Genomic DNA, 230,686 nt, shown 5'->3' with positions numbered 1-230,686 from the left:
AGGAAATAATGACAAAAGTAGTAAAAATAAAGTACATACCAGTTGAAAACAGTATTGCAGAGTGGGCTACCAAAAAAAGTCTGATGAAAAGGTGGGATGGACTAAATATACACACACTAAATCGATGGCTTTCTGAAATGAGAGAGAATAAAAAATTTAAGCACTATGTCATAAATCCTACTCATAAACTGGTATTTATCAATTTAGATGGATTTGAAGAGTTCCTTACTTGGAAAGAGAAAAATTAGCCGATAATTTTCAGAAGATGTGATAAAATAGAGTGGGTTAATTCTATTGGCTATCATATTTTCTCTTTTAAAAAGAAAGAGAGTTCAAAATGTTTTATAAAAGAAGGGAATCAAAAACAGGAAAAATTAGATTTGAAGTTGGTGATTCTTACAAGGATCCTCTAACTGGGAAATGGAAAACAGCATCTGTGTCTTACTATAAGGATACTAGTTCTGCACGAAAAAAAGCTGAATTTGAATTACAGGAAAAAATTGAAAATTTACTCAATGTTACTCAATCAAAAATTAATGTCGAGACAATTCTCACATTTAAAGATTTGAGAGAAGCTTGGTTTGAGTCGTGGTGTGTCTCAGTCAAAAAGCAAACAGCAGATAGAGAAAAATTGGTACTGAAAAGATTGGGTGAAATTATAGGTGACGATTATCTTCTAACCTCAATAAAACCGTTACTTTTGGAAAAAATTTTGAAAGACTATATTCGAATTTATGATTGCTCAGCTTCAACGTTTTCACATATTCGAAGTAGCTTGAATAAAATTCTAAATTACGGTGTTTTACATCAGATTTACCAATATAATCCACTTTTAGCAGTTAAAATAAACGTATCCAAAAGTAAAAAACGTAAAGCTAAATTGAGAAAGAAAATGCAATTCTTAGAAGTTCATGAATTATTGGTCTTCTTTGAAGAGCTTAGCAAGAGGAGGAATCCTAACTACTACGATTTAGCAATTTTTCTTTTATTTACTGGTATTCGAATTGGGGAAGCAGGAGCTGTTGTAGAATCATCTGTGGATTTAGAAAAAGCTATATTAGATGTCTCCCGTTCATTGCAGTCACATGACTTAAAGGTAGATGACTTTTATTACGATGAGACAAAAACAGATGAATCTGAAAGATATGTTCGTCTTCCGCAAATAGCAGTTGATGCTTATTTACGGGCTCTGCAAAGAAGTAATGAGTTTGATAAGTATATGTTTAAAAATCCAAAAAAATCGTTCAGGAAATCATCGTCTGTATTTAGGACAGAATATGGCTCTCCTATAACTTCACATTCTTTTAGAGAAATCATATCGAGAATTGAAACAGATTTGAAAAAGAATTGTATGGAGCGATATGGATTTGAGTGGAAAAAACATGTAACGCCACATTCCTTTAGACATATGCATATTACATATCTTCAAAGAGGGGATGCACCCGTTCCTCTCAAGGAAATCATGGAACGTGTGGGACATGTGAATCCTGAAACAACTATGGGCTATACCCATAGTACAATAGAGTCTCAAAATCAATCTATTCTTGTAATGGAAAAATTTGCATTGGATAACAACTTCAATTTTAAAGATTTAAAAATATGGAAATGTAAATACTCGCAATCAGTATTTGAGTTAATCGAAGAGAATATCGAACAAAAAAGTTTGGAATGTTCTTTGAGTACATTTAGAACGCTAATAGGAATAAATGAAAGTTATGCACCTAGACACATAACAGCCAATATATTGCCAAGAGTAAAAGAAGATATTTCAAAATATATTGACCATTTTGAAATCATTACTATCAGGAAACAAGATACAAGTCAAAAAGTTGATGGATATAAATTTGTTTGGGGATAGTTTAATTTAAATTTTTGGTTTATTTTTGGTTTTTTGTGCATTTTTAAAAACCAAGGGTCTTAAACCCTTGCTACGAAAGGATTTACACTACATGGCAATTATTCAATGGTTCCCGGGGCACATGTCCAAGGCGCGCCGTCAGGTTCAGGAAAATATTAAGCACGTGGACTTCGTGACCATTTTGGTCGATGCGCGCTTGCCGCTATCCAGTCAGAACCCCATGCTGACTAAAATTGTCGGCGACAAACCCAAACTCATGATTTTAAATAAGGTTGATTTGGCGGATCCTGCCCGTACTAAAGAATGGCAGAGCTACTATGAAAGTCAAGGGGTGAAAACCTTGGCCATCAATTCAAAAGAGCAGTCCACAGTCAAAAAAGTGACCGACGCAGCAAAAAGCCTAATGAAGGATAAGCTAGAGCGTCTCCGCGAACGTGGTATTCAAAACGAAACCCTACGGACCATGATTATCGGTATTCCAAATGCAGGCAAGTCAACGCTCATGAACCGTCTGGCAGGCAAGAAAATCGCTGTCGTAGGAAACAAGCCCGGCGTCACCAAGGGACAGCAGTGGCTCAAGTCTAATAAGGATTTGGAAATTCTCGATACGCCAGGTATTCTCTGGCCGAAATTTGAGGACCAAGAAGTCGGGCTCAAGTTGGCATTGACTGGGGCTATAAAAGACCAGCTCTTGCCCATGGACGAAGTGACGATTTTCGGATTAGATTACTTCAAAGCCAATTATCCTGACCGCCTGCAGGAGCGTTTCAAGGGCATGGATTTGGAGCAGGAAACGACTGACCTCATCATAGACTGGACCCGCAAACTTGGTTTCCGCGACGACTATGACCGCTTCTACAATCTCTTTGTTAAGGAAGTGCGTGATGGCAAGTTGGGCGTCTACACATTGGACAAGGTGAGTGATTTCGATGGCAACGATTAAAGACATCAAGGCGCAGTTGGCCCAATTAACCGATTTGACGGATCCTCGCTGGGCAGAATTTGAGGCGGATGAGCGAGCGGGTGTCCAGACTGCTATCAAGCAGCGTCGCTCTGTCATTCTTAAAGAAATCCAAGAAGATGAACGCTTGGAGACCATGCTGGCCTACGAGAAGGCTCTGTATGAGATTGGGCTTGAATTTGTGGCTGGGATTGACGAGGTCGGGCGTGGCCCTCTAGCAGGTCCCGTGGTGGCAGCAGCTGTTATCTTGCCCAAGGGCTGCAAAATTCGTCACCTCAACGATTCCAAGAAAATCCCCAAAGCCAAGCACCAGTCCATATATGTGGAGGTTATGGAGCGGGCAGTAGCTATGGGAATTGGTGTGATGGATAATTACATCATCGACCAAGTCAACATCTACGAGGCGACTAAATTAGCCATGTTGGAGGCCTTGGGAAAGCTGGACCAGCAACCGCAGCACCTTTTGATTGACGCCATGACATTAGACACTCCCATCCCGCAGACTTCCATCATCAAGGGTGATGCCAACAGTTTGTCCATCGCAGCAGCTTCTATTGTTGCCAAGGTGACGCGGGACCAGATGATGGCAGACTACGACCGTCAATTTCCGGGTTATGGCTTTGCCAAAAATGCTGGTTATGGTACTGCAGAGCATTTACAAGGCCTAGCAAAACACGGTGTGACACCCATTCACCGTCAGACATTTGAGCCTATCAAGTCTATGATATTGAAGTAGAATAGCTTGGAAAACAAGATGAAAAAGTCCTTACTAGTTTCAACAAGGACTTTTTATATGGACCGAGTATGGGAGGCCAGGGTTCAATGTTTTTCAAGCGGTTGTTTATTTTTGTCCAGTGTAAAACCTTCCCCTAAGACCTCGTGGGCGTCGGTAATGGTGATGAAGGCATGAGGATCGATGCGGTGAATCAGTTCCTTGGTTTCCTGGAGTTGGCTCTTATAAATGACCGAATAAACCATATTTACTGGCGTTTTACTGTAAAATCCTTCGGCCTTGATAAAGGTAACACCGCGCTCTATCTCCGCATCAATAGCAGTAGCAATTTCCTGCGATTTCTGGGAAATAATCATCAGGCCCTTGCTGCCATAGCCACCATCTGAAATGAAATCAATGACACGAGTAGCAATGGCCACCATCATCAGGGTATAGAGGACCAGTCTCAAGTCTTTAAAAACAAGGACGATAAAGGTCAGGATGATGATATCGACAGCTAAAATGATTTGACCGATTGAATAGGGCAGATACTTATGACCTATACGGGCGATAATATCACTACCGCCAGTAGTTCCTCCAGCTTTAAAAATCAAACCCAGTCCAATTCCCATCAAAATTCCGCTAAAGGTGCTGACCAAAAATAAGTCATGTTCCAGATTGATAGCCAAGGGGAATTTTTCAAAAATTGCCAGCCAAAGCGTAACGCTAAAGGTTCCCAGAATACTTAAATAAAGAACTTTTTTGCCTAGCAATTTCCAGCCGATGACGAATAGTGGAATATTAACGAGAATGTTCATCAACCAGGGCTGGATGTTGAACAAGTAGTAGAGAATGAGCGTCAGTCCAGTCACACCGCCTTCAAATAGGTGATTGGGCATGACCAGATAGTTCAAAGAAAAGGCAAACAAGGCACTGCCAATAATGATGGCCAAAATATTTCGAATACGTAGCATAGTCTCTCCTTAGGCACGACAAGATTTTTAGCTATGTGAGTTTATATATACTAATATTGTACGTCATTTATTATTGAAATACAAGTCAATTTGTAAGTGCTTTTTCTGCTGAAATTTGTTACAATAATGAGAACAATGCAAAAGGTGGTAATCATGGAAAAAGGTCATTTTATTACATTTGAGGGACCAGATGGGGCTGGAAAGACAACGGTCTTGCAAGAGCTCTTGCCTAAATTACAGGTACTTGGTCTGGAAGTGATTACTACTAGAGAACCGGGTGGAGTTGCCATCGCAGAAGACATCCGGAAAATCATTCTTGATCCGGCCAATACAGCCATGGATCATAAAACGGAACTCCTGCTGTTCATTGCTGCTAGGAGACAGCATTTGATTGAGAAAGTCTTGCCACCACTCCAAGAAGGGAAGATGGTCATTATTGACCGCTTTATTGACTCTTCAGTGGCCTATCAGGGACATGGTCGTGGTCTAGATATAGCCGATATTGACTGGCTCAATCACTATGCGACGGATGGGGTCAAGCCCGATTTGACCCTCTATTTCGACATAGATGCCGAAGAAGGGCTGGCAAGAATCGCCCGCAATGCAGAACGCGATGTGGACCGGTTGGATATGGAAAAAGCGGACATGCACAGACGGGTCCGACAAGGCTATTTGGCCATTTTAGAAAAAGAACCAGAGCGGTTTGTCAAAATTGATGCCAGCCAGCCCCTAGAGGCTGTTGTCCAGGACGCGCTCGGTATCATCCAAGAGCGACTATTGAAAGCAAATGAATTATAAGAATTTAAGCAACTTGCAGCCGAAACTGATTGAAGATTTCGTTCATATTTTACAAGGTAGCCATCTGGCACACGCCTATCTGTTTTCTGGTGATTTTGGGAATTTTGAAATGGCCCTGTTTTTAGCCAAGGCTATTTTCTGTACGGAAAAGACAGACTCCCTTCCCTGCGAAATGTGTCGGACCTGCCGTTTGATTGAGAGCCAGGAATTTTCGGACGTGACCATATTATCACCCCAGGGCAATACCATAAAGACGGATGCGGTCCGCGAAATCGTAAAGAATTTTTCTCAATCTGGTTTTGAATCATCGAAACAGGTCTTTATTATCAAGGATGCGGAGAAGATGCACGTCAATGCAGCCAATTCGCTCTTGAAGGTCATAGAAGAACCCCAGTCAGAAATCTACATTTTTCTGTTGACCAATCAATTGGAAGCAGTGTTGCCAACCATCAAAAGTCGGACACAGATTGTCCAATTTCCCAAGAATCTGGCGCTTTTGGAACGCAGCTTAGAAGAATCTGGTTTGCTAAAGACCCAGGCTAGTTTATTGGCTCGGCTGGTTTCCAGTCAAGATGAAGCTCAAAAGTTAGCTAAAAACAAGTCCTTTTTGGAGGCTTTGGTCCAGGCGAGAAAGTTCATTGACCTCCTGCAGGAGCAGCCCAATCTGGCTTATTTACAGGCGGGAACCCTGGTGGGGCTTGTGCCTGAAAAAGTGGAGCAGGGTCAATTGCTGGATTTACTGACTATCCTTTTGGCGGAGAATCTGGACAAAGCGGATGCGCGTGATAGGCTGGATACATTGCTGACGGTGAAGAAAATGTGGCAGTCTAATGTTAGTCTGCAAAATTGCCTAGAATACCTCACTCTTAGTTAGAATAGAAAGTATAAGATGGATAAAAAAGATATTTTTCATGCCTTGGATGGGTTCTCGCAGAATTTATTTGAGACTCTTGCTGAGGTAGAATCAATTAAGAAAAATCTCCAGGCTGTGATTGATGAAAATACAGCTTTGCGATTGGAAAATGCCAAGATTCGTGAACGTTTGAAGAAAGAGATTGCTACTGAAAATAGGGCGACGCATTCAAGTCTAGGCAATCTGGAGGCTATTTATTTGGATGGTTTCCATATTTGCAATGACTTCTACGGTCAACGTCGGGACAATGATGAACCATGTATGTTCTGTGATGTCATATTGAATCGAGAGTAAGATGAAACTACAAAAATCATTTAAGGGACAAACAGCTTACGGCAGTCTTTACCTGGTACCGACACCGATTGGTAACCTGCAAGATATGACCTTGCGGGCTATTGACACGCTGAAAAATGTTGATCTGATTGCAGCTGAGGACACGCGCAATACAGGACTTCTCCTAAAGCAGTTCGAAATTGAAACCAAGCAGACCTCCTTTCACGAGTATAATGCCCATGAAAAAATTCCTGGGCTGATAAACTTGCTTAAATCAGGTCGATCCTTGGCCCAGGTTTCGGATGCAGGCCTACCGTCTATTTCAGACCCGGGTCATGATTTGGTTAAGGCTGCCATTGCGGAGGATATTCCAGTCATTGCCCTGCCTGGTGCCTCGGCTGGGATCACAGCTTTAATTGGATCAGGAATAGCTCCACAGCCTCATATTTTTTATGGCTTCTTACCGCGAAAATCAGGTCAGCAAAAGGAATTTTTCCAGCAAAAGCTACAGTATCCAGAAACACAGATTTTCTACGAATCTCCCTATCGTGTGGCTGATACCTTGGAAAATATGCTCGCTGTCTACGGAGATCGTCAGGTGACGGTCGTTCGTGAATTGACCAAGCTTTACGAAGAATACCAACGTGGGACCATTTCAGAATTATTGGATTTTCTAGCAGATAATCCCCTCAAAGGCGAATGCTTGATTATTGTAGCTGGAGCTAGCGATGAGGAAATTCCTTCCGTAGACCAGGTCGATTTGGTAGCGGAAGTCGAGGCAGAAATCGCAGTAGGTCGCAAACCAAATCAAGCTATTAAAGACGTTGCCAAACGCTATCAACTAAAAAAACAAGAAGTATATGACCTCTATCATGGACTGGCTTAGGCTGGTCTTTTTATAATATAATTTTAGAAAAATGTATAAAAACAAGTTTGTTTCAGAATAATATATGAAATTTTTCGAAAAATTTGCTGATAAACCGAATATTTAGTCACTAAAAATGGAAAATAATGGTGAAATTTCATTTTCATGTGGTATAATAGGCTCATCTTAATTTGGAGGGTTTTTATGACAATCTACAACTTTTCTGCAGGTCCTGCAGTCTTGCCAAAACCAGTGCTGGAAAAGGCACAAGCTGAATTTTTGGATTACAATGGTTCGGGAATGAGTGTGTTGGAGATGTCCCATCGCTCCAAGGATTTCGACGATATTATTAAAGGTGCTGAGGCGACCCTGCGCGAGCTGATGGCTATTCCAGATAACTATAAGGTTATTTTCTTGCAGGGTGGTGCATCCCTCGAATTTACCATGATTCCGCTCAATTTTGCCAAGGGCAAGAAAGCCTACTATTTGGCTGGTGGTTCATGGGGAAAAAAAGCCTATACTGAGGCTGTCAAGCTGTCTAAAACTATTGACTTTGAGCCAATTTTGCTGGGTTCTTCTGAGGAAATTACCTATGCAGAATTGCCTACATTTGACAAAAATGACATCGACCCAAATGCAGCCTATGTGCATTTGACTACCAACAATACAATTGAAGGAACAGCAGTTTATGATATTCCAGATACCAACGGTGTGCCTGTGATTGGTGACATGTCGTCAAACATCTTGGCGGCTCGCTATAATGTGGAAGATTTTGCCATGATTTATGCAGGTGCTCAGAAAAATATAGGCCCTGCAGGAGTGACAGTGGTTATCGTCCGTGAAGATTTCCTCAACGACGAGCCAGTACTTTCAAGCATGCTGGACTACCGTATCCAAGCAGACAATGAGTCACTTTACAATACACCGCCAGCTTACTCTATCTACATTTCAAAACTTGTCTTTGAATGGGTCAAAGAAATCGGTGGCGTTGATGAAATGGAAAAAATCAACCGCGAAAAAGCTGATCTGCTCTACGATTACATTGACCAGTCTGCTTTCTACACCAACCCTGTTCGCATCAAGGAACAGCGCTCAGTAGCCAACATTCCATTTGTATCACCAAGCGAAGAATTGGATGCTAAGTTTGTCAAAGAAGCAACGGCAGCTGGCTTTAAGAACATCAAGGGTCACCGTTCCGTTGGCGGCATGCGTGCTTCCTTGTATAATGCCTTCCCACGTCAAGGCGTTGTAGACTTGATTGACTTCATGAAGAAATTTGCTGCGGAGAATGCCTAATGGAAATCCGTCTGGCACATCCCAATGAAGTCGGGGCCATCGAAGCAATCTTTCAAGAGGCACGAGCTTACTTAGCGGCCTCTGGCATTGACCAATGGCAGGGAGAGTATCCAAGCGCGAGTGAGGCGATCGAGGACATCTTGTCTGGTAAGGGTTATGTGGGCTTGGTAGATGGCAAGATTGTGGCTTATGCGGCGGTTCATCGTGGTCAGGAAGAGGCCTATGAGGCGATCTATGACGGCAAATGGCAGCACAATAATCCAGTCTATACGACCTTTCATCGTGTGGCAGTGTCAGCCAGTGTTCGTGGTCAAAAGTTTGGTCAGACCTTCTTGCAGGGCTTGATTGAAGGCCAGAAGGGACCAGATTTCCGTTGTGATACCCACGAGCAAAATAAGGCTATGCAACATATCTTGCTGAAGTTGGGCTATGTCTATTGTGGCAAGGTTCCCATTGACGGGGAACGCCTGGCCTATCAAAAAATCAAACACAAGAGCGAACGCAGTCTATATCAAGAGGTGAATGAAGATGACCGTTGGCTCCTAAACTCAAATTAAAAAATGAAAGTAGGGCGGAAGCTAATCCGCCTTTTTGGTAAAAAACCATGGTATTTAGCGTTAGAACTTTTAATAATATCAACCAGGTTGGTCTCAAGGAATTGGGCAATCGTTTCCAGATAGATGGGGATCAGGCAGGCAATCCTGATGCCTTTATCATCCGTTCTGAAAACCTGCATGGCTTTGATTTTCCAGAAAATCTCAAGGCTATTGCCCGCGCTGGTGCTGGTACAAACAATATTCCAATTGATGTGGCAACTGAAAAAGGGATTGTGGTCTTCAATACCCCAGGCGCCAATGCCAATGCGGTAAAAGAAGCGGTTATCGCCTCTATTCTCCTGTCTGCTCGTGATTATATCGGTGCGACTGCCTGGACCAATGCCCTGTCTGGCGACGATGTGCCAAAGCAGGTCGAGGCAGGTAAAAAGCAATTTGCTGGGACAGAGATTTCTGGCAAGACAATCGGTGTCATCGGTCTGGGTGCTATCGGTGCTCGTATTGCAAATGATGCTCGTCGTCTAGGTATGAATGTCCTTGGTTACGACCCGTATGTGTCTGTTGAGACAGCCTGGACCATTTCTAGTCACGTCAAGCGCGTGGATGATTTGAAGGAAATCTTTACCCAGTCTGACTACATCACCGTTCATGTGCCATTGACTGATAAGACTCGTGAGCTCTTCAATGCAGACAGCTTTGCTCTCATGAAAAAAGGGGTTACCTTGGTCAATTTTGCCCGTGGTGAATTGGTCAACAACGCTGATTTGTTTGAGGCGATTGATGCAGGTGTTGTTAAAAACTATGTGACGGACTTTGGTACGGAAGAGGTCCTCAACAAACCGCACATTACAGTCTTTCCGCACGTTGGTGGATCGACCGAGGAGGCGGAGCTCAACTGTGCCATTGCGGCTGGTCAGACCATTCGTCAATTTATGGAGACGGGTGAGATTATCAACTCTGTCAACTTCCCGAATGTTAAGCAATTCCTCGATGCACCGTATCGCATTACCTTGATCAACAAAAATGTGCCAAATATCGTGGCGACGATCACGACAGCTGTGTCTGAGCTAGGGATTAACATTGACAATATCATCAACCGTTCTAAGGGTGACTATGCCTATACCTTGCTGGATTTAGACGAGTCAGATAAGTCTAAAATTGACAGCCTGGTGGCTAAGTTTGAAGACCTGGATGCTATTATCAAGGTTCGTGTCATTAAACATAAATAATGCTATACAAACAAATCTACACTAGTCCCCTTGGCCCCATTTCTTTGGTTGCGAGTGACCAGGGCTTGGTAGGGGCTTGGTTTCATGGTCAGAAATATTTTGAGAGGGGAGTAGCAGAGGAAATTTCTCTCACTCCTCATCCTCATTTGGACCTGTCAGCACGTTTATTGGCAGAGTATTTTGCTGGAAAATTCCCTGGCTTTAGCCAATTACCACTGGATTTACGAGGGACGGATTTTCAAATGAAGGTCTGGAGAATTTTACAAGAAATTCCTGTAGGTCAGACGACAAGCTACGGTCAGATTGCCAAGGCCTTGGACATCCAATCAGGTCAGGCAATCGGTGGAGCAGTGGGAAGAAATCCCTTGTCTATCATTATTCCCTGTCACCGTGTTCTATCAAGTGACATGAAGTTGACTGGCTATGCTGGGGGCTTGGATAGAAAAATTTGGCTCCTGCAACATGAAAATCCGTATTTTGAGGTGAGGAAATGATTTTATTTTACGAATATCCAAAATGTTCAACCTGTCGGGCAGCTAAGGCTGAGCTCAAAAAACTGGGTCTTGAATTTGAAGCTATCGACATCAAGGCAACACCGCCCAAGGCTGCTCAATTGAAAGAGTGGATGGATGCGACTGGATTGGAGTTGAAAAAGTATTTCAATACATCGGGCAACAGCTATCGCGAATTGGGTTTGAAAGACAAGTTTGCAGACTTGACGGTTGATGAGGCCTTGGATTTGTTGGCCAATGATGGTATGTTGATTAAGCGCCCCTTGCTCATTCAGGATGGGAAAATTCTTCAGATTGGTTACAAGACACCATACGAAAATCTCGGTTTCTAGGCCGAGATTTTTTCTTATAAAGCATATTCAACTGAGATGTACTCATGCTGTTTTTGCAGGAGATAGAGCATCTGTGGTTTTTCAGCCAGCAATTGTTGCACTAACTGGTGTTCCACATCGTGCAGATTGATTTTTACCCGGACGTTCATACCTTGTTTGAAGATGTGAATATCTATATCTTGAGCATCTTCGTCAAGATAAGAACCAAGAATTTGATAGATGGATTCATGGATTTCAGGCACATGGGTTGTTCCGTTGGCCAGTTCCTTGAAGGCAGTTAGGAGACCATTCCAAGGCTCCTTAAAGGAAATCAAGGCCAAGGCCACAGTCAGGAAAAAGTCACCGGTGTAGTGGAGAAATCCAAGCGGTCCATTGATTGGGACAAAGAATAGCAGTAGGATTGCCAAGCCAATGGCCCCTGAGATGAGCCCGTCGACCAAATTTCCTTTTGCCTCTGCCAAAATGATCGTTGACATGTGGTTGAGTTTGGCGCTCATGTGGAGATTGTAGAGATAAAGGGCAATACAGACGAAAAACATCGTAACTGAATAAGGGATAACAGGCCCTGTTGTCATCTGATTTCCAATGCCATTGACAAAATAGGCAAAGGCTGTTGCACTGGTTTCGAGGACAGCAAACAATAGCAAGAGCAGGGTCGCCAGTGATTTCATAATGGCGTAGAGAGGTTCTAAAAAGTAAAGCCCCTGCGGAAAGGTTGCTGTTTTCTTGTGGCTATTTTTTGAAATATAGAATGCGACTAGAGATGATACGAAAGCAATCAGTGAGAATACGCCATCCAGGAGCAGGGCATTCATGCCAGTGATGATATAGACTGCCAATCCAGCGGTTCCGCTAAGTCCGTTGACGATAGCTGATACAGTGAGTGATTTTCGTTCGATTTTCTTGTTGTTCATGTTTCCTCCTTTAATGATATCTATATATTTATTATACCACAAAAAGTAATCGTTTTCAAATCAGATACATTTAAAAACCCAGCATTTGCCGGGTTTGAACTATCTAATAAATTAAAAATTAAATGCTTATTTCCATCACAATTGGTGTGTGGTCTTGGCGAGCACCTGAGTCAATCATAGCTGACTTGGTCACCTTGTCAGCGATACGGTCGCTGACCAACCAGTAGTCTATTCTCCAGCCTGTGTTGTTGATTTTGCTGGTGCGGCTACGTTGTGCCCACCAAGTATAAGCGTTGAGGACGTCACCATGCAGGTGACGGAAGGTGTCGGTGAAGCCTTTGGCAAGCAGGTTTGTAAAGCCTTCACGCTCTTCATCGGTAAATCCTGGTGACTGGCGGTTGCTGGCTGGGTTGGCCAGGTCGATTTCTTTGTGGGCAACGTTGTAGTCGCCTGTTGCTAAGACAGGTTTTTGGTTGTCAAGCTGCGCTAGGTATTCTGCATACTGGACGTCCCAGATTTGGCGGTCAGCCAATCTCTTCAAGCCATCGCCTGCATTTGGCGTATAGACCTGGGTCACGTAGAAATCATCAAATTCCAGGGTAATGATGCGCCCTTCAGAGTCCATAGTGGTTGGAGCACCGATTGCTGGGAAGCTAATGGTAGGAGTCAGGTAGTTTTTGTAGAGGAAGAGGGTACCAGCGTAGCCCTTACGAGCAGGCTCTACAGAAGAACGCCAGGTATTGGCATAGCCTGGGAAGTAGGCTTCTAGAATTTCCAAATGCTTTTTGGTCGGTCCCTTGTCAGACAGCTTGGTCTCTTGAATGGCGATGATGTCTGCATCCTCAGCGACTAAGGTGTCAATGACAGCGCGAGAGAGTAGGGCGCGTGGCGATTCCGCAGTCAGGGCCGCGTTTAGGGAGTCAATGTTCCATGAGATGAGTTTCATATTCTATCCTTTTCACTTTTTCTATCGCTCCATTATACCAAAATTCCCCTATTGATGCGACTGAGAAAAACCGAAATAAAATATTGTTTTCGCTTTCACTAGTGGGAAAATATGCTATAATATAACTAGAATTGATATGGAGGATATTTCTATGAAAAGACAATTGATTGGATTAGCCTGGCTGGTTCTTGTGCTAGAAATGGCTATATACTACTGGTACAATCTACCAGCTTTCAACATTTGGAGCCTGGGTTTTTGGTTCTTCTTGCTCCAATCACTGGGGCTGGTCTGGTTGATACTGATCTTCTCGTCCGCAGGCGGTATGGTCCAGAAGGTGACAAAAATCTCTGGACGCAATCGTTCTGTTGACACCTATCAGCTCAAGCCCAACGGGCTACCTAGCTATCTGCGTTGGTTCGGTCGCCTGCTGCTGGGGATTGTCCTTGTCTTAACCCTGCTTGGTGCTCTCAATACTCGCATTTTCCGTGCCAAGGACTATGCTGGTGTCATCACGGTTCAGGATGCGGATTTCAAGGTGGATTTCCCAGAGACAGATATTTCTCGACTGGCTCTCCTGGATCGGGCATCAGCTGAGAAGATTGGAGATACCTATCTAGGCACCATTGACAAAGTTTCTCAGTTCGGTATTTCGGATGATTACCGCCAGATTACCATTGGCCAGCAACCTTTTCGCGTGTCGCCTTTGGAATATAAGTCTTTTTGGAAATGGCTGAGCAACCACCAAGATGGGATTGGCTACTATGTCAAGGTCAACCAGACGACAGGAAAAGCAGAGCTTGCCAAGCTGGCACAGGCCATGCATTTCTCCGATTCAGAATATTGGTTCAATGATACCAAGCGTCATCTGCGAATTCAATATCCGACCACGATTTTTGGCAATCCCTCCTTTGAAGTTGACGACCAGGGCAACCCCTACTATATTGCTACGATCTATCAACCGAAATTCGGTCTGTCATCCAATGACCCAACAGGTGCTATCGTACTAGATGCCGTTACAGGAGAAAGCAAGCGGTATAGCTTAGCTGACATTCCAGAATGGGTGGACCGTGTCTACTCTGCCGAAAATGTCATCAGTCGTGTTGATGACCATTATACTTATCAAAATGGTTTCTGGAATACGGTCTTTAGCCAAACCGGCGTTAAAAATACGACTGACAGCTACAACTATATTTCAATCGGTTCGGATATCTATCTCTACACAGGGATTACTTCAGCTACAGCAGATTCATCTAACCTGGGCTTTATTCTAGTCAATATGCGGACCCGTGATATAACCAACTACAAGCTAGCATCAGCAACCGAGACAGCCGCCCAAGAATCGGCTGAAGGAGAAGTCCAAGAAAAAGGCTACCAAGCAACGGCACCAAGTCTGGTCAAGCTAGCCGACACCGCCTACTACCTGGTTTCTCTCAAGGACGATGCCGGTCTAGTAAAATCCTATGCCCTGGTCGATGCCGAAGATTACCAGCAGGTGACAGTTAACAATGACGTGGCGACCTTGATTTCTCAGGTATCCGGGGCAGATGCCTCTAGCTTGTCCGGTCTGGCAAGCACAGCAGATGGACAAGAGGCAGCAGAGCTCGAGACTGTCTCTGGTAAAATCGAGGCCTTGGGTAGTCAGATGATTGCTGGCTCAACGGTCTACTATATCCAGTCGGAAGGCAAGATTTATAAGGTCAAGGCGACGGAAGACAGTACAGACAAGTTACCATTTATCAAAGTCGGCGATAACTTTACCGGTCAGCTGGATAAGAAGAATTACTTGATTCAATTCCAAGTCGAAAATGAGTAGATGCTCGGAGGACAGCTAGATGCATGTTTTGATTGCGCCAGATTCTTTTAAGGAATCCTTGGCCGCTCCAGATGTGGCTTGGGTTATAAAAAATGGATTTTCAAAGGTATTTCCAGAGGCCTCCTACGATTTGATGCCGCTTGGAGATGGAGGAGAGGGGACACTGGATAGCTTGGTGCATAGTTTGGGATTAAACAGGCAATCAACCCAGGTTACCGGTCCTTTTGGGGAGAACATTCAGGTTCAATATGCGGTAAAAGGAAGTTTGGCCATGTTTGAAATGGCTGAGCTTGTGGGTCTGGCTTCTATTCCAATAGAAAGTCGGGCTCCATTACAGATTCAGACCAGAGGACTGGGGGAGCTCATTGTCCATCTGGTTGAGGCCGGTATGGAGCGAATTATGATTGGAGTGGGTGGTTCCGCTAGTCATGATGGTGGAATGGGCATGGCGGCTGGCTTGGGATTTCAATTCTTCGATAAGAATGGTCAGGAGTTGGAGCCGATAGGGGCCAATTTGGGCAAGGTGGTCAGCTATTCAAAACCCGATACAGGATTTGATAGTGCTGCTATTCAGATTGATTTAATCACTGATGTGACCAATCCCTTGTGCGGGCAGAATGGGGCGACCTATGTATTTGCAGCTCAAAAAGGATTGGCACCGGAAAGGTTTGCCCAAGTTGATCAGGAGATGCACGATTTTTATCAGCTCGTTAATCCTGATTTGATTGAAAAGGAAGGAGCTGGTGCGGGCGGCGGTATGGCTGCAGGGCTCTGTACCTTTGCCGGCGCTACAATTCATTCGGGTATTGACTTTGTGCTGGACCAGCTGGATTTTGAAAAACGTGCTAGCCAGGCTAATCTGGTGATAGTTGGTGAAGGCCGTCTGGATCGACAGAGTCTTTCTGGTAAGACTCCGATTGGTGTTGCCCGCCGGGTCAAGCAGGGAGTACCTGTTGTTGCTATATGTGGTAGTCTTGCGGACGATTTGCCTGATTTTCCTTTTGAAAATATCTGCGCCGCATTTCCCATTATCTCTAAACTAGCGAGCTTAGAGGAGTCGCTGGCTTTAGCGGAAGTGAACCTGGAAAGAACAGCTGAACAAATAGCACGCATTCTGAAAATATCACAAGCATGGAAAGATGGGCTCTAGCCTGTCTTTTTCTTGTGAAATAGCTATTCTTGACCGAATTTCGGGCGTGTGATATACTTGGAAACATGGTACAATCATACTCAGAAAACGCAAACCACAATATGCGCCGGCCTGTTGTCAAGGAAGAAATTGTGGACTTTATGCGGACACGTCAGGCGCAGAATAGAGGATTTTTGAAAGAGCTCGAAGTCTTTGCTCAGAAGGAAAATATTCCGATCATCCCACATGAGACGGTAGCCTTTTTCCGCCTGCTCTTGCAGACCCTGCAACCGCAGAATATTCTTGAAATTGGTACAGCAATCGGCTTTTCGGCCCTTTTGATGGCTGAAAATAGTCCAAATGCTCAGATTACGACTATTGATCGCAACGAGGAAATGATTGGTCTAGCCAAAGAAAATTTTGCCAAGTATGATAGTCGCAAGCAGATTTCCTTGCTGGAAGGGGAGGCCATGGAGTTACTTCCAACTCTGGCCGATGACCAGTATGACTTTGTTTTCATGGATTCTGCCAAGTCCAAATATATCGTTTTCTTGCCTGAAGTTCTGAAGAAGGTTAAGCTGGGGGGTATCATTGTCATCGATGATATTTTCCAGGGAGGCGATGTGGCTAAGGACATCATGGAAGTGCGTCGTGGTCAGCGGACCATTTACAAGGGCTTACAGAAACTCTTCAATGCGACCTTGGATAATCCAGATTTGACAGCCAGTCTTGTTTCACTTAGTGATGGGCTCCTGATGCTCCGTAAAAATTTGGAAAATGTTGAGCTGAATCTAGATGATATTTAAGAATTTTATGGTATAATGGATGGGTTAAAGAAAGAAGGAGTGTTAATTTTCGAATGAAATCAAGAAAAATTATTGCTGGTGCGGTAACATTGTTAGCAGCAGTTACCCTAGCAGCTTGTACTTCATCAACTGATAAGGATATTGTCAGCCTAAAAGGGCAAACCATTACTGTTTCGGAATTCTATGACGAAGTAAAAAACAATCCAAATGCACAGCAGGTTCTCTTGTCTATGCTGATTACAGAAGTATTTGAAGAAAAGTACGGAGACAAGGTATCAGACAAGGAAGTCACTGAGGCTTTTGATAAAATGGCAGATCAGTATGGTGATTCATTCCAGCAGGCCCTGGCATCAGCTGGCTTGAATACAGAGAGCTATAAGCAACAAATCCGTACCAATAAATTGGTTAAGTATGCTGTTAAACAGGCAGCAGAAAAAGAGTTGACAGATGACAACTATAAGGCTACCTATGAAAACTATACGCCAGAAGTAACGGCGCGTGTCATCCAATTGACAGACGAAGCTAAGGCGAAAGAAATCTTGGCAAAAGCCCAGGAAGACGGTGCTGATTTCGCCCAATTGGCTAAGGATAATTCAGCAGACAGCAAGACTAAGGACAAGGGTGGAGAAGTCAAGTTTGACTCTACTTCAACAGAAGTGCCAACAGAAGTTCAACAAGCAGTCTTTGCACTTGACAATGGCCAAGTTGGCGCGTCTATCGTCCCTGTGGTTGACCCGACAACTGTTACAACAAGTTACTATGTTGTAAAATTGGAAAGCAAAACTGAAAAAGCAAAAGATTGGAAAGAATACAAAGACAAGTTGAAAGAAGTCATTCTTACAGCTAAGCAAAACGATGCAGCCTTCATTTCGACTGTTGTTTCAGAAGAGTTGAAAGCAGCTAACGTTAAGGTCAAAGACCCAGCCTTCCAAAACATTCTTTCTCAGTATCTTCCATCTGAAGTTAATTCATCTTCAACAGACGCTTCATCAAGCTCTGAAGAATAGGAAGATGAAAATAAATAATCTATCGAGAATGGATGGTTATCCACTCAGTTCAGAAAATTGGCGGTCGCTGCGAGCCATCTGAGTAAATCATCTTGCTACTCGTTAGCACAATTGAATATTGAGAACCTGTATCCAGAGCTCAGTACCTTAGTACCTTAGTACCTTAGTACCTTAGTCGAGGTTAGCTACCTGTGAATACAGATTCTGAATGAAGAATGACAAGTCATTGAATGAAGGTGGTACCGCGGTTTTTCGCCCTTCGTTTGGTTTCTTGTCATTTTTTTGGAGGTTATTATGAAAGAATTTCTTGTGAAACAACGGTTCACCTTTGGTGGAGAAAAATTCGATATTCAGGATAGTCAGGGCAATTTAGCCTATCAGGTCCAGGGTTCTTTCCTGGAAATTCCCAAACGGTTCACTATTGTAAACAGCCAAGGCCAGGAAATCAGTCAGATAACTAAGAAATTTCTGACCTGGCTACCTCAATTTACCATTGACATGGCCAGCGGGCATTCCTTTTATCTGAAACAGAAATTGACTTTCTTTAGAGATAAATATTCGGTGGAAAATCTGGGGCTAGCTCTTGAGGGCAATATCTGGGATTTGGATTTTCGACTGCGGACGGCCGACGGTCAGCTGGTAGCTGAAATCTCCAAAGAACTTTTTCACCTAACTTCTCATTATTCGGTTAAAGTTTACCACGACGACTATGCTAATTTAGTTATTTCCCTAGTCATCGCCATTGACTATGTGGAGATGCTGGAATCTGCATCAAGCTAAACATCATTAAACAAACAAAAAATGAAAGGAATGGTTCAGTTAATCAGTCTAACTGAACTCGCCCGGAACGGAAGGTTCGGAAAAAAATAAACTGTCTAGGAAGTAAGGATTCCCTGCCAGTTTCCTATTTTTCAGTCGCCTTCTAATCGGGCTTGGCATCTTAAATATGAAACAATTATCTTCTGCACAAATTCGCCAAATGTGGCTGGATTTCTGGAAATCAAAAGACCACTCTGTTGAACCTTCAGCAAACCTTGTACCTGTCAACGATCCGACACTTCTTTGGATTAACTCAGGTGTGGCAACTCTCAAGAAATACTTTGACGGATCTGTCATCCCTGAAAATCCACGGATTACAAATGCCCAAAAATCAATCCGCACCAACGATATTGAAAACGTTGGTAAGACAGCCCGTCACCACACCATGTTTGAAATGCTTGGTAACTTCTCTATTGGGGATTATTTCCGTGATGAAGCGATTGAGTGGGGCTATGAGCTCTTGACGAGCCCAGAATGGTTTGCCTTTCCAAAAGACAAGCTCTACATGACCTACTATCCAGATGACAAGGATTCCTACAACCGCTGGATTGCACTTGGTGTAGACCCAAGTCACCTCATTCCACTCGAGGATAATTTCTGGGAAATTGGTGCGGGACCTTCTGGACCAGATACGGAAATTTTCTTCGACCGTGGTACAGATTTTGATCCTGAAAACATTGGCATTCGTTTGCTGGAAGAAGACATTGAAAACGACCGTTATATCGAGATTTGGAACATCGTATTGTCACAATTCAACGCTGATCCTGCTGTTCCTCGTTCTGAGTACAAGGAATTGCCAAACAAAAATATTGATACGGGTGCAGGTTTGGAGCGTTTGGCAGCTATTTTCCAAGGGGCTAAAACCAACTTTGAAACTGACCTTTTCTTGCCAATCATCCGTGAAGTGGAGAAATTGTCTGGTAAGACCTACGACCAAGATGGCGACAACATGAGCTTCAAGGTCATTGCTGACCATATCCGTGCTCTTTCGTTTGCTATCGGTGATGGTGCCCTTCCAGGAAATGAAGGCCGTGGCTACGTTCTTCGTCGTCTCCTCCGTCGTGCCGTTATGCACGGTCGTCGCTTGGGCATCAATGAGCCATTCTTGTACAAATTGGTGGTGACAGTTGGTCACATTATGGAAAGCTACTACCCAGAAGTCCTTGAAAAACGTGACTTTATCGAGAAAATCGTGAAGCGTGAGGAAGAAACCTTTGCCCGCACTATTGATGCTGGTACAGGTCATTTGGAGGACCTCTTGGCTGACTTGAAAGTAGCTGGTGAGGACACGCTTGAAGGTAAAGATATCTTCAAACTCTACGATACTTACGGTTTCCCTGTAGAATTGACCGAGGAATTGGCTGAGGATGCTGGCTACAAGATTGACCATGCAGGCTTCGAGGCTGCCATGAAGGAGCAGCAAGACCGCGCTCGTGCGGCCGTTGTCAAAGGTGGCTCAATGGGTATGCAAAATGAAACCCTTACTGGCATCACAGAAAGCTCAGAATTTATCTATGGTGCAACGGCACTAGAAGCTAATTTATCAGTCATCGTCGCAGACAATGAGCGGACAGAAGCAGTGTCAGAAGGTCAAGCCCTCCTTGTCTTTGACCAAACACCATTCTATGCTGAAATGGGTGGTCAGGTTGCCGACCGTGGTGTGATTAAAAATGCTTCAGGCGACGTCGTTGCCAAGGTTGTCGACGTGCAAAAAGCGCCAAATGGTCAACCACTTCACACAGTTGAAGTATTGGCAAGTCTATCTGCTGGTACAAGCTACACTCTTGAAATCGACAGCACCCGTCGTTATAAAATTGAGAAAAACCACACGGCAACTCACTTGCTCCATGCAGCCCTTCACAATGTCATCGGTGAACACGCTACGCAGGCTGGTTCCCTCAATGAAGAAGGTTTCCTCCGCTTTGACTTTACTCACTTCGAGGCAGTGACAGCTGAAGAACTCCGTTGCATTGAAAATGAAGTCAATGAGAAAATCTGGGAGGCTATCGACGTGGTGACCGTTGAAACAGATGTAGACACGGCTAAGGAAATGGGAGCTATGGCTCTTTTCGGTGAGAAATACGGTAAGGTTGTTCGTGTCGTGACCATCAGTGATTATTCTATCGAGCTTTGTGGTGGTACCCATGTTGGCAATACAGCTGAAATCGGTCTCTTCAAGATTGTTAAAGAAGAGGGAATCGGTTCTGGTACCCGTCGTATTTTAGCGGTGACAGGCAAGGAAGCTTTCTTAGCTCTTCGTGATCGCGAGGATGCTCTCAAAGCTGTTGCGCAGACTCTTAAGGTGCCACAAATCGACCAAGTGCCGACAAAAGTGGAGGCACTGGCTGCGGAGCTCCGCGATTTGCAAAAAGAAAATGCTAGTCTGAAAGAAAAAGCAGCGGCAGCAGCTGCTGGAGATATCTTCAAAGATGTTAAAGTGGCAGATGGTGTCCGCTACATTGCTAGCCAGGTCCAAGTTTCAGATGCAGGTGCCCTTCGGACCTTTGCGGACAACTGGAAGCAGAAAGACTACTCTGATGTGCTAGTACTTGTGGCGGCTATCGGTGATAAGGTCAATGTCCTTGTGGCAAGCAAGTCAGCGGACGTTCATGCTGGCAACCTCATCAAGGTGCTGGCGCCAATCGTAGCTGGTCGTGGTGGCGGTAAGCCCGACATGGCCATGGCAGGAGGTTCAGATGCGTCTAAGATTGCAGACTTGTTGAAGGCTGTCGCTAAAAATTTGTAACATTCTCAAACTCTCTTATCTCTGGATAGGGGAGTTTTTGTGCTATACTATCTCTAAAGCGGAGGTTTTGCTATGGGAAAATGTTTGGTAATCGGTTCGACCGTTTGTGATGTGATGATTTATGGCTCTTTGTCAACTGTAGTGGGTAGATGAAAAGCTATAGCACAATGAAACAAAAACAGTACATTTGTGGTATAATGTACTTATGGCATATTCATTAGATTTTCGTAAAAAAGTTCTCGCATACTGTCAGAAAACCGGCAGTATTACTGAAGCATCTGTTGTTTTCGATATTTCACGCAACACCATCTATCAATGGCTAAAATTAATGGAGACTACTGGCGAGCTTCATCACCAAGTTAAGGGAACCAAACCAAGAAAAGTTGATAGAGAAAAATTAAAGAACTATCTTGAAGCTCATCCAGATGCTTTTTTGACTGAAATAGCTTCTGAATTTGGCTGTCATCCAACAGCTATTCATTACGCTCTCAAAGCTATGGGATATACTCGAAAAAAGAGCTGTACCTACTATGAACAAGACCCTGAGAAAGTAAATCAGTTCCTTAAAGAATTTAATAACTTAAGTCACTTGACACCTGTTTATATTGACGAGACAGGGTTTGAGACATATTTTCATCGAGAATATGGTCGATCTTTGAAAGGTCAGTTGATCACAGGTCAGGTCTCTGGAAGAAGATTCCAGCGGCTATCTTTAGTCGCAGGTCTTATAAACGGTGAGATTATAGCCCCAATGACCTACAGAGAAACCATGACGAGTGACTTTTTCGAAGCTTGGTTTAAAACATTCTTACTACCCACTTTAGATAGACCATCTGTTATCATTATGGACAATGCAAGGTTTCATCGGATGAGTAAGCTAAAAGAGTTATGCAAGGAGCAGGGTCATAGACTTTTACCACTTCCTCCTTACTCACCTGAGTATAATCCCATTGAGAAAACATGGGCTCAAATGAAAAAACACCTCAGAAAAGTATTGCCAAATTGTGATACTTTTCTTGAGGCACTTTTGTCCTGCTCTTGTTTCAATTGACTATAACACCTAGAGAGGACGAACTTCGTTCTCTCTTTCTTTATGTTCAAAGCAATCAAAATCCGTTTTTTAAAATTTTCATCTTCCTGAAACCAAAGGCATTTCTCTTAATGACTTTGATGAGATTATTGGTAGCTTCCAGTTTGGCGTTGGAATAGGGCAATTCTAGGGCATTCAAAACTTTGTCTTTATCCTTTAGAAATGTCTTAAATACCGTCTGGAAAATAGGATTAACAGTGGCTATTTCCTGTTCGATGAGACTGAAGAAATGATCTGAGTTTTTCTCTTGGAAATGGAACAAGAGAAATTGATAGAGTTGATAGTGTTGTCGTAGTTCCTCTGAAAAAGACAGTAGTTTTTCTAGGATTTCCTTATTAGTCAAATGCATGCGAAACATAGGGCGATAAAATCGTTTATCGCTGAGTTTACGGCTATCTTGTTGTATCAATTTCCAGTAGCGTTTCAAAGCACGGTATTCGTGCGATTTTCTGTCGAATTGATTCATAATTTGAATACGGACACGGTTCATAGCACGGCTAAGGTGTTGTACGATATGAAAGCGATCAAGGACGATTTTGGCATGCGGAAAAAGCTGTTTAGCCAATTGGTAGTATGGGCTATACATGTCCATAGTGATGACTTTAACGCGGTTTCTAACCTTTCTAGGATAGCGTAGAAAGTGGTTTCGGATGGTTGCTTGAGTTCTTCCGTCAAGGATAGTAATGACGTTTAGGGAGTTGAAATCTTGTGCGATAAAGCTCATCTTCCCCTTCTTAAAGCCATATTCATCCCAGCTCATCACCTCAGGTAAGATATTCCAATCTGTTTCAAACTTGAACTCATTAAGCTTTCGACTAACTGATGATGTTGAGATAGATAGCCTGTGTGCAATATGTGTCATTGCTTGATTTTCGATGAGTAACTGGGCGATTTTCTGGTTAACAGCGACAGAGATTTGGTGGTTCTTCTTGACAAGAGGAGTTTCAGCGACAGCCATTTTTCCGCAATCTTTACACTTGAACCGACGCTTTTTAAAGCGGATGAGGAGTGGATAACCAGCAGTTTCTAGGTAGGGGATTTTGGAGGCTTTTTGGAAATCGTATTTAGCCATTTGTCCCTTACAAGAAGGACATTTAGGGGCTGTGTAATCCAAGTGACCATGTAGTTCTAAGTGAGTTCCCATATCATATTCATCAGTGATAAGGATATTTTTGTCTTTAATTCTGAGAAAATTTGTGATAAAATTTAGTTGTTCCATATGAGCCTTTCTAATGTGAGTTTGGTTGCTTTTCATTATAGGTCATATGGGACTTTTTGTATATACTTAAAAAGCTCCATAATCTCCACGGTGGTTTTACCCACTACAGAAATTATAGAGCCTGATTTATCTGGATCAGTTGCCGGGGCGGCAAGGCGATGCGCATATTGACAAACAGGTCCTGTCTCTGGGCGGTTGTGCTTTCAATGTGGTCAATATCCTACACCACATGGATGTGGACTATGATTTCATTTCACCGGTAGGGACGGGCATTTACGGTCATTTTGTCAGGAATGAGCTGGAAAAAATTGGAATTGAACCACGGGTTTTAGTGGAAGGAGCCAACGGCTGTTGTTACTGCTTTATCGAAAGCGACGGAGAACGGACCTTTCTGTCCGACCATGGTGTGGAATACCATTTTGACCCTACTTGGCTGGACCAGTTGGATTTATCGGAGTACGATTATGCTTACGTTTGTGGTTTAGAAGTGGAGGAAGAAACAGGTCAGGCATTAGTGGACAGTTTGGAAACTATTCCTGCCCAGCTCATTTTTGCGCCGGGACCGCGAGGACATCTGATAGATAAGCAGCGCATGGAGCAAGTCTTGGATTTGTCTCCTATCCTCCATGTCAATGAGCAAGAGGCTTTGACATTATCAGGTCAAACTGACATCAGGCAGGCTGTGCAGACCTTAAATGAACGCACCGGGCAAGCGCTGGTAGTAACCAGAGGAGAGGCTGGAGCTTTGGCCTACGATGGACAATGGCATGAGCAAAGGTCTTATCCAGCGCAAGTGGTAGACGCGGTGGGAGCGGGGGATAGTCATGTTGGCGCTCTATTGGCAGGATTAGCTAGTGGAAAATCCTTGGACCAGTTGCTCGACTTTGCCAATCGTGTCGCCAGTTATATTGTGGCCAATCCCGGCGTACACCTGCTTTCATCAACCTATGAGGATTTAAGAAAGTATTTATCAGAATTATAAATTCGAGCCCATTTGGGCTTTTTTGCTTGTCTAATTGCCCATTATCAGCTACATTTTGACTATCTTCATAAACTTTTTGACAATTTTTATTATTTTTTTGACAAATATACTTGTCAAAAAGAAAAAGAAGTGTTACAATGATATCAAGATGAGAGATGAAAGTGAAATCATCAAACAAGTTCAAATGAGAAGGAGTCGACAAATGGAAAATAAGATTGTTATTACTGGAAAAACTGTTGCTCGATTTGTAGAAATTCTATCTATACTATTATTAGTTTATATGCTCCTTTCAGATATGCTGGGTTGGAGCGATATGGGCACAGCACTGATGACTACTCTAATTGCTTCAATTGCTTGTATCGAAGTAAGTTTACAAATGGAGAAAAAAGAAGAAAAATGAACAAGACAGTTAAAAATGGAATGAAAGTTTTTCTACTTTTCTTCGTACTCTTTTTGATCAATATTCTGGTTTTCAAAGTTCTAGCCTTGCTAGGATTTGACTTTAGTTTGACGGAGATGAGTTATCTCTTTCCTCCTTTGTTGGCGACACTGGTGTTAGTTCTGCAATTTAACAAAAAGAAAAATAGTGACAAAAACTAGAAAAAGATAGGAGAAACTTTATGAAACGATACATTTCAGCAGATATGGCAGCGATTATGATTACAGGGGCAACTATATTCGGCTTACTGATTGGAGTTGCTCTAGGACTATATAGTTTAGTCTAGCTTGTAGGTAAATGAAGGAGAAGAAAAATGGAAGCGAAAAAGAAATTATATGAAGTAGATGTTAGAAGCGATAAGAGGTTAGCAGCAAGATTATATGTAACTACAGTTTTATTAGTGTTTCCGTTCTTTTGGCTATTTGGATTTATAGCTTCTAAAGTTGAGCTTCAAAATGTTATGAATGAGATGCAATTCATTGAAGCACTATTTGTTTTACTAATGCTTACTATCATTCATGAATGGATTCATGGACTGTTTTTTAAAATTTTTTGTCCCAAAAATCCTGTCAAATATGGAATTAAATGGAAAACCGGGATGGCTTATGCAATCAGTCCCAACTCCCTTTATAACCGTTTTCAAACAGTTGTAATTGCCCTTGCCCCCTTCGTTCTGATTAGTTTGGGGTTGACAGCATCTGCAATGTTTGGTTGGCTTGACAAAGGGGCTTATCAGATTCTAGCAACCATGCATGCAGCAGCTTGTATTGGGGATTTCTATTATACCTATTTACTGATGGCAAAATTCAAAAAAGTGGTGGTAGAAATAGCTGTAACAGAAAAAGGCTTGATTATCTACCAAGCCTAGAAAGGAAAATTTATGGAATATGTCTTAAAAAATCGGCTCAAGGAGTTGCGGGCACGGGATAGCCTCAACCAGACTGAGTTGGCAAAATTAGCAGAAGTTTCGCGGCAGACCATTAGCTTGATTGAGCGGGGAGAATACACACCCTCGGTGGTCATTGCCATGCGAATTGCACAAATTTTTAACGAGAATGTGGAGAATGTCTTTCAATTAGTGGAGGTAGAGGGATGAAGAAAGAAAAATCAAAAAATAGTCTTCTCAGATTGGGTAAACAACTGGGTATTGGTGCTTTAATTGGTGCGCCTATAGGTTTTTTAATTGGATTTTTTGACTTATTAGATCATCCTTTGCAACTACCCTTCCAAACTATCCTTGATATAGCTAGCGGAGTGCTCTTGTTCATGACACTTGTTTCCTTATTGGCACAGCTTTATTATTTTATAAAAGCAGAAAAGAACTATAAAATATATAAGGATTTAGCTGATGACGATGAGCGAATTGATGAACTATATCGAGTACTGAGTTTAGACTACTCGTACGCATTGACATTTACAGGTCTTATGTCAGTTTTGGGAATGGTCAGTTTGATGCTCAATTTTAAATTGGATATTTCTTATAATGGGTTATTTATATTCTTTTCAATTTGGCCATTTGTTGTCTTGGTTTACACCACCGTTATGCAAATGTTGCTGATGAAACGGCACAATAAGATAAAAGGTATTAAGGCGCCTCTTGTGCCAACCTTGAAGGAAGTAAAGGCTAACGTTTTAGGGTTGGATGAGGCAGAATTGCAGGCAAACTACAAAATGTCTTTTGAAATCGTGATGAACTTGAGCAGTATGATTTTACCGGGGATTTATCTATTTTGTTTTGCTCTTTCAGCTATTCAAGGAGAAGTAGAATTGACAGGCCTCTTGATTGCAGGAGGTATTCATATCTATATTATGGTCATGCAGTTAAAAATGGCAAAAAATTATTATAAATAATATAGAAAAAAGGAGATTGCGATGAAAATTAAAGAATGGAATATGGTGAAAAATTGGCCCTATATTTTATGGTTTCTCTTGGCTTTTGCATTAAATATCAGTGCGACCTTTGTTTTAGTTCGGTTGGACAATTACCAAGGGCTCAATCTAGTCTGGGCAAGCGCTGCCTTGCTGGTAGTGACAGGTTTGGAAATCTTCTTAGCAGGTAAAGCGAAGTTACTTTCGAAATTTTGGCAGGACGGTTTTCTCAAGATGTTGGCCTATGTAGGCCTTGGATTTATTGCAGTTTTTGCTGTTAAAATCATAGCAGGCATTGTCATGCAATTGTCGGGTGAAGGGCTCAACACAGTCAATCAGCAAGCCATTGAAGATATGGGATTTCCTCCGATTATCTTGTTTTTATTGACATCTATTTTTGCTCCTATTGTCGAGGAAATCGTCTTCCGAGGCTTTATCATGGGCAAAATCTTTGGCAAGGAATCTATCTTCGGTCTCATCTTATCCAGTCTACTCTTTGGTCTTATGCACGCTCCGACAGGGCTTGGTTCTTGGATTATGTATGGAGGCATGGGGCTGGTGCTAGGTCTCATTTACCGCCTAGGCAAACGCTTGGAGTACAGCATGCTGGTGCATTTCATCAACAATATCATCGGATTTTTGCTCATGCTTTTGATGCAGATGCTCATGAATGGTTCATTAGGATAAGTCGGAGGTGCAGTATGGAGTATGTTGCCCTTGCAGCGGTTGTTTTCTTGTATATATCTTATTTTTCCTATGCTGGAAAAGTCAAGAAATTGGCCAAACAGATCAAGAAACTCAAAAGACAGATAAATGGAGGAAATGTCATGTCAAAAATGGTGGAAGAATTGGTTGGTACTACAGTTCATGTAGTCTTTGAAGATGGGATTGGACAGGATTTTACGATTGAGGCCTGCGATGAGGATTGGGTCAAGCTCAGTCAGACAGGCAAGGCCGGTAAGACCACGACTCGATTGGTCAGACTGGATGCTATTGCTGAATTTAGAAAAGTAGATTAGGGGGTTATCTATGTTAAAATTTATCAAACACTTAGGCTTGATAGTGCTTTATTTCCTAGCAAGCCAGGTCACCAGCAGCTTTATCTCGCTGGGCATCTTCAAGGACCAACTAGCAGCAGAGCTACCAGCTCCAATTGTGGAACAAGCAGTCTGGATTAGCGGCATTATCGGCATCGTGCTGACCACAATCCTCGCTGTGGTCCTCTGGAAGGTCGTCTATCCACGCAAGACCATTGCCTACACCGTCGAAAGCAGCTGGTTCCACAAGCTACACTGGCCTATTCTGGTCTACCTGGTCTATTTTGTCATTCAGTTTCTCATTCCTGTAGAGGAAAGCCAAAACCAGATGATAGTGGTGCAGTTTGTTTCTGCTTACCCCATTCTTGCTTTTTTCTCCGTAGTGGTATTTGCCCCTATCCTGGAAGAATTGATTTTCCGTGGTTTTCTGGCCACCTATTTCTTCCCGAAAATGCAGAGCATGAAAACAGTGGGGATTTACTTGATTGTGTCAGGGATTTTGTTCAGCCTACCACACGGACCTGCAACCATTCCGCAGTTCTTGATTTACTTTACAATGGGAGTCAATCTGGGATGGATTTTCTTGCTCAAACGAGATATCCGCTATTCAATGGCGCTCCATTTTGTCAACAATCTGATTGCCTACGGCATGATATTGGTTGGGGTATAGAAAAAAAAGCAGTGGTCGACTGCTTTTTTATTTATCTATTTTACAAACCATAAAGGTAATCATCATCCTTCATGGCCTCTACTTCACCGAGCAGATAGCCGTTACCAACTTGAGAGAAGAAGTCGTGGTTGGATGTACCGGTCGAAATACCGTTCATGATGATTGGATTGACATCATCCGCTGAATCTGGGAAGAGTGGGTCTTGTCCCATGTTCATGAGGGCTTTATTGGCGTTGTAGCGTAGGAAGGTCAAAACTTCCTCAGTCCAACCAACGCTATCATAGAGCGAACGAGTGTAGCCTTCTTCATTTTCATAAAGCTGATAGAGCAGGTCGTACATCCAGTCGCGGAGCTTGTCTTGCTCCTCTTCGGTCAATTCATTGAAACCGAGCTGGAATTTATAGCCGATATAGGTACCGTGGACAGATTCGTCACGGATAATCAACTTGATAATTTCAGCAACGTTGGCCAGCTTGTTATTTCCAAGATAGTAGAGCGGAGTGAAGAAACCAGAATAGAAAAGGAAGGTCTCTAAAAATACGCTGGCTACTTTCTTCTCGAGCGCTGTGCCATTTTCATAAATTTCGTTGATGATTTTAGCCTTGTGTTGCAGGTATTCATTGCTGTTGGTCCATTCAAAAATTTCGTCAATCTCTGACTTGGTGTTAAGAGTGGAGAAGATAGAAGAGTAGGACTTGGCGTGAACAGACTCCATGAATTGGATGTTGTTGTAAACAGCCTCTTCGTGTGGTGTCCTCACATCTTGGCGGAGGGCTTGAACACCTGTTTCAGATTGAAGGGTATCCAAGAGTGTCAGACCACCAAAGACCTTGCCAACCAGGTCTTTCTCTTCGGCAGTCAATTTGCGCCAGTCATCTAAGTCATTGGACAAAGGGATACGCGTGTCGAGCCAAAATTGCTCGGTCAATTTTTCCCAGGTTGATTTATCAATGACATCTTCAATGGCATTCCAGTTTATGGCTTTGTAGTAGGTTTCCATATTTCTCTCTTTCTTTTCTAGAAATATCTACACTATTGTATCATATTTTTTGCTAAAAAACGCCCCAAGGACGTTCATTAGATTGCTTTGTTTGCAAGCAGCACAATTTGACGTATGGTAACTAGCTAATCCGCTCATAGCGGTTGGCGTAGATTAGGTAGTTGGCTTGCCAACAGCTAATCTTGCTACGTTAAATTACACAACTTTCACATTGGTTTGATCCGATTTCTTCTCCGTCGTCGGTGAAGGTGCGGATGTAGTAGATAGACTTGATGCCTTTGTTGAAGGCGTAGTTGCGCAGGATAGAGAGGTCACGGGTTGTCTGCTTGTTCTCATTTTTCCACTCGTAAAGCTCTTTTGGCAATTCGCTGCGGAGGAAGAGGGTCAGTGACAAACCTTGGTCGACGTGCTCAGTAGCAGCAGCGTAGACATCAATCACCTTGCGCATATCCATGTCGTAGGCTGATTTGTAGAACGGAATAGTTTCCGTTGCCAAGCCTGCTGCTGGATAGTAGATTTTACCGATTTTCTTCTCTTGACGTTCTTCAATCCGTTGAGTAATTGGGTGGATGGAAGCAGAGACATCATTGATATAGGAAATAGAGCCATTTGGTGCAACTGCCAAGCGGTTTTGGTGGTAGAGACCGTCTGCCATCACCTTATCACGCAGGTCAGCCCAATCTTGTCCGCTTGGAATGAAAATACCTTGGAACAATTCTTTAACACGGTCAGATTGTGGTTGGTAGTCGCCTGTCACATACTTATCGAAATAAGTGCCGTCTGCGTATTTTGAGTTTTCAAAGTTATCAAAAGTCGCCTTGCGTTCGCGTGCAATGTTGTTTGATTCTACCAAAGTCCAGTAGTTGAGGAGCATGAAGTAGATATTGGTAAATTCAACGGCTGTTTTTGAACCGTAGTCCACCAAGTTTTGCGCCAAGTAAGAATGAAGTCCCATGGCACCCAAACCAATCGAATGTGCACGCTCATTACCTGCCTCAATCGAAGGCACAGCAGAAATGTGCGAATGGTCAGTAACATAGGTCAAGGCGCGTGTCATAGCACGAACAGAACGACCAAAGTCAGGTGATTTCATGAGGTTAACAATGTTGGTTGAACCCAAGTTACATGAAACGTCAGTACCCATTGTCAAATATTCTTGCGAATCGTTGATGACGCTCGGTGTCTGGATTTGCAGGATTTCTGAGCAAAGGTTGGACATGATGATTTTGCCGTCAACTGGATTGCTGCGGTTGGCCGTGTCAATGTTGATGACGTACGGATAGCCTGATTCTTGTTGGAGTTTTGAAATTTCTGTCTCCAAATCGCGGGCCTTGATTTTTGTCTTACGAATGCGAGGGTTGGCCACCAACTCGTCATATTTAGCTGTAATGTCCAAATAGCTGAATGGCACGCCGTATTCTAGCTCAACAGAGTAAGGGCTGAATAGGTACATGTCCTCATTTTTACGAGCCAATTCGTAGAATTTGTCAGGAACAGTGATGCCGAGAGAAAGGGTTTTAACACGAACTTTCTCATCCGCATTTTCCTTCTTAGTCGAAAGGAAGGCGATAATATCTGGGTGGAAAACATCCAAGTAAACCACACCGGCACCTTGACGCTGACCAAGCTGGTTGGAATAAGAGAAACTATCTTCAAAAAGTTTCATAACTGGAACGACACCAGATGCAGCTCCTTCATATCCCTTGATAGGAGCGCCAGCCTCGCGCAGGTTGCTGAGGGAGATACCGACACCGCCACCGATACGGGATAATTGCAGAGCAGAGTTGATAGAACGACCGATAGAGTTCATGTCGTCTGTTACTTGAAGCAAGAAACAGGATACCAATTCACCACGGCGAGCACGACCAGCATTGAGGAAGGAAGGAGTTGCAGGCTGGTAACGCAGGTGGATCATCTCGTTTGCCAAATCCAAGGCCAATTCTTCGTCACCTTCCGCAAAATAGAGGGCGTTGAAGAGGACGCGGTCCTCCATGCTTTCCAGATAGTAAGCACCGTCGTTTGTCTTGAGGGCATACTGGTTATAAAACTTGTAGGCTGCCATGAAAGACTTAAATTGGAAGTTCTGGTCTTTCAAAAATTGGTCAATTTTAATGAGAAATTCTGGGCTGTACTGCTCCAAAAATTCTTTTTCTAAATAATTTTCCTCGACAAGATAGTTGATTTTATCCAAAATGCTATCGAATTGCTTGCTGTTAGGGATAACATTTTCCTTGAAAAAGGCTTTAAGGGCCTCCTGATCCTTGTGGAGGGGGATTTGCCCATTGACAGGACGGTTGATTTCGTTATTTAAACGGAAGTAGGACACATCGCCCAAATCTTTCAAACTCATAGTCGCAATCTCTTTCTATAATAGGGTTCTTATACTAAGGCTTTTAATTTTGCAGGTTGGAAACCAGAGAAAACGTCGTTTTCGGTTTCAATCACTGGGGCTGCTGAGAAACCAAGTCCTTTGACGTGGTCAATAAATTCTGGCTGCTCATCCAGGTTGATTTCCTTGTATTCCACACCGTGTTGGTCTAGGAATTTCTTAGACATCTTGCACTGTACACAATCATTTTTTGAATAGATAGTAACCATTCGATTTCTCCTTTGTTGACAAGGAAATTGCATAATTTCCTTCAAATTTACCAATCTAGAATACAAGATTTTGGGGTTAAAGTCAAGGGGTTAGCTTAAACAAATCACAAAATATAGATGATTATCGAACAAGAAAATACTACATGTAGTGTTTTCTGAAAATGAGGTCTACAAGCCTTGTTTAAGCCGTAGTAGAGCTGTTTTCTATGCGAAATAACCATATGTTATAAAATATAACATTCATGGTTAAGTTGTGTTTGAATAAAAAAAGCAACTTCCAGTATAATATACATAATGAATACATAGAGGTAACAGACATGACTCAAAAGAACAAATCGAATTTTGAACACAAACAAAAATTATTCTCTTACTATGATTTGGGAGAGGTTGCCCAAGAACATGGTGTGAATATTCATGCACTCCCTTATACGATTCGTATTCTGCTAGAAAGCTTACTTCGTAAGGAAGATGGTGTAGATGTGACCAAAAGTCACGTTAAAGATTTGGTGACCTACCAGGCTGCAACTCCACAGGGTGAGGTTCCTTTTAAGCCTAGTCGTGTTATTTTGCAGGATTTTACAGGGGTTCCAGTTGTGGTTGACCTTGCATCCATGCGTGATGCGGTGGTTAAGGCGGGTGGCAGTCCTGATTTGATCAACCCCGAAATTCCAGTTGATTTGGTGGTTGACCACTCTGTGCAAGTCGATTACTTCGGTACGGACCAGGCTCTGGAAAAAAATATTGAGCTAGAATTTGAGCGCAATAACGAGCGTTATGAATTCTTAAAATGGGCGGAAAACTCTTTTGAGAATTATCGGGCTGTGCCACCTGCAACAGGGATTATCCACCAGGTCAACATTGAGTTCCTCAGTGATGTTGTCATCGAGCAGGATGGCCTACTTTATCCAGATTCTATGTTCGGTACGGACAGCCATACGACCATGATCAACGGTATCGGTGTTCTGGGCTGGGGTGTCGGAGGTATTGAGGCCGAGGCAGCTATGTTGGGAGAGGCGTCTTATTTCCCAATTCCAGAAGTGATTGGTGTTCATTTGACAGGCAGTCTGCCCAAGGTTGCAACAGCGACAGATTTGGCTCTACGGGTGACACAATTGCTCCGCCAGGAAAATGTTGTCGGCAAGTTTGTTGAATTTTTTGGACCAGGTCTGTCTTCATTGGCACTGGCTGACCGGGCGACGGTTTCCAACATGGCACCTGAGTATGGCGCGACTTGTGGTTACTTCCCGATCGATGCTGAGACCTTGAACTACATGCGCCTGACCAACCGTTCAGAGGACCATATCGCCTTGACGGAGGCTTATGCCAAGGTCAATCATCTGTTCTACGATGAGGTCAATTTCCCAACCTACACCAAGGTTTTGGAGTTGGATTTGTCAACGGTGGTGCCGTCTATTTCTGGACCAAAACGGCCGCAAGATTTGATTGAATTGACCGATGCCAAGGAGGAATTTGCTGCCAGCATCACTCGTGAAGTTGGTGTTCGTGGTTTTGGTTTGGACAAGGCAGAGCTAGATAAGACAGCGACGGTGCATTATGCAGACGGAGATGAGACGATTCAGACAGGTCATGTGGCCATTGCCGCTATTACCTCTTGTACAAATACATCTAACCCCTACGTACTTTTAGCGGCAGGATTACTGGCTAAGAATGCGGTTGAAAAAGGCCTGACAGTCAATAAAACGGTCAAGACTTCTCTGGCACCTGGTTCAAAAGTTGTTACAGGTTACTTGAAAAATTCAGGCCTCCAAACCTATCTGGATGCGCTTGGATTTAACTTGGTCGGCTATGGTTGTACCACTTGTATCGGGAATTCCGGTGATTTGCCAGTAGAAGTTGCAGAAGCCATTAAGGAAGAAGATTTGCTGGTTTCGGCAGTCTTGTCTGGTAACCGCAACTTTGAGGGCCGTATCAATCCGCTTGTCAAAGCTAATTTCCTTGCAAGTCCGCCCCTTGTAGTGGCCTATGCCATTGCAGGAAACATGAATGTTGACTTGACGACAGAGCCGCTTGGTCAAGACCAGAATGGTCAACCTGTCTATCTCTCAGACATCATGCCAAGTCGTGAAGAAGTAGATGCCTATATCGAGCAGTATGTGACCCGTGACCTTTATAAGGAAGAATACCAACAGGTCTTTACAGATAGTCAAGCTTGGAACGCCATTGAAACGACATCGGATAAAAATTATGCCTGGAATGACAAGTCAACCTACATTCAAAACCCGCCATATTTTGATAATATGCAGGCGGATTTATCTATCAAGCCTTTGGACAATCTAGCAGTCCTGGCCAAATTTGGAGACTCTGTCACTACCGACCACATTTCACCAGCGGGGAACATTGCGCGGCTCAGTCCCGCTGCTCGCTACCTAGAGGATAATGGGATTTCATACTTTGACTTCAACTCCTATGGTAGTCGCCGTGGGAACCACCAGGTCATGATGCGAGGAACATTTGCCAATATCCGGATTAAAAATGAGTTGGCAGATGGAAAAATTGGTGGTTTTACCAAGTATGATGGCGAAATTCTGCCGATTTATGATGTTGCTATGAAGTATCAGGAGGCTGGAATTGGTAGCCTGGTAATTGCTGGTAAGGACTATGGGATGGGTTCTAGTCGTGACTGGGCAGCCAAGGGGGCCAATCTTTTGGGTGTCAAGGCTGTATTGGCAGAATCCTTTGAACGCATTCACCGCTCTAATCTAGTCATGATGGGTGTCCTACCCTTGCAATTCCTTGAGGGGCAGACAGTAGACAGTCTGGGCTTGACTGGTTTGGAAACCTACTCTATCGATTTGCCGGAGGATGTGACAGTTGGTCAGATGGTAACTGTTCGGGCTATTTCGGAAAATGAAACCAAGGAATTTCAGGCTCTGGCTCGCTTTGATGCGGAGGCTGATATTCGTTATTACCGCCACGGAGGCATTTTGCCAATGGTGGTGAGAAAGAAACTAGGAGGTCAACTATGACAGAAACAAATGGATTGAAAGATGCCATTGCCTGCGATACGCGCATTAGTGCGATTGAAAATGACCGCCTTTCCTATGCTGGTTATGATATTTCAGAGTTGATGGACAATAATGCGTCTTTTGAAGAGGTCATTTACTTGCTTTGGAATCTGCACCTCCCGACGCAGATTGAGCTCAATTATTTTGAAAAAGCCTTGCGGGCTGAGTATGCCATTTCTGATGCGGTGGAGCAGTGCATTCTCATCCAGTCACGCAGACACCTGCACCCGATGAGTGTCTTGCGGTCAACGGTGTCACTCTTAGGTGTTTACAATGTTCGGGCTGAGGAAAGTTCGCTGGAGGCCCTCTATGACCAGTCGATTCAGATTATGGCTAAGGTTCCGACAATCATTGCAACCTTTGCTCGTCTGCGGAAGGGCTTGGTGCCGATTGAGCCTCGTGAGGATCTGGGCTTTGCCGCTAATTTCCTCTATATGCTCAATGGGCAGGAGCCGACAGATTTGCAAGTCAAGGCCTTTAGCAAGGCACTGGTCCTCCATGCTGACCATGAACTCAACGCCTCGACCTTTGCGGCGCGCGTGACCGCCTCCACCCTGACAGATATTTATTCTTGCGTGACGACAGCTATTGGAACGCTCAAGGGTTCTCTACATGGCGGAGCTAATGAGCGGGTTTTCGATATGTTGCTGGCTATCCGTGAATTTGGTGATACAGAAGGTTACTTGCAGCAAAAATTGGACTCAAAAGAAAAAATTATGGGCTTTGGTCACCGGGTTTATCAAACGGTGGATCCTCGTCAAGAATATTTGAAGGAAATGGCGCGTGATTTGACAATGGGAACGGATGATGAGGCCTTCTATCGCTTGTCCGAAGAAGTAGAGGACTTTATCAAACACAAAAAAGGCTTGATTCCCAATGTGGATTTCTATTCGGCGACGGTATACCATGTTTTGGGCATTGACAGTGATATTTTTACCTTGATTTTTGCCATGAGCCGTATGGCCGGCTGGATTGCCCATGTACAGGAACAACGCAAGAACAATAAGCTCATCCGTCCTCGTTCGTCCTATCTAGGTGGACGGAATTTGACCTATATCCCAATCGGAAAGAGATAAGTATGGCAGAAAAAATTAGATTTGAAAATGGAAAGTTGCTGGTTCCTGACCAACCCATTATTCCCTATATCGAGGGGGACGGTGTCGGTAAGGATATTTGGTCAGCGGCTCAGTCTGCGATTGATGCGGCAGTTGAAAAGGCTTATGATGGCCAGCGTCAGATTGTCTGGAAGGAAGTATTGGCCGGTGAAAAGGCCTATGAAACAACAGGAACTTCCTTACCAGACGAGACCTTAGCCACCATTAAGGACCACCTCTTGGCTATCAAGGGGCCCTTGGGAACGCCAGTCGGTAAGGGACATCGCTCGCTCAATGTCGCCCTGCGCCAGGAGTTGGACCTTTTCGCATGTGTGCGTCCGGTACGCTATTTCAAGGGTGTACCTAGCCCGCTCAAAGAGCCTGAAAAGACCAATATTACGATTTTCCGTGAAAATACCGAAGATATTTATGCAGGTATCGAATGGGATGCTGGAACTGCTGAAGTAGCACAGGTGCTTGCTTTCTTGAAGGACCAGATGGGAGTTAGTAAAATTCGTTTCCCTGAGACATCCAGTATCGGTATCAAGCCGATTTCTGAGGAAGGCAGCAAGCGCTTAGTTCGCTCTGCTATTGATTACGCCTTGGAAAATGGCCTAAAAAATGTAACCCTGGTCCACAAGGGCAACATTCAAAAGTTCACGGAAGGTGGTTTCCGTAAATGGGGCTATGAATTGGCCCAGGAAGAATATGCAGAGCAACTTGCGTCAGGTGACTTGGTTGTCAATGATATTATTGCGGACAATTTCCTTCAGCAAATCTTACTTGCTCCTGAAAAGTTCGATGTGGTGGCCCTCACCAATCTCAACGGAGACTACGCTTCGGATGCCCTAGCTGCCCAGGTTGGCGGTATCGGTATCTCACCAGGTGCAAATATCAATTACCAAACGGGACATGCCATCTTTGAAGCTACACATGGAACAGCGCCAGATATTGCTGGCCAAAACAAGGCTAATCCAAGTTCAGTTCTGTTGTCTGCTTGTATGATGTTGGATTATATGAATTGGAAAGAGGCAGCAGAGATTATTGTTTCTGGACTCGAAAAAGCTTTTGAAAATAAACAGGTAACTGTTGACTTTGCAAAGGATTTGGGAGTAGAAGCCCTATCTACTAGTCAATTTGTTACAACAATGGTCCAATATTTTTGAGTATTGCAAAGACTTGCGCCAAGCAGGTCTTTTTCTTAGAAAAATGAAAGAAATACAAAAAAATCTTGAAAATGATTTCAAAAAGTGGTATAATGCCTTTTGTAAGGGTTATCATAATTAACCTAAATTTTGTAAAACAAAAAGGAGAATCCAACTATGGCTTCAAAAGACTTCCACATCGTGGCAGAAACAGGTATCCACGCACGTCCAGCAACTTTGCTTGTTCAAACTGCTAGCAAATTCGCTTCAGACATCACGTTGAACTACAAAGAAAAATCAGTTAACCTTAAATCTATCATGGGTGTTATGTCTCTTGGTGTTGGCCAAGGTGCTGACGTAACAATCTCTGCTGAAGGTGCAGATGCTGACGATGCAATCGCAGCAATCACAGAAACAATGGAAAAAGAAGGATTGGCATAAGAACATGACAGAAATGCTTAAAGGAATTGCAGCATCTGACGGTGTTGCCGTTGCTAAGGCATATCTACTGGTTCAACCCGATTTATCTTTTGAAACTGTTACAGTTGAAGATACAAATGCAGAAGAAGCTCGTTTGGATGCAGCTCTTGAAGCGTCTCAAAACGAGCTTTCTGTTATTCGTGAGAATGCAGTAGCTAGCCTAGGGGAAGAAGCCGCAGCCGTATTTGATGCACACTTGATGGTTCTTGCTGACCCAGAAATGATTGGACAGATTAAGGAAACTATCCGTGCTAAGAAAACAAATGCTGAAACAGGTTTGAAAGAAGTAACGGATATGTTCATCGCTATCTTTGAAGGTATGGAAGATAACCCATACATGCAAGAGCGTGCAGCAGATATCCGCGACGTTGCTAAGCGTGTCCTAGCTCACTTGCTTGGTGTTCGTTTGCCAAACCCAGCAACAATTGATGAAGAGTCTATTGTGATTGCTCATGACTTGACACCTTCTGATACGGCTCAACTGAACAAACAGTTCGTTAAAGCTTTCGTTACAAACATCGGTGGACGTACAAGTCACTCAGCTATTATGGCTCGTACACTTGAAATTGCAGCTGTATTGGGTACAAATAATATTACTGAAATCGTAAAAGATGGCGATGTCCTCGCTGTTAACGGTATCACTGGTGAAGTTGTTATCAACCCATCTGAAGAAGTGATTGCAGAATTTAAGGCGGCTGGTGAAGCCTACGCGAAACAAAAAGCTGAGTGGGCTCTTCTGAAAGATGCTCAGACAGTGACAGCTGACGGCAAACACTTTGAATTGGCTGCAAACATCGGTACGCCAAAAGACGTTGAGGGTGTCAATGACAACGGTGCTGAGGCAGTTGGTCTCTATCGTACAGAATTCCTCTACATGGATTCACAAGACTTCCCAACGGAAGATGAGCAATACGAGGCTTACAAGGCTGTTCTTGAAGGTATGAATGGCAAGCCAGTTGTGGTTCGCACCATGGATATCGGCGGTGATAAGGAACTTCCTTACTTCGACCTTCCACATGAAATGAACCCATTCCTTGGTTTCCGTGCCCTTCGTATCTCTATCTCTGAGACTGGTAACCAAATGTTCCGTACCCAGTTGCGTGCCTTGTTGCGCTCATCTGTTCACGGTAAATTGCGTATCATGTTCCCAATGGTTGCTTTGGTAACAGAATTCCGTGCTGCAAAAGCTATTCTTGAAGAAGAAAAAGCGAAATTACTTGCGGAAGGCATTGCAGTTGCAGATGATATTCAAGTGGGTATCATGATTGAAATCCCAGCTGCGGCTATGCTTGCGGACCAATTTGCGAAAGAAGTTGATTTCTTCTCTATCGGTACTAACGACCTTATCCAGTACACAATGGCTGCTGACCGTATGAACGAGCAAGTTTCATACCTTTACCAACCTTACAACCCGTCTATCCTTCGCTTGATCAACAACGTTATCAAGGCTGCACACGCAGAAGGCAAATGGGCTGGTATGTGTGGTGAGATGGCTGGTGACCAACAAGCTGTTCCACTTCTTGTTGGTATGGGCTTGGATGAGTTCTCTATGAGCGCAACATCTGTCCTTCGTACACGTAGCCTCATGAAGAGACTTGACACAGTTAAGATGGAAGAATATGCTCACCGTGCCTTGACAGAATGTGCTACGGCAGAAGAAGTTCTTGAACTTCAAAAAGAGTATGTTGATTTCAATTAATTGATAAAATGAGAAAACAAGGGTAGAAATATTCTTGTTTTTTCTATAACAAAAATAGACTTGCCCCGGCAAGTCTATTTTTGTCTTTAGTTTTTCTGATAAAACTTATTGTGCTGATAGATAGGATCAAAGGTAAGATTGATGCCTAATTTACGGAGGACACTCTTGTCTTCATCAGATAGGATAACGGTTGAGTGGGCTTCGCTACCATTTAATTGGCCCAATTCTTTCATGGCACGTGCAGCAAGAGGGCTGTCTTGTGCGGTGATAGCAAGGGCGTTAAGAATTTCGCTGGCATCCAAACGAGTATTATTTTTATCCAGATAATCTGCCTTCAATTCTTGAATTGGACGGATGTAGTTTGGTTCGATGAGAAGGGTTTCGTCATCGATTTTAGCAATTTGCTTGATGGCATTGAGGAGAACAGTGGCAGTTGGTTTGAGGAGGTCGGATGTCTTACCTGTGACAATCTCACCATTTGGCAACTGAATAGCTAGGGCAGGGCTGGCTGTCAGCTCTGCTTTTTCGCGTGCAGCGACAACAACCTTACGATCTGCTGGTATCACACCGACTTCATTCATGAGGAGTTCAATCTTTTTAACTGCTTGCTCGCTCACCCGCTCTGCCTTGAAATCAACCAAGGTCTGGTAGTAGCGGCGGATAATTTCTTGCTTAGATGCTTCAATTGCAGCTTCTTCATTGATGATGGAATAACCTACCATGTTGACACCCATATCTGTCGGAGATGCGTATGGTGATTTACTCAAAATACGTTCAAAGGTACGGTTGAGGACAGGGAAGACTTCGATGTCACGGTTGTAGTTGACCGCAGTTTTGCCATAAGTTTGAAGGTGGAAAGGATCAATCATGTTGAGGTCGTCCAGGTCGGCAGTTGCTGCTTCATAGGCTAAGTTTACGGGATGGTGAAGTGGTAAGTTCCACACTGGGAAGGTTTCAAACTTAGCATAGCCTGATGTTACGCCATGCAGTTGGTCGTGGTAAAGTTGGGAGATACAAGTCGCCAATTTACCTGAACCTGGTCCAGGTGCGGTGACAACGACGAGATTGCGACTAGTTTCAATGTAGTCATTTTTGCCCATACCTTCTGGTGAGATGATGTGGTCAATATCAGAAGGATAGCCCTTTATTGGGTAATGGAGATAGGACTTGATACCATGTTTTTCCAACTGTTTGCGGAAGGCGTCTGCGGCTGGTTGGTTGCGGTATTGAGTAATGACGACAGAACCAACATAAATATCAATATCATTGAAGGTATCAATCAAGCGGAAGACTTCTTGGTCATAAGAAATACCCAAGTCGCCACGTGCCTTAGAGTGTTCGATATTGCTAGCATTGATGGCGATGACGATTTCTACTTGATCTTTTAACTCTTGGAGAAGTTTGATTTTATTATCAGGTTCATAGCCAGGAAGTACACGGGCTGCATGGAAATCTTCCAACATTTTCCCACCAAATTCCATATACAATTTGCCTTCAAATTGAGCAATGCGCTCTAAAATATGATCACGTTGTAAATTCAAATACTTATTTGAATCAAATGCGATTTTCTTCATCCAATAAGTCCTCCAAATGTGTATTAATCTCTGGGAAAAACAAAAAATAGCTCCCTAAAACTAGGGAGCCTTTTCTCCGACCTCTCAAAAGAGGTGCCCGAACAATACTATAACAAACTGTGCTTCGCTTGTCAAGGAAAAGTTAGATAGAAGAAAAATTAAATAAACGTTTAAAAAATATTTAATTTTTACAAAATTAAGCATTGACTTTATTAAAATAAAGTGTAAAATTAAATTAAGCAAATATTTAATTTAATTAAAAAGGAGTTTCTTATGAAAAAACTAGTCAACAATAAATTGTTTCTATCCAGCTTTGTGGTGGATTTGATTTCCAACTTTGGCGATACGCTTTACTACTTAGCTCTGATGAACTATGTCTTGTTGTTGCCAGATACCAAGTTTGCCTTGGCCATGATTACCGCTTCTGAAACCTTGCCGATTTTAGCCGGTCTCTTTATGGGAATCTGGGCAGATAAGACAAAAAATAAATTAGATACCATTCTAGCAACCCTTGTGGTTCGTGTTGGCTTGTATGCCCTTGTTGGTTTCCTGATGGGATTTACACCAGCCCTCTGGGTTGTGGCAGTGGTCTGCGTCATCAACTTCCTGTCTGACCTGGCTGGTCAATACGAAAATGGCCTTTATATGCCAGTCAGCTTGCGGGTTGTGGCTGCTGAAGACCGTGAAACAGCTATGGCATTCAAGATGACGGTGAAATCACTTTTGCAAATTGCCTTCCAAGCCAGCGGTGCTATCCTCATCGGCTTTATGTCTTACCAGAATCTCGCCTTCTTCAATGCAGGAACCTTCTTGGTCAGTCTTGCCATCATGGCAACCCTCCGTCCAGCTCTTGCCAAGTTATTGAAGGAAAATCCAATCCAAGAAGCTGAGCAAACAGAAACAGAAGCAGGTATTATCAAGGGGATGCGTCACAGTCTCAAAGAATCTTATCAAGCTATTCAAAACATCCCTGTTCTCAAAGCGTCAATTATTACCATTGCCAGCCTGAATGCCATTTTTACCGCACTTTCACCATTAGTTATTCTCAATATGAAGGAGTTCTCAGACTTTGTGATTGTCAATGCAGGGACAACTGTCGCCCTAATCACAATTCTCTTCTCAGTTGGTAGTATCTTGGGGTCAAGTATCGGAATGGCTTTGTTCAAAAATGTCAGCTTAATCAATCTCCTCAAGTTCTCTACATTGATGCCAGTCTTGATTTTCTCAGGTTTCTTTCTCCACAATATCTATGTGGTACTGGCAGTGATTTTCGTAACGGCTTTGACACTGGGAATTTTTAATCCAAAAATGAGTGCTCTTGTTATGAATGAATTGCCAGAGGATAAATTGGCAACTGTTGACGCTGGTATTACAACCTTCTGTCAAATCGGTATGGTAGCTGGTCAAGCCTTAGTTGCTCTGATGGTGACAATCTTATCTGTCACAAGTATTTCCCTCATCTTTCTCTTGCTTTCTGTAGGACTAGTAAGCTATACTATTCTTGTGGATCGTAAAACTAAAAATGAAGTAGCTCAAGTTTAGAAAGTATGCGTATGAAATTAGATTACCGTGATTACCGCAGTGAAATTGTGGAAAAACTGTTCATTCCCTTGATTGTCAAGGATCGTGAGGAGCCGTTTGAGGCGGATTTATCACAGAAGGAAAAAGACATTCTCAAAGATGCCTTGGACATTCGCAATGAAGTAGAAAACAAGCTGGCGGATTTTCGTCAAGAAGTCAACGAGGTCTTTCTCTGGGGCCATATCTTTACAATCCTGCACACCTTGTATTTCTACCTCTTGGATCAAAGTCAGGATCCTAAGACAGTTGAGGAAGCCTGTCAGTTGATTTTAAAGCTGTCCCAAGATGAAGTCGAAGAAGCCATGCGGACTATGTTGGCGTCTGAAAATGACGGACATCGTGAGAAGGACCTCAGCCTCATGGAACTCTTGGAAAAAACGGATAAAAAACCAGCAGAAAAGTGGTATTGGTTACTGGCCCTTCGCAATCCCTTGGAAACTGTTGAGCGGTCTGTCGATCTCCTGAACAAGTTGCTCCCAATCTATCAGCCCTATTTTGAAGGGGCAAGAGCAGAGCGGGAAGCCTTTGCTAGAGACTTTGACATTGAACAACTCTACAGAGAATCCAAGCAGTTAGCCATGACCAGCTTGGATAGCTTGGGTGTGGAAAATGCCCCATTCTTTGTCCTCAGTCCATGGTGTTTTTGGTTTGCCTATTACGGCAATGAAGAATTTGACACTATGAAGGTTGCTCTTTTGGCTTCCTGTCGGATCGACCAGATTTTGCTGTCCAATGAGGAATTGGATATAGATGACTTGACTAATGCCCTCAAGGTTATCAGCGATAGCACGCGCTATCAGGTCTTGGTAGAGTTGACCAAGCCCCATGCCAAGAGCAAGGATATCGCAGAGCGACTCAATATCACAGGGGCGGCTGTATCCTTCCACACCCAAAAGCTAGTTAACGGTGACTTACTTCTCTTCAATACAAAAAATAGCGATGTCAAATACAGTGTCAATCAAGATTTGCTGCGGCAGATGATAGCCAAGCTGAAGAGTGATTTTGAATTATAGTTAGTAGGACTTTGTACTGAGTGAGTACAAGGTCTTTTTATGTCTTGGTTCCAAGGTTGCTTTCCCGCTACATGTGGAATCTATGGTTTAATCCCATCTTTGACAGTTTGAAACGACAAAAATCTCCCTAACCCTATGCATATCAAGGGTTTAGAGAGGTGTTCTTTTTATATCAAAAATACGTACTTTTTCTCGATTTTGACGATTGTAAAATTTTTCAGAACGTAGACAAACTATACTCTGGAAAAATAAACTAAGTAGTTCTGCTAAGAAAAAATAGTCTCATTTTGCGAGCGTAGCGAGACTACACCGAGACTTTCCGCTGTGATGAAAATGCTTGAAACGTTGTCGTTTCAAGCATTTGGAGCTATTGAGACCTTAGGCCCAATGGCTAGGTATGGAATTCCGTAGGAAGTCGCTACCGTCCGACATCGCCTCAGGAAAGTCCGAAAAGAGACTTTGTCTACAAACTCATTTTTTTCATCTTTTTTCGCTAATAATTTGATAATCTCTTCTGAAACCAAATGTCTAATGCAATTCATCAGTAATAGCGGTCTGAGTATAGTTTGGTAGGTAACCAAAACCAGGAAGGTACCTAAAGGTATATGACCGTAAGGCTTCAATGAGTTCAGTACATGTGAATTGCTTCTGCACCGCCAGCTCTAAGTAGCGATAGATTATAAGAGCAAGGAAGCAAGTTGTGAAGTGTGCAGAAATGCGATCTTCTCGACTTAAATAAACTGGTCTAACTTTCAACTATGTTTCATAATACAGAAAATAACGACATCAGACTGTTTTTGTAGGTGGATGTTTCACCGATTTCGAACCTCCTGGGGAACAAATCGCTCATATAAAGCGAGAACATGGGTAAAGATTTTTGAAAAAATAACTTGTGTTTGATATTTGCGAGATAATAATGTTGGCTTTGCATTTCATTCCCTCATTTCATGGTTGTTTTGAGTTTATGATACGCAAAGTTTTTTAATCCCAATTTGTCAAATTAAGCTAGACAGAAAAAGCCATCTATGTTAGGCTCAGATAAACTACCACATTTGTCTGAAAGGAACTAACATAAATGACCTATACCCATGAACCACAAATGAACTCGTAATGATAGAGGCTTACTACAAAGAAGGTATAAAAGTTACAACTATCATGATAGCTCTTGGAAGATCAAAGCAGACCGTCTATCATGTTATCAACTTTCTCAAAGACGGACGTTCTGCCTATGACTATTATGAACACTACAAAGCCAATAAGAAACGCTGCGGTCGAAGAAAAATAAGTCTGTCGCAAGCAGAAAAAGACTTTATTCAAACTCGTTTGATCAAAGCTGGAGCCTTGATGTCATTAAAGGAACTTATCCAGATAAGATCTCTTGTTCGATGAGAACTCTCTATCGACTGGCTGACCGTGGTATTTTCAAGAAGGAAGACCTCCCTTGGAAAGGAAAACGAAAACCAAATGGTCATAGCGAAAAAAGAGGAAAACAAGCCTTTCGCAGAGATTTATGTGAAAGAGCTGAACTCTATCCTGATTTTCATACAGAGTTCGGGCACCTCGAAGGAGATACCATTGCTGGCGAGAAACACAAAAGTGCGGTCATTAGCTTAGTAGAACGCCTCTCAAAAGCCATCATTACACTGAAAACTAAGGGACGAAAAGCAAGTGATATTGAGGAAGCCATCAATCAATGGCTGTCTCGATTCCCCAGTCATCTCTTTAAGTCGATTACTTTTGATTGTGGGAAAGAGTTTTCCAATTGGAAGTCTATTTCGAATGCACATGACATCTATATTTTCTTTGCCGATCCAGGTTGTCCTGGACAACGAGGTCTCAATGAACACTCGAAGGGCTTACTAAGACGAAGCGGATTGCCTAAACAGATGGCTTTTTCTGTCTAGCTTAATTTTACAAATTGGGCATTTTAATTCACTTAAAATTTGTTTGGTATCGCACCGATCAGCAAGGGGCCATTCGATTTAGAGGTTGGAAGGAGTGGCGAATTGAGATGGTGAGGGAATGAAGTTCGAACTGTTTACTACAAAATAATGATTTTTTATAAGTTTCCTAACGCCTATTGTTGGGAAACTTTTTCTTGCGATAAAATTGACGACGTATTCTTTGCATTTCATTCTTTTTACTTATATAATTGTATAATTGTAGTATATTTTTTATTTGGCTCAAAAGGAGACTATATTTCAATGAATTTACATTTTTTACAAAAAAAGCAGCATTTTGGCATACGGAAGTTTTCCATCGGTGTCGTATCAGTTGCCTTAGCAATGAGTTTTAGCCTTGCTGGAGGGCAGGTTGCGGCTGCCCAAGAGGTAAGCCAAACTCCTGTTAGTAGCCAGCAAATGAGTCAGGCAGTAACAGATGAGCCAGGTCAAGATCAAACAAGTAATCAGGTTTCAGAGATGGTGGGAACTCAGTTGACAGAACCAGTTCTCACAGAGACTTTGTCTCCAGTAGTTCAGTCGATTCAAACTGATTCAATCGTCTCACAGACCCCTGTTATCCAAGAAAATCAATCAACAACACTCAATCAAGAAAAGGCAAACTCAGTTCAATCCCTGTCGGAAGCGAAAGTAAGTGAACCTAGTATAGGGACAGAAAGTCCCCAAACAGTTGTTGAAACCCCAAGTCAATCAGCAGTAGAGCCAGCTACAACAGATCTGGTAGCAGAAACAGCAGCAGTAGGAACTGCTCCGATCGACCAGATAGCAGAAGAAGTAATCCAACCTGTACTTCGTTCAGTATCCATGGCTCGTAGTGTAGCTGCCAATGATGTTGCTAAATTGCCACTAGATGACCAAGGGGAGCTTATGACCTCTGTCAATGGAAAAACAGTTCAGCAGTTTCAAGTGGTTTATTCGGATGGTAGTAGTCAGATAGTCCCTGCGACGACTCAGCCAACGACAAGTCAGACCAGCGAGGCAGTTGCGCAGCAGGTTGCTTCGCTGAAAGATGACTTTGCGGCTGTGACCTACGAATCGCTCTATCCCCACTTGTCTCATCAGGAAAGTTTTCTTGAAAAAACTGCTCTAGAGACAGCCATTCGGAAGGAAAATGGAGGAAATGCTCTGTCAGCTGACCAGCTGCAGTCTCTCAAGCAGATAGCCTATATGGATATGCTGGATATGAGAGAGAGTTTTGAGCGAGTAAAAGCTAAGATTGAAACAACTCTGACAGGCATTTTTGAGAAATCAAGTCAGGTCAATGTGGAGGATATCCGTCGTAATAAGGAGAAGATTTTAGCAGGTCTTTCCTATCTGGATCGTCAATATTCCTTTGAATTTGGTCCCCATCAGGCACAGGATCTGATCTTGTATCACCCTCAGGTTTTTGGTGGTGGCGGGAGTCCCCTTGGAACTCTTACTATCTTGAATACCTTGACCTATCGTAATTTGACCTTGGGACAGTCAGCGACTACTTACCAAACCAAACTAGCTCCAATTACAAATCAAGCTGATATTTTCTCCTTTGTGGAGAAGGGAGTAAGCTTGTTTGAACCAGGCAAAACAGGTGAGCAATGGTTTAAGGAGACTAGCAAGGCTCATCTGGCAGAGTCCCAATCTCCTTACGGGAATTCCTCGCTCTATCAGAAATTAAAGAGCAATGTACGTCTGAACAACCATTTCATTCCTCTCCTGACCCTACCTACTGATCTTGTATATGCCATTAGCACTTCAAACACAGTCAATTACGGTCTAACGGAATCCTATGTCCGACCAGGTGACCAGACCGGATTGGCAACATTTAAAGCTAACTTACAATCCTATGCTGATGACCAGGAAAGCTTTTTGAAATTCTGGCATCGCATCAGTCAGAACAGGGATATTCTAGCCAATCATGAAACCATTATTGTGGTTGATAGTCCGCAGAAACTTGGGACAGCTACTCAGCGCGTTCAAGAACTTTATTCACCAAAATATGGTTCAGGTGTTTTAGAAGGGGTCGAGAAATTTATCAGACCGCTCAACCTTTATGCCAACTTTTTACAAGCTGATGGTCAAGCCAATGGAAAGACTTCCATTAATCTCTTTTTGAAAAAATCCCTGTCTGAGGCAGGTCAGTCTGTCTATACCCATGAATTGACCCATATGCTGGATAAGAACGTTTGGTTAAATGGCTATGATAGACGAGCTGGCCAGTTACAAGAAGTTTTTGCCAGAGGAATGTTTGAGTCTATGGATGTTGCCAAAACACCCTATCAAGACCCAAGCTTTATTCTCAATACAGCCTATCGCATGGGGGACAATCGGACACAAAATGCTAGCCCAGACCGTTTCCAAACAAGTGATGACCTCAAGACCTATATGCAGGGTATCTTGGACGTCTTGTACACTTTAGACTACGCAGAAGCTCAGTCTATCTTGGGTCAGATACCTGAAGATAGGGCAGTCCTACTTAATCAGCTGAGCCTTGTCGCAAGTGCTAATGGTGGTCAGACAGATCAAGCTCAACCAATTTCAAGAGATTTAGCAACAGGTTTGCAATCTGTCCATGATTTTGTAGATAAGCAATTGATTTCAGGTCGCTACAAGTTTGACGGTCTCAATACCACAGGAACAGCTCGGACCAATTCTTACTACACCATTCCTCTCTTTGAGCCTATCTATGCAGGTCTGCAAAATAATGCAGGAACAGTAGGTGACATTAGTTTTAGAAGAAATGCCTATGATATTCTGGGAGAATATGGTTATGAAAAAGGAATGGTAGCCTATGTTTCTGGCCAATATGCCAATGATCAGGCAGCTTTGAATGCCATTATGCCAGAATATGGAGGAGACCTAACAACCTTTAAGAAGGCTATGTTTGACCGACGTATTGCCAAGGTTACTGAGCTAAAATCCACTAGTGCAGCCAGCGATTTCGCTGCTATTCAGAGTTTGATGGATGTGGCCATTGCCAAAGATTTGCAACAGATGAAACTTAATGCAACCAACAGGGTAGCCTTGTCAACTAGAGTTTCAGCAGTTCAAGAATTGAAAAAGAGCATCTTCCAGGCTTATTTGAAGGATACAAACGACTTCCGTACAAGTATTTACAGTCAACCGAAGGCGCGTGAGCTCTATGTCACCAAAGGTGCTGAAACATCTAAAGAGGGACTGGGAACAGAAACTCATCCATATCAAAGTTTGTCCTATGCTATTTCCCAAGCTAAAGATGGTGATACTATTAAATTGGTTAGTGATATCATCCATCGTGATGGACAAAATTTTTCAACGAATTTTGTCATTGATAAGGCGGTGACAATTGATGGTCGTGGGTATAAATTAAATCTTCGTGGTCTTAATTTGCTAACGACAAAAGATGTGACCCTAAGCAATCTCAAGCTCGAGATGATTCCTGATGGTGGTCAGCAACCGAAGATTTATGCGGATGGTAACCATCTGACCTTTAATAACGTGTCAACGACCATCAGTCAGGCTCAGGTCAATCTTCGTCCTACTTTGATTGCAGGTTCTCCAACTGACACCCCTTCAGGAAGCCATGCTCGGATCTCGATTATTGGTGGTTCCTCAGACACTCGCTTCCAGCAAATTTTTGCGGGCCATGCCCAAGGGACTAGTTTGATTCCGGTTGAGATTTTCATAGACTCAGAATTTGCCATGGTTGATCAAGGGATTGACTTAGGTGGTGTAGATGGTAACCAAACACTTGGTCGGGTTAGCCTAGAGAGTAATTCCGGCAATATCAAGAAAGTTATGGCGACTAATAGTTCAGATAACCAAGTGAATCTAAAAGCAACTCGTATCTATGGGCTAGATTTAGTTGATGTTCAGGAATTGGCCTTGCGAGATCAAGCAAATATTACCCTATCTAATCGCGTTTCTAGTATCTCCACTCGACTAGAAGTGGAAACAGGTAGCCTTCTCAATCTGGATATGGACCAAAATCTTCAAGTGGGTGAGTTGACTGGTGATGGTCAATTGATTATCCCTGCTAGCTCTAATTTGCAAGTGACAGGAGATATTCAAGGTAGTGTTCAGGTTCTTGTCAGAGGCTTTGAACAAGATCTGACCAAGAATATAGACAAGGAATATGTAAGGATTGAGGGACTGTTATCTCCTACAGCTCGAATTACCTTGGAGAAAGGCTATAATCGTTTTGACCTGGTCAAAGATGAAATTGTTTATCGCTTGGTAGAGCTAAAACAGCCTGTTCAAACTCATACAGTAACCTTGCAGTTCACCCAGTCAGGTCAGTTGTTAAAAGCGAAACAGGTGCAAGTTGAAAATGGGCAGTCCATTACTGGTGTGGAGAACGAGTTGCCCAGTGCAACAGAGGGAACCTATCAGTTGGATCCAAACTTTGACAGAACAGCGTTGACAGCTATCACTAGCAGTAAAACGATTGAGATTCCAGTAGTCTTGGTTCTATCAAAAGCAAGTCGCTACCAGCCTCATGTTAATGGGGAAGCCCGTGTCCTACCGGCAAGCAATAGTGAGGAAACAAAAGCTGAGATTGTGAAGCAAATCAGTCTACCAACTGAAGCAGGTCAATTTGATGTTGTAGTAGTCACTCCAATTCCACAGTCTAGTGGTGATTACTCCATGCCTGTTCGTGTGATTTATGACGACCTCAGCCATGAAGAGCTTGTAGTTCCTCTTCATATTCTCACAATAGAAAATGGAGAAGTCGTTAAACATAGCTTACCAGTAGGCGTTTTAGAACCGTTGGTTACTGCCAAAGGCAAGGGAGTTACCCATGAATTGTCGGTCGGAATTCTTCCACCTCTTGAAACGGCAAATGGAGGTGGTGTTCGTCATGAATTGCCAGCAGGCGTTTTAGAACCGTTGGTTACTGCCAAAGGCAAGGGGGTTACCCATGAATTGCCGGTCGGAATTCTTCCACCTCTTGAAACGGCAAATGGAGGTGGCGTTCGTCATGAATTACCGGAAGGCGTTTTAGAACCGTTGGTTACTGCCAAAGGCAAGGGGGTTACTCATTTTATTCCAAGTGGTACCTTGCCTCTAACAGTAACAAGAAGTGAAGTTTATACTCCGGCAATGCCAGCCGTCTTATTGTTACAGCAACGGCAGAAACATACTGAGACCAAGCCAGCTGTGTTACCGTTGGTAGCTGTATCTAAGAAGCAGGCAGGCCAGTTAAGTGCCACCTTGACAAGTAGCAATTCAGACACGTCAACTTCCAATCGTTTACCTGAAACAGGTGAGAGAAACAATCTTAGTCTTCTAGGGTTCTTACTTGCATCCCTAGGCTTGAGTTTCTGGATTGGTCGCAAAAAAGCTGAATAAAGCGGAATGGATTTTGCTTAAGAATTAGTATCAGAAACGGACAAACATCTGGAATTACAAGAGCCGATGATTTGTTCGTTTTCTTTTTCTTTTTTAAGGGGTACTAGCCTTGCTTAAAAACAATTGACTTGTCCAATCAATAAGTATGCAAAATAGAGTATATATACCCGTTGTGCTAGTTAATCAATCGTAAGCAAGGGAATATTTTAAGCTAATACCAAATTCAGTATGACTGCTTTTAAGTAAAAGAGAATAGATAAGTAATATAGCTTCTGTCTTAAATTTGAGCGCCTGAATGTTTCGGCAACGTAAAGCCTCCATTCCAAACTGCTCTAAGTTAGAAAATACGGTCTCCACTGGTTTCCTCAATCGACTTATTTTGTAATTTTCTAGCCATGAATAACCCATCATGTTTTTTCTGAGTTGAGAAATTAACTGGATACCACAGTCTGCTAACGCTGCCTTTGTCTGTCTATCCACATATCCTTTATCTCCATAAACGATTGGAAATGGGCTATTTTCAAGTAGCTCCAAAGTAACATCGCCATCATAAACAGATGCGGGTGTGACAACATAATCAATAGGAAAAGCACTATCGCTGACAAGAACTGAAAATTTCAAGCCATAATAATGGATTTTCTTAGTCGCATTATAGCCAATATCTGCCACCTCTGATAACAATGTAGCTATCATGTTGCAAATGGGGTGACATAGGGCACAAGGAAAACTGTCAATCAAGCCGAACGAGCAAATTTGACAAAGATCTAAGACCATAAAATAGCACATACGCTGAATACTTTGAGCAAGATTTTGACAGAAACGGAAAAATCGAGAGCATTCTGGGAACTTGTCAGGGAAGAGATTATGACGAATCGCACGGTAAATAGCACTTGCCGTCCGGCAGCCCTCTTGAATCGCCCAAAGATAACTAGCGATAATAACGACATCAGACTGTTTTTGTAGGTGGATGTTTCGCCGATTTCGAACCTCCTGGGGAACAAATCACTCATATAAAGCGAGAACTTGGTAAAGATTTTTGAAAAAATAACTTGTGTTTGATTGGGATTTGCGAGCTAATAATGTTAGCTTTGCATATCATTCCCTCATTTCGTGGTTGTTTTGAGTTTATGATACGCAAAGTTTTTTAATTTGGCTAGAATTAATTAGCACAACGGGTATTTAGTAGGACTTTGTACTGAGAGAGTACAAGGTCTTTTTATGCCTTGGTTCCAAGGTTGCTTTCCCGCTCCATGTGGAATCTATGGTATAATATAGAATAGGTTTTCTGTGGTCAGGAGGCCGGAAAGGAGCACATCATGCGAGAATTACACGCAACATTACTGGCAGATTACGAGATTGATTTTTCAGATTTGAGCCTATTGGAAACAGCATTTACCCACACATCTTATGCCAACGAGCATCGCCTTCTAAAAATTTCACATAATGAGCGCTTGGAATTTTTAGGAGACGCTGTTCTTCAGTTAATGATTTCAAAATATTTGTACAAGAAATATCCAGATCGTCCGGAGGGCGAGATGTCCAAGATGCGTTCGACCTTTGTTCGGGAAGAGTCTTTAGCAGGATTTTCACGGGCCTGTGGCTTTGATAAATTCCTACGATTGGGCAAGGGGGAAGAAAAGTCTGGTGGACGCAATCGCGACACCATTCTTGGGGATGCTTTCGAGGCTTTCTTAGGAGCTCTGCTATTGGATAAGGGCGAAAAGACCGTAGAGGAATTTCTGCACAAGGTGATGATACCGCGCCTAGAAGTGGGGAATTTCGAGCGGGTGACGGACTACAAGACAACCTTGCAAGAACTCTTGCAGGTCAACGGAGAGATTGTGATTTCCTACCAAGTCGTTGCGGAGTCTGGACCTGCTCATGACAAGACCTTTGAAGTCGAAGTATCAGCAGACGGTCGTGTCATCGGTCGTGGAGCTGGTCGATCCAAGAAATTAGCTGAACAAGCCGCCGCAAAAAATGCTGTGGAGGCTAGAGGATAAGTATGTATCTGAAATCAATTGAAATGCAGGGCTTTAAGTCCTTTGCGGACAAGACCAAGGTGGTTTTTGACCGTGGAGTGACGGCCGTTGTCGGTCCCAATGGCTCAGGCAAGTCCAATATTACAGAAAGTCTGCGTTGGGCACTGGGTGAGTCATCTGCCAAGAGCCTACGCGGTGGTAAAATGCCGGATGTCATCTTTGCAGGGACGGAAAATCGGAAGCCGCTCAATTACGCATCGGTGACGGTGACGCTGGATAATTCTTCTGGCTTTATTGCTGGGAAGGAAAAAGAAATCAAGGTGGAGCGCCAGATTTATCGGTCGGGAGACAGCGAGTATCTGATTGACGGGAAAAAAGTTCGTCTGCGGGATGTGCATGACCTTTTCATGGATACTGGTCTGGGACGGGATTCATTTTCTATTATTTCCCAAGGTCGGGTTGAGGCGATTTTTAATTCCAAGCCGGAAGAACGCAGAGCTATTTTTGAGGAGGCGGCTGGTGTCCTCAAGTACAAGACCAGAAAGAAAGAAACCGAGAGCAAGTTAGCCCAGGCTCAGGGAAATTTGGATCGTTTGGACGATATTATCTATGAGTTGGACAATCAGGTCAAGCCTTTGGAAAAACAAGCGCAGACGGCCAAGAAATTTTTGGAATTGGATGCAGAGCGCAAGGAGCTCTATTTGGATGTCTTGGTAGCTCAGCTCAAAGGGAGCAAGGAAAGATTAACTGCTAAGGAAGCAGAATTGGCACAGGTCAAGGCGGATTTGACCACCTATTACCAACAGCGCGACCAGCTGGAAGAGGAAAATCAGCGCCTGAAATCGCATCGTCATGCTTTGACCCAGCAAATGGAGCGGGAACAGGTTGTCCTCTTGGACTTGACCAAGTTAATCAGTGACTTGGAACGAAAAATCGAAGTCCATAAGTTGGAGTCCAGCCAGAATGAAATCAGTCGCCAAGAGTCAGAAGTCCGCCTGCAAAGCATGCAGGATAAATTGGCTACGGTAAGAGAAGAAGTGGCGAAAAAGACCGCGGCCATGATAGAGTTGGAAGAAAAATTATCTGCCTTAAAGGCAGAGATTGCGGCTGTGGACAAGGAAATTTCTTATTTTTCAGAAGATCCAGACCAAGTCTTGGACCATCTGCGGGAGCAATATGTAGCCCTCATGCAGGCGGAGGCGGAGGCGTCCAACCGCTTGACCAAATTGCAGCAGGACATTGCCAATCAAATCAGCCTATCAGAAAGCAAGTCGGAGGAATTGACCCGCTTGCAGGCTGAAAAAGAGACAGCAGAGAAAGAGCAGGCAGCCAGTCAGACCAGATTAGCCGAGACCGAACAGCATTTGCGAGACCTCTTGACCGATTACCGTCAGGCAGAAATGCAGGTGAGCCAAGCGGAGCAAGCTTATAAGGAGCAACAGTCGGCTATGTTCGACCTCTTGGATGCGATTAAGTCTAAGCAGGCGCGCCAGTCAAGTTTAGAGGCCATTTTAAAAAATCATTCGAACTTTTATGCAGGTGTCAAGGCGATCTTGCAGGCAGCGCCGACTATCGGTGGCATTATTGGTGCGGTCAGCGAGCAATTGACCTTTGATACACGCTATCAGACGGCACTGGAAATCGCCTTGGGTGGTGCCGGCCAGAACGTCATTGTAGCGGATGAGTCGACTGCCAAGCGGGCGATTGCTTATCTGAAAGACAAGCGTCAGGGTCGGGCGACCTTCCTGCCCTTGACGACCATTAAGCCTCGTAGTTTGGCGAATCAACAGCTGGCAATCTTGCAGGCGACACCTGGTTTTTTGGGCATGGCCAGTGATTTGGTGACCTACCAAGCGCATTTGGAAAATATTTTCCAAAATCTACTGGGCACCATTGCCATTTTTGAGACCATTGACCAAGCCAATCAAGCGGCGCGAGCGACAAAGTTTCAGGTGCGGATAGTCACTATGGATGGTTCTGAAATCCGTCCCGGTGGTGCCTTTGCCGGGGGTAGCAACCGCAACAACAATACGACCTTTATCAAGCCGGAATTGGATGCCCTTGTGGGCGAAATAGCAGAGCTGTCTCGTAAGCAGAAGGAGCAGGAAAGCCTTGTTGCCAGCCGAAAAGAAGATTTGGACCAGACAAGATCAACGCTTGAAGAAATTAAATCTCAAGGTGAGGAGGCGCGTCTGGCTCAACAATCTGCTCAGATCCATCTGGAGCAAGCCGAGCAACACTTGGGGCAGGTAAGAGCGCGCTATGACTTGCAAATCAGCCAAGTCAGTCCAGAAATCCTCTCAGAATTGCAGGAGCAGGCGAACAAGGAAATTACACTGGTTGATAGTTTAAACCAGAAAAAAGCACAATTAGAAGAGCAAATCCAACAGGTGCGGGATGATCGCGACAGCATCCAAGAAAGTTTGGAGCGTCTGCGCAATCAGAAGGGTCAGTTGACCTTGGAACAGACGGAATGGACCAGTCAACTGCGCTTTGAACAGACGGATCTCCGCCGTTTGCAGGACGAACAAGTGGCGATTGAAAAGGAAATCCTGATGTTGCAGGATGTCATTGACCAAAAATTGGTTGCCCTGGAAGATACCAGTCTGGATGTTCTGGAGGAACAATTGCAGGCCGCGACGACCAAGCAGACTGATACCAATCAGATTCTCATCCGCCTCAAGTTTGAATTAGAAGATATTGAGGGGCAATTTGAGGATTTGGAAGGGCGTTTGCAACAGGCGCGTGCCAAGAATGACGACCTCATTCGCAAGCAGGCCAAGTTGGAGGCCGATGTGGAGCAGGTCGGTGACAGACTGCGTCATTTATTGACCAATCTGACCGAGCAATTCAAACTGACTTTTGAGGCGGCCCAGTCTCAGGCAAGACTTGTTGAGGATTTGCCACTGGCTGAGCAGGCGCTCAAGGATTTGGAACGAGCTATTCGAGCGCTAGGACCTATCAATCTGGATGCTATTGAGCAGTACGATGAAGTTAACAATCGCTTGATTTTCCTTAATGAGCAACGGGAAGATATTTTGTCGGCGCGTGATTTACTGCTGGAGACCATTCATGAGATGGATGACGAGGTCAAGGAACGCTTTAAGGCTACCTTTGAGGCAATTCGCGGTAGTTTCAAGCAGACTTTCAGACAGATGTTTGGCGGAGGTTCCGCGGATTTGATACTGACGGACAATGATATTTTGACTGCGGGGGTGGAAATTTCTGTCCAGCCTCCGGGGAAGAAAATCCAGTCGCTCAACCTTATGTCTGGTGGCGAAAAGGCCCTCTCAGCTCTCGCTCTGCTATTTTCCATTATCCGTGTCAAGACCATCCCGTTTGTTATTCTGGACGAGGTGGAGGCGGCTTTGGATGAGGCCAATGTCAAGCGTTTCGGGGATTATCTCAATCGCTTTGATAAGGAGAGTCAGTTTATCGTCGTGACCCACCGTAAAGGGACCATGGCGGCGGCGGATGCCATGTATGGTGTGACCATGCAGGAGTCGGGCGTGTCCAAGATTGTGTCTGTCAAACTGAAAGATGTGGAGAAACTATGATAAAGAAAGTATTTGCCAGTGATATGGATGGGACTTTTTTGCGAGAGGACCATAGCTTTGATAAGGAGCGGTTTGGCCGGCTGTTGGATGCTTTTGAGGATAGGGATTATCTTTTTGTGGCTGCCAGCGGTCGGTCCTACCCCAGCTTGAAGCAAGTTTTTGCAGGATTTGAACACCGTATCGCCTTTGTGGCGGAAAATGGGGCGGTTGTGTCCTATCAGGATGAGCTGATTTTTATGGACAATCCTATTCCGAGCTCGGTTTATTTGAGACTGATTGAGGAGCTGGTGGCCAGTGGCATTGTGGAAGCTCACCATGTCACCCTGTCTAGTTTGTCGGGTTCTTATATGCTGGAAGCTGTTGAGGACGATCTTTTGCGGGATTTGTCGGGCTATTATCAAGATATTCGTCTGATAGCTTCTTTTGAACAGGTGACGGAGGAGGTCATCAAGCTCAACGTCTATGTTGTGGAGGAAAAACGCCAGCAGGCCCAGGATTGGATCAACCAGCATTTTGGCATTCTTTCAGCGGTAACGACAGGATTTACCTCTATTGACATTATCCTATCAGGTGTGCACAAGGCGGTCGGTCTTGGTCATCTTTGTCAGCATCTTAGATTAACGGCAGAGGATGTAACAGCTTTCGGGGACAATCAAAATGACCTGGAAATGCTGGAATTTGCTGGCCTGGCCATTGCGACGGAGAATGCTCGCCCTGAAGTCAAGGCAGTCGCAGATAAGATTATCGGTCACTGCAATGACAATGCAGTTTTGACCTATTTGGAGGAGGTAGTATATGGCAATTAAGTTAGTTGCACTCGATTTAGACGGAACCTTGTTGACGTCTGACAAGAGGGTTTCAGAGGAAAATAAAAAAGCCCTGCGAGCAGCGCGTGACAAGGGTGTGTACGTCGTTCTGACAACAGGGCGCCCCCTGCAAGCCATAGGAACGTTTTTGGAGGAGCTGGATTTGCTGGGCGAAGGTCAGTACTCCATTACCTTCAACGGGGGCTTGGTACAGGAAAATACAGGCCGCATTTTGGATAAAACAGGCTTTAGCATCGACGATGTTCGTGCCATTCGTCAGGAGACCAATCAGTTAGACCTGCCTTTGGATGTTCTCTATGGTGGGGATGTCTATTCTCTTCCGGCAGCCCATGACTCTCTCTATCTGACTGCCAATCCCTTGCTCAATAAGATTGAAACGACCGATGCGGACTTGCCAACTGAATTGACCTACAACAAGGCGGTTTCAGCAGTGGCGGCGGATTTCTTGGATGAACAGATTCCGAAAATCCCTGCGGAATTGTATGAGCGATTCGAGATTTTCAAATCGCGGGATATTCTCTTAGAATGGAGCCCCAAAGGTGTACACAAGGCTAATGGTTTAGCAAAATTGATTGAGCATCTGGGCATTGACCAGTCGGAAGTGATGGCCTGTGGCGATGAAGGAAATGACCTTTCTATGATTGAGTGGGCTGGTTTGGGAGTTGCCATGGCCAATGCGACGGAGGAAATCAAGGCTGTAGCCAATGTCGTTCTACCAAAGACAAATGACCAAGATGGCATTGCTTTGGCTATTGAACAGTATGTAGTAAGTGAGGACTAGTATGGGATTATTTGACCGATTATTTGGACAAAAGACCGAAGAGCAGGATCTAGCGGCTTCAGAAGAGACGCAGTTGGATAATCTTGTTGAAGAGCAAGACATTGAGCAGGATATTGCTCAGCCGATGACTGTTGCAGAAGAAGTTACAGAAGAAATTTCGGATGGGCAAGAAAACACTGAGGAGAGTCTGGTAGAGCCTGTTCAAGAAGAACAAGGGGCGGGGAGCCTTGTGCCAGATGAGGAAGTTTCGGACATCCAAGTTACAGACGAACCGCAGGCTGAACCAAGCGCTGAGCCGGTCTTGACACCGGAGAAAGAGGCGCAAAAGCAACGGACCTTGGACATGATGGCCCAGTATTATGCGGCCAAGGAGGCAGCTGCCGCGCGGGTCAAAGATGCTCAGGAGAAAGGATTTGACCCTGCTATCCAAACCAAGCCACGTAAGGAAGTGGGCGAAGAACAACCAGTTCTTGAAACTGAGCAAGATAAGTACCAACGGACACTCAAGAAAACACGGACTGGATTTGGTGCACGGCTCAATGAATTTTTCGCCAACTTTCGTACGGTCGATGAGGAATTTTTCGAAGAGCTGGAAGAAATGCTGATTTTGTCAGATGTGGGTGTGCAGATCGCAACGACTCTGACGGAGGAGCTCCGCTATGAGGCAAAACTTCAAAAAGCCAAAAAGCCAGAGGAACTCCGGCGCGTGATTATTGAAAAATTGGTGGACATCTATGAAAAGGATGGTAACTTTAGCGAGCAAATCAATTTCCAAGATGACCTGACTGTCATGCTCTTTGTCGGTGTCAATGGAGTCGGCAAAACGACCTCTATCGGGAAACTGGCCTACAAGTACAAACAGGCTGGCAAGAAGGTTATGCTGGTTGCGGCGGATACCTTCCGTGCGGGTGCGGTGGCCCAGCTGGTCGAATGGGGACGTCGGGTGGATGTGCCTGTTGTTACTGGTCCTGAAAAAGCTGACCCAGCCAGCGTTGTTTTTGATGGACTTGAGAGCGCTCTGGCTGAGCAGGTGGACATCCTCATGATTGATACAGCTGGTCGCCTGCAAAACAAGGACCATCTCATGGCCGAGTTGGAAAAAATTGGTCGCATTATCAAGCGTAGTTTGCCGGATGCACCACATGAGACCCTCTTGGCACTAGACGCCTCAACAGGGCAGAATGCCCTCAGTCAAGCCAAGGAATTTTCAAAAATCACACCGCTAACCGGTCTGGTCTTGACTAAGTTGGACGGAACAGCCAAAGGAGGTGTGGTCCTTGCTATCCGTCAGGAATTGGATATTCCGGTCAAACTGATTGGTTTCGGCGAGAAGATTGACGACATCGGCGAGTTCAAATCAGAAGAATTTATGCGTGGTCTGTTGGAAGGACTGGTATAGAAATAAAAAAAGTAGATGATATGGTGGTCATCTACTTTTTTTATCCTCTTTCAAAATGGCATACATTTTCAAATCGACCAGCCCGCGATTATTGCGCCCTGCTTGGCGCATGGTGCCTTCGTAGGTCATGCCGATTTTTTCCATGACACGACCAGATTGTGGGTTTTGGCTATCATGAACGGCATAAATCCGGTTCAAGCCGACCTGTTCAAATAAATAGTCAAGAACGGTTTTTGCAGCCTCTGGCATGTAGCCCTTGCCCCAATGCTGTCGTGCAAGGACCCAACCAAGTCCAGCAGTCAGCGTCTTTTCTTCAATCGAGACCACACTGATGTCCCCAATCGGTTGCTGGCTATCTCTTTCAATGATAAGCCAACGATAAGACTGGGGATTGTCATAGCTACTGATGCAAAAATTGACATAGTCCTGCGTGTCTTGGAGCGATTGGTGAGTTGGCCAAGTAAGATATTTGGTCACTTCCTCATCAGAAGTCCAATTTTGATACATAATAGGTGCATCATCTATTTGAAATTTGCGCAATAACAGTCGTTCTGTTTCAAGTTCACTGGTTCCGAGGTGGTCCATCTTATTTCCTCCTCAGCAAAGCCCCAATCCAATCAGGTGCATAGGCAGAAGTACAGCCCTTTGGCACCTTCATATCGGCGTAAACCGCCAATTCCTTACCAATCGCCAAGCCCTGTTCCAAGTAATCTGGGTAGGACACGGCAATGTCCACCAGACACTGGTTCATGGTCCATTGAACTAGCTTAGGTGCAGTTTGCAAATGCGACTTGATATACTCCAAGGTTCCTTCAATTTCAACTTTTTCAGCCGCCTTACTTGCAAAATATTTGGCCCGTAAAAACCAGCCTAGACGTTGAAAAACAGGCTCTTCCTTGTTCAACAATAATTCTTCCCATACCTTGCTGTCTTTCCGTTTACTCAAGATGACCGAGGCCAATTTATCCAGTACATTGACAGAAACAGCTGCATCCAAACAGGTTTCAAGCTCTGCTGTTTCCAATTGATTTGGCTTAGCCTTGGCAATCTGAATGGCTAAATATTGGGCCTCCAAAACCTTTGTCTGCCAGAGGGAAGTAAAGAGTTCGAGTTGATTTTTGTAATTCTTAGCAATACCAGAAATGGCACCCATGGGAACGCCGTAATAGGGCTTGGTTTCACCAATTTTTTCGTATCGCTTGAGGGTACCAGCATGGCTGGCTGCTTCAAGTTGAGTGAGAATAGTGTGTAATTCTGTCATAAATATCTCCCAAAAAAACTGGATGACTCCAGTTTTCATATCTTATTTCAATAACCCACGCTCACGGTACCAGACATCCGGCGTCCACACCCATTTGCAACCGTACCGGTCAAGTAAATCAAAGGCAGCTTGTGGCCCCATGGTACCAGCAGGATAGGTGTGGAGTGGTACTTGGTCATTTTCCCACAGGTCAATAATGCGGTCAATCAAACTCCAGCTGGCCTTGACTTCTTTCCAATGGCTGAAGTTGGTCGAATCGCCATTCAAGACATCAAAGAAGAGTTTTTCGTAGGCCTCTGTCGAATTGCCCAGCGCTGTCGCATTGTGGCGGAAATTGAGTTTGGCAGGTGTAAGCGCAAAGCTTGAGCCAACTTCCTTACCATTGATGGTCAAGGCAAATCCTTCGGTCGGCTGGATGTAGATGGTCAATACATTGGCCTCAGATGGCTCGCCGAAAATATCTTCCGTATGCTTGAAGGTAATGGTCACACGGGTACCTTTTTCAGTCAGGCGTTTCCCTGTGCGGAAGAAGAATGGCACGTCGCGGAAACGGTCTGTATCAACAAAGAACACACCGCCTGCAAAGGTTTCAGTTTGCGAGTTTTCAGCAATATTTGGCTCGTCGAGATAAGAAATGTAGTCCTTACCGTCGATGCTACCCGCAGCATATTGTCCGCGAATGAAGTTGCGTTTGAGTTCTTCGTCCGTTTGCAGACGCAAGTTTTGGAAAACCTTGATTTTCTCAGAACGAACGTCTTGTTCCTTAAAACTAGCGGGCTTGTCCATTGCTAGCAAGGAAAGAACTTGAAGAACATGGTTTTGAACCATATCTTTTAAGGCACCTGAATGGTCGTAGTAGCCCCCACGGTCTTCAACGCCGATAGATTCTGCAAAAGTAATCTGCACATTGTCAATGTGTCGGCGGTTCCAGACATGCTCAAAAATAATATTGGCAAAGCGCACGGCAAAGATATTTTGCACCATTTCCTTGCCTAGATAGTGGTCGATGCGGTAAATCTGGTCTTCGTCGAAGGCATCAGCCAGTTCTTCATTGAGCTTGGTTGCTGTTTCAAGGCTGGTACCGAATGGTTTTTCGATAATCAAGCGCTCAAAACCTTTACCGTTGACAATTTGCTCAGATTTAAGATGCTTAGCAATGGTTCCGAAAAATTCTGGCGCCATAGATAGAAAAAAGACCTTGTTATCCTGAGTGTCGTATTGCTGACCCAAGTCTTCCTGCAATTTGCGCAGGGCAACATAATGCTCCGTATCGTTGACATCGTGGCTTTGATAGTAGAAATGGCTGGCAAATTCGTGAGCTTGACGCGGTGTATCTGGTAAATCTTCCAAGGATTCGATGACAATCGATTCAAAATATTCCTTGGTCCAAGGACGGCGAGCAGTTCCGATAACGGCGAAATTTTCAGCCAAGTGTCCAGCCTTGTAGAGGCGAAAAAGTGATGGATAGAGTTTGCGTTTGGCGAGGTCGCCACTTGCACCAAAAATAGTAAATAATACGTGTGATGACATAGACAATTTCCAATCTGTTCAGTATAAAGTACATTATAGCATAAATTGTCAGAAAATTCACTTTTTCTTATTATTTTCTTCTTCTTCGGAATTAGTTTCTGGCTCTGGAAATTCGACTTTTTCCAGCTGATCAAAGGATGCAAATTCTTCCAGCATCTTATCCAAATCATCTTGTCGTTTGTATGTTATGGCCATACGGCACCTCCATCTTTTTGTCTCTCATTTTATCTTCTTTTGCGTCGTTAAGTCATCTTGCCGTATTCTGCGAATAATACTTGCTGTTGCAAGTCTTATTTCAAACCTTGCACAGCTCACAGGACTATTGAAGCAAATATTAAAAGCAAACTGAACGACTTTGTCCTCATTATACTTTTTTTACCAAAAAATATCAAAATAATGGATAGTCATCCTGATTCAGAGCTTGCTTTAATGACTGGTAAAGGTCTGGATTTCGGCAATAAATGTGGTAGGTGACGCCTGCCTCGTCGTCAGTAAGAGGAATGACCACCCGTTCCTTATCGGTCTTCACCAGATTGGTCGTGAAGTGGGGTAGGGAAGAATTGGCGACTAGCTCCTGAAAGGCAAAGTCATTTTCCTGGACTAAAAATTTAGACTGGGGCATCTTGTCATAGCAAAGTTGTCTCCAAAAGCCCAGATTGGTCTTGAGCAGGAAATTGTAGCCGTTTATCTCCACGAAAGTTACAGCTGACCTCTTGGCTAGTTCATGGCCTTTTGGTACAGCTATGGCTAGCTCCTCTCTGGAAAACGGCAGAGGAGGCAAGTCAGAGAGCGACTGGTCAAAGGGTAAAATGGCTATATCACATTTCTCCTCCTGGAAAGCCTGTAAAATAGCCTGATTGTCCATGATTTTACAAGTCGGTATCATCTGAGGCTTGACAGAAGCCACCAGAGGACTTAGTTGCCACAGGGGAGCAGGAGCACAAGAAAAAATGGTTATGGTTTGCAAACCCTGGTCAAAATCCCTGACATCTGCAATCAGATTAGAAGCTTGCTGTAAGAAGATTTTTGATAACTCAACAGCCTTCTTGCCCGTTTCATTAAGTGCAATCTTATTAGCGTTTCGGACAAACAAAGGCACACCGAAACATTCTTCGATATGTTGCATAGAACGACTTAGAGTAGGCGAAGAGAGATGAAATTCCTCAGAAACCTTAGCCAAGGTCCCGTATTTTTCAAAAGCAATCAGCTGTTCCAATTTAGTCAAATCTAGCATGGTTCACCTCTAGTTTTCATATTATGAAATCTGTCTTTCTAAATAACTAGTGTACAAAAAAATTCAAAAGATGTAAAGTAGAATAGTAAACACAACTGAACGGAGGAAAAATATGGAATATTTTAATTTAAATAATGGTGTAAAAATGCCGGCAATCGGCTTTGGAGTCTTTCAAATTCCGAAAGAAGAAACAGTACAGGCTGTTCTGGATGCCATTGAAGTCGGTTACCGCAAGTTTGATACCGCCCAAAGTTACCAGAATGAAGAAGAATTAGGTCAGGCCTTGAAGGAATCAGGTCTACCACGGGAAGAATTTTTCCTGACAACAAAAGTCTGGTTATCCAACTACGGCTATGAAAAAACGCAGACTTCTATCGAAATCAGCATGAAGAAGTTACAGACAGACTACCTAGACCTGGTCCTTTTACACCAGCCTTTTGGCGATTATTATGGAGCTTATAGAGCTTTAGTTGATTTGCAAAAAACTGGGAAAATCAGAGCTATCGGCGTCTCCAATTTCTACCCAGACCGCCTGTCTGACCTAGTAGCCTTTTCTGACCAAGTGCCGCAGGTCAACCAGATTGAAATCAATCCCTTCTTTATCCAAGAAGACGCTGTTCAGAATATGAATGTGGAAAATGTGCTAGCAGAATCTTGGGGACCATTTAGGGAAGGACGTGACCAGATTTTTACGCATCCAACCCTGGTCGAAATTGGTAAAAAATATCAAAAATCAGTTGCTCAGGTCATTCTTCGATGGCTATTTCAAAGAGGAATTGCCTCAAACTGCAAGTCTGTCAAAAAAGAACGCATGGCAGAAAACTTCGCCATTTTCGATTTTGCCTTGACAGAAGACGACATAGCATCCATTCAGGAAATGGACACTGACACCAGTTTATTCATGGATCACAGAACTGTTGAGGCGGTAAAATTGTTCAAAGACTTTGTCGAAAGCAGAGGGATATAAATAGTACTTGAGGTCGGTTTAAATCGGCCTTTTTTCTACAATGTAAATCCTAGTTCATGGTATAATAGGTCTTATGAAGACAAGAATGACAGAATTAGTGGGCCTACTCAATCAGTATGCCAAAGAATATTATCAACTTGACAAACCAAGCGTGTCCGATGCTGAATATGACAAGCTTTATCGTGAATTGGTGGAATTAGAAAGTTCCCACCCAGAACTGGTTTTGCCAGACAGTCCGACCCACCGTATCGGCGGAAAAATCCTGGACGGTTTTGATAAATACAGCCACGTTTATCCCCTTTTTAGCTTGCAGGATGCCTTTTCTCGTGAGGAGTTGGACGCCTTTGACCAGCGTGTTCGCAAGGAATTTCCAGGTGCCAGCTATATTTGTGAGTTGAAAATTGATGGTCTATCCATTTCCCTGACTTACGAGGCTGGCCAGCTGGTGGTCGGTGCTACCCGTGGAGACGGCAGTGTCGGTGAAAATATCACGGAAAACCTCAAGCGTGTGGCGGATATTCCGCTGACCCTGCCAGAGCCTATCGACATGACTGTTCGGGGCGAGTGCTACATGCCTAAGACTTCCTTTGAACGGGTCAATGCCCAGAGGCAAGAGGCTGGTGAGGCTGAGTTTGCCAATCCTCGTAATGCTGCTGCAGGAACTCTCCGCCAGCTGGATACAGGTGTCGTTGCCCAGCGTGGACTCGCGACCTTCCTCTACCAGGAGGCCAGTCCGACAGAGGCGACCAGTCAGTCGGAGGTCCTTGACAAGCTGGACAGACTTGGCTTTGTGACCAACCACGACTATCAGTTGGCGGCTGATATGGACGCTGTTTGGGCTTTTATTGAAAAAATGGCAGAGCAGCGAGACAGTTTGCCCTATGAGATAGACGGTATCGTTATCAAAGTTAATGATCTAGCTGTCCAGGAAGAATTGGGCTTCACTGTCAAAGCGCCCCGATGGGCGGTGGCTTATAAGTTCCCAGCAGAGGAAAAAGAGGCGGAAATCCTGTCTGTCGACTGGACAGTCGGTCGGACTGGTGTGGTAACACCGACAGCCAACCTCAGCCCAGTTCAATTGGCAGGAACCACTGTTAGCCGCGCCACACTCCACAATGTCGACTATATTGCTGAAAAAGATATCAGAATCGGCGATACGGTTATCGTCTACAAGGCCGGTGACATCATTCCAGCAGTCCTCAAAGTCGTGGACAAATACCGAAATCACCAAGAACCGATGCCAATACCAACTGCTTGTCCAAGCTGTTCAGGTGACCTGCAGCATTATGAGGACGAGGTGGCCCTACGCTGTATCAATCCCCTTTGCCCAAGCCAGCTCATGAGCAAGCTAGAGCATTTTGCCAGCCGAGATGCCATGAATATTGCCGGCTTGGGGACTTCGATTGTAGAAAAACTCTACCAGTCTGGTCTGGTACATGATGTGGCAGATATCTACAAGCTGACAGTTGAAGATTTGCTGACCTTGGAAGGTTTCAAGGAAAAATCAGCTGAAAAACTCTATCAGGCTATTCAGGCATCGAAAGACAATTCAGCGGAGCGCTTGCTGTTCGGCTTGGGCATTCGCCACGTTGGTAGCAAGGCTAGTAAGATTTTGCTGACGGCCTTGGTTGATTTGGAAAATCTGGCGCAGGCTGACTTAGAAACTATTTCTGGCCTAGAAGGTTTGGGACAGGTCATCGCCCAATCGCTGGTCACTTATTTCTCTAGCGAAGGTGCGCAGAAATTGCTGAGCGAACTGAAAGAAGCCGGTGTCAATCTAGCCTATTTAGGTCAACAAGCAGCGACGGATGCAGCTTTATCTGGCATGACGGTTGTCTTGACAGGTAAGTTGGAACGGATGAAACGCAGTGAGGCAAAGGCCAAGCTGGAGGCTTTGGGTGCTAATGTAGCTGGCTCTGTTTCCAAGAGAACCAATCTAGTCGTCGCTGGCGCAGATGCTGGAAGTAAGTTGGCCAAGGCCCAAGAATTAGGAATTGAAATAAGAGACGAGGCCTGGTTAGAGAGCCTCTAAGGAAATCATGGAAGAACAAAAACGTGCAAGATTGATTTATAACCCGACCTCGGGACAAGAAATCATGAAGAAAAATGTAGCAGAAGTGCTGAATGTTTTGGAAGGATTTGGTTATGAAACCTCTGCCTTTCAGACTACTCCAGAAAAAGATTCAGCTAAAAACGAGGCTAGACGGGCAGCCCTGGCTGGATTTGACTTGGTCATTGCTGCTGGTGGTGACGGCACTATTATAGCACAATGAAACAAAAACAGTACATTTGTGGTATAATGTACTTATGGCATATTCATTAGATTTTCGTAAAAAAGTTCTCGCATACTGTCAGAAAACCGGCAGTATTACTGAAGCATCTGTTGTTTTCGATATTTCACGCAACACCATCTATCAATGGCTAAAATTAATGGAGACTACTGGCGAGCTTCATCACCAAGTTAAGGGAACCAAACCAAGAAAAGTTGATAGAGAAAAATTAAAGAACTATCTTGAAGCTCATCCAGATGCTTTTTTGACTGAAATAGCTTCTGAATTTGGCTGTCATCCAACAGCTATTCATTACGCTCTCAAAGCTATGGGATATACTCGAAAAAAAGAGCTGTACCTACTATGAACAAGACCCTGAGAAAGTAAATCAGTTCCTTAAAGAATTTAATAACTTAAGTCACTTGACACCTGTTTATATTGACGAGACAGGGTTTGAGACATATTTTCATCGAGAATATGGTCGATCTTTGAAAGGTCAGTTGATCACAGGTCAGGTCTCTGGAAGAAGATTCCAGCGGCTATCTTTAGTCGCAGGTCTTATAAACGGTGAGATTATAGCCCCAATGACCTACAGAGAAACCATGACGAGTGACTTTTTCGAAGCTTGGTTTAAAACATTCTTACTACCCACTTTAGATAGACCATCTGTTATCATTATGGACAATGCAAGGTTTCATCGGATGAGTAAGCTAAAAGAGTTATGCAAGGAGCAGGGTCATAGACTTTTACCACTTCCTCCTTACTCACCTGAGTATAATCCCATTGAGAAAACATGGGCTCAAATGAAAAAACACCTCAGAAAAGTATTGCCAAATTGTGATACTTTTCTTGAGGCACTTTTGTCCTGCTCTTGTTTCAATTGACTATAACGAAGTAGTCAATGGCATTGCTCCGCTTGAAAAACGACCTCGTATGGCGATTATTCCAACGGGAACGACCAATGACTATGCCCGTGCCTTAAAGGTTCCACGAGGGAATCCAGTTGAGGCAGCCAAGTTGATTGGAAAAAATCAGACCATTTTAATGGATATTGGTCTGGCTAAGAACGTGAAGAACGGCCATTCCCAGGAGCATTACTTTATCAATATTGCTGCCCTGGGCACCTTGACTGAATTGACTTACAGTGTGCCTAGCCAGCTCAAGACCATGTTTGGCTACCTGGCCTATGTGGTCAAGGGGGCAGAGCTATTGCCGCAGGTCCAGTTTACACCGGTTCGTGTCCAACATGATAAGGGGATTTTTGAAGGGTCTGTCTCCATGATTTTTGTGGCCCTGACCAATTCTATCGGAGGCTTTGAGAAAATTGTACCGGATGCCAAGCTGGATGACGGCAATTTTACCTTACTCATGGTGAAAACAGGCAATCTCTTTGAAATTCTACATCTGATTCGTCAGGTCTTGGACGGTGGCAAGCATGTAGATAGCAATTTGGTCGAGTATATCAAGACCAGGAGCTTATCTATCAAGCACTTGGACGATTCCAGTCGCCTCTTGCTCAACCTAGATGGAGAGTTTGGTGGAGATGCTCCGGTCCATTTATACAATCTGGCCAATCATATCGAATTCTTTGCGGATACGGACTTGGTTTCAGACCATGCTATTACCCTGGATACTGAACAAATCAATCGTGAAAAAATGGCACAGCGATTTATTGAGGAAACAAATCATTTTGAAGAGTCAATTAAATAGGAAGAAAGGACAAAACGGTCTTTTCTTTTTTTCTGCAATCAGTATTATTAAACGTTTACAATTAGGGTGATTTCTTGACAAATAGATGTTTTAGGAGTATGCTTACTTAGTATTAAATTAAAAAAGGAGAATTCGTTATGAATTTAGGTGCATTGGCTCTTGGTTTGGCCTGTCTTGGTGTAAGTATTGGTGAAGGACTTTTGGTAGCTTCTTACTTGTCAGCGACAGCACGACAGCCAGAGATGCAAAGTAAATTGATGGCAGGTGTATTCTTGGGGGTTGCCTTCATCGAGGGTACATTCTTCGTTACCTTGGCAATGGCATTCGTTCTTGGTTAAGCAGAGCAATAGATAGAAAAGGAGTGAGTCTCCAATGGAAGAACATTTAAGTCCAACCATCACCCTTGGCCCTGTGACCTTTGATTTGACCATGGTTTTGGTGTCTGTCATTACGGTTTCCGTCATTTTTCTTCTGATATTTTGGGCAAGTCGGCAAATGACTCTTAGACCCAAAGGGAAGCAGAATGTTCTGGAATACATGTATGAACTAGTTATCAATTTTACTAAGGGAAATTTGGGTGATGAAAATGCAAAACGCTATGCACTTTTCTTCTTTACAGCCTTCACATTTCTATTGGTTGCCAATAACCTTGGTTTGATGACAAAGATTGAAACCGCTCAAGGACAAAATCTATGGACCTCTCCAACAGCCAATATGGCCTACGACTTTGGTCTTGCTACCGTTGCAACGGTATTTTGTCATGTCGAAGGTATTCGTCGTCGCGGATTTAAGGAGTATTTGAAAGCATTTGTAACGCCATGGGCCATGACTCCAATGAATATTTTGGAAGAAGTGACTAATCTGGCTTCTCTTGCACTCCGTTTATATGGGAATATCTATGCGGGGGAAGTATTGGTTTCTCTCCTCTTGCAATTATCTCAAAAAGGCGCCTTCGTTTATCCTATCGCATTTGGCTTAAACGTCATTTGGACTGCTTTTTCTGTGTTCATCTCCTGCTTGCAATCCTATGTATTTGTCATGCTGGTGTCTATGTATTTGAACAAGAAAATTAGTGGTGAGGCAGAGTAAGAAAGGGAATATGAAAAGATGGTAACACTTATTGCAATGCAATCAAGTACAGTTTTGGGGAACTTTATTCTGGTAACAGCATCTTTTGCTGTTCTGCTCGTCTTAATTCGCCTATTTGCGTGGGACAAGATTACTGGAATTTTTGAAGAACGTGCTGCTAAGATTGCCAATGATATTGATAGTGCGGAAGAAAAATTAACGCAGGCTTCTAACCTTGTACAACAGAGAGAAGATGAGTTGGTTCAAGGCCGTATCGAAGGTCAAAAAATCATTCAAGATGCTGTTGAACGTGCAAAATTAGAGAAGAAGCGCATGTTGGAACAAGCTGATGTTGAAATTCAAGGTTTGAAACAAAAGGCTCAGCTTGAAATCGAGGCAGAAAGACGCGAAGCTCAAGAAAACCTGCATGTACAGGTAGCGGAGTTGGCAGTTGATTTGGCTGGAAAGATTATCTTGGAAGATTTGGACCAGCAGGCCCATAGTCAATTGATTGATCGTTATTTGGATAAACTAGGAGACAAGTAGATGAACGCTAGAGAAAATGCACTGGTGCAAAAGTATGCTCTATCATTTGCTGAAAAAGTTAGTGATCATGAAGAGATTTGGGAAATGTATGACCAAATTTCAGCCTTGATTTCCATTATTCATGATAGTAAGCTCAATCGTCTCTTGCTGTCAGCGACTGTTTCTAAAGAAGAGAAGGCTGAATTCGTTCGGACTGTTCGTCAGTCCAGTTTTTGGCAAATCAATGACCTTATCGAAGATGTGATTCGAGATGGGCATGCTGATTTGCTCCTGGAAACTCTGGAACGTGCTCAGCTACAAATTAGTAAGTTTAAAAATGAATTTGAGGCCCATGTGGTTTCAGTTTATCCGCTGACAGAAGAACAAAAAGAGCGTCTTCGTCGACTGGTAGAAACACGTTTTTCTCTTCGTGTTCGTAGTATTGTTGAAGAGCTGGATAGGACTTTGTTGGGGGGCTTTATTGTGACGGTCAACCACAAGGTCATTGATGCCAGTGTACGCAGTCAGTTGAATGACGTTAGGAAAAAACTTTAGAAAATAGAAAGTGGTGTTCTTTTGGTGATTAATGCACAAGAAATTAGCGCTTTACTAAAACAACAAATAGAGGGCTTTCAGCCTGATTTTGACTATACTGAGACAGGTGTAGTGACCTATATCGGTGACGGAATTGCTCGTGCTCAGGGTCTAGATAATGCCATGAGTGGCGAGCTTCTGATTTTTGAAAACGATACTATTGGTATGGCTCAAAACTTGGAGACCAATGACGTTGGTATCATCATTCTCGGAGATTTTACAGACATCCGTGAAGGCTCAGTGGTCCGTCGGACTGGTAAAATTATGGAAGTACCAGTTGGTTCAGGCTTGATTGGTCGGGTTATCAATCCGCTCGGTCAACCAGTTGATGGCTTAGGAGAAATCCGTACGACAAAGACACGTCCAGTTGAATACCCAGCTCCCGGTGTTATGCAACGTAAATCTGTTACAGAGCCTTTGCAAACAGGTTTGAAAGCCATTGATGCCTTGGTACCAATCGGTCGTGGCCAGCGGGAGTTGATTATCGGTGACCGCCAGACGGGTAAAACGACTGTAGCCATTGACGCCATTCTCAACCAAAAAGGCCAAGATATGATTTGTATCTACGTGGCCATTGGTCAGAAGGAATCAACAGTTCGTACACAGGTAGAAACCCTTCGTCAGTACGGTGCTTTGGACTACACAATTGTTGTAACAGCCTCTGCATCGCAACCTTCTCCGCTCTTGTTCTTGGCCCCTTATGCAGGTGTTGCTATGGCGGAAGAATTTATGTACGAAGGCAAGCACGTTTTGATTGTCTATGATGATTTGTCAAAACAAGCGGTAGCCTACCGTGAATTGTCTCTCTTGCTCCGTCGTCCTCCAGGTCGTGAGGCCTATCCAGGGGATGTATTCTACTTGCACAGTCGCTTACTAGAGCGCTCGGCTAAGGTATCTGATGAGTTGGGTGGAGGATCGATTACAGCTCTGCCATTTATCGAGACACAGGCAGGAGACATTTCAGCCTATATCGCAACCAACGTGATTTCTATTACCGATGGACAAATTTTCCTCAAAGATGACTTGTTCAACTCAGGTATTCGTCCGGCCATTGATGCAGGTTCTTCTGTATCGCGTGTCGGCGGTTCGGCTCAAATCAAGGCGATGAAGAAGGTGGCTGGTACTCTCCGTATCGACCTTGCTTCTTACCGTGAATTGGAGGCCTTTACGCAATTTGGTTCGGATTTGGATGCGGCTACGCAGGCTAAACTCAACCGTGGTCGTCGTACAGTCGAGGTTCTCAAACAACCATTGCACAAACCATTACCTGTTGAAAAACAAGTCTTGATTTTGTACGCCTTGACTAATGGTTATTTGGATTCAGTGCCGATTGATGATATTTTGACCTTTGAAGAAGAATTGTATGCTTATTTTGATTTGCATTACGATAACCTCTTGGAAGTTATTCGGTCAACCAAGGATCTTCCAGATACAGATGAGTTGAATGCGGCCATTCAAGCCTTCATAGACCAGTCTGTCTTTAAGTAAAGGAGTGAAATATGGCAGGTTCTCTCAATGAAATCAAGACAAAAATTACATCAACTAAGAAAACCAGTCAAATCACAGGTGCCATGCAGATGGTTTCGGCCTCAAAATTAGCTAAGTCAGAGCAACTAGCCCAATCCTTCCAGATTTACGCTAGCAAGGTTCGTCAGATTACAACGGACTTGTTGCATGGTGAATTGGTTGCATCTGATACTAGCCACCCTATGTTGCTCCGCCGTCCGATTCAAAAATCAGGCTATATCGTCATTACATCCGATAGTGGCCTCAAAGGATCTTATAATTCTAGTATCCTGAAGGCTGTTATGGGCATGATTGATCAAGACCATGACTCACCGGATGAGTATGCCATTATTGCTATCGGCAGTATGGGTGCGGATTTTTTCCGTGCGCGTGGTATCAATCCTGTCTTTGAATTGCGGGGAATTGCTGATAATCCTAGCTTTGAAGAAGTTCAAAAAATCATTTCCAAGTCTGTTGAAATGTACAAAAATGAACTGTTTGATGAATTGTATGTTTGTTACAACCACCATGTCAATAGCTTGACCAGTCAGGTTCGTGTGCAGCAGATGTTGCCAGTAGAAGATTTGGACTATCATGAAACAGATGGCTACACAGCTACCTTTGAGTTAGAGCCAAATCGTGAAGTGATTTTGGAACAGCTCTTGACCCAGTATGCAGAATCAACCATTTATGGTGCTATTTTGGATGCTAAGACGGCTGAGAATGCGGCTGGTATGACAGCTATGCAAACTGCGACAGACAATGCAAAAAATGTCATCAATGATTTGACCATTCAATACAACAGGGCTCGTCAGGCTGCAATCACGCAAGAAATTACAGAGATTGTAGCAGGCGCATCAGCCCTTTAGTAGTTTTACTCGGACAAATCAAATTTCAGTAGACGACTAGATAGGAACCTAGTTTGAGTTTGATTGATTTGGGTAAAGATTAGAAATAGAGGAAATAAGATGAGTTCAGGCAAAATTACTCAGGTTGTCGGACCCGTTGTAGACGTTGCGTTTGCAGCTGAGGACAAACTACCTGAGATTAACAACGCACTGGTTGTATATAAAAATGATGACTCCAAACAGAAAGTTGTGCTTGAAGTTGCTTTGGAGTTGGGCGATGGTGTTGTTCGGACTATCGCTATGGAGTCGACAGATGGTTTGACTCGTGGTATGGAAGTCTTGGACACCGGTCGTCCCATTTCTGTGCCAGTTGGTAAGGAAACCTTGGGTCGTGTTTTCAACGTTCTTGGTGATACCATTGATTTAGATGAGCCTTTTGCAGAAGATGCAGAACGTGAACCGATTCATAAGAAGGCACCAACCTTTGATGAATTGTCTACTTCCAATGAAATCTTGGAGACAGGTATCAAGGTTATTGACCTCTTGGCCCCTTATTTGAAAGGTGGTAAGGTCGGTCTCTTCGGTGGTGCCGGGGTTGGTAAGACAGTTCTTATCCAAGAATTGATTCACAACATCGCCCAGGAACACGGTGGTATCTCTGTATTTACCGGAGTTGGCGAACGGACCCGTGAGGGAAATGACCTTTACTGGGAAATGAAAGAGTCTGGCGTTATTGAAAAAACAGCCATGGTCTTTGGTCAGATGAATGAGCCACCTGGTGCGCGGATGCGTGTCGCTCTGACTGGTTTGACCATTGCGGAATACTTCCGTGATGTTGAAGGTCAGGATGTTCTCTTGTTCATCGACAACATTTTCCGTTTCACGCAGGCCGGTTCAGAAGTTTCGGCCCTTCTCGGTCGGATGCCGTCTGCCGTTGGTTACCAACCAACTTTGGCGACAGAAATGGGTCAATTGCAGGAACGGATTACGTCAACGAAGAAAGGTTCGGTTACTTCTATCCAGGCGATTTACGTACCAGCTGATGACTATACGGATCCGGCTCCAGCAACAGCCTTTGCCCACTTGGATTCGACAACTAACTTGGAGCGTAAATTGACCCAATTGGGTATCTATCCAGCCGTTGATCCGTTGGCATCGTCATCTCGTGCCCTGGCTCCTGAAGTTGTAGGAGAAGAGCACTATCAGGTAGCAATGGAAGTCAAACGTGTCCTACAACGCTACCAGGAATTGCAAGATATCATTGCCATTCTCGGTATGGATGAATTGTCAGATGAGGAGAAGACCTTGGTTGGTCGCGCTCGTCGTATCCAATTCTTCCTATCACAAAACTTCAACGTTGCCGAGCAGTTTACTGGTATGCCAGGTTCTTATGTACCGGTTGAGGAGACTGTCAAGGGCTTCAAGGAAATCTTGGATGGTAAACATGACCATTTGCCAGAAGATGCCTTCCGAAATGTTGGTTCCATTGAAGATGTCGTTGCCAAGGCTGCTAAAATGAGATTTTAGAGGTGGCTTATGGAACAAATGACTGTTCAAATCGTGACACCTGATGGTATCAAGTATGACCACCATGCTGCTTTTATTCTGGTAAAAACTCCTGAAGGCGAAATGGGTATCTACCCTGGCCACGAAGAACTGATTGCTGTACTGGAAATTGATGAAATCAAGGTTCGTCGTATTGACGATGAAAACCACGTTGACTGGATTGCTGTCAACGGTGGTATTATCGAGGTAAATAAAAACCAGATTACGGTCGTTTCGGATTCTGCTGAGCGGGAGCGGGACATTGATATTAGTCGGGCTGAACGGGCTAAATTGCGAGCCGAGCGTGAATTGCAAGAAGCGCAGACGACCCAAAATGCTGACTTGGAGAAACGGGCGACCGTTGCCCTCCAACGGGCTATCAACCGTATCCGTGTAGGGAAACACTAATAATAACTAGGAGACTGGACTTAAGTTCGGTCTCTTTCCTTTTTTCGTGGTATAATGGAAACATGGTGACATCAATTTTACAATTATTAAGTCATATACTTTTTATCTATTTGGCCCATCATCTTCTGGTGACAACCGTTGATTGGGCACGTTGGCTCAAGGTGACAGGAGACAATCAGCCAAAAATTAACTTGCTGATTTTATTTCTTGCAATTGCCCTGGGCTACCTGGTATCGACCTTCTTCCTGGAGTTAGTGATCATAGGTCGGTCTTTCAGTACGAATTTTGCATAAAGTAGAGGAATTTCATGGATAAGATTATTGTTCGAGGTCAGAAAGCTGCTCTCAAAGGTCAGGTTGAAATCGAAGGGGCTAAAAATGCAGTCTTGCCACTCTTGGCGGCTACTGTTTTAGCAAAAAATGGTCAATCTCGTTTTACCCAGGTGCCGATTTTGTCTGATGTTTATACCATGAATAATGTGGTTCGTGGTCTCGGTGTTCGTGTTAAGTTTGATGAGGAGACTAAGACGGTCGATATTGATGCGACCGGTAAGTTGAGCTCAGAAACCCCTTACAAGTACGTCAGTCAGATGCGGGCTTCGATTGTTATTTTGGGCCCAATATTAGCGCGAAATGGCTATGCCAAGGTGTCTATGCCTGGTGGCTGCACCATTGGTAGCCGGCCGATTGACTTGCATCTCAAGGGTTTGCAGGCCATGGGCGCAAAAATCAAGCAACGGGCTGGTTATATCGAGGCTACAGCTGAGCGTTTGCAGGGGACGATGATTTACCTTGATTTCCCAAGTGTCGGCGCTACTCAAAACCTGATGATGGCTGCTACTCTAGCCAATGGAACGACTGTTTTGGAAAATGCTGCGCGGGAGCCAGAAATCGTTGACTTGGCTAACTTCCTCAATAAGATGGGGGCTAAGGTTAAGGGAGCTGGTACGGAAACGGTGACCATTCACGGAGTGGAGGAATTGACTGGTGCAGAGCATCCTGTTGTTCAGGACCGTATTGAGGCAGGTACCTTTATGGTGGCTGCTGCCATGACTGGTGGTGATGTCCTGGTCAAAGACGCCGTCTGGGAGCACAATCGTCCACTTATTTCTAAAATGCTTGAAATGGGTGTGGAAGTGACAGAAGAGGATGCAGGTATTCGTGTGCGTTCGCAGGTTGAACAACTCAAGCCTGTGACAGTCAAAACCATGCCACATCCAGGATTTCCTACGGACATGCAGGCTCAATTTACGGCTTTGATGGCCGTTGCCAAAGGTGAGTCAACCATGATTGAGACTGTTTTTGAAAATCGTTTCCAGCACCTGGAAGAAATGCGCCGGATGGACGTTGTTTCAGAAATCTTGCGGGATACAGCGATTATCACTGGTGGTCAGCCAATTCAAGGTGCTGAAGTTATGTCGACTGATTTGCGGGCCAGTGCTGCTCTGATTCTAGCTGGACTTGTTGCTGAAGGTGAAACTATTGTTGGCCGTCTCAGTCATCTGGACAGGGGGTACTATCGTTTCCATGAGAAATTAGCTAGATTGGGAGCGGATATTGAGCGCGTGAGTGGAGAAGTAGAAAATGGATAAAGAACAGTTTGGGTATATCAAAAAACAATTATTGATTGTCTTGCTGGTCATCTTGGCCATGTTCCTTCTGTTTGCAGTGGGTTTGATGATTGGCTATGGCGTCATTGGTGACGGTGACAATATTTGGTCTGTCCTGTCGCCTGAAAAATGGCAGGAATTGATTAATAAATTTACAGGGAAGTAGGGTAGCCTACTTTCTTTTTGGAGAAATGATGAATAATAAAACGAAAAAACTGTCGACTAGTTTGCTGAGCCTGCTGGTGACTATTTTGGTGGTCGGTGGAGGTTACTTTTTTAATCAGCCGTCATCTACAAGTCAGGATTTGTCCTACTATGTCAATCAGTCCAGTGCAAGTCAATCAACACCCGACAAGGAGTTGGCGTCCAGTGTATTAACGGATGAGGCCAAGAAACAACTGGGTGGCTCTATCCAATGGAATGGGGCCGGTGCCTTCATTATCAATAATAATAAAACCAACTTGGATGCGTCAGTTTCCAGTATGCCTTATGCGGATAATAAGACCAAGCGGGTGCAGGGCGAGGAGATTCCAACTATCGCTAATGCCCTCATGGCTAAATCTACGCGTCAGTACAAGGACCGTGATCAGATAGGCCAAGGGCGAACCTCCTGGACGCCGGCTGGTTGGCATCAGGTTCATGATTTGCCAGGAGAATACGACCATGCGGTGGACCGTGGGCACTTGCTGGGTTATGCCTTGATTGGTGGCTTAGACGGATTTGACGCCTCAACCAGCAATCCCAAGAATATTGCCACTCAAACGGCCTGGTCCAATCAGGCCTATGAGGATTATTCTACTGGGCAAAACTACTATGAAACAAAAGTCCGCAGGGCCTTGGACAAGAACAAACGTGTCCGCTACCGTGTCACACTGATCTATGCGGATGATGATGACCTGCTTGCTCTAGGAAGTCACCTGGAGGCTAAATCGTCAGACGGTAGCCTGGAATTCAACGTCTTTGTGCCAAATGTCCAGAGCGGACTCAGTATCAACTACCATAGTGGTGAGATCACGGTGAATGAGTAAATAATCAGATGAATTCCTTCTTGATAAATCAAATATATCAGACGATTTTCGTAGAGAATCGTCTTTTTTTGCAATAAATTTAAAATATTTGCAAAAATAGTTGACAAATCATCTGATGAATATTAGAATATAATTATAGAAAACGCTTACGACTTTGTCGTAGAAAAATTTAGGAGGACTTTCCGATGGAAAAACATGTTGAGCAACGTGTCGAAGACGTTACTTATAACAAGGCTAAATTATGGCAGATTATATTGTTTGCAATGAATAATTCGTCGACCAATATCTACTTAGTTGCCTTCACTTTTGTGACTTATTTATCGACAGGGGTACTTGGTTTAGCAGCCCTGTTTGTTAGTCAGCTGATGGGCTATATTCGTATCTTTGATGGTTTCATCGATCCTACAATCGGAGTTATCATTGATAAAACGGATACAAAGTTTGGTAAATATCGTCCTATTTTGGTTTTAGGGAATATTATCACAGCTTCCTCGCTCTTTATGATGTTAGGCTTAAGTGGAATTAGCGAAAATTTGCGTCTACCATTGTTCCTAGTTGTTTTAATTATTCATAAAATTGGTTATTCGTTGCAACAAACGATTACTAAAGCAGGGCAAGTTGCGCTTACCAATGATCCAAAACAACGTCCGATTTTTAACATTGTTGATGGTATCGCCACAACTGTGTTGATGACTGGTAGCCAAGTAGTCGTGTCAGGAACCTTGGTTCCAAAACATGGTGGGTTTACCCCGGGATTCTTCCAAGAGTTGTTCCTTGGTGTAGTCATTATTTCAGCTGTTCTTGGTATTCTTGCTATTATCGGTATTTGGGAAAAAGACAATAAGAAATATTTTGGTCTTGGTGAGAAGACACAAGAAACGAAGTTGAAGGATTACTGGAAAGTCATCAAAGGAAACAAACCTTTGCAGGTTCTTTCAATTTCTGCAGCCTTTGTAAAATTTGTTGCTCAACTGTTTGGAGATTCCGTTATCGGGGTTATGCTGTATGGTATTATCTTCGGTGACTATGCTCTTTCTGGAAAAATGTCTATGCTGTTGATTTTGCCAGGTATTCTTGTAACAGTTGGTGCTGCGCAATTGGCTCGTCGTAAAGGTTTACGCTTTGCCTATATTACAGCGCTTCAACTTGGGATTGCTGGTCTTGTGACTTTGGCAGCGATGCTCCTTTCAGCTAAACCAGGTATGTTGGATTTGACAAATTGGAATCTCTACACAATCGGCTTCTTTGTTGTTTATATCATTGCTCGCTACGCATCTAGTGCTCCATCTGGTTTGGTATTGACTATGGGTGCGGATATTACAGACTATGAAACTTCAGTATCTGGTCGTTACTTGTCAGGTATGATTGGGACTATCTTCTCATTGACAGACTCAATTGCTTCTTCATTTGCCCCAATGGTTGTTGGATTTGTATTAGCAGCGATTGGTTTTGGCAAAGAGTACCCAACCGTTGAAACAGCATTCTCAACAGATTTGAGAATGGCACTGATTGTCCTATTGACAGTGATTCCTGTAGTGGTTTTGAGTCTATCCTTGTTCTTGATGAAATTCTACAAACTTGATCGTGAAGAAATGGCTCGTATTCAAGAGAAAATCCATGTTATGAAAGCGGCAAAAGATGAGGAACGTGTGCGTGCAATCGCGAAAAATGTTCCATTATCTGATATGGATTATGTAGATGTTACTCAATATAAGGTTGATCAATACGACGATAAATAATACAATAGCTGACCTAGTTGGAGGAGTCCAGCTGGGTCTTTCATCTAGGAGGCAGTATGAAGAAAATTTTGGCTTTTGGGGAAGTTTTATTGCGGCTATCTCCTCCGCAGTATCAAACTTTGACACAGGCATCTAGTTTAGAATGTCAATTTGGTGGCTCAGAGTTGAATGTTTTAGCCAGCTTGGCTCAGCTGGGGCATTCAGTTGAGTTGGTGACGGCACTGCCTAAGAATGAAGTGGGAAAAATGGCAGAACACTTTCTCTTTGCACGGCAGATTGGACAGAAGCATCTGATTCGAAAAGAGGGAAGGCTGGGGCTTTATTATTATCAAAAGGGCTTCTCTCTTAGACCTAGCCAGGTGACCTACGACCGTGATTATTCTGCTTTCAGCTTATCCAAGGAAGAAGATTATGATTTGGAAGGTATGTTTGACGGTGTCGATTGGTTTCATGTCAGTGGTATAACGATCGCTTTGAATCCAGATATTTATCGCCTAGCTTTTCGCTTAATGGAGATAGCAAAGGCGCAGGGTGTCAAGGTTTCCTTTGACTTGAATTATCGCGAAAGTTTGTGGTCTTCTTTTGAAGAAGCAAGGGAAAAACTATCTCCCTTTGTGCAATTGGCAGATATCTGCTTTGGCCTAGAGCCTATTCAACTTTTAGATGAATCTGGAAAAGATCTGAAGGATGAATTGGGGTTGAAGCGCCCTTATGAAAATAAAGAAGTCTTGTTGGCGGTGGTTAAAGGTCTGGCGGAGACTTATTCTTTGCAGGGGCTTGCTTTTACCCAGAGGGAAATGACCTACAATAATGAATATTTGCTGAAGGCATACTTGTATCAAGGTGGTATTCTTTATGAAACGGAAAAAGAATCCATTCAAGTTTTGGACCGTGTTGGGACAGGCGATGCCTTTACAGCAGGAATTATTTTGGGTCATTTGCAGGAAAAATCTCCACGGGAAATACTCGACTTGGGGATGGCTAGTTTTCAATTCAAACATACCATTGAAGGGGACGTCAATATCATCAGTCAATCTGATATTGATTTGTTATTGAAAAAAGGGTCAAGTGAAATAAAACGATAGAAAGAAGGAAGAAGTATGTTATATCCAATTCAAACAAAAACACGTTCAGTTTATTCTTTAAATGGAATATGGAAATTTAAGCAAGGACAAAATGATGCTCATACTCTGTTAGATACAGATGATGTAATGGTTGTACCAAGTTCTTTTAATGATCTTGTTGTCGATAAGGAAAAGCGTCGTTTTGTCGGAGATAATTGGTATGAACTGATGGTAGCTCTTCCGGTAGTAGCTGATGATGAAGAGTTGGTTGTACGCTTTGGTTCGGTGACACATCAGGCCAAAGTCTATGCAGATGGTCAGCTAATTGGGGAGCACAAGGGTGGTTTCACACCTTTTGAATGCTTGATTCCATCAAACTTATACGATGCTGACCAATTCCGTTTGACGGTTTGTGCCAATAATGAACTAAATTATACAACCCTCCCAGTAGGGAATTATAGTGAAGAAGTGGATGAGAATGGCCAAATTGTAAAGACTGTTAAGGAAAATTTTGACTTTTTCAACTATGCTGGTATCCAGCGGACGGTTCATCTCTATAAACGTCCAAAAAATAGGATTGAAGATATTGTTATTCGGACAGAGCTAAATCAAGATTTGACTCAGGCGGTAGTAAATGTTGATGTGAAGGCAGTTGGTTACTATGATTCAATTTGTATTCATATTTTAGATCAAGAGGGACAGGAAGTGGGGGTTCTTGAAAATGGACAAATGGTCATTGAACATCCACGCCTTTGGGAGGTCTTGGATGCCTATCTCTATACTGCTAAAGTTGAATTATTTGACGGAGAAAACTTGTTAGATACCTACTCAGAACAATTTGGTATTCGTAGTGTAGCAGTTGAAAATGGGCAATTTTTCATCAATGGAAAACCTTTCTATTTCAAGGGATTTGGTAAACATGAAGATACCTTTATTAATGGTCGTGGTTTCAATGAAGCAGCCAATCTGATGGATTTGAATTTGCTTAAAGATATTGGAGCAAATTCCTTTAGGACATCTCATTATCCCTATTCTGAGGAAATGATGCGACTGGCAGATCGTTTGGGAATTGTCGTCCTTGATGAAGTGCCAGCAGTTGGCCTGTTCCAGCTTTTCAATGCAGCCTTGAATTTGACAGGTGATTCTGAAGAGGTAAAAAGCACATGGGAAGTTATGCAAACCAAGGAGGCTCATGAGCTGGTGATTGATGAATTGATAGCGCGTGATAAGAATCATCCTTCTGTAGTGATGTGGGTCGTTGCCAATGAGCCGGCAGGGCATGAAAAGGGAGCACGTGCTTACTTTGAACCTCTGATTCAGCGCATGAGGGATAGGGATCCGTCTAAGCGTCCTGTGACCTTGGTCAATATTATGACAGCAACGCCTGATAAGGATGAGGTTATGGATTTGGTTGATGTTGTCTGTCTCAATCGTTACTATGGTTGGTATGTTGCTCATGGTGACTTGAAGGCTGCGGAGAAGGGACTTCGTAAGGAATTAGAGACTTGGCAGGAGCTATATCCAGACAAGCCGATTTTGATTACGGAATATGGTGCAGACACTCTTCCGGGTTTGCATTCGATGTGGGATATTCCTTATACAGAGGAATTTCAGGTGGATTACTACGATATGAACCATAGAGTCTTTGATTCAATTCCTAATTTAGTTGGTGAACAAGTCTGGAATTTTGCGGATTTTGAAACCACGGTTGGACTCATTCGTATTCAAGGAAACCATAAAGGATTATTCTCAAGAAATAGACAACCCAAACAAATTGTAAGAGAAATCAAGAAACGTTGGACTGCCATTCCAAACTACCATTATAAGAGGAAATGAGCTATAATAGTAGCAAATAGAAAGTTGTAATGGAGGACCAAGCACATGGCGAAACCCTTGGTAGAAAAAGCATCGGAACGCTTATTGGAATTGATTTTGGAAAGAGGATATGAAGTTGGTGATAAGCTTCCAAATGAGTATGAATTGGCCCAAGATTTAGAAGTTGGACGTTCGACTGTTCGTGAAGCTGTTCGAAGTTTGGCTACTCGAAATATTCTGGAGGTGCGCCAAGGGTCGGGAACTTACATCAGTTCCAAAAAAGGAGTATCTGAGGATCCTTTAGGTTTCTCTTTGGTCAGAGACCGTGTGAAGTTGACGACAGATTTGTTTGAAGTGCGGTATTTGCTTGAACCGAGAATTGCGGAGCGTGTTGCACAGTTTGCTTCAGATGAAGATATTGCTCGACTAGAAGAAATTGTCCTTGCTATTGAAGAGGCGGTAGCTGCTGGAGATTCGAAGCATCTAGAATTGGATGTACAATTCCACTGTATGTTAGCTGAGATGAGTGGGAATCTGGCTATGACAAGTCTCATGCCTGTCATTAATCAATCTATTCATCTAATCAATGAAAATTATTCAAATCGTCAGATGAAATCGGATAGTCTACAGGCACATAGGAATATCTTAATGGCTATCAAACAACGCCATCCTGTTGCAGCATATGATAGCATGTTAGCGCATATTATAGCAGTAAGACAGGTTGTATTAAGTGAGTGGTTTGGTAAAGATATGACCATGCATGGTCTCAATGATCATAAATAGAAATACAAAATAGACTGCCCAGAATAATTTTCTGGGTATTTTTTTGCATTTTTCTTGACAAATCATCTGACGAATTATATACTATAACTATGAATGACAACGCTTTCTAATTGGAGGTCAAGATGTTAAAGCAATTAAAAGAAAATTACTTTTTTGCAGTGATTCGCGGAAAAGATGAAGAAGATGCGAAAGAAATCGCTCGCCATGCGATTTTGGGAGGTATTCGAAATATTGAAATTACATTTTCGACTCCAAATGCAGCGACAGTTATCAAAGAATTACAAGAAGAGTTCTCAGACGATTCTTCCGTAGTCATCGGGGCGGGAACTGTGATGAATCTTAAGCTGGCACAAGCGGCCATTGATGCAGGTGCTAGTTTCCTGGTTAGTCCTCATTTTGATAAAGAAATTCAAGACTTGGCGCAAGAGGCTGAGGTATTCTACTTCCCAGGCTGTGCAACTGCAACAGAGATTGTCACAGCTAGTCAGGCGGGATGTCCTATTATCAAGCTTTTCCCTGGTGGTGTCTTGGGTCCTGGATTTATCAAGGATATTCACGGCCCTGTGCCCCAAGTGGATTTGATGCCTTCTGGCGGAGTTTCAGTTGATAATGTTGCAGATTGGAAAAAGGCAGGCGCTTGTGCTGTTGGAGTCGGTTCGGCTCTGGCAAGTCGAGTGCAGGCTGAAGGATATGAAAGTGTAACGACGATTGCTCGCAGTTTTGTTGCAGCTTTGGAGGGATGAAATGAGTTTTAATGACAAAAACTTTATGCTAAAAAACGAGCCGGCTAAGGAGCTTTACAGGAAAATAGCAGAGCTTCCTATCTATGATTTCCATTGTCATCTGGATCCGAAGGAAATTTTTGAAGATAAGGTTTATGGAGATATTGTTGATCTGTGGTTGGGGGGTGATCATTATAAGTGGCGCTTGATGCGGGCTAATGGTATCTCAGAAGAAGAAATCACAGGTTCTGCAAGTAAACTAGATAAGTTTAAAGCCTGGGCAAGAACCTTGGAACGGGCTTTCGGAAATCCTCTCTATCATTGGAGTCATTTGGAATTGCGACAGGTTTTCGGTGTTGAGGAATTGTTGACCGAAGAAAATGCAGAGCGACTCTATCATCAACTCAATGCTTATTTGCAAGAACATCTAGTTAGTCCACGTAAGCTGATTGCGGATGCTAGGGTGACCTTTATTGGGACAACTGACCATCCTCTTGATAGTTTGGAATGGCATAAGCGCTTGGCTGAGGACTCAACGATAGATACTGTAGTGGCACCGACTTTCCGCCCAGATGAAGCCTTTATCGAGCATCGAAATTTCAATCCATTTATGAAACGCTTGGAGGCGGTAACAGGGGTAGCAGTAAGCGACTTTGCAAGTTTTGTAGAGGCACTTGGTCAGCGTGTTTCCTATTTTGCTCAACACGGTTGTCAGGCAAGTGACATCAGTTTTACGGCTATTTCATACGAAGAAGCAAGCCTTGAAGAGCTTGATGATATTTTACTAGCAAGACTTGCAGGTAAAGAGACTGGCCAATCCAGTATCAATAAATGGCAGACTGCCATTTTTAGAGAATTGTGTCGATTGTACAAGAAACATGGCTTTGTGACACAAGTTCACTTTGGTGCCTTACGGAACAACCATACCGGACTGTTTGAAAAACTTGGAGCAGATGTAGGTGTGGATTCGATTGGAGACCAGACATGCCTGACTGTGAATTTGAATCGTTTGTTAGATAACTTGGTCAAGGAAAATGCCCTTCCAAAAATGATTTGGTATAACCTGAATCCAAGCTATAACATCGCCCTAGCCAATACCTTGGCCAATTTCCAAGCTAATGAAGAAGGGCGCCGTAGTCAGCTGCAATTTGGTGCTGGTTGGTGGTTCAATGATACCAAGTTGGGCATGATTGACCAGATGGATGCTTATGCAGAACAGGGCATGCTTGCCAATTTTGTTGGCATGTTGACAGATTCGCGTAGCTTCCTGTCCTATCAACGGCACGATTATTTCAGACGGATTTTAGCGACCTATGTCGGACAATGGATTGTAGATGAGGAAGTGCCTGAAGACTATGAACGCTTAGGTCAGTTCGTAGAAGCCATATCCTATTACAATGCCAAAGAATTTTTTGAACAATAAAGGAGAGTAAATCATGAAAATGTCATTTCGATGGTACGGGAAAAAAGATCCTGTGACACTGGAAGAGATTAAAGCAATCCCTGGTATGCAGGGAATCGTAACGGCAGTCTACGATGTACCAGTTGGTCAAGCTTGGCCCCTTGAAAACATTCTAGAGCTGAAAAAAATGGTCGAAGAGGCAGGACTTGAAATTACTGTTATTGAATCCATTCCTGTCCATGAAGACATCAAACAAGGGAAGCCAAATCGTGATGCCTTAATCGAAAACTACAAAACTTCCATCCGTAATGTCGGGGCTGCAGGTATTCCAGTTGTATGCTACAATTTCATGCCTGTGTTTGACTGGACCCGTTCAGACTTGCACCACCCACTTCCAGATGGTTCAACCTCTTTAGCTTTCCTTAAATCTGATTTAGTAGGCGTTGATCCTGTGGCGGATGATTTGAACTTACCAGGTTGGGATTCGTCCTATTCCAAGGAAGAAATGAAGGCGATTATTGAAAATTATCGTCAGAATATTTCCGAAGAAGATTTATGGGCGAATTTGGAGTATTTCATCAAAGCGATTATACCAACGGCTGAGGAGGCTGGCGTCAAAATGGCCATTCACCCTGATGACCCTCCGTATGGAATTTTCGGATTGCCACGTATTATTACTGGACAAGAAGCCGTTGAACGATTTTTGAATCTCTATGATTCAGAGCACAATGGAATTACCATGTGTGTAGGATCCTATGCTTCTGATCCGAAAAATGATGTCCTTGCCATGACGGAATATGCTCTCAAACGCAATCGCATCAATTTTATGCATACGCGCAATGTGACGGCAGGTGCTTGGGGTTTCCAAGAAACAGCACATCTGTCACAGGCTGGTGACATTGACATGAACGCTGTTGTTAAATTATTGGTAGACTATGACTGGACTGGTGCCTTGCGTCCAGACCACGGTCGTCGTATCTGGGGAGACCAGACCAAGACACCTGGTTATGGTCTGTATGACCGAGCTCTTGGAGCAACCTACTTTAACGGTCTCTATGAAGCCAATATGCGAGCAGCAGGCAAGACACCAGATTTTGGAATTACAGTCAAAACAGTTGGAAATAAGGAGAACTAATATGTCACGTGTTATTGAGTTTAAGGAAAAGGTTGTTGTTATTACAGGTGCTGGAGGCGTTCTTTGTGGCTATTTGGCAAAAGAATTTGCTAAGGCAGGCGCAAAGGTTGCGCTTTTGGACTTAAATGAAGCTGCGGCTCAGGTCTTCGTTGATGAGATTGCAGCAGCAGGAGGCGTTGCGAAAGCCTATAAATCTAACGTTCTTTCTAAGGAAAATTTGGAAGAAGTTCGCCAGCAAGTCCTAGCAGATTTTGGTCCTGTAGATATTTTAATCAATGGTGCAGGTGGCAATAATCCCAAAGCGACAACGGACAATGAATTCCATGAGATTGGACTGCCAGCTGAGACCAAAACTTTCTTCGACTTGGATGAGGCGGGGATTAACTTTGTTTTCAATCTGAATTATCTAGGAACCTTATTGCCAACACAGGTCTTTTCACAGGATATGATCGGTCGCTCGGGAGCAAATATTATCAATATTTCCAGCATGAATGCCTTTACTCCTTTGACAAAAATTCCAGCCTATTCAGGTGCCAAGGCTGCTATTAGTAATTTTACCCAATGGTTAGCAGTCCATTTTTCAAAAGTTGGTATTCGTTGTAATGCGATTGCGCCTGGATTCTTGGTTACCAACCAAAACCGTGGTTTGCTATTTGACGAGTCAGGTCAACCGACCGCACGTGCCAACAAGATTTTGACCAATACACCAATGGGGCGGTTTGGTGAAGCGGAAGAGCTAGTCGGCGGAGTCTTCTTCTTGGCAGACGAGAATTTGGCAAGTTTTGTCAACGGTGTTGTTTTACCGATTGACGGTGGCTTCTCAGCCTATTCAGGAGTTTAATGATGAAAACGGAATACGTATTTTGTGTGGACTCTGATGGCTGTGCCATGGATACCATGACCTACAAACATAAGCTTTTCTTCGGCCCCTTAGCTGCGGAAGTTTTTGGTGTTGAAGATAAAGAACCGTTTTTAGCTGAATGGAATCGAGTCAATCTCTACTCACGAGAACGTGGCATTAACCGTTTTGTAGGCTTAGTTAAAGGCCTAGATTTTGCAGGTGTGACTGGTATAGATAACTTGAAAAATTGGGTCGCTACAACAGACTCTTTGTCAAATGCTTCTCTGGAAAGATTGATAGAGGAGCAGCCGTCAAAAGACTTGGAATTAGCTTTAGAATGGTCCAATCAAGTCAATCAAGCCATTAAGAAGTATAGTGGACCAGTTTTAGCCTTTATCGGCGTTCACAAGGGTTTGGAAAAACTGAGCCAGTTAGGAAAAGTCTACGTAGTTTCTTCAGCGAATAAGGAAGCGGTAGAAGAAGAATGGACTGACCAAGGTTTGCTGGACTTTGTTACAGAATTGTACTGTCAAGACCGTGGCAAGAAAGAAGATGCCATTAAACTGTTAATAGAGGAAGGGTATTGTCCTGATAAGATTATGATGATTGGTGACTCGCCTGGTGATTTGAAGGCGGCGGAACTCAATAATGTCCACTTCTATCCTATTTTAGTAGGACAAGAGATGCAATCTTGGGCGGATTTGACAGAAACGATTGCAGATGAATTTGCTCATCAAGCATTCACAGATGAGAAAGAAACAGAATTGATACAGGCATTTTGGAATAATTTAGACGACTAGAGAGAAGGGCTAGAGGCGCTATGCCCTCTAGCTTTTTTGGAGGCAAACATGACACATTTAGTAGATTTACGGAAGAAACCTTACAGCCTTGATGAAGAGGCTATTTCTTGGATTGAAGAAACCATTGCTCAGATGACCTTGGATGAAAAAATCGGTCACCTCTTTGTCAACATGGGGAGCCAGCGGACAGAAGAATATCTGACTGGAGTATTAAATGATTATAAGATTGCTGCTGTTCGTTACAATCCTGGACCTGCTGCAGATATTTGGGAGCAAAACTATATTTTGCAGACCAAGTCTAAAATTCCCCTTTTGATTGCAGCCAATACCGAATCTGGTGGAAATGGCGCTGTTACGGACGGAACGAAAATTGGGGACGAGATCAAGATTGCTGCGACAGCTGATCCCCGCTATGCTTATGAAATGGGGAAAGTTGCAGGACTTGAAGCAGCTGCGGTAGGCTGCAATGCCTCCTTTGCACCGATTATGGACCTCAGCCGTAATTGGCGCAATCCAATCATTGCAAACCGAACTTGGGGAGCTAATGTAGACCAAGTCATTGAATTGTCCAAAGAATACATGCGAGGCATTATGGAACATGGCATTGTGCCGTTTGCTAAGCATTTCCCAGGTGATGGTATTGATGAACGTGACCATCATCTCTCTTTTGCTTCGAACCCTATGACCAAGTCTGAATGGATGGAAACATTTGGACGGATTTACGGTGAGATGGCTGACGCAGGTCTTCCAGGTATCATGGCTGGACACATTCATTTGCCAAATGTTGAGAAAGAAATGCATCCAGAACGTGAATTGGATGACATGCTGCCAGCTTCGCTGAATAAAACCCTCTTGGATGAATTGCTTCGTGGAGAGTTAGGTTACAATGGTGCCATTGTAACGGATGCCAGTCACATGATCGGTATGACAGCCTCTATGCCGCGTCGTGAGCTATTGCCTACAGCTATTGAGGCAGGATGTGATCTTTTCCTTTTCTTCAATGATCCAGAAGAAGATTTGCGATGGATGAAAGAAGGATTGGAAAATGGTCTGCTTTCTGAGGAACGCCTCCATGATGCCCTTCGTCGTACCTTGGGCTTGAAAGCTAAACTCGGTCTTCACTTGTTTGAAGGTCGTCGTCAGGAAATCATGTTGCCAAAAGAAGAAGCACTGGCTTTGATTGGTAGAGATGAGGCGAAACAGCTTGCAAAAGAAGTAGCTGACAAGGCGATTACCTTGGTAAAAGCCAAACAAGAAGGAATTTTTCCCGTCAATCCAGAACGCTACAAACGGATTTTATTGGTAGAAGTGGATGGTTATAAGGGTGGTTTTGGGGCTATGATCAATGCTGGCAAGAAGAGAGCAGCCGATACGCTGAAAGAACTATTAGAAGCTCGAGGTCACCAAGTATCTATTTGGGAAAATACGGAGGCACGGATTGCCAAATTGCCAGAAGAAGAAAGACCAGCAGCGATTGCAAATGTCTATGCTTCCAAGCGTCCAATTGCCGAAATCACAGATAACTATGATTTGATTATCAATTTAGTTGATGTTAACTCAGGAGGAACAACTCAGCGGATTATTTGGCCAGCTGCTAAGGGAACGCCAGACCAGCCTTTCTATGTTCACGAAATTCCAACCATTGTCGTTTCAGTTCAGCACCCATTTGCACTTGCAGATATGCCACAGGTTGCAACCTATATCAATGCCTACGATGGCTTGCCTGACACATTAGAAGCCTTGGTTGCTAAACTTGCAGGTGAGTCAGCCTTTACAGGAGTATCGCCTGTTAATGCCTACTGTGGTTTGCTAGATACACGTATTTGGCGCGGAAAATAAGGAGGAAAGAATGCCTAGATTAGTTGATTTGCGGAAGAAACCCTATTGTTTGAATGAAGAGCAGATTGCCTGGGTAGAAAATACCTTGGCTCATCTGACTGATGAAGAAAAAATCGGTCAACTGTTTGTCAATCTATTCTTCTTCGGAGGGGATGCCTTTAGTGGAAATAATCTGAGTAATCAGGAATTGATGAACCGATACCACATAGGTGGCGCTCGTTATATGAATGGCAGTCCAGAACAGGTCCAAGGACTGATTAACGAGTTGCAAAGCTATTCAAAAGTACCTCTCTTGGTTGCAGCGAACTGCGACTCAGGTGGAGATGGGGCTGTGAAAGGCGGAACCTATATTTCCTCAGGTGCTCAATCGGAAGCCAGTCAGGATCCTCGTATTCCCTACCTAGCAGGTCTCGTATCTGCGCGCGAGGAGACTGCATTAGGTGTAAATGTCAATTTTGATCCGTGCGTGGACATTGTTCAGAACTGGCGCAATACGATTGTCAATACCAGAGCCTACGGCACCAATGCTGATGATGTTATTGCCTATACCAGTGCCTATTTAGAAGGATTGACTGCTGAAAGAGATGTTATTCAATGTATCAAACATTTCCCAGGAGATGGTACAGAAGAACGTGATCAGCACCTAGTCCTCGGTGTCAATGAGCTCTCTCCAGAAGAATGGGACAATAGTTTTGGTCGTGTCTATCGTCATCATGTTGAAGCTGGTGTTGAGATGATTATGGCGGGTCATATAGCCTTGCCACATTACCAGAAAGAACTGAATCCAAGTTTGAAGGACGAAGACATTTTGCCTGCAACCCTGGCTCCTGAATTGATTCAAGATTTATTGAAAGAAAAACTGGAATTCAACGGCTTGGTCATAACAGATGCCAGCCACATGTTGGGGATGACAGCAGCGATGCGTCGTGAAGACTATGTCCCAGCAGCTATTGCTGCGGGTTGTGATATGTTCTTATTCTTCAATAATTTAGAAGAAGATTTTGAATTTATGCTAAATGGCTACCGCAAGGGAGTGATTACTGACGAACGCCTTCATGATGCTCTCCGTCGTATTTTAGGTCTGAAAGCCAAACTCAATCTTCATGTCAAGCAAGCAGAAGGGACCTTACTAAAATCAGCTGATGAATTGGCTATTATCGGCTGTGAAGAACACTTGGCTTGGCAACGTGAAGCAGCAGATAAAGCAATTACGCTGTTGAAAGATACACAGAAAAATCTTCCAATTAGTCCAGAAACCCATCGCAGAATCCGATTGTATTACCTAGAAGGTGAAAAAGAAGGCATTATGGCGGCAAGTACAGAAGTGGTTGATAACCTTAAAGCTGCCTTGGAAGCTCGTGGTTATGAAGTGACTATCAATGATGGTACGACTCGAATCAAAGGTAAAACGCTGCAATACCGAGAAGAAGTTGACTTATCCTTGACTGTTGCCAATGTCATTGGATATGGAGCGCAGAATAATTACCGCATCCAGTGGAAAACTGCTATGTCAAATGAGGTTCCTTGGTATGTACATGAAGTTCCAACCATTTTCGTTTCACTAAACTATACAACTCACCTTCACGATGTTACCATGGTCAAAACTGCTATCAATGCCTACCATCATAATAAAAACACGATTAAATCTCTCCTTGATAAATTAGAAGGAAAAGATGACTTCTATGGTGTGCCAAACGAGAATGTTTGGGCCAATAAATGGCAAGCAAAACTATAAAACTAAACTCCTTTCTATCCTAGTGATATACTCCCCATATAGTGGACAGTGAAAAAACAAAAATTTTCACTAGAAACTATAAGGGGAGTTTTATTATGTCCAAAAGAAGTCCAAAATCTGTATCTGATAAACTAGAAATTGTTCTACTTCACTTGGAAGAAGGGAAATCACTTAGCTGGTTAACTAGAAACCAAGGTATTTCTAAAGACACCCTTTCGAACTGGGTTCGGAAGTACAAAGAAGCTGGTGTTGAGGGGCTAGAGGAAAGCCGTCAATGGAAGAAGTATTGTCGCTTATGTGGTTGGTCAGTTTAATGATAATGAGTTGGTGTTAGAAACACTTCGTAGAGCACGAAAAGCTAATCCTGATGCGACACCATTGATTCACAGCGACCGAGGTTCGCAGTATACTTCGAAGGATTATTACCGTTTAACTACCCAGTATCAGATGACCCGCTCCATGTCTCGTGTTGGTAAGTGTATTGACAATGCACCAATTGAGAGTTTCTTTGGGCACTTTAAGACGGAGTGCTATGATTTGAAGAAATATAAGACTTTTGAGGAGCTAGTTTCAGATATTGATGCCTACATTTTTACAATCATCAACGTATTCAAGAGCGCAACAACGGCCTTGCCCCCTCTTGAAATGAGGAACCAGGCCGTCGCCTAATCTTTTATTATTTCATTGTCCATTTGACAGGGAGCTGTTCATCGTGAAAGTAGTTTTTTTCATTTCAGAGCAATTTCTGCTATACTAGATAGTATAAAAAAATAGAAAGATTTGTGGGAATTTTTTCCCAAAGAGGTATTAGTGAGTGTCTCAATCTATTGCAAAACACATTAACGTTATCGGGGCTGGTTTGGCTGGCTCGGAGGCTGCTTATCAGATTGCCAAGCGTGGTATTCCTGTGAAACTGTATGAAATGCGTGGGGTTAAGCCAACGCCACAGCACAAGACTGCTAATTTTGCTGAGTTGGTCTGTTCCAATTCCTTCAGAGGCGACAGCTTGACCAATGCGGTCGGTCTCTTGAAAGAGGAGATGCGTCGTCTGGATTCCATTATCATGCGCAATGGTGAAAACCACCGTGTGCCTGCTGGTGGAGCTATGGCTGTGGACCGTGAAGGCTATGCGGAGGCAGTGACAGCTGAACTGGAAAATCATCCGCTGATTGAAATCATTCGCGGTGAGATTACGGAAATTCCTGACGATGCCATTACCGTCATTGCGACTGGGCCTCTGACTTCGGATGCCTTGGCGGAGAAAATCCACGCGCTCAACGGTGGCGATGGTTTCTATTTCTACGATGCAGCAGCACCAATTATTGATAAATCGACCATTGATATGGACAAGGTTTACCTCAAATCCCGTTATGACAAGGGCGAGGCGGCCTATCTCAATTGTCCCATGACCAAGGAAGAGTTTATGGCCTTCCACGAGGCACTGACGACGGCTGAAGAGGCACCGCTCAATTCCTTTGAAAAAGAAAAATATTTTGAAGGCTGTATGCCTATCGAAGTGATGGCCAAGCGTGGAATCAAGACCATGCTCTATGGCCCAATGAAGCCAGTTGGTCTAGAGTACCCAGAAGACTACAAGGGACCACGCGATGGCGAATACAAAACCCCTTACGCCGTTGTCCAGCTTCGTCAGGACAATGCAGCAGGTAGCCTCTACAACATCGTTGGCTTCCAGACCCATCTCAAATGGGGTGAGCAGAAGCGGGTCTTCCAGATGATTCCAGGACTTGAAAATGCGGAATTTGTCCGCTACGGCGTTATGCACCGTAATTCCTACATGGATTCACCAAATTTATTGGAACAGACCTTTGCCACCAAGAAAAATCCAAATCTGTTCTTTGCAGGTCAAATGACAGGAGTAGAAGGCTATGTTGAGTCTGCCGCTTCTGGTTTAGTGGCCGGTATCAATGCTGTTCGTCGATTCAAGGGCGAAGAGCCAGTCGTTTTCCCACAGACCACAGCAATCGGTGCTCTGCCATTCTACATCACCCACACCGAAAGCAAGCACTTCCAGCCTATGAATGTCAACTTTGGCATCATTAAGGAGCTGGACGGGCCGCGTATCCGTGACAAAAAAGAACGCTATGAGGCAATAGCGGAGCGTGCTTTGACGGATTTGGAAGAGTATTTGGGCTATTAAAATATTCAAGGCTAGGCTTTCTTTATGGAGTTCGTGTCAACAGCTTAGCACAGTTGAATAGCGGTTTCGTTCGCGTTTTATGCTTCGAACCAGACCTATTCAACTGTGCGGGGGCGGGCAAACGAACTCTTTTTTCTACCATTTGTCAAGTCCATCAAGGTATTTGACGAAAAATATTTTGAGTTCAATAGTCAAAATAAGGAAATTGTTTTCTTTTGGACTAAAGTTTAGTGAAAAAAGTGTATACAAAACCAACACCTTATGTTGAAATTTTTTGATAAGGTGTTACAATGATAGAGCATAAACAGTTTTATCGATTTTGGGTTGAAGCGTAATCGTAAAGTTTGTTATGCATAATGAGGTAATACATTGTCCGAATGAGTCGATGTATGGAGGCAATCGTGTGTGGCTTGGTTGAAGTCGTTTGCGATTGTCTTTTTCGTTTCTCATAAAAGTCTGCGATATGGCAAGGATTAGTGTGACTAGCTGAAGCGATATTGTGAATGCACTTGAACAGAATCTTTCTAGCGTAGGGATTGCCACGCTTGGTAATGTGCTCCTTAGCGAGGAAGCTTCCAGATTCATAGTGTCTTAGGTCAATACCGATAAAGGCATTGATTTGATTGGCAGACTGAAAACGGCGAATATCTCCCAGTTCGCCAATAATACTTGTTGCAGTCGTCTCAGCGATACCAGGAATAGAAAGCAGAATCTCATATTCTGGTAATGGCTGAGCTAGTTCCACCATTTCGTCTAAGACAGTTTGTCTCTGTTCAGAAAGTCTAAGCAATTCTTTTGCATAGTAACGCACCTCTTCCATGATCGGAGAGGTTTTCTTAACGGCACAATAAGATTGATTAGCTAGTGCTGTCAGCTTCTCAACTAAGTAAGCCACACGCTTGTCAGAAATCCGTTTTGAAGTGGACAGACGGATGCTCTTTGAGAGTTCATCCTTGCTTAACTCAAGCACGAAGTCCTTGCAAGGAAAAGCTATAACTAAGTTCCAGTATTGTTCCCCAGTTGGTGTTGACAAGATAGTTTCCAATTCAGGGAAAGTGACCTGTAAGACCTTGTGCAGGCGGTTTTTAGCTCGAACGATGTCCTCAGTTAAGTTCTGATAGAATCGACTGAGATCCCGCAAGTTTTGGTAGACTTCTTCTTGGACATACGTCGATTTACGATTCAGTACAAACTGAGATTGAGCTAGTTTTTCGGCGTCAATTTGATCTGTTTTTCTCACACGCAAGCTATCCAGTTGCTTCTTGGCTTCTAAGGGATTGAGTCGTGTATAAGCGTAGCTATGTTCATCCAGAAAAGCTTGAAGACGACGAGAATAGACGCCTGTTGCTTCAAAGATGATTTCTGGCTTGTGGACGGTTTTCAAATCGCCAAGTAGCCGAGAAAAGCCAATGGCATCATTGGACATGGTGTAGTTATGAACCTTCTCGCCGTTGACTAGAATGGCTACTTCTGAACTTACCTTACTCACGTCAATCCCAAATACTACTCGCATGATATTACCTCTTTGTCTTGAATGATTCCTTGTTTTAGTGATGTCATTTTCAATACTCGACGTCTGGCGTCCCACATACTTTGATAACATTCTTTCTAAAACAGGTGCCTTGCCAGTTTTTGATGCGACGTCTAGCGTCAAAAGAGTTCTCGACTTAACAAGACACCTCTACTTTATCATAAAGAAAAAGTAGTGAGTACTTTCTCCCGTCGGAGATTTCCTCACTACTAATCTTAGTATGTTTCTTTTATTGAGTTCTGGCCCACTCCCTTTTATGTTATAATCAAACCGAGAAATAAAAGGAGTTGCGAAATGGATCATCAGACCTGGAAGGGGATTATTTTACAAAAGCAAGGACTCTTACAGCCACAGTCTGCTGAGCAGATTTGTCAAAACCTAAATGGCTTGCAGGCTCAGTTTCAACCCTATGTCCACGTGGGATTTCTCAATCGGATGGCGAACAAGGATTTTCATCAGACGGACTGGCAGGAGCGATTTACTCGCCAGTGGTCTATTCGTCGGACAGTTCACGCCTATCTCAAATCGGAAATTCCTCTCTACATCCATGAAGGGCGAATGGCGATGGAGGGTTTTCTGAAACAGCAGGGGCAGGATGGATTGAGTCCGCAGACCAAACAGAAATTTCATCAGATTATCCTTGAAGCCTTGGAAGATGATCCCAAGGATCGTCAGTTTCTCAAGGACTTGTGTCGAGCTGAACGACTGACTGCAGAAGATGAGAAGGCGCTCTTCAACGCTTGGGGCGGCATTTTTCGCTATATGGTCGAGCGGGGCGAGATTTATCAAGCCTACGGCAGCAAGACCTTTCATCGTTTGCAGGATTTTCAGCCTCTTTCGCGGGAAAAAGCAGAGCTGGAAATCGCACGGCGGTATTTTGCAGGTTTTGGTCCTGTCAGTCTAGCAGATGCCCGTTACTACTTCAAGGAAAATAAATCTACTGTCCTAGATTGGATGAGGCAGTTGGACTTGAAAACTATAGAAGTAGCAGGGGAGGAACGTTTTTATCTAGGAGAATTAGAAGAAGCAGAAGTGCCAGATTACCTCTTCATTGCAGGTTTTGACCAACTTTTGCTAGGTTATGAAAAGAAAGCCAATCCCTTCTTTGATCCCAAGCATATTCGGCAGATTTATACACTGACAGGCATTGTCAAGCCAGTTGTTTTCTACAAGGGACGATTTGTGGCGACTTGGAAACGGGAAAAAGGCAAGATTATCCTAGATATTTTTGAAAACCTGACTGCCAAAGAGCAAGCAGCCTTGGAAGAGTACCGCAGAGATTATGAAAATCGGATTGCGAAGCTATAAGGTTCGTGTTTTATCCCCTATGAAAAGAAATAACTAAATTTTCTGAATATTTTATAAAAAGTATGATATAATAGAAAAAATACTAGGAGAGAATTTGAAATGAATAAGTCCTATTTTTATCTAGATATGCATACACATGAGCTACAAGTGCCTTTTACGGGACAAAAACGACGAGTGCGTGTTCTCTTGCCTAAGGGGTATGAGGAGGATACAGAGATCAGTTATCCGGTCGTTTATTTCCACGACGGGCAAAATGTCCTTTACAGCAAGGAGGCGTTTTCCGGACATTCTTGGAAAATTATTCCTACCATTAAGCGAAATCCAGACATTGCCAAGATGATTGTGGTAGCTATCGATAACGACGGCTTGGAACGCATGCACGAGTATGCGGCTTGGAAGTACAGCGAGATGGGCATTCCAGGTATCCAGTTTGGCGGAAAGGGGACGCTCTATGCCGAGTTTGTCATGGATGTCGTCAAGCCCTTCATCGACCAGCATTACCGGACCAAGGCAGACAAGGCTCACACAGCTATGATTGGCTCGTCCCTGGGTGGCAACATCACGCAGTTTATGGGGCTGGCTTATCAAAACCAAATCGGTCGTCTGGGTGTCTTTTCATCGGCCAATTGGCTCCACCAGGATGCCTTTGACCGCTACATAGAACGCCAGCAGTTGGATCCTGGCCAGCGGGTCTATATTTACGTCGGCACCGAGGAGGCAGACGACACGGACAAGACCCTCATGGCAGGCAATATCAAGCAAGCCTATATCAATTCCTCGCTGAGCTATTACACTCAATTGGTCCGTGGAGGGGTTACCTTGGACAATATTGCCTTGGAAGTTATTTCAGGTGCAGTCCATAATGAAGAGGCTTGGGCCCTTTATTTACCAGATTGCTTGCGTTTTTTAAGCGAAGATTGGAAATAAACACAGAAAAGGAGTTAGAATTATGAACGTAGAATTTTTAAGCCACTGGTCAGGAAATCTTGGTCGTGAAATGAATCTCAATCGCTATGGCCACGCAGGCATTCCTGTGGTTGTTTTTGCCTCTTCAGGTGGTTCTTACAATGAATATGCAGATTTCGGTATGATTGAAGCCTGCCGTGGTTCTATTGAGGCAGGCCATGTCCAGTTCTTTACCTTGACCAGCTTTGATACGGAAAGTTGGTTGGCAGATTGGAAGTCCATTCATGATAAGGCTGAGGCTCATCGTGCCTATGAACGCTATGTTATTGAAGAGGCTATTCCCTTTATCAAGCACAAGACAGGCTGGTTTGACCCAATGATGGCAACTGGTTGCTCTATGGGAGCCTATCACGCGCTCAATTTCTTCCTCCAGCACCCAGATGTTTTCAATAAGGTTATCGCCTTGTCTGGTATCTACGATGCTCGTTTCTTCAATAACAACGATGACTACGGTCATGACGACGTAGTTTACCAAAATTCGCCAGCGGATTACATTTGGAACCAAAATGACGGCTGGTTTATTGACCGCTACCGTCAGGCGGACATCATCGTCTGCACTGGTCTCGGCGATTGGGAGCAGGATGGTCTGGAGAGCTTCTATAATCTCAAACGTGCCTTTGAAGAGAAGAATATTCCAGCTTGGTTTGATACGTGGGGAACCGACGTTGCCCATGACTGGGTTTGGTGGAGAAAGCAAATGCCTTTCTTCCTGCATTCGATTGGATTATAAGAGAGGAGAACTATGAATTTTCTAGTTATTTCACCTTTTTACCCTGAAAATTTCCAGCAATTTTGGATTGAATTGTCTAAGAAGGATGGTATCAATTTGTTGGGAATTGGTCAAGAACCCTACGATCAACTTCCAGAGGAGCTCCGATCTGCCTTGACGGAATACTTCCGCGTAGAAAATCTTGAAAATCTCGACGAAGTCAAGCGGGCGGCAGCATTTCTTATCTATAAACACGGTCCAATCGACCGTGTCGAGTCCCATAATGAGCATTGGCTGGAAAACGATGCAGCTTTGCGGGAGCAGTTCAATATTTTCGGTGCCAAGCCTCGCCACCTCAAAAAGACCAAGTATAAGTCAGAGATGAAGAAGTATTTCACCAAGGCTGGTGTGCCGGTGGTTCCGGGATTTGTTGTTAAGAGGGAAAAAGACATTGACAAGGCTGTCAAGAAAGTTGGTTTTCCAATGATTGCCAAACCTGATAACGGAGTTGGAGCATCGGGAACCTTTAAATTAACCAGCAAGGAAGATTTGGAGACTTTCAAGCAGGCCTGGGACGGTCAGACAGCTTATTTCTTTGAGAAATTTGTTAATTCAAGCACCATTACAACCTACGATGGCCTGATTGACCATGAGGGAAATGTGGTCTTTGAGACCAGTTTGACCTATGTTCATACGCCATTGGAGTTGATGCTGTCTGGTAAGGACAATGCCTACTATATTGAGAAGGAAGTCGACCCCAAATTGGCTCAGTACGGTCGTGCCATTATCAAGGAATTTGGCATGAGAGAGCGTTTCTTCCATATTGAATTTTTCAAGGATGGGAAGGATTATATTGCCATTGAGTACAATAACCGCATGGCGGGTGGTTTTACAGTTGAAGCCTATAACTATGCTCATTCGATTGACTTGTTCCGCGATTATGCTAATATTGTAGCAGGTCAGGAAATTGAGGAGCGTCAATTCGAACCACAGTACTGTCTGGTTGCTACTCGCCGTGATAAGACCAATTATCGTCATAGTGCCGATGAAATTAAAGAGCGTTACGCCAGCAATCTCAAGACGGTCAAACGCATGCCAGATGCCTTTGCGGAGCTACAGGGTAACGATGCCTACCTGCTAGTGACTAAGAGCAAGAAAGAACTGGATGAGATGATTGATTTCATCGGAAAAACGGAATAATGAATGAAGCCCTGACAAGTCGTCAGGGCTTTTTCTATGTCTAAAAGTTAAATGGCAGCATGGAAATGAATAGTCCCAGAATAAAGAGTACAAAGAGAATGACTAGCGGCCATTTGATCTTGGTCAAAAAGGCGACATACTCTCGGATAAAGGCTGAAGGGATGTAGTAGTTAACTGTTTTACAGCCTAGTCCGTCACCGACCAGACCGATTTTCTTTGCATAGAGGCTGGTACGGAAAACGTGGTAGTCATTGGTGACAAATAAGAAACGGGGCTGGTCTTTCAATTTTTTTGTAAGAGGATAAAACCGTTGTAGATGAGAAAGAGGCCGCCAACCAGTACAAGAAAGGGAATGATGAGATAGGTGGAACCTAGGAAGAAATAGTGCATGTCTAGCCAATTATTCTCGTAGACAAATTTTTCGAAACTGATGTAAAGGGTATTCAGACTTGCGATTAAGAAAATGGGATTCCAGAGACTGCGACGGTCTCGAATGACTGAAATGAAAAAAGCAAGTAGACTGACAAGGGTTAAACCATATAAAAACATAAGTATCTCCTAGATTGTTCATAAGTATGCTTAGGCTATTGTACTAAAAAACGCTTTTCTTACAAATCTGTAAGGTTTCGAGTCAATCTTGTAAGTGTAGGCTGGTTTGAAAAGAGTAGAATGGAATCATAAAGAAAGGAAAGAAGGAAATCTTATGTCATTCAAATTTTTACAAGCAAAACCATATGTGGAGTCAAAGCCAGTCTCTAAGGAAACAGATGCAAAAGAACAGGCCGAGCTCTTGTCAGATATGTATCAGGAAATTCTGAGAATTAAATGGATGTATTAAGACTTGGCTAATACTGACAAATGAATAAAATCATGTTATCTTAGAAAGGAAATCAGATGAAAAAACGTATAGTGAGTTTAATTGGTGCCTGTTTCTTCCTGACCGCCTGTTCGGCATCCAATGCTGGTGTGACCTTTGACGAGGGTTTTCAGACCTTTCATTATCAAGGGAAAGATTATGGCGTAAGTTTGGAAGAAGTGCCAGAGGAGGATATTCGCACTCTTGAAGTAAAATTCCTGGAATATCCTGTTGTCAGGGAAACTGGAAATACCAAGGAAACCATTGCTCTCAACAGCCTCTACCAGACAGAGGATGGGACTTTGGCAATGGGGGTTCAGGACAGCTATTACAAGGTCGATGTGGGAAACCAAGTTCCTGAAAACCAACGTTTAGACTATCAAGGATTATTAGAAAACACAGAGGAGTAAAAGATGTTATTAGAAATCAATCATTTGGAAAAAGTTTACCGTACGCGCTTTTCAAAAGAAGAAACCCGTGCCTTGCAAGATGTGGATTTTAAGGTTGAAAAGGGTGAATTTATTGCCATCATGGGTGAAAGTGGATCTGGTAAGACAACCTTGCTCAATATCTTGGCAACATTAGACAAGCCGACACAGGGTTCGGTCATTCTAAGTGGAGAAGACATCACCAAAATCAAGGAAAGCAAGCTGGCGGATTTCCGTTTGCGTAACCTAGGCTTTGTCTTCCAAGATTTTAATCTTTTGGACACCCTGTCCATCCAAGACAATATCTTTCTACCTCTGGTATTGGCGCGAGCTAGCCATCAAGAAATGGAGAAAGGTTTGAAAGTCTTGGCGCCAAAACTGCGGATTCAAGATTTGCTGAAAAAACGTCCTTTTGAACTATCTGGTGGACAAAAGCAGCGCGTGGCCATTGCCCGTAGTTTGATTACACAGCCACAGATTGTCCTAGCGGACGAGCCAACTGCCGCCCTTGACTATCGCAATTCGGAAGACTTGCTGAATTTATTTGAGGACATCAACCTAGATGGACAAACCATTCTCATGGTGACCCACTCAGCCAACGCAGCCAGCCATGCCAAACGGGTTCTTTTTATCAAGGATGGTCGGATTTTCCACCAATTGTACAAGGCAGGTAAGAGCAATCAAGACTTTGCCAAGGAGATTTCGCTCAACATGTCTGCACTTTTAGGGGGTGAGTAGATGTTTTACCTCAAACTTGCTGGGCAAAATATCCGAAAATCCATGGGTGTTTTTGCTCCCTTTGTTTTAGCCAGTCTTGTGCTATTTACTCTGATTTGTTCCATGTTCTTGCTCATGCTGAGTCCAGTTATGAAGACCATGGGCTCTGGTGCCGTTTCTATCGGTCTTGGTGTTGTTGTTCTGACCATTTTCTCGGTCATTATGGAGATTTATAGCTTTAATTTCCTGATGAAACAACGGGCGAGGGAATTTGGTCTCTATAACATGCTGGGGATGAACAAGAAAAAGGTAGCCTTGATAGCCAGCCTCGAATTGATGATGATTTTCTTGCTAGTTGTGGTTCTTGGTTCTGTCTTAGCAGGTGTGTTTTCAAATGTTCTCTACTTGATTTTTGTCAATATAACGCATTATAGTGATTTGCATTTTGGAATAGACCCTCTGGCCTTTGTCATGACCGCCTTTCTCTTTGCTGGTATCTTCTTTCTCTTGGAATTGCTAGCCATTCGGACCATTGGTAAGACCAGTCCACTGATTTTGTTCCGAGCTAGTGAAAAGGGGGAGAAGGAGCCACGTGGGAATCTCCTCTTGGCTGCTCTTGGTGTCCTAAGTCTTGGGGCTGGTTACTACCTATCGCTCTCATCTAAAGCAGCAGGGTTATTTGTCATCTATCGTTTCTTCATCGCTGTGCTTTTTGTCATTGCGGGTACCTATCTGTTCTACATCAGTTTTATGACTTGGTATTTGAAGGCTCGACGGAAAAACAAAGGCTATTTTTACACGCCAGAGCATTTCATTACCACATCGCAGATGATTTTTCGGATGAAGCAGCACGCAACGGGTTTGGCCAATATTACACTGCTTGCGGTCATGGCCTTTGTGACTATTGCGACAACTACATCCCTTTATACAGGTATGGCAAATATGACCAGTGGACTTTATCCAAAGGAAACATCCATTACCTATCCTATTTCAGATAGAAGTCAGGGGGAAAGTGTCTATCAGCAATCGGTGCTCAGCCATTTTCCAGAAAAAGCCAATGACAATCTATCCTACCTGACTTACCAAGCTGGTCTAGTCTATGATGGTGGGAAGGAGATTGTCATCAGTCCAGAAACTATTGCCAATCCAGACTTTAGCAAGATGGCCTTTACCTACTTCATCACCCAGGATGATTTCAGGAAGTTGGGCAATGACTTGCCAGAGCTGGCTGCCAATCAAGTTGCCTTTATGCGTCCGAGTGAAAAGCCTTCGCTAGAGAAAGTCACTTTGGGTGATAGTAGCTTTGAGAACGTAGCCGATCTTGATAAAGCAATTTTCCCAGACATCACAAATACGCTCAATGCTGCCGTCATGGTGGTTAGTGATGATAGTGTTCTTGAAACCATTCGTAGTTACTTTGAAGCAAATAATCCGCAAGGCTATCAGGTTAGTCTGGACTACCGTGTCTTTACTGATTTGACAAAGGAAGAAGTGGCAAAAATTGGTGAACAGGCAGGTGATATTTACACTATTCTCGATGAAAATGGGGAGTGTCTTGGAAATGTCATGCAACGTTCGGATTTCAACAATATGCTCATGGGCTTCACAGGTGGTTTCCTCTTTACGGGCTTCTTGTTGGGCATTAGTTTCTTGCTAGGTGCAGCCTTGATTATCTACTACAAACAGTATTCGGAAGGGCATGAGGATAAGAAATCCTACAAGATTCTTCAAGAAGTGGGGATGAGCCAGAAGGCTGTCAAGAAAACCATCAACTCTCAAACACTATTGGTCTTCTTTATGCCATTGGCTATGGCGACCCTTCACTTTGTCGTTGCCCTTGTCATGCTCAAACAAATGCTGATTATGTTCGGTGTGGTTTCTTCCAGCATGATTTACACAGTTAGTGTCATCACCCTACTGGCAGTCGCTCTGATTTACTTTGTCATTTACAAGTGGACTAGTCGCACCTATTACCGCATTATTGAACGTTAGCAGAAGTCTCGCTTATGCGGGATTTCTTGATTTTTTTAGGAAATGGTGTTACAATGGTAATACCAAAGGAATACTAGAAGAGGTGAGAAAATGGCAGCTATTACATTGAAAGTTTCTGAGCAGGATAAACTCTTTATGCAGGCTATGGCAAAGTTTGAAGGGGTCAGCCTCTCTGAGCTCATTCGGACTAAAACCCTTGAGGCTCTTGAAGACGAGTACGATGCGTGTGTGGCAGACATTGCTTGGGCAGAATACCAAGAAGACTTGGCGAATGGAATTGAGCCGATAACATTAGAACAAATGGCTGAGGAGTTGGGCATTGAGTTATAAGGTTATTTTGTCTGCTAAGGCTCAAAAGCAAATTCGAAAGTTGGATAAAACTGCTGCAAGTTTGATTTTGCGGTATCTTTATAAGCATATTGACGGGTGTGACACCCCCAGACAACACGGAAAAGCCTTGACTGCTAATCGTTCTGGCCATTGGCGCTATCGTATCGGCAATTACAGGGTAATCGTCAGCATTGAAAATGACAAAGTGACAGTTACAAGTCTAAAAATGAGAAATGGAAGTATATAAAAGCCAAGACCTGTGTCCTGGCTTTTGCAGAATGAAGATGATGAAAAAAGCAAAGATTTATATTGTTGAAGATGATGAGATGATTGTCCAACTCTTGAAGCAGCATCTGGGAAAATCATATCAGGTAGAAAGTGTGCAGAATTTCCGAGCAGTTAGTCAGGAAGTTGCGGAACTCAAGCCAGACTTGGTGCTGATGGACATTAGCCTGCCTTATTACAACGGCTTTTATTGGACGACAGAAATCCGTAAAACCATGACCATGCCCATTATCTTTATCTCCTCTAGCGATGATGAGATGAATGCGGTCATGGCCATGAACATGGGTGGCGATGATTTTGTTTCCAAGCCTTTTTCACTAGGGATTTTGGATGCCAAAATCGGAGCCTTCCTGCGTCGGGTTAATCAATTCAGCAAATCAACTGATTTGTCTATCGACCAGTTCCAGCTTAGTTTGGACGGGCGATTTTCAAACGAATTGGAACAGGTTCAATTGTCTCCTACGGAAACCAAGATTTTGTCCACCTTACTAGAAAGACAAGGGCAGATTGTCAGCAAGGATGAACTCTTGGAAAAACTCTGGGAAAATGAAGAATTTATCGATCAGAATACGCTCAATGTAAACATGACCAGACTGCGTAAGAAGGTGAGTGAGGTCGGTTTTGAACGTATTCATACTGTTCGTGGCGTGGGGTACTTGGTCAAATGATAGCAAAATTTATCCGTGAATACCGGAGTTTTTATTTCGCCTATCTGGTTTTGGCCGGCAGTTTTATCTTGCTTTTCTATCTCTACCAATTGCCTAGCGAATTTCTGCAAAACGCTCTGCTATTGTCCCTAACCCTTATCATCCTACTGACAGTAGGCCTATTCTGGAAGTTTCGCAACCGCATGAGAGCCTTGGAAGACTATGTCCATGAAGAAGCTCTGCCCCTACTCAATAAGCCTGTGGACCTTGCCTATCTCAGCTTGATTGAAGAGGAGAAGGAGGCGATGCGGGAGCAGCTCCTGGATTATAAGTCACGAGAAGAGGACCTGCAAGCTATGGTCAAACTCTGGTCTCACCAGATGAAGGTACCTTTGGCTGCCCTGTCTTTGATGAGCCAGACTGACAATCTCAACCAGCAGGATGTCGATTATCAGCTCTTGCGCTTGGATAATTACATGGCCAATCTGCTCAACTACCTCAAGCTGACCAACCATGCCAGTGATTTTCGTTTTGAGCAGGTGGAAGTGAGAGAAGTAATTGTGGACTTGGTCAAAAAATACCGCAATCAGTTCTTGCAAAAAGACATTTCGGTGACCATCGATGGAAATTGGCTACTGAAAACCGATAAGAAATGGCTCAGTTTTGCCCTGTCACAGATAATCGACAACGCCCTCAAGTACAATAAGACTGGTGGAAAGGTGGTCATTGAATTGAATGGTGGAATTTCCATTTCCGATACGGGAATTGGGATTCTGGCAGAAGATATTCCACGCCTGTTTGACGAAGGTTTTACAGGTTTTAATGGCCGTGAACACCAAAAAGCTACAGGTTTTGGCTTGTATCTGACCAAGCGAGTCTTGAATCAGTTGGAACTAGCTATTTCCGTGGAAAGTCAACTGGAAGTTGGTACAACTGTAAGCATCACTAAAGTACAGTAAAAGCTGTGCTTTTTTCATTTTGAAACCGCTTCTAAAATATGCTATACTAAATTTAGTTTGAATTAGGAGGTTACTATGTCCCATCATCACGTCTTGCAAAATGGATCAGATATTCGTGGAATTGCTATCGCTACAGACGAATATGCTGTCAATCTCACTCCACAAGCCACCAAGGAAGTGGTTCGCGGACTTATCCATTGGCTAACTCAGAAGCCAGAACTGGCGCAGGCATATCAAAAAAGCCAATTGACCATCGGTATCGGTCGAGACAGCCGCCTCAGCGGTCCAGATTTGGTCGCAGCCTTTACAGAAGAAGCCATTCGTCTGGGCGTTCAGCTGATTGACTTTGGCATGGCCACCACGCCAGCTCTCTTCATGAGCACCCAGTATCCGCAGTTTGCCTGCCACGCTGGGGTGATGATTACTGCCAGCCATCTGCCTTATTATTTTAATGGTCTCAAGATTTTTTCGCAAAATGGCGGAGCGGAACATGAGGATATTGACTATATCTTGTCGCATACGGAGGCATTCCCAGCCTTAAGTCTGGGAAGTCTGACCCATGCGGATCTGATTACGCCTTATGCCCAAGATTTGGTTGATAAAATTCGTACAGCCTGCGATGGTCAAGATAAGCCATTGACCGGACTCAATATCATCGTCGATGCTGGAAATGGTGCAGGCGGTTTCTTTGCGGAAAAAGTTTTGGCCGAGCTGGGAGCTGATACAACGGGTTCACAGTTTTTAGAACCGAACGGTACCTTCCCTAATCATGTCCCAAATCCCGACAACAAAGAGGCCATGGAAAGTATTCGTCAAGCAGTACTTAAACAAGGTGCCGACTTGGGCATTATCTTTGATACAGATGTGGACCGCGCTGCCTTGGTTACCAAGTCAGGACAAATTCTCAACCGTAACAATCTAATTGCTGTCTTGGCTCAAATTACCTTGTTCGAGCATCCGGGTACGAGCATTGTGACCAATTCCCCAACCTCAGAACATCTAAAAGATTTTATCGAAAGTCTGGGTGGCAAGCAAATTCGCTATATTTCTGGTTATCGTAATGTGATCAATCGCGCCATTGCTGCCAACCAAGCTGGTGTGGATTGTCAATTGGCTATCGAGACGTCCGGTCATGCAGCCTTTAAGGAAAATTATTTCTTGGATGACGGTACCTATGTGGCTGCCAAAATTCTCATGCTTCTGCCTCAGTTGCAAAAGGATGGCAAGTCCCTGGATGATTTGATTGCACAGCTGAAACAACCTTTAGAAACGCAGGAAGTGCGCTTTAAGTTGGAGGTTGAGGATTATCGCGCGCTAGGTGAGCAAGTCATTGCCGACTTGCAAGCGACATCCATTGCCGGTTTTATTTTCAATCCAGAGAATGAAGAAGGAGTGCGCTTTGATGTGACAGACCCTTATGGAGACGGCTGGTTCCTTCTCCGCATGAGTCTCCACGAACCGCTCCTGGTCCTTCAAATTGAAAACGACCAAGCAGGTTATATGCCGAGCATTCTGAAACGTTTGTCTGAATTCTTGGATGGCTATCCAGCTGTTAATCAGACCAAATTAAAAGAATTAGCATAATTAGATGAAAGTCAGCCACTTGGTTGGCTTTTTGGTATGTACGACGGGCATGTCGTACATCTGAGGTGAAAGTCCTCCGTGGACACCCGCTACCGGTGAACCCCAAAGCGACTCCCAAGCCTGACTATCGTGAGGTAGCGGGGAGAGGAAGGGATAGCGAAATCGTGGCTCTACGAACAGAAACGTGATAACAAGGCGTATATAGGGGATGAGGGGGCATACAACTCTAAAGTCCAAAAAGGTAGTCGTAACCTATAGACGTAAATCACGAGAGTAAACGAGGAAAGATGTACGACTTATCCCGTGAGGTCTCATGAGCGTCAAAGACGTAGTAACAACGAATCATGAGAAGTCAGCCGAGGCCATAGTAGCGATGAAACTTCTGTAATAGAGGTGGAGCGAAGGGCTGAATATTTCAACAGTCAGGGGAGTGACTGTTGAAAGTTTGACATTGAAAATAAAGGCTGTCAAACCGAAGTATACCTACTTCACTTGTGTCTGTAAAACTAGCGGTCTGATAGAACTGGGTGCGGTCACGTATTGACTAGAGGAAAGTTCACCAATATAAGACGTCCCTCAGACACCGAAACAAGAAAGGAATACGCACATGTCACAGTTACTAGATAATATCCTATCTCGGTCCAATATGCTTGAAGCCTACAATCAAGTTAGAGCCAATAAAGGTTCAGCAGGAATTGACGGCGTAACTATTGACGAAATAGATGACTATCTCCGCAAACACTGGCGTTCAACTAAAGAACTCATAAAGCAGAGGAAGTACAAACCTCAGCCAGTCTTACGAGTTGAAATTCCCAAACCTAACGGCGGAGACCGTCAGTTAGGTATCCCAACGGTCATGGATAGAATGATACAACAAGCTATTGTCCAAGTCATTAGTCCTATTTGTGAGCCCTATTTCTCTGAGAGGAGTTACGGATTCAGACCCAATCGGTCATGCGAACAAGCTATTATCCAGTTATTAGAATACCTTAATGACGGTTATGAGTGGATAGTAGACATAGACCTGGAGAAGTTCTTTGATACCGTTCCTCAAGATAGACTGATGTCGCTTGTTCATAACATTATCCAAGATGGAGATACAGAATCTTTAATTCGTAAGTACCTTCATTCCGGTGTAGTCATCAACGGACAACGGTATAAAACACTAGTTGGAACTCCACAGGGAGGAAACCTATCACCGCTCCTGTCCAATATCATGCTTAATGAGCTAGATAAAGAGTTGGAAAATCGTGGACTTCGCTTCGTTCGCTACGCAGATGACTGCGTCATCACAGTTGGTAGTGAGGCGGCGGCTAAACGTGTGATGCATTCAATTAGTCGTTATATTGAAAAACGATTAGGTTTGAAAGTCAACATGACCAAGACCAAGATTGTGAGACCGAGCAAATTAAAGTACCTAGGATTTGGGTTCTGGAAATCATCTGAGGGCTGGAAAAGTCGTCCGCATCAGGATAGCGTACAGAGTTTCAAGAGAAAACTCAAGAAACTAACGGCCCGTAAGTGGAGTATTGACTTAGACAGCCGAATTGAGCGACTAAACTGGGTCATCCGAGGTTGGATAAACTACTTTTCTATGACGAACATGAAATCAGTCATGGAAAGCATTGATGAACGACTAAGAACTCGAATAAGAGTTATTATCTGGAAACAATGGAAGAAGAAATCTAGGCGATTATGGGGACTTCTCAAATTAGGAGTACCGAAGTGGATAGCGGATAAAGTATCTGGCTGGGGAGACCATTATCAATTAGTGGCTCAGAGGTCTGTACTGAAACGTGCCATATCAAAACCAGTCCTCGCTAAACGTGGACTGGTTTCTTGCCTAGATTATTATCTAAAACGACATGCGTTAAAAGTTAGTTGAACCGCCGTGTGCCGAACGGCACGCACGGTGGTGTGAGAGGGACTAGAAATTAGTCCCTACTCGATTTTTCTGGCTAGTTTTAAGAAGTTTTAGAAACATTTACAAGATTTTTTCTTAAATTCTTACACAAAATTCTTGACGAATCAATAATTAGTGATAAAATAGACTTACAGAAAGAAAGTGAGGTACTTAACATGACACTCGTTTCAAATCCTACTCAATTAATTAACGCTTTGGACAACAATGAAAAAGAAATTGTTATCACACGTACCATGACTTTTGCAAATTCCATCTATCTTCCAGCTGGTATCGACATCAAAGGTCAAGCACAAGAAAATGGCGTTCTGCCAACTGTATTCTTTTCACATTCTGATGGTTTTATCTTGAAAGGCGATGCTAAGATTTCTGATTTAACAATCTCAGCCCTTCAAGATAAGAAAGCTATTTCACTTGTGCCACAACAAGTTCGTGACAACTTCGGTCAGATTTCACTTGAAAACTTGATCGTGGACGGTCAAATTTCAATGATTTTCCGTGCACCAACCATAACTGCACATGTCGACACACACAACGTCTTGGTTCGCAAAGCAGATACGCGCACCTACCTTGAGCAACCACAAAAATATGGCGTAAACGTCCTGCAAGGTGCTTATACCCTTTACAATTTTAACCCCGATGCTAACAGTAAGATTACAGGAGCTATCAGTGAATTGAACGTCGGTCAAGACGGTCAACCTGTCATCGGATCTGGTGTCTTTGTTTCAGGTTTCAATGATGCTGGTGGTCAAGTTGTGATGGATAAAATGGTCTTGGGTTCAGTTTATTCTACTGGTCTCCTTCCTCAAGGTGCGGCAGATTTCATCACCGGTGGTGTCTTTGTTGTCTATGGTGCCCATGTTCACGAATTGTATCAGCTCGGTAAAACCGTTACTTACGGCGTCAATGACATGGTCTTGGATGCTTGGGGAACTGTTGACAAATGGGTCGTAGAAGATGAAGTGATTTCCTACGGTCAATCTGGTGTTGGTTTCGTAAACTTCGGTACTGTCAATGATTTCCAAGCGAAAAAAGCCATTTCTACCTACGGTGTCGGAGCTCGCGCCTATAACCAATATGATGGTACCTTGAAAGTCGGTCATTTTGCTGAAATCAATACCTACAATGACGGTGCTGTTGGTATTCAAATTTCCAAAGAAGTCGGTGAACTGCATATTGAAGGCGATATTACAACCCACGGTGGTGTTGGCCAATCTCTTGTAAAAGGTGTCAACGTGGATCTTCCAGCCTATGCCTTTTCTATCAAAGATGGCGGTTACCTTCATGAACTTCATGTCAAAGGCTCTATCCTTAGCCACGGTGATAATGTTACAACTGTCACTATGGAAGAAGGCGGTCGTTTAGACCAAGTCGCAGTGGATGGTAAAGTCGCTGCACTGGGCAACAATAGCAAAGCCTTCAGCGATGAAACTGTTGAAAAACGATTTTAAGAATGAAGCTAAACGAGACTAGGATTTCCTGGTCTCGTTTTTAGTAGTAAATTCCGATTAGAAAATTGACATAGAAAAATGAGATTGGAAGTCCAACCTCATTTTTTTCTTCTGAAAGCAAGTTGTTGCAAGAGCGAGATAATTGGTCCAGTGAAGAGCATGGCAATAATTGTTCCTTCGCGAATTCCTAGAAATGGATTACCAAAGAGGAAAGAGAGAAGAAGCGCTGTTACAACCATTCCAATATCACAGGCCAATTTGACGCTAGAAAATGGTTTATTGGTCACTTGGGCAATTGTTTTGGGCAACCCTTCGCCCGGCATGACAATCGTATCCGCATTGACCTCAACAATGACACCGATTGCCAAGATAAAGACAGAGATAATCAGGACAATCAGCTGGACAGGGTAAGATTTACTGGACAAGATTGGAGCGAGCAGACCGTAGAAAAAGTTAATAAACAAGCCAAACAAGGTTCCGGGTATTAACTGAATGAGGTAAGGAATTGCATCGCTCATCTTCTTTGGTCTAGCCAAGACGAGCTGAATAACAACTAGCAGGGCTAAGAAGAGCGCCGTGTTCAGACCGATGGATGAACCCATAGATTCTGAGACGACGTTGGGCATAGCAGCAATCGGCGACGTACCGAGCAGGGATATTTTTGACATGGCAACAGCAATGGCCATGATTGTGATTCCAATAACAAATTTTACGATTTTCATAATTCTATTTTAATACAATATCGACAGAAATCAAGCACCAACTCACTAATTAGTAGATTTGTTATTTATGTTTGCATAAAACAAATTATGTAAATCATAGTTTGTCCAATGCATTTTTTTGCTCATCATTGACAATATGGGTATACAAATCAGTAACTTGCGTATTGGCATGCCCCAGTTGATGGCTGACCAAGACCTGCGACTTGGTTGCATCGTAGAGTCTGGTCGCAAGCGTGTGGCGGAGTTTGTGGGGCGTTACACGAATTTTGAAGTCAGCCGAATATTTGGCAACCATTTTTTCAATAGAAGAGGCATCCATGCGATTGGGCATCCCACGATATTCGGAAAGAAAGAATGCGACGTCAGTCTTTTCAGCCTTGTAGCGTTGCTGCCGGATGGTCATATAGGCTTCCAGATAGGGCTTGGCAAAGCCAGCAATATTAACAGAATCCCGTTTACCACCTTTTCGAGTGACTTCGATGATCATCAATTTTAGATTAACATCCTTGAGGTCCAAATTGACGGCCTCAGACAGACGGACGCCAGAGGCCAAGAGCAGGGCAAGAATGGCTAAATCACGCTCCTTATTTTTTCGGAAAGAAGATTTTGCACGGTTGGAGAGTTTATTTTCGTATTCTGTGTCCACGTATTCCAGAAACTCCATGGTTTCATCGCCCAAAAAGAGCTTTTGCTTGATGTTCTCCGCCCGCGCCGCCAAGGTTTCCTTCTTCTTCTTGGTGGAAACCTTCTTCATGACATTACGGTAGAAGTAGGGCTCGCCTTGCTCATTTTCCACTTCTTCGGTAAAATACTTGAAGAGACTAGAAAGAGCTGATAAGGTACGGTTAATAGTTGTCTGCGACACACCATTTTGCGTGGTATTGGCATTGAGCAATGGACGTTCCCGCAGATAAAGAATAAAAGATTCCATATCTTTCTTGGTCAAATGTTCCAGTGTGTCCAGTGGAATGTCAGCAATCCGTTCCACAGATACCAAATCTGAATCCTGTAACCACTCAAAAAAACGACGATATTCTTTGAGGTATTCATAAAGGGTTGCAAAACTATAGGGAACCGCCAACTTGGATTGGTAATAATCCAAGACATACCAAGGCATGATTTTTTTCAATTCCTCAATTTTTTCCAATAATAATTCACGACGCATGATGATTTCTCCGAGATATTTTATTTAAAATTAAGGATTGTATTTTGGAAGAATTTTCAGCCTTCGCATTTATTTCTAAATTATAAAGTACATATTTTCGACAAAAATTTTTTCTAGTTATCATATCAGTAGTATACCATAGTTTTATATAAGTTTCAAGAAAATTATAGTTTTTCGGAAAGATGTTATATAGATTTTCAACTAATAGCTATAAAAAGATGAATAGATATATATAAATTCTGAGGTGGTTAAATTTATGCTAGATTTCATACCTATCAATCCTGACAACTGGGAATTCCGCTTTCCATTTTTCCTTCACAGACAGGCTTTGTTGCTGATAAGACGACCACGCTGGCTCGAGCTTTTGTTAATAGCCAGGCTTATTTGATTTATGACCATCAATTGCCTGTCGGTTTAATCATGTATCACGATTCACCTCAAGTCCAAGCCTATCACCTATCAGAATTTTTCATTTATAAACATTACAGGGTCAGGGCTATGGTAGACAAGCTATGAATCAATTTTTAGACAATATTCGTAGAGAAAACGTTTTTCAGCCGTTGAATTATGTATCCTTGAAAACAATGATTTAGCAAGAAAACTATATGGATCCCTTGGATTTGTGGAAACGGGTGATGCTGACGGAGATGGAATCGTATTTCGTTTGAATTTATAAAATCCAAAATTTTGCATATTAAATATTATGCAAACTATCTTTTTTTATTTGATAACTGCATCATTAACTCCATAGCCGTTTCTTGATTACGGAGATAGACCTTGATGCCTGTTGATTTGACCCGTTTTGTAAAGGCGCTTTGACTGAGTTTCAGTTTCTGAGCTAGGGATTTTTGCTTAAAATGTTCAGAATAAATGCCAGTCTCTACCAATCTTAGGACGAATTGCTTTTGCGAATGACTCCATCGATCTCGCATAAAATCGCTGGTCGCTAAAAGACTGTTAATGACCTTGTCAATATGGGGATAGTCGGAAGAAAATCCGTTGGCTCTACTTCCGTAATCGTCTTGTGTCTGGACCAAAGTTAGGGCTTTCTCAGCCTCACGCTGAGCTTGAGAATTGCTTGAGAAAATGCTGGTTTTCTGCACTGCATCGTCCAGATCACCCAAACCAATTCCTATTTGCAACTGATAACCTTCGGCCAGAGACAGATGTAAATAATCAAGAATTTGCAATAAATCCGCGTTGGGTTTGACTTGAGCCTCTAGCAGTCCACCTCTATGGAGAGTAAAATCAGCCAATAATTGATTAGCATAAACCTGATTTAGACGACTAATAATCGTGAGAATGTTTATTTCTGTTTGTGATTGGCTTGATAAAGGTGTAATCTGGCCAGAAATCATCATCATTTTATTCATAATTCTATTTTAATAGAAAAATATAAAAATGTCCATTATAACGGAATTATTTTAAGTGTTTGTTATGTAACTAGGTCATTACTAAACTTCTATCAAGACTGAAATAAACTATACTAGCACTTACCTGACTTTTTTACCTTTTACATTTTAAAACCCAGCTAAATTGAATAATCAGTCTAGCTGGGTTTAGTTAGTTCATTGTTGTACGGATAAATATAGATGAATAGAAGATTCTAGCGATTTGCCCAAGCGATATCAATATTTAGAGTCTCTTGAGTTGTATATTGTGCGCGATATGGATTCCAAGTTAAATTAGCTACTGACGAAACATTCTCATTAGTATAATATCCATCGTATTGTGTCAATCCATGAAGTTCAATGATATCATTGAGTTTTGCAGCGTAGGCTGTATCTGTTGCGTATGTACCAGTTAAAGCATTAGTAGCATCTAAGTAGCTACTGGTGTTGGAACGCCAAACACTGTTAAAGTGAGGTTGGCGAATAATGTTTACGTAATCAGCTAAAGACTCATAATAACTTGGATAAGTACGAAAATAATCAACGATATCATAGGTATTTCCATATCCATCATCTTCCCATGTTTGAAGGGATACTGATTGTCCATTGTATGCTCCCTTGATACCAAATAAGTTATTGTACGGGGAAATTGATAACCCAGATTGTCCATAATTAGATTCATGTATAGCCTGTGCAATCATGACAGATGGATACAAATCATAGTTGTTGGCTAATTGCTGCGCAGATGGTGCAATTGTATTGATAAATTGTTGTCTATAATCTGCCACTACATATTCTGTAGCTTCAGCCGGTCGAATCGTCTTATTTCCAAATACAAATAAACTAATCGTTAAAACAGACAATACCACTGCCAGTAATATTGAGAGAGGATGTCTTTTCATCGATTGAAAATATTGACTTCTTGAATACTGCATAATACCTAAATCCTTTTTCATAGTTTAATGATAATCATTATACAATTTTCAGACATTAATACTCAAGATAGTTTACTTTATAACTTTGTTAATTTTATATTACAAAAAAAGTTTACATAATATTCGTTATGCAAACTTAATCGTTAGTTATTCTTCTACCCATACGGAAACCGAGCCTGGATTGACATAGAAACGCCCCCATCCATTTTCATCTAATTGAACGGTGTCTTGTCGATGACCGGTTGCATCTACAAATACTTTTCCAGCATTTAAAGTTCCCATATCCATGTCTTTGTATCCTTCATCTGCATTGCTGATAACGCAGGCTAGACCTTTAGGATGCTCATTATCCCCTTGGCAAACCCAACCAATACAATTTGGATGATCGAGATAATCAATCTGTGGACCGTAGGTATGATGCTGACGGATAGCAAGTAATTTATCCAAGATTTCATTGAAGGCAGCTTGTCCAAATTCACCTGAAATACCGTAATAATCACCGTAGAATAAGGTTGGCAATCCTTGTTGACGTAGCAAAATCAAGGCGTAAGCAGCTGGTTTGAACCAATCTGCAACTGTTGATTCTAGCGCCTGTCCACGTTGTGTATCATGGTTTTCGACAAATGTAACAGCAAAATCAGGCTTTGTTTGCACCAAGCTACCATCAAAAATGGTCCGTAAATCGAAAGATTGCCCTTCATCACCCGCCTGAAAGAAATTCATGTGAAGCGGAACATCCACCAAGTCAAGTTGGTAATCCGTACTGTCGATATAACTTTGACTATCTGCTTCACTATCTTTCCAGTATTCTGCGAAAGCATATAGGTCAGGCTTAACTTCTTGTCGGATAAATTCCATAAAGGAAGCGATAAAATCTTCCCCAATATGCTTGGCAGCATCAATCCGAAAGCCATCAACCTGAGTTGTTTCGATAAACCATTTTACCCAATCTTTTAGATGCTCTACTACTTCTGGGTGCTTGAAATCAATGTCATTGAACATCAGGTAATCGTAGTTACCGTGCTCTCCGTCGACCTGATCCTGATTGGCCCAGCCCTTGTTCTCTCCTACGATTTGATAAATGCCCGTTTCATTGTGGGCAGCATCAAAATCAAGCCCTGTGAAATGATACCAATGCCACTTGAAATCGTTGTAGGCATCGTTACGACCTTGGAAATCATATCCAGTATAACCCTTGATTTCATAGGGTTCAGAAAGACTTTCTTGCCGATTATCAGGGTTCATCCGACGAACTTGGAAGCTTTCTTGGTAGTCTCCACCAGCCTTGTGGTTGAGGACAATATCCGCAATCACTGCTATCCCTTGTTCGTTGAGAGCATGGATAGCAGCCAGATACTCATCTTTTGTTCCGTATTTGGTTGGAATAGTGCCTTTTTGGTCGAATTCTCCCAAATCAAACAGGTCATAAATCCCATAGCCGACGTCATCTGGTCCTGTCGCTTTAAAGGCAGGTGGCGTCCAAACATGGCTAATCCCTAATTCTTTCAGATGCAGAGCGTCATTTTTTAGCCGATTCCAATGGTCGTGATCAGCAGGCAGATACCATTCAAAGTATTGCATTAATGTAGAACGTGTCATCAAATCTTCTTTCTATTTGTGGAGAACGGATTATTTACGCTTTTTCTTAGCTTTTTTCATCTTATTAACTTGACGTTTCATGGCCTGCTCCATGGCAAATTTTCCAATCTTGCCTTTGAGCCCACCACCAAACATGGATGACATGTCAGGCATACCAGCCCCGCCCATCAGTTGGCTCATATCGGGCATTCCGCTACCACCCATCATATCTTCTAAGGCAGACATATCCATATTGTTTGGCATATTTTTCGGAAGATTATTAGGGTTAATGCCCATCTGTTTCATCATTTTGCTCATGTCACCAGACATCATGCCTTGCATGAGGGATTTTGCTTGGTTGAAATCCTTGATAAATTTATTGACTTCGACAAAGCTATTCCCTGAACCTTCCGCAATCCGACGGCGACGGCTCGGAGTTAATAAATCCGGATTTTCTCGTTCTTCAGGCGTCATTGAGGACACAATGGCACGCTTACGAGCTATCTGTTTTTGGTCAACCTTTAGATTTGCCAGAGCTGGATTGGTTGACATACCAGGAAGCATTTTGAGCAAGTCTTCCATCGGTCCCATGCTTTGTACTTGGTCGAGCTGGTCAATGAAATCGTTGAAATCAAATGTGTTCTCGCGCATTTTTTCCGCCAGTTCCAATGATTTCTTCTCGTCGTACTCCTTGCTGGCCTTTTCAATCAGCGTCAACATATCCCCCATACCGAGAATACGAGATGACATACGGTCTGGATGGAAGGTTTCGATGTCCGTGATTTTCTCACCAGTACCAGTGAATTTGATAGGTTGGCCAGTAATGTGACGAACAGAAAGCGCAGCACCACCACGCGTATCACCGTCAATCTTAGTCAAAATCACACCAGTGATCGCCAACTGGTCATTAAATTCCTTGGCAACATTAGCGGCCTCTTGACCAATCATGGCATCGACTACCAAGAGGATTTCATTTGGTTGGACAAAGTCTTTAATATCACGCAATTCCGCCATCAGGGCTTGGTCAATCTGCAAACGACCGGCCGTATCGATGAGGACATAGTCATTGTGGTTGGCTTTGGCTTGTTCCAAACCTTGGCGCACAATTTCAAGGGCAGGAACTTGGTTGCCCAATTCAAAGACAGGAACGTCAATCTGTTGCCCTAGCGTTTTCAACTGGTCAATGGCCGCTGGACGGTAAATATCCGCCGCTATCAAGAGAGGACGCGCATTCTCCTCTTGCTTGAGTTTGTTGGCCAATTTACCGGTAAAGGTCGTCTTACCAGCACCTTGAAGACCAGCCATCATGATAACGGTTGGAATTTTCGGTGATTTGATAATTTCAGCCGTTTCCGAACCCAGAACCGCCGTCAATTCTTCGTCGACAATCTTGATGATTTGTTGAGCTGGATTGAGGGTATCGATGACTTCGTGGCCAATGGCACGCTCACGCACCTTCTTGATAAAATCTTTGACGACTGGCAAGGCAACGTCCGCCTCAAGCAAGGCCAAACGGATTTCCTTGGTTGCTTCTTGAATATCGCTCTCGCTGATTTTTCCTTTTCCACGCAGATTTTTAAATACGTTCTGCAAACGCTGGGTTAAATTTTCAAAAGCCATGTGTTCTCCTTTTAATCTCGATTATCAATGCTGGTCAGGACAGAGATTTTTTCATGCAAAAACGCATCTTCTGGATATTTTTCCAAGATCTCATCAAAAATTTGGCTGCGCACAACATAGTCCGAGTACATGTGCAACTTCATTTCGTAGTCCTCTAGCAATTTTTCGGTTCGTTTGATGTTATCATAAACCGCCTGACGGCTCACCTGAAATTCCTCAGCTATCTCTGCTAAACTATAATCATCCGCATAATATAGCTCGATATAGTTCATTTGCTTGTCCGTCAATAAGGCAGCGTAGAATTCAAATAAGGCATTCATTCGGTTGGTTTTTTCAATTTCCATAAACTTTATTATATCAAAAATTCTAGCGTTAATAAATAAGAAAATCCGTTTCTAGTGGGAAAACGGATTATTTGTTTGCATAATTTTATTTACGTTTATTTTAAGAGTTTTAAGACGAGCGAAAATACTCAAAAACCTTTGACTTTTTTGTCAAAACCGTGTATACGATGTACGGAGGTATTCTTTTATGAATACTATGAAAACGCGTAAGGTGGGTAATTCACTGGCAGTAACCATTCCTAAAGAACGTCGTTCAGCTTTACAATTATATTTTTGAATAGAGTCGAAAGGCTCTATTTTGCTTGCTCTTTTCCTAATTATTCTCCAAATAAAACTCAAACCGTTCGCCAACGTACTGGCTGTTCACAAATTCAAATGCCTGGCCGTCATCCAGGTAGGAAACCTGTCTCAGAGCCAAAATTGGCTGATTTTTGCTGATGTCTAGGTAGTTAGCCACCTTCTCATTGGCCAGCCGTGCAAAGATGGTCTGCTTGCTGGTGCCGATTTTATAGCCATTGTCCGTCAAGGTCTTGAAGAAATGGTTGGTCACTTCCTCCTTGGGAACGCTTTTAATCAGACGCTCCGGAATGCTGGCAACTTCATAAACGACAGGGACATTATCAGCATAGCGAACCCGTTCCATCCGGACGACATATTCCCCCTTGGTCAAGGCTAGCTGCTCAACTTCTTTTTCATTTGGTTTGGTCCGAGTGTAAGACAAGAGCTTGCTGCTCGGCTTTTTTCCCTGCAAGAGAATCAACTCTGTAAAGGAGGTCGTGCCGCGCATCTTTTCTTGAACTCGAGTGCTGGCCACATAGGTGCCGGAACCGACCTTACGCTGGAGCACTCCTTCTTCGACCAGGAGGGTGATGCCTTGACGCAGGGTCATGCGGGAAACGCCGAACTCATCGGACAGGTCGCGCTCGCTGGGCAGGCGCTGGCCAATCTTCCAAACACCCTGGTCAATCTGCTCCTTAATCTTATCGTGAATGGTAATATATGCTGCTTTCATCTGTCAAACCTCTCTTCGTCTAGTCTACCAAAATTAGACCAATTTTACAAAGGTCAGCTGTTTTCTATGAGTAAAAATAAGACATGCAAACAATGACTGGTAATCTACTCAAATAAAATCAGTAAATTCAAGAAAAAAACGAACATGGGATTTCAAAAAAATCGCCATAGTTTGGAAAACTGATAATTGACAAATATAGTTTGGAAAATGTTCGTATTTATGGTAAAATAGCTATCAGTATTTGAATGATTTTCAAATGGAAAGGGAAAAACATGACAAAACAAGATATCCAAAAAATTATCGTTCTGGATTATGGTAGCCAGTACAACCAGCTGATTTCACGTCGCATCCGTGAATTCGGTGTCTTTTCAGAACTGAAAAACCACAAAATCACTACTGAGGAAGTCCGCCATATCAATCCGATTGGTATCGTTCTTTCTGGTGGGCCAAACTCAGTTTATGCGGAAAATGCTTTTGACATTGACCCAGAAATTTTTGAACTGGGGATTCCGATTTTGGGGATTTGCTACGGTATGCAGCTGATTACCCATAAATTGGGCGGTAAGGTGGTGCCTGCTGGCGAGGCTGGTAACCGTGAATATGGGCAGTCAACACTTGAACTCAAGGCTGAGTCAGCCCTTTTTGCTGACACTCCTTCTGAGCAATTGGTTCTTATGAGCCACGGTGACGCTGTGACGGAAATTCCAGCTGACTTCCACTTGGTCGGTCTGTCTGCGGATTGCCCTTATGCTGCCATTGAAAATACCGAACGCCGCATCTACGGTATCCAGTTCCACCCAGAAGTTCGTCATTCCGTATACGGTAATGACATCTTGAAGAATTTTGCCTTTGGTATCTGTGGTGCGCGTGGTGACTGGACCATGGAAAACTTCATCGAGACTGAAATCGAGAAAATCCGTGCAACTGTTGGAGACAAGAAGGTTCTTCTGGGTTTGTCTGGCGGTGTGGACTCGTCTGTTGTCGGTGTCCTTCTGCAACGTGCAATCGGTGACCAGTTGACTTGTATCTTCGTTGACCACGGCTTGCTCCGTAAAAATGAAGGTGACCAGGTAATGGAGATGTTGGGTGGCAAATTCGGTCTCAATATCATTCGTGTAGACGCTTCTAAACGTTTCCTAGATTTACTTGCTGGCGTATCTGACCCTGAGAAAAAACGTAAAATCATCGGTAATGAATTTGTTTACGTATTTGACGACGAGGCAAGCAAGTTGACAGATGTAAAGTTCCTGGCTCAAGGCACGCTTTACACCGATATTATCGAGTCTGGGACGGATACGGCTGAGACAATCAAGTCTCACCACAATGTGGGCGGACTTCCAGAGGATATGCAATTTGAGTTGATTGAGCCGCTCAATACCCTCTTCAAGGATGAAGTACGTGCGCTAGGTACGGCACTCGGTATGCCTGATGAGGTTGTGTGGCGTCAGCCATTCCCAGGTCCTGGACTGGCTATCCGTATCATGGGCGAAATCACTGATGAAAAACTCTACACTGTCCGTGAGTCAGACGCTATCCTCCGTGAGGAAATTACCAAGGCTGGCCTGGACCGTGATGTGTGGCAGTATTTCACTGTCAATACTGGAGTTCGTTCGGTAGGTGTCATGGGAGACGGTCGTACTTATGACTATACTATTGCTATCCGTGCTATCACTTCTGTCGACGGCATGACAGCTGACTTTGCTAAACTTCCGTGGGATGTCCTTCAGAAAATCTCTGTCCGCATCGTCAACGAAGTCGACCACGTCAACCGCATCGTCTACGACATTACAAGCAAACCACCAGCAACAGTTGAGTGGGAGTAAAACAGTCTGGGGATAGACTGTTTTACCCGACGCCTGAAAACAAGAAAGCGTCGCAAGCCTGGGGATAGGCTCTATCAGCAATTCCAACGCCTAAAAACTAAAGACCGTTGGAAGGCTGGGGATAGACTGTATTACCGACGCCTAGCCCAATAACAAAGTAGCGTCAAGAGTCCGTGAGAGGCTTGATTTACCTTCAAAATAGCGATTCTACAGCAGTTTAGCAGGAACAAACTAATCTAAAAAGGGTGAATCTTTGTTTGATTCCCCCCTAAATCCCCCCGAAAAAAGAATTAGCCAGAAAAAATTTCTAGCTAATTCTTTTTGGGCTCTTTGTCAACTGTAGTGGGTAGATGAAAAGCTAACACCTAGAGAGGACGAACTTCGTTCTCTCTTTCTTTATGTTCAAAGCAATCAAAATGCGTTTTTTAAAGTTCTCAAAGTTCCTGAAACCAAAGGCATTTCTTTTAATGACTTTGATGAGATTATTGGTAGCTTCCAGTTTGGCGTTGGAATAAGGCAATTCTAGGGCATTCAAAACCTTGTCTTTATCCTTTAGAAATGTCTTAAATACCGTCTGGAAAATAGGATTAACAGTGGTTATTTCTTGTTCAATTAGGTCAAAGAAATGGTCTGAGTTCTTCTCTTGGAAATGGAATAAGAGAAGCTGATAGAGTTCATAGTGCTGTCGTAGTTCCTCAGAGAAAGACAAGAGTTTTTCCAGGATTTCCTTGTTAGTCAAATGCATTCGAAACATAGGGCGATAAAATCGTTTATCATTGATTTTACGGCTATCTTGTTGTATCAATTTCCAGTAGCGTTTCAAAGCACGGTATTCCTGCGATTTTCTGTCGAATTGATTCATGATTTGAATACGGACACGGTTCATAGCACGGCTAAGGTGTTGAACAATATGAAAGCGGTCGAGTACAATTTTTGCATTCGGAAAAAGCTGTTTAGCAAGTTGATAATAGGGACTAAACATATCCATGGTAATCACTTTGACTCGATTTCTAACCTTTCTAGGATAGCGTAGAAAGTGGTTTCGGATGGTTGCTTGAGTTCTTCCGTCGAGAATGGTGATGACATTTAGGGAGTCGAAATCTTGAGCGATGAAGCTCATTTTCCCTTCTTGAAGGCATACTCGTCCCAACTCATCACCTCAGGTAGGGTATTCCAATCCGTTTCAAACTTGAACTCATTGAGCTTTCTCATAACTGATGATGTTGAGATAGCTAGCCTGTGTGCAATATGTGTCATTGCTTGATTTTCGATGAGTAACTGGGCGATCTTCTGACTAACAGCGACAGATATTTGATGGTTTTTCTTAACAAGAGGAGTTTCAGCGACAGCCATTTTCCCACATTCTTTACACTTGAAACGACGCTTTTTAAGGCGGATAAGGAGTGGGTAACCAGCAGTTTCTAGGTAAGGGATTTTTGATGCTTTCTGGTAGTCGTACTTAGCCATTTGTCCCTTGCATTCTGGACATTTAGGAGCCATGTAATCCAAGTAACCGTGGAGTTCTAAGTGAGTTCCCATATCATATTCATCAGTGATAGTAATATTTTTGTCTTTAATTCTGAGAAAATTAGTGATAAGATTTAGTTGTTCCATATGAGTCTTTCTAAAATGATAGTTTGAGCACTTTTCATTATAGGTCATATGGGACTTTTTGTATATACTCAAAAAGGCTCCATAATTTCCATGGTGGTTTTACCCACTACAGAAATTATAGAGCCTCTTTTTGTATACTATTGATTCGTTTCAAATCCGTCATCAAATTCTTCACTGTGATAAGAACGTTCGTCTCCATCGTTTTCAAATGTTTTTGAAAATAATTCATCAGTATTTGCTGAAGTAAATAGATTGTTAAAATTGGTATACCTATTTGATTGCAAGGCATTCCTCACCTAGCTGGTATCTTGGATCTGGTAGCGAGCAAGGTGCCTCTCATCGTAGAAATCAAGTCGGAGAGCAGGGACGTTCTGGAAGTCTGTCAGCGCGTGACCAGCTATCTGGACAGCTACACCACAGGAGCTTTTATGGTGGAATCCTTCAATCCCCTGGTTATCGCCTATTTTAAGAAACATCGCCCTAACTATATTCGTGGACAATTGTCTGGTGATTTAAGTGGGCAAAAGGGGCTGATTTACTTTGCTATCAAACACCTGCTGACCAATTGTCTCACACGACCAGACTTTATCGCCTACGAGCATGAATTTCAGAAAAATCCATCACTCAATCTAATTCGCCTGCTCTTTCGCATCCCTCTGGTGGTCTATACAGTCAAGACCCCTCAAGCATGCATTAGCAACAAAAAACGCTTTGACATACAAATCTTTTAAGGCTTTGATGCCAAGGAAATGTAGTCAGAGCATTTCTTTTTAAAAATAAGTTTAACAAGTTTTACTTTTAACTGGATTTGCAGAAAATTTTCTGCTATACTGGTTTTATGAAAAAAATGAAACTTGGACAACTCCTGGATTTACCCACTTTTCACCAATTATACAGCATTCCTATCGAAAGAAAAGCCGAACAGCATGAGAATTATATAATCGTTTTTAGCCAGGGTGAAACGCTTTTTGTAGACAGCCAGAGTGAGAACGGTCAGACTTCCCAAGCCCGCTTTGCCAGTCATTTTACAAGGGAGCAACTCCTGATTGGCCTTGGCGCAGTCCCTCTCGATAGCTTGAATACCTGCCGTATCCTTGACATCCAGCCAAATATCAGCCATAGAGGTGCTACGACACCTTATTTGCTGGAAAACTATGGTAGCTTGCCTCATTTTAAAAAAATGGCAGAGCGTTACCGAGTTCATGAACGGTCGATCATCTTTGATCCCTACCGCTATTCTTACACGGTAGATGAGAAAAAAATTGCCAAGGACAGAGGATTTACAATCGTTGACCAGAAGGATTACGAAAAAATCCGTGATTTCAAGCCTTTCTTGCAAACCAATCGTGGCACGGTCTATGCCCTTCCCTGTACATATCAGGACATCAAACGCCAGCAAGAAACCAAGATTTATATCATGGGCTGGTATTTTTATGACCAGCAAATCAAAATCTCCTGGAAACCGTCCCATTCACGAAAAGCCCGCTGGCGCTCCTCAATCATCTTTATTGACAAGGTTACTGATAAATTCTTCTTTCAAGGAGAACTCTATAAAAAGGGAACCTTCCCAATATTCTTAGAAAATCTAACCCTTTCCACTGGAACCTCTCAAAAATTCCCCACCGTTAAACAGACCTATGACCACTTCTTGGACACAGTAAACCAGCGGAAAATTGGAACCGGTGTACGGAAAAAGTAAAAACTGGGCATGAAACCCAGTTTTAGAATATTTACCTGTAGAGCTAAAGGACATTCAAATCTTCAGCTGTTTCTTATGGCTGGTAGACTAGTTTGTTGTCTTTATCATAGATTTCGCCATTTTGGTAGACCCAGTAGAGCGAACCGTCATTCCCTTGTAGCAGATTGTAGGGAATAGACTCTGTCCGAGTATAATTTCCCTCAATGACAATCCAATCCTTGTCGCCTAAGACCATTTTGGCATAGTCGATGGTATCCTGCCCGCTCTCTAGTTGGACCCCTCTGTTTAATTCTGAAAGATCTTTTCCTGAAACTTCTGTGGTCTCAGAGCTAGTGGTGCTAGTTGAACTACTTGCCCTTGTCGATGAAGAGCTACTAGTATGCTTGCTGCTAGATGGGGAACTGCTGGTGCTTATCTGCCCTATTCTTGTTTTATTAGTGCAGGCACCTAAGAACACGGCAAATAGAAGTAAGATGGATAAACTGTTTCCAAACTTTCTCATAGCAAGACCTCCTACTCACGGTGAATGGTAAATCCTGTTGCTTGCTTGGTGGCCATGATCGTCATATCTGAAATCTGCACATGGGCTGGTTGATTGGCTATAAAAATGGTGCAGTTGGCAATATCTTCTGCCTGAAGTGCATCAATCCCTTGGTAAACTGTTGCTGCTCGCTCCTTGTCTCCATGGAAACGCACCTGGCTGAAGTCCGTCTCCACAATTCCTGGTTGCAATGTTGTCACCTTGATGTTTTTATCAATGGTATCAATGCGGATACCGTCGCTCAAGACCTTGACAGCGGACTTGGTTGCAGCATAAACAGCCGCACCTGCATAGGCATAAATCCCAGCAGTTGAGCCGATATTGATGATGTGACCATTATTGTTTTCTACCATTTGTGGCAAAATCTGGCGGGTCACAGTCAGCAGACCACGAACATTGGTATCAATCATAGTCAACATATCAGCCAAATCATATTCTTGGAACTTATCCAATCCCAAAGCCAGACCAGCATTGTTGACCAAGACGTCCACATGTCCAACTTCTTTCATAATCTGCTGGCACTGCTCAATAACTTCTTCTACATTTGTTACATCAAACACAGCCAGAGTCACATTGATGCTATAACTTGTTTCCAAGTCCTTTTTAATCGTTTCTAGCTGTTCCTTCCGGCGACCAGTAATAACTACATTATCACCGTTTTTGGCAAAGACATATGCAATGGCCTTCCCAATTCCGCTACTTGCACCAGTAATCATACAGGTTCTTGTCATCTTGGCACACCTCCGTCCATATTTCTATTATAACACTTTTTAAGAGGGAGGGTTAAAAAAGATTGATAAAGCGCATCAGATACATGTTAAATTGGACCTGGCGTGAATAGTACATATTGCCCCCGTTGACATAGAGCTTGCCGCCATTGACAAGAGCAAGTGGATGCCAGTAGGTATAAGTTTCTAGACTAGTATTACCCAAACTTGGTGCGACTACTGTTTTGGAATACTCCTCAGCCAAATCCAGGGAGTTCTCACCTCCATTTGCAGCTACATAATCAATATAGGTCTGCCCAAAATTGTAGGCCTGAACTGCCGTCCAAACATCCACCCCACGTTCTCCTGCCAGCTGCAAATTCTGACTGAGATAGATAACGCCTTGGCGGATGCTCTCCTTGCTATCTGTAATGGCATTGATATAGCCCGTCGCAGACTCGCTAGACTGCATTACGTCGACCTGTTTCCCCTTTGTTTCTGTGTAAATCATGGCTAGTACCAGCTCTTCATTTGCTGCGGTATCATTTTCAGCCAGGACTTCTTGGACCAAGGGCTGAAAAGTCATGACCTGCTCAACCGCATGATAGGTCTGGTACAATTGATAACAAAGAAAAACAAGGACGACAAGAAAAATCGTTCTTGTAATTTTTTTCATTTATTTACTCTTAATATCTTCGATGTTTTTAATCAAAATGGAGTAGGTTCCGTTAGGATTTTGGATGAACTCCACCGACTCTGCATCCTCATAGACTGAATTCGGTACAATCAGTTCGATGCCATTTGATAGGGACAATTTCTGATTTTCAAATTTTTTGAGCTGACGGCTGGCATCAATCTCATCAAAGGAAACCTTGTCAGGGATGACTTCCTTCAGCTGGTCGACAAAATTCAAGCGGGCTGTGAGATTGTTGTCAAAAAGCTGGTCGGCCAATTTCTCAGGCGATAACTCATTGTCCTCTTCCAAATGATTATAGATAGCCGACTTGACCTTGGACTGGAATTGGAAATCCCCCTGATGAAAACTATCCGCAATTTTTTGTGCGGTCTGCTCAAGGGCCTTAATGGATTTTTTGGCAGAATGAGCTGGCGTAACTTGCAAAAGATTATCTGAAAAATAATTGAGAAAGGCTCCGTTGTGCTTGATTCTTTTCTCAATCAGATGGTATTTGTAGGTCTGCAAGTTGATGATGAGGGCTTCGTCAGGTGCGGAGCCTGGACCAGGCAGATTGTTCTGGGTAATCTTCAACGGGCTGTCGCTTTCCGAGCCAACGTGGGCCAGGTTTTCACGCAGGGAAATCCGCAAAAATCCAAAATGTTCAATTCCATTTTTCTCAAAAGCCACAAAAATCAAGTCATTGGTCTTAAGGTTTTCAGAAATTGTAAACTCTTCCTTCCAGAGATTGGCAATTTTGACCGAATTTTCCATCAGATTACCTGACAGATTTTCTAGGAAGGGATTTTCCGAATCAAATTGGCCAGTTTTGGCCTCGTCTGAAAAGACACGTTCAATTTTTTTACGTAAATATTCTTCTATTTTAGGACTGACAGTCAAAAGCTGGTCGGCAAGGACCAGCTCTGTATCGTCAGGACTAAATTGATGTATGATTGCTTGTTTTACAAATATATCCATTTTTAATTTTCATAGAGTGGGAAGCGGTCTGTCAAGCTGCGAACATCTTGGCGGACTTGTTCCAACACAGTTTCATTTTCAGCATTTTTCAAGGCTGTAATGATGAAGTTAGCTACCTGGCGGCACTCTTCTTCCTTGAAACCACGAGCTGTCACAGCCGCTGTCCCGATACGAATACCAGAAGTCTTAAATGGAGACAAGGTTTCAAATGGAATAGAGTTCTTGTTAAGGGTGATACTTACTTCATCCAGCAAGTTTTGGGCAACTTTTCCGTTTTCAACGACTTTGGTCACATCAACCAAGAAGACATGGTTGTCTGTTCCACCAGAAATAACACGGAAATTCTCGTCAGCTTTGAAGACATCTGCCATAGCCTGACAGTTTTTGATAATCTGACTTGCGTATTCTTTGAAGGTTGGGTCCAAGTTTTCCTTGAAGGCAACAGCCTTAGCAGCAATAACGTGCTCCAAAGGACCACCCTGCATACCTGGGAAAACTGCAGAATTGATTTTCTTAGCCAAATCTTCGTCGTTGGTCAAAATCAAGCCACCACGAGGACCACGAAGGGTCTTATGAGTGGTTGTTGTAACAATATGAGCATGTGGAACTGGATTTGGATGAAGACCAGCTGCAACAAGACCTGCGATATGAGCCATATCTACCATCAAGTAAGCACCAACTTCATCAGCAATTGCACGGAATTTTTCAAAGTCAATGGTACGAGAATAGGCAGATGCACCTGCAACTATCAATTTTGGTGATACTTCTTTTGCACGAGCCAAAATTGCATCGTAGTCCAAGACTTCTGTCTCCTTATCAACACCATAAGCTACGAAATTGTAGGTTTTACCTGAGAAGTTGACAGGAGAACCGTGTGTCAAATGACCACCAGCAGACAAATCCATACCCAAAACAGTATCACCTGGCTGAATGAGCGCCGTATAGGCTGCTGCATTAGCCTGGCTACCAGAATGCGGTTGTACGTTGGCAAATTGGGCACCGAAAATTTCCTTAGCGCGCTCAATAGCAAGATTTTCAATCACGTCAACTACTTCTGTACCACCATAATAACGTTTACCAGGATAGCCTTCCGCGTATTTATTAGTAAGAATAGATCCCTGAGCTGCCATAACAGCCTTAGAAACGACATTTTCAGAGGCAATCAATTCAATATTGTGTTGCTGACGATCTTCCTCGTCCTTAATCGCATCCCAAAGTTCTTTGTCAAATTCTTTATAATCAACTAAATCGAAAATCATCTATGATACTCCTATTTTATGGTTAGACGTGGGTCAATCTGCAAATTCAATTTCAGGTACAGCAGCCAAAATTTCTTCCTTGGTGATGGCACCTTGACGCAAAATTCGTGCTTGCTGACCAGAAAGGTCCAAAATCGTCGAATCTACACCAGTCAGGGCTTGATCATCCTCAAAGCCTACCAGCTCTTGAGAAAACTGGGCCTGAATATCCTGGAAATATCTTCCGCTTTCTTTTCCTGATAAATTAGCAGATGGACCAATGAGAGGGCCAATCATGTTTATCAATTGTAAGGTTTTTTCGTGCTTTGGTACCCGAAAACCTACAGTTGCCAGACCTGAATTTATCCAAACAGGAACATTATTGTTCGCTTTTAGGATAATTGTTAGGGGGCCGGGCATAAAACTATTATACACTTTTTCAAGAAAAAAGGGAGGATTTTGACTAAAATAATGAATATCGTTCAGGTTTGACACATTTAGGTTCATAGCCTTATCGCGCGGGCGTTGCTTGAGCTCGTAAACATGATTAACAGCGGTTTCCGACAGGGCCTTGGCAAAAAGCCCGTAGACGGTCTCCGTCGGCATAATGACTGCACCGTCGTTTTCAATGATTGTTCGGATTTTATCTATTGTCATCAGCAACCACCTTTCTATCCTGACCAAATTGGTCCTTCAGTACTCGGACATTTTTTTCTGGGAAATGCTGACGCAGTAAATCAGACACCTGCTGCCCTTGTTTGTAGCCAATTTCAAAGTAGATTTTTCCATTATTAGTCAAAAATTGACCAGCTTGCTCAATGATATTTCGATAGATAATCAAGCCATCTTCTTCTGCAAAGAGCGCTACATGCGGCTCTGATGCAAGGACATTTAGCCCGACTTCATCCTTATCATCTGGCGAAATATAGGGCGGATTAGAGACGATGATATCAAAGGTTCCAGAAATATTTTCAAACAAATCGGACAGGATAAACTGGACGTCAACCTTGTTACGCTCTGCATTTTCCTGGGCTAAAGTCAGTGCGTCGGGTGAAATATCTACTGCAACTACATCCCAATCTGCTCTAGCATGAGCAAGAGAAACCGCAATAGCACCGCTGCCAGCTCCAATGTCCAAAACTCGTAAATCAGCTCTGCTATTTTCCGACAAAACCAAATCAACCAACTCCTCTGTCTCCGGTCTCGGAATGAGCACCCGCTCGTCCACCTTGAAACGCAATCCGTGAAAGTCCTCGTAACCAAGGATGTACTGAGCTGGTTGATGCGCTTTGAGCTGCTGAAAAATCTGCTCGATCACGTCCCGCTCCTCCGTCGACACTTCTTGACGAAGTAGCAAGACAAAGTCGGTCAGATCGAGATTTTTCAGACCTCGATAGACAAAAGAGAGGCCCTCAGGCTCCTCTCCAACTGCCAAAAGCTCTGCTTCATAGGCAGAAAAAAGTTGGGCGTATGTCATTACTTATTCAGCTCTTCCAGTTTTTGTGTTTGATCGTAAAGCACCAAGGCATCGACAACTTCATCCATCTTACCAGACAAAATAGTATCCAGTTTTTGTAGGGTCAAGCCGATCCGGTGGTCGGTCACACGGTTTTGCGGGAAGTTGTAGGTACGAATCCGCTCCGAACGATCACCTGTACCGATAGTTGATTTACGCTCTGCATCCTGTTCATCTTGGGCAATCTGTGCAAAGTGGTCCGCAACACGGGCACGGATAATTTTCATGGCCTTATCACGGTTTTTCTGCTGGGTCCGTTCTTCCTGCATTTCAACCTTAATGTTGGTCGGCAAGTGAACGATACGCACGGCAGTCGCCACCTTGTTGACGTTCTGTCCACCAGCACCAGAGGCGTGGTAAATGTCGACACGAAGGTCTTTGGGATCGATGTCGTATTCTACTTCTTCTACTTCTGGCATAATTAGGACAGTTGCTGTCGAAGTGTGGACACGGCCTTGGCTTTCCGTTACAGGAACCCGTTGGACACGGTGAGCACCTGACTCGTACTTGAGTTTTGAATAAACGGATTGACCAGAAACCATAGCCACGACTTCTTTGATACCACCGACGCCGTTGTAAGAGGCCTCCATGACTTCAAAGCGCCAGCCTTGGCTTTCTGCGTATTTTTGGTACATGGTCAACAAATCGCCAGCAAAAAGTGCGGCCTCATCACCACCAGCTGCACCACGAATTTCCAAGATAATGTTCTTTTCATCGTTGGGGTCTTTTGGCAAGAGAAGGATTTTTAATTTCTCTTCATAGGTTTCTTTGTCAGCCTTGGCTTGTTTGAGTTCTTCCTTGGCCATTTCTTCCAAGTCGCTATCGCCAGAAGATTCTTTAATCATTTCTTCAGCGTCGATGATATTCTGAAGGACGGCCTTGTATTCGCGGTAGGCTGTTACAGTATCACGCGTTGCCGCCTCTTCCTTTGATAATTCCATAAAACGCTTGGTATCGCTGACCACATCCGGGTCAGACAATAATTCACCAAGCTCCTCGTAGCGGTCTTCCACCGCTTGTAATTGATCGTAAATGTTCATAAAATTAAGATACAAAGCCCGTTAAGCAAGCACAGTCAAAATAGGAATTTCGACCAAGTGTTACAAACACTTGGAGAAATTATCTTTTTGACACAGCTTGTAGGGCGTGTTCAATTCCTTTCTGTAATATATAGGTCATGAAATAGGCACAGTTCGTAGCCCGAATTCAGTTCCTTTCTAAATATTTGACCGAACTCACTTCTAGTTAGCTTATAGGCGTGTTCAAGTCCGATCTCCAAATATGGACAGATTTGTAACTCCATATTTATTTATTTGATTCAAAATGGCTATATTTCTGGCGAAAAATAATGTTTGCGGCAAACTGGGATGTAGGTTTCATTTCCACCGATTTGAATTTGAGCGCCTTCATAGGTTGGTTTTCCGTCTTGCGTTCGCAACACCATAGTTGCCTTTTTGGAACAATACTGGCAGATTGTTTTAATTTCATCCAATTTGTCTGCCAAAAGCAACAAGTGTTTGGAACCTTCGAATAACTCATTTCGGAAATCATTTTTCAGACCAAAAGCCATAACTGGAACATCCAATTCGTCTACCACTCGTGCTAAGTCATAGACATGATGACGGCGGAGAAATTGCGCTTCGTCAATCAAGACACAATAAGGACGAGGTTCCATTTTCTGAATGTAACCAAAAATGTCCATCTCATCATCAATTGCTACTGCTTCACGTCGCATACCAATACGGCTTGAAACAACGCCAAAGGCATCACGAGTGTCCAAGGCAGAGGTCATAATGACGACAGGCTTACCTTGCTCTTCATAGTTATGGGCAACTTTAAGAATTTCAATGGTTTTGCCAGAATTCATCGTCCCATATTTATAGTATAATTGAGCCACTTTTCACTTTCCAATCTTAAAATTTCACTCCCTCCATTTTATCATAATTTGACCATTTAGGAAATAGAAAAACAAGCCCGATTTGAGCTTGTATATACGATTAAAAATTGATTTTTTCCAGCATCTGTTTTTCCTCATTTTTCATCTGCTGACAAAAATCCTCATAGCCCGTGTAAGTTTGAGGAATCTGGAAGTGATAGCCAAATAAATTACCACCCATTCCAGTTAACTCCCCGATTTTTTCCAAACCTGATTTTTCAGTACTTGGTTGGATAAAACCACCTTGTTTCGCTTGTAAGATATGCAAATAGGTTGTTAACTGATTATAGTCATTACGGCTATCTAAAATGCGTTTATATTTGGTATCAATGGGGATTCCTTGATAAACAAAATCAGGATAGCGGGGCGAATGTACTGGATTTTTAAACAAATGGAGAGTTTTTAATTTCGAATCTCGGCCATAGTGCTCCCAATTTGTAACTTTTCCGATGTATTCCTCCCAAAGCCATGCAATGTCAATCAGAAAACCATTGATATTGTGATGGTGAAACCCAAAATGTATCTTCTGCTCCTGCAAAATTCGGATACAAAGATCTTGCAAATGACCATATTCTTCATAATAGCCGTGCCTAAGCGGAGAATTGATGTTTTTCAACAACACAGCCCCTCTATCCATTAAAGAATACGTAGGTGTTAGTTGTCGAATTGCTTGAACATTTTCTCGAATGCTTGGTTCAGTGTCTAGGATGAAGGCATGGTGATGACATATTGTTTCAATAGTATGTCTAATGAGCTGGTTTACAGGATTGTCAAATGAAAACTCCCTGGTCTGATAAGCAATACGACCTGTAAAAAGGGTATTTTGTTGGATATGTCGTGAAATATCAATCCGTCCCCTTATATGACTATCATTGTAATTATTCTTAACATATTCTTTATAAATCCCCTTTGACATAGCCTGGTTCAAATAATAAGGGAACAGAAAGACAAGCAAGTCATAGAAAGATTGATTTCGCTGACTATTTAATTGATGTTTTGTAACATTGTAGTGGAGGACAGTTTCCAACATGTATTGTAGAAAGAAATCATCCCCATCGTCAAGACTAAATCTTGACCGAATCGTCATACTATCCCCTTGACCAATAAGAAAACCAGCGATGTTACAAGTCCACCATTGTCCATTTCTCAATTCAAAAATTGATTGGTCCGCTTTGAGGTCTGAAGATTGTTTTAAATTTGGTGGGAAAAGTAGGAAATCTTCCCTAGACAACTGCTTTAAAGTTCGGTTACTTAGATTCTCTACGAGCAAATTTGGGCTGATTTTTGTATTGTCTGTGACAAGATAGTGAACCATCATCTCTACTCCCCGTTAAAATAGATTGATTGTAGCTGTTCCAATTTTTCAGCAGAATGCGGGTCACCACGGAAATAGTCTTTCAAAAGTGGCTGGAGTTTTTTAATCCATAGCGGAGCTTCATTTATGGTTAGCTCTGGCGAAGAAGAATCTTTGAAATAACTAGCCCCAATTTGATAATCTGCAGACAAACCACAAATAGTAATAATAGCCTGATTCAAGCGAAACATCTGCTCTTTGACAAACTGAGGTAAATCCATATTTTTAGCGGACTGTTCGGCTGTAATTTCGATAAAGGTAAATCGCCTTCGCATCGCAAAGTCGAATGTATCCACTGATCGATCAATATCATTCATTGTTCCAATGATGTAGACATTTTCTGGAATATAGAACTTTTCAGTTGGATTTGTGTGTAAATTTGCATACTGGGTAAAGACCGACCCCTTTGTCCCCCTGTAACTTGGATCTAGCGAGAAGAACAATTCACCAAAAATTTTACTCATTTCACCCCTATTTATTTCATCAATAATAAATACATAGGGCTTGTTTGTAATGGTAAGTTGGCTTTCTTTTAGCTTCGGCAGGATGTAAGTTTCGAAAATTGGGGTTTTATAGGTTGAGTGGTAGTTCATTTCTCCCCACTTCCCAGTTTCCAAGTATTCACGAACATTTTCTAAGGTCAGACTGGCTTCAGAACCTCCAGGGACGATATAGGTGATATTTTGACGACTATTGACTTTAAAATGAAAATTATTAAGCTGTATTATATCATTTCCAATGGATTGAAGAAAATCCTGCCAAATTGTGTTCACATCTGCATCCGACATTTGCCCAGCTTTAGCCTTCTCACAGAAAGTCTTAAATATTCCATCTCGTAACTGAAAACCAAGACTGCTTCCTACATTTACAGGTCTAAGTCCTTCCACAAAATCTGTGTAATCATAGCTTGGGTGGAATTGAACAAAACCAAGACGCTCTTCTTCTTCAATAGTGAGTTGCTCTATATCTTGGACACGTCCTCCGCTGATGATATCAGCTGCAATCTGCTGGGCAAGATATGTTTTACCTGTCCCTGGAGCACCACGAAAAATCACATTCTTTGCTTCTAACAAGGTCGAGCTATACTGATTTTTCAAAAACAAGTCTTCTTCCTTTACTGAACTGTTTGAAGGTAATACCTCATTGCGAAATTCCCACAGAACAGAACTTAGTATTTCAGCATTCAACTCTGGGTGCCGTTCTGAAAGGATTTTCACCAACTGATAGTTTTGTTTATAAACTCCACCTATTTTTTCTAGTGGAAGCAATTTTCCCCAAATTTCTTTTTGATTGGTTTGAAGATTGAGACCTGTAAATACCTTACGTTCACTATAAATACAAAGTAATTTTGTAACCATCGCAGAACGACTAAAGAATGAATTTATATTAAATTCATCATGATCAAATTCTAAGACTAAACCTCTCTGAATAATCGCAATTAAATCATGTTTCAAACGAGAAAATGCTGTAGCCAATTCTTCAGGGGCTAACGGTTTATTATTCTGATTACAATAGGAAGCTAGTTCTTTGCTCCAATAAATCCCAAATTTTCCAGCATTTCCGCCTCGGATTCCTAAATACAAATCTCGATATTTCCCATGTTCCAATTCGTAGCAAAGCGACTTATTTTCAGGGCCCTTGCCGGTTACATAGTCATCCAAATCCATATCCTTCAACCGTTCTAAGGGCCAGGTCTGCAAGAAATCATTTACTAATTTTTGGTTTTCCTCCTGCCACAATCTTGCCTTTGCCAGTAAATCAGACTGATTAGCAAGATACCATTCTGAAAAATAATCTAGACTTATTTTTGACATACATACCTCCTAATTTATTCTATTATACTCTATTAATTAGCATGTTAACAAGAAAAAAAAGCCCGATTTGAGCTTGTTTGATATTAGGTCCAAGGTAATGTTAAGAAATTTCCGACACACTCAAAAATGATTTTAGCTGCCTTTGGTTTCCACTTGTAGAGCGTAACACATCCATAGATTAAGCTGAGGAACGAAAATGCAAGAAACAAGGGGCCTTCCCATATAGTTTGATAAAAAACAGTTATTACTAGATACAAAAATAATCCAGCCAGTAAGAAGGATAAAATCATACGATAAAAATAATTCATAAGCCATTACCTCCTATGTACGCGTAGATTAGCATAAATTGTAAGCGATGTCAATTGCTTACTAATAGAAAGCAGGTGAAATTTATGCTATACTGAAACGAGCAAACTAAAGGAGAAACTATATGCCATTTGTACGTATTGATTTATTTGAAGGTCGCACTGAGGAGCAAAAAATTGCCCTAGCTCGTGAGGTAACAGAGGTTGTTTCGCGTAATACCAACGCCCCGAAGGAAGCTATCCATGTCTTTATTAACGACATGAAAGAGGGAACTTATTTCCCGCATGGCGAAATGAAACGCAAATAAGCAAAAAGCTGACTTGTCTTCTTTCCAGTCAGCTTTTTCTTATTGCTTATCTTTTTTTACAATATATCGTAAGCGTAGATTCAAGGAAATCCCGCAGGTGAATATCCCGACAATCAAGCCAATCCAGTAAGCTTTTGGTCCCAAGTCCGTCAGACTATCCAGCAACCAGGCAATAGGGAAGGTCATGGACCAGTAGGACACTAGGCCTAGCACAAAGGGAAAGGTGGTGTCCTTGTAGCCCCGTAAAATCCCCTGAATCGGTGCTGTAAAGGCATCTGCCAATTGGAAAAAGAGGGCAAAGACCAGGAAGTCAGATGTTAAGGCGATAAATTCAGGTTCTATACCATAAAGACCTGCTACCATTTCCCGATTAAAATAAAGGAAAGTCAAGGTCAGACTGGCAAAGAGAAAGGCTGTCAAGCGGCCAATCAGACTGTACTGCTGGACATCTTTCAGGCGTTTTGCCCCGTGTTCGTAGGAAACCAGAATAGGCAGGGCCATGGAAATGCTAAGCGGGAAGGCATACATGAGAGTCGCAAAATTCATAGCTGCCTGGTGGGCCGCAATGGTCTGCGCAGAATATTTGGACATGTAGAGCCCGACCACTGCAAAAATGGCTACTTCTGCGAAAACCTGCAGACCGATGGGAAGACCGATTTTTACCCCTTCTTTGAGCATGGCAGGATTAAAGGATGTCCAGTCCCACACTTGGTAGGATGCAGTCTGCTTATTTTTCCTCATAACCAGGACAACCACTGCTAAGACTGCCCAATAAGCCAAAGCAGTACCAAGTCCAGCACCTGATCCGCCCAGGGCCGTCAGGCCCAATTTCCCATAAATCAAGAAATAGTTAAAGAGGGTGTTAAAGGGAACCAGGAGCAACATGAGGTACATGGACAGTCGGGTCAGACCGAGGGCATCGAAAAAGGACCGGCAGACGCTAAAGATGAGAAAAGGCGGGATGCCAATGGAAATATAGTAGAGATAGGACAGAGCAACTCTTGCAACTTCAACCTCTAAGCCTAGCCAGCTCAAAATAGGCCTAGCAAAAACAAAGACCAATATATACAAAATTAAGGCCAAAAAGCCAGACAAATAGACAAACTGGTGAAATTCTTCTCGAATCTTGTTCTTATCACCCTTGCCCAGATGATGGCCGATAATGGGAACCAAAGCCGACACAATCCCTGTCAAAAAGGAGAAAAATGGGTTCCACAAACTGGTCGCCATAGAAACACCCGCCAAATCAAGGGTACTAAACTGTCCCGTCATCATGGTATCGATGAAAGAAGCCGAAAAGTTAGCAAATTGATAAATCAAAATCGGCAGAAAAATTTTTAGAAAGAGAAGAAACTTTTCTTTTATTGTTTTAGTTGGATACATAATCGGTCCTTTAATCTTAGTCAACCTATTGTATCAAGAAAAGGACCTGCACTGCAAGTCCTCTATTTCATTACAAACTTAAATTAAATCGAATCGCCGTTCCAGATGGAATTTTTCACGACGACATAGTCCACATGGCGTAGGCTGTTCAAATCACGACCACCTGCGTAAGAAATGGATGACTGCAGGTCCTGTTCCATTTCCACAAAAGTATCCTTGAGATGCCCCTTAGCTGGCAGGAGAATTTTCTTGCCTTCTACATTTTTATAAGCACCTTTTTGATACTCAGAGGCCGAGCCGTAGTATTCTTTGAATTTCTCACCGTCCACTTCAATGGTTTTACCTGGACTTTCAATATGCCCTGCAAAGAGGGAACCAATCATGACCATGCTGGCACCGAAACGGATGGATTTGGCAATGTCACCATGCGTACGGATACCACCATCCGCAATAATGGGTTTACGAGCCGCTTTAGCACACCAACGAAGGGCTGCCAGCTGCCAACCACCTGTACCAAAGCCTGTCTTAACCTTAGTAATACATACTTTACCCGGACCAATGCCGACCTTGGTTGCGTCAGCACCCGCATTCTCCAACTCACGAACCGCTTCAGGCGTCCCAACATTTCCTGCGATAACAAATGTCTCTGGCAACTCTTTTTTAATATGCTTGATCATCTTGATGACACTGTCCGCATGACCATGCGCAATATCAATGGTGATAAATTCGGGCACATCGTTTTTCAAGCTAGTCACAAAATCATATTCGTAGTCTTTGACACCGACCGAAATAGAAGCAATCAAACCTTGGTCATGCATCCGTTTGATAAAGGGAATGCGTCCTTCTTCGTCAAAACGGTGCATAATGTAGAAATAACCGTCCGTAGCCAGCATCTCCGCCACATCCTCATCAATAATGGTCTGCATATTGGCTGGAACTACAGGAAGTTTGAAACTGTACTTGCCCAAAGTCACCGTCGTATCCGCCTCAGAACGGCTGTTGATGATACACTTGTTGGGGATTAACTGAATATCCTCATAGTCAAATACCGGCATTTCGTTGTACATAGCTTTACCTCATTTTCTGAACTATCTTACGAAAAATACATTGTTTTTTCGTTTTTAAATCAACTTACAGAATAAATTATATACTATCGTTTGGTTTTTGTCAAATACAAAGCCATACAGATGATTAACGTTCGTTTATTCTCGATTGTTCAACATTTAGAACGTCACTTCATTCGTATTATTCGATTTTTGAGAATATTTTAGAACAAATTCAAAAAAACATTCTTGTTTTCTAAATGAAATTGTCCTAACAATCGAAAAAATCTCCAAAAACTGAAGATTTTTTAATCAAATTCATATAACTGCGGGAATTTTGCGCATTCTGGATTTTTCGGATGGCAGACTTCCCGTCCAAAATAAATCATGGCCTGATGGGCTGGGAGCCAGAGTTCTGGTGGCAAAACTTCCATGACCCGTTTTTCTGTTTCCAGTGGCGTAGCTGATTTTTTGACAATGTCATGGTGTTTGCAGATGCGACCGACATGCGTATCCACCGCAAAAGCTGGGATGCCAAAGCCGACACTCATGACGACGTTGGCGGTCTTGCGGCCTACTCCAGCCAAACTTTCCAATTCATCACGCGTCTGTGGCACCACTCCGCTGAATTGATCCAGCAACTGCTGGGCGCATTCTTTGAGGAATTTAGCCTTGTTACGGTAAAGACCCAGACGCGAAATATAGGGTTCAATGTCTTTGACCTCGGCTTCTGCCATAGCCTCTGGTGTCGGATAGGCCTCAAACAAGGCAGGGGTTGCCTTATTGACCGCCGCATCTGTCGTCTGAGCAGACAACATAACCGCTACCAGCAGTTCGAAATGATTTCTAAAATCCAAACTTGGCTTGGCGTCTGGATAGAGGGCAATAATTTCTTCAATCACTTTTCGTGCACGTTTTTTTGATAATACCATGTAAACCTCTAGTCCTTATTTCTTGAAAATTCTCTTGCTCCTTGGAACATATAGAGAATACTGAATAAACTTAATTATCCAAGGAAAAAACTACTTCTCTTAAAATTACCAAAGAAAAATATATTTTTTGTATTTTTATACATTTATATTCCGATCTGCATAGTAATTATTTTCCAGATAGAATCCTTAGATATATCAATTGATTTTATCATAAAAATGATGAAATTATTACTAATTATGCTTATTGAAAATATCCTGAAAACGTTTCATATCAGTCGTTTTTAACCAATACTCAACTAAAATCAAAAATAGCCAAGCTCCAATCTCTACGTACAATTGATTTGAGTTGAGAAGGAGATAGATTTTGAATAACCTCTTGAAATTTATCAATAACCTCATTCAAGCTTCTAAATATCTTATTCTTGAAACCACGTTTGCGGATTTCAGCCCAGATTTGCTCAATAGGGTTCATCTCTAGTGTGTAATGTGGAATAAAGGTAAATTCTATATTCTCAGGGATATTCAATGTCTGAGATTTATGCCAGACGGCATTGTCCATGACTAGAATAATGTAGTCATCTGATAAGCTTCTGACAATTGGTGTAGAAATTCATTCATCCAATCACTATTACAACCACCTGCTATGATGAAAAATGATTCTCCTGAGTGGGTGTCCACAGCACCATAACAATAGCGATATTCACGGATATGGTGACTTGCGACACTAGGTCTATACCCTTTTGGAGCCCAAGATTTTCCTATTTACTAATAGGACAAAAACCCGCCTCATCCTGGATTTTTTGATACGATTTCCCATTAATAAAGCGCTTACTCAACCTCTCTTAGCACAAAGATTTTATTTTTAGACACTAAAATGGCTTCCGCGTCTGCTTTTTTAGGATGTTGGGGGCGGGGGCTGACTTTACGCCAACCATGGCGTTTTAAGAGAGCGTATAATCCTTCCCGAGTCGTTTTTCGACCAACTTTTGTCTGATAGGCTGCCAAAAGAGAATTAATCGTCACCAATTCTCCCTTAAGAGCAGAAGAAAGTTGCTCATTCAGGAATTGTTCTTCCTCTTCTTGTGTCATGTAGGCGCGACGACGTCCGCCACGATTGTCAGTAAGGAATGTCAGTAACCCTCCGTCAAGATAGTGATTCAAGAGGTTTCGAACTGTTTGATGGACAAAGCCCACTGATTTTGCGCTAGCTGTTAGGTTCTGGTTTTCTGAGTAAAGAATGAGAGCCTGAATTTTTCTGTGATGTGGAGCATTTGTCTTATCTCTGAGGGCTTGTTTTAATTCGTGAACTTGAGTGGGGGTGAGTTTGTTTGTCATAATGCCATTAAGCCACTATTTTTGATTTTTGTTAAGTGTAACTTATTCATTACTTCATTTTACCACAGTCTTCAATTATTTATAAGTATAAATACTAAAAAAAAGCATTTTGGTACCTAAAAAACAAAATACCCTACCTCTGCACATAAACATGCAAAAATAGAGTGTTAATTTTATTCCACTTCAACAATCCAGCCTGCAGGAGCTTCAACATCACCGAATTGGATTCCTGTTAATTCGTCATAGAGCTTACGAGTAACAGGTCCTACCTCAGTCTCACTGTAGAAGACATGGAATTTATCGCCATGCTGCACTCCGCCTATTGGAGAGATAACAGCTGCTGTTCCGCAGGCACCAGCTTCAATAAACTGGTCTAATTCTTCGACAAGGACTTCACGTTCCACAGCCTTCATTCCCAGACGATGCTCTGCCAGATAGAGGAGAGAATATTTGGTAATGGAAGGTAGAATTGAAGGCGAAACTGGGGTGACAAATTCATTATCCGCCGTAATACCGAAGAAATTGGCTGACCCCACTTCTTCAATCTTAGTGTGGGTCGCAGGGTCAAGGTAAATGACATCTGAGAAGCCTTGTTTTTTGGCATATTGGCCAGGCAGGAGGGAAGCTGCATAGTTACCACCAACCTTGGCTGCCCCTGTACCATTTGGTGCCGCGCGATCGTACTTGTCCTGAATGAGGAAGTTGGTCGGCGCCAATCCACCCTTGAAGTAAGCACCAACTGGCATCGCAAATACAGTGAAAATATACTCATCAGCTGGCTTAACACCGATGATATCCCCCACACCGATAAGGAGAGGGCGAAGGTAGAGGGTACCTCCCGTGCCGTAAGGTGGCACATAGTCCGCATTGGCTTTTACGACCTGCATACAAGCCTCGACAAAGAGTTCCGTTGGTACGGGCTCCATGAGAAGGCGGTCAGCAGTGCGTTGCAAACGCTCCGCATTTTGGTCGGGACGGAAGAGCTGGAGCTTTCCTTCCTTGGTGCGATAAGCTTTTAGCCCTTCAAAAGCTTGTTGACCGTAATGGAGGGCTGGAGAACTTTCTGAAATGTGCAAATTTGCATCATCTGTCAACTCTCCCTTGCTCCATTGGCCATCTTTAAAATGCGCAATAAAACGATAGGGTAATTTCATATAGGAAAAGCCTAGATTTTCCCAATCAAGATTTACAGTCATAGTGTTCACTCCTTGTTAGAAGCTGGATTTACAGCTCAACGCCTCTAACGAAGGTTGGTTTTCTGCCACTCAGCCTTCGTTTTCTTGAGACACTGTCAAAATTCCAGCAAAATTACTGGATACAGCTTCTTATTTTTTACTATTCTACTACTTTTGATAATGAATTTCAAGAAAAATTCAGAAAATTTTGTCAATCTAATAAAAAAGAAAAGGAACAAGGATTGTCCCTAATCTTCTGGTGATACTTCTGCTTTGATTTTCTGGAAAATTTCTTTCTCTTCTGCCGTCATTTCATATTTCTCTAGCAGGTCGGGACGACGCTCATAGGTCTTTCGCAAACTCTGCTCCAAACGCCATTTGCGGATATTTTCATGGTGTCCGCTCATGAGGACATCTGGCACGACCATGCCCCTATATTCATAGGGACGGGTGTACTGAGGATATTCCAGCAAGCCAGATGAAAAGCTGTCGTCCGTATGGCTAGCTTCCTTGCCAATGACCTCTGGAATCAAGCGAACGGTAGCATCAATCATAGTCATGGCTGCCAATTCTCCACCTGTCAGAACATAATCTCCGAGGGAGATTTCGTCCGTCACCAAGGTCTTAATCCGCTCATCATAGCCCTCATAGTGACCGCAGATAAAAATCAACTGCTCTTCCTGTGCCAGTTCCTCTGCGTAGCTTTGGTCAAAGGTACGACCAGCAGGGTCTAGCAAGATAACACGGGGATTGGTCTGTTCAATCTGGTCCATGGTATCAAAAATGGGCTGGGCTCGTAGCAACATACCCTGTCCACCACCGTATGGCTCATCATCAACATGGCGAGCCTTCTCAGCCTGTTCCCGAAAGTTGTGGTAGTTGACCTCCAGGAGCCCTTTTTCACGGGCCTTACCGACAATGGAATGCTCCAGAGGGGCAAACATCTCTGGAAACAGGGTTAAAATATCAATTTTCATCGTCCAGCCCCTCTAGTAACTCCACATCTACTCGATTATTTTCAATATCAACATTCAGAACAACTGGTGGAATGTAAGGCAAGAGCAAATCTTTCTTACCTTTTCGCTTGACTACCCAGACATCGTTGGCACCAGGTTGCAAGATTTCCTTGACCTGTCCAATCAGGTTATCATTCTCATAAACATCCAGACCAATAATCTCGTGGTAGTAAAATTCACCCTCGTCCAAGTCTGACAAGTTTTCTTCTGCGATTTTCAGGCTGAAGCCCTTGTACTTTTCAATGTCATTGATATGGTACATACCCTTGAACTTGATGATATCAAAGTTCTTGGCCTTGCGGTGATTGGCAATCTCCACTTCCATGACAAACTGATCCTTGTCATCAAAAAGCGCCAAGACTGCGCCTTTTTTAAAACGTTCCTCAGCGAAATCCGTCACAGACAGGACACGCATTTCTCCTTGCAAGCCTTGGGTATTGACAATTTTTCCTACGTTAAAATAATTCATGTGTTCTCCGTTTGTTTTTCTATTCATCTATTTTAACATGGGAGCAGAGATTTCTCAAGGGATTGAAAAAGCCGGCTAGCGCCGACTTATCTTGGGAGAATCTCCTCAATATCTTTCTTGGTTTTGACCATTTTTACATAGGGCAATTCCAGATAGGTTGCTCCTTTGGATTTGTAGAGGTAGGCGTTTTTACCGCTGGGCAAAAATTCCAAAAAGTAGAACTTATCTACCTGCGGGGGCGTTCTGCTTGCTAGGATTATCAAAGAAATAGTGGCACATCTGAATGAAGACGCGCAGCGTCCTTTCCTTCTAGAACAGCAATTTGCTGACAGTCTTCGTTTCGGATAACAATTCTGTCCGCCTCTGAAAGGTCGATGCTTGTCTTTCGAAAGCCCAGATAGACAGCCAGGATGATGAGCGATAGGATTGTTAAAACCAGTTGAGATTTAGTCATGTACTCATACTCCCTGTTATTTCTAGTATTAGCATAACAAATCTAGCCAATTTCGGAAAATATCACTGTGAAAACCTTACTGACTGCTGCTAAACTGACTTTGATAGAGATTATAGTAGAATCCTTCCTGGGCTAGCAAGCTTTCATGATTGCCCTGTTCAATGATTTGGCCGTCTTTGAGGACCAGAATCTTATCCGCCTCTTGAATGGTTGACAGTCGATGGGCGATGACAAAACTGGTTCTGCCCTGCATGAGCCGTTTCATAGCCTTCTGAATCAGCAATTCCAAGCGGGTATCAACGGATGAGGTCGCCTCATCAAGAATGAGAATGGAGGGATCAGCTAGCAAGGCACGCGCAATGGTCAAAAGCTGTTTCTGCCCCTGCGAAATATTGCTGGATTCCTGGTTCATCTCCATATTATAACCGCCAGGTAGGGTACGGATAAAGTGGTCCACATTGGCAATCTTGGCTGCCTCAACAATTTCCTCATCAGTGGCATCCAGGCGACCAAAACGAAGGTTTTCCTTGATAGTTCCTTCATAAAGCCAGGCATCCTGCAGAACCATACCAAATTGACTACGGTAGGACTGGCGTGATAATTGACGAATATCGTGACCGTCGACCTTAATGGCTCCAGATGTTACATCGTAAAATCGCATCAACAGGTTAATGAGTGTCGTTTTTCCGGCACCCGTTGGTCCAACGATGGCCACCATTTCACCTGGCTTGACTTCCAGATTGAAATTGCGAATGAGAGGCTTGTCCTCAGAATAGCCAAATTCAACATTTTCAAAGCTGACTTGGCCGGTCAGATTGTCTGTCAAGGCTTGCTCATTGGCGTTGACCTCATCCACCTCATCTAGGACTGAAAAAATGCGCTCCAGGGAAGATTTAGCAGACTGCAACTGGGGAGCTAGCTGGGTCAGGGTTTGCACCGGCTGAGAAATTTGGAAGACATATTGGACGAAGGCCTGCAAATTACCAACTGTCAGACGCCCCGCCAAAACCTGGAGACCAGCCAAGAGGGCAATGATAACATAGGTCAGGTTTGACAAGCCCTGAACCACCGGCATCATCATGCCAGAGGTAAAGCTAGCCTTGAAACCAACCTCCTGCAGGTCCGTAGTAATTTGGCGAAATTCAAGTTTAGACTGCTCTTCCCGTCCGTAGAGTTTCAAAACATGGAAACCGGTCAGATTTTCCTGGATAAAGCCATTGAGGCGACCCAGGATAGCAGCCTGTTCCTTGAAATAAGGCTGGGAGCGCTTGATGATATAGCTGGAACTAAAGTAAGTCAGGGGTACCAAGAGCAGAACGACCAAGGCCAGGGAAACATTGAGGTAGAAGGTCATGCCAATCGCAAAGGTCAAAATCAAGGCCGCATTGACAATTTGCAGGAAACTCTGCTGTAGGGCATTGGAAACCGTCTCAACGTCATTGGTAAAGCGGCTCAGGAGGTCACCATACTGCTCCTTGTCAAAATAGGAAACCGGGATTCGATTGATTTTTTGACTCAAGTCCTGGCGCATATCACGGACAGCATGTTGAACACCCTTGGTCATGAAATAGTTAGAAAAATAAGCTCCAACTTCGTACATGAGGGCACGGAAGGCGTAAATTGCTAGGAGGGTTGCGACATAAGGCACGTTGATACCGGCTCCTTCAACACCCTTGGCCATATCCAATAAGTTTGCTGTTAGTTCGGTGATAACCATACCCAGCACCAGGGGCTCTAAGGTATTCATAATGGCACTGAGAATCTTCATAAGGATAGCAATAATGATAGAGCTTTTGTAGGTCCGCAAATAGGTCCAAACACGCTTAAAAACATTTGTATTCTTCATATCACCCTCCTATTCTTCTTCTGTCAAGGACTGACGATTGAGTTGAGAATTGGCAATTTCACGGTAGAATTCATTGCTTTCCATTAACTCATCGTGCTTACCACGACCGACAATTTCCCCTTCGTTGAGGACAATAATCTGGTCCGCATCCATAATGGTTCCCACACGCTGGGCAACGATAAGGACAGTCGCATTTTCCGTCACTTCCTTGAGGCGCTTGCGTAAAATCGCATCTGTCCGATAGTCCAAGGCAGAGAAGGAATCATCAAAGATATAGATTTCTGGTTCCTTGACAATGGCACGTGCGATAGACAGTCGCTGTTTTTGCCCGCCAGACAGATTGCTACCGCCTTCTGCCAAATGGGTCTCAAACCGGTCTTCCTTGCTTTCGATAAAATCCTTGGCCTGAGCCACATCAGCCGCCGCATCCAGCTCCGTCATGCTGGCATCCAGCTTTCCATACTTGAGGTTTTCGGCGATTGTTCCGGTAAATAGCAGAGCTTTCTGCGGAATAAAGCCAATCTTGCTGCGGAGGGCTTTCAAATTGTAGCGTCTGACATCCACACCATCTACCAAGATCCGGCCCAGGGTCACATCGAAAAATCGCGGAATGAGCTGGACCAGAGTAGACTTACCAGAACCCGTTGAGCCAATAAAGGCAATGGTCTGACCAGGTTCTGCCTTAAAGGAGATATTGTGGAGAACAGGCGACTCGGTCTCACCTGGATAGGCAAAGGTCACATTGTCAAATTCCAGGTAACCGCGGGTTTCTGTCTCTGTAATCCCATCTTCATTTTTAGAAATCGAAATCGGCATGTCCAGAACTTCCTGAATCCGCTTGGCCGAAACTGCTGTCCGGGGATACATGGTAAAGAGATTAGCAAAAAGCAAGAAGGAGAAAAGGGCATGAAAACCATACTCAATAAAGGCAACTAGGTCACCGATTTGCAAGCTACCTTCTCTGAGCGGAGCAAGGGCAAACCAGACAATGGCCACAATCATGGCAATAATGATTTGTACAAAAAGTGGCTCCGTCAAACCTGTCAAGATGAAGAGTTTCTTAGAAATACCGGTGTAATCCTCATTGACCTGCTCAAATCGTTCTTCTTGAAATTCTTCGCGCGCAAAAGCCCGGATGACCCGCAACCCCATGAGATTTTCACGGACGTACTGGTTAATCGTGTCCAACTTTTGCTGCTGCATTTCAGACAAAGGGCGGGTCTTGATGGCCACATAATAGACGACCCAGACCAAGAAAGGCATAGCCACTGCTACTGTCCAAGCCAGTCCAGGACTAGTCACCAGGGTCATGATGACCGAGGCAATCATCATCATAGGCGTGATAACGCCCAGTCGCAGAACCTGCTCCGCAAACTGCATGAGGACAAAGGCATCATTGGTAATCCGTGTCACAAGCGAAGAAACACCAATCTGCTCGTATTCATGATGGGAATAATCTTGGATTTTTTCATACAAATCATTGCGGATATCCTTGACAATATTGGTCGTCAACTGTCCAGCAGCATAGGCCAAAAGGACACGACCGACAATGCCCAACACAACGATTATCAACATCATCCAAGCCCAGAAATAGACTTGGTCAAGATTATTTTGCGTGAGCCCTTGGTCAATCATCCGAGCCAAGAAGGTTGGCAAACCAAGGTTGACCGCTACGAACAAAATTCCGGCAAACAGGTCTAATATCAACCATTTTGGATAGTGTTTCAGATAGTTCCAAATAAGTTTCATAATTCCCTTTCTAGTTTTTTATCTTGAAGTAAGTAAAAAGCCACCAAATGGTGACCTTCTTATTCTTTCTCGTCAATCACTAAACGAACTTTTTTACCACTTGTTGGGACAGAATAGACAATCGTACGAATTGCAGAAATCGTTCGTCCTTTTCTACCGATAACACGGCCAATATCCGATTGTTCCAAATCCAAATGATATTCCAAAAATTCAGGTGTATCAACGATTTTAATCGTCAAGCTGTCAGGCTGTGAAATCAAGGGTTTCACAATCGCAATAATGAGATTTTCAATCATGTCCATAAGTAGTCTCGCTTACTGTTCTTATTTAGAGAATTTTGATTCGTGGAATTTCTTCATAACGCCAGCGTTAGAAAGAAGGGCACGAACTGTGTCAGATGGTTGTGCACCTTTTGCCAACCACTCAAGAACACGCTCTTCTTTAAGAGTTACTGAGTTTTCAGCCAAAAGTGGGTTGTAAGTACCAACTGTTTCGATGAAACGACCATCGCGTGGAGCGCGTGAATCAGCTACGTTAATACGGTAGAAAGGCTTCTTTTTAGAACCCATACGAGTCAAACGGATTTTTACTGCCATTTTTTATCTTCTCTTTTCTTATATGTTTTTCTTTTTGGTGAAATAGCAGAGCTATTTAGCACATGTTCTATTATAACACACTTTCATCTGGTGTCAAGAAAAAAACTTGACACTTTTTAAAAATTTTATTGCCATTTTTATTGCTCAAGCAGATCTGCTAGTTCTCTCAGTTGACTTGCTAAATTCGAGCGGTCAAAAAGCAAATTATAGACTCCATCTTCACTCAATACACCACAAGGAATACCATCAAAATAACCATTATTGGATAAATCAAGATCTTCCATATAGGTCTGGCTTTGATAATAATCTAGCAACCGTAAATAACTTGATTGTGCCTGATTGAGTTGGGTAACACTATCAGCAAGGGACTTGTTCATCTCCAGATGCATATTAAATATTTTTTCCATCTCCTCGACACGTTTCCTAGCTTCCATACAATCCTCCATCAATGTGTTGTACCTCCAACGTTCTTCACATCCTCTTTGTCTTTAAATGCAACTATTGCTCCAATGGCTGCTTCAACTCCTCTAACAATATCGGCTAGAGACATAGAGGCAAAGCCTGGTTTGTCAAGAACCTGTTCCGGTAGAAACGGAATATGAAGAAAACCAGCCTTAGTCTTTGGAAATTGTTTATCAGCTAAGTAGAGAGCTTGGTACATGAGATGGTTGCAGACAAAGGTCCCTGCGGTATTAGAAACAGAGGCTGGAAGTCCTGCTGCACGAATGGCTTCAACCATTGCTTTGATGGGTAAGGTTGAAAAATAAGCAGGTTGCCCATCTTCACGAATCATAGTGTCAATTGGTTGTTGTCCTAAATTATCTGGAATGCGAGCATCGTCTTGATTAATGGCAACACGCTCTGGTGTTAATTCCGTCCTTCCACCAGCCTGTCCAATACATAGCACAATATCTGGTGCATACTTAGCCATAGCTTCTTCAAGAACACTTGCAGCTTGATAAAAAACAGTTGGAATCTCCTCAAGAAGAATCTCTGCGCCTGCAATCTGCTTTGGTAAAGATTTAATGACCTCCAGTGCAGGATTGATAGACTCACCTCCAAATGGATCAAAGCCTGTTACTAATATTTTCATTCAATCTCCTCCAAAATAATTTCTCCGTAGTGAAATTTTTGATTGGGTCTGATATGGCGTCTAAAACCTAATTTTTCAAATGACTGATCTCTAAAATGTGCCTTAATAATAATTTTTCTTCTAGCCACTCGTTTGGCTTCAACCAAAATTTCTTCAGAAAGAGCTGAGTAATTGGCAAAGGGTTTTAGTCCATCAAGATTATCCGATTCCGTAATCTCCTGCGAAAACATGGGGTCCAGGTAAATGACATCAAACGATAGATCGGCCAGCTCTTTCAAATAAGTCAAACTGTCCGTCCAAATCGTCTGAATAGACCGCATGGCTTGATTAACCGCTTCATTGCCACTATCAAACTCTTTCAGACCTCGGCTCACCATAAAATGAATAAGCAGAGAACTCTCCAAGGCTGTCACCTGATGTCCCGCACTAGCTAGGACAATACTATCAGAAGCCAGCCCCATGGTACAGTCCAGGACGGTTTGTTTATTAGGTCCGAGCAATTCCAAAAGCGGATCTCTTCCAGATTTGATACGCAAGATAGCTGTGTCAGGGTGGAAAAAGAAGCGTTGTCCATTTATTTCTTCCAAAACTAGATGACCCTGATATACCACAAGCACCGCGTCAGCTTCTGTTTTTGCTAGGATGGACTGGACTGACCTCTTACGACGGTCTTGATAGTCTAAACTTAGAAGCGTTGCTATTTTCTGAGCCTGTAAAACCAAGGTCTGATTCATCCGAAGACTTGTTGTGACGATTGTTTTCATAAGTCTATTGTACCAGAAATACTGAAAATGTAGTCTTCATTTTGTAGAAATGACTCTACTCTGGCACAACAACCTTCAACCGAATATCTGTTGGCTGTAGTACTTTTTGAACTTGCACTAAAAAGGCAAGACCGTTATCCGATGGGGCGTACTGAAAAGTCAGATTGATAACTTTTTCTGTAAAGTCATCCCCGTAGCTGTCCACATACTGCTTGCTTTCGATAAAGTGAATGTAGTTGTTCAGCTTTTCTTGAAGCTGGAGCAAGTGGTCTTGTTCGGTGTCAGGAAGCCATTCGTTCCCATCTGCCAATAATAGTTCCAGATGGCCGTCCACAACACCGATAGAGTCGATGGTTGCTGTATTCAAATCATAGAAATTATTTTTTTCGGGTGTGATTTCATCAAACACAAGCGTCATAGCTGATTCCGATGTTCTTTGTTGGGCATCAACAATAATCTTTCTTTTCTCAACATTGGTGAGTTTTTGATTATTACTCTCATAAACCATTGTAGAGGTATAAACATAGAATTTCCTACCTGTTAATAATTCTCCATCAGCAGTAACTATAATCCCATCATCTAATACAAATTTAATTTTTGAATTTGTTCCTGTAATTTCCATTTTTATTGACCTCTTTCAAATATTACTGTTTCTAAACCAGTCTTAGGATCAATTGTTGTAATTTTAGTTCCCTTTGGATTGTTTTTTAATCTTGGCAACTCAATATTTTCCCAAATATTTCCTTCTCGTAACTCACTACCCACAACGGCTCTAACTTCCCCAGTTACTTGCTCTGCATAAACATCTGATGCTCTTTCCCAAGCATCAATGGTAGATGTATCTTCTATATTCCAATCTTTCATAATAATATTGGTATCTTCATTTGTTGACTCCAGTGTAACACCACCTCGACTTTTAGCAATATCTTTTGCGACATCCAGCCCTAAGTTATTATTTGATACTAATCCAATAGTAGATAGTCCGAAATCACCGTTTTCAAAGTATTAAGTTGTTCATTAATCTGTTTTCTTGACTCAAAATCATTTGTCCAATAATTTATATCAGAAAGACCTCCTCTTGGCGGAAACAATTGATTATAGATAGTCATTCTTTGTCTTGTAGTCAGCTTAGGAACAGAATTTTCTCTTAATTCCTGCTCTAGATGTTTTAAATAATCTACTTGAACTTGTAAACCATTTATTTTAAACTTTTCAATTAAATAAATAAGTTCATTAATTGCATCAATTACTTCTTCTATCATAAAATTTGTACCTCTTAATACATTAAACCTTGAGAATACTATGGATTGATATACCATGAATCCAAAACTTCAACCCCCTCAATATTCCATGGCGAGTCAATAAAAAGAAGGGCAGCACCTCCTGTCATAACCGTTCCTGCTGCTAGGGCAACGGCCGCCAAAATTTTGAGACCAGTATCAACCAAGCCTAAGGCTTCCTTGTTCTCCTCCTGCCAAGTGCTATTTTTGATTTGACTATAGTCCGACTCCAGAGTCGGATAGAACTCCTGAACCAACTCCGCATCACTCTTTGACTCCAACTCTTTGATTTGTTTATCCGTTAGTTGGTCGGTCTGCGGGGTGGTTAATAGCAGAGCTACTCAACTTGTTTCAAAATGGATGCGAGAGATAACAACTCCAATTTCATTCCCACTCCTAGGCTCCGCTTTAAACCAAGTCTAGCCTAGCTTCTTATGTATCAATGAAGAATATTTCTACCCTCCAATTATACCAAAAAATCCAGACAAGGTAATCCTGTCTGGAATTAAAACTCTACTCTGGCACAACAACCTTCAAACGAATATCTGTCGGCTGTAGTACTTTTTGAACTTGCACAAGGAAAGCAAGACCATTGTCTGACGGAGCATACTGGAAAGTCAGATTGATAACTTTTTCTGTAAAGTCATCCCCGTAGCTGTCCACATACTGTTTACTTTCGATAAAGTGAATGTAGTTGTTCAACTTTTCTTGGAGTTTGAATAGGTGGTCTTGTTCGGTGTCAGGGAGCCATACGTTTCCGTCTGCTAGTAATAATTCAAGATGACCATCTACAATACCGAGAGAGTCGATGGTTGCTGTATCAAAAATTGGCAAATCCTCTCTAAGTCTAAATGTAATCTGAGCGTCCATTCCACGAGGATCTACTTCAGCCACAATCTGAAATTTTTCAAAATTATAAATCTCTCCCCACTGCTTCTCTTCCGTCGGTTTCCCAAAATTATCATGAAGCCATCTCTTGTCCTCTTCATGCACCTCGTAAAAGTTAGGATTTCCTAATCTACCATCCAAGGTTAACTTGCTTAAGTTTCCGCTCTTAAACCACAAATTCGCCCAAAATAACCTATTTTTATACAAAATAGCTTGCTTTGGCTCTAAGAGAATACTTCCCGATTCAAAACGAGTAATTTCAAATAAATTTTGTTTTTCGTCCGGTATCTCTTCATAGGACATGCCTAGTTGTATAGCAATTCCTTCAAATACTAAGTCCATACTTTCCCTTTCCGTTATTTAATCTAAAAATCCTTTGAGCATTTTCTTATAATCTGCCGAACTAATCTCAAAATTAGTTAATGGCATAGACTCGCCCCTACTTAATTTCCCAGCCATTATCTGTTCTTGGATATCTTTAACAAAATATTGCGGAGCTCCTCCCTTACCAAAATGAGGATTTGCTAAGGTTTTCTCTCCGAATGCAGCATATAAATCGTCAGATGTTACAGTATACTCTGTCACTTGTTTGCGATACTCAGCAATATTGGGGTTCGTTTTTTTATCAAAGTATGGCTTAATTTGCAGACTTTCAGATAGTTTCCTCGAATCATAACTAGACCGCTCGACAGCTTCCCAAGTCGTCGCATAGCCAGACTGCATTTTGTTTGCCACTTCAAAGTCAGATTCTAAGATATAAATTTTATCTCCCTTATTCAAACGAACATCCACATAGTTATCAATTCCAGGATATAAACCATCACCTTGCCATGACTGAGCCTTTGCTGTAGGGGAGAACTCCTGATTAGTAAACGTTACAATTTCCTGATCTAAAGAATTAAATTTCCCAGTATTTTGAACACTTGTACCATCTTTAACAGTAACATTCCCCGTCTTCTGCGACACGACATCAATCCGTGTGCCCGTGGGTATCTCAACACCGCCGACAAAGTCGCCCTTGCCTGCGCCGACAATGGTGCCGCCGTACTTGGACAGGTCTTCCAAGAGGTTCTGACGGCTAGACTTCAAACCACTCTGAGCAGTTGTGTATTCCTGGATGCGGATGTTGCCTGCCTCGTCAAAGCCAATCGCATCCACTCGGATTTTCTGCTCCACGCCATCAACCGTCATCTTGATCGTGATGTTATTCTCGACCTTGCTGGCGATTTTACCAAACTCGACCGTTTGTATGTCCACAAAGTCCTGACCTTGACGAGCGTTGAGCTAGACTGTGGGGCATATCTTCACTTCTTACCTTATTTGAAAGTGAATATCACCTTATTCATTATCAATCTTCAAGCTTGGAGGGGTAGTACTTGATTCAGTTGTTGAGGTTTCTATACTCGGTAAATCAATCATCTCCACCTTCGGTTGAATCGCAGATAAGGATTGGCTCAGTAAAACTATGAGAACAATACAGCCTAGTCCGTAAGCTCCTAATTGGCTAAAGATAAAACAAGAGGAGATCAAACCTTTTTGAGATGGGTAGGTCTTTAATTCTGGCTGTGCCAACTCAAGATAGGCTTTTTTATGGAAAGGTGGAATAAACACTCTCATTCCCAATGCCAGGTAAATAGTCATTCCTATCGAGGTATATAGATAAGCACGACCACCTTGTGAAACCAAATAAAACCCACCAGTTGCAAATAAAATAGTGTAAATTCCAAATAATATCGTCGCAAGCCTCGATTCATTACGAAATTGCAGATATTCCTCTAGTGTCAAGGCTTTGTTTTGTTTTTCAGACATTTTAAATCTCCCTTACTAGCTAAAAGTTTTCTGATCAAATAACCAGCTCAAACAATTTTACTCATCACTGATGTTATCAAGCTCTTGCTCGATAATTGACTTTTGTTCCAGACTTGGTAAGGTATCATCGGGAAGGATGGTCTCAACCCGAGTTGCGTAGGCAGAGGCAAAACCGAAAACAACCACAATAATCGCAACCGAATAAACTAGAAAAACCCTTTTTAGAAAGTCACTAGAAACTGAGTAGCCCTGTGTCGAATACTGTTTTAGCTCAGGTTGTTTTTTCTCTAAGATATTTTTGGGTAAAAAATAGGGTCTAAAAGCTGTCATGGCCACAGATAAAAACACTGTAATCCCTATAGAATTGTACATTTGTGTTCTTGCACCAATCGCTGTAATATAAAACATGCTTGAAAACAAGACAAGTCCAAAAATAATCAGTAGAATCAAGGAAACCTGAGCATCCTTCTTCAGTTGTAAAAACTCTTCTACTGTCATTTTTTCTATTTTCATTTTATTCCCTTATTTACCTTGCCGATCCTACTAGTTATAATTACCAATCTATTATATCAAAAAGACGACCTCTTGCGAAGTCATCTTTTGTCTATTAGATTTGACCTTTGGTACGAATGAGCTCTGCATCTGAGTCAGTCGCCGGTTTCCAACCTTTTGCAAGTAGTTCTTTAAGGTGTAATTTGTTATAGAGAAATCCCATAACGATATTGATCGCAAAGACCAAGTAACCTAGGTCAAACTGGTTAGCCAAGGTACCGATAAGGGCATTGGCTGCAAACATAATACCTGCCCACTTCCAGTCCTGGCGGAAAACAGCTACCCACATCGTGAAGAAGAAGGTTGTCCAAGAAAAACCGAGAGGAGCTTGCTTATTACGCGGCAGATGAATAGCAGGTAGTTCTTTGGCAATGGACTCTGCAAGAGAAACTAGCTGACTATCCATCCCAAACTCGTTGTCACAATCAGACTCATACTTATCATTGTGAAGAAGAAGGTTGTCCAAGAAAAACCGAGAGGGGCTTGCTTATTACGCGGCAGATAAATAGCAGGTAGTTCTTTGGCAATGGACTCTGCAAGAGAAACTAGCTGACTATCCATCCCCAAACTCGTTGTCACAATCAGATTCATACTTATCATTATACCAAAGAAACGACTAAAGTAATCCCTGGCCGTTTCATACTATTCAAAATTATCTTATCGTTTGTAGGTGCTTTGGTGTGCAACAGACTTCCGCCACTGATAGATTTTATTGTTCATCAAATCTCAGCAGTCCAGTTTATCCAATTTTGACAATGGTTCTACCCAAATGCCGCCCTTCTTTCAAAAGAGTCATGGTCTCAGGCAGTTCTTCCAAGCTGATTTCATCATAGGCCAGCTGGTCTACAATCTTCCATTCCTTGGCGAATTTTTCCCAGACTGCTGTCCGTTTTTCATGGCTAATTTGGACAGAATCAATTCCCAAAGCCTGTACACCACGGAGAATAAATGGCAGAACATTGGTCATCATCTTGACACCTCCGGCATTTCCACAAAGCGAAACAGCACCGTCATAGTCAATCTGTGGAATCAGATGAGCGACCACATCACCACCTACTGTGTCCAGCACATAATTGTAAATCCCTTTGAGCAGGAGTGGATTCTCCTTGATAAAGACTTGCTCTGGCTTGATAATCTTGCTAGCACCCAGCCGGCAAACCAGCTCATCCTGATTGTCCTTTCGGGTCAGAGCGCTAATGTGCTCATAGCCCTGAGATTTGAGAATAGCAAGCCCAACCGAGCCTACGCCACCACTAGCGCCTGTCACGAGAATCTGTGGTTGCTTGTCCACTGTCATCCCAGCCTTCTCAAGCGCCAGGACAGACAAACCAGCTGTGAGTCCCGCCGTGCCAAGGATCATGGCATCTTTCATTGTCAACCCTTCTGGCAATGGCACAACCCAATCTTTGGGAACGCGGGCATATTCAGAGAATCCGCCTGTATGGGACATGCCCATTTCATAGCCGGTCACCAGCACTTCCTGACCAAGAGTAAATTCATCTGTCTCCGAAGAAACTACAGTACCAGCCAAGTCTATACCTGGAATCATGGGATAATTCCGGATGACACCGGAATTTTTCTGCACAGCCAGCATGTCCTTGTAGTTGACCGAACTGTAGGCAACTTTGATAAGGACTTGACCTTCATGCAAATCATCCACTGTAATAGTTTTTGGAGCAAATACAATCTCGTCGCCTACTTGCTCAACAACCATAGCCTTAAATTCTCTATTCATTTGATAACCTCCGATTTTGATATAGGATAGAGTCAGCTTCCCAACCTCTCTACCTTACCTCCTCTCAGTTTTCTATCTATTATTATAATAAAATATTTTGGAGAATTCGTCCAGCTAAAACCGATTTAAAAATAAAATTTTAGGCTGGATTTTCAAAAAAGATAAGAGGAAATAAAAAATCCCTAAGGCACGAACTTAGGGAATGACTAGTTATAAAATCCAGATTATCAAAAAGGATGGATTTCATTTATTCTAGCCTATTATGTCATAAATTACCAATAGTTTTTATTTATATGAACCTATAGCTATAAACTATAACTACTTTTAACGTACTTGCTCAAATCGCAGATGAACGACAATCTTATCCGCGTAGCCATTGCGTTCCAAATCACGCTGCAGGCGATAAGAAATATAATGTTCTGCGATTGAGATATAGCCGGCATCCAGCAAACGGTGCTCCACCTGGGATTGTACCATGCTGATGGTTGGGCGTTCTGTATGAGCCTCTTCCAAGTCAAGTACGACCTTCTTAGTCACCTGGGCAAGGTTTTTCCGCCAGGTATCATCAATCACATAAACTGTCTGCGCAGCCTTTAAAATGGCTTGATAAATCTTTTCTGGGTCAAATTCAACAATCTCCCCACTACGTTTAATGACTTGCATATTAAGCTCCTTTCTGGTTTTCAGTAAACCCTTTCATACTTCTATTATCTAGGTTTTTCACGGTTTTGTCAAGTTATAATTTTCATTCTATGATATAATATACTTAAAATTCTGAAAATAAAGGAGAATTCTATGTCACAAGCAATGCCAAAACGCCATGAAATTGACGTGCAACTCACCTGGGATACCAACCTAATTTTCCCAGACAACCAGGCCTACAAGGATGCCCTTGCTAGCTACAAGGAACAAGTTGAGAAATTTGAGAAAACCTATAAAGGTCAATTGACCGAAAAAGCAAGTATTGTCGCTGCACTGAAAGAATACGAAGACCTGTCTATCCTCCTCAGCAAGCTGGACCACTATGCTTTCTTGCCACTTGAAGTCGACAAGATGAATACAGAATTGGCCAGCCTCGCCAATGAATATGAATTAGTGCGTGCCTTTGCCATTCCAAAATTGTCCTTCCTGGACACCGAACTGGGCTTACTTGACGAGGCAGTCTTGAACGACTTGATTGCTGAACAGCCACAATGGAAGGCGTTTTTCGAGGCAATTATTCGCCAAAAACCTCACCAACTCCACCCTCTTCAAGAAGAACTCTTGGCCAATTTTGCACCAACCTTTGGCCAACCCTACAACAACTACGGGGTTACCAAGTTTGAGGATATGACCTTTGACAGCTTTGAAGCAAATGGCCAAACCTACGGAAACAGCTATGTTTTGTTTGAAAATGACTACGAAATCAGCCACGACACGGAAATTCGTCGTAATTCCGCTGCTGGTTTCTACAATACCTTGAAAAAATACAAGAACACAACAGCTGCAACCTATCTATCACACATTAAAAATGAGCAGATTGAGGCGCGCCTCCGCGGTTTTGACACGACCATTGACTACCTTCTCCACCGCCAAAATGTTTCCCGCGACCTCTTCGACCGTCAGATTGATGTCATCATGAAAGAATTAGCACCGCACATGCGTCGCTATGTCAAGCTGGTTGCTAAGGCTCATGGCTTGGAGAAAATTACCCACGCCGACCTGAAAATCAGCCTACCGTCCGAATTTAACCAACGCATTACGCCAGAAGAGTCTAAACAATTCTTGATTGACTGTTTGGGCATCCTTGGCGACGATTATGTCAAGATGATTGAACGTTCCTTCGATGAGCGCTGGATTGACTTTGCGCAAAATGAGGGCAAGGCGACTGGTGGTTTCTGTGCGACTCTCTATGACGGACCGTCTTATATCCTGCTTTCTTGGACTGGTCTCATGAATGAAGTCCTGGTATTAGCTCACGAACTGGGGCATGCAGGGCATTTCCAATTGGCTAAGAAACAAAGCATTCTCAGCTATGACCCATCGCTCTATTTTATCGAGGCACCATCAACTGCAAACGAAGTTTTGACTTGTAATACTCTCTTGAAAAACAACCAAGACCCTGGTTTCCAGGCTTACCTGATTAGCGAGTTAATCAGTCGTACTTACTTCCACAACATGGTCACTCACCTGCTTGAGGCAGCCTTCCAACGTGAGGTTTACACTCGTCTGGACAATGACGAATACCTCAACGGCGACATTCTCTGCCAAATCAAGCTGGATGTCATCAAAGAATTCTGGGGTGAGGACTTTGAAATCGGCGACGATGCTGGTCTTATCTGGATGCGCCAGCCTCACTACTACATTGGCCTCTATCCATATACTTACTCAGCTGGTTTGACCATCGGTACGGCTATGGCTAAGCAATTGGAAGAAAATCCTGAAGAAGTTGTTGAAAAATGGTTGGAAACCTTGTCACTCGGTGCAAGTCTTTCTGCCCAAGACCTGGCTAAACACGCAGGCGTTGATGTATCAACAGACCAACCACTTAAAGAAACAATCGCTTACGTTGGTTCCTTGGTCGACAAGTTGGAAACATTGGTCTAATAGCAAAAAAGACTTGAACACAAGAGTTCAGGTCTTTATTTTGTCTGATACCAGTTGATGATGCGGTCAATTTCATCAGTCGTTAAAAAGTGGCCCTGGTCAAAAATGGCTAATTGAAGTTTGGGAAAGGCAGTTTCCTGCCAATTTTGGTAGAGTTCTTGAACTGCGACTGGGTCAACCAACTGGTCCTGCAAGCCAGCCGTCACAAGAATGTCCGCTCTGCTATTTTCCAAAGGCACTGAAAAATCAAGAGCTGATGGATGGAGCAAGAGATAGCAGTCAGCCAAATCAGCCCGCTTGGTCAGGAGCCCTGCTATAAAATTAGCCCCGTTTGAAAAGCCGACAAAGATAATTTGCTGGTAATCTGCTACTGCAATTTGTGGCCACTGGTCTATAAAATCGGTCAAACGTTGCTCAAAATCAAGCAAATCCAGTTGCCCGTCAACCAGCGGAGCAAAAAAGCGACGGGATTTCCCTTGACCAACATTGCCCCGAAAAGATAGTACAGCTGCTTCAGGATCCAATTTTTCCCTCAGAAAGAGCATGGACTGCTCATCGCCACCTGTTCCGTGAAAAAAGACCAGGAGACAGGGCGCAGTCCCCTCCACAAAATGATAGTTCATGACTGTCTCCTAATAACGATTTCTCAGAACTTCTTCAATCTCAGCCCGGTTCTCCTCAAAGAAGGTTGCAAGAAGAGTTCAACATCATCGAGTTTATCATGTTGCTCAGCTTTCTTGGCCTCGTGCTGACCTTCCATTGTCGCCACTTCAAACATAAGGTAGTTCGGCGCGCGGAAATAGAGGGAGTGCATAAAGTCCCGATTGATAATGCCTGAGTGCGGACGGTTGAGCAGGTCAAGTGTATGAACCATATCCTCTAAATCTAATGTATCCAAGACACCAAAGGCTACGTGGTGAATGGCACCAACCCCAATGACGGAGATTTTTGAAACCTGATCGACGATAATCTGCACGCGATGCTGGAAATCATTGTCGAATTTGAGCGAAATGACCTGCTGTCCCTGATAATTAAAACGACTTTCCTCTTCAAAACCAAATATCTCTGTCAGCATGTCCAGCAGGGCTTTCTCCTCCCGCACCCGCATCTGAATCCCAGCAATTCCTAAAATCGCAACCGATTCAGGAATCTCGGCAGTCTCCATTGGATACATAGGACCAATAGTATCATGATAGGTCAAGGCCAAATCTTGACCATCCTCATCTTGGAAATTGAGGATATGTCTGTCTCCCATCACTTCTACTCCACCATGTTCGACCTCAAAATCCGTCAAACGTTGTGCCCAGAACTCCAGAGCTGCCTTATCCTTGACTAGAAAAATCGTTCTTTCTAGGCGATTGGTTCCCTTGCGTTCCATCTGGAAGTTTGGCATATCAAAAATCGTGAATTCTGTACCGAACCGGCCATCTTCATCCCCGAAAAAGAGGTGATACATGGACGAATCATCCTGATTCACTGTCTTCAGGGTCAACTTCAAGCCAAGAATATAGTGATAAAAATGATAAGCCTGGTGGATGTTGCCCACCAAAGTCGAAATGTGATGAATACCTGTATTGTTCATGTAAACTACCTCGTTTCTGATTTGGTATTATTTTATCAATAATTAGTGATAATGTAAAACATTTTGCTTACATTCTTGAAAGATCATATTGTCACGACAAGCATCATTCACTTTGAAAAGACTCTACACTTGGTTAAGCCTAGGACTTGCTGGGGTTCATTCACTATCATAAAAAGTCGGGACATTTCATCCCGACTTGAAACTTTGCTTTTAAAGGATAAATGATAGGATTAGACCGCCTAAAATTCCTCCAACCAGGGCTGCTAGGAGATTGGTTTTGGCTTTGCCAGCCTTACCACCACGCGCAATTGATGCGACAAATACACCGATACCCGCAGCAAGTCCCATATCAACCCAGGCAGAACCCGATTGGGTGATAAGCCCCACACCGTGGTTAATGGTCCAGGCCGTCCCGACAATCATTGCCGCAGCGATCCAACCACCAATCGGACCAAATTTTTCAACCATCTGTCCCCAGGCCATCCGAATGATGAAGGGGAAGAGAAACGCACCAACTAAAGTAGCAATTGCTTGTTGAACTGTCATGTAATACCCTCCTTAATCTTTTTCCATATCTTCTTCAATCTTGGCTGCAACCAGTCCAGCTATGGTTGCGCCGATGACAACCAAGAGGATGGTCGGAAGTGATTCAACCACAGTATCAAATCCATTTATAAAGGCATCACGGAAAATACCACACAGACCGATTCCCAGCCCCATATCGACAAAAGCTGAGTCATCATCGTGTTTGATCAGCCCCAGATAATGGTTCATAAACCACATTGGACCGATGATAATAAAGGCAGCAAAGTAGCCTCCAATAATGCCGTAGGCATCCGCAAATGCCCCCCAGACACTCATAACAATCATACCGGCAATCATATAGCCGATGGTAGAACGTAAAAATTTCATAAAGCCTCCTTGGGTTCTTTTCTATTGTTCAGCTTGGTAAGCCTTTTCATAAATTGTATTACACCTTCTTCAGATAGGTCAAATCGTTTTTATTTAGAGTTTCCATAAGCAGAGCTTCTTGACCAGCAGCCTCTTCTTCTGACCAATCGTAATAAGCAGCCATTTCTTTGATAATTTCAGGTGCTACCGCGTCTAATTGTTCTCGCATGAAGAGCATGTAGTTGGTCCGGCGGAGCAGGTAGTCTACTGGCGTCAGCGTCATTTCTTCCCGCATGGCATAATGCAGAGACAGTAAATCCCGTTGATTAAGGTTAGACACAGCCTCTACTTTATGGTTCAAGGCAAATACTTTTGGCGCATTTGAACCGTACAAGTTAGCTAAATAGAGGGCATCATCGTAGTCCAAACCTTTTTTCACACCTAATTGTGCCAAGTGTTCGATTTCTTCTGCTACATTAGCTGGGTTCAATTCACCACCAGATACAGGATAGGTCTTAGAATTGATGAGTTTAAAGCTCCGACCATGCTCTTCTTTGAGGATATCTGCTACTTTTTCTAAAGCACCTTCTGCCATCTTACGGAAATCGGTAATTTTACCACCTGCAAGTGTGAGCAAACCATTGTCATCACGATCAAGGGCAGAACCACGCGATACAGCAGACGGATCCAAGTGTTTTTCAGAAACGCTACCTTCCAGATGAGTCAAATCGTGTTCCACATCATCACGAGTCTTTTCATTGTTCAAATAACCTTTGACTGTTTCAATTAAGCTATTAAAGCTATCATCACTAAGCTTACCATTATTTCCACCGTTGTAGTCAGAAGCACCATTTCCTGACAAGAGTGGACGAAGACCTGCCCAGCCACTTTCAATATCATCCAAGGTCAAGTTTGCTTCTGGGAAACGATTGTTAACAATATCCAATAGATAATCGACATCTTCTTGAGTGACTGTTGGGTTTGCCAAATCGCCTGTATAGTCCGTATCTGTCGTACCAAAATAGGTTTTGTTCTCACGCGGAAGGACAAAGACCATGCGACCATCTGCGTGACCTGTATCAAAGTAGGTTGGTTGTGGAACAGACAAGCGAGAGCTATCTACAACAAGGTGCACACCCTTGGTTGGACGCATCTGGAGAACACCTGAGCCTTCGCCACCCAGATTACGCACTTCGTCACTCCAAGGTCCGGTTGTATTGATAACCAATCGTGCACGGATTTCAAATGTGCTGTCTGTCAGTAAGTCACGAGCGACGATACCAACAACTTTTCCAGTCTCATCCTTGATGAATTTCTCAGCTTTGACACGGCTGGCAATCAAGGCACCGTCTTTGGCTGCACGTTTGATGTTTTCAATTACCAGACGAGCATCATTGTTACGGAAGTCAAGATAAACACCTCCACCAAGCAAGCCTTCTTTTTTCAAATGTGGGGCACGTTCCAGTACTTCTTCTCTTGTCAACACCTTATTGGCAAGGTCTGTATTATTGACACCAGCCAAGAGATCATAGAGATCCATAGCCACTTTCAATCGGAAGAGGCTAAAGGTAGATCCTTCTTCATCATAAACTGGAAGCAACATTGGGTCTGGTTTGGGAATATGAGGTGCAATATTTTGCACTACTGCACGTTCTGAAACTGTATCGGATACTACTTCTACATCAAACTGTTTGAGGTAACGAAGCCCACCGTGAACCAACTTGGTTGAACGACTGGATGTCCCTTCGGCAAAGTCCTGCATTTCAATCAATCCAGTTTCCATACCACTAGCAGCGGCTTGGAGGGCAACACCCGCCCCCGTAATACCACCACCAATAATCAAGAGATCCAACTGTCTGTCTTGCATTTTTTCAATCGCTAAGCGACGTGTTTCTTTTGAAAATTCCATGTTTTCACACTTTCTAACTTTTTACTCTTCATCCATTTGTGCAAATAATTGCGTTGCAGCAACTGCTTTTTTCCAGCCTTTATAGAGCTGTTCTTTGCGGGCCTCGTTCATAGCTGGCTGGAAGGATTGTCCAACTGCATTCAATTCCTTCAATTCATCCAAGTCTTTCCAGAAACCTACTGCAAGACCTGCTAGGAAGGCTGCGCCAAGTGCAGTTGTTTCCAAGTTTTTAGCACGGGCAATCTCGATACCAAGGATATCTGCCTGGAATTGCATGAGAAGGCTGTTCATGGCAGCACCACCGTCTACTTTCAAGACAGAAATGTCAATACCTGAGTCAATCTGCATGGTGTCAATAACATCGCGTACTTGATAGGCAATAGATTGAAGAGTCGCTTTCACAAAATCTTCTTTGGTTGTTCCACGCGTCAAGCCAAAGACTGAACCACGCGCATCTGAATTCCAATAAGGAGCTCCCAAACCTGTAAAGGCTGGTACAACATAGACCTCATCATTGCTAGTTGATTTGCGAGCCAACTCTTCCGATTCAGGTGACTCTTTGACCATTCGCATTCCGTCACGAAGCCATTGCACAGCTGATCCAGCGATAAAGATTGACCCTTCGAGTGCATAGTATACTTTTCCGTTGATACCATAACCGATAGTGGTCAAGAGGCTATTCTCAGATAGCTGCATTTCCTCACCCGTATTCATAACGATGAAGGAACCTGTTCCATAGGTATTTTTCACCATACCTGGTTCAAAGGCCAACTGTCCAAAGAGGGCTGCTTGTTGGTCACCTGCCATACCTGAGATTGGAACTTCTGCCCCGTAGAAATGGAATGGAGCTGTGGTACCATAAACTTCTGAGTTGGAACGAACTTCTGGCAACATAGCTTTTGGAATATTGAGGAGTTCAAGGATTTCATCATCCCACTTGAGTTCCTTGATATTGTAAAGCATAGTACGAGCCGCGTTAGAGTAGTCCGTTACATGGCACTTACCATTGGTCAATTTCCAAACCAACCAAGTATCAATAGTTCCAAAGAGGATTTCACCTTTTTCTGCACGTTCTTGAGCTCCAGGAACTTGGTCCAAAATCCAACGAACTTTTGTAGCTGAGAAGTATGCATCAATGACCAAGCCTGTTTTCTTATGGAAAAGGTCAGCGTAACCATCTTGTTTCAACTGTTCTGCAATGTGAGCTGTCTGACGTGATTGCCAGACAATGGCATTGTAAATTGGAAGTCCTGTTTCCTTGTCCCAAACCACTGTTGTTTCACGTTGGTTGGTGATACCAATCCCTTCGATCTGGTCTGGACGAACACCACTTTCAATAAAGGAACCTGCAATAACAGACTGGACAGAATTCCAAATCTCATTGGCATTGTGTTCTACCCAACCTGGTTTAGGGAAAATTTGAGTAAATTCTTTTTGGTAGCTACCAACTTTTTCACCTTTTTTGTTAAAGATGATGGCGCGTGAGCTTGTTGTACCCTGGTCGATGGCCATAATGTATTTTTCTGCAGACATTTCCTGTCCTCCTTGTAGATTTAATATCATTTTTGAAAGCGTTTCCGACTTCCTTGTGATTTTATTGTAATCTATTTTTCGAAAATAATCTTATCAATTTTTTTACTATTTCAAAAAAAATTGATAAAGTTGTCTTCTTTTAGAGCAAAAGAAAAACTTCCTAGATAACCAGAAAGCTTTTCACCGCCGTTCAATTCGAAACTGCTTCCGTTCGACCAACCGTTTAGACTGCTCTAACTTGCTCTGATGAATGGTCTGAATAAGGCCCTTTACATCCTTCAACTCCTGAGCAGTTGGCAATCCATAGATATGATAAGATGGATCTTGCTTCCAAGGATAATCATGGCAAATAACCAGATCATAGGATTGGTCTGATTGGACAGGCTCGATTTGAATTGACCGATTGCGTTCTAAGGACTGACATAAGACATATAAAATGGGAGAGCTAATGACAGATGGATAACTAGATGCCCATCCAATTTTTATCGTGGTTGGCTCCACCTGCATAAAATAAGAAAATAATTGTGTCAAGGATAGCAAAAGACAGGAAGCTATCCCATTCTTTCTCCCAAAAATCTCCTTAGATACATGGTGCAGGATACCAGAAGCAGCCTCTTGCATGAAAGAATCATAGCTAGCCAATTCATCAAAGCCACTATCGATACAGGAAGTGAAAAAATAGAGCTGACTAAAAACCTGATTGAGATGATATAGTTCACCTTCTTCCACTGTCAAATCTGTCTTCAAGAGAATTTTTACACGTTGAAAGGCCCAACTAGTTGCTTCCATAATGGGTCCACCGAATCCCAAGACCTGTTCTAATTGATGGGCTGCCACTATCCCTTGACTAAACAAGAATGCAAAAACCGACATGGTATCACCCTCTTGAAAGGAAGCCGATGCTTGCTGGCGTAATGTCAAAAAGAGCTGACGTAGGTGACGGTAAAATTTATGCTGCTCATAGGGGGCCATTAACTGATAAACTGCCTGGAAATCCAAATCTTTCAATCGCATTCTTTTCTGGACAATCATCAACCAGAGAGCCAACTGATGGGCCTGTCGAGGATTAAACTGGGATTGATAAAAGCGTTCAAAAATCGGCAGATGAGCAAGTTGCTCCCTAAAGACCCAATCTTGTTCTAATTCTTTGAAAGGCCTGGTCAGCCAGAATAATTGATAATAAAAATAGCGAATTTGCAACTCACTACCCCGCAAACGACCGTTCCGTATGCTCACCTGAAACTCTTTCAGGGCTTTGTTTAATGTCGAAAGATGTCTGTTCAAAGTAGCTTCACTCAACAATAATTCTTGAGCCAACATGGGAATAGAGCATTCATTTTTATCAAAAACATAAAGTAAAATCTGGTACTTGATACTGGTTCTAAAGAGATAGGCAAACAGGTCTTGTCTGGATAAATTAGCTCCGCGCTGTAAGACAACTTCCTCTTCTTTAATCTGAAAGACAAGACCAAACTGCTCCTCTTTAACCTCTTCAGAGAAACTTTCTATATAGCGTAACAAGGTAGATTTGGACAGATGGAGCTCCTGGGCAACTTCCTTTATTCCAATAGGTGACAGGGACTTACGCAAGAGAAGAAAGAGCTGGTAAATAGCGCGCTCACGTTTTTCTAATAAATCTAGAATATGCACACAATCACCACCTATTCTTGATCAGATTTTTGCCAGAAATATTGATTGGCTGCTTCCATAATGAATGGTTGCAGGTCGGTTCTACCAGGCAAACAAAGCCAGGATTCTTGTAACAAGTCCTCAACTGTCATATTTTTTGAAATAGCTAGTGCCAATACATTCATCTGTGCCATGTGGTCAGAGGAAGATACCAATTGACCACCAAGAATACGTCCATCCTCTCGACTGACCACCATTTTGAAGTCTATTTCTTTTTCATCCCACTGGCTGAATGGTTGCCGGATACGAATAGTGTCTGTGTCCAACCACAGGTTTGCTTCCCTTTCCGTCAGACCTACGCTAGTCAGATTATAGCCAAACACATGGGTGGAAACAATGCGTTGAACAGGCTTTAAGCGCTTCTTCTTAGCCAGAAGATTTTCAGCAACCAGACGTCCTGTCAACATAGCGTGATTGATCATGGGCAGGTAGGCCTTCCCAAACATGGTAACAGGCATCCGAATTAAATCCCCTACCGCAAAAATTCCAGATTGACTGGTTTCAAGATAATCATCCACCAGAATACTACCATCTGTGTGCAGGTCTACTAATCCTTCCACCAAATCTGAATGGGGCCTAAAATTGGTACCCAAAAGAACAAAGTCGGACAGATAGGTTCCCTGCAAACTGTTTAACTGGACTTGGCCTATCTCATCCAAGTAAACTTCATTAACCGTTTCCGAAAAATGATAGTCGAGGTCGATTCTGTCAAACTCTTCCCAGATAAAATCGACCATGTCTTGATCGAAATACTTGGCTAGGGGCCATTCTTGTGATTCTATTAACCTGATTTGAATCGGTAAACGACTGAGAGCCTCTAGACTTTCAAGACCAATTTGACCAGCTCCTATCACTGTTACTCTTCCAGCCTCTCCAAGCTTTTCTAAGCTCTTTTTGGCTTGGCCAAGGGATTTAGTTGTCAAAATTTTTTCTGATAGATCAACCGACTGATGTTCCCAAACTTGTTGAGCTCCCATGGCTAAAATGAGATAGTCGTAGGATAATTCCTGCAAGCTTTCTTCTTTTTTTAGCCTTATTTTTTTAGATGTGGCTTCTATGGAAATACATTCCCATCCAAGTAAGAAATGAACAGCCGACTGCTCTAGCCCCTCAAAATAGCCAACCCTTGCTTCTTCCCAGCTTGAAATTTCTCCTTTTACTTTCCAATTGAGTGCATTGGGAAAATAACCAATACTTTCTTCCTTATCAATCAAATAAATCGTCGCTTGTGGATAGCGTTTCTGGCATTCCATTGCAGCTGTCAAACCAGCAAATGAAGCACCAATGATCAAAATATTCATCCCGCTTCCTCCCTTCTTCTCCATTATAGCATTGACAAGGCGAATTCTTATTGAAAAGGTTTACACATCCAAACAAAAAAGCACACCTATTTTATGATGTGCTTGAATAAATTTATATAAAACGCCGAAAATGGCAGCTGAAGCCCTGGATGTCCTCACATTTGAGTTTCTAGGCTCGGGTCTTCTGTGGTCACTTTCGTATTTCTTGGTGACCAGCTTATATACTTCGCTTTTTGGTTTGCAGGCTCAGGTACGAATAGTCCACCGAACTATTCGTATCCCCCGAACTGTTTCACTCCCCCGGACATTGCTCGCTCTCTTGTTTCTTGGCTCGCGTTAAAACAGTCTATCCGTAGACTGTTTTAATAATCCGGTCGTACAACCCCTGTTACTGTGGCTTTGGTAGCTTCGTAGTCGCCGTCCACTACGACTTTGATAATGCGTTTGGCGTCTTCTTCTGGACATGGTACCAATGGCAAGCGGAGTGGCCCAACTTCAAATCCCATGTAATTGAGAACTGCCTTGACTGGTGCAGGACTAGGATAGGAGAATAGAGCATTAACTTTCGGTATAAACTTGCGTTGAATGGCTGCAGCAGTTCGGATATCTTGTTGTTCAACGGCTGTGAACATTTCATACATTTCATCACCGTTTGTATGGGAAGCGACTGAGATAACACCGTCTGCTCCCAAGTTCATGGCATGGAAGGCATCGCCATCTTCACCAGTATAAATTAAGAAATCCTCTGGCTTATTCTCAATCAAGTAAGCCATGTTTGCAAGACTGGTACACTCTTTGACCCCAATTATATTTGGATGCTCTGCCAAACGCAACATGGTTTCAGGTGTCATTTCAACCACAACACGACCTGGAATATTGTAGATAATAATTGGCAAATCAGAGGCATCCGCAATAGCCTTGAAGTGCTGGTACATACCTTCTTGAGAAGGCTTGTTGTAATAAGGCACGATGGCAAGACCTGCCGCAAAACCACCAAAAGCAGCTACTTCTTTGGCAAACTCAATTGAATCACGGGTATCATTGGTACCTATACCAGCAATCAATGGCACACGACCATTAACAATCTTTTGTACCGCCGCAAACAATTCTAATTCTTCCGCGTGTGTAAGGGTTGGACTTTCGGCAGTTGTTCCTGCCAACAAAATTCCTTCCGTATGATGAGCCAATAAATGTTCGACTAATTCTGGCAACACATCATAGTTAATAGCTCCATCTTCTTTAAAGGGCGTAATCATAGCCGTAATAATTTTTACATCACGTAAATCTTGAATAGACATATCTCAACCTTTCTACAACTGAATGCCACAATCAAATCATCAAAAGCCAAGCCCTTAACATCTAAGCTTTTAATTTTTTGAAAATACGATAGCTATTGACAAAGAAAATCATACTCACTGCTAGGAATACGAGAGCGACTCCAGTAGCACCCACTAAAGAATAAATCCAGTAAATAAAGCGTGGGAGGAGTTTTTCTCCACCTGTTTCTTCCCAAACTAACAAATCTTGCCTGATAATGAATCCATAGACGGCAACTACAAGACCCAAAACGGTACTGAAGAAAATTTGCACCTTTGGGCGTTGCCCCATTTTCTTAGCAATGTTATCATTCATTTTTCAATCTCCTAAACCTAGTCCTTATTTCAACTCAAATTTCAATTCTGCGGTTGGACGAACAAGACCACGTTCATGGAGAGTTTCAGCGATTTGAACAGAGTTCCAAGCCGCACCCTTGAGCAAGTTATCAGAAACAACCCACATATGAATACCATTTTCCTTATCCAAGTCCTTACGGATACGACCTACAAAGGTATCACGGCTACCAACGGCGTTAATTGCCTGCGGATAAATTTGATTAGCCACATCGTCTTCTAAAACAGCCCCTGGGAAGGCTGCGATAGCTGCCTTCACTTCATCAATCGGTGCAATTTCTTTAGTTTCAATATAAACAGACTCAGAGTGAGCTGACAAGACTGGAATGCGGACACAGGTTGCAGAAACAGCAATGCTGTCATCTTCCATGATTTTCTTAGTCTCTTTTGTCATCTTCATCTCTTCATAAGTATAATCATTTTCAGTGAAGAGGTCGATTTGTGGAATCGCGTTAAAGCCGATTGGGTAGTGTTTCTTATCTCCACCAGAAGGAAGAATGTTTGCTTCTACCGCTTTTGGTTCTACACCGTCATTCAAGACAGAACGAAGCTGAGCTTGCGTTTCCAAGATAGCTCCCATACCAGCACCAGAAACTGCCTGATAAGTGGATACGATAATCCGCTCCAAGCCCCATTTCTGACGAACAGGATCCAAAGCAACCATCATCTGAATTGTTGAACAGTTAGGGCAAGCAATGATACCATTGTGGGCATCAAGCGCGTGAGCATTTACCTCAGGAACAACCAAGGGAACATCTGGGTTTTGACGGAAATACGAAGTATTGTCTACGACAACAGCTCCTGCTTTTACCGCATAAGGAGCGTACTTGGCAGATGTAGAACCACCAGCTGAGAAAAGGGCAATATCTACACCTTCGAATGCTGTTTCCGTCGTTTCTTCGATGACAATATCCTGCCCCTTGAAAGCCAAGGTCTTGCCTGCTGAGCGGGCAGACGCCAAGAAACGGACCTGCTTGATTGGCAAAGTGGATTCTTCCAACATTTTAATCATTTGAGCACCAACTGCACCAGTGGCACCAACAACAGCTACTACATAAGACATAGATATCTCCTTTATGTCGATTCTTCAAAATTTTCTAAAAATTTAGTATTTAATAATTATACCACAAATTTCCTGAATGAAAAGCTGGAATGTGCTAAATTTACAATCAATCTGCTGAAAATTTCACACTAGACTGAGTAAATTGTCATACGATTTCGACTTGTGCTTATCACCATTCAAAAAAGAAAGAAATGACCCAAAACAAGTCATAACTGCCTTATTGTATTTTGTCCACTTGCATTATCCGACTCTGGAGCAGGTAGGGCGGCCGGTACTTGTCAGTCATACACTTCAAAAACTCGTGCATTTCCTGGGCATGGCTCTCCAGAAAAAGGTCCAATTCCTTGAAGCGTTCCCTTTCTTCATCACTTGCACACTTTTTAAAATAACCCCAAATATGCTGATAGGCAGTGCGCAAAGTTTTTATACTAGGATTGTGAGCTAAAGCCTCCGCTAGCAAACGTTCAAATTCAAGTTCTTTGTCAACTGACCAAACATTTCCCTTAAAAAGCTGACGCAAGGCATTATAGTGATGCTGAGAGTGAGCCATGACCAGATATTTCTCTCTTGCCCATCTCTTCTGAAAGTACTTGAGATTTGTCACCTTTATCACCTCTTCCTATTTGTCAAACCTAGACCAGCGCCAGCCACAGACCCAAACAGACCACCATATATAAACAATGCAATCCTATCAGCAAATACACTAAACTTTTGGACAAAATCGTAATATGTCGATGGACGTAGGCCTGCTTTGGCTTAAGTGGATTGTAGTAAACATCGACGCTAGAACCAATGGAAAAAGCGTTAGACTGAACAGACTATTCTTATTTCGATAAATAATTAAAGAATCTGGTAAATGTTTTCTATCTAGCAAATTATAATGCTGTCCCGTTACCAAGCATGATAAGAGTGTTGAAACCGTGACGTACCGATAGGATTGGAAATGTGGACCAACAGCCCAATAATAGCTTTGTCTCACCCAGTAACCCACAACAGGCAGGCTAATGCCATTGTAGGACATGAATGAGTAGTCTTCAACACAGCCTGTCACCTTTGCAGTACAAAGTTCTTTTTTCCGCTTGCTAAGGTAGTAAAATACATAGATGAGAATGAGGGATAGACTTAATAAAACTATGGTAATAGCTAGTACAATCCAAACAAATAGTTGGCTCCACACTAGTCCTCCTTGCTAATCGGAGCTAGGCTGGCCAAAACTTTTTTGAGGCCCATTTCTGGAAAGTTGATTTTGAGTTCTTGGTTGCTGCCCGATCCTGAAACTTCAAGTACAGTACCGCGACCCCATTTTCGATGGACAGCAATGTCTCCAACTGACCAGTTGGTCGCCGTATTAGCGGATGTCTGACCAAATGGTAATTCCCCACCAAGTGTGCGGTTGGGTTGAACAGAGGACTTACGACTTTGGAGAGCCTGCTGCAAACTCATCCCTTGTCCAAACTGGGTCGCTTTGCCATTGACATAAGAAGCCTTAAAGCTGGTATTAGCAGGACGGGCCAGACCTTGATAATCCAAGAGATCACTTGAAATCTCACGAATAAAACGACTAGGCTGGTTGTAATTGCTCCGACCGAACAAGAGGCGGGAATTGGCATTGGTCAAATAAAGAATATGCTCGGCACGGGTGATGCCAACGTAAGCCAGACGGCGCTCTTCTTCTAACTCAGCTTCTTCTTCCGCTGCACGACTGAGAGGAAAGACATTTTCCTCCATACCAATGAGAAAAACCACTGGAAATTCCAAGCCCTTGGCCGCATGAAGGGTCATGAGCGTGACTTCCGACGATTCCTTGTCGCCGTCGTCTGTATCAGCGATCAGGGCCAAATCCAGCAAGAATCGGCTGAGCCTATCCAGCCCTGTCTCTTCTTCCTCTACCTCTTTTTCATCGAAATTTTTGGTCACCGAAAGAAATTCCTGAATATTTTCAATGCGGGCATTGGCCTCAATCGTTCCTTGTACAGCCAAGGCATTGAGGTAGCCAGTCTTATCTAAGACCGCCTCAGCCAATTCGGTCACTGTCATCTCATCCAGTCGATTGCGGAGATTGTATAGCAGGGTTGCAAGGTCAAAAACGGCTTGAGCAGCCTTACCCTTGACACCAGACAGCATAATATCCTGTGATGCTTCAAGCAGGGACATGGCATGCGTCGTCGCAAAGTCCCTAATCTTATCGACTGTGCCAGGTCCTACTCCGCGTTTGGGTTCATTGACAATGCGCTCGTAAGAAATATTGTCCGCAGGGTTGGCAATAATATTCAGATAGGAAATCACATCACGGATTTCCTTACGGCTATAGAACTTGGTCCCGCCCACCATAGTGTAAGGAATATTGGCCTTGAGCAGGGCCTCCTCAATGGTACGAGACTGGGCATTGGTCCGGTAAAGAACGGCGAAGTCCTTATAAGGCTTGCCTTCACGATGGTGTTGGTCAATTTGACTGGCAACATAAATCGCCTCATCGCCCTCATCACGCGCACGATAGTAGGTAATCAAATCTCCCTGAACATTTTGCGTCCACAACTTCTTCGGACGGCGGTTACGATTGTTCTCAATAACCTCATTGGCTGCCTGAAGGACTGTCTTGGTCGAGCGGTAATTTTCCTCCAGCAAAACCACCTTGCTTTCTGGATAATCCTTCTCAAAATCCAAGATATTTTGCATATCCGCCCCACGCCAGCCATAGATGGACTGGTCCGCATCACCGACCACACAGATATTCTTAAAGCGTGACGCTAAGAGTTTGACCAGCTGATACTGGGCGTGGTTGGTATCTTGGTACTCATCGACATGGATATATTGAAATTTCTGCTGGTAGTAGGTCAGGACGTCAGGATTTTTGTCAAATAGGCGGAGCGTCAACATGATTAGGTCATCAAAATCGACTGCCTCTGACTGACGGAGTTCTTTCTGATAAGCCTTGTAGCATTTGGCAACAATCTGCGTATAGAGATCGCCTGCCTGCGCCTCATAAGCCACATCATCAATCAAATCATTCTTGGCATTGGAAATGGTTGCCAAAATGGTCCGCTCACTCCACTTTTTCGGGTCCAGATTTAGAGCTTTTAAAATCCGTTTCATCAGCGTGCGTTGCTCACCCGGATCTACGATGGTAAAGTTACGGTTATAGCCAATGTGATCCGCATCCCGACGCAAAATCCGTACACACATGGAGTGGAAAGTGGCAATCAAACAGTCTTGTGTAGCAGGATTGAGCGCATAGGCCCGCTCCTTCATCTCCCGCGCAGCCTTATTGGTAAAGGTAATGGCCAAAATATTCCAAGGATTAACCATTTTTTCATCAATCAGATAAGCAATGCGGTGGGTTAGAACACGAGTCTTGCCTGAGCCCGCACCTGCCATAATTAAGAGCGGACCTTCCGTTGTCTGAACAGCCTCCGCCTGTCTATCGTTCATTCCATTTAATAAAGGGTTCATATTCTCATACTTTCTCAAAATGTAATTACTCTCCATTATACCAAAATATACTTCATTTACGAAATGTCAGACCAGTAAAAAAGCCCAGAGAAAACTCTGGACCTTATTTTATCAATTAAGCTTATTCCGCACCAAGTGCTGCCATTGTTATGTAGTTGTATGGCTTGTTGAAGTGTGGCAAGAAGAAGAGATCCATCAATGCCAACTCTTCGATTGTCACTTGTTTCATGATAGCAAGTGAGAACATGTGGATACCCATTGACATATCTTCGCGTGATACCATTTGGCAACCAAGAACTACACGTGTATCTTTGTCAAAGACAATCTTGATTGCTACTTCGTGGTTGTCATGTTTGATAAATTCAGGTTTTTGAAGGTCTGTGAATGACGCTACTGCTGCGTTGAAACCAGCATCTTTCGCTCGTTCTTCTGTCAAACCAGTTGACACCATGTTGAGACCAAAGATTGAGATACCGTTTGAACCTTGAACACCAACTCCTTCCAACTCATGGCCAGTTGCGTTGTGAGCAGCTACGATACCTGTACGAACAGCGTTTGATGCCAAAGCGATATAGCTTGTATCTTGACGAGCGTTGTCATAGATAGTTGCACAGTCACCGATTGCATAAACGTCTTTCATGCTTGTTTCTTGTTTCTTGTCAACGATCCATGCACCGTTACGGAAGGTTTCCAATTGACCTTTAGCAAGACCTGTGTTAGGACGGAAGCCTACACACATGATAACCATGTCAACGTCAAATGTTTCTTTATCAGTCACAAGACGCTCAACTTTACCGTCACCTTCAACAGCTTGAACAGCTTGACCAAGAGCTAATTTCACACCGTTTTCTTCAAGATTTTTGTTCATCATTTCAGTAAAGTCGCGGTCATAGTATGCACCCATAACTGTTGGAGCGATATCAACAAGAACAACTTCTTTACCTTTACGTTTGAAGCTTTCTGCAAGCTCAACACCGATGTAACCACCACCAACAACAGCTACGCGGTTGATGTCTGGCTTTTCAAGCTTGTTGATTACGTCTTCAGCGTTTTGGTACAATTTAACAAATTGAAGGTTTTCAAGAGTTGCTTCAAAGTCAGTTGAACCTTCTTTGATTTCCACACCTTTGATTGGTGGGATGATTGGTTGTGAACCAGTCGCAAGAATCAATTTTTCGTATGATTCTACGTGTTCTTTACCGTCAACAATTGCAGTCACTTCTTTTTTCTCGAAGTCAATGTCTACAACTGGTGATTGCATGTGAACAGTTGCGCCCATGCTTTCCAATTGCTCTTTATCAGAGTAGAAAAGACCTTCTGGACCATCGATTTGTTCACCGATCCAAAGTGCCATACCACAACCCAAGAAAGAAATGTTTGAGTTTTGGTCAAATGTTACGATTTCATTTTCAGCACCGTAGTTTGACAACATTGTTTTGATACATGCAGTACCAGCGTGGTTTGTACCCACAACGACGATTTTAGACATAATGGAAAATCTCACTTTCAAAAATATATTTTTTTACATTATCCATTATACACATGACTGTTATCGATTTCAAAAATAATGCTCATAAAATCACAAAAATTTTAAGATTCTTCTTCAAAGGTTCCCGTCACAAACATGGTGAAGCTAGCTCTGACTAATTTTTGACCTTTTTCATTGGTAACAACTGCTTCTACCAACTTGGTTGAACGACCATCGTGAACAATTTCTGCCGTGATAGTCAACTTGTCTCCCAGATGGCCCGCCCTTGTAAAATGAACATTGGACTGGAGGGTCACACACTTGTATCCCTGAGAGAAAACAGCCAGTCCAGCAACATTATCACAAAAGGTAAACAGATAACCTCCGTGGGTCATACCATAAATATTCAAGGAAGACTCAACTACTCTTGTCTCAATGACCACTCGACCATTTGAGACCTCAACCAACTCATAATTTTCAAACACCAAAACCGGTGGAATATGATATTTATCCATGTTTACTCCTCGTATTTTTTTCTCCATTTTACGGGAAAATATTCTTTCTTGCAAATACTTACTATATCAACAATCAACTTTCTACCCATTTTGTGAGGATTGTGCTAAAATATGGAAAACTCAAGGAGAACAACTATGTACGAATTTGTCTTAGAATACGGGTCCTTCCCTGTAAAGTTGATTGATGGTTTTGTCGACAACCGCGTCGAAATCCCTGAATGGCTGGAAGGGGATGAGGAGATGATTGCTAGACTTCATGCCATCAACGAGCTCTTCCACCAACTCTTTCACACTGTAGAATGTAAATTTGACTACATCGGCAAACAATTTCCAGATAAGATTGAGCAACTGAGGGAACTCTATCACCCCTTGGCAGAAGATTTGCTGGCTAAATACGGTGAGCAAGTAGACTTGAAAATTGAACCATTTATTTTATAAAAGATAAGGGAGGTGATTTTGGTCACCTCTCTTCTGCTATCTTATACTCACGGCCATAGTCATCGCGTGTCAGGTAGCCATAATCCACCAAATATCGCCGCAAAATGGCAAAATCATCGTAGATTTCTGCCAAGAAAGCATTGACTTCTTTTTCAGTAAAAACCTGACCTCTTTCACCTAGTTTATCACGCAAGTAGGCAAATAAGACCTGCTTGCTGTTTAATTTTTTAGGGATGATGGTTAGGCGACCATGCCGGAAAAATTTTTCCTGGATTTGATGCGTGTCCATATTCTCTCCTTACTAAAAATCCGAGTCCGCAGACTAGGATTTCACAAGATTTATATATTATCGAATTTCAGCACCAAGCTCAACCAAAGCCTTACTGATTTTCTCCATGTACTTCGCCACTTCTTCATCCGTCAGGCTGTCTGTCGGATTTTGGAAGGTCAAATTGTAGGCCATCGACTTCTTACCAGCGACAATATTGCTGCCAGCATAGACATCAAAGAGAGTCACCTTGGTCAAGCGTTTGACACCAGCTGCAGCGATAGCATCCAGCACATCTTGGTGCTTCACTGTTGTATCCAACAAGAGAGCAATGTCACGGCTAACCGCTGGGAATTTAGAGATTTCGGTAAATGGCAGAGCAGGCTGGAGGGCTTCTTCAATCGCATCCAGATTGATTTCAGCCACATAGGTTTCAGGAATACCGTAGTCCTTAGCCGTTTGAGGATGTACCTGTCCGACAAAGCCGATCACAGCCCCACTCAAATGGATTTCAGCTGTACGGCCTGGGTGCAAGGCAGCAATCTCACTTGTGGCTACAAAGCCAATAGCCAACTTGTAATGACCAAAGATAGCTTCCAAAATCCCTTTGGCATGGAAGAAATCAACTGGTACAGCTGGTGTCTGGAAGTCTTTCTCAGCTACCAAACCAGTCAAGACAAGGGCAAACTTATTGATTTCTTGTGGCAGGTCCTCTTTTGGATTGCCAGACTGTTCAAAGATTTTACCGATTTCGTAAAGGGCCAAATTCTTATTCTTACGAGCCACGTTATAGGCTACTGTTTCCAGCATACCAGACACCATGTTCTGACGAAGGGCAGAGCGGTCAACGGTCATCGGCCACATGAGTTCGGTCACAGTGGTTGGACGAGCCGCAAACTCCACAGCCTTGTCAGGTGTTGTCAGAGCGTAAGAAATAATTTCTGTCAGGCCTGCACCTTCTGCCAGACTACGTACTTGACGACGGATGTTCTGGGTCAGGGTCAACTCACCTGCTGTTCCGTCCTCTTTCGGAAGAGTGGTCGGCAGATTATTGTAACCATAAATACGAGCGATTTCTTCTACCAAGTCTGCTGGAATGCGAATGTCCCAACGACGACGAGGTACTGCTACTGTGAACTGACTTGCATCGCCAGTTGTTTCCATACCTAAACGACGGAAAATATCTGCAATTTGTGGATAATCGAGGTTTGTCCCGAGCGAGCGGTTAACGTAATCAATGGTTGCTGTGACTGGAACATCCGAAGTGTCCACGCTGCCCGCAGAAACGATACCAGACAAGACCTGACCACCAGCCAGCTCTGCAATCATAGCAGCCGCTGTATTCATAGCTTCCGTCAAGGTCGCTACGTTGATGCCCTTTTCAAATCGAGAAGAAGACTCAGAACGAAGATTGAGACGACCTGAGGTCTTGCGGATTGACTTACCGTCAAAGAGAGCCGCTTCCAGTACAACCGTCTTAGAGTTGTCGTCAATCTCTGTGTTGGCACCACCCATGACACCACCGAGGGCAACCGCCTTGTCCGCAACGGAAATGACGATGTCATCGGTAATCAAGTCACGTTCTTCGCCGTCAAGAGTTACCAAGTTCTCACCCTCTTTTGCCTGACGAGCCACGATTTTCTTGCCATCAAACTTATCAAAGTCAAAGGCGTGCATTGGCTGACCAAAGTAAAGCAAGATGTAGTTGGTGATGTCAACCACGTTGTTAAGCGGTCGGATACCTGCGTTCATGAGCAGGTTTTGCAACCACTGTGGACTTGGTGCGATAGTCACATTTTCAATGACACGAGCAGTGTATGCAGTCACCTTGTCTGACTCAATGACCACTTCAATCACATCGCTGGCCTTCTTGTCGCTTTCTTCCAAAACTACAGGCTTGAAGTTGACCTTGCTGTCGTAAATGGCTGCAACTTCGTGTGCCACACCACGCATAGAGAGGGCGTCAGCACGGTTTGGCGTGATGGACAGCTCGATAATCTCGTCGTCGAGGTCCAGGTATGAAAAGATTGGCTCACCCACGACTGCATCTTCAGGCAGGTGGTAGATTCCGTCCGCATAGACTTTTGGTACAACTGAGTCGGACACGCCGATTTCGCTCAATGAGCAGAGCATCCCAAAGGACTCAACCCCGCGGATTTTGCCTTTCTTAATCTTGTAGTTGCCAGCAATACGAGCTCCTGGCAGAGCAACGATCACCTTGATGCCAACTTTCACATTTGGAGCACCGCAAACGATTTGCGTGATTTCTTCGCCCACATTGACCTGACAAATATTGAGGTGAGTATCTGGAATTGGCTCAGCAGACACAACCTGACCGACAACCAACTTAGAAAGGCCAGCACTCTTTTGCTCAACCCCTTCTACTTCAATTCCTGTTGTTGACATTTTTTCAGACAAGTCATGGCTTGTCGCATCAAAGTCAACCAGTTCTTTTAACCATTTATAACTTACTAACATATTATCCTTTCTGGTGCAAAGGCCGTTTCAGTAGCCAATCCACATCAATCTTATCACCGACCGCAAATTCATGCTGGCCAAATTTTTCAAATCCGTATTTGGAATAGAATTTCTGAGCCTTGTAATTATGTTCCCAGACTCCCAGCCAGACCCAGTCACAACTAGACTGCTCTGCTTTGGACAAAGCGAATTCAAACAAGACCTTTCCAAGACCGCGACCTTGAAAAGCCCGCAAGAGATAGATACGCTGAATCTCAAAGGCATTTTCCAATTCCTGCTCTGTCTGGGCAGAACCTTGGTTGAGCTTGAGATAACCAGCCACCTGATCATCAACCCATAGGAAATAATGTTGGCAATTGGGATCAGACAACTCCCTTGTCAAAACCACCACGGAATAAGCCTCCTCGAAGAAAGCCTCCAACTCCTCTGGATTATTATCATGGGTAAAGGTTTCAGCAAAGGTCTGCTTAGCCAACTCCTGCAAAATGGAAACCTCTTCTAATTGTATAGGTTCAATCTTCATCTCATTGCCTCTCATTTCTAACTGGGCTAGGAAAGTCGCATAATAGCGATTTCCCTTCACTTCCTCGTCCGTGGTTACGACGGTTCAAGGTTGAAAACGACATTTTTTCAACCTTGAACCTAGTGAGGAGAGTAGGTAGACCGCCATAGCGGCTACCGTTTTTCACCTTAAACAACCTAACAAACTACCTAAATCACGACGACTTTCAAGCAAAACGATATTTTTTGCTTGAAAGCCTAGTAAGGTAGCTAGGAAAGTCGCTTAATAGCGATTTCCGTCTACTTAAGAGCTGACTTTGTCAGCCTTAAGTAGTGCTACGTTAAAACTGCTCCGAGAATCGTACATCACCTTGATAGAATCCACGAATATCGTTGATGCCGTAACGGAGCATGGCAATGCGTTCCTGACCAAGACCGAAGGCAAAGCCAGAGTACTTGGTTGAGTCAATCCCACTCATTTCCAATACTTGCGGGTGGACCATGCCGGCACCAAGGATTTCAATCCAGCCTGTTTTCTTACATACGTTACAGCCGTCACCACCGCACTTGAAGCAGGAAACATCCACCTCAACAGAAGGCTCTGTAAACGGGAAGTAAGACGGACGCAGGCGAATCTGACGCTCTTCACCAAACATTTTCTTGATAATCATTTCAAGCGTACCTTTGAGATCGCCCATGGATACATTTTCACCGACAACCAAGCCTTCAATCTGATGGAACTGATGGCTGTGGGTCGCATCGTCCGTATCACGACGGAAAACACGTCCTGGCGAAATCATCTTCAAGGCACCTTTAGAAAAATCATGTTGGTCCATTGTACGTGCCTGAACAGGCGAGGTATGGGTCCGCATGAGAATTTCTTCTGTGATGTAGAAAGTATCCTGCATATCACGCGCTGGATGATCTTTTGGCAAATTCATGCGTTCAAAGTTGTAGTAGTCTTTTTCCACTTCAAATCCGTCAACGATTTGGAAGCCCATGCCCAAGAAAATATCTTCGATTTCCTCAGAAGTTTGAGTCAAGACATGACGTTTTCCGACCTTGACCTGACGACCTGGCAAGGTCACATCAATGGTTTCTGATGCTAATTGCTGTTGGATTTTTGCTGCTGCAACCTTTTGAGCTGTTTCTTCAAAAGCAGCTGTCAGCACATCACGCACTTCGTTGACCTGTTTACCAACGATTGGTTTCATGTCGTTAGACAGGTCTTTCAAACCTTTCAACAAGTCAGTCAAGGACCCCTTTTTACCCAAAACCGCAACACGCAGATCTTGTAGTTCTTTTTCTCCTTGGTGCTGGATTTCTTTTAACTTTTCAAGTGTAGTTTGGCTTAATTCAGCCAACTGTTGTTCAATGTTTGACATAATTCCTCCAATAAAAAAACGCATGACACCACTCGTATCGGAGCGTTGTCACGCGGTACCATCCGTTTTCATCTGCTAGGCAGACCTTGTTTCTAAGTCCTTGCGTGAGTGAATTCGACCAACTTTTACTGATTGAGCTTACAGTCACGGCTCAACTCCCTGGACAGTTTCCATAGGTGTACTAGTCTCACAGACTTCTATTCAATTAAGAATATTCTAACAAAAAGAAGAAAATTTGGCAATAAATATCCCTAGAAAAACTCCCTCTATCTAGTGAACAGCTCCCTGTCAAGTGGACAATGAAATAATAAAAGATTAGGCGACGGCCTTGTTCCTCATTTCAAGAGGGGCAAGGCCGTTGTTGCGCTCTTGAACACGTTGATGATTGTAAAATAGATGTAGGCATCAATATCTGAAACTAGCTCCTCAAAAGTCTTATATTTCTTCAAATCATTGCACTCCATCTTAAAGTGCCCAAAGAAACTCTCCATTGGTGCATTGTCAATACACTTACCAACACGAGACATGGAGCGTGTCATCTGATACTGGGTAGTTAAACAGTAATAATCTTTCGAAGTATACTGCAAACCTCGGTCGCTGTGAATTAATGGTGTCGTATTAGGATTAGCTTTTCGGGCTTTACGAAGTGTTTCCAATACCAATTCGTTATCATTAAACTGACCAACCACATAAGCGACAATTGAGCCGGCATAAAGGTCTTTAATAGCACTCAAATAGGCTCTACAGCTGAGACCGTACTTCAAGAAAGTTACATCTGTACACCATTTCTGATTGGGAGCAGTAGCTGTAAAATTACGATTGAGAATGTTGTCCTCTACATTGACAAAGCTAGTCTTGGTACAATAGCCCTTGGCTCTTCTGATAATGGAACGTAGACCTAGAATGTGCATCAAGTGTCGAATCCGTTTCTTTTGGTTTCGTCGTTTGATTTCTTCTAACTTTTTTAGCAGGCCGTTCTCCATTTCAAGATACTTAATCGGCTCTTCCTGTTGCTTGATTTTGAGGCGTAACTCTTCTTCTGGAGTCAGATTAGGCTTGCTTTCCAGGCCTTTCCCACGACGATCTAGGAGACCGTTAGAACCTTCCTTCTCGAACTTTCTGACCCAAGAATAGACCTGTTGGTAGGAAACACCGTACTTCTCAACATCCCTTTGGTAATCTTTCTCGTGGGCAAGGGTAAAATTGACAATCTCAATCCGTTCTTCAAATGTTGTCTTGCGTCCTTGTTTCATGCGTCTCATTCCTTTACTAGTAGCTTTCAGTTCTTTACCACTAGTATAACGTTTTATCCATAATCTGAGAGCATAAGGGTCAGAAATTCCATATTTTTCAGTCAGATCTTTGAGACTTCCCAAGCCATTAAGATAGTCGGAAACAGCTTGTTCCTTTAGTTCCTTACTATACTTCTTCCATTGACGGCTTTCCTCTAGCCCCTCAACACCAGCTTCTTTGTACTTCCGAACCCAGTTCGATAGGGTATCTTTAGAAATACCTTAGTTTCTAGTTAACCAACTAAGTGATTTCCCTTCTTCCAAGTGAAGTAGAATAATTTCTAGTTTCTCAGATACAGATTTTGGACTTCTTTTGGACATAATAAAACTCCCCTTATAGTTTCTAGTGAAAATTTTTGTTTTTTCACTGTCCACTATAAGGGGAGTATATCATGAAGAAATGTAGTTTTTCTAAGGACAAATTATTCCCCTACCAATTCGGAAATGTCCTCAATAATCTCAAACTGCCAACCTTTTTCTTGATAGGCTGCAATCTCGTCAGGACTGTATGGGAAGGTATTGATGAGAACACCATCTAAACCGAGCGCTTGCGCAATGGCAATATCAGAAGTCAGGTCATTACCAACAAAAACAGTCTCAGCAGGATCCAACTGATTTTCATCTAAGACACCCTGTAAAAATTCAGGTTCAGGTTTTTTTATCCGATAATCAGAAGAAATATAGATTTGTTCCATAAACGCTGCGCAACCCATGATTTCAATTTCAGCCTGTGTAAAGACCCGTTGCGCATTGGACAAAATAAAGAGACGCGCTCCTTCGTCTTTGAGTCGCGCAAGGGTCGATAAGGTATTTGTATAAGTCTCTAATTTCTCGCGGGACAAGACTCTAAACACAGTCGCCACCATTTGACCAAAGGTTTTCAAATCCGCTGGCGCCATTTGAGTCGGACGACGGTATTTTTCATCTGTCAGCAATTGGATAAAAACTTTTTCCAAGTCAATTTCCACATACTGGTAGGGACTAATCCGTATCAAATCAAGCTCCGCCTCACTAGCCGCTTCTTGAAAGGCACTGCGCAGCTGACGAGCCCCGTAGGTGCAACCAAAAGAATGGTAAATCGCTGCCAATTTCTCCCACAATTCCAGCTTATTTTCATCCGTTACAATATCTACCAAGGTACCATAAAAATCAAAAATGTAATTCTTGTATCTTTTCATGAAATTTTCTCCACTTGACATTATATACTATTATATCGAAAGATGAAATCGTTTGCAATAGAAAAATCACAAACCACGTAAGAAAAAATAAAAATTTCTATAAAATTTCTACAAAACTCCATTTCTTGTTCTCTATCAAGGTTTTCACCTATTCATTGGTTTATACTGAAGGCAAATAAAGAATTTGGAGGAAATCTTATGCAAGCCTATATTTTAAAACAGAAAAAGACCATCACAATCATCAGTGGTATCTTGATTGTGATGGGATTGTTTGCGCATTTTCTATGGAATAATGAGCCCATATACACGACCAGCTTTATTATCGCTTCCCTTATCGGAGTAGCGCCGATTGCCATTCAGGCCTACCAAGCTGTGAAAGTCAAGGTTATATCGATTGACGTTCTGGTAACGATCGCCGTTTTGGGGGCTTTTGCCATTAAAAGCTACGACGAATCTGCTATCGTCACCTTTCTCTTTTTGTTCGGTGCCTTGATTGAGCAATATACCCTCAACCAAACCCGCTCTGCCATCAAAGAATTAACCGAATTGGCTCCTGATACAGCATTCCTACAAGTAGCTAATGGAATGTTCGAAGAAATTGACGTTGACGAGGTTGAAAAAGGTGATATTTTACTGGTAAAAACCGGGGGCAAAGTTCCGGTTGACGGTCAAGTCATCTGGGGACAGGGGCATATCAACGAAGCTGCCATTACTGGTGAACCACTCCCCGTCAGCAAAGCCACAGGAGCATCTGTCTACGCAGGGACTATTCTTGAAAATGGAACCATTCACATCCGTGCCGAAAAGGTCGGAGAAGATACCACGTTTGGTAAAATCATCGAATTGGTTGAAGAAGCCCAAGATTCTAAATCAGAGGCAGAGCGCTTTATTGACCGTTTTTCAACCTATTACACTCCTTTTGTACTGCTCCTCGCCATTTTAGTCGGACTTGTGACTAGAAATATCGACCTCGCCATTACCATTCTCGTCTTGGGCTGTCCCGGCGCCTTGGTCATCGGCGTTCCTGTTTCAAATGTTGCTGGAATTGGCAATGGTGCTCGGCATGGCGTATTGCTCAAAGGTAGCGAAGTCATTCAGCAATTTAATAAAGTAGATACCTTTGTCTTTGATAAGACAGGGACACTGACCATGGGTAAACCTGAAGTTTCCGACGTTCGAACCTATGGAAATGCGGATGAGGTCAAAGAGGCTCAAATCTACTTATACAGCATGGAAAGCCAATCAGACCATCCTCTGGCCAAAGCTATTCTAACCTCTTTTGAACAGATGACACCTCTCCAAATCGAACACGCTCAGGTCATCAAGGGTGGCGGTATTGTTGGTCAATACAAAGACAAGATTATTCGTGTCGGAAACCCAGAACTCATGCGCCAAGCAGGATTAGCTATTTCTAACCAAGTTGCTCAAGATATTGCTCATTTTGAAAAAGCTGGAAATTCCTTGGTACTGCTGGCCATCAATCATCAGATTAAACTGCTCTACGGCATTCGCGACCAAATTCGTCCCGGTGTCAAAGAGGATTTGCGACAGTTGAAAGCTTTGGGAGCGAAACAACTTATTCTACTTTCAGGTGATAACCAAGCTACTGTCGATACTGTTGTTGCTGATTTAGACTTGGATGCTGCCTACGGAAATATGTTACCGGAGGACAAGGCCAACTACATCCAACAGTTGCAAAGTCAAGGGCATACGGTAGCCTTCATTGGCGATGGCATTAACGATAGTCCCTCATTGGCGCTAGCGTCCGTGGGAATTGCCATGGGAAACGGGACAGATGTTGCTATCGAAACGTCAGACGTCGTCTTGGTCAATTCGCAAATCACTCGCCTGCCACACGCTTATGGTCTGGCTAAGCAAACCGCGCTCAATATGAAAGAAAATATTCTCATTGCTATCGGTGTGGTTCTCATTCTTCTTGCCAGTCTACTCTTCAGCTCTTGGATGAGTATGTCCATCGGCATGCTAGCACATGAAACCAGCATTCTCGTAGTCATTCTGAACGGTATGCGACTACTCCGCTATCGCATAAAAAAATAATGAAATCGTGCAAAACTTAATAGCCATCAAGTTTTCCCATTTCAGAAAAGAGTATAATCAAACTAGAAAAACAAAGGAGGAACTGATTATGTCCAAAGCCATTCTCACTCTCGAAACCCTTACCTGTCCATCTTGTATGCAAAAAATTGCGGCAGCTGTTAAACAAGTCAGCGGTGTCAAAGCAGATACTGTCAAGATTTCCTTTAACTCCAGCAAGCTCAAGGTTGATTTTGATGAACAGCTAACAAGTGCCGAACAAATCCAACAAGCCATTGAAAAAATTGGCTATCCCGTTTTAAAAACAAAGGTAAAGGCCGCATAAGGCTAGAAAGGATGCAACCATGACCCCATTTCAACGCTACATTGTAGAACATGCAGAAACATTGGATTTATACACTACTACTATCACTCGTGCACACGGTGCCAATCATCCTGAGGTCTTTCAAGTCCGCGATTTGTATCAAATCATCAAAGAGAAAGCAATTTCGGATCAGTCTCAGCTCGATTTGGATCAAGAATTTGCGAGCCTAGACCAAATCACCCAGCATTATTTTATTCCCGATGACGTCTGCCAAACTTTCGCTGGAACCTATCAGATGCTTGCAGAGGCCCGTCATTTATATCAAGCCAGTTAAGCAAATTTATGCTACAATGACTTTAGGAGCCTTTCTTCATAGTTTTCAACAATCCCAAGGAGTATGACCATGTCTCAACACCTGTGTGTCAGTTTAGTGCCTTTATTTAACCAATTACCCCTCGAGGAACAGCAAAAAATTGGCCAATTAGCCCATCATCAGACTTTTCAAAAGGGCGAAATCATTTTTTCACCGACTTCCCCTACCCAGTTGTCCATCGTGGCGCAGGGGCAAATGAAGGTCTACCGTCTGGCTACAAATGGGAAGGAACAGCTCTTGCGCGTGGCTGAGCCCGGTCAATATGAAGGAGAAAGCCAGTTATTTGGGACTGAAAATGAAAATCTTTATGGAGAAGCATTGCAAAAGACCGTCATTTGCATGATTTATCAATCTGATTTCCAGCAATTACTCCAAGAATACCCTCAACTCAGTCTCAAACTCCTATCCATTCTGGCAGAAAAGATGACAAAGGTTGAGCAACAAACCCAATTTCTCACTATGGAAAAAATCGAGGAACGATTGGCTCTCTATTTACTAGACCTATCTAAAAGCCTCAACGATAGTCTCTCCGTCACCATTCCCATGACCATGAAAGAATTGGCAGCCTATCTCGGAACTACCCCTGAGACCCTATCTCGTAAGCTCAAGTTCTTCGAACAACAAGGCTGGATAGAGCGAAACAGACGCCAAGTTACCCTACTCCAACTCGAAGAACTTGAAGACCTATAATAAAATAGAACCCCTGACCTGAGATAAATTACCATCTACAAGTTAGGGGGATTTTGTGTGAAAAAAATGACTATTGATTCTTACTCAAATTCTTTTGAAGCTTGTCATACCATCCATACCACTTCACTTCATACTCCTCCCCAGTGATAATGCGATTGAGCCGGTCGCTAGGTTTATAGATCCCTTGATTTCGACATTCAGCAACACAGCGCCTATACAGTTCCCAATCAAGTTCATCCTCATCCCACACTAAGGGCAGATGATTTATCCCATTTGAAAGAGCAGCAACCGCGCGAGTATGACCATCAGTGAGTATCAAAACGCCATCTAACCTTTTTATTGGCAGGGGTTGACACAATGAGGGATGTTGCAACTCAAATCATCCACAAACTGCTTTCAATTTTTGCTTAGAAATATACAATTGTGACGATTGAAGGTCTGTTAAGCTTATATCTGATAATTAGTGAGTGTAATGAGTCATCAATTGTTACCTGTTCTATAATTATTGTTTATTAGTATACCATAGTCAGAAAAAACCTACCACAAATGTGATAGGTTCTTTCATATATAAAACTTGATTATTTCAAAGTTACGCTAGCGCCAGCTTCTTCAAGCTTAGCTTTGATTTCTTCAGCTTCTGCTGTAGCAACGCCTTCTTTAACGACTGCAGGTGCACCGTCAACAAGTTCTTTAGCTTCTTTAAGGCCAAGACCTGTGATTTCACGTACAACTTTGATAACGCCAACTTTTTTGTCGCCAGCAGATGTCAATTCTACGTCGAATGAATCTTTAGCTTCTTCAGCAGCACCACCAGCTGCAGCAACAGCTACAGGAGCAGCCGCAGTTACACCAAATTCTTCTTCGATAGCTTTTACAAGGTCGTTAAGCTCAAGGATAGTAGCTTCTTTAATTTCAGCAATAATGTTTTCAATGTTCAATGCCATTGTGATTTTCCTCCAATTTAGGTTTTTAAATAGTTTGTAGCACTAAGCAGCTACGCTCTGACGCGATTTGATTAAGCTGCGTCTTCTTTTTCTGCAACAGCTTTGATAGCGTATGCAACGTTGCGAACTGGTGCTTGAAGTACAGAAAGCAACATAGAAAGCATGCCTTCGCGGTTTGGCAATGTAGCAAGTGCTTCGATTTCTTCTTTAGAAGAAACTTTACCTTCTACAGCTCCACCTTTGATTTCAAGAGCATCAGCAGTTTTCGCGAAATCGTAAATTGTTTTAGCTGGAGCAACAGCATCGTTTGAGAATGCTACTGCAGATGGACCTACAAACAATTCTGCAAGACCTTCAAGACCAGCTTGCTCAGCAGCACGACGCAAGATTGAGTTTTTGATAACTTTGTACTCAACTTCTGCACCACGCAAGTTACGACGAAGAACAGTATCTTGCTCTACAGTCAAACCACGCGCATCAACCACAACGATAGATGTTGCAGCTTTCATTTGCTCAGCAACGGCATTTACTAATTCCGCTTTTTTAGCGATAATAGCTTCACTCATTTTTTTACCTCCGTTTTTATTTTGGGCTAGGCACAAAAAAAATCGCACCTAAACCTAGACACGAAAGTACAAATACGTTTATAAATCAATAATCGTTTTGTGCCTCGGTAGGATGTTTATGAGTCTAGCTCCCCTACTGTCTTAGGTCAGTTTTTTCAAACCTCAATTATGATAACATAGTCTAGTTTAGAATGCAAGAAAAATATCTCTATTTTTTATTTTTTGTTAGATTTCACTCAGAATAGCGTCCCAGGCCTGGTCATAGCCATGTCGAGTTTCAGATGAAAAGACGACAAACTGGTCATTCTTATCAAAATCCAATTTCTTTTTGATAATAGATTCATGCTTGTTCCACTTGCCACGTGGAATTTTATCGGCTTTGGTAGCAACGACAATGACTGGGATTTCATAATATTTTAGAAATTCGTACATCTGAACATCATCGGCAGATGGCTCATGACGCATATCTACCAGACTAACCACCACGCGGAGATTATCTCGACTGGTCAGATATTCCTCAATCATCTTGCCCCACTTGGCGCGCTCAGTCTTGGAAACCTTGGCATAACCGTAGCCCGGCACATCAACAAAACGGATTTTATCATCGATATTATAAAAATTCAGTTGCTGGGTTTTACCAGGTTTGCCTGACGTCCGAGCCAGGTTTTTACGCCCCAGCAAGGTATTGATAAAGGACGATTTTCCAACATTTGACCGTCCAGCCAGGGCAATCTCAGGAATATCATCATCTGGGTACTGGGCCTTTGAAACTGCACTCAGTAAAATCTCTGCATTATGGGTATTGATTTCCATATTTTCCCCTTTCTCTGAAAAAGGAGGCGGTCAATTGACACCTCCTGATGAATTTTAGGCAGTTTCTAGCTCAGGTTTTCCTTCACCGTCTACTGCTGCTTTTGTCACGCGAACCTTCTTGACATCGTCTTGACTCGGCACTTCAAACATCACATCCAACATGGTCTCTTCGATGATAGAACGAAGTCCACGTGCACCAGTTTTACGCTCAATGGCTTTTTTGGCAATTTCCTGCAAAGCATCTTCTTCAAATTCCAACTCGACATCATCATAAGAAAGCAAGGTCTGGTACTGCTTAACAAGAGCATTTCGAGGCTCTGTCAGGATACGCACCAGGTCATCCTCAGTCAATTGGTCCAGAGCTGCAAAGACAGGCAAGCGACCAATCAATTCTGGAATGATACCGAATTTCTGAATATCATCCGCGATAATGTGCTGCATGTAAGAATCTTTTTCTTCAATAGCACGGTTGTTTTGACCGAAACCAATGATTTTCTCGCCCAGACGCTGTTTAACAATTTCTTCAATGCCATCAAAGGCACCGCCAACGATAAAGAGAATGTTCTTGGTATCGACGTGAATCATCTCTTGGTTTGGATGTTTGCGTCCGCCCTGAGGTGGCACGCTGGCAACCGTTCCCTCGATAATTTTCAAGAGAGCTTGCTGGACCCCTTCGCCGGATACATCGCGGGTGATGGACACATTTTCACCTTTTTTGGCAATTTTATCAATTTCATCCACATAGATAATCCCTCTTTCTGCACGGTCAATATTGAAATCCGCCGCCTGCAAGAGTTTGAGGAGGATATTTTCCACGTCCTCACCGACATAACCTGCCTCAGTCAGAGCTGTCGCATCCGCAATGGCAAATGGTACATTGAGACTTTTAGCCAAGGTTTGGGCCAAGAAAGTCTTACCAGAACCAGTCGGACCAATCATCAGAATATTGGATTTTTGCAAGTCCACATCATTCTCATCGTCCCGCGTATCCTGGAAATTGATGCGCTTGTAGTGGTTGTAAACTGCTACTGCCAAGGCACGTTTAGCACGGTCCTGACCGATAACATAATGGTTGAGAATATTGAGCAATTCCAGTGGTTTTGGCGTATCAGCCAAGTCTGTCAATACTTCCTCAGCCAACTCCTCACGGATAATTTCCTGGGCCAATTCCACACATTCATTACAGATAAAGACATTATTTCCTGCGATGATTTTTTTTACTTCTTCTTGGTTTTTTCCACAAAATGAGCAATAAATTAACTCGTGTGTATGCTTAACAGCCATATTTCTCCTCTTTCATCCCCTTATTTAAATAGAACACCATAGACGGCGTGAATGCTATTAACCAGATTGGTAAATGCATTCAACAAAAATAAAATAGCTAAACCAAATCGTTTCTTTCTAAAGGCTTGAATCGCACAAAGAACACATATTCCACAGAGAAACGCTGTAAATAAACCGAATAAACTTCTCTCCATGCTTAACTTTCTCTTCTTTCATAGGTATTTATTGTAAAATCATACGGGTTTTTCTCATCTTTTGGACGTAAATTGGCGCTTTGTAGCTGAAATTTCTCCATAGGAAATGCTTTCGGAAAATACACATCGCCATTAAATTGACCGTGAATATCTGTCACTATTAATGTTTCAATGTAAGGTGCAAAGGCAGTAAAAATTTGTCCCCCACCAAGCACAAATAGTGTCTGCTCCTGTTTGTTATACCAATCTAGGACATCTTCCACACTGTGTAAAATGGTAACACGTTCACTCTCTAGTTGATAGGTTTTATCCGTTGTCAAAACGATGGTGTGACGATTGGGAAGTGCACGGCGCCCCATGCCATCAAATGTCACCCGTCCCATGACCATAGCGTGACCCGTTGTTGTTTCCTTGAAATGCGCTAAGTCTGCAGGCAAGGACCAGGGCAGTTTGTCTCCCTTACCAATCAATCCCTGCTCATCCCGAGCCCAAATGGCAATGATTTTCTTTGTCATTTTCTCTCACTTTCCGTCCTATCATTTTATCAAATTTCAAAAAAAAATGCACTTTCCAAGTAGGGTCTGTGCATTTTTTAGAAAAGGATGCTACGTATGTTGAAATACCTGATGAGAACAGCCATCTCGGTTAATTGGGAAATAAAAGCTGTTAGCAAGCAAGTCTCTTCTTAAATTGCTAAATCAAACTAAAGTTGCTGTAACATTCTGAGAGAATGTTACAGGTTATAAATAGGGGCTGTTGGTAAACAGCCTTCAACTTAAATCGCCAAGTCGAATTTTAACTGCTTTCACAGTCTGGGAATAGACTGTGAAAGGTTGGAAATAGGGACTGACGGTAGTCAGTCCACATATCAAATTGCCAAGTCAAACTTCAACTGCGGACTAACTGGCTTTGAAGGTCTGGGAGACCTTCGAAGGTTGGAGATAAGAAGAACAGAGTTCTTCGCATCTATTCCTGTTAAATCGCCAAGTCGAATTTTAACTGAGGTTTAACAGGAATGTAGTCCACCAATTCAAAATCTTCTGGTTTAATGTCGAAGAAATTGGTGCCGTCAGGGACATTTAGTACCAAGTGCGGCTCTACTTCTGACGGTGTACGGCGGAGGAGTTCTTCTGCTTGCTCAAATTGATTGTCGTAGATATGGAGGTTGTTGATGAAATAGAAAAACTTCCCTAGCTTCCAACCAAAATGCTTGGCAATCATCATTTGAAGGGCTACATACTGCATGGCATTGATATGATGGGCTACCAACATATCATTTGACCGTTGAGTTAGAGTTGCATCAAGATAAATCTCCCCATCCACTCGTCGAACGTCAAACATGGTTTGAAAGGCACAAGGTAACAAACCTGCGGATTGGTCGAAGGCCTCGTAATCCCACAAGGAAATCACATTGCGGCGGTTCCAAGGATTTTCTTCCAATTGCTTAATAATTTTGGAAATAATGTCGTGTTTCTTCACAATGGCACCATAACGTTCACCGATGGTCCCTGTTCCATCTACTTCCCAGTCATTCCAATATTGAACACCGTATTTTTCCTGCAAGACAGACAGGTCATTGGTTTGGTCTTGGTAAATCCAGAGAATTTCTTTAATGGCGGATTTAATCGGAATTGGTCTTAGTGTGGTAATGGGAAACTCCCCCTTGGCCAAATCGTACTCAGCAAAGGAACCAGTAATATACTTGGAGTTAGCAATGTTTCCATTCTTGTATCGTGGACGAGCATTTTCTGAAGAAACGCCCTCTTCCATAATCTTATGAATGTTTTCTTTAAAAATACTATCTGCTTTCGTCATGGTCTTAGTATAGCAAACTCTAGCAAAAAACTCCAGTTTTGCACCGAAGTTCTCATTTGAAAAAGAATGAATAAACATTAAGTTGGAACAATCCAGCTAGGGCAGTTACTAGGCTAAACAGTATAAAATACAAAGCAACCAAGACAATACTCAACAATATCTGACGAATATTTTTCATATAAATAGCCGTTGGTAAGCTAGCTAGACCGAAAAAGGGAATGATGAAAAAAGCTAGTTTGAAATTCGCATTTACAAGATTGAACCATTGCCCTATTGGTAAAAATAGCATGATTACGAGAAAAGCAGCAATACTATAGAGGACAATATTTAGCCGTCTTAATAGGGTCATATTCATAAATAACTCCTTCTATGGACCGAAGAGAACATAGCCCACGCCAAAGAACAAGGGGAAAGAAATGATCAATAGAATACTGATGATACCCGTCCAAAGTTTTTTGTAATAGATCGACAAGATGAGAATAAGCGCCCCAAATATTGGCAAAATCATCATGGTCGCTACGTTGCCCCAACTAGACGGGAAAAACCAGTCACGAATCCAATAATCAAGGAAAAAGGCAGAGAGTAAAATCAAAAGCCCGACTATAGTTAGATAATCAATCAGTTTAGATATGTTTACTTGTTTCATAAACCGACACCCCTTTCTCTTTACACTTTCATTGTACACTTTTTTACCGTTTTTTCAATATATGTATATAGAGAAACTGTGACGGCGGAATCGAAAAAGCAGGGGAATGCCCTGCTTTCATGAACCTAGTTATAACCTAGAGCAAGCTTATACTGCTTGCGTGCCTCTGAATAGCTAAATTTGTTAGCATAGTCAAGAATCGTCTTAGACAATTCCTGCCGATCTTCTAAAGGTAAATTTGCTAGATTTTTCAAGGCTTTCACAAGATCTTCCACACTATCGAAACCACATTGTTGGTAAATATCCAATTCTTCTAAAACTTGATTATGTCCAAAATCAACCCTGGAAAGTATAGGTATCAAGCCAAGTCCAAGACATTCTACCATTGCGTTAGCAAACATTTCACTAAGAGAACAGGATAGATAAGCACAATATTCTGACCGTGGTATTTGACTACTAGGGACAAAGCCTTTGAAAATCACGTTGTCTGGAATCGTGTGCTGTTCTTTTAATGCTTGAATTGCTTCAACCCGACCTCCATAAATATGAAGCTCTAAGTCAGGAACTTCTCTCATAGCCTGGATTGCCATAGCCACTCGTTTGTGATCATATATATTACCAACCAGAAGTAGCTTATTGCTCTTCAAGCCTCTAGGCGGCTGCTGAGCTACTTGAATTGCAATAGGAGGAAGGAACTCTGCATGAATGCCATCTTTAGCCAGTGGCTCAATAATGTAGGGACTAGCAACAAAAATTTCTTTTCCAAGTTTAATATTGTAGCCTTCGACATTCTTTTGTGAAAAGTAATGGTTGTAATGAAGGATAAAGCGATAGGTAATGCCTTGATCTTGACAAAATTTTTCTAACGTCTGGCTAATAAACTGGTCGTTTAAGACAATATCTTGATTAGGAACAATTCTCTCTGACAAAAAGTTCACAAATAGATCGATCATGGTCCATTTTTTACCTTGGAAAAAATAGTAACACTCTTTATCTTCAATTCTCCCTTGTAGGACAATATTGCCATTTTTATCGTAATAACAGAAGCTGTCATCCGAAAAATTGGTAAAAAATGGCTTTTCAAAAACAGAAGTTACTGACTTTAACTCCAACTTCAAACTTCGTTCAATGATGGATAATATATTTCCTTCAGCAGTTAAGTTCAGGTCATAATAACCCTCCTCAGTCGTATACAACTGAGTAGATATTTATCGAATTTGACCGCGGAGCTACAGAGAGACTAACTCGTTTGTAATAGTAAGTTACTACAGTTACGCCTTCCGCAACTGTACCAGTTTCAGCTGTATCAACCCTGGTGAATTCATACGGCACAGGGTTTTCTTCAAGATCAACAAGATCAACTGGTTTGGTATAAACATAGTGCTGGACATAATAGACTTGACCATTAGCAATCTCTAGCCGAGGAGTAACAACACCTTCTTGCGTCACTATGTTAGAGATAATAAAGTTTTGTTGCGCATTTGTGACAGCTTCGGATTCAACTAGTTGGGAAGTTGTAGTATCAAAGCCTCTCTCTTTTGCATAGCGGTCGCTTAGGAATTTACCATCCAACTGAGGATCGGTCAGCGGAATATACACATCCAAGGCTTCTGCCGCAACTGTTGCTTTTCCGTTTACAATTGGACTTGTTTGACCTGTCAGGGTATTAAAAGCTTCTAACGGCGCAACCCTCATAGTAGCAATCCGTGAGTTGTTTAAATCCCTATCTGCAGTCGTATCGTATTTAAGATCTTTTGGTTCTGTGGTCACCTTGGTATCTATTATGTTGCCTTTGTAGTCCTTTGTTGTGGTGGTTGTTTCGATTGCTACAACCCCTTCAGCAACAGTTGAACCTGTCAAAATTTCTTGACCAGTACTTTCATCTACATAGCGTGTTATAACTTTACCCTTGATTTCTCGTTGGCTCTCTTCCACTGTATTGGCAGGTTTGACGGATTCTACTGGTAGTACTTCTGGTTCAATTTTTTGGATAATTGGTTTAACTTCTACAACTTTTGGCCTGTAATAATAGGTGATGGTCTGTACTTTTTGATTACTGCTTCCGACTTCTTGCCCTTCTACACGACTGAATTCATATTCAGCTTCAGGTACGATAGCTCTAGATGGTCTTGTATAGGAATAACTATAGTCTGTATAATCCCTCGTACCATATATGGTAGTATTATTACCTGTTCCAATTTCTACAATCGTTTGCGAAGATTCATCAAATCCTTCATTACGAACGTGATCCAGTGTTTCAGCAATATTATCAGGATCCCCTGGGTTACTTGGAGAATAGATACGAACACGGCTAGTCACACTATCTAATAAACCTTGAGCTACATTATTTTCAACAAGGCCAGTTTGCTTGGTCTCAGGGTTAATCCAATGTGTTGCAACAGTCCGCTTCTTAGCAATCTCTACTTCTTTGACAATCTTATCTGCTTCAGTACTGTAGTCAAAGCTAGCAGGAGTACTCGAAATTTGGGTGTCTACAGTATTGCCCAAGGAATCCTTAGTTACCGTCGTCTTCTCAAGGGCAATAACTCCTTCTTTTACAATGGTTTCAGGAAGAATTTCTTGACCTGTCACTTCATCGATATAGCGAGTAATAACTTTACCCTTGATTTCTCGTGTTGACTCTTCAGTCGTATTCGGTACCTTGCGATAGATGTAAGTTACATGGTTTTCACCCGGTAAGACCTTACCAGATACCGCTCCATCGACAGAAGAATATTCGTATAATGCACCTTCAAACTCGATTCGATCAGGTCTTAGATTGCTTGCATCGTAGCTTGCATTGGTTTCACGCTTGGTTTTTTCAATATTTGAGATTCCATCGGTAATCGTTTCGGTCTGTTCAGTGAAGCTTACAATCGTGTTTACTAAAACTTTTGATGGTGCAATTGTCACACCAGCCTCATCCACAAAATGCACATTTACTGTACCTGTTTCAAGAAGGGGCTCGAGTTCTTTACGAGTTACAACAGGTTGAGTTACTTTGCGGTAAACATAGGTAACTTCTGTTTCACCTTCCACAACTTTGCCTGTTTCATTGCCCGTGACTGATACATATTCGTATGTTTCACCATTGTATTCCAAGCTAGTCGCTTTAACAGCTGCAGCGTTGTAAGTAGCATCGCTGACTACTTTATTTTCTTTAGTTTCTTCAACACCGTCAGTTGTCACTTTGGTACGGAAGGTTGTCGAAATAATGGCATTTACCAATTCTTTAGACTCTGCAAGTTTATTGCCAGCCTCATCGACATAATGAACTGTGACCTTACCTGTTTCTTGGATTGGTTCAAGCTCTTCACGAGTTACGACAGGTTGAGTTACTTTACGGTAAACATAGGTAACTACCGTTTCACCTGCCACTACTTTGCCTGTTTCGGTACCTTGAACAGCCACAAACTCGTAGGTTTCACCATTTGACTCCAAACTAGTCGCCTTAACAGCTGCAGCGTTGTAAGTAGCGTCGCTAACTACTTTGTTTTCCTTAATTTCTTCAACACCGTCAGTTGTTACCTTGGTACGGAAGGTTGTTGAAATGATGGCATTTACCAATTCTTTAGATTCCGCAAGCTTATTGCCAGCTTCATCGACATAATGAACTGTGACCTTACCAGTTTCTTGGATTGGATCAAGCTCTTCACGAGTTACGACAGGTTGACTCACTTTGCGGTAAACATAGGTAACTTCTGTCTCACCTGCCACAACTTTGCCTGTTTCGCTACCCTTAACAGATACATACTCATAGCTTACCCCATTAAACAAAATAGTATTGACTTTAAGTGCAGAAGTATCATAGTCAACCTCAGTAGGTACAGTGTTTTCTATGACTTTTTCTACACCATTGATTGTCACTTTAGTACGATAAGTGGTGGAAACAACTGCGTTTACTAGCTCTTGGGAATCAGCTATTGTATTCCCCTCCTCATCAACATAGTGAACTGTTACTTTACCTTTAGTCTCCTGTGACTCAGATATCAAATCTGCTGAAGTTAGAGTATTGGGGCTTGTTGGTGTTTCTGCAGGTACAGATGCGATTTCTGGATAGTATCCAATATATTCCCAACAAGGATCTGATTCAGGAGTATGAGTAAAGCGAGAATTAAGTTGAAGGGTTACATTTTCAACCAAGTCAAGGAATGTTGTAGAATTTGCAAGAATTGGAGTAGAAACACCTACACCTCCTGCAACTAATAGTGCAATCGCAACATGTTTACCAGTTTTACGGTTCTTAAACAATAAGTATCCGCCAAAAGTTAGCAAACCTAATCCTGCTACTGCAATGGTTTTGGATCCGACCAAGCCTGTTTTTGGTAAATTAGATTTTCTAGGTATTCCAGTAACCTTCGAGACAGGTTGATTGTTTGGTGTAAGTGGTAAAACAGGAATGCTAGAACCAGGTGTAGGTGGAGTCGTAACGTTCGGTTCAATTGGTTTAGGATCAATAGGAATTACTTGGCAATCTCCAGTTGATTTATATACAGCAACAAAACCAGTAATCCATTCAAAATTCCCAGTCTCTGGATTGATCCATGATAATTGTTCATCAATCATTCCAGATTTAATGTGTGCCTTCTGTTCTTCCGTTAATTCATTGTAATCGACTCTGCTAATCGTAGCATCTATCGTTCGATTGGTTTGAACTGCTTCAGAAATACCTACTTCATTTGCAGAGACTAAAGATGAGCCGGCAAGTACACCAACTGTCCCCAATAGAGCGACTCCAAGGCCTTTTACAGCCTTGTGTTTACGAAAACCATACTTATGATTCTTTTCCATTATTTAACCTCCCATAAACATACGAATCATGATAGCGTTTATACACCATTATGTTTATACACCATTATATCATTAAACATCAATATTTGCAAATAAAGAATGTATATACAATCGATCCTTCACCTTCTTCAATCATTTAGCTGTATTGAATTTTTGAAAGGAGTAATATAAAAAAAGCAGAGATACCCCTGCTTTCCAAATTTATTTCAAAACCAATGACGCTGCACCAATAACCCCGGCATCATTACCAAGTGTTGCAAGAGCCAACTTAGTTGATTCCTTAATCGGTGGGAAGACTGTCTCTTCAAAGACCTTGCGAACACCGTCCAACAGGAAATCGCCTGCAGCTGATACACCACCACCGATGACAATGTAAGCTGGGTTTAGCGTCGCTGCAATGTTGGAGCAAGCTGTTCCTAGATAGCGAGCAAAGTTGCGGTAGACAATCTGAGCTAGGTCATCACCTGTTTTTGCTAAGTCAAAGACATCCTTAGCTGTCACATCTTGACCATCATCAATGAGTTTCTTCAACTCAGAATCACCAGCATACTGGGCTGCATAACGGCGAGTCAAATTGACAATACCTGTCGCTGAGGCAACCGTCTCCAGGCAACCTGGCTTACCACATGTACACATGATAGGATCTTCAAAATCAACCGTCAAATGGCCAAGTTCGCCACCTGCACCGCGTGATCCGCGAATCAGATTTCCAGCAGCAACAACGCCACCACCGACACCAGTTCCCAGCGTCATGAAGACCACGTCAGGATTATTCTCGCCGGCACCGACCCACTGCTCACCCAGAGCTGCTACGTTGGCATCATTGTCAATAAAGAAAGGCAAACCAAGTGCTGTCTCAAACTGTTCACGGACCAGCTGCAAGGTCTTCCAGTTGAGGTTATAGGCACCAATCACAGTACCAGCTTTGCTATCGACCACGCCAGGAGAACCCATACCAATTCCCAAGAAATCATCCTTGGTCAGATTGTGGCTCTCAAAATGATCTTTGATACTCTCGATAATATCCGGAACGATATGGCTGCCCTCATCCAAAATGTTGGTCTTGATGGACCATTTTTCCTGGATTTCGCCAGCAGTCGTTAAAATAGCCAATTTGACAGATGTACCGCCAAGGTCAATACCGATAATTTTCTTTGACATAATCATTACCTCACTTCATTTTCTCTATTATACCACAATGCAAACCTTTTCGTAAAGCCCTTTCAAACAACTTGTACGGACAATTTATCTAAAAAGATAAATCAGAACTAGAAATTGAATATGGAGAACAAAGCGCCCAACACTCAGCAACATAGCAGCTATAAAATTAGTTCCTTCCTTGGTCCCATTGAAGAGAAAAAGCGTAGAAATAAAGGTAAAACCAAGGGCAAAACCAATCATCTGGAAGGCATGGTAGCTTTGACTGTAATAATAAAGGGTTACTGCCAGCACAAGCATTGCCAAAAATGTCAAACTCAGCCGCAGCAGGTTCATCTTTTTGGTTTTCAGAAAGCTATAAAGGGCTGAAACCAATGTGACCAGTAGGTAAAGGGCCATGTAGCCTATGATAAGAGTTTTCATCCTAGCCCTCCATCTCACTCAAATACTCAAAGCGCTCGTACTTCTCCAAGAGCTGCTCATTTTTCTGGTCCAGCTCCTTCTGCAGGTCCGACAATTTGGTAAAATCACTGCCACAGGTCAACATTTCCGCCTCAATGGCTTCGATCCGCTCCTCCAAACCAGCAATCTCATCCTCAATGGTTGCCCACTCCTGCTTCTCAAAATAGGACATCCGCTTCTTGTTCTCTCTGACCTTCTCGATTTTCTCCTTTGGTTTTTCCAAAGAAATAGCAGAGCTGGAAGCCAAAAAGGCCTTTTCATCCAGATAGTCCGTGTAGTTTCCAAAGAAGGTCTGGATACCACCGTCTTCAAAAGCAAGGATTTTATTAGCAACCTTGTCCAAGAAATAACGATCGTGGCTGACGGTGATGACAGGACCAGCAAAACCTTGCAAGAAATGCTCCAAGACTGTCAAAGTCGCTATGTCTAAGTCGTTTGTCGGCTCGTCCAGAAGCAAGACATTAGGCCGTTCCAGAAGGATTTTCAGCAGATAGAGCCGCTTTTTCTCCCCACCAGACAATTTTTCAATCAGTGTACCGTGGGTATTACGCGGAAAGAGGAACTGCTCCAAAAGTTCAGCAATAGACACCATGCCCGATGTGGTCTTGGCTTCTTCTGCCACTTCCTGCAATAAATTGATGACCCGCTTGCTCTCGTCTAATCCACGAATATCTTGAGAAAAATAACCGATACGAACCGTTTCTCCGATGTCTACCTTGCCTGCATCAGCCTGCAAGTCGCCTGCAATCAGATTGAGCAGGGTGGATTTGCCCTTACCATTATCACCGACGATGCCGATACGGTCCTTGTTTTGGATTAGCAGGCTAAAATCCTGTAGAATCGGCTTTCCAGGATAAGAAAAGCTGACCTGCTCAAACTGAATAACCTTTTTACCGATTCGGCTGGTTTCAAAATTGATTTCAAGACTTGAGTCATCAATAGTTTGATGAACCTGGTTCTTGAGGTCATGGAAACGATTGATACGGGCTTGTTGCTTGGTGGCACGAGCCTGGGGCTGTCTCCGCATCCAGGTCAACTCCTGCTTGTAGAGCTGTTCTTTCTTGTGACGGAGAGCTGCATCCCGCTCGTCCTGCTCCGCTTTTAATCGAACATAGTCCTGGTAATTCCCCTGATACTCGGTCAAACCGGCCTTGTCCAATTCAAAGATGCGTGTGGCAATATTGTCCAAGAAATAGCGGTCATGGGTGATAAAGAGGACAGACTTTTTGGTGTTTTTCAAAAAGGTCGTCAACCACTCAATGGTCTCAATATCCAGGTGGTTGGTCGGCTCATCCAAAAGTAGGAGGTCGTCATTTCCCAGAAGAACCTGAGCCAGCTGTACACGGCGACGCAGGCCGCCAGATAAATCCGCCACCTTGCTGGTCACATCCTGTAATCCTAATTTTGACAGAACCGTCTTGACTTGACTTTCGATTTCCCAAGCATTGAGGGCATCCATCTCTGCCATGACTTTTTCAAGTTGAGCCTGACTCTTATCGTCATAATTTGCCATGAGCTGCTCGTATTGGCGAATAAGCTGGATTTCTCGCAAATCGGATGACAATACCGTGTCCAGAACGGTATTGCTCTCATCAAAATCAGGCTCCTGGGTCAGATAGGCCATCTGAAAATCATTCTTACTGGTAAAGGGTGAAATATCTCCATCGAAACCAAGCTTGCCTGAAATCACATCCAAGAGCGTTGTTTTACCAGTGCCATTGACCCCTATAATCCCAATGCGGTCGCCTGGGTGGATGATAAAGGAAATCTTTGAAAAGACGGTCTTGTCGCCGACAGACTTAGTCAAATTTTCAACGATAAAATCACTCATTGCTTAAAAACTCCTTTACAAAAGCCATAATGTCCTCTTCTCTGTTGGCCAAATTCCCCTCGACAATCTCATACTCCACTGCATTTAGGACCTGACCCAAGAGAGGACCAGGCTTGATAGCTAGATTCTTCATAATCATGCCACCATTCACAACAATCTCATGTCGTTCATGGATAATCAAGTCCTTATCGAGTTGAGCAATCTCTTCAAAATCAACCGAGAGCCCCAGAGCCTGACGCAGGTTTTCGACCAGTTCAATCATTGTCCTACCGTATTCGTAGGCCATCTGCTTGGTCACTGGTCCTGTCTGGCGGTGCTGATAAATTTCCACCAATTGCACGACCGTCCGTTGAAATTCATTGCTGGTTTTCCATTTTTTGAGGAAGGACTTGATGTTGTCCACTTTCAGACAGACAAAGAGCATGGCCCAGGCCTGTTCAGAAGTTTCAAAGATGAAATCTGCCTGCAAGCTAGATAGCATTTTCTTCAATTCCTGCCCTTTTCCAGCCAAATCTGGTAAAAAATCAAAGGCTTTGGAATCAATCATAGCCTGCAGCCCCTTGCGCCAATGGGGTGCCGTCAGCAATTTATCAAATTCGATAAAAATGCGCTCAACAGAAATTTTGTCCAAGAGCGGTGCTGTTGCCTGCATGGCCTCAAATGTTTCTGGTTCAATCTCGAAGTTCAGACTAGCTGCAAATCTAAAACCACGCATGATTCGCAGGGCATCTTCATTGAATCGCTCTGCAGGGATTCCTACCGCTCGCAAACGCTTCTGCTCCAAATCTTCTAGTCCAGAAAACAAGTCGATGACCTGAGCATGTTCATCCAAGGCAAAGGCATTGACTGTAAAATCACGGCGTCTGAGGTCTTCTTCTAGTGAACGGACAAAAGAAACCTGGCTAGGCCGGCGGAAGTCCACGTAATCCTCCTCCGTCCGAAAGGTCGTAATTTCGTACTCCTTATGCCCTTCCAGAACCAAGACCGTTCCATGTTCAATCCCCACATCAATGGTCCGTGGGAAGATTGCTTTGGTCTCCTGCGGATAGCTGGATGTTGCAATGTCCACATCGTGAATGGTTCTTCTCAAAATGGCATCGCGGACCGATCCGCCCACAAAATAGGCCTCAAAACCTGCGGCCTTAATTTTCTCTAAAATCGGCAAAGCCTCCTGAAATTCAGAAGGCAGATGTGTTAATTTCATAATAAATGTTCCAAACCATATACAAGTTGCTGGCGTTTGACAACCTCTTTGATACCGAGATTGACACCGCTCATGAAGGAGACACGGTCATAAGAATCATGACGAATAGTCAATCCTTCTCCCTGGGCACCGAAAATCACTTCTTGGTGGGCAACCAGACCTGGCAAGCGAACAGAATGAATACGGAATCCATCAAATTCTGCACCACGAGCTCCGGTAATCAACTCGTCTTCATCGGCTGCACCCTGTGGCTGCGCCTGACGGACTTGCGAAATCAACTCGGCAGTCTTAATAGCTGTTCCACTTGGTGCATCCTTTTTCTTGTCATGATGCAATTCGATGATTTCCAGATTAGGGAAATACTTGGCAGCCTGTGCTGCGAATTGCATGAGCAAGATAGCCCCGATAGCAAAGTTTGGCGCGATCAAGCCACCCAAGCCTTTTTCAGCAGAAAGTGCAGTCAGTTCGTCGATTTCTTTCGGTGTAAATCCAGTCGTTCCAACTACTGGCGCAAAGCCATTCTCCAAAGCAAAGCGTGTGTTTTCATAGGCAAATTTTGGCGTGGTGAAATCCACCCAGACATCAGCATCTAGCTCTGCAACTTCTTCTTTTGTCTTAAAAACTGGCACGCCGTCCACTTCTGTCTCAGTGGCAAATGGGTCTACCAAGGCAGCTAGACTAAGGTCTGCGTCTCCCTTGACCATCTCAACCGCTGTTGAGCCCATTTTTCCCTTAAAACCTGCAATAATTACCTTAATTGTCATGTAAACTCCTATTCGATAATGGGCGAAATACCGAAAGCAATGGCCCCTTCACCCAAATGCGTCCCGATAACGGAACCAAATGACACGATTGGCAACTGACTAGTCACACCAGCCTGCTCCAACTGTTCTTTGAAACTATCTGCCTTTTCTGGGCAGTTGGCATGAATAATGGCCAGCTGGTAATTGCCGTCGGCTGTTTTTTCTTTAAGAATTTCCAAGAGACGTTTGACAGCCTTTTTCTCCGTCCGAACTTTCTCGTAGACTTCGATTTTCCCTTCATCCGTAAAATACAAAATCGGCTTGATACTGAGAAGGTTGCCGAGAATGGCTGCTGCGTTGGACAAGCGACCACCCTTGACCAAATGATCCAGGTCGTCCACCATGATAAAGGCAGACGTTTGGGCAATTTGTTGATCCAGTTTGGCACAGATTTCCTCAAAAGACTGACCGGCTGCTGCCCATTTCAATACATTTTCCACCATCATACCCAGTGGAGCTGACGTGATTTTGCTATCTGGAAAGGCGATTGTCAGCCCCTCAAATTCATCTGCCAGATATTGGATATTTTGGTAAAATCCAGAAATCCCTGATGAGAGAAAGAGACCGACTGCATGCGTGTAGCCATTGGCTTGCAGGGCTGTCAAAATTTCTTCCAACTCCAAGAGACTGGGTTGGCTGGTTTTTGGCAAATCCTCGGAGGCTGCCATTTTTTGATAAAATTCTTCGGCAGTCAGATTTTGTCCTTCGACAAAGGATTCCTCATCAATGGTGACCGGAATAGGCAAAACAAATACATCTTTGTTTGCAAGCGTCGTCGGCTGCAAGACGGCCGACGAATCCGTAATAATTGCTAATTTCATTTAGAACTCCAAATTGATACCTGGGGCATCGTAGGCTATTTCAGTAACATCGTAGGTCATGCGTTTCAGCATGTCCAAGAGAGGAGATACCAACTCTTTTTTCTCATCTTCAGTAAATTCGGTTGGTTCATTGATAATGCGACCGTCCACATGGACACCTTGGCTAAAGGCACCAGAAATCACATGATGATTCAAGACAATCATAAAGCGCAAGATAACAACCATGGTTGTCCGCTGTGCTTCTTCGTCCCTATTGACCAATTGAAAATCAACTTTCAAGCCAGTTTTTGGCTCACCATGCTCTTTTTCCAATTCTTTGTTGCGAGCATCAAAGTGATACTGGTTGACAAATTCTTTATCGCGAATGATTTTCATTTTCAAGACTCCTCTTAAACAATAATACTCACATTATACCATAAACCTTGTGAAATAGCTAAAAAACCTTGCCAACAGACAAGGTTTTTATATTCTTATTTAGGTTGACGTAGTGCTCCGTAAAGGACACCTGAAACTACTGCACCGATTGCAACATAAGCAAGGTATAAAAGTGGATTAGATGTAAGAGCAATGACGAAGATACCACCGTGTGGAGCCATCAATTGGATGCCTGACAAACCAACCAAGGCACCTGCAAGGGCAGAACCTGCGATAAAGCTTGGAATTGCACGAGCTGGGTCAGCAGCACCAAACGGAATCGCACCTTCAGTGATGAATGAAAGCCCCATAACGATGTTAGTCAAACCTGAATTGCGCTCTTCTTGAGTAAATTTATTTTTGTAAAGCAAGGTAGCAACGAATACTGCCAAAGGCGGAACCATACCACCTGCCATAACGGCTGCCATTGCGACAGAACCACCGTTCGCAACGGTTGCTGCAAGCGTACCTGTACCAAAGACATAGGCTGCCTTGTTAATTGGTCCACCCATATCGACAGCCATCATACCACCGAGGACAAGGCCGAGGAGAATAGCAGAGCTACCTTCAAGACCAGCAAGGAAGTTGTTCATACCAGTGTTGATTGCTGCCATTGGGATATTCACTAAGAACATCAAGAAACCAGTAATTGCTGTTCCCAAAAGTGGCAAGAGCAAGATTGCATTCAAACCTTGGAGTGATTTTGGCATATTACGCAAAGCATTGCGAAGTTTAAGAACTACACCACCAGCAAGGAAACCACCGACAAGCGCACCCAAGAAACCAGATGATACACCAGCAAGGGCAAGGGTTTCTTCACCACCAGCTGCATAAGGGATTTTACCGAAAGCAAGACCGTTTCCAGCAATAGCACCCGCTACGAAACCAGCTACCAAACCTGGTTTTTCAGCGATAGAGTAGGCAATGAAACCAGCCAAAAGTGGCAACATGAAGCCAAAGGCCGCTTGACCAATCTTCATGAACATTGAGGCGATTTCATTGTAAGAACCAAGATTGCCGAGTTGGTCACTTGGTACACCAAGTAGATTGTCAAACAAGAAGGCCAAGGCAATCAAGATACCACCACCGATGACGAATGGCAACATTTGAGAAACACCGCTCATCAAGTGTTTGTAGAAGGCTTTACCAAGGCTGAGTTTTTCAGCTGTTTCTTCTGCAACGGCACCTTCTGCCGCTGTGTAAGTTGATGCTTTTCCGTCCAAAATGGTGTTAATCAATTCTTCTGCTTGTTTGATACCAGCTGCGACTGGACGGGATACCAATGGTTTTCCGTTAAAGCGTGGCATTTCAACGGCCTTGTCTGCTGCAATTATGACACCGGCAGCTTTGGCAATATCGTCAGCTGTCAATTTGTTGCCGATACCTGACGCACCGTTGGTCTCAACCTTAATGTCTACGCCCATTTCCGCCGCTTGTTTTTTGAGAGCTTCTTCGGCCATGTAAGTGTGAGCAATACCAGTTGTACATGCTGTAACGGCAACGATAAATGGACGGTCACCACTTGGAGCTGTAGCAACTTCTTCAATCGCCTTGTCAGCGGCTTCAGCTGTATCGAATACTGCAATCACTTCTTCTGGATTTGTTGCCGCACGAAGTCTATCAGCAAAACCAGCTTTCATCAAGTATTTAGACAATTCAGCAAGGGCTGCCAAGTGCGTGTCGTTGGCACCTTCTGGAGCTGCAATCATGAAGAACAAGTCAGTTGGTTGACCATCAAGACTTGCATAGTCAACACCCTTATTTGATTTAGCAAAGAGGACAGTTGCTTCTTTTACAGCAGCATTCTTAGCATGTGGCATTGCGATGCCATCACCCAAACCAGTTGTGGTTTGCGCTTCGCGGTTGAGAATACCTGTTTTGAAAGTCTCAAAATCAGTCACAAATCCCTTGTCAACAAGGCTTGTAATCATTTCATCAATGACTGCTACTTTTTCTGTTGCTTGCAAATCTAGCAACATCACTTCTTTTCTTAGAAGGTCTTGAATTTTCATCGTTTTTCTACCTCGACTTTTTCATAAGTTTCCTTGATAAATGCGATACTTGCCAAATCATCTGAAAAGGCTGTTGCTGTACCGCAAGCAACTCCCCATTTTAGGGCTTCAATTGGGTCTTGAGAATGGACGTATTCACCTGTAAATCCTGCCACCATCGAATCACCAGCACCGACAGAGTTTTTGACGGTTCCTTTGATGGGTTTGGCAAAATAAGTCGCCTCAGGCGTCACCAAGAGCGCACCATCGCTTGCCATGGAAATGATGACGTTCTGGGCGCCCATATCCAAGATTTTCTTGGCATAGGTTTCAATGTCCTCAATTCCATTGAGTTCTACATTAAAAATAGCTTCCAACTCATGGTTGTTGGGTTTGACCAAGAGCGGTTGGTAGGCCAAGCAATCCAACAAGGTTTGTCCTTCGAAATCACAAACGACCTGCGCTCCTGCTTGTTTTGCGACAGGAATCAAACGATTGTAAACCTGATTGCCTAGACTAGCTGGCGCAGAACCTGCAAACACGACCGTGTCATTGGCTGTCAGACCTGCCAAAATCATTTCTAATTCGGCTAGTTGCGCCTCTGTTACAATCGGACCCAAGCCGTTGATTTCTGTCTCTTGGTCCGCCTTGATTTTTACATTTATGCGGGTATCTTGGTCAACTTGAATAAAATCCGTATCAATACCCTCGGCTACCAAGCTATCCTTGATGAATTGGCCAGTAAAACCACCGAGAAAACCTGTAGCGGTGTTGGAATGTTCCAATCGCTTCAAGATGCGACTGACGTTAATTCCCTTACCACCAGCATACTTATCATCACTCTCCATACGATTGACACTACCCGTCTCGACATGGTCAAGACGAATGATATAGTCAATGGCTGGGTTGAGCGTAACCGTATATATCATACTTCTATTACCCTCGTTTTTTCTTTGATAATATCCAACACATGGCTGTCGCTGGATTGACAGATAATGGAGGCTTTTTCGACTGCAGCAACCTTGACAAAGGAAAATTGACCAATTTTGGAGGCATCAGCCAGGACAAAACTTTCCTTGGCATTGTCCAAGACTGTCCGTTTTATGGTCGCCTCTTCGATGTCAGGCGTTGTCAAGAAATCCTTATCAATCCCGTTCATTCCCAAAAAGGCCTTGTCAAAATTAAGCTGTCGCAGTTGTTCTAAAGCCACTGCACCAATTGATGCATCGGTCGAACTTTTGACATTTCCACCAATGATAATAGTTTTAATCTGCTTTTCAACCAGTCGAACGGCGTGATGAATGGAGTTTGTCACGACTGTCAGGTTTTCTTGGTCCAGCAAATCAATCAAAAGCCCTGTCGTGGTGCCTGCATCCAGAAAAATCACATCCCCTGAAACAATCTGCTCTGCTGCTTTTTCAGCAACCTGTCGTTTTTCTTGAACGTTTTTGACAGATTTTTCATGTATGCTTTCTTCCAGTTGCAGATTGGCTGGCACCTCTGCACCACCGTGGACACGACGAAGTTTTCCTGCTGCCTCTAAATCATCCAAATCCCTACGCACCGTTGATTCTGAAGTGTTCAAGATGTCGACCAATTCTTCCAGACGGACAAACTGTTCTTCCTTTATCTTCTCAAGAATCACTTGTTTGCGTTCCGATTTGAGCATGTCACCACCTCCTGCAATCGCTTACAAAACCTATTATACACCAAAAAATTTCATTGTCAATCATTTTCTGTCAAATTCTTTCAAAAAATATCTAAAAACAGCAGGAAATTAAATTCCTGCCACTTCTTTTATCATTTTCTTCATTGCATCCATTTCTTCTGGTCGTCCGATAGCCATACGAATGTGATTGGCAAGGACGCCTTCGGAATAATATTTGAAATTCCAGTCTTTGGTAAGGGCGAATTCGTACAATTCCTTGCTCCAAGGCGCAGAAAAGGTCACAAAATTAGCTTGGCTAGGTAAAACACGGCAATCAGGAATGGCCTGCAAGAACTCGATAAACGCAGTGCGTATAGCTTTCAGCTCTGCTATTTTTTCAATAACCAAATCCCTATGAGCCAAGGCTAGTGTGCCGATTTTCGCCGTGACATTGGACAAACTATAGGGCGGAATAATCTTGTCCAGCTCAACAATCAACTGCTCCTGAGCTACCGCAAATCCAAGCCGGATGCCAGCTAGTCCAAAGGCCTTGGACAGGGTTCGCAGGACAATCAGATTGTCATACTGGTTGATTTTCTCTACAAAACTACTGCTGTCCGCAAACTCGATATAGGCCTCATCAATAACGACCAGACCATCGAATTGGGCGATAATTTTCTCGACTTGGACTGAGTCAAAAGCGACTGAAGAGGGATTATTAGGATTGGAAAACATGATCATCTTGGCCTTGACTGATTTGGCATAGTCCAGCAAATCATCCGCCTTGAGAACAAAGGTTTGCTTGTTTTGTGGCAGATCGTAAGAGACAAACTGACTACCATGTATCTGATTATAGACCTCGTACATGAAAAAGTCTGGATTGATGGTCAAAAAGACCTCATCGTGCTTGAGGGCGCCGATAATAATCATATGCACCAGAAAATCCGACCCGACTCCTGCTGTCACTTGTTGGGGCTGGACACCGAGATAATTGGCATAGATTTCAATCAATTCTGCGTAGCGATTGTCACCGTAAAAAGACAATTCGCCCGCTTTCAATTGCTCCAAACTTTCCTCCAACAAAAAAGTCCAGTCAATCAGGCGGTTTTCATTGTCGCCCAGATTGTGAACTGCCTGCCCCGGTAATTTATAGGGTTCTAAATCTTGTAAATCATCTCTAAATACTGTCATGCTTGCTCCTGAATTTGTTTTGGGTTGATTGGTTTGAACTCAAGAAAAACTTCCTTCGACACGGATGCTAATAACTATCTCTGCGGTGACCGATGACGAACACTTCAATGACAATTTCATCATCGTAAATATTTGCCAAAATCCGATAATTTCCTACACGATAACGCCATTCTCCTGACCGATTAGCTGTCAATTCCTTGCCATGCAGACGTGGGTTGTCGGTATGTGCAATGTTATTATCAATCCAAGTCAAGATTGATTTTCGAGTAAAAGCATCTAATTTCTTCAGTTGTTTTACGGCCTTTGAAGTATAGGTTAACTTATAGATCATAGCCCAAACTCCGCCATTAACTCCTCATGCGAAATACGAACTCCGTCATCCTCTGCCATAGCCTGACGAAGAACAGCCAAATCATATTCATCCTCGATCCTCTCCAACATAGCCTGACGCGCAAACTCTGAAATCGTCAGTCCATGCAACTGGATATAATTCTTAATCAATTTAGAATCCTCATCGTTAATCCGTAACGTCATAGTAGTCATCACCTGACCTCCTTTATAATACATTGTATTCAATTCAGGATAGAAAGTCAAGAAAAGCATGGCCTCTGAGATATTTCATCTATAAAAAGAGAAGCTAGCCTTTGGGCTTCTCCTCTCATCGACTTGTTTTGAGGCCTTTTGGCGTATTTTAGACGCAAATTTGCTAGAAGTACAACCAGCAAAAATCCTAAATAGGGAAACCTTAGCCAGCCCAGCTGACTTGGCAAAGCCCATGAAAAAATGCCTAAGCTACTAAAATTCGTCACTACAGCAATCGATATTTTTCCTATCGTAATCAAATACTGTCGTTTGAACACAAGAGATTGTTTTGATGTCGATAGGGTGATGTCCTCGCACTTCTCCCAGGGAATATGGCGTAAAATCCAGCAACCAAAATCCAATAGAGACAGCGATAAGATTAGAGCGTTTGATATTGGATCTGAAATTGACATAGGAAGTCACCTCACTTTCTAGGGATATTCTACTATGAGAGAGTTTTTTTGCAAGTTTTTTCCTGATAAATCTAGCCCAAAGATGCAACCAACAACTCCGCCACTGCTCATTCAGAAACCAATCACCTAATTTTTGATCGCATATTTGCCGCGTTAATCAAAAACCTCCCAAAGTTATTGAGAGGGTGAGATGCTTACAAATGAGCTTTAATAAATCGGTCAATACTGTCATTCATGACGCGAAGTGCCTTATTTTCCACTGGATAGTGACTGCAGTTTGGCAAATGAACGACTTCAACAGGAACTGTAGAAATGTGATTCAAAATAGGACGACCTAATTCATAAGGTGTCCACTTGTCTGCATCAGGCTGAGTGAGCAAAATAGGCGCAATATCAAAATCCTGCGGACTGATCTCGGGAACATAATTCATGTAGGACTGTAGGAAGTTGATAGAGGCTGGGTTGCCCGCTGAGGTTTTGACTTGCAAAAAGATTGCCAGTAATTCTTTGTCGTTGACAAGAGCAGACATTTTAGAAACCAAGGTCATCGGTAACTGCGTACTGCCTAATCCTAGAGCCTTACCTAGAGTTATGGCAGGTACCTCAATGCGTCCGGTCAAGATATGACTGATTGCCTTGTCTCTAACCAGCTGAGATTTATGGTCTAAAAAGGTCATGCCGATGATACCTCTGACCTTTGGATTGCAAGGTGAAAGTCTCTTGAGTTTGCAGACGACCGTTTTTTCTAAGATGGCTTTTGAAAAACCTGCGGTGAGCAGCTGCTCTTCCTTGGCCAGATTGCGGACGGAAGCTACCAGCTCCATGTCTGGAAACTGGCTGCGCACCTACTTAGCAAAGGCCTGACCAACACCGCTTGACCCAGCCCGAACCAAAATCCCATCTTCAGCTTCGATTTTGAGGTTTTTCATGGCGCCAAAGGCAGTATAGTAGGTCCAGGCACCGCAGCCAAATCAGCCCAATCCAAATCCGTCTCGATGGTATAAAGACTGCGGTTGGCACCAAGGCATACTCAGCATAACCGCCGTCAAAAGCCCATGATGGAAATCACCTTTTGCCCGACAGAGAAACGCTAGCTGTCACTGCTCTCTTCCACAAGCCCGACCAATTCAATCCCCAAAACCCGAGGAAAGGTCATGCTGGGCGAGAGGCCCTGTAAGGAAAAAGCAAAATATTTTTACTAATTTCTAAAATATAAGATTAGAACAGCAAAAAAGCCCTGAAGCTCAAGGCTTTCTAATATTATTTTACCTGCTACTTTCCAAATCCTCCACAATTTGACGGAAAAAGGCTTCATTAATCTTGTATTTCTTATGGTAAATAACATAGCTGAGTAGGATGACCAGCATGGGTAGAATCAGCATGGCAATTTTAAAAACCATAACATCCTGGCTAGACAAATCAGCTGGACCTTGGGCCTTGTTTAACTCGATCAATAATATGGTAAAGCCGACTACTCCTGCTGCCAAGGCTGAACCCATTTTGGCAATGAAAGGTTGAAGAGACAGCGTAATCGAATCGTTCCGCCGTCCTAATTTCCACTGACCGTATTCCACACAGTCGGAAATAAACATGAGCATCAAGATTTGAATAAAGCCCTCACCAAAGAAAACCAAGACGCCGGCAACGGAAACGGCGATGATTTCCTGAGCCATGAAAAAGAGAAGATAGCCCAGAACAACCAGTACCGTGCCCAAGGCATAGGTCTTTTTGCGCTCCAAACGCTGTGAAATCATAGGAAAACTTCCCAGTGCGGCTAGTTGAGACAGGGCCAGAACACCTGCAAACACACTGTACAAATCCTCATCCCCCATGATGAAATACCAAATGAGGTGGTCGTTGTATTGGCAATGGTAAAGAGCAGGAGGGAGATGACAATCCAGAGAAGCTGGTCATTTTTAACAATTACAGATAAGATTTCCTTGATTTAAGTCGTCTCCTGGGTCTTAACAATTGTTCTTTCTTCCTTGACCAGAATCAACATAAGCATGATGAACCCAACCATGACCAGGGATACTATCACAGAAAGAACAAAATAGGCTTGTCTCATCCCACCAAATAAACCGCTCAACCATTTTGTAAAAGGAATAATTCCCACCACAATGGTAAATATACCGATATCCGCGCAGATTTTGGCAATGGAACCAATCTTTTCACGCTCCCGACCATCACTAGAAAGAGCAGGAATCATGGACCAAAAGGCAATATCATGAGCGGTGTAGGTAATATCCCACATCAGGTAAACGAGGGTAAAAATCATCAGATAGACTGCCTCACTGACAGTATAGTCAACAAAGAGTAAAATGGTCAAAAGTGCAGAGCTAATGCTTCCCCAGAAAAGCCAGGGCTTGAATTTACCAAAGCGACACTTGGTATTGTCAATCATCATGCCACAGAAGGGGTCGTTGACCGCATCAAAAATCCGCAGGACCATCATGATAATAGTCACGATACCGATTCCCTTGCTGGACAATTGGCGGACATCCGTCAGATAATACATGAGATACATGGCAGTCAGTGCATAAACCATATCCCGCCCCAAAGTACCAATACCGAAAAAATAATTGGACTTTTTCATCGCTTGTTCCTCAATTCTTCATCTGGCAAGAGACCGGTCAAAATATCTTTTTCGCCGTGATGATAGTGGGATGGTTCCACAAATTCCTCATAGCATTCTTGGTCGACTTCTCCTTTTTCAATCAATTTCTTGTAGAAATAGAAAGAGAATTTCGGTGTTCGTTTCTGATTGTCATAATTGAGATGGATGAGGCCAAAACGCGGCAATTCTCCTTCTTTCCATTCAAAATTATCGGTAAAGCACCAGTGATAATAATGGGTAACAGGCAAACCACTGTCAACCAAGGCCTTCAAATGCTCATAGATAAAGCGGCATCTGAAGCTGTCTGTGTTGTCACAGGTTCCATTTTCAGTGATACGAATGGTAAGGGGGAGAATGTCGTGCAGCGCCTGACAGACCTTACCAATGCCTTCAGGATAAATTTCCCAGCCCAAATCATTCTTGATGGCATCCTGCTTGACTGTATCTTCAAAGCCTTTTATCAATCCACGAGAATAGTAATTGACACCGATATAGTCGATATACTGCCCCTGTTCTACCTTAGCCATGTTTTTGAAAGGATAGGAAAATTTTCCCAAAGCAAAAGCCTTGAAAACACCTGTGTGGAAAAGAAAATCAAGGGCTTTGGTCCCAAATCGATCCAGCGGAGAATGTGTCGCAGGCTGGAAATACCGCATGTGCATGGCAAAGGTAACAGTCACAGGACCCAAATCCTGTTTTCGATAATAGTCGTGAATCCACTTGTAAATGAGAATGTGGCTGGTCGCAAAGATACTGAGGACCTTAGTTGTCTTGAAGAAGTCTTTTTCTTCGTGGAGCCATTCGGCCAGAAAATAGGAATTGACCGCATAGACATTGGGTTCATTGATGGTGCAATAATCATCCACCAAATCTCCCAAGCGCTTGACAACTTCCTGAACGTAAGCAAGGAAAATTGGGATATTATCTTCTTTTTCAAATGACTTCAAGTCCTCAAACCAGATGGGATGGCTGAAGTGATAGAAGGTCAGAAGTACATATATACCTAGATCTTTCATCAGTTGAATTTCCTTGCGGTAATGTTCAAAGGCAGCATCATCAAATTGTCCCTGCACTGGCTCTAAACGACTCCATTCCAAACTCATTCGGTAGTGCTTGACCCCAAGCTCCTTCATGAAAGCAATGTCCTCTTCATAGCGATTCCAGTGGTCGGCAGCCCGTTTGACATTGGAACCGTCTGTAATTTTTCCAGCATCCGAATAGGCATTCCAGTTAGAACCCACTTCTCCTCCCTCGATTTGACTGGATGCCGTTGCCACACCAAGATAAATACCTTTTATATCTAGCATATAGAAACCTCCTATTTAAAAACATATCAACATACATTTTTATATCTTTATTTTAATACTTTTATCGCTAGAAATAAAGCAATTATAGGTAAACCAATGCCTCATAATTAACATTAGTATACTGGAAAAATTGGGCTGTCCATCACAAAAAAGACCTACTATCCAATAGTAAGTCTTCAGTCTTATCTTCTACTTCCGATACATTTTAAACTGTAGGAAGAGGTCATTATAGAGACCGAGCATTTCCTTGCCCAGGTTGTCATAGACTTCCATCTCTTTCATGGTTTCCTCGGAAGGATAGAAAGCCTCGTCATTTTGAGTTTCTTCATCCAACATAACCTTGGCTGCAGGAATCGGCGTTGAATAGCCGACATATTCCGCATTGCGCAGGGCATTTTCAGGACGAAGCATGAAGCTTATAAAGGCATGGGCACCATCGATGTTCTTAGCTGTCTTTGGAATGACCATATTGTCAAACCAGAGGTTAGAACCTTTTGACGGTACGACATAGCGCAGGTTTTCATTACCATCCAGCATTTCACTGGCCTCACCTGAGAAACTAACAGCAATAGCCGCCGCATCCTGAATCATGTAACCCTTGATTTCATCAGCAACAATAGCTTTGACATTTGGAGTCAAATTATAGAGATGTTCAGCAGCTTGGGCAATTTCGCCCTTATCCTGCGAATTGAGACTGTAGCCGAGAGATTGCAGACCAAAGCCCATGACCTCACGGACACCATCAATCAGCATGATATTGTCACGATATTCTTCAGACCACAAATCCTCCCATTCCCGTGGCGGATTGTCAACCATGGTTTCATTGTAAACAATTCCCAGGGTTCCCCAGAAATAAGGAATGGAATAATCATTGTTCTCATCAAAGCTGAGCCCCATAAATTGCGGGTCGATATTTTCCAATCCCTCAATTTTCGACTTATCCAACTTGATCAGCATATCTTCTTCAGCCATCTTAGAAATCATGTACTCAGACGGCACAGCCAAGTCATAGGTTGTCCCACCCTGCTGAATCTTTGTGTACATGGACTCGTTGGAATCAAAGGTCTGGTAATCAACCTGGATACCGGTTTCGGCGGTAAATTCGTCCAACAATTCTGGGTCGATATAATCACCCCAGTTATAGATGACCAATTTATCAGTGGTTCCTTGGGTAGAATCAGCCTCTAGTTTGCTAGAAATTCCCCAAAGCACGAGAATGATAACAAGAATACCAACAAAAAAAGATGTCAATCGTTTCATTAGTTTGCCTCCTTCTCACGCGAAATAAAGTAATAACCTACGACAAGCACAATACTGAAGAGGAAGACCAGGGTGGACAGGGCATTGATTTCCAAAGAAATCCCCTGACGAGCCCGTGAGTAAATCTCAACAGACAGGTTTGAGTAGCCATTTCCTGTGACAAAGAAGGTCACGGCAAAATCATCCAGCGAGTAGGTAAAGGCCATGAAGTAGCCTGCAATAATGGCTGGAGTCAAATAAGGCAACATGATTTCTCGGAGCATTTGCGGTTGCGTTGCCCCCAAGTCATAGGCTGCAGAAATCATATCAGCATTCATTTCTTTGAGTCGTGGCAAGACCATGAGGACCACAATCGGAATCGAAAAGGCAATGTGGCTAAGTAAGACAGAGACAAAGCCCAGCTGGAAACCAATCATGGTAAAGAGAATCAAGAAACTCGCACCAATCATAACGTCCGGTGCTACCATGAGGATATTGTTGATCGATAAAAGGGCATTCTGAAACTTCTGCTTGGACTGGTAGATATAAATGGCACCGAAGGTCCCGATAATTGTCGCAATCAGCGAGCTGAGGAAGGCTAAAAAGAAGGTTTGAGCCAAAATCAGCATCAGGCGACTATCTCCCAGCATGGCTGAGAAATGCTCTAACGTAAAACCAGTAAAGCCATTCATATCCCCACCTTCATTGAAGGCATAGAAAATCAAATAGAAAATTGGCAGATACAAGACAAGGAAGGCAATGGTTAGATAAATCTTTGCAAATTTTTTCATTTATTTCTTCCTCTCTTTCGTTAGCCACATAATGGCCAGCATGGCAAGAATCAAGACGACACCAATGGTGGAGCCCATGCCCCAGTTCTGGGTTGTCAAGAAATGCTGCTCAATGGCTGTACCCAGCGTAATCACACGGTTACCACCGATAAGCCGGGTCAACATAAACAAGCTCAAACTTGGGATAAAGACAGCCTGCACACCTGAACGAACACCATTCATGGACAGAGGAAAAATAACTTTTGTAAAGGTCTGCCAAGGAGTTGCCCCCAAATCTCGACTAGCATTGATAAGATTAGGATCTAAATCATCCAAGGCATTGAAAATCGGCAAAATCATGAAAGGAATTTCAATATAGGCCGCAACAGTGATAAATGAAAAATCTGTAAAGAGAATTTGCTGGGCACCCAGGCCAATAAATTCCAAGAACTGATTGACCGATCCATGTTGACCAAAAATTCCGATAAAGGCATAAGCCTTAAGCAAGAGGTTGACCCAAGTCGGCAGGATAATCAACATGAGCCAGAGCTGCTTGTGCTTGAGCTTGGTCAAAAAATAGGCTGTTGGATAGGATATCAGCAAAGTAACCAAGGTAATCAAACCTGCGTAAAAAATGGAGTTAAAACTCATCCGCAAGTAAGTATTATTTGGCGAGTTAAAGTAAGTTTGATAGTTGGCTAGGGTAAAGTTGCCATGAATATCAAAGAAAGACTTAAAGACAATCAGGGCAACAGGCGCCAGTACAAAGAGGAAAACCCATAAAGCATAGGGGATGGCAAAGAGCTTAGAGGTTTTCTTCATTGCGTTCCTCCTCAATGGCATTGATCAAGCCATCTTCCACTTCTTCGACTTCTACATATTCCTCGATACGGGCATCAAATTCTTCTTCCGTTTCGTTGAGACGCATGATATGGATGTCTTCTGGTTCAAAGTCCAGACCGATGACCTCACCGACAATAGCCTTGCGCGTCGAGTGAATCATCCACTCATTGCCCAAATCATCATAGGCGATGATTTCGTAATGAACCCCACGGAAGAGCTGGGTATCCACCTTAACCTGCAACTTGCCTTCTTCAGGCAGGGTAATCCGCAAATCTTCCGGACGGATGACCACTTGTACCTCTTCATTTGGACGCATACCACCGTCCACAGCCTCAAAACGCTTGCCGTTAAACTCAACCAGGTAGTCCTCAAGCATGCGACCAGGCAGAATATTGGACTCCCCGATAAAGGTCGCTACAAAATGGTTGATTGGCTCATCATAAATGTCAACTGGTGTCCCTGATTGGACAATTTCACCATCATTCATGACGAAAATCCAGTCAGACATAGCCAGCGCCTCTTCCTGGTCGTGAGTAACAAAGACAAAGGTAATGCCCAGACGCTGCTGCAATTCACGCAATTCGTATTGCATCTCAGTCCGTAATTTCAAGTCAAGAGCTGATAAAGGCTCATCTAGCAAGACAACGCGCGGTTGGTTGATGATTGCACGCGCAATGGCCACACGCTGACGTTGACCTCCAGACAATTTCTGGATGGCACGGTTCTCATAACCAGATAAACGAACCATCTGCAGAGCCTCTTTGACACGGCGGTCAATTTCAGCCTTATCAACCTTGCGTAATTTTAGTGGAAAAGCCACATTTTCAAAGACGGTCATATGCGGGAAAAGGGCATATGATTGAAAGACAGTATGGACATCCCGCTTGTTGGTCGGAACATCATTGATCCGCTGTCCATCCAGATAAATGTCACCAGACGTCGCATCCAGGAGACCTGCGATAATATTCAAAATCGTTGATTTACCGGAACCAGAAGCACCAAGCAACGTGTAAAACTTGCCTTCTTCCAGTTCAAAACTAATGTTTTTCAAGACAGTTGTTCCACTGTCCTCGAAGACCTTAGAAACGTCTTTAAATTCAATAATTGGCTTTTTCAATTCTCATAAATTCCTTCTTTAGGTAAACTAACAGATTCCAGGCTCTGTTGGGCCTATACCACCTCGTGGGCAAGAAAACTGCCCGTCATACTACCTGCTACGATAAGCCTCACCCCCGCAATTGTACCGCTGATTACAAACTATCGCCGATAATCCGTACCTCTCTCTCCAAGGTTACTCCTGAACATTCTTTGACTGTTTCAATGACATGAGCAATCAAGTTCTCATAATCCTGAGCTGACCCATCCGCTACATTGACCATAAAGCCTGCATGCTTTTCCGAAACTTCCACACCGCCAATACGATGCCCCATGAGACCGGCCTCCATGATGAGCTGGCCAGCAAACATTCCTGGTGGACGCTTAAAGACAGATCCACAAGAAGGATACTCCAGTGGTTGCTTAAGCTCGCGCAAATGTGTCAATCGGTCCATTTCATATTTGATAACCGGATGATTACCAGGCTTCAAGGCAAATTTGGCAGATAGGACAATTGCCCCATTTTCCTGCAGGATAGATGACCGATAACCAAAGCGCAAATCACGATTGTCCAAGGTTTCGACATAACCAGCAGGTGTTAAAATTTGTGCAGATACCAAGATATGAGCCACTTCACCACCATAAGCACCGGCATTCATATAAACAGCACCGCCGACACTACCAGGAATGCCGCAGGCAAATTCAAAGCCAGTCAAGGAATGAAAGAGGGCAACCTTGGTCGTCTCAATCAGGTTGGCACCTGCCTCAGCCTCAATCGTATAGCCAGAAACCATCACTGAGTTGAGCTTATCCATCCTGATAACAAAGCCCCTGATGCCACCATCACGGACGATAATATTACTAGAATTTCCTAAAACCTGCCAGGGAATACCTTCACGATTGGCAAATTCTACGATGCGTACGATCTCATAGCGATTACGTGGAAAAGCCAGGTAGTCTACTGCACCCCCGACTTTTGTATACGTATATTCCTTTAAGGGCTCATCAAATCGAATATCGATTCCCTCAAGGTCCTGTCTAATCTTATCCTTCATTATCATTCTCATTTCAAAAATAGATATACGGTTCATATTATACCAAAAATTTAACTAGATTACGATTATTTTTGGATAATTGCATCAAAAACAAAAAATACAGTTCCCTCAAGAACCGTATTTTGTTTAGGATACCTTAATCCCGTCTTTATCTACCTGTAAGATATGCACACTGCCGTCCAATTCAAGCTTTTCTATGGCAATTTTAATGGCCTCTTCCTTATCCTTAGAGGTTAGTACCATAACGGTTGGACCTGCTCCAGAAAGGTAGGTTGCATAAGCACCCAACTCCTGAGCTGTTTGCTTGATAGGGCAAAATTCCTTGACCAAAAGTTGGCGATGAGGCTCGTGGAACATATCTGATTGGATAAGTTGACCAGCTTTTTCCAAATCACCAACCATAAGACTGGCAATAGCGACGTTGGCAATACTGCTTGCTGCCACGGCCTTCTTATAGCCCATCTGCGCTGGCAGAACTCCACGGCTTTCACTGGTCCGCAGAGGATAGTTGGGAATAAAAGCGATAAAGCTGGCCTCTGGGAAGTCCGTCACAACAGCATGGACTTTCTTATTGACATAGCTGGCAATAACTAGATTTCCATAAATGGCTGGCGCTACATTATCAGGATGACCTTCTATCTTAGTTGCCAATTGCAACTTTTCTTCCTGGCTGAGGTTCAATTGACCCAATAGATTGGCCAACTCAATCCCTGCTACAATGACAGAGCTGGACGAACCTAAGCCACGGGCCAAAGGAACATCGCTTGTCATTTTCAAGCGGTGAGGTGGCAGGTTTTTGGAAACTTTCAAAGCTGTCTTAATCAGCAGATTACTCTTATCAGATGGAACATGCTCTAGGTCATGCTCAATAAACCATTCATCTGCAGGCGCTAGAATTTCAATGGTTAGGTATTTTGAGAGGGCAACACCGACCGAGTCAAAACCTGGTCCTATATTGGCTGAAGTAGCTGGAACTGTAATTTTCATGCTTATTCTCCCAAGACCTTGAAAGTATTTAAGACAGTGAAGTCCTCAGCCTGGGCAAGCTTTTCAGTCACATTTTCTAGCTGGGTCTTGCTCATCTCATGGGTCACGATAACCAGTCGAGCTGTCTCACCGTTTGCCTCCTTCTGCAGAATTTGCTTGAAGGAGATTTCTTCAGAGTTGAAAATTTCTGCCAAACGGAGCATTTTTCCGTTCTGGTCAGATGCTACGATAGAGAAATAATATTCGCTCATCACATCAGACGGAGCTGCCAACTGGAGCGGACGGCTGTACTCATTAAATGCTTTACCAATCGTACCATCTTTCAGACGACGAACAATGCGAATCAAGTCGGCAGTCACGCTAGTAGCTGTTGGTTTTTGTCCGGCACCTGGTCCGTAGTACATAGACTGGCCGATACCAATGGACTCGACAAAGACCGCATTCATAACACCATTGACACTAGCAAGCGGGTGATTTTTTGGCAGGAAGGTTGGTGACACTTCTGCTGCAATTCCAGAAGCTGTTTCACGAATATCCCCTACCAACTTGATGACATAGCCAAGCTCTTGTGCTACTGCTACATCTTCAGGTGTGATATTGGAAATTCCCTTGTGGGCAACGTGGTCAAAATCAACAGTCATACCAAAGGCAAATTGGCTGAGGATAACAGCCTTATAGGCTGCATCAATTCCTTCAACGTCGTTGGTCGGATCTGACTCTGCGTAACCTAGTTCCTGGGCTGTCTGCAGGGCTGTTTCGTAAGTCCATCCTTCGTCTAGCATCTTGGTCAGCATGAAGTTAGATGTCCCATTCAAGACACCCAAAACGCGGGTAATACTATCCGCAGCAAGAGAATTGACTAAGGTACGCAAGACTGGAATACCGCCTGCAACCGCTGCTTCGTAGTAAAGGGCCAGTCCTTTTTCCTGAGCCAGAGTACGCAATTCACTGCCATGCACAGCCAACAGGTCTTTGTTAGCTGTCACGATATGCTTGCCTGCCTCCAAAGCGCGTGTGATGAAAGTTTTTGCTGGCTCGATACGTCCCATAAGCTCAACGACAATAGCAATGTCGTCATCTGCCAAAATCTCGTCAATGTTGGTAACGAAATCATAGTCATGGCCTGCAGCCAATAAACGCTCTTTTTCCGCATCGTCCTTTACAAGTACCTTTGAAACCACGATACTGTCTTGGGCTGCCAATTCAATCTTTTCCTTATTTTCTGTCAGAAGGAATGGCACACCACTCGCTACCGTACCAAACCCCAATAATCCAATCTTAACTACCATATTATCTCCTTAAAACTATTTTTCCTATTATACCAAATATTCTGACTATTTGGCAAAAATTTTGGTATAATTAAAGTAGTAAGCAGAATTATATATATTGAGGTAGTGAATATGGCGAAGAGGAAGCATGGGCGACACAAGCATCAAAAAGTGAAAAGATTTCCAGTAATATTTACTCTGCTGAGTGTTTTGCTGATTGGAACCCTTGTTTTTTGCCTCGTCTACTTCTATCAAGACCCAGGATCCAGAACAGACTTGGTCCAGCAAACTCCAGAAACCCCTAAAGAAGAGATTGATACGACTCCTTCACAGAAAACTGGTCCTGAAGAAGTAACTTGGGTTAAACAAGAAAGTCCGGTCCGCCTGCCCATTCTGATGTACCATGCTATCCATGTCATGGCTCCTGAAGAGGCTGCCAACGCCAATTTAATTGTAGATCCTTCTACGTTTGAAAGTCATCTCAAGGCCCTCCAGGAAGCTGGCTATTACACCCTTTCACCTGAAGAAGCTCTGCGGGTTCTCAGGGACAATGAAGTTCCTGACGGCAAGAAAGTCGTCTGGCTAACTTTCGATGATAGCCTCTGGGATTTCCATAGCCATGCCTATCCTTTGCTTAAGCAGTACCAGATGAAGGCTACCAACTTTGTTATCACTGGTTTTACGGAAAATGGCACAGCGGGCTACCTGACTGTCGATCAGATGCTGGAGATGAAAGAGCACGATATGTCTTTCCAAGGTCATACGGTCAATCATCCCGACCTGGCACAAAGCAGCCTTGATAGCCAATCCATTGAGCTATCCTACTCCAAACAATTCCTAAACCAGCAACTTAGTCAGGAAACCATTGCTCTTGCCTATCCTGCTGGTCGCTATTCAGCCGATACCCTGGCTGTGGCAGAAAATACCGGCTACCAATTGGGATTGACCACCAACCATGACCTGGCTACTGTTGATAACGGAATGCTTAGTTTAAATCGTCTGAGGGTATTGCCAACGACCACTGCCGACATCTTGCTAGAGATGATTCAAGCCGACTGACATAGAGATACAAGAAAAGATGACCTCATACGAAATCATCTTTTTCTTTTTATATTCCTTTGGACTGCAGCAGCTGCGCATCAAAGTCTGTTGCTGGGCGCCAACCCTTGGCTAATAAGTCTCTGATATGGAGTTTATTATAGAATGCCGCCATGACAATATTGACGATAAAGACAAGATAGCCCTTTTCTATTGAGTAGGCGTAGTTACCAAGAGCTGCATTGGCCAGTAGCATAATAGCCGCCCATTTCCAATCCCGTCTAAAGACGGCAACCCACATGGTAAATAACAGGGTCGTCCAAGAAAAACCAAGGGGAGCCTGTTTAAATTGTCCCCGATGATTGGTCAGATTTACTTTCATTTCTATCTCCTCTTCTAATGGATAACCCTATTATACACTAAATAGCCTGGGTCATGAAACTTCTGCTTTCCAAGACTTTGACCATAGCCGCAGCTGTATCAATGGCTGTAAAGAGTGGGATACCACCCTCAATGGCTGAGCTACGAATGATTTGACCATCCGAGTCTGCCACACGCTTTTTACCAACTGTATTGACAATGGCTTGAATTTTTCCAGCTCGAACCAGACTTGGAATGTCGAAACCACCTGTATCACCAACCTTATTGACCAAGGTAACAGGAAGTTGGTGGTCCGTCAGATAGGCTGCCGTTCCGCTAGTCGCAAAAATGCCATAGCCCAAATCGTGGAAACGACGCGCCAGCTCCAAGGTTTCTTCCTTATCTTCATCCGCAATGGTAAAGACGACATTGCCAAATTCTTCCAAGTGCTGGTAGCTAGCTTCAAATGCCTTGTAAAGTGCTTTTTCAAGCGTCACATCTGAACCCATAATTTCGCCCGTTGACTTCATTTCAGGTCCCAAAAGACTGTCAACCTTTGCCAATTTTGTGAATGAGAAGACTGGAGCTTTGACGTGGACCTGCTTGCTTTCTGGATAGAGACCGTCTGTATAGCCAAGTTCTGCCAAGGATTGACCCAAAATCAATTTGGTCGCGACTTGAGCCATCGGAATGTCTGTCACTTTTGACAGGAAGGGAACGGTTCGGCTGGCACGTGGATTGACCTCAATGACATAGACCTTTTCGTCCTTGATAACAAACTGAATGTTCATCATACCGATACAGTTGAGACCAATAGCCAATCGCTTGGTGTAATCAGCAATGGTTGCTTGTACCGCTGGCGACAGGGTTTGCGGTGGGTAAACTGCCATAGAGTCACCCGAATGGACACCTGCCCGCTCGATGTGTTCCATAATTCCCGGAATGAGGACATCCTTGCCATCAGAAATCGCATCTACTTCACACTCTTGACCAACGATATAACTGTCAACGAGAACAGGGTGCTCAGGACTAGCCTTGACCGCCGTCCGCATGTAGGAACGTAGGTCATTTTCATTTTCAACAATCTCCATGGCACGCCCACCCAAGACATAAGATGGACGGACAAGGACTGGAAAGCCAATTTTGCGGGCCGCCTCAAGAGCCTCTTCTTCATTGGTTGAGGTTTGACCTGGTGGCTGCGGGATGTCCAAGTCTTTCAGAGCTTTTTCAAACAAATCGCGGTCCTCAGCCCGGTCTAAATCTGCTACCTGAGTTCCCAATATCGGAATACCAGCCTTGGCAAGCGGTTCAGCCAAGTTGATGGCTGTCTGCCCACCGAATTGCACAATGACACCTTTGGGCTGCTCCAAATCAATCACATTGAGTACATCTTCCAAGGTCAAAGGTTCAAAATAGAGCTTGTCCGAAACCGAGAAATCTGTCGAAACAGTTTCAGGGTTGGAGTTCATGATAATAGCCTCGTAACCTGCTGCCTGAATGGCTTTGACAGAGTGAACCGTCGCATAGTCAAATTCAACCCCTTGACCGATGCGGATTGGTCCAGAACCTAACACAAGGACCGATTCCTTGTCTGATTTGATGGATTCATTTTCCCAAGCATAGGTTGAATAGAAATAAGGCGTCGCGCTCTCAAATTCTGCTGCACAGGTATCCACCATTTTGTAAACTGGGACAATGCCATTTTCAGTCCGGAGCTGGCGAATATAGTATTCCGTCCGCCCCCACAGCTCTGCTATTTTACGATCCGCAAAGCCGTATTTTTTCGCTTTTTTGAGGACATCTAAGTTATCAAAATGCGTCGCCAATTCCTGCTCAAGCTCTATAATATGCAACAACTTATCAAGGAAGAACAGGTCAATCTTGGTTAATTGGGCTAGTTCCTCAATCGTATAGCCACGACGAATGGCCTCAGAAAGGTAAAAGAGTCGGTCGTCCTGCGCTTTGACAATCTTTTCCACTAAGTGATCGTCCGGCACTTGGCTGAGTTCTGTCATTTCATTGTGATAAACACCGATTTCCAAGGAACGGCAGGCTTTCAAAAGGCTTTCTTCAATGTTCCGTCCGATGGCCATGACTTCCCCTGTCGCCTTCATCTGTGTTCCCAGACGGCGCTCCCCTTTTTCAAATTTATCAAATGGGAAACGGGGGATTTTAGCAACTACATAGTCCAAAGCAGGCTCAAACATGGCATAGGTTGTCCCAGTTACTGGGTTAATCATTTCATCCAGGGTCAAACCAACCGCAATTTTTGCCGCTAATTTGGCAATAGGATAGCCAGTTGCTTTTGAAGCCAAGGCTGACGAGCGTGACACGCGCGGATTAACTTCAATGACATAGTATTTGAAACTATGGGGATCCAAAGCCAACTGGACATTACAGCCACCTTCGATTTTCAAGGCACGAATAATGCTGAGGCTGGCATCGCGGAGCATCTGGTTTTCAATGTCTGACAGGGTTTGAGTCGGCGCAAATACAATCGAATCTCCTGTGTGGACACCAACAGGGTCAAAGTTTTCCATGTTACACACCACGAGTGCATTGTCTGCCGCATCGCGCATCACTTCGTACTCGATTTCCTTGAAACCTGCAATTGAGCGCTCAATCAAACATTGAGTTACTGGCGACAATTTCAAGCCATTTCCAGCGATTTCGCGGAGTTCTTCCTCGTTGGCACACATACCGCCACCTGTACCGCCCAGCGTGAAGGCCGGACGCACAATGACTGGGTAGCCGATAGAATTGGCAAAGTTCAGCGCCTCATCAACGGTCGTCACAATTTCAGACTCAGGAATGGGCTGATTGAGATCCTCCATCAATTGTTTGAACAAATCGCGGTCCTCAGCTTGGTCAATGGCCGACAATTTTGTTCCCAAAAGCTCAACACCCAGCTCTTCCAAAATTCCAGCCTTAGACAATTCCATAGCCATGTTGAGACCTGTTTGTCCACCAAGGGTTGGCAAGAGAGCATCAGGACGCTCTTTTCGCAAAATACGACTGACAAATTCCAGCGTAATCGGCTCGATATACACCTTATCCGCAATTTCCTTGTCGGTCATAATTGTTGCGGGGTTGGAATTGACCAGTACAACGCTGTAGCCTTCTTCTTTCAAGGCCAAACACGCCTGCGTCCCCGCATAATCAAACTCCGCAGCCTGACCAATAATAATCGGACCAGAACCAATCACCATAATTTTTTTAATATCGTTTCTTTTTGGCATAATGTATGATACAAAGCCCGTTAAGAGGACAAAGCGAAAATAGGAAACGGAACGCTGATACTTCAAGCATCCAGACGACGTTTATCTTTTTCACACAGCCCTTAGAGCGTGTTCGAATATTAAAATCAAATCGTACTCGAACCTGTATCTTCTCCTTTCTATTTTCTATCTCTCCGGATAGAATTAAATAATTCTCCGACGTGAGAAAATGGATTCGATATTAATCCATTTTCGAGCTAGTGCAAGGGATAGCCTGATCTCCATAGAGGCAGGCGTAGGGAAATGAGTTGCTTGCAACCATTGACCTGTCCCTTGCCTTTCTATTTGTCAACTCACAGATTGACATTAAATAAGATAAGTCCGACGTTAGGAAAGACAATTCGATACTAATTGGCTTTCCTAACTAGTGCAAGGGATAGCCTGACCTCCATAAAGGCAGGCGTAGGGAAATGAGTTGCGTGCAACCATTGACCTGTCCCTTGCCTTTCTATTTTCTATCTCTCTGGATAGAATTAAATAACTCTCTGACGCTTAGCTACCATTCAGCTAGCGTTCTTGCTTAAATGAATCCATCAAGTCCATAAATTCGTCAAATAAATAGCTGGCATCATGCGGACCGGGTGCTGCATCTGGGTGGAATTGCACTGAAAATCCGGGAAGGTATTTGTGACGGACGCCTTCGACAGACTTGTCGTTGATTTCCTCGTGGGTAATCATCAAGCAATCCGGCAGTTCCTCGCGTGATACTGCATAACCGTGGTTTTGACTGGTAAAATCAACACGTCCTGTCGCAATTTCGCGCACGGCATGGTTAAATCCACGGTGACCGAATTTCATCTTGTAGGTCTGGGCACCATTTGCCTTCGCATACAATTGATGGCCCATACAAATACCGAAAATCGGAATCTTCCCTTGAATACCACGAATCATATCAAGCGCCTCTGGAACATCATCTGGGTTCCCCGGTCCATTGGACAACATAACACCGTCTGGAGCCAGAGCCAAAATTTCCTCTGCGGTCGTGTCATAAGGAACGACAGTTACATTGCAATCACGCTTGGCCAATTCACGTAAAATCGAATGCTTGAGACCAAAATCGACCAGTACAACGCTCCGACCGACACCCGGAGCAGGATAGGCTGTCTTGGTAGACACCTGCTCAATATTATTGGTCGGCAAGACTGTCGCCCGTAGTTGATCGGTCAAATGTTCAACACTATCTCCAACATTAGCCAAGGTCGCCTTCATCGTCCCGTGCTGACGAATAATCTTGGTTAAAGCTCGCGTATCAATCCCTGAAATACCGGGAATTTTTTTAGCTTTCAAAAATTCATCCAAGGTCAATTGGTTGCGCCAATTACTAGCACGACGGGCCCACTCACTGACCACTACACCCTTACAAGTTGGCGTGATAGATTCGTAATCATCGCGATTAATGCCATAATTTCCTACCAAAGGATAAGTAAAGGTCAAAATCTGACCGTTATAAGATTGGTCGGTAATTGACTCCTGATAGCCTGTCATTCCAGTAGAAAAAACCAGTTCTCCAGTCACATCAATATCCGCTCCGAAGGCCTCGCCCTCGAAAATTGTTCCATCTTCTAAAATTAATCTTCTTTTCGTCATATCTACCTCGTTGATTCTCTCAGGAATCCTTTAACGTTTTGAATTTGTATTCACAAAGGGGCAGAAAACTAGCCTTAGTTAGATGTGCCGAGCTGTGAATACAGGTTCTATACCTTACCATTTACAATCGCCTCCAAAATCGCCATTCGGACAAAGACGCCGTTTTGCATCTGACGAACGATCCGCGATTTGGGAGCCTCTACCAACTGGTCATCAATTTCAACATCACGATTGACAGGCGCAGGGTGCATAACAATCGCCTGTTCCTTCAAGCGCTTGTACCGTTCCCCCGTCAATCCATGCAGACGATTATAGGTTTCTTTTGAAAAACTTTCTGATCCATCGTGGCGCTCATGTTGGACACGCAGAAGCATCAAGACATCCACTTCCTCGACAATATCATCAATCGCGACATGTTGACCGTAGACATCAAATTCCACCGAATACCACTCTTCTGGGCCAGTAAAGTAAATATCTGCCCCCAGTCGCTTGAGGATTTGCATGTTGGACTTGGCAACCCGCGAGTGAGTAATATCGCCTGCAATGGCAATTTTCAGATTTTCAAAGGTGCCAAATTCTTCATAAATGGTCATCAAATCCAGCAAGGACTGGCTTGGGTGTTGCCCAGAACCATCCCCACCATTGACAATGGAGGTCTGGATGCTCGGACTATCAATCAATTGTTTGTAGTAATCAACCTCGGAATGGCGGATGACACAAATATCAACGCCCAAGGCTGACATGGTTAAAATGGTATCGTACAAGGTCTCGCCCTTGTTGACCGAGCTGGTTCGAGCATCAAAGTCAATCATGCCCATATCCAAGCGCAGCTCCGCCATTTCAAATGACTTATGCGTTCGCGTCGAATCTTCAAAGAAGAGATTGGAGGCATAATACTTCCGACTTAGGGTAACGGGCTCGCCTTTCTTGAAAGCCAGTCCGCGTTGAATGAGACCCAACACTTCTTCATTCGAAAGTGTTTCCATTGTTACCAAGTGTTTGAGAGAAACCTTACCATCTACAATTGTCATGATACTACCTGCCTTTTTGTGCCTGACCTATTCTGCCTCTACTAATAAAACTGCGTCATGACCGTCAATTTCAGTCATGTGAACGATAATTTCCTCAGCCCGACTGGTCGGGATATTTTTCCCAACATAGTCCGCACGAATTGGCAATTCCCGGTGGCCACGATCGACCAAGACAGCTAAACTAACACGAGCAGGTCTGCCCAACGATACGATATTGTCAATGGCGGCACGAATGGTGCGTCCAGTGTAGAGAACATCATCCACCAAAATCACATCACGGTCATTGACATCGGCGGTGATGCTGGTGGTATCTTCTTCTACTTTCACATCGTCGCGGAAGGGCTTGGTATCCAATTCTCCCAGAGGAACATCAATTCCTTCCAACTGCTTAAGACGTTCTTGAATCCGTCGGGCAATGAAAACACCTCGCGTCTTGATACCAGCCAAGACGATCTTGTCCAAATTCTTATTGCGCTCGATAATCTCATAGGTGATACGGGTAATTGCCCGTTTCATGGTCATATCGTCTACGATTTCTTTGGTTTTCATTCTAAACCTCCATAAATATGATACAAAAAAACTCTCCCTTTCAGGAGAGTTCAGAAAATACAGGACCAGTGCATGAAAAACTCCAACAGAATTTCCCATCTTGTCTGTCCACATTTGCTCAATGCTCTCCTTGCCTGTCTCTCTGGACAGCTCTTAAAGGATTTCTAGCATCAGTATAGCACACTTTATCTACGGCGACAAATTCTTACTGTAAAAAATTTAATAATCTTCGTATTTTGCTTAGAATGGTGCTGATTTAGCCAAAAAAGACTGTGATTTTAGGGATTTTACACCCGCCAAAACATAACCAAAGAGCAGATAGGTCACAAAGATAATGGCGCAATAGGTCAAAACGTAGTTCCACCCATACTTGGGAACATTGAGAAAGAAATAGGCAAATGGACTATCCTTGGCGTCAGGAATAGGAATTTTGAGGAAAAATCCATTGACCAAGCCAAAAGCCATGTAGGCAAGTGGCAGACTGGTCCACCAAACGGGGTCCAACCACTTGTACTGACGCTGCCGATCGACAATGAGCGTATCCAGCAAGAAATAAATGGGAACGATATAGTGGCAGAGAAGATTTTCCACGCGCCAAAAATGCTCAGCCAGTGGTGCCAACATGATATGATAAACCACACAGGTTATCATGATGGACATAGTCACACCAGCCTTGATTCGCAGAAAGTTCTGGTCTTGCAAATTTTGGCCCTTGTTCATGGCATACACCATATAAATAGCAAAAACCGCCACCAAGAGATTGGACAAAACCGTATAATACATGAGCATACCAATGCCGTACTTGGCAATTTCCAAACCAGTCCCTGTAATGGCTAAAATCACCAGCAAACAACGACTGTAGAATAAAATACTCTGATTCTTCATAGTTTCCTTTCTTATGTTAAAACCTTTTTCAGACTTTCCTGAGGTGATGGCGGACGGTAGTAAACTTTCTTGTTTCTAGGTTTACTCCTCAAACAGTCCCCCAGACTGTTTGAGCTACCTACGGAATTCCATACCTAGTATTTGAGCCTTTTGTCGCTTTTTTATTTCTAAGCAACAACCTACAAAGGTCTGGGAGACCTTTGTAGACCGAAATACTCCGAATGCCTGAAACGATAACATTTCAGGCATTTTCATCACAGCGGAAAGTCGTGGTTTGGGCTCGCTCCGCTCGCAAAATAAAATAATTTTTTGTTTTATTAGCAGAGCTACTCAGATTATTTGAGCCAATACATAGTTTGTCTACGTCTTAAAAAGACTGGATTTCCCA

General features: G+C 43.1%; 221 protein-coding genes, 6 pseudogenes and 1 other annotated feature. Of the genes and pseudogenes, 100 read left to right on the top strand and 127 right to left on the bottom strand.

The features are described 5' to 3' along the window. The first annotated feature begins 8 nt into the window (after positions 1-8). From AB1F57_RS08435 to AB1F57_RS08420, 4 genes are all read left to right on the top strand, one after another. Positions 9-248: a hypothetical protein gene (locus AB1F57_RS08435; RefSeq protein ID WP_004195677.1), complete on the top strand. Its 240-nt coding sequence runs from the start codon at positions 9-11 to the stop codon at positions 246-248. An 89-nt stretch (positions 249-337) separates the two neighbouring features. Next, positions 338-1,858: a tyrosine-type recombinase/integrase gene (locus AB1F57_RS08430; RefSeq protein ID WP_167785447.1), complete on the top strand. Its 1,521-nt coding sequence runs from the start codon at positions 338-340 to the stop codon at positions 1,856-1,858. Between the two features lie 91 nt (positions 1,859-1,949). Beyond that, a complete protein-coding gene (gene ylqF / locus AB1F57_RS08425; RefSeq protein WP_367985615.1) occupies positions 1,950-2,801 on the top strand; it encodes a ribosome biogenesis GTPase YlqF in 852 nt (283 codons plus the stop codon). Then, positions 2,788-3,555, top strand: a complete 768-nt coding sequence (locus AB1F57_RS08420) for a ribonuclease HII (RefSeq protein WP_170238797.1) — start codon at positions 2,788-2,790, stop codon at positions 3,553-3,555. The genes ylqF and AB1F57_RS08420 overlap by 14 nt, the downstream gene beginning before the upstream one ends. Positions 3,556-3,638: 83 nt before the next feature. Here AB1F57_RS08420 and AB1F57_RS08415 read toward each other — a convergent pair whose 3' ends face one another. Next, positions 3,639-4,505 (bottom strand): YitT family protein, encoded by an 867-nt coding sequence (locus AB1F57_RS08415; protein ID WP_105137906.1) that lies wholly within the window; start codon positions 4,503-4,505, stop codon positions 3,639-3,641. Positions 4,506-4,658: 153 nt separating this feature from the next. Here AB1F57_RS08415 and tmk point away from each other — a divergent pair, with 153 nt between their 5' ends. The 9 genes from tmk to AB1F57_RS08370 all read left to right on the top strand — a co-directional run bounded on the left by tmk (position 4,659) and on the right by AB1F57_RS08370 (position 11,277). Continuing rightward, positions 4,659-5,303, top strand: coding sequence for a dTMP kinase (gene tmk, locus AB1F57_RS08410; protein WP_105111443.1), 645 nt, complete (start codon positions 4,659-4,661; stop codon positions 5,301-5,303). Next, positions 5,293-6,177 carry a DNA polymerase III subunit delta' gene (locus AB1F57_RS08405; protein ID WP_367985614.1) on the top strand — a complete coding sequence of 295 codons (885 nt, stop codon included), beginning with the start codon at positions 5,293-5,295 and terminating at the stop codon, positions 6,175-6,177. The genes tmk and AB1F57_RS08405 overlap by 11 nt, the downstream gene beginning before the upstream one ends. 15 nt (positions 6,178-6,192) lie before the next feature. Next, a complete protein-coding gene (gene yabA, locus AB1F57_RS08400) occupies positions 6,193-6,510 on the top strand; it encodes a DNA replication initiation control protein YabA (protein WP_105111418.1) in 318 nt (105 codons plus the stop codon). Between the two features lies 1 nt (position 6,511). After that, a complete protein-coding gene (gene rsmI, locus AB1F57_RS08395) occupies positions 6,512-7,375 on the top strand; it encodes a 16S rRNA (cytidine(1402)-2'-O)-methyltransferase (protein WP_367985613.1) in 864 nt (287 codons plus the stop codon). A gap of 183 nt (positions 7,376-7,558) precedes the next feature. Next, positions 7,559-8,650, top strand: a complete 1,092-nt coding sequence (serC, locus tag AB1F57_RS08390; protein WP_105122166.1) for a 3-phosphoserine/phosphohydroxythreonine transaminase — start codon at positions 7,559-7,561, stop codon at positions 8,648-8,650. Next, a complete protein-coding gene (locus AB1F57_RS08385) occupies positions 8,650-9,207 on the top strand; it encodes a GNAT family N-acetyltransferase (protein WP_105122167.1) in 558 nt (185 codons plus the stop codon). The genes serC and AB1F57_RS08385 overlap by 1 nt, the downstream gene beginning before the upstream one ends. Positions 9,208-9,254: 47 nt before the next feature. After that, the gene (locus AB1F57_RS08380) at positions 9,255-10,433 is read left to right on the top strand and encodes a phosphoglycerate dehydrogenase (RefSeq protein WP_105122168.1); all 1,179 of its coding nucleotides are present in this window, start codon (positions 9,255-9,257) and stop codon (positions 10,431-10,433) included. Continuing rightward, on the top strand, positions 10,433-10,927 hold the full coding sequence (locus AB1F57_RS08375) for a methylated-DNA--[protein]-cysteine S-methyltransferase (protein ID WP_105137903.1): 495 nt from the start codon (positions 10,433-10,435) through the stop codon (positions 10,925-10,927). Before AB1F57_RS08380 ends, AB1F57_RS08375 begins: the two co-directional genes overlap by 1 nt. Further along, on the top strand, positions 10,924-11,277 hold the full coding sequence (locus AB1F57_RS08370; protein WP_105137902.1) for an arsenate reductase family protein: 354 nt from the start codon (positions 10,924-10,926) through the stop codon (positions 11,275-11,277). Before AB1F57_RS08375 ends, AB1F57_RS08370 begins: the two co-directional genes overlap by 4 nt. Before the next feature lie 14 nt (positions 11,278-11,291). Here the strand turns inward: AB1F57_RS08370 and AB1F57_RS08365 are convergent, their stop codons facing one another. Then, positions 11,292-12,191, bottom strand: a complete 900-nt coding sequence (locus AB1F57_RS08365) for a cation transporter (protein WP_170238801.1) — start codon at positions 12,189-12,191, stop codon at positions 11,292-11,294. 118 nt (positions 12,192-12,309) lie between these two features. Further along, entirely contained in the window at positions 12,310-13,137 is an 828-nt protein-coding gene (locus AB1F57_RS08360; protein WP_105137900.1) for an exodeoxyribonuclease III, read from the bottom strand. A gap of 151 nt (positions 13,138-13,288) precedes the next feature. On the opposite strand from AB1F57_RS08360, the gene AB1F57_RS08355 reads away from it, so the two are divergent. From AB1F57_RS08355 to AB1F57_RS08325, 7 genes are all read left to right on the top strand, one after another. Next, positions 13,289-14,950: a hypothetical protein gene (locus tag AB1F57_RS08355; protein WP_167785454.1), complete on the top strand. Its 1,662-nt coding sequence runs from the start codon at positions 13,289-13,291 to the stop codon at positions 14,948-14,950. A gap of 19 nt (positions 14,951-14,969) precedes the next feature. Further along, positions 14,970-16,100, top strand: a complete 1,131-nt coding sequence (locus AB1F57_RS08350) for a glycerate kinase (RefSeq protein WP_167785455.1) — start codon at positions 14,970-14,972, stop codon at positions 16,098-16,100. A gap of 65 nt (positions 16,101-16,165) precedes the next feature. Continuing rightward, complete coding sequence (locus tag AB1F57_RS08345) at positions 16,166-16,885, top strand: O-methyltransferase (RefSeq protein WP_167785456.1); 720 nt, start codon at positions 16,166-16,168, stop codon at positions 16,883-16,885. A 53-nt stretch (positions 16,886-16,938) separates the two neighbouring features. Continuing rightward, positions 16,939-17,892, top strand: a complete 954-nt coding sequence (locus AB1F57_RS08340; RefSeq protein ID WP_170242698.1) for a peptidylprolyl isomerase — start codon at positions 16,939-16,941, stop codon at positions 17,890-17,892. A 294-nt stretch (positions 17,893-18,186) separates the two neighbouring features. Then, on the top strand, positions 18,187-18,672 hold the full coding sequence (locus AB1F57_RS08335) for an LURP-one-related family protein (protein WP_105137896.1): 486 nt from the start codon (positions 18,187-18,189) through the stop codon (positions 18,670-18,672). Between the two features lie 166 nt (positions 18,673-18,838). Further along, positions 18,839-21,457: an alanine--tRNA ligase gene (alaS, locus tag AB1F57_RS08330; RefSeq protein WP_170239552.1), complete on the top strand. Its 2,619-nt coding sequence runs from the start codon at positions 18,839-18,841 to the stop codon at positions 21,455-21,457. A 205-nt stretch (positions 21,458-21,662) separates the two neighbouring features. Then, the gene (locus AB1F57_RS08325) at positions 21,663-22,508 is read left to right on the top strand and encodes an IS630 family transposase (protein ID WP_367985612.1); all 846 of its coding nucleotides are present in this window, start codon (positions 21,663-21,665) and stop codon (positions 22,506-22,508) included. An 8-nt stretch (positions 22,509-22,516) separates the two neighbouring features. Here the strand turns inward: AB1F57_RS08325 and AB1F57_RS08320 are convergent. Beyond that, positions 22,517-23,766 (bottom strand): annotated as a pseudogene (locus tag AB1F57_RS08320) (ISL3 family transposase); the annotation flags it as partial. A 139-nt stretch (positions 23,767-23,905) separates the two neighbouring features. Between AB1F57_RS08320 and AB1F57_RS08315 the strand changes: the two are divergent. The 9 genes from AB1F57_RS08315 to AB1F57_RS08275 all read left to right on the top strand — a co-directional run bounded on the left by AB1F57_RS08315 (position 23,906) and on the right by AB1F57_RS08275 (position 28,763). Then, entirely contained in the window at positions 23,906-24,748 is an 843-nt protein-coding gene (locus AB1F57_RS08315; RefSeq protein ID WP_367985611.1) for a carbohydrate kinase family protein, read from the top strand. 202 nt (positions 24,749-24,950) lie between these two features. Then, positions 24,951-25,148 carry a hypothetical protein gene (locus AB1F57_RS08310; RefSeq protein WP_170239564.1) on the top strand — a complete coding sequence of 66 codons (198 nt, stop codon included), beginning with the start codon at positions 24,951-24,953 and terminating at the stop codon, positions 25,146-25,148. After that, entirely contained in the window at positions 25,145-25,348 is a 204-nt protein-coding gene (locus tag AB1F57_RS08305; protein ID WP_249339140.1) for a hypothetical protein, read from the top strand. The genes AB1F57_RS08310 and AB1F57_RS08305 overlap by 4 nt, the downstream gene beginning before the upstream one ends. A 152-nt stretch (positions 25,349-25,500) precedes the next feature. Next, positions 25,501-26,055, top strand: a complete 555-nt coding sequence (locus AB1F57_RS08300; RefSeq protein ID WP_170239563.1) for a DUF3267 domain-containing protein — start codon at positions 25,501-25,503, stop codon at positions 26,053-26,055. A 12-nt stretch (positions 26,056-26,067) separates the two neighbouring features. Beyond that, positions 26,068-26,283 carry a helix-turn-helix transcriptional regulator gene (locus tag AB1F57_RS08295; protein WP_105122181.1) on the top strand — a complete coding sequence of 72 codons (216 nt, stop codon included), beginning with the start codon at positions 26,068-26,070 and terminating at the stop codon, positions 26,281-26,283. Next, a complete protein-coding gene (locus AB1F57_RS08290; RefSeq protein ID WP_170239562.1) occupies positions 26,280-27,038 on the top strand; it encodes a DUF3169 family protein in 759 nt (252 codons plus the stop codon). The genes AB1F57_RS08295 and AB1F57_RS08290 overlap by 4 nt, the downstream gene beginning before the upstream one ends. 21 nt (positions 27,039-27,059) lie before the next feature. Further along, positions 27,060-27,743 carry a type II CAAX endopeptidase family protein gene (locus AB1F57_RS08285; RefSeq protein WP_161498000.1) on the top strand — a complete coding sequence of 228 codons (684 nt, stop codon included), beginning with the start codon at positions 27,060-27,062 and terminating at the stop codon, positions 27,741-27,743. A gap of 14 nt (positions 27,744-27,757) precedes the next feature. Continuing rightward, positions 27,758-28,075: a LapA family protein gene (locus AB1F57_RS08280; protein WP_167785464.1), complete on the top strand. Its 318-nt coding sequence runs from the start codon at positions 27,758-27,760 to the stop codon at positions 28,073-28,075. A gap of 10 nt (positions 28,076-28,085) precedes the next feature. Beyond that, on the top strand, positions 28,086-28,763 hold the full coding sequence (locus AB1F57_RS08275; RefSeq protein WP_105137888.1) for a type II CAAX endopeptidase family protein: 678 nt from the start codon (positions 28,086-28,088) through the stop codon (positions 28,761-28,763). Between the two features lie 40 nt (positions 28,764-28,803). Here AB1F57_RS08275 and nrdF read toward each other — a convergent pair whose 3' ends face one another. From nrdF to nrdH, 3 genes are all read right to left on the bottom strand, one after another. Further along, positions 28,804-29,763, bottom strand: coding sequence for a class 1b ribonucleoside-diphosphate reductase subunit beta (gene nrdF, locus AB1F57_RS08270; RefSeq protein ID WP_167785465.1), 960 nt, complete (start codon positions 29,761-29,763; stop codon positions 28,804-28,806). A 190-nt stretch (positions 29,764-29,953) separates the two neighbouring features. Further along, entirely contained in the window at positions 29,954-32,113 is a 2,160-nt protein-coding gene (nrdE, locus tag AB1F57_RS08265) for a class 1b ribonucleoside-diphosphate reductase subunit alpha (RefSeq protein ID WP_105110321.1), read from the bottom strand. Positions 32,114-32,142: 29 nt separating this feature from the next. Continuing rightward, complete coding sequence (nrdH, locus tag AB1F57_RS08260) at positions 32,143-32,361, bottom strand: glutaredoxin-like protein NrdH (protein ID WP_105101028.1); 219 nt, start codon at positions 32,359-32,361, stop codon at positions 32,143-32,145. Positions 32,362-32,678: 317 nt separating this feature from the next. Between nrdH and acnA the strand changes: the two genes are divergently transcribed. From acnA to ptsP, 5 genes are all read left to right on the top strand, one after another. Then, positions 32,679-35,348, top strand: a complete 2,670-nt coding sequence (gene acnA / locus AB1F57_RS08255) for an aconitate hydratase AcnA (RefSeq protein WP_367985610.1) — start codon at positions 32,679-32,681, stop codon at positions 35,346-35,348. Beyond that, entirely contained in the window at positions 35,345-36,463 is a 1,119-nt protein-coding gene (locus AB1F57_RS08250) for a citrate synthase (RefSeq protein ID WP_105137884.1), read from the top strand. Before acnA ends, AB1F57_RS08250 begins: the two co-directional genes overlap by 4 nt. A 2-nt stretch (positions 36,464-36,465) precedes the next feature. Further along, positions 36,466-37,647 carry an NADP-dependent isocitrate dehydrogenase gene (gene icd, locus AB1F57_RS08245; RefSeq protein WP_367985609.1) on the top strand — a complete coding sequence of 394 codons (1,182 nt, stop codon included), beginning with the start codon at positions 36,466-36,468 and terminating at the stop codon, positions 37,645-37,647. Positions 37,648-37,803: 156 nt separating this feature from the next. After that, positions 37,804-38,067 (top strand): phosphocarrier protein HPr, encoded by a 264-nt coding sequence (locus AB1F57_RS08240; protein ID WP_002936050.1) that lies wholly within the window; start codon positions 37,804-37,806, stop codon positions 38,065-38,067. A 4-nt stretch (positions 38,068-38,071) separates the two neighbouring features. Next, positions 38,072-39,805 carry a phosphoenolpyruvate--protein phosphotransferase gene (gene ptsP / locus AB1F57_RS08235; protein ID WP_105137882.1) on the top strand — a complete coding sequence of 578 codons (1,734 nt, stop codon included), beginning with the start codon at positions 38,072-38,074 and terminating at the stop codon, positions 39,803-39,805. Between the two features lie 86 nt (positions 39,806-39,891). Here the strand turns inward: ptsP and AB1F57_RS08230 are convergent, their stop codons facing one another. After that, entirely contained in the window at positions 39,892-41,379 is a 1,488-nt protein-coding gene (locus AB1F57_RS08230) for a DUF1846 domain-containing protein (protein ID WP_367985608.1), read from the bottom strand. A gap of 273 nt (positions 41,380-41,652) precedes the next feature. Here AB1F57_RS08230 and AB1F57_RS08225 point away from each other — a divergent pair, with 273 nt between their 5' ends. From AB1F57_RS08225 to AB1F57_RS08210, 4 genes and pseudogenes are all read left to right on the top strand, one after another. Then, on the top strand, positions 41,653-42,921 hold the full coding sequence (locus AB1F57_RS08225) for an MFS transporter (protein ID WP_367985607.1): 1,269 nt from the start codon (positions 41,653-41,655) through the stop codon (positions 42,919-42,921). A gap of 11 nt (positions 42,922-42,932) precedes the next feature. Next, positions 42,933-43,973, top strand: a complete 1,041-nt coding sequence (locus tag AB1F57_RS08220) for an ArsR family transcriptional regulator (protein ID WP_367985606.1) — start codon at positions 42,933-42,935, stop codon at positions 43,971-43,973. Between the two features lie 1,075 nt (positions 43,974-45,048). Next, a pseudogene (locus AB1F57_RS08215) lies at positions 45,049-45,868 on the top strand (IS30 family transposase); the annotation flags it as partial. Positions 45,869-46,177: 309 nt separating this feature from the next. After that, positions 46,178-51,241, top strand: coding sequence for a ZmpA/ZmpB/ZmpC family metallo-endopeptidase (locus tag AB1F57_RS08210; protein WP_367985605.1), 5,064 nt, complete (start codon positions 46,178-46,180; stop codon positions 51,239-51,241). 183 nt (positions 51,242-51,424) lie between these two features. Here the strand turns inward: AB1F57_RS08210 and AB1F57_RS08205 are convergent, their stop codons facing one another. Continuing rightward, positions 51,425-52,156 carry an IS982 family transposase gene (locus tag AB1F57_RS08205; protein WP_367986342.1) on the bottom strand — a complete coding sequence of 244 codons (732 nt, stop codon included), beginning with the start codon at positions 52,154-52,156 and terminating at the stop codon, positions 51,425-51,427. 401 nt (positions 52,157-52,557) lie between these two features. Here AB1F57_RS08205 and rnc point away from each other — a divergent pair, with 401 nt between their 5' ends. The 5 genes from rnc to ftsY are packed head-to-tail and all read left to right on the top strand — an operon-like array spanning position 52,558 to position 59,787. Next, positions 52,558-53,244, top strand: coding sequence for a ribonuclease III (gene rnc / locus AB1F57_RS08200; protein WP_105111663.1), 687 nt, complete (start codon positions 52,558-52,560; stop codon positions 53,242-53,244). Between the two features lie 2 nt (positions 53,245-53,246). Further along, positions 53,247-56,780: a chromosome segregation protein SMC gene (smc, locus tag AB1F57_RS08195; RefSeq protein WP_367985604.1), complete on the top strand. Its 3,534-nt coding sequence runs from the start codon at positions 53,247-53,249 to the stop codon at positions 56,778-56,780. Continuing rightward, positions 56,777-57,586, top strand: coding sequence for a Cof-type HAD-IIB family hydrolase (locus AB1F57_RS08190; protein ID WP_170238556.1), 810 nt, complete (start codon positions 56,777-56,779; stop codon positions 57,584-57,586). The genes smc and AB1F57_RS08190 overlap by 4 nt, the downstream gene beginning before the upstream one ends. Continuing rightward, positions 57,576-58,388 (top strand): Cof-type HAD-IIB family hydrolase, encoded by an 813-nt coding sequence (locus tag AB1F57_RS08185; protein ID WP_367985603.1) that lies wholly within the window; start codon positions 57,576-57,578, stop codon positions 58,386-58,388. The genes AB1F57_RS08190 and AB1F57_RS08185 overlap by 11 nt, the downstream gene beginning before the upstream one ends. Position 58,389: 1 nt before the next feature. Further along, a complete protein-coding gene (gene ftsY, locus AB1F57_RS08180) occupies positions 58,390-59,787 on the top strand; it encodes a signal recognition particle-docking protein FtsY (protein ID WP_367985602.1) in 1,398 nt (465 codons plus the stop codon). A gap of 27 nt (positions 59,788-59,814) precedes the next feature. Here ftsY and AB1F57_RS08175 read toward each other — a convergent pair whose 3' ends face one another. The 5 genes from AB1F57_RS08175 to AB1F57_RS08155 all read right to left on the bottom strand — a co-directional run bounded on the left by AB1F57_RS08175 (position 59,815) and on the right by AB1F57_RS08155 (position 63,812). Further along, positions 59,815-60,372, bottom strand: a complete 558-nt coding sequence (locus tag AB1F57_RS08175) for a GNAT family N-acetyltransferase (protein WP_105137277.1) — start codon at positions 60,370-60,372, stop codon at positions 59,815-59,817. A gap of 1 nt (position 60,373) precedes the next feature. Next, the gene (locus AB1F57_RS08170; RefSeq protein ID WP_367985601.1) at positions 60,374-61,048 is read right to left on the bottom strand and encodes a DNA alkylation repair protein; all 675 of its coding nucleotides are present in this window, start codon (positions 61,046-61,048) and stop codon (positions 60,374-60,376) included. A 42-nt stretch (positions 61,049-61,090) separates the two neighbouring features. Further along, positions 61,091-62,578 carry a glucose-6-phosphate dehydrogenase gene (gene zwf / locus AB1F57_RS08165; RefSeq protein WP_367985600.1) on the bottom strand — a complete coding sequence of 496 codons (1,488 nt, stop codon included), beginning with the start codon at positions 62,576-62,578 and terminating at the stop codon, positions 61,091-61,093. A 57-nt stretch (positions 62,579-62,635) separates the two neighbouring features. Continuing rightward, positions 62,636-62,773 (bottom strand): SPJ_0845 family protein, encoded by a 138-nt coding sequence (locus tag AB1F57_RS08160; RefSeq protein WP_367985599.1) that lies wholly within the window; start codon positions 62,771-62,773, stop codon positions 62,636-62,638. 193 nt (positions 62,774-62,966) lie between these two features. Then, the gene (locus AB1F57_RS08155) at positions 62,967-63,812 is read right to left on the bottom strand and encodes a LysR family transcriptional regulator (protein ID WP_367985598.1); all 846 of its coding nucleotides are present in this window, start codon (positions 63,810-63,812) and stop codon (positions 62,967-62,969) included. A gap of 112 nt (positions 63,813-63,924) precedes the next feature. Between AB1F57_RS08155 and AB1F57_RS08150 the strand changes: the two genes are divergently transcribed. From AB1F57_RS08150 to trmFO, 31 genes and pseudogenes are all read left to right on the top strand, one after another. Beyond that, the gene (locus AB1F57_RS08150; RefSeq protein ID WP_367985597.1) at positions 63,925-64,779 is read left to right on the top strand and encodes an aldo/keto reductase; all 855 of its coding nucleotides are present in this window, start codon (positions 63,925-63,927) and stop codon (positions 64,777-64,779) included. 73 nt (positions 64,780-64,852) lie between these two features. Further along, positions 64,853-66,811 (top strand): NAD-dependent DNA ligase LigA, encoded by a 1,959-nt coding sequence (gene ligA, locus AB1F57_RS08145; RefSeq protein ID WP_174853188.1) that lies wholly within the window; start codon positions 64,853-64,855, stop codon positions 66,809-66,811. A 7-nt stretch (positions 66,812-66,818) separates the two neighbouring features. Beyond that, positions 66,819-67,040, top strand: a pseudogene (locus AB1F57_RS08140) (diacylglycerol kinase family protein); the annotation flags it as partial. 46 nt (positions 67,041-67,086) lie between these two features. Continuing rightward, positions 67,087-67,933 (top strand): IS630 family transposase gene (locus AB1F57_RS08135; protein WP_367985596.1). Its coding sequence is split into 2 segments (ribosomal slippage): positions 67,087-67,394 and positions 67,393-67,933, totalling 849 coding nucleotides; the frame shifts between segments, so codons are not numbered across the junction. A 4-nt stretch (positions 67,934-67,937) separates the two neighbouring features. Then, positions 67,938-68,759, top strand: a pseudogene (locus AB1F57_RS08130) (diacylglycerol kinase); the annotation flags it as partial. A 137-nt stretch (positions 68,760-68,896) separates the two neighbouring features. Continuing rightward, complete coding sequence (locus AB1F57_RS08125) at positions 68,897-69,097, top strand: F0F1 ATP synthase subunit C (protein ID WP_105137270.1); 201 nt, start codon at positions 68,897-68,899, stop codon at positions 69,095-69,097. 34 nt (positions 69,098-69,131) lie between these two features. After that, complete coding sequence (gene atpB, locus AB1F57_RS08120; RefSeq protein WP_367985595.1) at positions 69,132-69,848, top strand: F0F1 ATP synthase subunit A; 717 nt, start codon at positions 69,132-69,134, stop codon at positions 69,846-69,848. Positions 69,849-69,866: 18 nt separating this feature from the next. Continuing rightward, positions 69,867-70,373, top strand: coding sequence for a F0F1 ATP synthase subunit B (gene atpF, locus AB1F57_RS08115; RefSeq protein ID WP_172021336.1), 507 nt, complete (start codon positions 69,867-69,869; stop codon positions 70,371-70,373). Further along, positions 70,374-70,907, top strand: a complete 534-nt coding sequence (locus AB1F57_RS08110; protein ID WP_105137267.1) for a F0F1 ATP synthase subunit delta — start codon at positions 70,374-70,376, stop codon at positions 70,905-70,907. A gap of 21 nt (positions 70,908-70,928) precedes the next feature. Continuing rightward, a complete protein-coding gene (atpA, locus tag AB1F57_RS08105; RefSeq protein ID WP_105137266.1) occupies positions 70,929-72,434 on the top strand; it encodes a F0F1 ATP synthase subunit alpha in 1,506 nt (501 codons plus the stop codon). Positions 72,435-72,445: 11 nt separating this feature from the next. Beyond that, positions 72,446-73,321, top strand: coding sequence for a F0F1 ATP synthase subunit gamma (locus AB1F57_RS08100; RefSeq protein ID WP_105137265.1), 876 nt, complete (start codon positions 72,446-72,448; stop codon positions 73,319-73,321). Positions 73,322-73,420: 99 nt separating this feature from the next. Then, a complete protein-coding gene (gene atpD, locus AB1F57_RS08095) occupies positions 73,421-74,827 on the top strand; it encodes a F0F1 ATP synthase subunit beta (protein ID WP_105111679.1) in 1,407 nt (468 codons plus the stop codon). Between the two features lie 9 nt (positions 74,828-74,836). Further along, positions 74,837-75,253 (top strand): F0F1 ATP synthase subunit epsilon, encoded by a 417-nt coding sequence (locus tag AB1F57_RS08090; protein ID WP_105111680.1) that lies wholly within the window; start codon positions 74,837-74,839, stop codon positions 75,251-75,253. Positions 75,254-75,315: 62 nt separating this feature from the next. Then, complete coding sequence (locus AB1F57_RS08085) at positions 75,316-75,546, top strand: DUF1146 family protein (protein ID WP_105111681.1); 231 nt, start codon at positions 75,316-75,318, stop codon at positions 75,544-75,546. A 14-nt stretch (positions 75,547-75,560) separates the two neighbouring features. Further along, positions 75,561-76,844 carry a UDP-N-acetylglucosamine 1-carboxyvinyltransferase gene (gene murA, locus AB1F57_RS08080; RefSeq protein WP_105137264.1) on the top strand — a complete coding sequence of 428 codons (1,284 nt, stop codon included), beginning with the start codon at positions 75,561-75,563 and terminating at the stop codon, positions 76,842-76,844. Then, complete coding sequence (locus tag AB1F57_RS08075) at positions 76,837-77,028, top strand: DNA-directed RNA polymerase subunit beta (RefSeq protein ID WP_105111683.1); 192 nt, start codon at positions 76,837-76,839, stop codon at positions 77,026-77,028. The genes murA and AB1F57_RS08075 overlap by 8 nt, the downstream gene beginning before the upstream one ends. A 28-nt stretch (positions 77,029-77,056) precedes the next feature. Beyond that, the gene (locus tag AB1F57_RS08070; RefSeq protein WP_367985594.1) at positions 77,057-77,890 is read left to right on the top strand and encodes a DNA/RNA non-specific endonuclease; all 834 of its coding nucleotides are present in this window, start codon (positions 77,057-77,059) and stop codon (positions 77,888-77,890) included. A 185-nt stretch (positions 77,891-78,075) separates the two neighbouring features. Continuing rightward, positions 78,076-79,629, top strand: a complete 1,554-nt coding sequence (locus AB1F57_RS08065) for an MFS transporter (RefSeq protein WP_105137261.1) — start codon at positions 78,076-78,078, stop codon at positions 79,627-79,629. 56 nt (positions 79,630-79,685) lie between these two features. Next, entirely contained in the window at positions 79,686-80,714 is a 1,029-nt protein-coding gene (locus AB1F57_RS08060) for a sugar kinase (RefSeq protein ID WP_105137260.1), read from the top strand. Positions 80,715-80,729: 15 nt separating this feature from the next. After that, the gene (gene uidA, locus AB1F57_RS08055; RefSeq protein ID WP_105137259.1) at positions 80,730-82,529 is read left to right on the top strand and encodes a beta-glucuronidase; all 1,800 of its coding nucleotides are present in this window, start codon (positions 80,730-80,732) and stop codon (positions 82,527-82,529) included. Between the two features lie 45 nt (positions 82,530-82,574). Beyond that, positions 82,575-83,291: a FadR/GntR family transcriptional regulator gene (locus AB1F57_RS08050; protein WP_105137258.1), complete on the top strand. Its 717-nt coding sequence runs from the start codon at positions 82,575-82,577 to the stop codon at positions 83,289-83,291. A 122-nt stretch (positions 83,292-83,413) separates the two neighbouring features. Beyond that, on the top strand, positions 83,414-84,034 hold the full coding sequence (locus AB1F57_RS08045) for a bifunctional 4-hydroxy-2-oxoglutarate aldolase/2-dehydro-3-deoxy-phosphogluconate aldolase (protein WP_105137257.1): 621 nt from the start codon (positions 83,414-83,416) through the stop codon (positions 84,032-84,034). 1 nt (position 84,035) lies between these two features. Next, positions 84,036-85,436, top strand: coding sequence for a glucuronate isomerase (gene uxaC / locus AB1F57_RS08040; protein WP_105137256.1), 1,401 nt, complete (start codon positions 84,036-84,038; stop codon positions 85,434-85,436). 13 nt (positions 85,437-85,449) lie between these two features. Beyond that, the gene (locus AB1F57_RS08035) at positions 85,450-86,550 is read left to right on the top strand and encodes a mannonate dehydratase (RefSeq protein ID WP_105137255.1); all 1,101 of its coding nucleotides are present in this window, start codon (positions 85,450-85,452) and stop codon (positions 86,548-86,550) included. A 1-nt stretch (position 86,551) separates the two neighbouring features. Next, a complete protein-coding gene (locus AB1F57_RS08030) occupies positions 86,552-87,391 on the top strand; it encodes an SDR family oxidoreductase (protein ID WP_367985593.1) in 840 nt (279 codons plus the stop codon). Continuing rightward, positions 87,391-88,191, top strand: a complete 801-nt coding sequence (locus AB1F57_RS08025; RefSeq protein WP_367985592.1) for an HAD family hydrolase — start codon at positions 87,391-87,393, stop codon at positions 88,189-88,191. The genes AB1F57_RS08030 and AB1F57_RS08025 overlap by 1 nt, the downstream gene beginning before the upstream one ends. 48 nt (positions 88,192-88,239) lie before the next feature. Beyond that, entirely contained in the window at positions 88,240-90,030 is a 1,791-nt protein-coding gene (locus tag AB1F57_RS08020; protein WP_367985591.1) for a glycoside hydrolase family 3 protein, read from the top strand. Between the two features lie 10 nt (positions 90,031-90,040). Continuing rightward, entirely contained in the window at positions 90,041-91,765 is a 1,725-nt protein-coding gene (locus tag AB1F57_RS08015) for a glycoside hydrolase family 3 protein (RefSeq protein WP_367985590.1), read from the top strand. Positions 91,766-91,860: 95 nt separating this feature from the next. Continuing rightward, on the top strand, positions 91,861-92,079 hold the full coding sequence (locus AB1F57_RS08010) for a helix-turn-helix domain-containing protein (protein WP_167785429.1): 219 nt from the start codon (positions 91,861-91,863) through the stop codon (positions 92,077-92,079). Continuing rightward, complete coding sequence (locus tag AB1F57_RS08005; protein ID WP_367985589.1) at positions 92,063-92,434, top strand: transposase; 372 nt, start codon at positions 92,063-92,065, stop codon at positions 92,432-92,434. Before AB1F57_RS08010 ends, AB1F57_RS08005 begins: the two co-directional genes overlap by 17 nt. A gap of 145 nt (positions 92,435-92,579) precedes the next feature. Then, positions 92,580-93,923: a methylenetetrahydrofolate--tRNA-(uracil(54)-C(5))-methyltransferase (FADH(2)-oxidizing) TrmFO gene (gene trmFO, locus AB1F57_RS08000; RefSeq protein ID WP_367985588.1), complete on the top strand. Its 1,344-nt coding sequence runs from the start codon at positions 92,580-92,582 to the stop codon at positions 93,921-93,923. Positions 93,924-94,233: 310 nt separating this feature from the next. On the opposite strand, the gene AB1F57_RS07995 is transcribed toward trmFO, so the two are convergent. Next, entirely contained in the window at positions 94,234-95,436 is a 1,203-nt protein-coding gene (locus tag AB1F57_RS07995) for an IS110 family transposase (protein WP_367985527.1), read from the bottom strand. Positions 95,437-95,748: 312 nt separating this feature from the next. On the opposite strand from AB1F57_RS07995, the gene AB1F57_RS07990 reads away from it, so the two are divergent. The 4 genes from AB1F57_RS07990 to AB1F57_RS07975 all read left to right on the top strand — a co-directional run bounded on the left by AB1F57_RS07990 (position 95,749) and on the right by AB1F57_RS07975 (position 99,637). Next, positions 95,749-96,762: a crosslink repair DNA glycosylase YcaQ family protein gene (locus AB1F57_RS07990; protein ID WP_367985587.1), complete on the top strand. Its 1,014-nt coding sequence runs from the start codon at positions 95,749-95,751 to the stop codon at positions 96,760-96,762. A 99-nt stretch (positions 96,763-96,861) separates the two neighbouring features. Further along, positions 96,862-97,689, top strand: coding sequence for an alpha/beta hydrolase (locus tag AB1F57_RS07985; protein WP_105137864.1), 828 nt, complete (start codon positions 96,862-96,864; stop codon positions 97,687-97,689). A 22-nt stretch (positions 97,690-97,711) separates the two neighbouring features. Continuing rightward, positions 97,712-98,458: an alpha/beta hydrolase-fold protein gene (locus AB1F57_RS07980; RefSeq protein ID WP_105137863.1), complete on the top strand. Its 747-nt coding sequence runs from the start codon at positions 97,712-97,714 to the stop codon at positions 98,456-98,458. A gap of 12 nt (positions 98,459-98,470) precedes the next feature. Then, positions 98,471-99,637, top strand: coding sequence for an ATP-grasp domain-containing protein (locus AB1F57_RS07975; protein ID WP_105137862.1), 1,167 nt, complete (start codon positions 98,471-98,473; stop codon positions 99,635-99,637). Positions 99,638-99,677: 40 nt separating this feature from the next. Here AB1F57_RS07975 and AB1F57_RS07970 read toward each other — a convergent pair whose 3' ends face one another. Beyond that, positions 99,678-99,923 (bottom strand): YdcF family protein, encoded by a 246-nt coding sequence (locus tag AB1F57_RS07970; RefSeq protein WP_245169952.1) that lies wholly within the window; start codon positions 99,921-99,923, stop codon positions 99,678-99,680. After that, positions 99,920-100,186, bottom strand: coding sequence for a hypothetical protein (locus tag AB1F57_RS07965; protein ID WP_245169951.1), 267 nt, complete (start codon positions 100,184-100,186; stop codon positions 99,920-99,922). Before AB1F57_RS07965 ends, AB1F57_RS07970 begins: the two co-directional genes overlap by 4 nt. A gap of 154 nt (positions 100,187-100,340) precedes the next feature. On the opposite strand from AB1F57_RS07965, the gene AB1F57_RS07960 reads away from it, so the two are divergent. The 11 genes from AB1F57_RS07960 to AB1F57_RS07910 all read left to right on the top strand — a co-directional run bounded on the left by AB1F57_RS07960 (position 100,341) and on the right by AB1F57_RS07910 (position 110,807). Beyond that, complete coding sequence (locus tag AB1F57_RS07960; protein WP_367985586.1) at positions 100,341-100,475, top strand: hypothetical protein; 135 nt, start codon at positions 100,341-100,343, stop codon at positions 100,473-100,475. Between the two features lie 56 nt (positions 100,476-100,531). Then, positions 100,532-100,903, top strand: a complete 372-nt coding sequence (locus tag AB1F57_RS07955; RefSeq protein WP_167785425.1) for a NisI/SpaI family lantibiotic immunity lipoprotein — start codon at positions 100,532-100,534, stop codon at positions 100,901-100,903. Between the two features lie 3 nt (positions 100,904-100,906). Continuing rightward, entirely contained in the window at positions 100,907-101,659 is a 753-nt protein-coding gene (locus AB1F57_RS07950; protein WP_367985585.1) for an ABC transporter ATP-binding protein, read from the top strand. Continuing rightward, positions 101,660-103,630, top strand: a complete 1,971-nt coding sequence (locus AB1F57_RS07945) for an ABC transporter permease (protein ID WP_367985584.1) — start codon at positions 101,660-101,662, stop codon at positions 103,628-103,630. 90 nt (positions 103,631-103,720) lie between these two features. Next, a complete protein-coding gene (relB, locus tag AB1F57_RS07940; protein WP_172014946.1) occupies positions 103,721-103,960 on the top strand; it encodes a type II toxin-antitoxin system RelB family antitoxin in 240 nt (79 codons plus the stop codon). After that, positions 103,950-104,207, top strand: a complete 258-nt coding sequence (locus tag AB1F57_RS07935) for a type II toxin-antitoxin system RelE/ParE family toxin (protein WP_167785422.1) — start codon at positions 103,950-103,952, stop codon at positions 104,205-104,207. Before relB (AB1F57_RS07940) ends, AB1F57_RS07935 begins: the two co-directional genes overlap by 11 nt. Before the next feature lie 37 nt (positions 104,208-104,244). Next, positions 104,245-104,913, top strand: a complete 669-nt coding sequence (locus tag AB1F57_RS07930) for a response regulator transcription factor (protein WP_248017942.1) — start codon at positions 104,245-104,247, stop codon at positions 104,911-104,913. Further along, on the top strand, positions 104,910-105,851 hold the full coding sequence (locus AB1F57_RS07925) for a HAMP domain-containing sensor histidine kinase (protein WP_170238573.1): 942 nt from the start codon (positions 104,910-104,912) through the stop codon (positions 105,849-105,851). The genes AB1F57_RS07930 and AB1F57_RS07925 overlap by 4 nt, the downstream gene beginning before the upstream one ends. Positions 105,852-105,926: 75 nt before the next feature. Next, a complete protein-coding gene (locus AB1F57_RS07920; protein ID WP_170238574.1) occupies positions 105,927-107,435 on the top strand; it encodes a phosphomannomutase/phosphoglucomutase in 1,509 nt (502 codons plus the stop codon). Between the two features lie 607 nt (positions 107,436-108,042). Further along, positions 108,043-109,320 carry a group II intron reverse transcriptase/maturase gene (gene ltrA, locus AB1F57_RS07915; protein ID WP_172006496.1) on the top strand — a complete coding sequence of 426 codons (1,278 nt, stop codon included), beginning with the start codon at positions 108,043-108,045 and terminating at the stop codon, positions 109,318-109,320. 194 nt (positions 109,321-109,514) lie between these two features. Next, the gene (locus AB1F57_RS07910; RefSeq protein ID WP_105137855.1) at positions 109,515-110,807 is read left to right on the top strand and encodes a hypothetical protein; all 1,293 of its coding nucleotides are present in this window, start codon (positions 109,515-109,517) and stop codon (positions 110,805-110,807) included. A 98-nt stretch (positions 110,808-110,905) separates the two neighbouring features. Here AB1F57_RS07910 and AB1F57_RS07905 read toward each other — a convergent pair whose 3' ends face one another. The 8 genes from AB1F57_RS07905 to AB1F57_RS07870 form a co-directional block, all read right to left on the bottom strand. Beyond that, positions 110,906-111,529 (bottom strand): YitT family protein, encoded by a 624-nt coding sequence (locus AB1F57_RS07905; RefSeq protein WP_367985583.1) that lies wholly within the window; start codon positions 111,527-111,529, stop codon positions 110,906-110,908. A 94-nt stretch (positions 111,530-111,623) separates the two neighbouring features. Continuing rightward, positions 111,624-112,694, bottom strand: coding sequence for a tyrosine recombinase XerS (gene xerS, locus AB1F57_RS07900; protein WP_167785416.1), 1,071 nt, complete (start codon positions 112,692-112,694; stop codon positions 111,624-111,626). A 710-nt stretch (positions 112,695-113,404) separates the two neighbouring features. Then, on the bottom strand, positions 113,405-114,067 hold the full coding sequence (locus AB1F57_RS07895) for a SatD family protein (RefSeq protein WP_167785415.1): 663 nt from the start codon (positions 114,065-114,067) through the stop codon (positions 113,405-113,407). A 233-nt stretch (positions 114,068-114,300) separates the two neighbouring features. Continuing rightward, a complete protein-coding gene (locus tag AB1F57_RS07890) occupies positions 114,301-115,041 on the bottom strand; it encodes a glycoside hydrolase family 73 protein (protein ID WP_245169950.1) in 741 nt (246 codons plus the stop codon). Positions 115,042-115,167: 126 nt separating this feature from the next. After that, positions 115,168-116,619, bottom strand: coding sequence for an alpha-amylase (locus tag AB1F57_RS07885; RefSeq protein ID WP_167785414.1), 1,452 nt, complete (start codon positions 116,617-116,619; stop codon positions 115,168-115,170). A 30-nt stretch (positions 116,620-116,649) separates the two neighbouring features. Continuing rightward, a complete protein-coding gene (gene ffh / locus AB1F57_RS07880) occupies positions 116,650-118,218 on the bottom strand; it encodes a signal recognition particle protein (protein ID WP_105137850.1) in 1,569 nt (522 codons plus the stop codon). 11 nt (positions 118,219-118,229) lie between these two features. Then, positions 118,230-118,562 (bottom strand): putative DNA-binding protein, encoded by a 333-nt coding sequence (locus AB1F57_RS07875; protein ID WP_105110178.1) that lies wholly within the window; start codon positions 118,560-118,562, stop codon positions 118,230-118,232. Positions 118,563-118,875: 313 nt separating this feature from the next. Next, positions 118,876-119,574 carry a GntR family transcriptional regulator gene (locus tag AB1F57_RS07870; protein ID WP_105137848.1) on the bottom strand — a complete coding sequence of 233 codons (699 nt, stop codon included), beginning with the start codon at positions 119,572-119,574 and terminating at the stop codon, positions 118,876-118,878. A gap of 272 nt (positions 119,575-119,846) precedes the next feature. Between AB1F57_RS07870 and guaA the strand changes: the two genes are divergently transcribed. Then, the gene (guaA, locus tag AB1F57_RS07865; protein ID WP_367985582.1) at positions 119,847-121,397 is read left to right on the top strand and encodes a glutamine-hydrolyzing GMP synthase; all 1,551 of its coding nucleotides are present in this window, start codon (positions 119,847-119,849) and stop codon (positions 121,395-121,397) included. Between the two features lie 358 nt (positions 121,398-121,755). On the opposite strand, the gene AB1F57_RS07860 is transcribed toward guaA, so the two are convergent. Further along, a protein-coding gene (locus AB1F57_RS07860) for an ISL3 family transposase (protein WP_174853283.1) occupies positions 121,756-123,011 on the bottom strand; the annotation gives its coding sequence in 2 pieces (ribosomal slippage) (positions 121,756-122,525 and positions 122,525-123,011; 1,257 coding nt in all). 278 nt (positions 123,012-123,289) lie between these two features. On the opposite strand from AB1F57_RS07860, the gene AB1F57_RS07855 reads away from it, so the two are divergent. Continuing rightward, entirely contained in the window at positions 123,290-123,742 is a 453-nt protein-coding gene (locus tag AB1F57_RS07855) for a hypothetical protein (protein ID WP_367985581.1), read from the top strand. Positions 123,743-123,849: 107 nt separating this feature from the next. After that, complete coding sequence (locus tag AB1F57_RS07850; protein ID WP_367985580.1) at positions 123,850-124,710, top strand: hypothetical protein; 861 nt, start codon at positions 123,850-123,852, stop codon at positions 124,708-124,710. Positions 124,711-124,783: 73 nt separating this feature from the next. On the opposite strand, the gene AB1F57_RS07845 is transcribed toward AB1F57_RS07850, so the two are convergent. The 11 genes from AB1F57_RS07845 to AB1F57_RS07795 all read right to left on the bottom strand — a co-directional run bounded on the left by AB1F57_RS07845 (position 124,784) and on the right by AB1F57_RS07795 (position 135,320). Then, positions 124,784-125,212 (bottom strand): hypothetical protein, encoded by a 429-nt coding sequence (locus AB1F57_RS07845; protein ID WP_367985579.1) that lies wholly within the window; start codon positions 125,210-125,212, stop codon positions 124,784-124,786. Positions 125,213-125,223: 11 nt separating this feature from the next. Then, positions 125,224-125,982 carry an SDR family NAD(P)-dependent oxidoreductase gene (locus tag AB1F57_RS07840; RefSeq protein WP_167785407.1) on the bottom strand — a complete coding sequence of 253 codons (759 nt, stop codon included), beginning with the start codon at positions 125,980-125,982 and terminating at the stop codon, positions 125,224-125,226. A 52-nt stretch (positions 125,983-126,034) separates the two neighbouring features. After that, complete coding sequence (locus AB1F57_RS07835; RefSeq protein WP_167785406.1) at positions 126,035-126,634, bottom strand: lysozyme family protein; 600 nt, start codon at positions 126,632-126,634, stop codon at positions 126,035-126,037. Further along, on the bottom strand, positions 126,635-127,609 hold the full coding sequence (locus tag AB1F57_RS07830; RefSeq protein WP_167785405.1) for a nucleoid-associated protein: 975 nt from the start codon (positions 127,607-127,609) through the stop codon (positions 126,635-126,637). 2 nt (positions 127,610-127,611) lie between these two features. Further along, positions 127,612-128,868: a serine hydroxymethyltransferase gene (gene glyA, locus AB1F57_RS07825; RefSeq protein WP_167785404.1), complete on the bottom strand. Its 1,257-nt coding sequence runs from the start codon at positions 128,866-128,868 to the stop codon at positions 127,612-127,614. A 33-nt stretch (positions 128,869-128,901) separates the two neighbouring features. Continuing rightward, the gene (locus AB1F57_RS07820) at positions 128,902-129,504 is read right to left on the bottom strand and encodes an L-threonylcarbamoyladenylate synthase (protein WP_170239455.1); all 603 of its coding nucleotides are present in this window, start codon (positions 129,502-129,504) and stop codon (positions 128,902-128,904) included. Continuing rightward, positions 129,491-130,324, bottom strand: coding sequence for a peptide chain release factor N(5)-glutamine methyltransferase (gene prmC, locus AB1F57_RS07815; RefSeq protein WP_367985578.1), 834 nt, complete (start codon positions 130,322-130,324; stop codon positions 129,491-129,493). Before prmC ends, AB1F57_RS07820 begins: the two co-directional genes overlap by 14 nt. Continuing rightward, complete coding sequence (prfA, locus tag AB1F57_RS07810; protein ID WP_105137837.1) at positions 130,324-131,403, bottom strand: peptide chain release factor 1; 1,080 nt, start codon at positions 131,401-131,403, stop codon at positions 130,324-130,326. The genes prmC and prfA overlap by 1 nt, the downstream gene beginning before the upstream one ends. A gap of 287 nt (positions 131,404-131,690) precedes the next feature. Next, complete coding sequence (locus AB1F57_RS07805) at positions 131,691-132,260, bottom strand: thymidine kinase (RefSeq protein WP_167785401.1); 570 nt, start codon at positions 132,258-132,260, stop codon at positions 131,691-131,693. A gap of 100 nt (positions 132,261-132,360) precedes the next feature. Further along, complete coding sequence (locus AB1F57_RS07800; protein ID WP_167785400.1) at positions 132,361-133,617, bottom strand: guanosine 5'-monophosphate oxidoreductase; 1,257 nt, start codon at positions 133,615-133,617, stop codon at positions 132,361-132,363. Positions 133,618-133,619: 2 nt separating this feature from the next. Next, on the bottom strand, positions 133,620-135,320 hold the full coding sequence (locus AB1F57_RS07795) for an McrB family protein (RefSeq protein WP_367985577.1): 1,701 nt from the start codon (positions 135,318-135,320) through the stop codon (positions 133,620-133,622). A 577-nt stretch (positions 135,321-135,897) separates the two neighbouring features. Here AB1F57_RS07795 and AB1F57_RS07790 point away from each other — a divergent pair. Then, positions 135,898-136,080, top strand: coding sequence for a 4-oxalocrotonate tautomerase (locus AB1F57_RS07790; RefSeq protein WP_024413156.1), 183 nt, complete (start codon positions 135,898-135,900; stop codon positions 136,078-136,080). A 39-nt stretch (positions 136,081-136,119) separates the two neighbouring features. Here the strand turns inward: AB1F57_RS07790 and AB1F57_RS07785 are convergent, their stop codons facing one another. The 27 genes and pseudogenes from AB1F57_RS07785 to AB1F57_RS07655 all read right to left on the bottom strand — a co-directional run bounded on the left by AB1F57_RS07785 (position 136,120) and on the right by AB1F57_RS07655 (position 156,862). Continuing rightward, a complete protein-coding gene (locus AB1F57_RS07785) occupies positions 136,120-137,463 on the bottom strand; it encodes an MATE family efflux transporter (RefSeq protein ID WP_170239457.1) in 1,344 nt (447 codons plus the stop codon). A gap of 83 nt (positions 137,464-137,546) precedes the next feature. Beyond that, on the bottom strand, positions 137,547-138,530 hold the full coding sequence (gene guaC, locus AB1F57_RS07780) for a GMP reductase (protein WP_170239458.1): 984 nt from the start codon (positions 138,528-138,530) through the stop codon (positions 137,547-137,549). A gap of 284 nt (positions 138,531-138,814) precedes the next feature. After that, positions 138,815-139,438, bottom strand: a complete 624-nt coding sequence (gene nth / locus AB1F57_RS07775) for an endonuclease III (protein ID WP_167785397.1) — start codon at positions 139,436-139,438, stop codon at positions 138,815-138,817. A 292-nt stretch (positions 139,439-139,730) separates the two neighbouring features. Next, positions 139,731-140,773 (bottom strand): annotated as a pseudogene (locus tag AB1F57_RS07770) (IS630 family transposase). 173 nt (positions 140,774-140,946) lie between these two features. Then, positions 140,947-141,969 (bottom strand): branched-chain amino acid aminotransferase, encoded by a 1,023-nt coding sequence (locus AB1F57_RS07765; protein ID WP_170239460.1) that lies wholly within the window; start codon positions 141,967-141,969, stop codon positions 140,947-140,949. Positions 141,970-142,196: 227 nt separating this feature from the next. Next, a complete protein-coding gene (gene trmD, locus AB1F57_RS07760) occupies positions 142,197-142,925 on the bottom strand; it encodes a tRNA (guanosine(37)-N1)-methyltransferase TrmD (RefSeq protein WP_167785395.1) in 729 nt (242 codons plus the stop codon). After that, positions 142,915-143,433 (bottom strand): ribosome maturation factor RimM, encoded by a 519-nt coding sequence (gene rimM, locus AB1F57_RS07755; RefSeq protein WP_167785394.1) that lies wholly within the window; start codon positions 143,431-143,433, stop codon positions 142,915-142,917. Before rimM ends, trmD begins: the two co-directional genes overlap by 11 nt. 259 nt (positions 143,434-143,692) lie before the next feature. Continuing rightward, the gene (locus tag AB1F57_RS07750) at positions 143,693-143,887 is read right to left on the bottom strand and encodes a hypothetical protein (protein ID WP_167785393.1); all 195 of its coding nucleotides are present in this window, start codon (positions 143,885-143,887) and stop codon (positions 143,693-143,695) included. A 76-nt stretch (positions 143,888-143,963) separates the two neighbouring features. Further along, positions 143,964-145,733, bottom strand: a complete 1,770-nt coding sequence (locus tag AB1F57_RS07745; protein ID WP_167785392.1) for an ABC transporter ATP-binding protein — start codon at positions 145,731-145,733, stop codon at positions 143,964-143,966. 9 nt (positions 145,734-145,742) lie between these two features. Next, positions 145,743-147,482 carry an ABC transporter ATP-binding protein gene (locus AB1F57_RS07740; RefSeq protein WP_167785391.1) on the bottom strand — a complete coding sequence of 580 codons (1,740 nt, stop codon included), beginning with the start codon at positions 147,480-147,482 and terminating at the stop codon, positions 145,743-145,745. A 59-nt stretch (positions 147,483-147,541) separates the two neighbouring features. Continuing rightward, entirely contained in the window at positions 147,542-147,784 is a 243-nt protein-coding gene (locus AB1F57_RS07735; RefSeq protein ID WP_105137825.1) for a KH domain-containing protein, read from the bottom strand. Positions 147,785-147,805: 21 nt separating this feature from the next. Beyond that, positions 147,806-148,078, bottom strand: coding sequence for a 30S ribosomal protein S16 (gene rpsP / locus AB1F57_RS07730; RefSeq protein WP_105111987.1), 273 nt, complete (start codon positions 148,076-148,078; stop codon positions 147,806-147,808). A 137-nt stretch (positions 148,079-148,215) separates the two neighbouring features. Then, the gene (locus tag AB1F57_RS07725) at positions 148,216-148,512 is read right to left on the bottom strand and encodes a DUF4298 domain-containing protein (protein ID WP_105123269.1); all 297 of its coding nucleotides are present in this window, start codon (positions 148,510-148,512) and stop codon (positions 148,216-148,218) included. An 11-nt stretch (positions 148,513-148,523) separates the two neighbouring features. Next, a complete protein-coding gene (gene pcp / locus AB1F57_RS07720; protein ID WP_105137823.1) occupies positions 148,524-149,171 on the bottom strand; it encodes a pyroglutamyl-peptidase I in 648 nt (215 codons plus the stop codon). Continuing rightward, a complete protein-coding gene (locus tag AB1F57_RS07715; RefSeq protein ID WP_105137822.1) occupies positions 149,168-149,935 on the bottom strand; it encodes a class I SAM-dependent methyltransferase in 768 nt (255 codons plus the stop codon). Before AB1F57_RS07715 ends, pcp begins: the two co-directional genes overlap by 4 nt. 55 nt (positions 149,936-149,990) lie before the next feature. Beyond that, positions 149,991-150,557, bottom strand: coding sequence for a DUF6572 domain-containing protein (locus AB1F57_RS07710; protein WP_254610622.1), 567 nt, complete (start codon positions 150,555-150,557; stop codon positions 149,991-149,993). A gap of 2 nt (positions 150,558-150,559) precedes the next feature. Further along, positions 150,560-150,799 carry a hypothetical protein gene (locus AB1F57_RS07705; RefSeq protein WP_209306930.1) on the bottom strand — a complete coding sequence of 80 codons (240 nt, stop codon included), beginning with the start codon at positions 150,797-150,799 and terminating at the stop codon, positions 150,560-150,562. 98 nt (positions 150,800-150,897) lie between these two features. Beyond that, positions 150,898-151,197, bottom strand: coding sequence for an ABC transporter (locus AB1F57_RS07700; protein WP_167785389.1), 300 nt, complete (start codon positions 151,195-151,197; stop codon positions 150,898-150,900). Between the two features lie 38 nt (positions 151,198-151,235). Then, positions 151,236-151,496: a hypothetical protein gene (locus AB1F57_RS07695; RefSeq protein ID WP_167785388.1), complete on the bottom strand. Its 261-nt coding sequence runs from the start codon at positions 151,494-151,496 to the stop codon at positions 151,236-151,238. Between the two features lie 232 nt (positions 151,497-151,728). Beyond that, positions 151,729-152,445, bottom strand: coding sequence for a DUF6572 domain-containing protein (locus AB1F57_RS07690; protein ID WP_245169946.1), 717 nt, complete (start codon positions 152,443-152,445; stop codon positions 151,729-151,731). An 18-nt stretch (positions 152,446-152,463) separates the two neighbouring features. After that, a complete protein-coding gene (locus AB1F57_RS07685; protein ID WP_367985576.1) occupies positions 152,464-153,360 on the bottom strand; it encodes a hypothetical protein in 897 nt (298 codons plus the stop codon). An 81-nt stretch (positions 153,361-153,441) separates the two neighbouring features. After that, on the bottom strand, positions 153,442-153,912 hold the full coding sequence (locus tag AB1F57_RS07680) for a hypothetical protein (protein ID WP_367985575.1): 471 nt from the start codon (positions 153,910-153,912) through the stop codon (positions 153,442-153,444). 57 nt (positions 153,913-153,969) lie between these two features. After that, positions 153,970-154,425 carry a hypothetical protein gene (locus AB1F57_RS07675; protein ID WP_167785385.1) on the bottom strand — a complete coding sequence of 152 codons (456 nt, stop codon included), beginning with the start codon at positions 154,423-154,425 and terminating at the stop codon, positions 153,970-153,972. A gap of 94 nt (positions 154,426-154,519) precedes the next feature. Beyond that, complete coding sequence (locus tag AB1F57_RS07670) at positions 154,520-154,870, bottom strand: DUF2628 domain-containing protein (protein WP_245169945.1); 351 nt, start codon at positions 154,868-154,870, stop codon at positions 154,520-154,522. Further along, positions 154,855-155,055 carry a hypothetical protein gene (locus AB1F57_RS07665; RefSeq protein ID WP_167785384.1) on the bottom strand — a complete coding sequence of 67 codons (201 nt, stop codon included), beginning with the start codon at positions 155,053-155,055 and terminating at the stop codon, positions 154,855-154,857. The genes AB1F57_RS07670 and AB1F57_RS07665 overlap by 16 nt, the downstream gene beginning before the upstream one ends. 148 nt (positions 155,056-155,203) lie before the next feature. Next, on the bottom strand, positions 155,204-156,199 hold the full coding sequence (locus AB1F57_RS07660) for an acryloyl-CoA reductase (protein WP_172059236.1): 996 nt from the start codon (positions 156,197-156,199) through the stop codon (positions 155,204-155,206). Between the two features lie 324 nt (positions 156,200-156,523). Beyond that, positions 156,524-156,862: an ATP cone domain-containing protein gene (locus tag AB1F57_RS07655; protein ID WP_105111991.1), complete on the bottom strand. Its 339-nt coding sequence runs from the start codon at positions 156,860-156,862 to the stop codon at positions 156,524-156,526. A 132-nt stretch (positions 156,863-156,994) separates the two neighbouring features. Between AB1F57_RS07655 and pepF the strand changes: the two genes are divergently transcribed. Next, a complete protein-coding gene (pepF, locus tag AB1F57_RS07650) occupies positions 156,995-158,785 on the top strand; it encodes an oligoendopeptidase F (protein ID WP_367985574.1) in 1,791 nt (596 codons plus the stop codon). Positions 158,786-158,820: 35 nt separating this feature from the next. Here the strand turns inward: pepF and AB1F57_RS07645 are convergent, their stop codons facing one another. The 16 genes from AB1F57_RS07645 to AB1F57_RS07570 all read right to left on the bottom strand — a co-directional run bounded on the left by AB1F57_RS07645 (position 158,821) and on the right by AB1F57_RS07570 (position 175,856). Further along, positions 158,821-159,408 carry a hypothetical protein gene (locus tag AB1F57_RS07645; RefSeq protein ID WP_167785381.1) on the bottom strand — a complete coding sequence of 196 codons (588 nt, stop codon included), beginning with the start codon at positions 159,406-159,408 and terminating at the stop codon, positions 158,821-158,823. A gap of 23 nt (positions 159,409-159,431) precedes the next feature. Continuing rightward, a complete protein-coding gene (locus tag AB1F57_RS07640) occupies positions 159,432-160,367 on the bottom strand; it encodes a VOC family protein (RefSeq protein ID WP_367985573.1) in 936 nt (311 codons plus the stop codon). Positions 160,368-160,577: 210 nt separating this feature from the next. Continuing rightward, entirely contained in the window at positions 160,578-160,913 is a 336-nt protein-coding gene (locus tag AB1F57_RS07635; protein WP_174852999.1) for a hypothetical protein, read from the bottom strand. A 12-nt stretch (positions 160,914-160,925) separates the two neighbouring features. Next, complete coding sequence (locus tag AB1F57_RS07630; RefSeq protein ID WP_367985572.1) at positions 160,926-161,279, bottom strand: hypothetical protein; 354 nt, start codon at positions 161,277-161,279, stop codon at positions 160,926-160,928. 58 nt (positions 161,280-161,337) lie between these two features. After that, the gene (glpO, locus tag AB1F57_RS07625; protein ID WP_367985571.1) at positions 161,338-163,167 is read right to left on the bottom strand and encodes a type 1 glycerol-3-phosphate oxidase; all 1,830 of its coding nucleotides are present in this window, start codon (positions 163,165-163,167) and stop codon (positions 161,338-161,340) included. Between the two features lie 21 nt (positions 163,168-163,188). Further along, the gene (gene glpK, locus AB1F57_RS07620) at positions 163,189-164,700 is read right to left on the bottom strand and encodes a glycerol kinase GlpK (protein WP_367985570.1); all 1,512 of its coding nucleotides are present in this window, start codon (positions 164,698-164,700) and stop codon (positions 163,189-163,191) included. Positions 164,701-164,880: 180 nt separating this feature from the next. Then, positions 164,881-166,350 (bottom strand): helix-turn-helix domain-containing protein, encoded by a 1,470-nt coding sequence (locus AB1F57_RS07615; protein WP_167785376.1) that lies wholly within the window; start codon positions 166,348-166,350, stop codon positions 164,881-164,883. 11 nt (positions 166,351-166,361) lie between these two features. Further along, on the bottom strand, positions 166,362-167,690 hold the full coding sequence (locus tag AB1F57_RS07610; protein ID WP_367985569.1) for an FAD-dependent oxidoreductase: 1,329 nt from the start codon (positions 167,688-167,690) through the stop codon (positions 166,362-166,364). A gap of 362 nt (positions 167,691-168,052) precedes the next feature. Then, entirely contained in the window at positions 168,053-168,988 is a 936-nt protein-coding gene (gene dapA / locus AB1F57_RS07605; RefSeq protein WP_367985568.1) for a 4-hydroxy-tetrahydrodipicolinate synthase, read from the bottom strand. 61 nt (positions 168,989-169,049) lie between these two features. After that, on the bottom strand, positions 169,050-169,322 hold the full coding sequence (locus tag AB1F57_RS07600) for a hypothetical protein (RefSeq protein WP_105137806.1): 273 nt from the start codon (positions 169,320-169,322) through the stop codon (positions 169,050-169,052). A gap of 24 nt (positions 169,323-169,346) precedes the next feature. Beyond that, a complete protein-coding gene (locus tag AB1F57_RS07595) occupies positions 169,347-170,423 on the bottom strand; it encodes an aspartate-semialdehyde dehydrogenase (RefSeq protein WP_367985567.1) in 1,077 nt (358 codons plus the stop codon). Positions 170,424-170,640: 217 nt separating this feature from the next. Further along, positions 170,641-171,033 (bottom strand): YbgA family protein, encoded by a 393-nt coding sequence (locus AB1F57_RS07590; RefSeq protein ID WP_367986341.1) that lies wholly within the window; start codon positions 171,031-171,033, stop codon positions 170,641-170,643. Between the two features lie 22 nt (positions 171,034-171,055). Continuing rightward, positions 171,056-171,217, bottom strand: a complete 162-nt coding sequence (locus tag AB1F57_RS07585) for a hypothetical protein (protein WP_367986340.1) — start codon at positions 171,215-171,217, stop codon at positions 171,056-171,058. A gap of 382 nt (positions 171,218-171,599) precedes the next feature. Further along, complete coding sequence (pcrA, locus tag AB1F57_RS07580; protein WP_367985566.1) at positions 171,600-173,873, bottom strand: DNA helicase PcrA; 2,274 nt, start codon at positions 173,871-173,873, stop codon at positions 171,600-171,602. 121 nt (positions 173,874-173,994) lie between these two features. Then, a complete protein-coding gene (gene nox / locus AB1F57_RS07575) occupies positions 173,995-175,362 on the bottom strand; it encodes a H2O-forming NADH oxidase (RefSeq protein ID WP_367985565.1) in 1,368 nt (455 codons plus the stop codon). 101 nt (positions 175,363-175,463) lie between these two features. Further along, positions 175,464-175,856 carry a PaaI family thioesterase gene (locus AB1F57_RS07570; RefSeq protein ID WP_105112007.1) on the bottom strand — a complete coding sequence of 131 codons (393 nt, stop codon included), beginning with the start codon at positions 175,854-175,856 and terminating at the stop codon, positions 175,464-175,466. A gap of 135 nt (positions 175,857-175,991) precedes the next feature. Between AB1F57_RS07570 and AB1F57_RS07565 the strand changes: the two genes are divergently transcribed. After that, positions 175,992-176,294 carry a hypothetical protein gene (locus AB1F57_RS07565; protein ID WP_105137801.1) on the top strand — a complete coding sequence of 101 codons (303 nt, stop codon included), beginning with the start codon at positions 175,992-175,994 and terminating at the stop codon, positions 176,292-176,294. Positions 176,295-176,316: 22 nt separating this feature from the next. Here the strand turns inward: AB1F57_RS07565 and AB1F57_RS07560 are convergent, their stop codons facing one another. From AB1F57_RS07560 to AB1F57_RS07535, 6 genes and pseudogenes are all read right to left on the bottom strand, one after another. Further along, positions 176,317-176,583, bottom strand: a complete 267-nt coding sequence (locus tag AB1F57_RS07560) for a DUF2087 domain-containing protein (RefSeq protein WP_105137800.1) — start codon at positions 176,581-176,583, stop codon at positions 176,317-176,319. 57 nt (positions 176,584-176,640) lie between these two features. After that, complete coding sequence (gene pheT, locus AB1F57_RS07555) at positions 176,641-179,040, bottom strand: phenylalanine--tRNA ligase subunit beta (protein WP_367985564.1); 2,400 nt, start codon at positions 179,038-179,040, stop codon at positions 176,641-176,643. Between the two features lies 1 nt (position 179,041). Then, positions 179,042-179,563, bottom strand: coding sequence for a GNAT family N-acetyltransferase (locus AB1F57_RS07550; protein WP_367985563.1), 522 nt, complete (start codon positions 179,561-179,563; stop codon positions 179,042-179,044). 319 nt (positions 179,564-179,882) lie between these two features. Beyond that, positions 179,883-180,926 (bottom strand): phenylalanine--tRNA ligase subunit alpha, encoded by a 1,044-nt coding sequence (pheS, locus tag AB1F57_RS07545; protein WP_002939760.1) that lies wholly within the window; start codon positions 180,924-180,926, stop codon positions 179,883-179,885. Positions 180,927-181,241: 315 nt separating this feature from the next. Further along, a pseudogene (locus tag AB1F57_RS07540) lies at positions 181,242-182,539 on the bottom strand (IS3 family transposase). Positions 182,540-182,640: 101 nt separating this feature from the next. After that, positions 182,641-183,396 (bottom strand): HAD family hydrolase, encoded by a 756-nt coding sequence (locus tag AB1F57_RS07535; RefSeq protein ID WP_167785541.1) that lies wholly within the window; start codon positions 183,394-183,396, stop codon positions 182,641-182,643. 198 nt (positions 183,397-183,594) lie between these two features. On the opposite strand from AB1F57_RS07535, the gene AB1F57_RS07530 reads away from it, so the two are divergent. The 4 genes from AB1F57_RS07530 (at position 183,595) to AB1F57_RS07515 (ending at position 186,818) form a co-directional block, all read left to right on the top strand. Further along, the gene (locus tag AB1F57_RS07530; protein ID WP_367985562.1) at positions 183,595-185,454 is read left to right on the top strand and encodes a heavy metal translocating P-type ATPase; all 1,860 of its coding nucleotides are present in this window, start codon (positions 183,595-183,597) and stop codon (positions 185,452-185,454) included. 88 nt (positions 185,455-185,542) lie between these two features. After that, complete coding sequence (locus AB1F57_RS07525) at positions 185,543-185,776, top strand: cation transporter (protein ID WP_167785539.1); 234 nt, start codon at positions 185,543-185,545, stop codon at positions 185,774-185,776. 19 nt (positions 185,777-185,795) lie between these two features. Then, positions 185,796-186,089, top strand: a complete 294-nt coding sequence (locus AB1F57_RS07520; RefSeq protein ID WP_105138697.1) for an iron-sulfur cluster repair di-iron protein, ric — start codon at positions 185,796-185,798, stop codon at positions 186,087-186,089. A gap of 69 nt (positions 186,090-186,158) precedes the next feature. Next, complete coding sequence (locus AB1F57_RS07515; protein WP_174853012.1) at positions 186,159-186,818, top strand: Crp/Fnr family transcriptional regulator; 660 nt, start codon at positions 186,159-186,161, stop codon at positions 186,816-186,818. Between the two features lie 578 nt (positions 186,819-187,396). Here the strand turns inward: AB1F57_RS07515 and rplL are convergent. The 35 genes from rplL to AB1F57_RS07340 form a co-directional block, all read right to left on the bottom strand. Continuing rightward, positions 187,397-187,762: a 50S ribosomal protein L7/L12 gene (rplL, locus tag AB1F57_RS07510; RefSeq protein WP_167785537.1), complete on the bottom strand. Its 366-nt coding sequence runs from the start codon at positions 187,760-187,762 to the stop codon at positions 187,397-187,399. A 71-nt stretch (positions 187,763-187,833) separates the two neighbouring features. Next, positions 187,834-188,328 carry a 50S ribosomal protein L10 gene (gene rplJ, locus AB1F57_RS07505; RefSeq protein WP_167785536.1) on the bottom strand — a complete coding sequence of 165 codons (495 nt, stop codon included), beginning with the start codon at positions 188,326-188,328 and terminating at the stop codon, positions 187,834-187,836. A 27-nt stretch (positions 188,329-188,355) separates the two neighbouring features. Further along, positions 188,356-188,492: a sequence feature (ribosomal protein L10 leader region), on the bottom strand. Between the two features lie 61 nt (positions 188,493-188,553). Further along, a complete protein-coding gene (yihA, locus tag AB1F57_RS07500; RefSeq protein WP_167785535.1) occupies positions 188,554-189,141 on the bottom strand; it encodes a ribosome biogenesis GTP-binding protein YihA/YsxC in 588 nt (195 codons plus the stop codon). 54 nt (positions 189,142-189,195) lie between these two features. Next, a complete protein-coding gene (gene clpX, locus AB1F57_RS07495) occupies positions 189,196-190,425 on the bottom strand; it encodes an ATP-dependent Clp protease ATP-binding subunit ClpX (RefSeq protein ID WP_167785534.1) in 1,230 nt (409 codons plus the stop codon). Between the two features lie 196 nt (positions 190,426-190,621). Further along, the gene (locus tag AB1F57_RS07490; RefSeq protein ID WP_367985561.1) at positions 190,622-191,134 is read right to left on the bottom strand and encodes a dihydrofolate reductase; all 513 of its coding nucleotides are present in this window, start codon (positions 191,132-191,134) and stop codon (positions 190,622-190,624) included. A gap of 460 nt (positions 191,135-191,594) precedes the next feature. Next, entirely contained in the window at positions 191,595-192,434 is an 840-nt protein-coding gene (locus tag AB1F57_RS07485) for a thymidylate synthase (protein WP_367985560.1), read from the bottom strand. Positions 192,435-192,486: 52 nt separating this feature from the next. Beyond that, positions 192,487-192,789, bottom strand: a complete 303-nt coding sequence (locus AB1F57_RS07480; protein WP_167785531.1) for a hypothetical protein — start codon at positions 192,787-192,789, stop codon at positions 192,487-192,489. 12 nt (positions 192,790-192,801) lie between these two features. Beyond that, positions 192,802-193,080: a hypothetical protein gene (locus tag AB1F57_RS07475; protein WP_174853304.1), complete on the bottom strand. Its 279-nt coding sequence runs from the start codon at positions 193,078-193,080 to the stop codon at positions 192,802-192,804. Positions 193,081-193,205: 125 nt separating this feature from the next. Continuing rightward, positions 193,206-194,276, bottom strand: a complete 1,071-nt coding sequence (locus tag AB1F57_RS07470; RefSeq protein ID WP_367985559.1) for a glycosyltransferase — start codon at positions 194,274-194,276, stop codon at positions 193,206-193,208. Next, positions 194,263-197,871 carry an LPXTG cell wall anchor domain-containing protein gene (locus tag AB1F57_RS07465; RefSeq protein ID WP_367985558.1) on the bottom strand — a complete coding sequence of 1,203 codons (3,609 nt, stop codon included), beginning with the start codon at positions 197,869-197,871 and terminating at the stop codon, positions 194,263-194,265. The genes AB1F57_RS07470 and AB1F57_RS07465 overlap by 14 nt, the downstream gene beginning before the upstream one ends. A 201-nt stretch (positions 197,872-198,072) precedes the next feature. Continuing rightward, positions 198,073-199,032, bottom strand: a complete 960-nt coding sequence (locus AB1F57_RS07460) for an ROK family glucokinase (RefSeq protein ID WP_105138701.1) — start codon at positions 199,030-199,032, stop codon at positions 198,073-198,075. A gap of 84 nt (positions 199,033-199,116) precedes the next feature. Further along, complete coding sequence (locus AB1F57_RS07455; protein WP_170239277.1) at positions 199,117-199,452, bottom strand: hypothetical protein; 336 nt, start codon at positions 199,450-199,452, stop codon at positions 199,117-199,119. Position 199,453: 1 nt separating this feature from the next. Then, positions 199,454-201,322 carry an ABC-F family ATP-binding cassette domain-containing protein gene (locus AB1F57_RS07450; RefSeq protein WP_174853291.1) on the bottom strand — a complete coding sequence of 623 codons (1,869 nt, stop codon included), beginning with the start codon at positions 201,320-201,322 and terminating at the stop codon, positions 199,454-199,456. Beyond that, positions 201,315-202,526 carry a CCA tRNA nucleotidyltransferase gene (locus AB1F57_RS07445; RefSeq protein WP_367985557.1) on the bottom strand — a complete coding sequence of 404 codons (1,212 nt, stop codon included), beginning with the start codon at positions 202,524-202,526 and terminating at the stop codon, positions 201,315-201,317. The genes AB1F57_RS07450 and AB1F57_RS07445 overlap by 8 nt, the downstream gene beginning before the upstream one ends. Further along, the gene (dapB, locus tag AB1F57_RS07440; protein ID WP_167785523.1) at positions 202,523-203,290 is read right to left on the bottom strand and encodes a 4-hydroxy-tetrahydrodipicolinate reductase; all 768 of its coding nucleotides are present in this window, start codon (positions 203,288-203,290) and stop codon (positions 202,523-202,525) included. The genes AB1F57_RS07445 and dapB overlap by 4 nt, the downstream gene beginning before the upstream one ends. A gap of 8 nt (positions 203,291-203,298) precedes the next feature. Beyond that, complete coding sequence (locus AB1F57_RS07435) at positions 203,299-204,150, bottom strand: DegV family protein (protein ID WP_105138684.1); 852 nt, start codon at positions 204,148-204,150, stop codon at positions 203,299-203,301. After that, a complete protein-coding gene (locus AB1F57_RS07430) occupies positions 204,151-204,525 on the bottom strand; it encodes a DUF1149 family protein (protein ID WP_167785522.1) in 375 nt (124 codons plus the stop codon). A gap of 95 nt (positions 204,526-204,620) precedes the next feature. Then, complete coding sequence (locus AB1F57_RS07425; protein WP_367985556.1) at positions 204,621-206,576, bottom strand: fructose-specific PTS transporter subunit EIIC; 1,956 nt, start codon at positions 206,574-206,576, stop codon at positions 204,621-204,623. Next, on the bottom strand, positions 206,573-207,484 hold the full coding sequence (gene pfkB, locus AB1F57_RS07420; RefSeq protein WP_367985555.1) for a 1-phosphofructokinase: 912 nt from the start codon (positions 207,482-207,484) through the stop codon (positions 206,573-206,575). The genes AB1F57_RS07425 and pfkB overlap by 4 nt, the downstream gene beginning before the upstream one ends. Then, positions 207,481-208,224: a DeoR/GlpR family DNA-binding transcription regulator gene (locus AB1F57_RS07415; RefSeq protein ID WP_167785519.1), complete on the bottom strand. Its 744-nt coding sequence runs from the start codon at positions 208,222-208,224 to the stop codon at positions 207,481-207,483. The genes pfkB and AB1F57_RS07415 overlap by 4 nt, the downstream gene beginning before the upstream one ends. A gap of 108 nt (positions 208,225-208,332) precedes the next feature. After that, entirely contained in the window at positions 208,333-209,394 is a 1,062-nt protein-coding gene (locus tag AB1F57_RS07410) for an aminotransferase class I/II-fold pyridoxal phosphate-dependent enzyme (RefSeq protein ID WP_367985554.1), read from the bottom strand. Positions 209,395-209,461: 67 nt separating this feature from the next. After that, positions 209,462-209,725, bottom strand: a complete 264-nt coding sequence (locus AB1F57_RS07405) for a type II toxin-antitoxin system RelE/ParE family toxin (RefSeq protein ID WP_105137424.1) — start codon at positions 209,723-209,725, stop codon at positions 209,462-209,464. Then, on the bottom strand, positions 209,722-209,937 hold the full coding sequence (relB, locus tag AB1F57_RS07400; protein WP_105111980.1) for a type II toxin-antitoxin system RelB family antitoxin: 216 nt from the start codon (positions 209,935-209,937) through the stop codon (positions 209,722-209,724). The genes AB1F57_RS07405 and relB (AB1F57_RS07400) overlap by 4 nt, the downstream gene beginning before the upstream one ends. A 47-nt stretch (positions 209,938-209,984) precedes the next feature. After that, complete coding sequence (locus tag AB1F57_RS07395) at positions 209,985-210,389, bottom strand: hypothetical protein (protein WP_167785517.1); 405 nt, start codon at positions 210,387-210,389, stop codon at positions 209,985-209,987. 194 nt (positions 210,390-210,583) lie between these two features. Then, a complete protein-coding gene (locus AB1F57_RS07390; RefSeq protein WP_174851711.1) occupies positions 210,584-211,213 on the bottom strand; it encodes an alpha/beta hydrolase in 630 nt (209 codons plus the stop codon). A gap of 441 nt (positions 211,214-211,654) precedes the next feature. Next, complete coding sequence (locus AB1F57_RS07385) at positions 211,655-212,221, bottom strand: MFS transporter (protein ID WP_367985553.1); 567 nt, start codon at positions 212,219-212,221, stop codon at positions 211,655-211,657. Positions 212,222-212,334: 113 nt separating this feature from the next. Beyond that, entirely contained in the window at positions 212,335-212,985 is a 651-nt protein-coding gene (locus tag AB1F57_RS07380; protein ID WP_367985552.1) for an MFS transporter, read from the bottom strand. Then, positions 212,982-214,313 (bottom strand): glycoside hydrolase family 1 protein, encoded by a 1,332-nt coding sequence (locus AB1F57_RS07375; RefSeq protein WP_367985551.1) that lies wholly within the window; start codon positions 214,311-214,313, stop codon positions 212,982-212,984. The genes AB1F57_RS07380 and AB1F57_RS07375 overlap by 4 nt, the downstream gene beginning before the upstream one ends. Before the next feature lie 189 nt (positions 214,314-214,502). Continuing rightward, positions 214,503-215,573 (bottom strand): ABC transporter substrate-binding protein, encoded by a 1,071-nt coding sequence (locus AB1F57_RS07370; protein ID WP_367985550.1) that lies wholly within the window; start codon positions 215,571-215,573, stop codon positions 214,503-214,505. Further along, positions 215,573-216,343, bottom strand: coding sequence for an ABC transporter permease (locus tag AB1F57_RS07365; protein WP_105137429.1), 771 nt, complete (start codon positions 216,341-216,343; stop codon positions 215,573-215,575). The genes AB1F57_RS07370 and AB1F57_RS07365 overlap by 1 nt, the downstream gene beginning before the upstream one ends. Continuing rightward, complete coding sequence (locus tag AB1F57_RS07360; RefSeq protein WP_167785512.1) at positions 216,344-217,144, bottom strand: ABC transporter permease; 801 nt, start codon at positions 217,142-217,144, stop codon at positions 216,344-216,346. It lies immediately after the preceding gene. Beyond that, a complete protein-coding gene (locus AB1F57_RS07355; RefSeq protein ID WP_105137431.1) occupies positions 217,128-218,282 on the bottom strand; it encodes an ABC transporter ATP-binding protein in 1,155 nt (384 codons plus the stop codon). Before AB1F57_RS07355 ends, AB1F57_RS07360 begins: the two co-directional genes overlap by 17 nt. 133 nt (positions 218,283-218,415) lie before the next feature. Then, on the bottom strand, positions 218,416-219,315 hold the full coding sequence (gene murB / locus AB1F57_RS07350; RefSeq protein WP_167785511.1) for a UDP-N-acetylmuramate dehydrogenase: 900 nt from the start codon (positions 219,313-219,315) through the stop codon (positions 218,416-218,418). Between the two features lie 126 nt (positions 219,316-219,441). Continuing rightward, positions 219,442-220,302: a homoserine kinase gene (gene thrB / locus AB1F57_RS07345; protein WP_105137433.1), complete on the bottom strand. Its 861-nt coding sequence runs from the start codon at positions 220,300-220,302 to the stop codon at positions 219,442-219,444. Between the two features lie 2 nt (positions 220,303-220,304). Beyond that, on the bottom strand, positions 220,305-221,591 hold the full coding sequence (locus tag AB1F57_RS07340) for a homoserine dehydrogenase (RefSeq protein WP_367985549.1): 1,287 nt from the start codon (positions 221,589-221,591) through the stop codon (positions 220,305-220,307). A gap of 255 nt (positions 221,592-221,846) precedes the next feature. Here AB1F57_RS07340 and AB1F57_RS07335 point away from each other — a divergent pair, with 255 nt between their 5' ends. Beyond that, positions 221,847-222,629: a polysaccharide deacetylase family protein gene (locus AB1F57_RS07335; protein ID WP_367985548.1), complete on the top strand. Its 783-nt coding sequence runs from the start codon at positions 221,847-221,849 to the stop codon at positions 222,627-222,629. Positions 222,630-222,678: 49 nt separating this feature from the next. Here AB1F57_RS07335 and AB1F57_RS07330 read toward each other — a convergent pair whose 3' ends face one another. From AB1F57_RS07330 to AB1F57_RS07305, 6 genes are all read right to left on the bottom strand, one after another. Then, complete coding sequence (locus AB1F57_RS07330; protein WP_105137436.1) at positions 222,679-222,990, bottom strand: hypothetical protein; 312 nt, start codon at positions 222,988-222,990, stop codon at positions 222,679-222,681. Positions 222,991-223,027: 37 nt separating this feature from the next. Then, a complete protein-coding gene (gene carB, locus AB1F57_RS07325) occupies positions 223,028-226,207 on the bottom strand; it encodes a carbamoyl-phosphate synthase large subunit (protein WP_170239209.1) in 3,180 nt (1,059 codons plus the stop codon). A 546-nt stretch (positions 226,208-226,753) separates the two neighbouring features. Then, complete coding sequence (locus AB1F57_RS07320) at positions 226,754-227,833, bottom strand: carbamoyl phosphate synthase small subunit (protein ID WP_105110138.1); 1,080 nt, start codon at positions 227,831-227,833, stop codon at positions 226,754-226,756. A 107-nt stretch (positions 227,834-227,940) separates the two neighbouring features. Beyond that, on the bottom strand, positions 227,941-228,864 hold the full coding sequence (locus AB1F57_RS07315; protein WP_105137437.1) for an aspartate carbamoyltransferase catalytic subunit: 924 nt from the start codon (positions 228,862-228,864) through the stop codon (positions 227,941-227,943). 27 nt (positions 228,865-228,891) lie between these two features. Beyond that, a complete protein-coding gene (pyrR, locus tag AB1F57_RS07310; RefSeq protein ID WP_105137438.1) occupies positions 228,892-229,413 on the bottom strand; it encodes a bifunctional pyr operon transcriptional regulator/uracil phosphoribosyltransferase PyrR in 522 nt (173 codons plus the stop codon). Positions 229,414-229,653: 240 nt separating this feature from the next. After that, complete coding sequence (locus tag AB1F57_RS07305; RefSeq protein ID WP_367985547.1) at positions 229,654-230,298, bottom strand: Pr6Pr family membrane protein; 645 nt, start codon at positions 230,296-230,298, stop codon at positions 229,654-229,656. Positions 230,299-230,686: the final 388 nt, after the last annotated feature.

The sequence above is a fragment of the Streptococcus nasisuis genome (assembly GCF_040836615.1).
Classification (GTDB): Bacteria; Bacillota; Bacilli; order Lactobacillales; family Streptococcaceae; genus Streptococcus; species Streptococcus suis_V.
Note: the sequence above shows the minus strand (reverse complement) of the source record. Positions and strands in the feature narration are given on the sequence as shown.

Excerpts from the sequence above, each read along its gene's own strand:
- AB1F57_RS08435 (WP_004195677.1), top strand. The coding sequence starts at position 9 with ATGACAAAAGTAGTAAAAATAAAGTACATACCAGTTGAAAACAGTATT.
- AB1F57_RS08430 (WP_167785447.1), top strand. The coding sequence starts at position 338 with ATGTTTTATAAAAGAAGGGAATCAAAAACAGGAAAAATTAGATTTGAA.
- ylqF (WP_367985615.1), top strand. The coding sequence starts at position 1,950 with ATGGCAATTATTCAATGGTTCCCGGGGCACATGTCCAAGGCGCGCCGT.
- AB1F57_RS08420 (WP_170238797.1), top strand. The coding sequence starts at position 2,788 with ATGGCAACGATTAAAGACATCAAGGCGCAGTTGGCCCAATTAACCGAT.
- AB1F57_RS08415 (WP_105137906.1), bottom strand. The coding sequence starts at position 4,505 with ATGCTACGTATTCGAAATATTTTGGCCATCATTATTGGCAGTGCCTTG.
- tmk (WP_105111443.1), top strand. The coding sequence starts at position 4,659 with ATGGAAAAAGGTCATTTTATTACATTTGAGGGACCAGATGGGGCTGGA.
- AB1F57_RS08405 (WP_367985614.1), top strand. The coding sequence starts at position 5,293 with ATGAATTATAAGAATTTAAGCAACTTGCAGCCGAAACTGATTGAAGAT.
- yabA (WP_105111418.1), top strand. The coding sequence starts at position 6,193 with ATGGATAAAAAAGATATTTTTCATGCCTTGGATGGGTTCTCGCAGAAT.
- rsmI (WP_367985613.1), top strand. The coding sequence starts at position 6,512 with ATGAAACTACAAAAATCATTTAAGGGACAAACAGCTTACGGCAGTCTT.
- serC (WP_105122166.1), top strand. The coding sequence starts at position 7,559 with ATGACAATCTACAACTTTTCTGCAGGTCCTGCAGTCTTGCCAAAACCA.
- AB1F57_RS08385 (WP_105122167.1), top strand. The coding sequence starts at position 8,650 with ATGGAAATCCGTCTGGCACATCCCAATGAAGTCGGGGCCATCGAAGCA.
- AB1F57_RS08380 (WP_105122168.1), top strand. The coding sequence starts at position 9,255 with ATGGTATTTAGCGTTAGAACTTTTAATAATATCAACCAGGTTGGTCTC.
- AB1F57_RS08375 (WP_105137903.1), top strand. The coding sequence starts at position 10,433 with ATGCTATACAAACAAATCTACACTAGTCCCCTTGGCCCCATTTCTTTG.
- AB1F57_RS08370 (WP_105137902.1), top strand. The coding sequence starts at position 10,924 with ATGATTTTATTTTACGAATATCCAAAATGTTCAACCTGTCGGGCAGCT.
- AB1F57_RS08365 (WP_170238801.1), bottom strand. The coding sequence starts at position 12,191 with ATGAACAACAAGAAAATCGAACGAAAATCACTCACTGTATCAGCTATC.
- AB1F57_RS08360 (WP_105137900.1), bottom strand. The coding sequence starts at position 13,137 with ATGAAACTCATCTCATGGAACATTGACTCCCTAAACGCGGCCCTGACT.
- AB1F57_RS08355 (WP_167785454.1), top strand. The coding sequence starts at position 13,289 with ATGAAAAGACAATTGATTGGATTAGCCTGGCTGGTTCTTGTGCTAGAA.
- AB1F57_RS08350 (WP_167785455.1), top strand. The coding sequence starts at position 14,970 with ATGCATGTTTTGATTGCGCCAGATTCTTTTAAGGAATCCTTGGCCGCT.
- AB1F57_RS08345 (WP_167785456.1), top strand. The coding sequence starts at position 16,166 with ATGGTACAATCATACTCAGAAAACGCAAACCACAATATGCGCCGGCCT.
- AB1F57_RS08340 (WP_170242698.1), top strand. The coding sequence starts at position 16,939 with ATGAAATCAAGAAAAATTATTGCTGGTGCGGTAACATTGTTAGCAGCA.
- AB1F57_RS08335 (WP_105137896.1), top strand. The coding sequence starts at position 18,187 with ATGAAAGAATTTCTTGTGAAACAACGGTTCACCTTTGGTGGAGAAAAA.
- alaS (WP_170239552.1), top strand. The coding sequence starts at position 18,839 with ATGAAACAATTATCTTCTGCACAAATTCGCCAAATGTGGCTGGATTTC.
- AB1F57_RS08325 (WP_367985612.1), top strand. The coding sequence starts at position 21,663 with ATGGCATATTCATTAGATTTTCGTAAAAAAGTTCTCGCATACTGTCAG.
- AB1F57_RS08310 (WP_170239564.1), top strand. The coding sequence starts at position 24,951 with ATGGAAAATAAGATTGTTATTACTGGAAAAACTGTTGCTCGATTTGTA.
- AB1F57_RS08305 (WP_249339140.1), top strand. The coding sequence starts at position 25,145 with ATGAACAAGACAGTTAAAAATGGAATGAAAGTTTTTCTACTTTTCTTC.
- AB1F57_RS08300 (WP_170239563.1), top strand. The coding sequence starts at position 25,501 with ATGGAAGCGAAAAAGAAATTATATGAAGTAGATGTTAGAAGCGATAAG.
- AB1F57_RS08295 (WP_105122181.1), top strand. The coding sequence starts at position 26,068 with ATGGAATATGTCTTAAAAAATCGGCTCAAGGAGTTGCGGGCACGGGAT.
- AB1F57_RS08290 (WP_170239562.1), top strand. The coding sequence starts at position 26,280 with ATGAAGAAAGAAAAATCAAAAAATAGTCTTCTCAGATTGGGTAAACAA.
- AB1F57_RS08285 (WP_161498000.1), top strand. The coding sequence starts at position 27,060 with ATGAAAATTAAAGAATGGAATATGGTGAAAAATTGGCCCTATATTTTA.
- AB1F57_RS08280 (WP_167785464.1), top strand. The coding sequence starts at position 27,758 with ATGGAGTATGTTGCCCTTGCAGCGGTTGTTTTCTTGTATATATCTTAT.
- AB1F57_RS08275 (WP_105137888.1), top strand. The coding sequence starts at position 28,086 with ATGTTAAAATTTATCAAACACTTAGGCTTGATAGTGCTTTATTTCCTA.
- nrdF (WP_167785465.1), bottom strand. The coding sequence starts at position 29,763 with ATGGAAACCTACTACAAAGCCATAAACTGGAATGCCATTGAAGATGTC.
- nrdE (WP_105110321.1), bottom strand. The coding sequence starts at position 32,113 with ATGAGTTTGAAAGATTTGGGCGATGTGTCCTACTTCCGTTTAAATAAC.
- nrdH (WP_105101028.1), bottom strand. The coding sequence starts at position 32,361 with ATGGTTACTATCTATTCAAAAAATGATTGTGTACAGTGCAAGATGTCT.
- acnA (WP_367985610.1), top strand. The coding sequence starts at position 32,679 with ATGACTCAAAAGAACAAATCGAATTTTGAACACAAACAAAAATTATTC.
- AB1F57_RS08250 (WP_105137884.1), top strand. The coding sequence starts at position 35,345 with ATGACAGAAACAAATGGATTGAAAGATGCCATTGCCTGCGATACGCGC.
- icd (WP_367985609.1), top strand. The coding sequence starts at position 36,466 with ATGGCAGAAAAAATTAGATTTGAAAATGGAAAGTTGCTGGTTCCTGAC.
- AB1F57_RS08240 (WP_002936050.1), top strand. The coding sequence starts at position 37,804 with ATGGCTTCAAAAGACTTCCACATCGTGGCAGAAACAGGTATCCACGCA.
- ptsP (WP_105137882.1), top strand. The coding sequence starts at position 38,072 with ATGACAGAAATGCTTAAAGGAATTGCAGCATCTGACGGTGTTGCCGTT.
- AB1F57_RS08230 (WP_367985608.1), bottom strand. The coding sequence starts at position 41,379 with ATGAAGAAAATCGCATTTGATTCAAATAAGTATTTGAATTTACAACGT.
- AB1F57_RS08225 (WP_367985607.1), top strand. The coding sequence starts at position 41,653 with ATGAAAAAACTAGTCAACAATAAATTGTTTCTATCCAGCTTTGTGGTG.
- AB1F57_RS08220 (WP_367985606.1), top strand. The coding sequence starts at position 42,933 with ATGAAATTAGATTACCGTGATTACCGCAGTGAAATTGTGGAAAAACTG.
- AB1F57_RS08210 (WP_367985605.1), top strand. The coding sequence starts at position 46,178 with ATGAATTTACATTTTTTACAAAAAAAGCAGCATTTTGGCATACGGAAG.
- rnc (WP_105111663.1), top strand. The coding sequence starts at position 52,558 with ATGCGAGAATTACACGCAACATTACTGGCAGATTACGAGATTGATTTT.
- smc (WP_367985604.1), top strand. The coding sequence starts at position 53,247 with ATGTATCTGAAATCAATTGAAATGCAGGGCTTTAAGTCCTTTGCGGAC.
- AB1F57_RS08190 (WP_170238556.1), top strand. The coding sequence starts at position 56,777 with ATGATAAAGAAAGTATTTGCCAGTGATATGGATGGGACTTTTTTGCGA.
- AB1F57_RS08185 (WP_367985603.1), top strand. The coding sequence starts at position 57,576 with ATGGCAATTAAGTTAGTTGCACTCGATTTAGACGGAACCTTGTTGACG.
- ftsY (WP_367985602.1), top strand. The coding sequence starts at position 58,390 with ATGGGATTATTTGACCGATTATTTGGACAAAAGACCGAAGAGCAGGAT.
- AB1F57_RS08175 (WP_105137277.1), bottom strand. The coding sequence starts at position 60,372 with ATGGACCACCTCGGAACCAGTGAACTTGAAACAGAACGACTGTTATTG.
- AB1F57_RS08170 (WP_367985601.1), bottom strand. The coding sequence starts at position 61,048 with ATGACAGAATTACACACTATTCTCACTCAACTTGAAGCAGCCAGCCAT.
- zwf (WP_367985600.1), bottom strand. The coding sequence starts at position 62,578 with ATGTCATCACACGTATTATTTACTATTTTTGGTGCAAGTGGCGACCTC.
- AB1F57_RS08160 (WP_367985599.1), bottom strand. The coding sequence starts at position 62,773 with ATGGCCATAACATACAAACGACAAGATGATTTGGATAAGATGCTGGAA.
- AB1F57_RS08155 (WP_367985598.1), bottom strand. The coding sequence starts at position 63,812 with ATGCTAGATTTGACTAAATTGGAACAGCTGATTGCTTTTGAAAAATAC.
- AB1F57_RS08150 (WP_367985597.1), top strand. The coding sequence starts at position 63,925 with ATGGAATATTTTAATTTAAATAATGGTGTAAAAATGCCGGCAATCGGC.
- ligA (WP_174853188.1), top strand. The coding sequence starts at position 64,853 with ATGAAGACAAGAATGACAGAATTAGTGGGCCTACTCAATCAGTATGCC.
- AB1F57_RS08125 (WP_105137270.1), top strand. The coding sequence starts at position 68,897 with ATGAATTTAGGTGCATTGGCTCTTGGTTTGGCCTGTCTTGGTGTAAGT.
- atpB (WP_367985595.1), top strand. The coding sequence starts at position 69,132 with ATGGAAGAACATTTAAGTCCAACCATCACCCTTGGCCCTGTGACCTTT.
- atpF (WP_172021336.1), top strand. The coding sequence starts at position 69,867 with ATGGTAACACTTATTGCAATGCAATCAAGTACAGTTTTGGGGAACTTT.
- AB1F57_RS08110 (WP_105137267.1), top strand. The coding sequence starts at position 70,374 with ATGAACGCTAGAGAAAATGCACTGGTGCAAAAGTATGCTCTATCATTT.
- AB1F57_RS08100 (WP_105137265.1), top strand. The coding sequence starts at position 72,446 with ATGGCAGGTTCTCTCAATGAAATCAAGACAAAAATTACATCAACTAAG.
- atpD (WP_105111679.1), top strand. The coding sequence starts at position 73,421 with ATGAGTTCAGGCAAAATTACTCAGGTTGTCGGACCCGTTGTAGACGTT.
- AB1F57_RS08090 (WP_105111680.1), top strand. The coding sequence starts at position 74,837 with ATGGAACAAATGACTGTTCAAATCGTGACACCTGATGGTATCAAGTAT.
- AB1F57_RS08085 (WP_105111681.1), top strand. The coding sequence starts at position 75,316 with ATGGTGACATCAATTTTACAATTATTAAGTCATATACTTTTTATCTAT.
- murA (WP_105137264.1), top strand. The coding sequence starts at position 75,561 with ATGGATAAGATTATTGTTCGAGGTCAGAAAGCTGCTCTCAAAGGTCAG.
- AB1F57_RS08075 (WP_105111683.1), top strand. The coding sequence starts at position 76,837 with ATGGATAAAGAACAGTTTGGGTATATCAAAAAACAATTATTGATTGTC.
- AB1F57_RS08070 (WP_367985594.1), top strand. The coding sequence starts at position 77,057 with ATGAATAATAAAACGAAAAAACTGTCGACTAGTTTGCTGAGCCTGCTG.
- AB1F57_RS08065 (WP_105137261.1), top strand. The coding sequence starts at position 78,076 with ATGGAAAAACATGTTGAGCAACGTGTCGAAGACGTTACTTATAACAAG.
- AB1F57_RS08060 (WP_105137260.1), top strand. The coding sequence starts at position 79,686 with ATGAAGAAAATTTTGGCTTTTGGGGAAGTTTTATTGCGGCTATCTCCT.
- uidA (WP_105137259.1), top strand. The coding sequence starts at position 80,730 with ATGTTATATCCAATTCAAACAAAAACACGTTCAGTTTATTCTTTAAAT.
- AB1F57_RS08050 (WP_105137258.1), top strand. The coding sequence starts at position 82,575 with ATGGCGAAACCCTTGGTAGAAAAAGCATCGGAACGCTTATTGGAATTG.
- AB1F57_RS08045 (WP_105137257.1), top strand. The coding sequence starts at position 83,414 with ATGTTAAAGCAATTAAAAGAAAATTACTTTTTTGCAGTGATTCGCGGA.
- uxaC (WP_105137256.1), top strand. The coding sequence starts at position 84,036 with ATGAGTTTTAATGACAAAAACTTTATGCTAAAAAACGAGCCGGCTAAG.
- AB1F57_RS08035 (WP_105137255.1), top strand. The coding sequence starts at position 85,450 with ATGAAAATGTCATTTCGATGGTACGGGAAAAAAGATCCTGTGACACTG.
- AB1F57_RS08030 (WP_367985593.1), top strand. The coding sequence starts at position 86,552 with ATGTCACGTGTTATTGAGTTTAAGGAAAAGGTTGTTGTTATTACAGGT.
- AB1F57_RS08025 (WP_367985592.1), top strand. The coding sequence starts at position 87,391 with ATGATGAAAACGGAATACGTATTTTGTGTGGACTCTGATGGCTGTGCC.
- AB1F57_RS08020 (WP_367985591.1), top strand. The coding sequence starts at position 88,240 with ATGACACATTTAGTAGATTTACGGAAGAAACCTTACAGCCTTGATGAA.
- AB1F57_RS08015 (WP_367985590.1), top strand. The coding sequence starts at position 90,041 with ATGCCTAGATTAGTTGATTTGCGGAAGAAACCCTATTGTTTGAATGAA.
- AB1F57_RS08010 (WP_167785429.1), top strand. The coding sequence starts at position 91,861 with ATGTCCAAAAGAAGTCCAAAATCTGTATCTGATAAACTAGAAATTGTT.
- AB1F57_RS07995 (WP_367985527.1), bottom strand. The coding sequence starts at position 95,436 with ATGCGAGTAGTATTTGGGATTGACGTGAGTAAGGTAAGTTCAGAAGTA.
- AB1F57_RS07990 (WP_367985587.1), top strand. The coding sequence starts at position 95,749 with ATGGATCATCAGACCTGGAAGGGGATTATTTTACAAAAGCAAGGACTC.
- AB1F57_RS07985 (WP_105137864.1), top strand. The coding sequence starts at position 96,862 with ATGAATAAGTCCTATTTTTATCTAGATATGCATACACATGAGCTACAA.
- AB1F57_RS07980 (WP_105137863.1), top strand. The coding sequence starts at position 97,712 with ATGAACGTAGAATTTTTAAGCCACTGGTCAGGAAATCTTGGTCGTGAA.
- AB1F57_RS07975 (WP_105137862.1), top strand. The coding sequence starts at position 98,471 with ATGAATTTTCTAGTTATTTCACCTTTTTACCCTGAAAATTTCCAGCAA.
- AB1F57_RS07965 (WP_245169951.1), bottom strand. The coding sequence starts at position 100,186 with ATGTTTTTATATGGTTTAACCCTTGTCAGTCTACTTGCTTTTTTCATT.
- AB1F57_RS07960 (WP_367985586.1), top strand. The coding sequence starts at position 100,341 with ATGTCATTCAAATTTTTACAAGCAAAACCATATGTGGAGTCAAAGCCA.
- AB1F57_RS07955 (WP_167785425.1), top strand. The coding sequence starts at position 100,532 with ATGAAAAAACGTATAGTGAGTTTAATTGGTGCCTGTTTCTTCCTGACC.
- AB1F57_RS07950 (WP_367985585.1), top strand. The coding sequence starts at position 100,907 with ATGTTATTAGAAATCAATCATTTGGAAAAAGTTTACCGTACGCGCTTT.
- AB1F57_RS07945 (WP_367985584.1), top strand. The coding sequence starts at position 101,660 with ATGTTTTACCTCAAACTTGCTGGGCAAAATATCCGAAAATCCATGGGT.
- relB (WP_172014946.1), top strand. The coding sequence starts at position 103,721 with ATGGCAGCTATTACATTGAAAGTTTCTGAGCAGGATAAACTCTTTATG.
- AB1F57_RS07930 (WP_248017942.1), top strand. The coding sequence starts at position 104,245 with ATGATGAAAAAAGCAAAGATTTATATTGTTGAAGATGATGAGATGATT.
- AB1F57_RS07925 (WP_170238573.1), top strand. The coding sequence starts at position 104,910 with ATGATAGCAAAATTTATCCGTGAATACCGGAGTTTTTATTTCGCCTAT.
- AB1F57_RS07920 (WP_170238574.1), top strand. The coding sequence starts at position 105,927 with ATGTCCCATCATCACGTCTTGCAAAATGGATCAGATATTCGTGGAATT.
- ltrA (WP_172006496.1), top strand. The coding sequence starts at position 108,043 with ATGTCACAGTTACTAGATAATATCCTATCTCGGTCCAATATGCTTGAA.
- AB1F57_RS07910 (WP_105137855.1), top strand. The coding sequence starts at position 109,515 with ATGACACTCGTTTCAAATCCTACTCAATTAATTAACGCTTTGGACAAC.
- AB1F57_RS07905 (WP_367985583.1), bottom strand. The coding sequence starts at position 111,529 with ATGAAAATCGTAAAATTTGTTATTGGAATCACAATCATGGCCATTGCT.
- xerS (WP_167785416.1), bottom strand. The coding sequence starts at position 112,694 with ATGCGTCGTGAATTATTATTGGAAAAAATTGAGGAATTGAAAAAAATC.
- AB1F57_RS07895 (WP_167785415.1), bottom strand. The coding sequence starts at position 114,067 with ATGAATAAAATGATGATGATTTCTGGCCAGATTACACCTTTATCAAGC.
- AB1F57_RS07890 (WP_245169950.1), bottom strand. The coding sequence starts at position 115,041 with ATGAAAAAGGATTTAGGTATTATGCAGTATTCAAGAAGTCAATATTTT.
- AB1F57_RS07885 (WP_167785414.1), bottom strand. The coding sequence starts at position 116,619 with ATGACACGTTCTACATTAATGCAATACTTTGAATGGTATCTGCCTGCT.
- ffh (WP_105137850.1), bottom strand. The coding sequence starts at position 118,218 with ATGGCTTTTGAAAATTTAACCCAGCGTTTGCAGAACGTATTTAAAAAT.
- AB1F57_RS07875 (WP_105110178.1), bottom strand. The coding sequence starts at position 118,562 with ATGGAAATTGAAAAAACCAACCGAATGAATGCCTTATTTGAATTCTAC.
- AB1F57_RS07870 (WP_105137848.1), bottom strand. The coding sequence starts at position 119,574 with ATGAAAGCAGCATATATTACCATTCACGATAAGATTAAGGAGCAGATT.
- guaA (WP_367985582.1), top strand. The coding sequence starts at position 119,847 with ATGACAAAACAAGATATCCAAAAAATTATCGTTCTGGATTATGGTAGC.
- AB1F57_RS07850 (WP_367985580.1), top strand. The coding sequence starts at position 123,850 with ATGAAAAAAATGAAACTTGGACAACTCCTGGATTTACCCACTTTTCAC.
- AB1F57_RS07845 (WP_367985579.1), bottom strand. The coding sequence starts at position 125,212 with ATGAGAAAGTTTGGAAACAGTTTATCCATCTTACTTCTATTTGCCGTG.
- AB1F57_RS07840 (WP_167785407.1), bottom strand. The coding sequence starts at position 125,982 with ATGACAAGAACCTGTATGATTACTGGTGCAAGTAGCGGAATTGGGAAG.
- AB1F57_RS07835 (WP_167785406.1), bottom strand. The coding sequence starts at position 126,634 with ATGAAAAAAATTACAAGAACGATTTTTCTTGTCGTCCTTGTTTTTCTT.
- AB1F57_RS07830 (WP_167785405.1), bottom strand. The coding sequence starts at position 127,609 with ATGGATATATTTGTAAAACAAGCAATCATACATCAATTTAGTCCTGAC.
- glyA (WP_167785404.1), bottom strand. The coding sequence starts at position 128,868 with ATGATTTTCGATTTAGTTGATTATAAAGAATTTGACAAAGAACTTTGG.
- AB1F57_RS07820 (WP_170239455.1), bottom strand. The coding sequence starts at position 129,504 with ATGACAATAGATAAAATCCGAACAATCATTGAAAACGACGGTGCAGTC.
- prmC (WP_367985578.1), bottom strand. The coding sequence starts at position 130,324 with ATGACATACGCCCAACTTTTTTCTGCCTATGAAGCAGAGCTTTTGGCA.
- prfA (WP_105137837.1), bottom strand. The coding sequence starts at position 131,403 with ATGAACATTTACGATCAATTACAAGCGGTGGAAGACCGCTACGAGGAG.
- AB1F57_RS07800 (WP_167785400.1), bottom strand. The coding sequence starts at position 133,617 with ATGATGGTTCACTATCTTGTCACAGACAATACAAAAATCAGCCCAAAT.
- AB1F57_RS07795 (WP_367985577.1), bottom strand. The coding sequence starts at position 135,320 with ATGGATTTGGATGACTATGTAACCGGCAAGGGCCCTGAAAATAAGTCG.
- AB1F57_RS07790 (WP_024413156.1), top strand. The coding sequence starts at position 135,898 with ATGCCATTTGTACGTATTGATTTATTTGAAGGTCGCACTGAGGAGCAA.
- AB1F57_RS07785 (WP_170239457.1), bottom strand. The coding sequence starts at position 137,463 with ATGTATCCAACTAAAACAATAAAAGAAAAGTTTCTTCTCTTTCTAAAA.
- guaC (WP_170239458.1), bottom strand. The coding sequence starts at position 138,530 with ATGTACAACGAAATGCCGGTATTTGACTATGAGGATATTCAGTTAATC.
- nth (WP_167785397.1), bottom strand. The coding sequence starts at position 139,438 with ATGGTATTATCAAAAAAACGTGCACGAAAAGTGATTGAAGAAATTATT.
- AB1F57_RS07765 (WP_170239460.1), bottom strand. The coding sequence starts at position 141,969 with ATGACTGTAAATCTTGATTGGGAAAATCTAGGCTTTTCCTATATGAAA.
- trmD (WP_167785395.1), bottom strand. The coding sequence starts at position 142,925 with ATGAAAATTGATATTTTAACCCTGTTTCCAGAGATGTTTGCCCCTCTG.
- rimM (WP_167785394.1), bottom strand. The coding sequence starts at position 143,433 with ATGAATTATTTTAACGTAGGAAAAATTGTCAATACCCAAGGCTTGCAA.
- AB1F57_RS07750 (WP_167785393.1), bottom strand. The coding sequence starts at position 143,887 with ATGACTAAATCTCAACTGGTTTTAACAATCCTATCGCTCATCATCCTG.
- AB1F57_RS07745 (WP_167785392.1), bottom strand. The coding sequence starts at position 145,733 with ATGAAGAATACAAATGTTTTTAAGCGTGTTTGGACCTATTTGCGGACC.
- AB1F57_RS07740 (WP_167785391.1), bottom strand. The coding sequence starts at position 147,482 with ATGAAACTTATTTGGAACTATCTGAAACACTATCCAAAATGGTTGATA.
- AB1F57_RS07735 (WP_105137825.1), bottom strand. The coding sequence starts at position 147,784 with ATGGACATGATTGAAAATCTCATTATTGCGATTGTGAAACCCTTGATT.
- rpsP (WP_105111987.1), bottom strand. The coding sequence starts at position 148,078 with ATGGCAGTAAAAATCCGTTTGACTCGTATGGGTTCTAAAAAGAAGCCT.
- AB1F57_RS07725 (WP_105123269.1), bottom strand. The coding sequence starts at position 148,512 with ATGGAAGCTAGGAAACGTGTCGAGGAGATGGAAAAAATATTTAATATG.
- pcp (WP_105137823.1), bottom strand. The coding sequence starts at position 149,171 with ATGAAAATATTAGTAACAGGCTTTGATCCATTTGGAGGTGAGTCTATC.
- AB1F57_RS07715 (WP_105137822.1), bottom strand. The coding sequence starts at position 149,935 with ATGAAAACAATCGTCACAACAAGTCTTCGGATGAATCAGACCTTGGTT.
- AB1F57_RS07710 (WP_254610622.1), bottom strand. The coding sequence starts at position 150,557 with ATGGAAATTACAGGAACAAATTCAAAAATTAAATTTGTATTAGATGAT.
- AB1F57_RS07705 (WP_209306930.1), bottom strand. The coding sequence starts at position 150,799 with ATGAAAGATTGGAATATAGAAGATACATCTACCATTGATGCTTGGGAA.
- AB1F57_RS07700 (WP_167785389.1), bottom strand. The coding sequence starts at position 151,197 with ATGATAGAAGAAGTAATTGATGCAATTAATGAACTTATTTATTTAATT.
- AB1F57_RS07690 (WP_245169946.1), bottom strand. The coding sequence starts at position 152,445 with ATGGACTTAGTATTTGAAGGAATTGCTATACAACTAGGCATGTCCTAT.
- AB1F57_RS07680 (WP_367985575.1), bottom strand. The coding sequence starts at position 153,912 with ATGTCTGAAAAACAAAACAAAGCCTTGACACTAGAGGAATATCTGCAA.
- AB1F57_RS07675 (WP_167785385.1), bottom strand. The coding sequence starts at position 154,425 with ATGAAAATAGAAAAAATGACAGTAGAAGAGTTTTTACAACTGAAGAAG.
- AB1F57_RS07670 (WP_245169945.1), bottom strand. The coding sequence starts at position 154,870 with ATGGATAGTCAGCTAGTTTCTCTTGCAGAGTCCATTGCCAAAGAACTA.
- AB1F57_RS07665 (WP_167785384.1), bottom strand. The coding sequence starts at position 155,055 with ATGAATCTGATTGTGACAACGAGTTTGGGGATGGATAGTCAGCTAGTT.
- AB1F57_RS07660 (WP_172059236.1), bottom strand. The coding sequence starts at position 156,199 with ATGAATAGAGAATTTAAGGCTATGGTTGTTGAGCAAGTAGGCGACGAG.
- AB1F57_RS07655 (WP_105111991.1), bottom strand. The coding sequence starts at position 156,862 with ATGCAAGTCATTAAACGTAGTGGGGAGATTGTTGAATTTGACCCAGAA.
- pepF (WP_367985574.1), top strand. The coding sequence starts at position 156,995 with ATGTCACAAGCAATGCCAAAACGCCATGAAATTGACGTGCAACTCACC.
- AB1F57_RS07645 (WP_167785381.1), bottom strand. The coding sequence starts at position 159,408 with ATGAACTATCATTTTGTGGAGGGGACTGCGCCCTGTCTCCTGGTCTTT.
- AB1F57_RS07640 (WP_367985573.1), bottom strand. The coding sequence starts at position 160,367 with ATGAACAATACAGGTATTCATCACATTTCGACTTTGGTGGGCAACATC.
- AB1F57_RS07635 (WP_174852999.1), bottom strand. The coding sequence starts at position 160,913 with ATGACAGTTCAACAAGCAATTGCTACTTTAGTTGGTGCGTTTCTCTTC.
- AB1F57_RS07630 (WP_367985572.1), bottom strand. The coding sequence starts at position 161,279 with ATGAAATTTTTACGTTCTACCATCGGCTATATGATTGCCGGTATGATT.
- glpO (WP_367985571.1), bottom strand. The coding sequence starts at position 163,167 with ATGGAATTTTCAAAAGAAACACGTCGCTTAGCGATTGAAAAAATGCAA.
- glpK (WP_367985570.1), bottom strand. The coding sequence starts at position 164,700 with ATGTCTGCAGAAAAATACATTATGGCCATCGACCAGGGTACAACAAGC.
- AB1F57_RS07610 (WP_367985569.1), bottom strand. The coding sequence starts at position 167,690 with ATGAATATTTTGATCATTGGTGCTTCATTTGCTGGTTTGACAGCTGCA.
- dapA (WP_367985568.1), bottom strand. The coding sequence starts at position 168,988 with ATGTCTATTCAAGATTTACGTGATGTAAAAATTATTACGGCTATGATT.
- AB1F57_RS07600 (WP_105137806.1), bottom strand. The coding sequence starts at position 169,322 with ATGAATGATAACATTGCTAAGAAAATGGGGCAACGCCCAAAGGTGCAA.
- AB1F57_RS07595 (WP_367985567.1), bottom strand. The coding sequence starts at position 170,423 with ATGTCTTATGTAGTAGCTGTTGTTGGTGCCACTGGTGCAGTTGGTGCT.
- pcrA (WP_367985566.1), bottom strand. The coding sequence starts at position 173,873 with ATGAACCCTTTATTAAATGGAATGAACGATAGACAGGCGGAGGCTGTT.
- nox (WP_367985565.1), bottom strand. The coding sequence starts at position 175,362 with ATGTCTAAAATCGTCGTTGTGGGTACAAACCACGCTGGTACTGCATGT.
- AB1F57_RS07570 (WP_105112007.1), bottom strand. The coding sequence starts at position 175,856 with ATGGATAAATATCATATTCCACCGGTTTTGGTGTTTGAAAATTATGAG.
- AB1F57_RS07565 (WP_105137801.1), top strand. The coding sequence starts at position 175,992 with ATGTACGAATTTGTCTTAGAATACGGGTCCTTCCCTGTAAAGTTGATT.
- AB1F57_RS07560 (WP_105137800.1), bottom strand. The coding sequence starts at position 176,583 with ATGGACACGCATCAAATCCAGGAAAAATTTTTCCGGCATGGTCGCCTA.
- pheT (WP_367985564.1), bottom strand. The coding sequence starts at position 179,040 with ATGTTAGTAAGTTATAAATGGTTAAAAGAACTGGTTGACTTTGATGCG.
- AB1F57_RS07550 (WP_367985563.1), bottom strand. The coding sequence starts at position 179,563 with ATGAAGATTGAACCTATACAATTAGAAGAGGTTTCCATTTTGCAGGAG.
- pheS (WP_002939760.1), bottom strand. The coding sequence starts at position 180,926 with ATGTCAAACATTGAACAACAGTTGGCTGAATTAAGCCAAACTACACTT.
- AB1F57_RS07535 (WP_167785541.1), bottom strand. The coding sequence starts at position 183,396 with ATGAAAAGATACAAGAATTACATTTTTGATTTTTATGGTACCTTGGTA.
- AB1F57_RS07530 (WP_367985562.1), top strand. The coding sequence starts at position 183,595 with ATGCAAGCCTATATTTTAAAACAGAAAAAGACCATCACAATCATCAGT.
- AB1F57_RS07525 (WP_167785539.1), top strand. The coding sequence starts at position 185,543 with ATGTCCAAAGCCATTCTCACTCTCGAAACCCTTACCTGTCCATCTTGT.
- AB1F57_RS07520 (WP_105138697.1), top strand. The coding sequence starts at position 185,796 with ATGACCCCATTTCAACGCTACATTGTAGAACATGCAGAAACATTGGAT.
- AB1F57_RS07515 (WP_174853012.1), top strand. The coding sequence starts at position 186,159 with ATGTCTCAACACCTGTGTGTCAGTTTAGTGCCTTTATTTAACCAATTA.
- rplL (WP_167785537.1), bottom strand. The coding sequence starts at position 187,762 with ATGGCATTGAACATTGAAAACATTATTGCTGAAATTAAAGAAGCTACT.
- rplJ (WP_167785536.1), bottom strand. The coding sequence starts at position 188,328 with ATGAGTGAAGCTATTATCGCTAAAAAAGCGGAATTAGTAAATGCCGTT.
- yihA (WP_167785535.1), bottom strand. The coding sequence starts at position 189,141 with ATGGAAATCAATACCCATAATGCAGAGATTTTACTGAGTGCAGTTTCA.
- clpX (WP_167785534.1), bottom strand. The coding sequence starts at position 190,425 with ATGGCTGTTAAGCATACACACGAGTTAATTTATTGCTCATTTTGTGGA.
- AB1F57_RS07490 (WP_367985561.1), bottom strand. The coding sequence starts at position 191,134 with ATGACAAAGAAAATCATTGCCATTTGGGCTCGGGATGAGCAGGGATTG.
- AB1F57_RS07485 (WP_367985560.1), bottom strand. The coding sequence starts at position 192,434 with ATGACGAAAGCAGATAGTATTTTTAAAGAAAACATTCATAAGATTATG.
- AB1F57_RS07480 (WP_167785531.1), bottom strand. The coding sequence starts at position 192,789 with ATGAATATGACCCTATTAAGACGGCTAAATATTGTCCTCTATAGTATT.
- AB1F57_RS07475 (WP_174853304.1), bottom strand. The coding sequence starts at position 193,080 with ATGAAACAAGTAAACATATCTAAACTGATTGATTATCTAACTATAGTC.
- AB1F57_RS07465 (WP_367985558.1), bottom strand. The coding sequence starts at position 197,871 with ATGGAAAAGAATCATAAGTATGGTTTTCGTAAACACAAGGCTGTAAAA.
- AB1F57_RS07460 (WP_105138701.1), bottom strand. The coding sequence starts at position 199,032 with ATGTCAAAGAAAATTATCGGTATTGACCTTGGCGGTACATCTGTCAAA.
- AB1F57_RS07455 (WP_170239277.1), bottom strand. The coding sequence starts at position 199,452 with ATGAAAACTCTTATCATAGGCTACATGGCCCTTTACCTACTGGTCACA.
- AB1F57_RS07450 (WP_174853291.1), bottom strand. The coding sequence starts at position 201,322 with ATGAGTGATTTTATCGTTGAAAATTTGACTAAGTCTGTCGGCGACAAG.
- AB1F57_RS07445 (WP_367985557.1), bottom strand. The coding sequence starts at position 202,526 with ATGAAATTAACACATCTGCCTTCTGAATTTCAGGAGGCTTTGCCGATT.
- dapB (WP_167785523.1), bottom strand. The coding sequence starts at position 203,290 with ATGACAATTAAGGTAATTATTGCAGGTTTTAAGGGAAAAATGGGCTCA.
- AB1F57_RS07435 (WP_105138684.1), bottom strand. The coding sequence starts at position 204,150 with ATGAAATTAGCAATTATTACGGATTCGTCGGCCGTCTTGCAGCCGACG.
- AB1F57_RS07430 (WP_167785522.1), bottom strand. The coding sequence starts at position 204,525 with ATGAAAATCATTCGCGATAAAGAATTTGTCAACCAGTATCACTTTGAT.
- AB1F57_RS07425 (WP_367985556.1), bottom strand. The coding sequence starts at position 206,576 with ATGAAAATTCAAGACCTTCTAAGAAAAGAAGTGATGTTGCTAGATTTG.
- pfkB (WP_367985555.1), bottom strand. The coding sequence starts at position 207,484 with ATGATATATACGGTTACGCTCAACCCAGCCATTGACTATATCATTCGT.
- AB1F57_RS07415 (WP_167785519.1), bottom strand. The coding sequence starts at position 208,224 with ATGCTCAAATCGGAACGCAAACAAGTGATTCTTGAGAAGATAAAGGAA.
- AB1F57_RS07410 (WP_367985554.1), bottom strand. The coding sequence starts at position 209,394 with ATGACAGTATTTAGAGATGATTTACAAGATTTAGAACCCTATAAATTA.
- AB1F57_RS07405 (WP_105137424.1), bottom strand. The coding sequence starts at position 209,725 with ATGATCTATAAGTTAACCTATACTTCAAAGGCCGTAAAACAACTGAAG.
- relB (WP_105111980.1), bottom strand. The coding sequence starts at position 209,937 with ATGACTACTATGACGTTACGGATTAACGATGAGGATTCTAAATTGATT.
- AB1F57_RS07395 (WP_167785517.1), bottom strand. The coding sequence starts at position 210,389 with ATGTCAATTTCAGATCCAATATCAAACGCTCTAATCTTATCGCTGTCT.
- AB1F57_RS07390 (WP_174851711.1), bottom strand. The coding sequence starts at position 211,213 with ATGGAGCTGGTAGCTTCCGTCCGCAATCTGGCCAAGGAAGAGCAGCTG.
- AB1F57_RS07385 (WP_367985553.1), bottom strand. The coding sequence starts at position 212,221 with ATGGGGGATGAGGATTTGTACAGTGTGTTTGCAGGTGTTCTGGCCCTG.
- AB1F57_RS07380 (WP_367985552.1), bottom strand. The coding sequence starts at position 212,985 with ATGAAAAAGTCCAATTATTTTTTCGGTATTGGTACTTTGGGGCGGGAT.
- AB1F57_RS07375 (WP_367985551.1), bottom strand. The coding sequence starts at position 214,313 with ATGCTAGATATAAAAGGTATTTATCTTGGTGTGGCAACGGCATCCAGT.
- AB1F57_RS07370 (WP_367985550.1), bottom strand. The coding sequence starts at position 215,573 with ATGAAACGATTGACATCTTTTTTTGTTGGTATTCTTGTTATCATTCTC.
- AB1F57_RS07365 (WP_105137429.1), bottom strand. The coding sequence starts at position 216,343 with ATGAAAAAATTTGCAAAGATTTATCTAACCATTGCCTTCCTTGTCTTG.
- AB1F57_RS07360 (WP_167785512.1), bottom strand. The coding sequence starts at position 217,144 with ATGAAGAAAACCTCTAAGCTCTTTGCCATCCCCTATGCTTTATGGGTT.
- murB (WP_167785511.1), bottom strand. The coding sequence starts at position 219,315 with ATGAAGGATAAGATTAGACAGGACCTTGAGGGAATCGATATTCGATTT.
- thrB (WP_105137433.1), bottom strand. The coding sequence starts at position 220,302 with ATGAAAATTACAGTTCCAGCTACTTCAGCCAATATAGGACCAGGTTTT.
- AB1F57_RS07340 (WP_367985549.1), bottom strand. The coding sequence starts at position 221,591 with ATGGTAGTTAAGATTGGATTATTGGGGTTTGGTACGGTAGCGAGTGGT.
- AB1F57_RS07330 (WP_105137436.1), bottom strand. The coding sequence starts at position 222,990 with ATGAAAGTAAATCTGACCAATCATCGGGGACAATTTAAACAGGCTCCC.
- carB (WP_170239209.1), bottom strand. The coding sequence starts at position 226,207 with ATGCCAAAAAGAAACGATATTAAAAAAATTATGGTGATTGGTTCTGGT.
- AB1F57_RS07320 (WP_105110138.1), bottom strand. The coding sequence starts at position 227,833 with ATGACGAAAAGAAGATTAATTTTAGAAGATGGAACAATTTTCGAGGGC.
- AB1F57_RS07315 (WP_105137437.1), bottom strand. The coding sequence starts at position 228,864 with ATGACAATTGTAGATGGTAAGGTTTCTCTCAAACACTTGGTAACAATG.
- pyrR (WP_105137438.1), bottom strand. The coding sequence starts at position 229,413 with ATGAAAACCAAAGAAATCGTAGACGATATGACCATGAAACGGGCAATT.
- AB1F57_RS07305 (WP_367985547.1), bottom strand. The coding sequence starts at position 230,298 with ATGAAGAATCAGAGTATTTTATTCTACAGTCGTTGTTTGCTGGTGATT.